At 51.0% G+C, this 225,432-nt stretch carries 205 protein-coding genes, 1 pseudogene and 1 riboswitch; of the genes and pseudogenes, 106 read left to right on the top strand and 100 right to left on the bottom strand.

Annotated elements, in window-relative coordinates; translation table 11 throughout:
• The 5 genes from gspG to gspC all read right to left on the bottom strand — a co-directional run.
• Positions 1 to 438 (bottom strand): type II secretion system major pseudopilin GspG (gene gspG / locus CSR04_RS18155; protein WP_102797731.1); only part of this gene is annotated, 438 nt, incomplete at its 3' end.
• Complete coding sequence (gspF, locus tag CSR04_RS18150; protein WP_102797730.1) at positions 438 to 1,658, bottom strand: type II secretion system inner membrane protein GspF; 1,221 nt, start codon at positions 1,656 to 1,658, stop codon at positions 438 to 440. The genes gspG and gspF, both read right to left, overlap by 1 nt.
• A gap of 43 nt (positions 1,659 to 1,701) precedes the next feature.
• The gene (gspE, locus tag CSR04_RS18145) at positions 1,702 to 3,234 is read right to left on the bottom strand and encodes a type II secretion system ATPase GspE (protein WP_425427707.1); all 1,533 of its coding nucleotides are present in this window, start codon (positions 3,232 to 3,234) and stop codon (positions 1,702 to 1,704) included.
• A 5-nt stretch (positions 3,235 to 3,239) separates the two neighbouring features.
• The gene (gene gspD, locus CSR04_RS18140; protein ID WP_102797728.1) at positions 3,240 to 5,309 is read right to left on the bottom strand and encodes a type II secretion system secretin GspD; all 2,070 of its coding nucleotides are present in this window, start codon (positions 5,307 to 5,309) and stop codon (positions 3,240 to 3,242) included.
• An 11-nt stretch (positions 5,310 to 5,320) separates the two neighbouring features.
• Positions 5,321 to 6,235, bottom strand: coding sequence for a type II secretion system protein GspC (gene gspC, locus CSR04_RS18135; protein WP_425427706.1), 915 nt, complete (start codon positions 6,233 to 6,235; stop codon positions 5,321 to 5,323).
• Positions 6,236 to 6,405: 170 nt separating this feature from the next.
• On the opposite strand from gspC, the gene hslR reads away from it, so the two are divergent.
• Both hslR and hslO read left to right on the top strand, forming a co-directional pair.
• Entirely contained in the window at positions 6,406 to 6,813 is a 408-nt protein-coding gene (gene hslR, locus CSR04_RS18130) for a ribosome-associated heat shock protein Hsp15 (protein ID WP_102797727.1), read from the top strand.
• 50 nt (positions 6,814 to 6,863) lie between these two features.
• Positions 6,864 to 7,739, top strand: a complete 876-nt coding sequence (hslO, locus tag CSR04_RS18125) for an Hsp33 family molecular chaperone HslO (protein WP_102797726.1) — start codon at positions 6,864 to 6,866, stop codon at positions 7,737 to 7,739.
• A 232-nt stretch (positions 7,740 to 7,971) separates the two neighbouring features.
• On the opposite strand, the gene CSR04_RS18120 is transcribed toward hslO, so the two are convergent.
• Positions 7,972 to 9,198, bottom strand: a complete 1,227-nt coding sequence (locus CSR04_RS18120; RefSeq protein WP_102797725.1) for a threonine/serine exporter family protein — start codon at positions 9,196 to 9,198, stop codon at positions 7,972 to 7,974.
• Between the two features lie 293 nt (positions 9,199 to 9,491).
• Between CSR04_RS18120 and CSR04_RS18115 the strand changes: the two genes are divergently transcribed.
• From CSR04_RS18115 to CSR04_RS18105, 3 genes are all read left to right on the top strand, one after another.
• Positions 9,492 to 10,202 carry a helix-turn-helix domain-containing protein gene (locus CSR04_RS18115; RefSeq protein WP_102797724.1) on the top strand — a complete coding sequence of 237 codons (711 nt, stop codon included), beginning with the start codon at positions 9,492 to 9,494 and terminating at the stop codon, positions 10,200 to 10,202.
• 274 nt (positions 10,203 to 10,476) lie between these two features.
• A complete protein-coding gene (locus tag CSR04_RS18110; protein ID WP_102797723.1) occupies positions 10,477 to 11,649 on the top strand; it encodes a WD40 repeat domain-containing protein in 1,173 nt (390 codons plus the stop codon).
• Between the two features lie 10 nt (positions 11,650 to 11,659).
• Positions 11,660 to 13,147 carry a sensor domain-containing diguanylate cyclase gene (locus CSR04_RS18105; protein WP_146027202.1) on the top strand — a complete coding sequence of 496 codons (1,488 nt, stop codon included), beginning with the start codon at positions 11,660 to 11,662 and terminating at the stop codon, positions 13,145 to 13,147.
• An 18-nt stretch (positions 13,148 to 13,165) separates the two neighbouring features.
• Here CSR04_RS18105 and CSR04_RS18100 read toward each other — a convergent pair whose 3' ends face one another.
• On the bottom strand, positions 13,166 to 13,723 hold the full coding sequence (locus CSR04_RS18100; RefSeq protein WP_102797721.1) for a lipid-binding SYLF domain-containing protein: 558 nt from the start codon (positions 13,721 to 13,723) through the stop codon (positions 13,166 to 13,168).
• A gap of 122 nt (positions 13,724 to 13,845) precedes the next feature.
• Between CSR04_RS18100 and CSR04_RS18095 the strand changes: the two genes are divergently transcribed.
• The 3 genes from CSR04_RS18095 to CSR04_RS18085 all read left to right on the top strand — a co-directional run bounded on the left by CSR04_RS18095 (position 13,846) and on the right by CSR04_RS18085 (position 15,422).
• Complete coding sequence (locus CSR04_RS18095) at positions 13,846 to 14,700, top strand: SPFH domain-containing protein (protein ID WP_245921729.1); 855 nt, start codon at positions 13,846 to 13,848, stop codon at positions 14,698 to 14,700.
• 281 nt (positions 14,701 to 14,981) lie between these two features.
• Positions 14,982 to 15,137, top strand: coding sequence for a type II toxin-antitoxin system antitoxin (locus CSR04_RS18090; RefSeq protein ID WP_483861852.1), 156 nt, complete (start codon positions 14,982 to 14,984; stop codon positions 15,135 to 15,137).
• Positions 15,138 to 15,230: 93 nt separating this feature from the next.
• Positions 15,231 to 15,422, top strand: a complete 192-nt coding sequence (locus CSR04_RS18085) for a hypothetical protein (RefSeq protein WP_146027201.1) — start codon at positions 15,231 to 15,233, stop codon at positions 15,420 to 15,422.
• 158 nt (positions 15,423 to 15,580) lie between these two features.
• Here the strand turns inward: CSR04_RS18085 and rraB are convergent, their stop codons facing one another.
• On the bottom strand, positions 15,581 to 15,928 hold the full coding sequence (gene rraB / locus CSR04_RS18080) for a ribonuclease E inhibitor RraB (protein WP_102797718.1): 348 nt from the start codon (positions 15,926 to 15,928) through the stop codon (positions 15,581 to 15,583).
• 58 nt (positions 15,929 to 15,986) lie between these two features.
• Positions 15,987 to 16,712 (bottom strand): 1-acylglycerol-3-phosphate O-acyltransferase, encoded by a 726-nt coding sequence (locus CSR04_RS18075; protein WP_102797746.1) that lies wholly within the window; start codon positions 16,710 to 16,712, stop codon positions 15,987 to 15,989.
• A gap of 230 nt (positions 16,713 to 16,942) precedes the next feature.
• On the opposite strand from CSR04_RS18075, the gene CSR04_RS18070 reads away from it, so the two are divergent.
• On the top strand, positions 16,943 to 18,088 hold the full coding sequence (locus CSR04_RS18070) for an HD domain-containing phosphohydrolase (protein ID WP_102797717.1): 1,146 nt from the start codon (positions 16,943 to 16,945) through the stop codon (positions 18,086 to 18,088).
• Between the two features lie 30 nt (positions 18,089 to 18,118).
• Here the strand turns inward: CSR04_RS18070 and CSR04_RS18065 are convergent, their stop codons facing one another.
• The 5 genes from CSR04_RS18065 to CSR04_RS18045 form a co-directional block, all read right to left on the bottom strand.
• Entirely contained in the window at positions 18,119 to 19,081 is a 963-nt protein-coding gene (locus CSR04_RS18065; RefSeq protein WP_102797716.1) for a sulfotransferase, read from the bottom strand.
• Positions 19,082 to 19,135: 54 nt separating this feature from the next.
• Positions 19,136 to 20,188, bottom strand: coding sequence for a LamG domain-containing protein (locus CSR04_RS18060; RefSeq protein WP_102797715.1), 1,053 nt, complete (start codon positions 20,186 to 20,188; stop codon positions 19,136 to 19,138).
• Between the two features lie 341 nt (positions 20,189 to 20,529).
• On the bottom strand, positions 20,530 to 21,978 hold the full coding sequence (locus CSR04_RS18055) for an amidohydrolase family protein (protein WP_102797714.1): 1,449 nt from the start codon (positions 21,976 to 21,978) through the stop codon (positions 20,530 to 20,532).
• Between the two features lie 22 nt (positions 21,979 to 22,000).
• Positions 22,001 to 23,374, bottom strand: coding sequence for an SPFH domain-containing protein (locus CSR04_RS18050; protein WP_102797713.1), 1,374 nt, complete (start codon positions 23,372 to 23,374; stop codon positions 22,001 to 22,003).
• Between the two features lie 100 nt (positions 23,375 to 23,474).
• Positions 23,475 to 24,374: a LysR family transcriptional regulator gene (locus CSR04_RS18045; protein ID WP_102797712.1), complete on the bottom strand. Its 900-nt coding sequence runs from the start codon at positions 24,372 to 24,374 to the stop codon at positions 23,475 to 23,477.
• 93 nt (positions 24,375 to 24,467) lie between these two features.
• Between CSR04_RS18045 and CSR04_RS18040 the strand changes: the two genes are divergently transcribed.
• A complete protein-coding gene (locus CSR04_RS18040) occupies positions 24,468 to 25,475 on the top strand; it encodes a YeiH family protein (RefSeq protein ID WP_102797711.1) in 1,008 nt (335 codons plus the stop codon).
• Here the strand turns inward: CSR04_RS18040 and parC are convergent.
• Positions 25,448 to 27,775: a DNA topoisomerase IV subunit A gene (gene parC, locus CSR04_RS18035; protein ID WP_102797710.1), complete on the bottom strand. Its 2,328-nt coding sequence runs from the start codon at positions 27,773 to 27,775 to the stop codon at positions 25,448 to 25,450. The two genes, CSR04_RS18040 and parC, sit on opposite strands and share 28 nt — an antisense overlap.
• Positions 27,776 to 27,943: 168 nt before the next feature.
• Here parC and CSR04_RS18025 point away from each other — a divergent pair, with 168 nt between their 5' ends.
• On the top strand, positions 27,944 to 31,090 hold the full coding sequence (locus CSR04_RS18025; protein ID WP_172449411.1) for a hybrid sensor histidine kinase/response regulator: 3,147 nt from the start codon (positions 27,944 to 27,946) through the stop codon (positions 31,088 to 31,090).
• 5 nt (positions 31,091 to 31,095) lie between these two features.
• Here CSR04_RS18025 and CSR04_RS18020 read toward each other — a convergent pair whose 3' ends face one another.
• A complete protein-coding gene (locus tag CSR04_RS18020; protein WP_172449410.1) occupies positions 31,096 to 31,773 on the bottom strand; it encodes a DUF2982 domain-containing protein in 678 nt (225 codons plus the stop codon).
• Positions 31,773 to 31,901: a hypothetical protein gene (locus CSR04_RS25435; protein ID WP_281259800.1), complete on the bottom strand. Its 129-nt coding sequence runs from the start codon at positions 31,899 to 31,901 to the stop codon at positions 31,773 to 31,775. Before CSR04_RS25435 ends, CSR04_RS18020 begins: the two co-directional genes overlap by 1 nt.
• A gap of 131 nt (positions 31,902 to 32,032) precedes the next feature.
• Between CSR04_RS25435 and folE the strand changes: the two genes are divergently transcribed.
• The gene (gene folE / locus CSR04_RS18015) at positions 32,033 to 32,587 is read left to right on the top strand and encodes a GTP cyclohydrolase I FolE (RefSeq protein ID WP_102797707.1); all 555 of its coding nucleotides are present in this window, start codon (positions 32,033 to 32,035) and stop codon (positions 32,585 to 32,587) included.
• 395 nt (positions 32,588 to 32,982) lie between these two features.
• Here folE and CSR04_RS18010 read toward each other — a convergent pair whose 3' ends face one another.
• The 5 genes from CSR04_RS18010 to CSR04_RS17990 all read right to left on the bottom strand — a co-directional run bounded on the left by CSR04_RS18010 (position 32,983) and on the right by CSR04_RS17990 (position 36,359).
• Positions 32,983 to 33,558 carry a hypothetical protein gene (locus CSR04_RS18010; RefSeq protein ID WP_102797706.1) on the bottom strand — a complete coding sequence of 192 codons (576 nt, stop codon included), beginning with the start codon at positions 33,556 to 33,558 and terminating at the stop codon, positions 32,983 to 32,985.
• Positions 33,548 to 34,105: an RNA polymerase sigma factor gene (locus CSR04_RS18005; protein WP_245921727.1), complete on the bottom strand. Its 558-nt coding sequence runs from the start codon at positions 34,103 to 34,105 to the stop codon at positions 33,548 to 33,550. Before CSR04_RS18005 ends, CSR04_RS18010 begins: the two co-directional genes overlap by 11 nt.
• A gap of 128 nt (positions 34,106 to 34,233) precedes the next feature.
• Positions 34,234 to 34,869 (bottom strand): energy transducer TonB, encoded by a 636-nt coding sequence (locus CSR04_RS18000; RefSeq protein WP_102797705.1) that lies wholly within the window; start codon positions 34,867 to 34,869, stop codon positions 34,234 to 34,236.
• Positions 34,870 to 34,929: 60 nt separating this feature from the next.
• Positions 34,930 to 35,580, bottom strand: a complete 651-nt coding sequence (locus tag CSR04_RS17995) for a hypothetical protein (RefSeq protein ID WP_102797704.1) — start codon at positions 35,578 to 35,580, stop codon at positions 34,930 to 34,932.
• A gap of 2 nt (positions 35,581 to 35,582) precedes the next feature.
• On the bottom strand, positions 35,583 to 36,359 hold the full coding sequence (locus tag CSR04_RS17990; protein ID WP_172449409.1) for a MipA/OmpV family protein: 777 nt from the start codon (positions 36,357 to 36,359) through the stop codon (positions 35,583 to 35,585).
• Between the two features lie 147 nt (positions 36,360 to 36,506).
• On the opposite strand from CSR04_RS17990, the gene CSR04_RS17985 reads away from it, so the two are divergent.
• Together CSR04_RS17985 and CSR04_RS17980 are read left to right on the top strand one after the other, a co-directional pair.
• A complete protein-coding gene (locus tag CSR04_RS17985) occupies positions 36,507 to 37,643 on the top strand; it encodes a sensor histidine kinase (protein ID WP_172449408.1) in 1,137 nt (378 codons plus the stop codon).
• Between the two features lie 2 nt (positions 37,644 to 37,645).
• Positions 37,646 to 38,281, top strand: a complete 636-nt coding sequence (locus CSR04_RS17980) for a response regulator transcription factor (protein ID WP_102797701.1) — start codon at positions 37,646 to 37,648, stop codon at positions 38,279 to 38,281.
• On the opposite strand, the gene CSR04_RS17975 is transcribed toward CSR04_RS17980, so the two are convergent.
• On the bottom strand, positions 38,253 to 38,906 hold the full coding sequence (locus CSR04_RS17975) for a UPF0149 family protein (protein ID WP_102797700.1): 654 nt from the start codon (positions 38,904 to 38,906) through the stop codon (positions 38,253 to 38,255). The genes CSR04_RS17980 and CSR04_RS17975 overlap by 29 nt on opposite strands.
• The gene (locus CSR04_RS17970; RefSeq protein WP_102797699.1) at positions 38,890 to 39,756 is read right to left on the bottom strand and encodes a hypothetical protein; all 867 of its coding nucleotides are present in this window, start codon (positions 39,754 to 39,756) and stop codon (positions 38,890 to 38,892) included. Before CSR04_RS17970 ends, CSR04_RS17975 begins: the two co-directional genes overlap by 17 nt.
• Before the next feature lie 190 nt (positions 39,757 to 39,946).
• Here CSR04_RS17970 and CSR04_RS17965 point away from each other — a divergent pair, with 190 nt between their 5' ends.
• A complete protein-coding gene (locus CSR04_RS17965; protein ID WP_102797698.1) occupies positions 39,947 to 42,178 on the top strand; it encodes a TonB-dependent receptor domain-containing protein in 2,232 nt (743 codons plus the stop codon).
• Between the two features lie 512 nt (positions 42,179 to 42,690).
• On the opposite strand, the gene CSR04_RS17960 is transcribed toward CSR04_RS17965, so the two are convergent.
• Entirely contained in the window at positions 42,691 to 43,638 is a 948-nt protein-coding gene (locus CSR04_RS17960; RefSeq protein WP_102797697.1) for a LysR family transcriptional regulator, read from the bottom strand.
• Between the two features lie 302 nt (positions 43,639 to 43,940).
• On the opposite strand from CSR04_RS17960, the gene CSR04_RS17955 reads away from it, so the two are divergent.
• The 8 genes from CSR04_RS17955 (at position 43,941) to CSR04_RS17920 (ending at position 51,694) form a co-directional block, all read left to right on the top strand.
• Positions 43,941 to 45,401: a 2-hydroxymuconic semialdehyde dehydrogenase gene (locus CSR04_RS17955; RefSeq protein WP_102797696.1), complete on the top strand. Its 1,461-nt coding sequence runs from the start codon at positions 43,941 to 43,943 to the stop codon at positions 45,399 to 45,401.
• A 9-nt stretch (positions 45,402 to 45,410) separates the two neighbouring features.
• A complete protein-coding gene (gene mhpD, locus CSR04_RS17950; protein ID WP_102797695.1) occupies positions 45,411 to 46,208 on the top strand; it encodes a 2-keto-4-pentenoate hydratase in 798 nt (265 codons plus the stop codon).
• A 9-nt stretch (positions 46,209 to 46,217) separates the two neighbouring features.
• Positions 46,218 to 47,000: a 2-keto-4-pentenoate hydratase gene (locus CSR04_RS17945; protein WP_245921723.1), complete on the top strand. Its 783-nt coding sequence runs from the start codon at positions 46,218 to 46,220 to the stop codon at positions 46,998 to 47,000.
• A 1-nt stretch (position 47,001) separates the two neighbouring features.
• Positions 47,002 to 47,445: a RidA family protein gene (locus tag CSR04_RS17940; RefSeq protein WP_102797694.1), complete on the top strand. Its 444-nt coding sequence runs from the start codon at positions 47,002 to 47,004 to the stop codon at positions 47,443 to 47,445.
• Between the two features lies 1 nt (position 47,446).
• A complete protein-coding gene (locus CSR04_RS17935) occupies positions 47,447 to 47,962 on the top strand; it encodes a 3-hydroxyanthranilate 3,4-dioxygenase (protein ID WP_102797693.1) in 516 nt (171 codons plus the stop codon).
• 9 nt (positions 47,963 to 47,971) lie between these two features.
• On the top strand, positions 47,972 to 48,967 hold the full coding sequence (locus CSR04_RS17930) for an amidohydrolase family protein (protein ID WP_102797692.1): 996 nt from the start codon (positions 47,972 to 47,974) through the stop codon (positions 48,965 to 48,967).
• Positions 48,968 to 48,981: 14 nt separating this feature from the next.
• A complete protein-coding gene (locus CSR04_RS17925) occupies positions 48,982 to 50,727 on the top strand; it encodes an LVIVD repeat-containing protein (protein ID WP_102797691.1) in 1,746 nt (581 codons plus the stop codon).
• Positions 50,728 to 51,025: 298 nt separating this feature from the next.
• Complete coding sequence (locus CSR04_RS17920) at positions 51,026 to 51,694, top strand: DUF4097 family beta strand repeat-containing protein (protein WP_102797690.1); 669 nt, start codon at positions 51,026 to 51,028, stop codon at positions 51,692 to 51,694.
• A gap of 47 nt (positions 51,695 to 51,741) precedes the next feature.
• On the opposite strand, the gene CSR04_RS17915 is transcribed toward CSR04_RS17920, so the two are convergent.
• Positions 51,742 to 54,396 (bottom strand): TonB-dependent receptor, encoded by a 2,655-nt coding sequence (locus tag CSR04_RS17915; RefSeq protein ID WP_102797689.1) that lies wholly within the window; start codon positions 54,394 to 54,396, stop codon positions 51,742 to 51,744.
• 181 nt (positions 54,397 to 54,577) lie between these two features.
• Here CSR04_RS17915 and CSR04_RS17910 point away from each other — a divergent pair, with 181 nt between their 5' ends.
• Positions 54,578 to 55,357, top strand: coding sequence for a glutathione S-transferase family protein (locus tag CSR04_RS17910; protein ID WP_172449407.1), 780 nt, complete (start codon positions 54,578 to 54,580; stop codon positions 55,355 to 55,357).
• Between the two features lie 49 nt (positions 55,358 to 55,406).
• Here the strand turns inward: CSR04_RS17910 and CSR04_RS17905 are convergent, their stop codons facing one another.
• Positions 55,407 to 56,078: a malonic semialdehyde reductase gene (locus tag CSR04_RS17905; protein WP_102797687.1), complete on the bottom strand. Its 672-nt coding sequence runs from the start codon at positions 56,076 to 56,078 to the stop codon at positions 55,407 to 55,409.
• A 112-nt stretch (positions 56,079 to 56,190) separates the two neighbouring features.
• Between CSR04_RS17905 and CSR04_RS17900 the strand changes: the two genes are divergently transcribed.
• The 7 genes from CSR04_RS17900 (at position 56,191) to CSR04_RS17870 (ending at position 63,679) form a co-directional block, all read left to right on the top strand.
• Positions 56,191 to 57,015, top strand: coding sequence for a sulfite exporter TauE/SafE family protein (locus tag CSR04_RS17900; RefSeq protein WP_102797686.1), 825 nt, complete (start codon positions 56,191 to 56,193; stop codon positions 57,013 to 57,015).
• A gap of 161 nt (positions 57,016 to 57,176) precedes the next feature.
• The gene (locus CSR04_RS17895) at positions 57,177 to 58,115 is read left to right on the top strand and encodes a fumarylacetoacetate hydrolase family protein (protein WP_102797685.1); all 939 of its coding nucleotides are present in this window, start codon (positions 57,177 to 57,179) and stop codon (positions 58,113 to 58,115) included.
• 16 nt (positions 58,116 to 58,131) lie between these two features.
• Complete coding sequence (locus tag CSR04_RS17890; RefSeq protein ID WP_102797684.1) at positions 58,132 to 58,668, top strand: VOC family protein; 537 nt, start codon at positions 58,132 to 58,134, stop codon at positions 58,666 to 58,668.
• A 12-nt stretch (positions 58,669 to 58,680) separates the two neighbouring features.
• Positions 58,681 to 59,502, top strand: coding sequence for an alpha/beta fold hydrolase (locus tag CSR04_RS17885; protein ID WP_102797683.1), 822 nt, complete (start codon positions 58,681 to 58,683; stop codon positions 59,500 to 59,502).
• A gap of 23 nt (positions 59,503 to 59,525) precedes the next feature.
• Positions 59,526 to 61,151, top strand: a complete 1,626-nt coding sequence (locus CSR04_RS17880; protein WP_102797682.1) for a thiamine pyrophosphate-binding protein — start codon at positions 59,526 to 59,528, stop codon at positions 61,149 to 61,151.
• A 1-nt stretch (position 61,152) separates the two neighbouring features.
• Positions 61,153 to 62,607 carry an aldehyde dehydrogenase family protein gene (locus CSR04_RS17875; RefSeq protein WP_102797681.1) on the top strand — a complete coding sequence of 485 codons (1,455 nt, stop codon included), beginning with the start codon at positions 61,153 to 61,155 and terminating at the stop codon, positions 62,605 to 62,607.
• Between the two features lie 415 nt (positions 62,608 to 63,022).
• Positions 63,023 to 63,679 carry a GntR family transcriptional regulator gene (locus tag CSR04_RS17870; RefSeq protein WP_102797680.1) on the top strand — a complete coding sequence of 219 codons (657 nt, stop codon included), beginning with the start codon at positions 63,023 to 63,025 and terminating at the stop codon, positions 63,677 to 63,679.
• Between the two features lie 81 nt (positions 63,680 to 63,760).
• Here the strand turns inward: CSR04_RS17870 and CSR04_RS17865 are convergent, their stop codons facing one another.
• Positions 63,761 to 64,063 carry a contact-dependent growth inhibition system immunity protein gene (locus CSR04_RS17865; protein ID WP_102797679.1) on the bottom strand — a complete coding sequence of 101 codons (303 nt, stop codon included), beginning with the start codon at positions 64,061 to 64,063 and terminating at the stop codon, positions 63,761 to 63,763.
• 11 nt (positions 64,064 to 64,074) lie between these two features.
• Positions 64,075 to 64,965: an RNase A-like domain-containing protein gene (locus CSR04_RS17860; RefSeq protein ID WP_102797678.1), complete on the bottom strand. Its 891-nt coding sequence runs from the start codon at positions 64,963 to 64,965 to the stop codon at positions 64,075 to 64,077.
• A 122-nt stretch (positions 64,966 to 65,087) separates the two neighbouring features.
• Between CSR04_RS17860 and CSR04_RS17855 the strand changes: the two genes are divergently transcribed.
• The 4 genes from CSR04_RS17855 to CSR04_RS17840 all read left to right on the top strand — a co-directional run bounded on the left by CSR04_RS17855 (position 65,088) and on the right by CSR04_RS17840 (position 67,610).
• Complete coding sequence (locus CSR04_RS17855; protein WP_102797677.1) at positions 65,088 to 65,621, top strand: hypothetical protein; 534 nt, start codon at positions 65,088 to 65,090, stop codon at positions 65,619 to 65,621.
• A 128-nt stretch (positions 65,622 to 65,749) separates the two neighbouring features.
• On the top strand, positions 65,750 to 66,289 hold the full coding sequence (locus CSR04_RS17850) for a DUF1569 domain-containing protein (RefSeq protein ID WP_102797676.1): 540 nt from the start codon (positions 65,750 to 65,752) through the stop codon (positions 66,287 to 66,289).
• 410 nt (positions 66,290 to 66,699) lie between these two features.
• On the top strand, positions 66,700 to 67,077 hold the full coding sequence (locus CSR04_RS17845; protein ID WP_102797675.1) for a hypothetical protein: 378 nt from the start codon (positions 66,700 to 66,702) through the stop codon (positions 67,075 to 67,077).
• Positions 67,074 to 67,610, top strand: coding sequence for an RES family NAD+ phosphorylase (locus CSR04_RS17840; RefSeq protein ID WP_102797674.1), 537 nt, complete (start codon positions 67,074 to 67,076; stop codon positions 67,608 to 67,610). Before CSR04_RS17845 ends, CSR04_RS17840 begins: the two co-directional genes overlap by 4 nt.
• Positions 67,611 to 67,759: 149 nt before the next feature.
• Here CSR04_RS17840 and CSR04_RS17835 read toward each other — a convergent pair whose 3' ends face one another.
• From CSR04_RS17835 to CSR04_RS17770, 14 genes are all read right to left on the bottom strand, one after another.
• On the bottom strand, positions 67,760 to 68,131 hold the full coding sequence (locus tag CSR04_RS17835; RefSeq protein WP_102797673.1) for a hypothetical protein: 372 nt from the start codon (positions 68,129 to 68,131) through the stop codon (positions 67,760 to 67,762).
• Positions 68,132 to 68,156: 25 nt separating this feature from the next.
• Entirely contained in the window at positions 68,157 to 68,531 is a 375-nt protein-coding gene (locus CSR04_RS17830) for a hypothetical protein (RefSeq protein WP_102797742.1), read from the bottom strand.
• Positions 68,531 to 69,505, bottom strand: a complete 975-nt coding sequence (locus CSR04_RS17825; protein ID WP_102797672.1) for a hypothetical protein — start codon at positions 69,503 to 69,505, stop codon at positions 68,531 to 68,533. The genes CSR04_RS17830 and CSR04_RS17825 overlap by 1 nt, the downstream gene beginning before the upstream one ends.
• A gap of 99 nt (positions 69,506 to 69,604) precedes the next feature.
• Positions 69,605 to 70,573, bottom strand: a complete 969-nt coding sequence (locus CSR04_RS17820) for a hypothetical protein (RefSeq protein WP_102797671.1) — start codon at positions 70,571 to 70,573, stop codon at positions 69,605 to 69,607.
• Between the two features lie 10 nt (positions 70,574 to 70,583).
• The gene (locus CSR04_RS17815) at positions 70,584 to 72,119 is read right to left on the bottom strand and encodes a class I SAM-dependent DNA methyltransferase (protein ID WP_102797670.1); all 1,536 of its coding nucleotides are present in this window, start codon (positions 72,117 to 72,119) and stop codon (positions 70,584 to 70,586) included.
• Positions 72,116 to 73,174 (bottom strand): PDDEXK nuclease domain-containing protein, encoded by a 1,059-nt coding sequence (locus CSR04_RS17810; RefSeq protein ID WP_245921720.1) that lies wholly within the window; start codon positions 73,172 to 73,174, stop codon positions 72,116 to 72,118. Before CSR04_RS17810 ends, CSR04_RS17815 begins: the two co-directional genes overlap by 4 nt.
• Complete coding sequence (locus CSR04_RS17805; RefSeq protein ID WP_102797668.1) at positions 73,174 to 74,043, bottom strand: HNH endonuclease family protein; 870 nt, start codon at positions 74,041 to 74,043, stop codon at positions 73,174 to 73,176. The genes CSR04_RS17810 and CSR04_RS17805 overlap by 1 nt, the downstream gene beginning before the upstream one ends.
• On the bottom strand, positions 74,040 to 75,770 hold the full coding sequence (locus CSR04_RS17800; RefSeq protein ID WP_102797667.1) for an AAA family ATPase: 1,731 nt from the start codon (positions 75,768 to 75,770) through the stop codon (positions 74,040 to 74,042). Before CSR04_RS17800 ends, CSR04_RS17805 begins: the two co-directional genes overlap by 4 nt.
• Positions 75,771 to 75,775: 5 nt before the next feature.
• A complete protein-coding gene (locus CSR04_RS17795) occupies positions 75,776 to 77,530 on the bottom strand; it encodes a restriction endonuclease subunit S (protein ID WP_102797666.1) in 1,755 nt (584 codons plus the stop codon).
• Positions 77,527 to 80,310, bottom strand: coding sequence for a type I restriction endonuclease subunit R (locus tag CSR04_RS17790; RefSeq protein ID WP_102797665.1), 2,784 nt, complete (start codon positions 80,308 to 80,310; stop codon positions 77,527 to 77,529). Before CSR04_RS17790 ends, CSR04_RS17795 begins: the two co-directional genes overlap by 4 nt.
• Positions 80,311 to 80,324: 14 nt before the next feature.
• Positions 80,325 to 81,230 carry a restriction endonuclease gene (locus tag CSR04_RS17785; RefSeq protein WP_102797664.1) on the bottom strand — a complete coding sequence of 302 codons (906 nt, stop codon included), beginning with the start codon at positions 81,228 to 81,230 and terminating at the stop codon, positions 80,325 to 80,327.
• A gap of 825 nt (positions 81,231 to 82,055) precedes the next feature.
• Complete coding sequence (locus CSR04_RS17780; RefSeq protein ID WP_102797663.1) at positions 82,056 to 82,355, bottom strand: hypothetical protein; 300 nt, start codon at positions 82,353 to 82,355, stop codon at positions 82,056 to 82,058.
• A gap of 152 nt (positions 82,356 to 82,507) precedes the next feature.
• Entirely contained in the window at positions 82,508 to 82,876 is a 369-nt protein-coding gene (locus tag CSR04_RS17775) for a VOC family protein (protein WP_102797662.1), read from the bottom strand.
• A gap of 9 nt (positions 82,877 to 82,885) precedes the next feature.
• Positions 82,886 to 83,302 carry a VOC family protein gene (locus CSR04_RS17770; protein ID WP_102797661.1) on the bottom strand — a complete coding sequence of 139 codons (417 nt, stop codon included), beginning with the start codon at positions 83,300 to 83,302 and terminating at the stop codon, positions 82,886 to 82,888.
• A 277-nt stretch (positions 83,303 to 83,579) separates the two neighbouring features.
• Between CSR04_RS17770 and CSR04_RS17765 the strand changes: the two genes are divergently transcribed.
• The gene (locus tag CSR04_RS17765) at positions 83,580 to 84,905 is read left to right on the top strand and encodes an ATP-binding protein (protein WP_102797660.1); all 1,326 of its coding nucleotides are present in this window, start codon (positions 83,580 to 83,582) and stop codon (positions 84,903 to 84,905) included.
• Between the two features lie 32 nt (positions 84,906 to 84,937).
• Here the strand turns inward: CSR04_RS17765 and CSR04_RS17760 are convergent, their stop codons facing one another.
• Positions 84,938 to 85,219: a winged helix-turn-helix transcriptional regulator gene (locus CSR04_RS17760; RefSeq protein WP_216362591.1), complete on the bottom strand. Its 282-nt coding sequence runs from the start codon at positions 85,217 to 85,219 to the stop codon at positions 84,938 to 84,940.
• Between the two features lie 149 nt (positions 85,220 to 85,368).
• Here CSR04_RS17760 and CSR04_RS17755 point away from each other — a divergent pair, with 149 nt between their 5' ends.
• The 3 genes from CSR04_RS17755 (at position 85,369) to CSR04_RS17745 (ending at position 86,606) form a co-directional block, all read left to right on the top strand.
• Positions 85,369 to 85,605 (top strand): thioredoxin family protein, encoded by a 237-nt coding sequence (locus tag CSR04_RS17755; protein ID WP_102797659.1) that lies wholly within the window; start codon positions 85,369 to 85,371, stop codon positions 85,603 to 85,605.
• A 51-nt stretch (positions 85,606 to 85,656) separates the two neighbouring features.
• Positions 85,657 to 85,923 (top strand): DUF2024 family protein, encoded by a 267-nt coding sequence (locus tag CSR04_RS17750; protein WP_102797658.1) that lies wholly within the window; start codon positions 85,657 to 85,659, stop codon positions 85,921 to 85,923.
• 401 nt (positions 85,924 to 86,324) lie between these two features.
• On the top strand, positions 86,325 to 86,606 hold the full coding sequence (locus tag CSR04_RS17745; RefSeq protein ID WP_102797657.1) for a Rho-binding antiterminator: 282 nt from the start codon (positions 86,325 to 86,327) through the stop codon (positions 86,604 to 86,606).
• Here the strand turns inward: CSR04_RS17745 and CSR04_RS17740 are convergent.
• The 4 genes from CSR04_RS17740 to CSR04_RS17725 all read right to left on the bottom strand — a co-directional run bounded on the left by CSR04_RS17740 (position 86,603) and on the right by CSR04_RS17725 (position 90,549).
• Complete coding sequence (locus CSR04_RS17740; protein WP_102797656.1) at positions 86,603 to 87,379, bottom strand: substrate-binding periplasmic protein; 777 nt, start codon at positions 87,377 to 87,379, stop codon at positions 86,603 to 86,605. The two genes, CSR04_RS17745 and CSR04_RS17740, sit on opposite strands and share 4 nt — an antisense overlap.
• Before the next feature lie 65 nt (positions 87,380 to 87,444).
• On the bottom strand, positions 87,445 to 88,368 hold the full coding sequence (locus tag CSR04_RS17735; protein WP_102797655.1) for a ribose-phosphate diphosphokinase: 924 nt from the start codon (positions 88,366 to 88,368) through the stop codon (positions 87,445 to 87,447).
• Positions 88,365 to 89,876 (bottom strand): thymidine phosphorylase family protein, encoded by a 1,512-nt coding sequence (locus CSR04_RS17730; protein ID WP_102797654.1) that lies wholly within the window; start codon positions 89,874 to 89,876, stop codon positions 88,365 to 88,367. Before CSR04_RS17730 ends, CSR04_RS17735 begins: the two co-directional genes overlap by 4 nt.
• Positions 89,877 to 89,973: 97 nt before the next feature.
• Positions 89,974 to 90,549, bottom strand: coding sequence for a cytochrome b (locus CSR04_RS17725; RefSeq protein WP_102797653.1), 576 nt, complete (start codon positions 90,547 to 90,549; stop codon positions 89,974 to 89,976).
• Positions 90,550 to 90,617: 68 nt separating this feature from the next.
• On the opposite strand from CSR04_RS17725, the gene CSR04_RS17720 reads away from it, so the two are divergent.
• Positions 90,618 to 91,481: an ATP-grasp domain-containing protein gene (locus CSR04_RS17720; RefSeq protein ID WP_102797652.1), complete on the top strand. Its 864-nt coding sequence runs from the start codon at positions 90,618 to 90,620 to the stop codon at positions 91,479 to 91,481.
• A gap of 573 nt (positions 91,482 to 92,054) precedes the next feature.
• Here the strand turns inward: CSR04_RS17720 and CSR04_RS17715 are convergent.
• The 5 genes from CSR04_RS17715 to CSR04_RS17695 form a co-directional block, all read right to left on the bottom strand.
• Positions 92,055 to 92,570, bottom strand: coding sequence for a GAF domain-containing protein (locus CSR04_RS17715; RefSeq protein ID WP_102797651.1), 516 nt, complete (start codon positions 92,568 to 92,570; stop codon positions 92,055 to 92,057).
• Positions 92,571 to 92,672: 102 nt separating this feature from the next.
• On the bottom strand, positions 92,673 to 93,290 hold the full coding sequence (ribA, locus tag CSR04_RS17710) for a GTP cyclohydrolase II (RefSeq protein ID WP_102797650.1): 618 nt from the start codon (positions 93,288 to 93,290) through the stop codon (positions 92,673 to 92,675).
• 657 nt (positions 93,291 to 93,947) lie between these two features.
• On the bottom strand, positions 93,948 to 96,728 hold the full coding sequence (locus tag CSR04_RS17705; RefSeq protein WP_245921718.1) for an EAL domain-containing protein: 2,781 nt from the start codon (positions 96,726 to 96,728) through the stop codon (positions 93,948 to 93,950).
• 176 nt (positions 96,729 to 96,904) lie between these two features.
• A complete protein-coding gene (locus tag CSR04_RS17700) occupies positions 96,905 to 97,228 on the bottom strand; it encodes a DUF3630 family protein (protein WP_102797648.1) in 324 nt (107 codons plus the stop codon).
• A complete protein-coding gene (locus tag CSR04_RS17695; RefSeq protein ID WP_102797647.1) occupies positions 97,216 to 98,664 on the bottom strand; it encodes a protein adenylyltransferase SelO in 1,449 nt (482 codons plus the stop codon). The genes CSR04_RS17700 and CSR04_RS17695 overlap by 13 nt, the downstream gene beginning before the upstream one ends.
• A 71-nt stretch (positions 98,665 to 98,735) precedes the next feature.
• Here CSR04_RS17695 and CSR04_RS17690 point away from each other — a divergent pair, with 71 nt between their 5' ends.
• Positions 98,736 to 99,041, top strand: a complete 306-nt coding sequence (locus CSR04_RS17690) for a c-type cytochrome (RefSeq protein WP_102797646.1) — start codon at positions 98,736 to 98,738, stop codon at positions 99,039 to 99,041.
• Entirely contained in the window at positions 99,041 to 99,352 is a 312-nt protein-coding gene (locus CSR04_RS17685; RefSeq protein WP_102797645.1) for a response regulator, read from the top strand. Before CSR04_RS17690 ends, CSR04_RS17685 begins: the two co-directional genes overlap by 1 nt.
• A gap of 27 nt (positions 99,353 to 99,379) precedes the next feature.
• Here the strand turns inward: CSR04_RS17685 and recQ are convergent, their stop codons facing one another.
• Positions 99,380 to 101,194: a DNA helicase RecQ gene (gene recQ, locus CSR04_RS17680; protein ID WP_102797644.1), complete on the bottom strand. Its 1,815-nt coding sequence runs from the start codon at positions 101,192 to 101,194 to the stop codon at positions 99,380 to 99,382.
• Between the two features lie 66 nt (positions 101,195 to 101,260).
• Positions 101,261 to 103,078, bottom strand: coding sequence for a DUF3413 domain-containing protein (locus tag CSR04_RS17675; protein ID WP_102797643.1), 1,818 nt, complete (start codon positions 103,076 to 103,078; stop codon positions 101,261 to 101,263).
• A 245-nt stretch (positions 103,079 to 103,323) separates the two neighbouring features.
• On the opposite strand from CSR04_RS17675, the gene CSR04_RS17670 reads away from it, so the two are divergent.
• Positions 103,324 to 103,797 (top strand): thioesterase family protein, encoded by a 474-nt coding sequence (locus CSR04_RS17670; protein WP_102797642.1) that lies wholly within the window; start codon positions 103,324 to 103,326, stop codon positions 103,795 to 103,797.
• A 112-nt stretch (positions 103,798 to 103,909) separates the two neighbouring features.
• On the opposite strand, the gene CSR04_RS17665 is transcribed toward CSR04_RS17670, so the two are convergent.
• A complete protein-coding gene (locus CSR04_RS17665; RefSeq protein ID WP_102797641.1) occupies positions 103,910 to 107,818 on the bottom strand; it encodes a chitinase N-terminal domain-containing protein in 3,909 nt (1,302 codons plus the stop codon).
• Between the two features lie 212 nt (positions 107,819 to 108,030).
• The gene (gene ilvC, locus CSR04_RS17660) at positions 108,031 to 109,515 is read right to left on the bottom strand and encodes a ketol-acid reductoisomerase (RefSeq protein WP_102797640.1); all 1,485 of its coding nucleotides are present in this window, start codon (positions 109,513 to 109,515) and stop codon (positions 108,031 to 108,033) included.
• 148 nt (positions 109,516 to 109,663) lie between these two features.
• On the opposite strand from ilvC, the gene ilvY reads away from it, so the two are divergent.
• Positions 109,664 to 110,521 carry an HTH-type transcriptional activator IlvY gene (gene ilvY, locus CSR04_RS17655; RefSeq protein ID WP_102797639.1) on the top strand — a complete coding sequence of 286 codons (858 nt, stop codon included), beginning with the start codon at positions 109,664 to 109,666 and terminating at the stop codon, positions 110,519 to 110,521.
• An 85-nt stretch (positions 110,522 to 110,606) separates the two neighbouring features.
• Positions 110,607 to 111,458: a DMT family transporter gene (locus tag CSR04_RS17650; protein ID WP_216362590.1), complete on the top strand. Its 852-nt coding sequence runs from the start codon at positions 110,607 to 110,609 to the stop codon at positions 111,456 to 111,458.
• A 239-nt stretch (positions 111,459 to 111,697) separates the two neighbouring features.
• Here CSR04_RS17650 and CSR04_RS17645 read toward each other — a convergent pair whose 3' ends face one another.
• From CSR04_RS17645 to CSR04_RS17635, 3 genes are all read right to left on the bottom strand, one after another.
• Complete coding sequence (locus CSR04_RS17645; RefSeq protein ID WP_102797637.1) at positions 111,698 to 113,584, bottom strand: SUMF1/EgtB/PvdO family nonheme iron enzyme; 1,887 nt, start codon at positions 113,582 to 113,584, stop codon at positions 111,698 to 111,700.
• 203 nt (positions 113,585 to 113,787) lie between these two features.
• Positions 113,788 to 115,302 (bottom strand): YifB family Mg chelatase-like AAA ATPase, encoded by a 1,515-nt coding sequence (locus tag CSR04_RS17640; RefSeq protein WP_102797740.1) that lies wholly within the window; start codon positions 115,300 to 115,302, stop codon positions 113,788 to 113,790.
• Between the two features lie 70 nt (positions 115,303 to 115,372).
• The gene (locus CSR04_RS17635; protein ID WP_102797636.1) at positions 115,373 to 115,987 is read right to left on the bottom strand and encodes a trimeric intracellular cation channel family protein; all 615 of its coding nucleotides are present in this window, start codon (positions 115,985 to 115,987) and stop codon (positions 115,373 to 115,375) included.
• 352 nt (positions 115,988 to 116,339) lie between these two features.
• Between CSR04_RS17635 and ilvG the strand changes: the two genes are divergently transcribed.
• From ilvG to CSR04_RS17605, 6 genes are all read left to right on the top strand, one after another.
• Positions 116,340 to 117,998, top strand: coding sequence for an acetolactate synthase 2 catalytic subunit (gene ilvG, locus CSR04_RS17630; protein WP_102797635.1), 1,659 nt, complete (start codon positions 116,340 to 116,342; stop codon positions 117,996 to 117,998).
• The gene (gene ilvM, locus CSR04_RS17625; RefSeq protein WP_102797634.1) at positions 117,995 to 118,294 is read left to right on the top strand and encodes an acetolactate synthase 2 small subunit; all 300 of its coding nucleotides are present in this window, start codon (positions 117,995 to 117,997) and stop codon (positions 118,292 to 118,294) included. The genes ilvG and ilvM overlap by 4 nt, the downstream gene beginning before the upstream one ends.
• 13 nt (positions 118,295 to 118,307) lie before the next feature.
• On the top strand, positions 118,308 to 119,237 hold the full coding sequence (locus CSR04_RS17620) for a branched-chain amino acid transaminase (RefSeq protein ID WP_102797633.1): 930 nt from the start codon (positions 118,308 to 118,310) through the stop codon (positions 119,235 to 119,237).
• A gap of 145 nt (positions 119,238 to 119,382) precedes the next feature.
• Positions 119,383 to 121,236, top strand: coding sequence for a dihydroxy-acid dehydratase (gene ilvD / locus CSR04_RS17615; RefSeq protein ID WP_102797632.1), 1,854 nt, complete (start codon positions 119,383 to 119,385; stop codon positions 121,234 to 121,236).
• Positions 121,233 to 122,783 (top strand): threonine ammonia-lyase, biosynthetic, encoded by a 1,551-nt coding sequence (gene ilvA / locus CSR04_RS17610; RefSeq protein ID WP_102797631.1) that lies wholly within the window; start codon positions 121,233 to 121,235, stop codon positions 122,781 to 122,783. Before ilvD ends, ilvA begins: the two co-directional genes overlap by 4 nt.
• Positions 122,784 to 123,102: 319 nt before the next feature.
• Positions 123,103 to 124,284: an MFS transporter gene (locus tag CSR04_RS17605; RefSeq protein WP_216362589.1), complete on the top strand. Its 1,182-nt coding sequence runs from the start codon at positions 123,103 to 123,105 to the stop codon at positions 124,282 to 124,284.
• An 80-nt stretch (positions 124,285 to 124,364) separates the two neighbouring features.
• Here CSR04_RS17605 and CSR04_RS17600 read toward each other — a convergent pair whose 3' ends face one another.
• Both CSR04_RS17600 and CSR04_RS17595 read right to left on the bottom strand, forming a co-directional pair.
• Positions 124,365 to 124,547: a hypothetical protein gene (locus CSR04_RS17600; protein ID WP_102797629.1), complete on the bottom strand. Its 183-nt coding sequence runs from the start codon at positions 124,545 to 124,547 to the stop codon at positions 124,365 to 124,367.
• 30 nt (positions 124,548 to 124,577) lie between these two features.
• Positions 124,578 to 124,958 (bottom strand): MAPEG family protein, encoded by a 381-nt coding sequence (locus CSR04_RS17595; RefSeq protein WP_102797628.1) that lies wholly within the window; start codon positions 124,956 to 124,958, stop codon positions 124,578 to 124,580.
• Positions 124,959 to 125,065: 107 nt separating this feature from the next.
• Between CSR04_RS17595 and CSR04_RS17590 the strand changes: the two genes are divergently transcribed.
• Complete coding sequence (locus CSR04_RS17590; RefSeq protein WP_172449406.1) at positions 125,066 to 126,061, top strand: GlxA family transcriptional regulator; 996 nt, start codon at positions 125,066 to 125,068, stop codon at positions 126,059 to 126,061.
• Positions 126,062 to 126,422: 361 nt separating this feature from the next.
• Here CSR04_RS17590 and ubiK read toward each other — a convergent pair whose 3' ends face one another.
• From ubiK to CSR04_RS17570, 4 genes are all read right to left on the bottom strand, one after another.
• Entirely contained in the window at positions 126,423 to 126,677 is a 255-nt protein-coding gene (ubiK, locus tag CSR04_RS17585) for a ubiquinone biosynthesis accessory factor UbiK (RefSeq protein WP_102797626.1), read from the bottom strand.
• A gap of 76 nt (positions 126,678 to 126,753) precedes the next feature.
• Positions 126,754 to 127,125 (bottom strand): DUF2750 domain-containing protein, encoded by a 372-nt coding sequence (locus CSR04_RS17580; RefSeq protein ID WP_102797625.1) that lies wholly within the window; start codon positions 127,123 to 127,125, stop codon positions 126,754 to 126,756.
• A 4-nt stretch (positions 127,126 to 127,129) separates the two neighbouring features.
• Positions 127,130 to 127,378, bottom strand: coding sequence for a TIGR02647 family protein (locus tag CSR04_RS17575; RefSeq protein ID WP_102797624.1), 249 nt, complete (start codon positions 127,376 to 127,378; stop codon positions 127,130 to 127,132).
• A 36-nt stretch (positions 127,379 to 127,414) separates the two neighbouring features.
• Positions 127,415 to 127,906, bottom strand: coding sequence for a hypothetical protein (locus CSR04_RS17570; protein ID WP_102797623.1), 492 nt, complete (start codon positions 127,904 to 127,906; stop codon positions 127,415 to 127,417).
• 47 nt (positions 127,907 to 127,953) lie between these two features.
• On the opposite strand from CSR04_RS17570, the gene ubiD reads away from it, so the two are divergent.
• On the top strand, positions 127,954 to 129,435 hold the full coding sequence (gene ubiD, locus CSR04_RS17565) for a 4-hydroxy-3-polyprenylbenzoate decarboxylase (protein WP_102797622.1): 1,482 nt from the start codon (positions 127,954 to 127,956) through the stop codon (positions 129,433 to 129,435).
• Between the two features lie 6 nt (positions 129,436 to 129,441).
• Entirely contained in the window at positions 129,442 to 130,140 is a 699-nt protein-coding gene (fre, locus tag CSR04_RS17560) for an NAD(P)H-flavin reductase (protein WP_102797621.1), read from the top strand.
• Between the two features lie 88 nt (positions 130,141 to 130,228).
• Here fre and CSR04_RS17555 read toward each other — a convergent pair whose 3' ends face one another.
• The 6 genes from CSR04_RS17555 to ccoG form a co-directional block, all read right to left on the bottom strand.
• Entirely contained in the window at positions 130,229 to 130,852 is a 624-nt protein-coding gene (locus CSR04_RS17555; protein WP_102797620.1) for a thiol:disulfide interchange protein DsbA/DsbL, read from the bottom strand.
• A gap of 117 nt (positions 130,853 to 130,969) precedes the next feature.
• Entirely contained in the window at positions 130,970 to 131,593 is a 624-nt protein-coding gene (locus tag CSR04_RS17550) for a thiol:disulfide interchange protein DsbA/DsbL (RefSeq protein ID WP_102797619.1), read from the bottom strand.
• A gap of 151 nt (positions 131,594 to 131,744) precedes the next feature.
• Complete coding sequence (gene glsB / locus CSR04_RS17545; protein ID WP_102797618.1) at positions 131,745 to 132,668, bottom strand: glutaminase B; 924 nt, start codon at positions 132,666 to 132,668, stop codon at positions 131,745 to 131,747.
• A 106-nt stretch (positions 132,669 to 132,774) separates the two neighbouring features.
• Positions 132,775 to 134,697, bottom strand: a complete 1,923-nt coding sequence (locus CSR04_RS17540) for a TonB-dependent receptor domain-containing protein (protein ID WP_102797617.1) — start codon at positions 134,695 to 134,697, stop codon at positions 132,775 to 132,777.
• Positions 134,698 to 134,794: 97 nt separating this feature from the next.
• Positions 134,795 to 134,985, bottom strand: a riboswitch (cobalamin riboswitch).
• Between the two features lie 53 nt (positions 134,986 to 135,038).
• Positions 135,039 to 136,010, bottom strand: a complete 972-nt coding sequence (locus tag CSR04_RS17535) for a serine/threonine protein kinase (protein ID WP_102797616.1) — start codon at positions 136,008 to 136,010, stop codon at positions 135,039 to 135,041.
• Between the two features lie 7 nt (positions 136,011 to 136,017).
• Entirely contained in the window at positions 136,018 to 137,445 is a 1,428-nt protein-coding gene (ccoG, locus tag CSR04_RS17530; RefSeq protein WP_102797615.1) for a cytochrome c oxidase accessory protein CcoG, read from the bottom strand.
• Between the two features lie 437 nt (positions 137,446 to 137,882).
• Between ccoG and CSR04_RS17525 the strand changes: the two genes are divergently transcribed.
• On the top strand, positions 137,883 to 138,236 hold the full coding sequence (locus CSR04_RS17525) for a hypothetical protein (protein WP_102797614.1): 354 nt from the start codon (positions 137,883 to 137,885) through the stop codon (positions 138,234 to 138,236).
• A 9-nt stretch (positions 138,237 to 138,245) separates the two neighbouring features.
• On the opposite strand, the gene CSR04_RS17520 is transcribed toward CSR04_RS17525, so the two are convergent.
• Complete coding sequence (locus CSR04_RS17520; protein WP_245921717.1) at positions 138,246 to 138,854, bottom strand: TetR/AcrR family transcriptional regulator; 609 nt, start codon at positions 138,852 to 138,854, stop codon at positions 138,246 to 138,248.
• Between the two features lie 178 nt (positions 138,855 to 139,032).
• On the opposite strand from CSR04_RS17520, the gene CSR04_RS17515 reads away from it, so the two are divergent.
• The 4 genes and pseudogenes from CSR04_RS17515 to CSR04_RS17500 all read left to right on the top strand — a co-directional run bounded on the left by CSR04_RS17515 (position 139,033) and on the right by CSR04_RS17500 (position 144,383).
• The gene (locus CSR04_RS17515) at positions 139,033 to 140,238 is read left to right on the top strand and encodes an efflux RND transporter periplasmic adaptor subunit (RefSeq protein ID WP_102797739.1); all 1,206 of its coding nucleotides are present in this window, start codon (positions 139,033 to 139,035) and stop codon (positions 140,236 to 140,238) included.
• A 12-nt stretch (positions 140,239 to 140,250) separates the two neighbouring features.
• Positions 140,251 to 143,424, top strand: a complete 3,174-nt coding sequence (locus CSR04_RS17510) for an efflux RND transporter permease subunit (RefSeq protein ID WP_102797612.1) — start codon at positions 140,251 to 140,253, stop codon at positions 143,422 to 143,424.
• A gap of 29 nt (positions 143,425 to 143,453) precedes the next feature.
• Positions 143,454 to 143,666 (top strand): annotated as a pseudogene (locus tag CSR04_RS17505) (tautomerase family protein); the annotation flags it as partial.
• Between the two features lie 96 nt (positions 143,667 to 143,762).
• Positions 143,763 to 144,383 carry a TetR family transcriptional regulator gene (locus CSR04_RS17500; protein WP_102797738.1) on the top strand — a complete coding sequence of 207 codons (621 nt, stop codon included), beginning with the start codon at positions 143,763 to 143,765 and terminating at the stop codon, positions 144,381 to 144,383.
• A 15-nt stretch (positions 144,384 to 144,398) separates the two neighbouring features.
• Here the strand turns inward: CSR04_RS17500 and CSR04_RS17495 are convergent, their stop codons facing one another.
• Together CSR04_RS17495 and CSR04_RS17490 are read right to left on the bottom strand one after the other, a co-directional pair.
• Positions 144,399 to 147,494, bottom strand: coding sequence for an efflux RND transporter permease subunit (locus CSR04_RS17495; RefSeq protein ID WP_102797610.1), 3,096 nt, complete (start codon positions 147,492 to 147,494; stop codon positions 144,399 to 144,401).
• A 4-nt stretch (positions 147,495 to 147,498) separates the two neighbouring features.
• Positions 147,499 to 148,653, bottom strand: coding sequence for an efflux RND transporter periplasmic adaptor subunit (locus tag CSR04_RS17490; RefSeq protein WP_146027199.1), 1,155 nt, complete (start codon positions 148,651 to 148,653; stop codon positions 147,499 to 147,501).
• Positions 148,654 to 148,989: 336 nt separating this feature from the next.
• Here CSR04_RS17490 and CSR04_RS17485 point away from each other — a divergent pair, with 336 nt between their 5' ends.
• The 4 genes from CSR04_RS17485 (at position 148,990) to CSR04_RS17470 (ending at position 157,105) form a co-directional block, all read left to right on the top strand.
• Entirely contained in the window at positions 148,990 to 152,643 is a 3,654-nt protein-coding gene (locus CSR04_RS17485; RefSeq protein WP_102797608.1) for a PAS domain-containing protein, read from the top strand.
• Positions 152,644 to 152,701: 58 nt separating this feature from the next.
• The gene (locus CSR04_RS17480) at positions 152,702 to 153,535 is read left to right on the top strand and encodes an arylamine N-acetyltransferase family protein (RefSeq protein ID WP_102797607.1); all 834 of its coding nucleotides are present in this window, start codon (positions 152,702 to 152,704) and stop codon (positions 153,533 to 153,535) included.
• Between the two features lie 119 nt (positions 153,536 to 153,654).
• The gene (locus CSR04_RS17475) at positions 153,655 to 154,770 is read left to right on the top strand and encodes a M14 family metallopeptidase (RefSeq protein ID WP_102797606.1); all 1,116 of its coding nucleotides are present in this window, start codon (positions 153,655 to 153,657) and stop codon (positions 154,768 to 154,770) included.
• 298 nt (positions 154,771 to 155,068) lie between these two features.
• The gene (locus CSR04_RS17470; RefSeq protein WP_102797605.1) at positions 155,069 to 157,105 is read left to right on the top strand and encodes a S8 family serine peptidase; all 2,037 of its coding nucleotides are present in this window, start codon (positions 155,069 to 155,071) and stop codon (positions 157,103 to 157,105) included.
• Positions 157,106 to 157,141: 36 nt separating this feature from the next.
• On the opposite strand, the gene CSR04_RS17465 is transcribed toward CSR04_RS17470, so the two are convergent.
• The gene (locus tag CSR04_RS17465; protein WP_102797604.1) at positions 157,142 to 158,044 is read right to left on the bottom strand and encodes a LysR family transcriptional regulator; all 903 of its coding nucleotides are present in this window, start codon (positions 158,042 to 158,044) and stop codon (positions 157,142 to 157,144) included.
• A 91-nt stretch (positions 158,045 to 158,135) separates the two neighbouring features.
• Here CSR04_RS17465 and CSR04_RS17460 point away from each other — a divergent pair, with 91 nt between their 5' ends.
• The gene (locus CSR04_RS17460) at positions 158,136 to 159,056 is read left to right on the top strand and encodes a DMT family transporter (RefSeq protein WP_216362588.1); all 921 of its coding nucleotides are present in this window, start codon (positions 158,136 to 158,138) and stop codon (positions 159,054 to 159,056) included.
• A gap of 8 nt (positions 159,057 to 159,064) precedes the next feature.
• The gene (locus CSR04_RS17455) at positions 159,065 to 160,501 is read left to right on the top strand and encodes an MFS transporter (protein WP_102797603.1); all 1,437 of its coding nucleotides are present in this window, start codon (positions 159,065 to 159,067) and stop codon (positions 160,499 to 160,501) included.
• Positions 160,502 to 160,503: 2 nt separating this feature from the next.
• Here the strand turns inward: CSR04_RS17455 and CSR04_RS17450 are convergent, their stop codons facing one another.
• The 8 genes from CSR04_RS17450 to gmk all read right to left on the bottom strand — a co-directional run bounded on the left by CSR04_RS17450 (position 160,504) and on the right by gmk (position 168,427).
• Positions 160,504 to 161,265 (bottom strand): class I SAM-dependent methyltransferase, encoded by a 762-nt coding sequence (locus CSR04_RS17450; RefSeq protein ID WP_102797602.1) that lies wholly within the window; start codon positions 161,263 to 161,265, stop codon positions 160,504 to 160,506.
• Positions 161,265 to 163,343 (bottom strand): ATP-dependent DNA helicase RecG, encoded by a 2,079-nt coding sequence (gene recG, locus CSR04_RS17445; protein ID WP_102797601.1) that lies wholly within the window; start codon positions 163,341 to 163,343, stop codon positions 161,265 to 161,267. The genes CSR04_RS17450 and recG overlap by 1 nt, the downstream gene beginning before the upstream one ends.
• A 3-nt stretch (positions 163,344 to 163,346) precedes the next feature.
• Positions 163,347 to 163,979, bottom strand: a complete 633-nt coding sequence (locus CSR04_RS17440) for a peroxiredoxin-like family protein (RefSeq protein WP_102797600.1) — start codon at positions 163,977 to 163,979, stop codon at positions 163,347 to 163,349.
• 56 nt (positions 163,980 to 164,035) lie between these two features.
• Positions 164,036 to 164,779: a tRNA (guanosine(18)-2'-O)-methyltransferase TrmH gene (gene trmH, locus CSR04_RS17435; RefSeq protein WP_102797599.1), complete on the bottom strand. Its 744-nt coding sequence runs from the start codon at positions 164,777 to 164,779 to the stop codon at positions 164,036 to 164,038.
• Positions 164,780 to 164,783: 4 nt separating this feature from the next.
• A complete protein-coding gene (locus CSR04_RS17430; protein WP_102797598.1) occupies positions 164,784 to 165,170 on the bottom strand; it encodes a RidA family protein in 387 nt (128 codons plus the stop codon).
• Between the two features lie 11 nt (positions 165,171 to 165,181).
• Positions 165,182 to 167,302: a bifunctional GTP diphosphokinase/guanosine-3',5'-bis pyrophosphate 3'-pyrophosphohydrolase gene (gene spoT, locus CSR04_RS17425; RefSeq protein WP_102797597.1), complete on the bottom strand. Its 2,121-nt coding sequence runs from the start codon at positions 167,300 to 167,302 to the stop codon at positions 165,182 to 165,184.
• Between the two features lie 119 nt (positions 167,303 to 167,421).
• The gene (gene rpoZ / locus CSR04_RS17420) at positions 167,422 to 167,697 is read right to left on the bottom strand and encodes a DNA-directed RNA polymerase subunit omega (RefSeq protein ID WP_102797596.1); all 276 of its coding nucleotides are present in this window, start codon (positions 167,695 to 167,697) and stop codon (positions 167,422 to 167,424) included.
• A gap of 97 nt (positions 167,698 to 167,794) precedes the next feature.
• Positions 167,795 to 168,427 carry a guanylate kinase gene (gmk, locus tag CSR04_RS17415; protein WP_425427705.1) on the bottom strand — a complete coding sequence of 211 codons (633 nt, stop codon included), beginning with the start codon at positions 168,425 to 168,427 and terminating at the stop codon, positions 167,795 to 167,797.
• Between the two features lie 102 nt (positions 168,428 to 168,529).
• On the opposite strand from gmk, the gene CSR04_RS17410 reads away from it, so the two are divergent.
• From CSR04_RS17410 to CSR04_RS17395, 4 genes are all read left to right on the top strand, one after another.
• A complete protein-coding gene (locus CSR04_RS17410; RefSeq protein ID WP_102797594.1) occupies positions 168,530 to 169,198 on the top strand; it encodes an alpha/beta hydrolase in 669 nt (222 codons plus the stop codon).
• A 199-nt stretch (positions 169,199 to 169,397) separates the two neighbouring features.
• Complete coding sequence (gene hemC / locus CSR04_RS17405) at positions 169,398 to 170,333, top strand: hydroxymethylbilane synthase (RefSeq protein WP_102797593.1); 936 nt, start codon at positions 169,398 to 169,400, stop codon at positions 170,331 to 170,333.
• A complete protein-coding gene (locus tag CSR04_RS17400) occupies positions 170,326 to 172,200 on the top strand; it encodes a uroporphyrinogen-III C-methyltransferase (protein WP_102797592.1) in 1,875 nt (624 codons plus the stop codon). The genes hemC and CSR04_RS17400 overlap by 8 nt, the downstream gene beginning before the upstream one ends.
• Positions 172,197 to 173,363: a heme biosynthesis HemY N-terminal domain-containing protein gene (locus CSR04_RS17395; RefSeq protein ID WP_102797591.1), complete on the top strand. Its 1,167-nt coding sequence runs from the start codon at positions 172,197 to 172,199 to the stop codon at positions 173,361 to 173,363. Before CSR04_RS17400 ends, CSR04_RS17395 begins: the two co-directional genes overlap by 4 nt.
• Here the strand turns inward: CSR04_RS17395 and CSR04_RS17390 are convergent.
• Positions 173,360 to 174,250: a LysR family transcriptional regulator gene (locus tag CSR04_RS17390; protein ID WP_102797590.1), complete on the bottom strand. Its 891-nt coding sequence runs from the start codon at positions 174,248 to 174,250 to the stop codon at positions 173,360 to 173,362. The genes CSR04_RS17395 and CSR04_RS17390 overlap by 4 nt on opposite strands.
• Positions 174,251 to 174,344: 94 nt before the next feature.
• Here CSR04_RS17390 and CSR04_RS17385 point away from each other — a divergent pair, with 94 nt between their 5' ends.
• From CSR04_RS17385 to CSR04_RS17375, 3 genes are all read left to right on the top strand, one after another.
• Positions 174,345 to 175,553, top strand: a complete 1,209-nt coding sequence (locus CSR04_RS17385) for a multidrug effflux MFS transporter (protein WP_102797589.1) — start codon at positions 174,345 to 174,347, stop codon at positions 175,551 to 175,553.
• Between the two features lie 84 nt (positions 175,554 to 175,637).
• Entirely contained in the window at positions 175,638 to 176,498 is an 861-nt protein-coding gene (locus CSR04_RS17380; protein ID WP_102797588.1) for a discoidin domain-containing protein, read from the top strand.
• 52 nt (positions 176,499 to 176,550) lie between these two features.
• Positions 176,551 to 177,342 (top strand): substrate-binding periplasmic protein, encoded by a 792-nt coding sequence (locus CSR04_RS17375; protein ID WP_102797587.1) that lies wholly within the window; start codon positions 176,551 to 176,553, stop codon positions 177,340 to 177,342.
• Between the two features lie 11 nt (positions 177,343 to 177,353).
• Here CSR04_RS17375 and CSR04_RS17370 read toward each other — a convergent pair whose 3' ends face one another.
• The 3 genes from CSR04_RS17370 to CSR04_RS17360 form a co-directional block, all read right to left on the bottom strand.
• Positions 177,354 to 179,384 (bottom strand): GGDEF domain-containing protein, encoded by a 2,031-nt coding sequence (locus CSR04_RS17370; protein ID WP_102797586.1) that lies wholly within the window; start codon positions 179,382 to 179,384, stop codon positions 177,354 to 177,356.
• Positions 179,385 to 179,711: 327 nt separating this feature from the next.
• A complete protein-coding gene (groL, locus tag CSR04_RS17365; RefSeq protein WP_102797585.1) occupies positions 179,712 to 181,349 on the bottom strand; it encodes a chaperonin GroEL in 1,638 nt (545 codons plus the stop codon).
• A 38-nt stretch (positions 181,350 to 181,387) separates the two neighbouring features.
• Positions 181,388 to 181,681 (bottom strand): co-chaperone GroES, encoded by a 294-nt coding sequence (locus CSR04_RS17360; RefSeq protein WP_102797584.1) that lies wholly within the window; start codon positions 181,679 to 181,681, stop codon positions 181,388 to 181,390.
• A gap of 217 nt (positions 181,682 to 181,898) precedes the next feature.
• Here CSR04_RS17360 and CSR04_RS17355 point away from each other — a divergent pair, with 217 nt between their 5' ends.
• From CSR04_RS17355 to CSR04_RS25430, 11 genes are all read left to right on the top strand, one after another.
• Positions 181,899 to 182,444 (top strand): GNAT family N-acetyltransferase, encoded by a 546-nt coding sequence (locus tag CSR04_RS17355; RefSeq protein ID WP_102797583.1) that lies wholly within the window; start codon positions 181,899 to 181,901, stop codon positions 182,442 to 182,444.
• Between the two features lie 895 nt (positions 182,445 to 183,339).
• A complete protein-coding gene (locus CSR04_RS17350) occupies positions 183,340 to 184,512 on the top strand; it encodes a DUF4062 domain-containing protein (protein WP_102797582.1) in 1,173 nt (390 codons plus the stop codon).
• 44 nt (positions 184,513 to 184,556) lie between these two features.
• Complete coding sequence (locus CSR04_RS24785) at positions 184,557 to 185,042, top strand: hypothetical protein (protein ID WP_146027198.1); 486 nt, start codon at positions 184,557 to 184,559, stop codon at positions 185,040 to 185,042.
• Between the two features lie 106 nt (positions 185,043 to 185,148).
• Positions 185,149 to 185,604: a hypothetical protein gene (locus CSR04_RS17340; RefSeq protein ID WP_172449405.1), complete on the top strand. Its 456-nt coding sequence runs from the start codon at positions 185,149 to 185,151 to the stop codon at positions 185,602 to 185,604.
• Between the two features lie 383 nt (positions 185,605 to 185,987).
• Positions 185,988 to 186,242 (top strand): hypothetical protein, encoded by a 255-nt coding sequence (locus CSR04_RS17335; RefSeq protein ID WP_245921715.1) that lies wholly within the window; start codon positions 185,988 to 185,990, stop codon positions 186,240 to 186,242.
• 90 nt (positions 186,243 to 186,332) lie between these two features.
• Positions 186,333 to 186,764 carry a hypothetical protein gene (locus tag CSR04_RS17330; protein WP_102797580.1) on the top strand — a complete coding sequence of 144 codons (432 nt, stop codon included), beginning with the start codon at positions 186,333 to 186,335 and terminating at the stop codon, positions 186,762 to 186,764.
• Between the two features lie 163 nt (positions 186,765 to 186,927).
• Entirely contained in the window at positions 186,928 to 187,170 is a 243-nt protein-coding gene (locus CSR04_RS17325) for a type II toxin-antitoxin system Phd/YefM family antitoxin (RefSeq protein WP_102797579.1), read from the top strand.
• Positions 187,167 to 187,430, top strand: coding sequence for a Txe/YoeB family addiction module toxin (locus CSR04_RS17320; RefSeq protein ID WP_102797735.1), 264 nt, complete (start codon positions 187,167 to 187,169; stop codon positions 187,428 to 187,430). Before CSR04_RS17325 ends, CSR04_RS17320 begins: the two co-directional genes overlap by 4 nt.
• Positions 187,431 to 187,541: 111 nt before the next feature.
• Complete coding sequence (locus CSR04_RS25540; RefSeq protein ID WP_102797578.1) at positions 187,542 to 187,832, top strand: BrnT family toxin; 291 nt, start codon at positions 187,542 to 187,544, stop codon at positions 187,830 to 187,832.
• Positions 187,829 to 188,053, top strand: coding sequence for a BrnA antitoxin family protein (locus CSR04_RS17310; RefSeq protein ID WP_102797577.1), 225 nt, complete (start codon positions 187,829 to 187,831; stop codon positions 188,051 to 188,053). The genes CSR04_RS25540 and CSR04_RS17310 overlap by 4 nt, the downstream gene beginning before the upstream one ends.
• Positions 188,054 to 188,233: 180 nt before the next feature.
• Complete coding sequence (locus CSR04_RS25430) at positions 188,234 to 188,506, top strand: BrnA antitoxin family protein (protein WP_425427704.1); 273 nt, start codon at positions 188,234 to 188,236, stop codon at positions 188,504 to 188,506.
• A gap of 364 nt (positions 188,507 to 188,870) precedes the next feature.
• Here the strand turns inward: CSR04_RS25430 and CSR04_RS17300 are convergent, their stop codons facing one another.
• From CSR04_RS17300 to CSR04_RS17285, 4 genes are all read right to left on the bottom strand, one after another.
• Positions 188,871 to 190,133 (bottom strand): type II toxin-antitoxin system HipA family toxin, encoded by a 1,263-nt coding sequence (locus tag CSR04_RS17300; protein ID WP_216362587.1) that lies wholly within the window; start codon positions 190,131 to 190,133, stop codon positions 188,871 to 188,873.
• Positions 190,120 to 190,464 (bottom strand): helix-turn-helix transcriptional regulator, encoded by a 345-nt coding sequence (locus tag CSR04_RS17295; RefSeq protein WP_102797576.1) that lies wholly within the window; start codon positions 190,462 to 190,464, stop codon positions 190,120 to 190,122. The genes CSR04_RS17300 and CSR04_RS17295 overlap by 14 nt, the downstream gene beginning before the upstream one ends.
• A gap of 272 nt (positions 190,465 to 190,736) precedes the next feature.
• Positions 190,737 to 192,383: a gamma-glutamyltransferase gene (gene ggt / locus CSR04_RS17290; RefSeq protein WP_102797575.1), complete on the bottom strand. Its 1,647-nt coding sequence runs from the start codon at positions 192,381 to 192,383 to the stop codon at positions 190,737 to 190,739.
• Between the two features lie 62 nt (positions 192,384 to 192,445).
• Positions 192,446 to 192,931 carry an FxsA family protein gene (locus CSR04_RS17285; protein WP_102797574.1) on the bottom strand — a complete coding sequence of 162 codons (486 nt, stop codon included), beginning with the start codon at positions 192,929 to 192,931 and terminating at the stop codon, positions 192,446 to 192,448.
• 116 nt (positions 192,932 to 193,047) lie between these two features.
• Here CSR04_RS17285 and cutA point away from each other — a divergent pair, with 116 nt between their 5' ends.
• The 8 genes from cutA to CSR04_RS17245 all read left to right on the top strand — a co-directional run bounded on the left by cutA (position 193,048) and on the right by CSR04_RS17245 (position 203,430).
• A complete protein-coding gene (gene cutA, locus CSR04_RS17280; RefSeq protein WP_102797573.1) occupies positions 193,048 to 193,365 on the top strand; it encodes a divalent-cation tolerance protein CutA in 318 nt (105 codons plus the stop codon).
• The gene (locus CSR04_RS17275) at positions 193,362 to 195,131 is read left to right on the top strand and encodes a protein-disulfide reductase DsbD (protein ID WP_425427701.1); all 1,770 of its coding nucleotides are present in this window, start codon (positions 193,362 to 193,364) and stop codon (positions 195,129 to 195,131) included. Before cutA ends, CSR04_RS17275 begins: the two co-directional genes overlap by 4 nt.
• 225 nt (positions 195,132 to 195,356) lie before the next feature.
• Positions 195,357 to 196,784 (top strand): lytic polysaccharide monooxygenase, encoded by a 1,428-nt coding sequence (locus CSR04_RS17270; RefSeq protein ID WP_102797571.1) that lies wholly within the window; start codon positions 195,357 to 195,359, stop codon positions 196,782 to 196,784.
• Between the two features lie 51 nt (positions 196,785 to 196,835).
• On the top strand, positions 196,836 to 199,439 hold the full coding sequence (locus tag CSR04_RS17265; RefSeq protein WP_102797570.1) for a glycosyl hydrolase family 18 protein: 2,604 nt from the start codon (positions 196,836 to 196,838) through the stop codon (positions 199,437 to 199,439).
• Positions 199,440 to 199,861: 422 nt separating this feature from the next.
• Positions 199,862 to 200,305: a type II 3-dehydroquinate dehydratase gene (aroQ, locus tag CSR04_RS17260; RefSeq protein WP_102797569.1), complete on the top strand. Its 444-nt coding sequence runs from the start codon at positions 199,862 to 199,864 to the stop codon at positions 200,303 to 200,305.
• 29 nt (positions 200,306 to 200,334) lie between these two features.
• A complete protein-coding gene (gene accB, locus CSR04_RS17255) occupies positions 200,335 to 200,790 on the top strand; it encodes an acetyl-CoA carboxylase biotin carboxyl carrier protein (RefSeq protein ID WP_102797568.1) in 456 nt (151 codons plus the stop codon).
• Positions 200,791 to 200,804: 14 nt separating this feature from the next.
• Positions 200,805 to 202,154 carry an acetyl-CoA carboxylase biotin carboxylase subunit gene (gene accC, locus CSR04_RS17250; protein ID WP_102797567.1) on the top strand — a complete coding sequence of 450 codons (1,350 nt, stop codon included), beginning with the start codon at positions 200,805 to 200,807 and terminating at the stop codon, positions 202,152 to 202,154.
• Between the two features lie 97 nt (positions 202,155 to 202,251).
• A complete protein-coding gene (locus CSR04_RS17245) occupies positions 202,252 to 203,430 on the top strand; it encodes a methyltransferase (RefSeq protein WP_102797566.1) in 1,179 nt (392 codons plus the stop codon).
• Between the two features lie 24 nt (positions 203,431 to 203,454).
• On the opposite strand, the gene CSR04_RS17240 is transcribed toward CSR04_RS17245, so the two are convergent.
• A complete protein-coding gene (locus CSR04_RS17240) occupies positions 203,455 to 204,189 on the bottom strand; it encodes a substrate-binding periplasmic protein (RefSeq protein ID WP_172449404.1) in 735 nt (244 codons plus the stop codon).
• Between the two features lie 132 nt (positions 204,190 to 204,321).
• On the opposite strand from CSR04_RS17240, the gene prmA reads away from it, so the two are divergent.
• The 6 genes from prmA to cobN all read left to right on the top strand — a co-directional run bounded on the left by prmA (position 204,322) and on the right by cobN (position 213,642).
• On the top strand, positions 204,322 to 205,194 hold the full coding sequence (gene prmA / locus CSR04_RS17235; protein WP_102797564.1) for a 50S ribosomal protein L11 methyltransferase: 873 nt from the start codon (positions 204,322 to 204,324) through the stop codon (positions 205,192 to 205,194).
• Between the two features lie 371 nt (positions 205,195 to 205,565).
• Complete coding sequence (locus CSR04_RS17230; protein WP_245921712.1) at positions 205,566 to 207,515, top strand: TonB-dependent receptor plug domain-containing protein; 1,950 nt, start codon at positions 205,566 to 205,568, stop codon at positions 207,513 to 207,515.
• A gap of 24 nt (positions 207,516 to 207,539) precedes the next feature.
• A complete protein-coding gene (locus CSR04_RS17225) occupies positions 207,540 to 208,670 on the top strand; it encodes an HmuY family protein (RefSeq protein ID WP_102797563.1) in 1,131 nt (376 codons plus the stop codon).
• An 85-nt stretch (positions 208,671 to 208,755) separates the two neighbouring features.
• Entirely contained in the window at positions 208,756 to 209,340 is a 585-nt protein-coding gene (locus CSR04_RS17220) for a MotA/TolQ/ExbB proton channel family protein (RefSeq protein WP_102797562.1), read from the top strand.
• On the top strand, positions 209,327 to 209,647 hold the full coding sequence (locus CSR04_RS17215; RefSeq protein ID WP_102797561.1) for a DUF2149 domain-containing protein: 321 nt from the start codon (positions 209,327 to 209,329) through the stop codon (positions 209,645 to 209,647). The genes CSR04_RS17220 and CSR04_RS17215 overlap by 14 nt, the downstream gene beginning before the upstream one ends.
• Positions 209,647 to 213,642 carry a cobaltochelatase subunit CobN gene (gene cobN, locus CSR04_RS17210; protein ID WP_102797560.1) on the top strand — a complete coding sequence of 1,332 codons (3,996 nt, stop codon included), beginning with the start codon at positions 209,647 to 209,649 and terminating at the stop codon, positions 213,640 to 213,642. Before CSR04_RS17215 ends, cobN begins: the two co-directional genes overlap by 1 nt.
• A 477-nt stretch (positions 213,643 to 214,119) precedes the next feature.
• On the opposite strand, the gene CSR04_RS17205 is transcribed toward cobN, so the two are convergent.
• Positions 214,120 to 214,593, bottom strand: coding sequence for a cupin domain-containing protein (locus tag CSR04_RS17205; RefSeq protein ID WP_102797559.1), 474 nt, complete (start codon positions 214,591 to 214,593; stop codon positions 214,120 to 214,122).
• Between the two features lie 92 nt (positions 214,594 to 214,685).
• Between CSR04_RS17205 and CSR04_RS17200 the strand changes: the two genes are divergently transcribed.
• From CSR04_RS17200 to CSR04_RS17190, 3 genes are read left to right on the top strand one after another with little or no spacing between them, the layout of a single operon-like run.
• Positions 214,686 to 215,621, top strand: a complete 936-nt coding sequence (locus CSR04_RS17200; protein WP_102797558.1) for an SPFH domain-containing protein — start codon at positions 214,686 to 214,688, stop codon at positions 215,619 to 215,621.
• Positions 215,622 to 215,624: 3 nt separating this feature from the next.
• Positions 215,625 to 216,089, top strand: a complete 465-nt coding sequence (locus CSR04_RS17195; protein WP_102797557.1) for an NfeD family protein — start codon at positions 215,625 to 215,627, stop codon at positions 216,087 to 216,089.
• Positions 216,086 to 216,562: a GNAT family N-acetyltransferase gene (locus tag CSR04_RS17190; protein WP_102797556.1), complete on the top strand. Its 477-nt coding sequence runs from the start codon at positions 216,086 to 216,088 to the stop codon at positions 216,560 to 216,562. Before CSR04_RS17195 ends, CSR04_RS17190 begins: the two co-directional genes overlap by 4 nt.
• Before the next feature lie 8 nt (positions 216,563 to 216,570).
• Here CSR04_RS17190 and metJ read toward each other — a convergent pair whose 3' ends face one another.
• On the bottom strand, positions 216,571 to 216,897 hold the full coding sequence (gene metJ / locus CSR04_RS17185) for a met regulon transcriptional regulator MetJ (protein WP_102797555.1): 327 nt from the start codon (positions 216,895 to 216,897) through the stop codon (positions 216,571 to 216,573).
• A gap of 156 nt (positions 216,898 to 217,053) precedes the next feature.
• On the opposite strand from metJ, the gene metF reads away from it, so the two are divergent.
• From metF to CSR04_RS17170, 3 genes are all read left to right on the top strand, one after another.
• Positions 217,054 to 217,938 carry a methylenetetrahydrofolate reductase gene (gene metF, locus CSR04_RS17180; protein ID WP_102797554.1) on the top strand — a complete coding sequence of 295 codons (885 nt, stop codon included), beginning with the start codon at positions 217,054 to 217,056 and terminating at the stop codon, positions 217,936 to 217,938.
• A gap of 101 nt (positions 217,939 to 218,039) precedes the next feature.
• On the top strand, positions 218,040 to 218,900 hold the full coding sequence (locus tag CSR04_RS17175; RefSeq protein ID WP_102797553.1) for a virulence factor BrkB family protein: 861 nt from the start codon (positions 218,040 to 218,042) through the stop codon (positions 218,898 to 218,900).
• A 116-nt stretch (positions 218,901 to 219,016) separates the two neighbouring features.
• Entirely contained in the window at positions 219,017 to 219,670 is a 654-nt protein-coding gene (locus CSR04_RS17170; protein WP_102797552.1) for a hypothetical protein, read from the top strand.
• On the opposite strand, the gene CSR04_RS17165 is transcribed toward CSR04_RS17170, so the two are convergent.
• Entirely contained in the window at positions 219,671 to 220,309 is a 639-nt protein-coding gene (locus CSR04_RS17165) for a DUF2959 domain-containing protein (protein WP_102797551.1), read from the bottom strand.
• Positions 220,309 to 220,542, bottom strand: coding sequence for a hypothetical protein (locus CSR04_RS17160; RefSeq protein WP_102797550.1), 234 nt, complete (start codon positions 220,540 to 220,542; stop codon positions 220,309 to 220,311). Before CSR04_RS17160 ends, CSR04_RS17165 begins: the two co-directional genes overlap by 1 nt.
• A gap of 100 nt (positions 220,543 to 220,642) precedes the next feature.
• On the opposite strand from CSR04_RS17160, the gene dtd reads away from it, so the two are divergent.
• Complete coding sequence (gene dtd, locus CSR04_RS17155; RefSeq protein ID WP_102797549.1) at positions 220,643 to 221,080, top strand: D-aminoacyl-tRNA deacylase; 438 nt, start codon at positions 220,643 to 220,645, stop codon at positions 221,078 to 221,080.
• Between the two features lie 18 nt (positions 221,081 to 221,098).
• Here dtd and CSR04_RS17150 read toward each other — a convergent pair whose 3' ends face one another.
• Positions 221,099 to 221,704 carry a class I SAM-dependent methyltransferase gene (locus CSR04_RS17150; RefSeq protein WP_102797548.1) on the bottom strand — a complete coding sequence of 202 codons (606 nt, stop codon included), beginning with the start codon at positions 221,702 to 221,704 and terminating at the stop codon, positions 221,099 to 221,101.
• Between the two features lie 220 nt (positions 221,705 to 221,924).
• Here CSR04_RS17150 and CSR04_RS17145 point away from each other — a divergent pair, with 220 nt between their 5' ends.
• Entirely contained in the window at positions 221,925 to 222,830 is a 906-nt protein-coding gene (locus CSR04_RS17145; RefSeq protein ID WP_102797547.1) for a bifunctional GNAT family N-acetyltransferase/hotdog fold thioesterase, read from the top strand.
• 57 nt (positions 222,831 to 222,887) lie between these two features.
• Here the strand turns inward: CSR04_RS17145 and rpoH are convergent, their stop codons facing one another.
• Positions 222,888 to 223,739, bottom strand: a complete 852-nt coding sequence (rpoH, locus tag CSR04_RS17140; RefSeq protein WP_102797546.1) for an RNA polymerase sigma factor RpoH — start codon at positions 223,737 to 223,739, stop codon at positions 222,888 to 222,890.
• Between the two features lie 115 nt (positions 223,740 to 223,854).
• Entirely contained in the window at positions 223,855 to 224,187 is a 333-nt protein-coding gene (locus tag CSR04_RS17135; protein WP_102797545.1) for a hypothetical protein, read from the bottom strand.
• Between the two features lie 871 nt (positions 224,188 to 225,058).
• On the opposite strand from CSR04_RS17135, the gene CSR04_RS17130 reads away from it, so the two are divergent.
• Positions 225,059 to 225,432, top strand: a 374-nt coding sequence (locus CSR04_RS17130; RefSeq protein WP_216362586.1) for a hypothetical protein, incomplete at its 3' end; no start/stop codon positions are given.

Here is a 225,432-nt window from a genome sequence, read left to right as displayed (position 1 = left end):
GTTCAGATAGTCGTTCAGGTTCCAGTTACCAATATCATCATCGGTACCTGGCTGCATATCCGGTCCGGCACTGAACACGTCGAAGCTGCCCATTTCGCCAGGGCTTAACAAGTAGTAATCGTTACCCCAGGGGTCTTTAGGCAGGCGGTTGATAAAGCCTTCGGCCGGGAAATTTCGTGGCACGGGGTCTAGTGTCGGGGCGGTGACCAGGGCCTCGAGTCCCTGTTCTGTGGTGGGCAGCAGGTTAGTGCGCACCTTGTACATCTGAATAGCACTTTCTAACTGCTGAATATCAATGGCGGCTTTTTTCAACTGAGCGGTTTCCTGATTGCCGAGAATAGCAGGTGCCACCAGAGCGGCCATCATGCCGATAATCAGCAATACCACCATCACTTCAATCAAACTGAAGCCGGAATGTCTGCGGGATAGGGTTTTCATTACAAGTTCACCATATTATTTAGGGCCAGAATGGGTTGCAAAATGGCCATGACAATAAACATTACGATACCGGCCATACTGACAATTAGCAGAGGTTCGAAGATTTTCAGGGCCACACTGACCTGAGCTTCAAATTCCCTGTCCTGATTGTCGGCTGCGCGGCCGAGCATTTGTTGTAATTCGCCACTACGTTCCCCAGAGGCAATCATATGCATCATCATAGGCGGGAACATTCGGGTCTTTTCCAACGCCGCGCGCAGGCTGGAGCCTTCCTTGACCCGCTCGGCCGCATCGCTGATGCTGTTGCGGATATGCAGGTTCTCTAATACGCCACCGGCAATCCGCATACTTTCCAGCAGTGGTACGGCGCTGGATGTGAGTATGCTTAAAGTGCGGGCAAAACGCGCGGTATTGAGGCCGCGAGACACTTTGCCCAGTACCGGCAGGCGTAAAATCAATTGATGGTATTTCAGTTTCAGAGCCGGTTTTTGCAGCAAACGCTGTACCAGCACAATCAATAGCATAATCACGATTCCGGCAATCAGAACGTAGTCCCTGAGCCAGTCGCTGATGGCGATCATCACTTTGGTGATGGTGGGCAAGTCCTGTCCCATAGTATCGAACTGGCCGACAATTTTAGGTACTACCTGAGTCAGCAGGGCGATTACCACCAGCATGGCAATAGTCAGCATCAGACTGGGGTAAATCATCGCCTGTATTATCTGGCTGCGGGTCTGGTTACGCTTTTCGGTATAGTCAGCCAGGCGGTTAAGCACGGTGTCCAGGTGGCCGGACTTTTCCCCGGCTGCCACCATAGAGCGGTATAACTGGTCAAAAACATGGGGAAACTCAGCCATGGCATCGGCCAGGGTATGACCTTCCACCACTTTACTGCGTACCGCCATCATCATGTTTTTGTGTCTGGGTTTCTCACACTGTTCGGCCACCGCTTGCAGGGCTTCTTCGATGGGCAGCGCGGACTCCACCAGGGTGGCTACCTGGCGGGTCAGCAAGGCCAGGTCTGAGGCGGAAATACCTTTTTTAAACCAGCCAGCAGCGCTGCTTTGTTTCTGATTACGCTCGGAAACCTGTTGAACGTCCAGGGGAATTAGCTGTTGTTCACGCAACTGGGCACGCACCTGGCGGGCGTTATCGGCTTCCATTACCCCGGACTTATTACGACCGCCCTGATCCAGGGCTTTATAGGCAAAAGCGCCCATTAACAGGCTCCGTTTGGCTTAACAGCAAAAATACTTAGCATCGTCAGTCTTCCCTGGTCACGCGCAGTACCTCTTCTAATGAGGTGATACCTTTTAACACTTTACTGCAGCCATCATCCCGGATACTGGGGGTGGTCTGACGAATGTGTTTTTCAATGGCTTGTTCGCCATGGCCGTTGTGGATCATTTCACGAATGGGCTCATCGACAATCAGCATCTCATGAATGCCGGTACGGCCGCGGTAACCCGTCTGGTTACAGGCGGCACAACCCTTAGGAGCGAAAATACGGTACTCAGTGGTTTGTTGGGGGTGGATACCCAGAATTTCACATTCGCGCTCAGACGGATGATGCAACTGTTTGCAATCCGGACACAGAGTTCTGACTAAGCGCTGCGACAACACCGCCAACAAACTGCTGGATAACAGGAAGGGCTCGATCCCCATGTCTTCCAGTCGGGTGATGGCTCCGGCGGCTGTGTTGGTATGCAGGGTGGAGAGCACCAGGTGGCCGGTTAAACTGGCTTGCACGCCAATCTGAGCGGTTTCCAGGTCACGTATTTCCCCGACCATCACCACGTCCGGGTCCTGACGCAAAATGGCGCGCAGGCCGCGGGCAAAGGTCATATCCACGCGCGGATTGACCTGGGTTTGCCCTATGCCTTCCAAATCGTATTCGATGGGATCTTCCACCGTCAGAATATTGCGGTCTTTGGTGTTTATTTCCGACAGGCCGGCATATAGCGTAGTACTTTTACCTGAACCGGTAGGACCGGTGACCAGAATGATACCGTGAGGCTTACGGATCAGCTCGGAAAAATGCACGCGAATATGCTCGGTCATGCCCAGGTCCTGCAAATCCAGGTGGGCGGTATTTTTATCCAGTAAACGCAGCACCACCCGTTCGCCATGACTGGAGGGCATAGTACTGACCCGCACATCCACGGCTCGCCCGGCAATACGCAGGGTTATGCGGCCGTCCTGAGGCACGCGCTTTTCAGCGATGTCCAATTTGGCCATAACCTTAATTCTGGACACCAGCATGGACGCCATCTTACGGTTGGGGCGCAGGATTTCACGTAACACCCCGTCGACCCGAAAGCGCACCACAAGTTGCTTTTCAAAGGTTTCAATATGAATGTCTGAGGCGCCTTCCTTAATCGCTTCACCCAGCATGGCGTTAATCAGCTTGATAATCGGTGCGTCGTCTTCAGAGTCCAGCAGGTCTTCGGTTTCCGGCAGTTCTTCGGCCAGGGCAAACAGATCCCCTTCATTACCAATATCTTCCATCAGTTGTTTGGCCTCGGAAGAGTCCCGTTGAAACGCCTTGGTCAGCAAGTTTTCAAACTTCTCAGGCGCAATATCACAGAGCTGGAATTCCCGGCCTAGGAAACGCCTGACTTCGGCAAACACCACAAAGGGGGTCTCTGCTGTGTGGTACAGCAACGGCGGCTGGTGGCTGGTATCCAGCAACACTTTATTGCGTTTGGCAAAGCCAAAGCCCAGTTGCTTATGCTCGGGCTGGGATGGTTGTTCCCCGCCTTGCATGGATTCTGCCTGCATTTCGCTATCGGCCATATGCATCAGTCTTCCTTACCGCCTTGCTTATCCTGCTCAGCCTGACGCTTACGTTCCATCGCTTCCTCAAAACTGGGAGGCAGGCTAAGGGCATCATTCCACTCCGGTAATACCGGGGTTTCCGTGTATGGCATCAGCGGTACCCCTTCAGACTGGCGTTTTAGCTGTTCGGCACGGATGAAATTGTACTTACGGTGGCTGATAGTATTCATGGTGACGCCATCTTTGATAATGGTCGGCCGTAAAAACACCATCAGGTTACGTTTGCGCTTGGACGTGGAAGTAGAGCTGAATAAATGGCCCAGAATCGGAATATCGCCCAGCAGCGGCACCTTGGAAACACTTTCTTGCACGTCTTCATCGATTAAACCGCCCAGTACCACCGTACCGCCGTCTTCCACCAATACGGTAGTTTTCAGTTCGCGTTTGTTTATGGAAATATCCACCCCTGTGGTGCCGCTAACGCTGGAGACTTCCTGCTCTATGGTCATCTGTACCCCGCTACCCTCGTTGATTTGCGGGGTGACTTTGAGTTTGATGCCCACTTCCTTACGATCCACTGTGGTAAAGGGATTGTTATTGTTGGAGCTGGCAGAGGAGCCGGTAATAATCGGCACTTCCTGGCCGACAATAAAGAAGGCCTCTTCGTTATCCATGGTGGTGATATGCGGCGTGGCCAGCACATTGGAGTTAGTGTCTGTGCTGACGGCCTGAATTATGGCACCCCAGCCGTCTTTTACCACACCGTACATGGCACCATTCAAGCCGCCTAATAGGTTCGCCAGGCCGGTTAAATCGCCTTCTATCGTTTCCTTAGTCACAATGGGCTCGCCATTGGCACTATAGGTGGTGCGATTGACTTCACGGTCTTCGGCCTGGCGCAGCGCCACACCCAGTGCGCCAATCGGCACTGTACCGTTGGTAAACTGCTGACCACCCCCGTTTTCACTGATCCACTGCACGCCTAGCTGAGTACCGTCACCTTCAAAGACTTCGACAATAATGGCTTCCACCTGCACCTGAGCACGGCGAATGTCCAACTGACGAATCACATCTTCCAGTGAGCGCATCATATCCGGCTCGGCGGTAATCACCAGCGCATTGGAATCCGGGTGGGATTCGATACTGATTTCGCGTTTACCGTTTGAGCGCCTGGCATTAGGCTGTGCAGCACCTTGTTCCTCAGCCTGAATGCTGGCACTGACGCCCTGCAATACCTTAACCAGATCATCAGATTTAGCATACTTCAGATAAATAACCCTGGTGTTGCCGTTAGTTTCCAGCTCCTTATCCAGGCGTTCAATCAGATTGATCAGGCGCTGTCTGGCCTTAATATCGCCGCTGACAATCACACTGTTAGTTCTGTCATCCGCCACCACGCGGGGTTCCAGTACATCCGGGCCACCTTGCTTGGCGCCCTGATTTTTATTGATACTGTCGATAATGCGCACCATCTCAGAAGCGGAAGCGTACTTAAGTTTGACGATATCCACTTCCTGGTCACCAGCCTTATCGACCCGCTCGATAATTTCCACCAGGCGGTTTACTACGGCAGCCCTGCCGGTTAGCAGCATGACGTTGGATTGATCATAACTGACCACATTGCCGCCGCCGGCCTGATCGTTAAGCTGACGTAACAGCGGCGCCAGCTCGCGTACTGAGCCGTTGTACAAAGGCACCACCCGGGTAATCATTTCATCGCCGTCAAATGCAGTGCCTTCAATCACCGGAATATTGGAGGCCTTGGCGTCTTTATCACGCACCACTTTAAGAATGCCGTTGGGCATCTCCACCACGGCAAAGCCATAAACCTGCAGTACGTTCAGGAAGAACTGGTAATACTGCTCTTCATTCATCAGGTCGTAACTGCGTACGGTTATTTTGCCCCTGACATTGGGGTCGACGATGATGGTTTTCTTAAGGTTTTTGCCAACGATATTGATAAATTCGTCAATTTCTGTGCCTTTGAAGTTGGGCGAATACTCTGCGGCACTGATAGACGATGCGGCGCACAGAAAAGCGGCTGTGGCAGCAACGCTTAGTTGAGAAAGCAGGCGACGGCTCAATAGCCTCATGGTCATTATCCTTATAATTCGCTGTCGTCGGATGGAAGATCCAGATAGAGGGTTAATAGTTCCCCTTCTCTGTCTACTGTCAGTTGCAAAGATTCGGTATCTCGCAACATGGACATCGCTTCCATTGACTGCTGGATATCGGTCAGATCCAGACCGTTGATTTCGGTCACTACGTCATTGGCTTGTAAACCGGCGGCCTGAAACAGAGCGGGCTTCTTGCCTGGGCTGACGCGATAGCCCTTTAATTCACCATCCACCATGTGCTGGCTGATAGAAATATAATCGGTAAAGTTGGCCGGTTGCGACTGCAATGCCTGGGTGGCTTGCGCGGCTTCACGGCTCAGCGCTCGCCTTTCCACTGCCGGAGAGGGCGCTGGGCGGTTGCGGTTGGCCGCTTGTTTGTTACCTTTGAAATCCATACCGTCCAGCATCAGGGTTTCCATACGCGGACCATTACGAATAATAATACGGTCCGCATAGACTTCGCGTACCAGGGCATTGGTGCCGTCTATTTTCTCGCCTACACCGTAAGTGTTTTGTTTACCCTGATGTTCAATAATGGCTGCACCGCGCTCTATGTTAGTACTGGCGACGACACCGGTCAGAGTTAGATTCAGATTGGTTTCGGGTGCATCTTCCACTACTTCCACCGGTTTTGGTGTATCGGCCTGAGGCTTGCCGAACAGGTGCAATTGTTGGATCTTGCTGATATCGGCACTAACCCGGCCAGGATTTTGTATGCTGGTTGCCGTGGTTTGGCTGAGCTGTTGGTTGCCAGCCGGGGATGGCAGCAAACGCCAGGTCAGCTCAGCAGCAAAGGCTAATAAATACAGGCTGAGTAGAATTACCACCAGTTGAATCAGGCGCTGCTGGTGTTGCATCAGAGCCAGCCAGGCATGTTGCAGATTGTCAGTTTTAAGTGTTATCACATTGCTGCCATATTTTCGGGTCAAGTTATGGTGGCTCTGGGCCGGAAAACGGCACGCTGAAAGGGGAGCTCGACCTGTGCTAAACTATCCAGCCCATCATAGCCAGTCGCTAAAAGGGCCACAACTTTAATCCGGTAAAGTTACTAAAAAATTACATTCCTATACAGATGAACACAGTTGCAAAATTACAGACCGACCAACAGGCCGTACGCCTTGATAAGTGGCTTTGGGCCGCACGATTTTTTAAAACTCGCGCCCTTGCCCGGGAGATGGTCCAGGGAGGCAAGGTACAATATAACGGCCAGCGTAGCAAACCCAGCAAGACAGTGGAGCTTGGCGCCTGCATAAAAGTTCCCCAAGGGCATGATATAAAAGAGGTCATTGTGCTGGAAGTGCATGATAAACGTCGTGCTGCGCCGTTGGCGCAGGCCATGTACGAAGAAACGCAAGCCAGCCTTACAGCCCGGGAGGCCAATGCCCAGGCGCGTCAGGCTGGCGCTCTGTATAATCCCAAACCAGAACATAAACCTGACAAGAAGCAGCGCCGTGATATCATCAGGTTTAAACAACAATAACGCTTTTCATCCCAATGGGCACCGCAGTGCCAGTACAGAAGAAGCCGAGCATGTCTGAAAATAATGATTTCTTATATCGCTATCTGTTCGAAAAAGCCCATGTCAGGGGCGAACTGGTACGCTTGCAAAAGAGCTATGCTGCCGTGCTGGAAGCGCAGGACTATCCTGCCCCGGTGCGCCGCTTAATGGGCGAACTGATGGCCGCTACCTCATTGCTCACGGCCACCCTTAAGTTTGAGGGGGATATCGCGGTGCAGTTGCAAAGCGAGGGGCCGGTTAAGTATGCGGTGATTAATGGCACTGATAAGCAAGAGTTGCGCGGTGTGGCACGCTGGGACGGCGATGTACCTGAGGACTTTGCCGCTATGTTCACAAAAGGTCTGATGGCTATTACCATCACGCCCAAAGACGGTGAGCGCTATCAGGGCATGGTATCGTTGGACAAAGGCAGTCTGGCTAAGTGTCTGGATGGCTATTTTGCCCAGTCAGAACAATTGGCCACCAGGGTTATTCTGAAAACCCGTACCGAGGGGGCAATCCCGCTGGCCGCTGGCATGCTTTTACAGGTAATGCCTGTGGCAGAGTCTGCCCACGAAGAGTTTGAGCACTTGGCCCAGATTACCGATACCATCACCAGCGAAGAACTGCTGGACTTGCCGGTGCAGGACATTCTGTACCGCTTGTATCATCAGGAAGATGTGGAGTTGTATCAGCCCCAGCCGGTGATGTTTAAATGCAGTTGCAGTCGTCAACGCAGTGCTATGGCCCTGGCGTCTGTGGATAAGCAGGATTTACTGGAGATTGCTGCCAAAGATGGTGAAGTTGCCATTAATTGCCAGTACTGCCATGCCGAATATCGCTTTGATGCCATAGACATTGAAGCCATTCACGCCGGGCAGTTTAACCAGCCTTCTTCGCTTAGTTGATACTAAAGTAATGCGGCGGTCAGACGCCGGATGATGTTGTCGGCAATAAAGCAAACAGGCGTTGTACACTATAGTGGTTGGGCTTAAAGCCCAACCCACAGTGGGCCGGAGCTTATACTGACAATAAGAACTTAGTTAAGCACAGTGGGCCGGAACTTATACCGACAATAAGAACTCAGTTAAACACTGTGGGTCGGAATTTATTCCGACAGCCCTTTGTTTCGCCAACAACTCACAAAGCCTTCTTAGTCGGCATTACCACATTGGCAAAAATCAACCCTGCCACCAAAGACATAAAGATCAGAAAGGTTTCCTGGCCCACATGTTCGGCATGCACAAAATCCTGGCCCGATACAAAGGAATTCAGGCCTATATAGGTTTTTGAACCCGGCACCAACACAATCAAACCCTGCATCACCACAATACTGGCTGGGGCGTTGGCCAAGCGGGTAAACAGATTGGAATACACACCCACGGCAAATGCGCCAACAAAGGTTGCCAGACCATGCTCAAGATAAGGCGCACTGTAGATGCTGGCACCATAGGCAATAAAACCAGACAATAACGCCCAGGGTGCATGTTTAATACGGATACGGAAAATCACAATCAGCGCACTGCATAGCAGCAAAATGGCAAACCAGGCCATCCAGCGCGGCAAAGGGGCGGTGGGCACAAATTCGGCCTGGCCGAATAGGCCAAAACCCAATGCCACACCCAGAAATGCGCCAAAATACAATTTAAACAGCAACATAATGGCATCCATGACCCTGGCGGTACCTGACACTAAATGCCTGGACGACAACTCTGCTAATCCCAGCGCCAGCGCCAGGCCGGGAATAAACACGATGATGGACGACAACACCACTAAGCGAATATTGATACTGGGGTCCAGATGGCTGCTGATGGCGCAGGCCAACAGCCCTGCTACCATCGCCACCACAGGCTCAAGCATATGAGTAACACGGCGCGAATGGGCGGCCCAAAGCACCCAGCCATATACCACCAAGCCAATTAAACTCGACCACAGCACATCGTGCCAACTGGAGCCCAGCAGCATCGCAAACGCGCCACTGGACAAACAGAATGCACTACCCGTCGCCAATTTGCCGTATGGATTGGGCAGGGCATTAATATCATCCAGTAATTTGTCTGCTTCGCTTAAGGTCAGCTTGCCGTCTAATAACTGGGTTACCAGTTCATCGGTACGGGACAATGAACCCAGATCCAACTCACCTGGCTGCACTCTGGCTGCATGAGTGTATTCGTCCTCATGTTTATCGCTCCATATTACAAAGGTCAGTGAGGTGGGGGTGGAAATAAAAGAAGCGTGTACACCAAGGTAGGTTGCTACCTCTGTCAGGTGTGCCTCCTGACGAAACGCAGGCGTGCCGTACTTGTGCAACATTTTGCCAAGCTTGACGATAAATTTTCTTATCTGGATAAAGTCGGCCTTGTGCACCTTGCCTGTTCCTTAAAACTGCCTGCGCCAGCCTGATAACGTTTGCATAAGATGGCTGAACGTCAATCTGGCCCGGATGGATTCGGGCGCGGATTGTAATGTCAGTGCCGGACACATACAACGCATATTTTTTAACCAATTCGCATTAGCCGGACTAATGATCTCAAAAAACACCCAGTATTCGCGTATATTCCTGCGTATTCCACTTCCTATTTCCGCATGCATTGCCAAGAATACCCAGTGCAATCAAAGCTTTGGCTGCTAACTACAACAGTTTAGCAAAAGGATAACCTATGACCTTCGGTGAAAAAATAAAACAACTTCGCAATGAAACCGGCCTGAGCCAGCCACAACTGGCTACTGCGGCAGAAATAGAACAGTCCTACCTGTCAAAGCTGGAGAACGACCGGTCACTGCCTTCAACAGACGTTTTCCGGCGATTACTGCAGGCTCTGAATATAGAGTTGTCAGAGTTTCTGGGGCAGTTAGACAAGCACTATGTTAAGTCACAACTCAGCCACATCAGCGATGTGGAAAACTGGCTGCTGAAGCGCCAGGCCGCCTCTGGGGTGAATAGTCGCCGCTGGTTGTTTGGCAGCAGTCTAATGATGGTGCTGGCCGTTACCTTGTTTTTCAGCGGTTACAGTAAAGTGCTGTTCAGTGAGGATCAGTATCGCTACCTGTCCAAAGGCATTGTCTTGCCAGGGGAGCCGATGGATCTGTTTGATGGCGGTCTGCGGCGCTCTGTGCCACATGAAGAATTTGAAGAACATTTTACTAAACTAATCCTCCGTTATGCTCCGCACGAGCTGACCCTTGCAGAGTCTCGTGGTGCGGGTTTCCATATCCAGGTGGAAGGTGGCAGTCGTTACTACAATATAACCGGCAGCTATAATCGGCAGCGGTTGGAAAATGCGGTACTGCAAATTATTGGTGTGGGCTTACTGGTGGCAGGGCTGATGGGCTTTATACTGGAGTACAAGCTTCAGCGGCGTCAGAGTTAGTTTGTTGTTCGGCCCCTGATGTTAAGGCTCAGGGGCTGTTTTCGTTGCTGCTTGTCTGAGTCCTCTAACCGTCATACCCACTTCCTGTCAGGTTTGCGTCAGTACTGAATATCTCACTGGTTATAAGTTAACCAAATTGGCAAATTGACCCGATAAAGAATTGCTGATTCAATCACCACCGGATAGATCACCTATCAGACAGAAATTAACGCTGTTGCCTGGCGTAGAGCGCCCAATAGGGTAACACTGATAATAATGGAACAGGAGTAAGCGTATGGAAATTTCAGCACAACCTCAATGGACGGCAGAGCCGCAATCCGGATACCAAATCAACTCTACAGCGATCAGCGCAAACGGCAAGGTCTGTGTGCTGGGGACGTCACAGGAATATGGAAACGGTGACTTTTCGGTGTTTTGCTATAACGGCAAGGGCGCATTGCTATGGCAGGACAAAATAGGTGAGGATATTTATCAGGGCGTGTATTGGGTAGCTGTCAGTGGCAATGGTAACTATGCTGCAGCTGGCGGTACACTCAGCCATGAAGGCACTGATACTGGCTTCTTATATGCCTATGACAGTGTAACCGGCAAACGTTTGTTGGAATTACAAACCCAAAGCCGGGTCAATCAGGTGGCCTTGTCTGACAGTGGCGAGACACTGGTGGCTGTTGCAGGTAATCAATTGCTACTGTGTGTGCTGCAAAATGGCCAGTATCAGATGGTGGACCAATACAGCTATGCGGACCAATACTGTCAAAGCTGTCAACTGAGCGCGGATGGCAGTGTGGCGGTCGTCGCCACCACTCGTAACTATGATGTTACTCAGGGGCCGGCTGGCACAGTGGCGCAGTTCAGTATTATTGGCAGCAAGTTACAGACACCTGTACTTTATCAGGCTCAGACCAGTCTGCAGAGAGTGGCCATTAGTTATGATGGGACCTGGTGGGCCGCTGCCAGCCATAACGGCCAGGCGCTGGCATTTTCTATCGAACAACCTGATACCCCCGTCTGGCAATATCAGCCAGACGGACTAGACCTCTCTGTGGCCTACGCTATTGCGATACAAAAAGGTGTCGACGGCCAGGTTTATCTGGTGTGTGGTGCTAACCTGCATGAGCAGAGTCATGGTTGCCTGTATGCGGTAACGTCGTCAGCCACCTTGCCAGCGACTCCCACACCCATGTGGCAGAAAAACACCCAATATGATCCTAATCCTGGCGTAAATATGGATCGTCAGGCAATCTATGTTACAGCAACGGACGGCCAGCCAGAGCAATCAGGGCAGGAAACGCCGGGCAACTTTTACCTCATCGATGTGCAAAGCGGTAGCACATGTTGGCAGGTGCCGACCTCTCTGATGAACTGGCCAATGGCCATCAATACCGACGCTAGCGCCATATTTGGTGCCAGCGACAACGGTTTGGCCTACTATTGGTCGGCAAGTTAAGGGTAAACATTTGCGAGAATCACCAGCTTCGGGCAAGTATCATCTGAAATCAGTTGTCAGCCACCAGTTATTGGACAGCCGGGAAATGTTGCGCAGCCTGATGCTGGCTGGCTCCTGGTTGCTGCTATGGCGGTTGGCTGTATTGATGGAATATGCCCCGCATGCCAGTATCTGGTTTCCTTCAGCGGGTTTGAGTTTTGCGGCCTTTCTGATTTTGGGTCTGCGCGCCGTACCCATTGTGATGTTGTGTAGCCTGATTGCCACTTTCTGGGTGGATGATTTGTACGCGATGCACCAGACATGGACGCAACTGGCCTACACCGGTGTATTGTTTGGGGCGGCCCACTGTTTTTCCTACTATTGTGGCGCTAAGTTGTTAAAGCAACTGGTGCGTCGTTCGTTCAGTGATGCGCTGCCCAAAATTATCCTTAGTTTTTTGATCCTTGGCTCGCTGTCAGCGTTACTTGCCGCGCTACTGGGCACTCAGGTGCTGGCAGGGAGTGGTTTGATTGAGCAACAGGAAGCGGCCAGTATCTGGCTGCCCTGGTGGATTGGCGATATGGCTGGCACTATTGTTCTGACGCCACTGTTTATTGGCTTGCTCAGTTGGCGCTACCCCTTAATTGAAGGCTGGCTGGGTGGCTTGGACTTTCAGCAAAGTGGCCAGGGGTTGTATGGTTTTCTGGTCAAGCTGCTGATTAGTAGCTCCTTACTGACCTTGACTATGCTGCTGGCAGCGCAGTTTCGTTACTCCGAAGTGTCTTTTGCGGTGTTCTTCCTGATTATTCCGCAGATGTGGATTGTTTACACCGAGTCCGCCTTCAGAGCCTCGCTAAGTCTGGCTGTGTTTAGTACCTTAACTGCTGTTTGGGTGGCATCGCTGTCCCTGATGGATTACGCCCTGGTGTACCAGTTTGCCATCTGCGTGATTTCAGCCAGCGCATACTTTGGTTTGGCGGTGCCGGTGCTGGCAGCACACAACGCGCAACTGCGGGAACTGGCGCTAAGCGATGGCCTGACCAAAGTGGCCAGCCGCCAATATTTCTTTGAACGGGCCGAACAGGAGTTGCTCAGAGCCAGACGATATCAACAACCCATTTCTTTATTGGTGTTTGATATAGACCACTTTAAACAAATAAATGATCAGTTTGGTCACACTGCCGGGGACAGTGCCCTGGTGCTGGTGGCCGAAGCGATAGGCAAGGGGCTGCGTCAATCTGATCTGCTTGGACGTTTCGGCGGTGACGAATTTCTGTTGTTGTTACCTGGTATTGACCTGGATAAAGCCAGTGAAACCGCCGAAAGACTGCGCCAGGCCCTACGCGGAGTGAAAGTGGCAGACACCCGGCATTTTCTTTCCGGCAGTTTTGGTGTGGTGCAGATTGAACGCCATGAAGATTTTCAGGACGCCTTTGAGCGTGCCGATGAATGTCTGCTGAAAGCCAAAAAGGCCGGCCGTGATCAGGTGTTCAGTAGCCGGCCCGCTGAGCAGAGATAAACTGTCGTAGGGCAATACCTAGTTCAATGAATCATCCTGCCAGTATTTTGTGCCTTTGATGGTGGCTTGCAGGGCAAGGCCAGCCTCAGTGACCTGATATATTTCCACCTCATCTGCCATCACTTCACCACCGGCAGCGCCGCCTTTGTCACTGGCTTTGGCGGCGGCATCCGCATGGGCACCTACCATCCAGCCGCTTTCCACGAAGCGATCGAAGGCATGGCGGGTTTTAAATACAAACACGGCGCGAAAATCTTTTACCCCTAATCCAAGACCAATACCGGCTTCACCCATTTTCATATAGGTATCTTTGCCGCTGGCATTGTCGTGGGCCAGGCCATAGCCACCAGAGAAGCTGGCAAAAATCAGATTCACATTGGCATTGCTGAATACCGCATAGCCTGGTGCCTCACGCATCTTCTGACGAATATTGGACTGGTGCTTTTGCACAGACTGTACGGTTTCCTGCACCATTTTTTGTACGTCCGAGCGGCGCTGTTCAACAGTTTTTTGCTGATTTGCCGCGCAGGAAATCAGCGTTAATGCCATCACCGCAGCCAGAATCTGTTTCAACATAGCCATGTCCTTTTATAGGTTGGTAGGTATTCGTTTATCCAGCATAAACAGAAGAAAAAAACTTGCAACTCATCTGATGTCGATCTATTTTGATATCAAATTGATATCACTAAGAGTTGATTATGATTAGAGAAAAAGTCGGATTTTCCTTAAATGGTTATGCGGTGGTCGCTACCTTGATTGTGGTACTGGCGATTTTTGTGCCACAGATAAGTGAATTGATGAATGCCACTACCCTAATTAGCCTGGCGGTGGTGGCCTTGGATGTCGCGGCGCTGGCGGGTTTTATGATGGTGCAACCTAATCAGGCAAAGGTTATGACCTTATTCGGTGCCTATGTGGGCACCGTGAAAAAGACGGGTTTACGCTGGACCATCCCGCTATTTAACCGCCGCACCGTGTCATTGCGCATCCGCAACTTTGAAAGTGGCAAAATTAAGGTAAATGACAACCAGGGCAACCCAATTGAGATTGCAACCATCGTGGTCTGGTCAGTATCAGACAGCGCAGAAGCGGTGTTTGAAGTGGATGATTATGAAAGCTTCGTTAACATTCAGAGCGAGTCGGCACTGCGTAATATGGCCAGCTCTTATCCTTATGATCCCCAGGAAGAAGACGCGGTAGCCCTGCGCAGTCATCCACAAACCATTTCTGACATTCTCAAGCAGGAAATTCAGGATCGTTTGGATAAGGCGGGCGTGATGGTGCACGAAGCCCGTATCAGTCACCTGGCCTACGCCCCTGAAATTGCCAGCGCCATGCTGCAACGTCAGCAGGCCAGCGCGATAGTGGCAGCCCGTACCCGTATCGTCGAAGGTGCAGTGGGCATGGTGGAAATGGCGCTGGAAAAGCTGCGTGAAAAAGACGTGGTGGAGCTTGACGAAGAACGCAAAGCCGTGATGGTCAGTAATCTGTTGGTGGTGCTGTGTGGTGACAAACACACGCAACCGGTGATTAATGCTGGCAGTTTGTACTAGCCTGATGACCCTGGTCACTGTGTGGCTGACGGTGATGCCATCAGATTGTGCATTGGCATCCCGTTACCCGGCACTAATGGCTACCAAGGTGGAATCGAGGGCGGAAATCCGCGGCGCAATCTGGCAGCAATCAATACCGGTGATTGATACAATGCCGTGCACCCGGCCAGGAGCCGCCCATATAGCGGCAACCTCCATCCCATTGACAGCAAGATTGAAAAGGTAACCTCTTGTCAAAAAAAGCCTACCCGCTTCGAATTAATGCCGATGTGCTGGCTGCTATGCAGCGCTGGGCGGATGATGAACTGCGCAGCCTGAACGCCCAAATTGAATATGTGCTGCGCGATGCGCTGGTAAAACAGGGGCGGGTTAAACTGGTGCAGAAGGTCATCACCGAAGTGGAAGACAACAAACGCGGGCCAAACCAACAGGATTAGTCTGTTTCAGCGTCGAATCCGTCTTTACTGGCACAGCTCTTGAATAATCAGGTTCTGATAATGCGCAATAACAGAATATTGACGGAGTTCCTGATGACCACCCAAGCCCTGATCAAGGATATAGAAAGCCTGTCTGCTACCTTAAATGAACAGCAACTAAGCCAGTTTCTAGACATTATGGATGCCATGGCCGTGTTGCTGGCCGAAGCGCAAAGCAAAGCCGAGGCCGTGCCGCTAAAAAATCAGACGGTATCACGCGCACTGGATGCGGTCGGAGTGCATTGATTACTTGCCGTGAGGTGTCGGAATAAATTCCGACCCACTCTGGGTTGGGCCGCAGCCCAACAAAACTTGCATAGCATTGCGCTGATGTTATTGCGCTCCAAACCTGTGCCCGGTCAGGCAACTGACAGCTGAGCCGGTGACGCCTGCGAGCAGCGCCGCTATTCTACAAAATACGTGCCCCAGCCATCGTAATGCACTTTGTGCTTGTCGGCGATGGCCAGCAGGGTAACGGTGTCCTTGTTGATCACATCCAATTCCAGCGGCCTTTCAATCACGGCATCGAAACAAAACAAGGTTCCGCCGTCATCCAGCACCAGTTCTTCGGCATCGCCGACTTCAAAACCGGCTTTAAAGGCATCCACGGCGGCCTTCTCTAACTGGTCAAAATTGTCGCTGGCAAAGTGGTATTCGATGGAGTGAGGCAGTTCGGCATTGCTGCCGTCATTTAACAGCGCTTCGATGGTTTCCTGATTAAACTCGTACCATTCATTTATTTCAGCACTCATAGCATTTTCCGCGAAAAGAAATTTGCCAGCAGTCTAGCCTGCTTTTGTTTTGCATGCATCAAGGCTTCGCTTCCAGTGCTGCAACTTCTTCATTTAGCTGGTGGATTTTGGCCTGCATTTGCTGATGAAAATACTGCGTCCAGCCTTTTAAGTCGCGGCTGTCATCCAGAGCCACCGGGGCGGTGACATCTACCAGAACTATGCCGTTATTCCAGCGATTTAAGCTGACTTTGCCATGCAGTTCGCTGGCGCAAATCATACACACAGGCTCATTGGTTTCACGGGCAATGCGAAAAGCGCCGGTTTTGAAAGGAAGCAGTCCCCGGCCATTGCTACGGGTACCCTCGGGGAACAACCAAACGGATAAGCGTCGTTCGCGAATCTTGCGAATGGTTTGCTTTAGGGTGTCACTGGCTTTACTGCTGTTGAGTCTGTCGATCAGAATATTGCCAGACAACCAGTACATCTGGCCCATTAGTGGGATCCACACCAGGCTTTTCTTGCCCACGGTAACCGTGCCGGGTTGGGTGGCAGCACAAATCGTCACCAAGTCGTAGCTGTTCTGGTGATTACCAATAAACACGTAAGGGCCACCCTGTTTTACTTCGTCAGCCACTCTCACTATCACTTTCAGGCCGAATATTCGCGACACGCCGCTATACATACGTGCGCCATAATGCACATTGTCACGGTGAAAGGGCCTGACCAGGCAAATACATAGCAAGGCAATATTAACGGCGACAAAATATAACAGCGCCAGCGGGATACGAATCAGAGCAAGCACAGCTACCCCCACAACAGAAACAGGTGGCAGAGTATACCCGTTTTGCCATGCGAGGATATCTGATCAGTCTGTATTGCCGATTTTAGCGGCGGTAATTTATTAATATCTATGATCCCAGACAAGATCTCATACGTTTCGTTGATATATTGTGATGAAAGTATCGAGCAGGAAGATTACACTCAATGGCTGACAGTTTATTTGCCAGCGAAGAAGAATAGCAAGGCAGCCGTATGCAGACATTCCGACACGACGATCTGGACAACGACATCCTTAATGACTTGCTCGAAGAAATTAACGAGCTGTACGAGGCCAGCGAGCAAACCCTGATTGAACTGGAGCTTCAGCCCCAGGACAACGAATTGCAGCGCGCGCTGTTTCGCTCTATTCATACCATTAAAGGGGATTTGGGGCTGGTCAATTTCTCCCCGATGATCCCCTTGCTGCAGCACGTGGAAGACTTGCTGGACTATTTGCGCAAAGGCCAGATTCGCTATACCAGCACTATGAGTGATTTAGTGCTGCTGACCATGGACAGGGTGAAACTCTTTGTTCAGAGTTGCATTAAATCCGGCGAAGCCCAGTACGATGGCGACCTTTACCAGTTGCTGGTGAAACAAATTGCCAGAATCAAGCCGGACAACCCAGCCGAGCATGAAAAGCTGCTGGCCGAGTCGGTGCTGCTGCTTGACCCGACGTTGGATGCCCCGTCTGCTGCCAAGCCAGAACAGGTTTCGGTGGAACCGCGAACCAGTCAGGCGCTGGACGATATCGGCCTGACTGGTGACCATGACGACGACGAGCACCGCGACATTATGTTCTTTCGTGAGCTGATGGAACCGGTTGAGCGTCGCTCCCAGTATTGGGAAGGCCGTGGTGATCGTATTGCCCGTTTGGCCTTGTACTTGAACAAGTTAAACGGCACACCGGTCGACCCCAATCAACTGGCTGTGGCCTGCTATGTACATGACTTTGGCATGGCATTTATGCCCCTTAAGGTACTGCATAAAACCGAACCCCTGGATCAGAATGAGTTTAACCTGATGCGCTCCCATGTGTATAAGAGTGCCAGGTTGCTTGAACATTTGGACCAGTGGAACGAAGCGCGCAAAATCGTGATTCAGCATCATGAAAGAATGGATGGTTCCGGCTACCCACTGGGGTTAAAGGAAGCAGACATTTGTGAAGGTGCCAAACTGTTGGCTATTGTTGATACCTTTGATGCATTAACCCATTCCCGTGCCCATGGCACCCACAGAAAACGCCCGAAAAAACGCGCGGTGATGGAGATCAATCGGGTGGCCGCCGGACAGTTCTGCCCGAAATGGTTAAGAGTGTTTAATCAGGCCATGGCCAGTTTGCTGTTGCGCCAGGAATAGTATCGCCAACGCTCTGACTTAAGGCACTTTTTAGTCAAAGTGCCTGTTCACTTGCTCCTGATAGTAAGCCAATGTCGGTACATCAAATTGCGAAGCGCATAAAGCGGGAAAGAAATTCTGTTGCAACTTGTGTGTTAGTTTTTCCCTGATTGAGGCAGGCAGCCCGGGTAGTCTGTTGGGTACTTCAATCCTGCTGTGTAGCGCTGTAGATCCACTTTTCTGCAGCGCTACTCTATATAGCAGCCTCATCTCCTTGTTGAGTTTTTCAAACGAGCTTTTAAGTGAGCTATCATATTTAGCGACCGAACGATTCATCACAGACAAAGCTCTGAGTAAATATGCCTGCTCGATAGAAATTGATCTGTTCGCTTGTTTTTGCAGGGAAAATATATGTTGTTCATGCAGTGATATCGCCCGGCATAGCTCACTATTTGCTTCAGTTGGCTTTAAACAGAGTTTTTCAAACGGGTAGATTATGATGTTCTGTTCACCAAATGCCTCGCTCCAGTGCGCGACAAGAGCGCACAAGTTGAAATGTTCGAGAATGGCATCTGATTCGACATTGATAAATTTAACAAAGCCCCAGTTTTTGCCTTCCTGAATGGACTGGATATATATAGATTTCAACCAATCATAAGGGTTTCTTATTAAGATCAATATTTTCGATTCTGGCAGAAACTCTCTACAAATGTTTGCATACAAATACCTGGAGTAATCAACCTCATCTTTTGTAAATCGCTGTGACAAAGGCAGACCAAATAGGCCTTCAGATGAAAAAATATTGATTGCTTTACCTTCTGTATTTAAGCCATTTTTTGTTGGCCAAAGCTTGAGTAGCTGATTGGGATCTTCCTGGCTTCTTATTGATTTTCGCACGCTGTTAACTAGTGGTTCTAGATCTTGCCACACTAAGCTAACTTGGTCAGATCGGCTCCAAAAATTCTGTAGTGACGTACTGCCTGCCTTTGGCATTCCAATATGAATCAGATTCATATAATGTCCTTTAAAAGTGGCGAGTGTATCCTCGCCACAGGAATCGAGTTAAACTTAAGGTTGCTTGGTGAAGGTGAATTTGGCGCTCAGTATATTTCCCCCTTCCTTGGCTGGGTCGGAAACGTACCAGCGAAAAACATGCTGCCCTGCCGGAAGCCAACTAGGAACCTCGATTACTTCAGATTGAGCTACATAAGAGCTTCCTGGGAGAACATTAATATCTAGCAAGTTGGAAACTGGATAATCTATACCATCTTTTGTAGTAATTATTTTCCATACTTTAAAGTCTGATGAGGTATTAGTGGATTCATTGTTGAAAGTAAGGTTGTACTCAATCTGTCCACCCGCAGAAGGAACTACGGGATTGGGCACTGTTGGTGATAGACTTATATTGTATGCTTCACTATAGGTGTCATTTGCAATGGAAATAATAGCTTCTTCGCTTAGTGCCCTATCGAAAAATATTATATCATCTAAAGCTCCATTTAAATTTTCATGATCTTTTCCATTGGCATTTGCACCAAATATTACGGGTCTATTATAAGTGAGTAAATCGCCAGGGTTGGTTGACGACTCACGTATGAATCTACCATCTACATATAACTTTGAGCTACCATCCTTAAGAACCACAGCAACGTGATGCCATTTTCCTATAGTAATATCATTGGTGGAAGAGGAAGACGTGGAGCCATTTTGCCAAGTGGACTTGGCAAATAAAAAGGAGCCTCCAGCTTCTCGCCCCATTCGAATATCAAAAGTTTGATTCCCCATTCCATTATTAATTAATCCCATATAGGAATCTCTCCCATAGTGGTTTTTAATGCTACTTCTCTTCATCCAAAAAGAGACTGTAAGTTCATTACCAAAATTATAGTTTCTGAAACCGTCGACCCTTATCGTTGTTTTGTAGAATTGCATGGCTTTGAATTCTCCATGCCGGTCTGATGTTAATGAGCTATTACCCCAAGCAACTACCCCATTAAATCCATAAGGTCCGATGTCAACAAAGTTCCCTTCCATCGGATATTGAGCGATTATTTTGGCTGATACTTCTGACGATAAAAGAATTAAAATTCCAAAAAAAAGAGCTGATTTAAGATTTTTCATAAAACTTGTTCCTTAAGTAATAAAAACAGAAAGTCTTTAGATTGTGATGGTAAGTTATCTCCCCCTTATTTAGTTTTCGATAAATAAGTAGTAGTAAGTTGCTATTAATATTTGAATGTTAAAATGGAGAATCTGAAGAATGAGAATAGTGATATTGAATGAATATAGATATTTGAAATAAGCCGATTATTCAAATGAGGCATGTATGATATCCCTATACAATGTGTGGATTCCGCTTCCCGCAGCTTTAAGATAAGTTATCAGTAGTAACTTTTAGTTTCAATATACTTTTTACAGGACAAATATTTCGCCAAGATGATTTCGGATGTTCTATAAGCTGGCTACTGCGGTCCAAACCGTCCCTGCAACCCCTCTAACAGCTTGGCTGGGTCGTAGACCTGGCCCTGCTTAATCACCAGTTCCACATTGCGGATAACTCTGGCGTCGGCTGCTAGCTTGCCTTTTAAAACCACTAAATCGGCATTGAAGCCGATGGCGACTTGTCCAAACTGTGCGGCCTGCCCTAAGGTTTTTGCAGCATTAGCGGTGGCTATTTTTAAGGCCTGAGGCGGGCTGAATCCCGCTTCCACCAAAAGTTCAAAGCCTCGCTGATTTCCATGCCCGGGCAGAACATGACGGCCAGGGTCGGGTCCCATTACCAGATGGCCCCCTGCTTGCACAAAACGATGTTCAAAAGCCATTAGCTTGGCGAGTACTTCGTCCGGCATAGACGATGCATTGTTCTTTAATTGCCGCTGACGGCGCTGATAAGCTTGCTGCCAGGCCTCAGACATCAGTGCCAGGCTCCGCGCTTCACCTTGTGGGCGATGGGCAAAATGGGATTCGATAATAGCCAGGGTGGACGTCAGGGTAACCTGTTTTTCCACCAGCAGGTCAATCAGCTTGGCGACCTCTTCTCCTTCAATATCCAGCGCAGCCAAGCCCTGGCGTGATGAAACACATTGCCCGGCTGATTTTTGCGGATGAAAATCGGTGGCGGAAATCAAGCCATGTTCAATGCTGTCGATACCCATTTGGGCAGCTTCACTAAAGGTCAGTGAACATAAGTGACCGGTTACCTTACGCCCCTGTTTATGGGCTTCGTCTATTACCGCGGCAGCAATGGTGGGTTGAATGTGCCGGTACAGCTTAAACCAGGTGGCACCTTTGGCCGACCAGTCTCTGACGAGTTGACGAGCCTGGGCTGGCGTCTCGGGTTTATGCATAGGGCCGTTGCCATCAGGACCGGTGAGATAAGGGGCCGTGGGGAAAATTGTCGGGCCCGGCATATCATCACGTTGGATTGCCGCGGCTAGACCCAGCTCTGCTTGAAAATCCGCACTGCCTGCTGTCTGTATCGTGGTAACCCCACTGGCCAACCATAACCGTGCAGCAACTTCTCCCAGAAAGGTCTGGCCCGGCATATGGGTATGATCATGCATGCCGACAAGACCAGGAATAACCGTATGGCCGGGCAGGTGCAGCTGCTTGGCTTGTTCCGGCACTATGGTTGTCGCAACCGGCCCTATCTGGCTGATACGACCATTGGACAGCACAACGGTCTGTCTCGTTAAGGCGGGACCTCCACTGCCATCCAATATATCTACATCAAGCAGGGCAATACTTTGCCTGGGGAATGCCAGGTAATCCTGGATATTGGGATTGTGTGATGAATCTAACTGGGTTGGAGCGGCAGCAAACAAAGAAAAGCAGGCCAGACCCGTTATCAGCAACAGGCCTGCAATACCTGTTGCTGACTTGGCCCGGTCTGGCTTAAAGAATGGCCGCATGCAGGTATCTCGCCGCTACCACTTAATCGCCCTTCTTCTTGGTTAGTTCGCGGTCGTAGCTAAGGCGCTTGGCGGCATCCAGGGTCAGCATCTGCATAAATACCTTGGCTTCTGCATCGCTGCCGGTGGGGGTGCCAGAATCGCCGCCGCCAAATACGTAAGTGGGCACCTGACGGCGGGCAAAGGCGTCGGCCCAGAGTTGCTGAATTTTTACTTCGGCGTCCAGTTTTTGTGCCAGGGCGTTATCGGCCTGCAGGATGACTTTCTTCTGATAGGCTTCGGCTTCTGCCAGGGTACGTACCGTTTCCGCTTCAATCATGGCTTTTTCCAGCTCGATTTGTGCGGTTTCTTTGCTGATGGCTGCCTGGTCACGCAATTTTTGTGCAGAAGTAATGGCCAGTTGCTTATCGGTTTCGGCATCGGTGGTTTTTTCTATTTGCTCCACTTTGGCCTTGGCCTGACGCTCCGCCACTTCCCGTTCACCGCGGGCGATGGCCAGCAGTCGTTGCTCTTCTTCCTGCACCCTTTGCTCGCGGGCAATGGCGCGATCGGCTGAGGCCTTCTGCTTGAGTTGCATACGTTCAACAAACTTGTTGTTGGGGCGCATATCGGTAACCAGGGCAGAAACCACGGTAATACCAAAATGCTGGAAACGCTGCTCTTTGCGCTGTGGCTGGCCGTCCTGACCGAGGATTTTCTTCACCGTAAAGACGGTCTTGCTGTCTTCACCATATTCTTCCTGCTGCGTGCCAAGTGCCACATTAGCGCTGCCAGCGGCACGTTTCATGGAACTAACGGTTTCTTCCTGACGCTTGACCAGGAAAATGCCACGGCTCATCTGGTTTTCAAATTCCGAGTTAAACTGGGTACGGCCGCCAGAGTAATATTCTTCTGCGGTCATTAATGAGGCATTGGCTTGCAAAGTTTCCTTAAAGGCCGGCATTAGCGCAGTGCGCAGCAGGTTTTCGGGTGAGCGGTACTCATGGGCGAGCTTTAAAAAGGACTGCTGATCGGTGGGCATGGAAAAACGTACCGTGGCTTCGGCGTGGGCGTCGACCTGATCCAGAAACATAATGCTCATGGGCGGCAAGGTTGCCGATGCATTGTCTGAATCTTTTTCCGGGTGAATATCATCAGCATCGGCGCCACGTACAGACTGCACTGTCATGGCGCGTTTCCAGGAGTTATAACGGCCAAAAGGGAAAAACTGATAACCCACATCGGTCACCACTTCCTCATTCCCCGTTACTGTGCGCACATGGTAGATATAACCAGGCTCGGCATAAAACACCGAGTTAGAAATAAAGGCAAAAATCAGGATGACCGCGACGATTAAGCCACCGATTTTGGCGGCCACAGACTTTTGTGCAACGACTTTGCTGGCAAGTTCAGACATTTGACTTTCCCTGTTTTGGTGTTGTTAGTATGCCACCGCAATCCGGCGGCTTTAGGCATGGAAAGATAGCAGCACCTATCGTTTTGATTCAATCTTTGTTTCACAAAGGTGGTTTCACAGCCTGAATCTTGACCATAAATGCTTTACCCAGCGGCGATAACGGCCGGTGTTGCAGGTTCATTAAATACAGCGGACGTGTCAGGTTTTGACTCCAGGGGGTATCAATGATCTGTAGCTTACCCAATGCCAGCAGTTCTTGGCATACCCGCAAAGGCAAGATGGATACGCCAACGCCCGCCGCTACTGCCCGGGCGATACCCTCGTTGCTGCCAATCTCCATACTGTATTTGGGCTGAATAGCGGCGCTGCGCAAGTGCTGCTCCATCCAGGCTCTGGTGCCGGAGCCTGGCTCGCGCCACAACCAGCGTACTTCTGACAGACTAATGTCAGATACAGCCCAACTGGCCGGACACACCAGCTTCAGCGGCTCGTCATGCCAATGCTGTATGGTGAATTTTGCATTCTCGGTCTGGCCCTCCACTAATGCCAGTTCTATCTGGCCGTCCTGCAGGGCTGCGCAGATATCGTCGGTATTGGCTGACATCAGGCTCAGCTGTGCTTGCGGAAATTCCCGGCTGAAGGTCATGCAGGCGTCGGCCAGCCAATACCCGGCGATGGTGGAACTGGCACCTATATGTAAATGGCCTCGCTGACAGTCGAGCCTGGCTTGCAGGTCTTCCACGGCCACGCGTTCCAGGGCAAAGATACCCTTGGCGTGTTCAAATAATGCCTGGCCATGTTCGGTCAGGTGCCATTGCCTGCGCCCACGCAACGACGCCCCGACACGCTCCAGTAAATCCAGTCCCAACTGTGTTTCCAGTTCACTGATCCCTTTGGATACAGCAGGCTGGGTGATGGAAAGCTGCTCAGCAGCGCGGCTGAAGCTGCCTTGCTGTGCCACATGCAGGAAAATACGCAGTAAGTGAAGATTTAAATACATAAAACCAGCTCATATTTTTATGAGTTTAATGCATTATTTTTATATAAAAGAAACTTATAAGCTATACCTATCTCCACTCTGCGACGCGTTACTATGCCCACATATGCTATCCACCCCCGCGCCTCTGTTTGCTATGGCATGCTGTTGCTGGCGTCAATCAGCCTATTGTGTCTGCTGTTCAATCAGCAAGTTCCGGCAATTTCACCTTTGATGTTGGCGATGCTTGTGGGATTGGTATTGGGCCATAGCCGGTTTGCAGCTGGGCTTGTGCATGTTGACGCGTCATTGCAATGGGCGAAGGGGCCCTTGCTGCGTATCGCCATTGGCTTATACGGATTCAGAATCGGCTTTGAGCAGATCCAGCAAGTGGGTATGCAAGGCGTGCTAATGGCGGTGTTGGTGATTTTCTCAGTGATTAGCTGTGCCTTGTGGCTGGGCAAAAAACTCGGGCTGGACCGCCATACCAGTCTGCTGGTGGGGGCCGGCAGCGCCATCTGTGGCGCGGCGGCCGTGCTGGCCAGTCAATCTGTACTCAAAGCTTCAGAAGAAAAAGTCTCGGTGGCCATTGCTACTGTGGTGCTGTTCGGTACCTTGAGCATGTTGTTGTATCCCCTTGGTTATTCCTTGCTGGCCTTGCCTGCACAGCAATATGGTGTACTGATCGGGGCCACAGTGCACGAAGTGGCCCAGGTGGCCGCTGCTTCTGCCGCCGTCAGTGAACAGGTTCAGCAAGCCGCCATCATTGAAAAAATGCTGCGGGTGATGCTGTTGGCCCCTTTTCTTGTTTGGTTGGGCTGGCAGCAATCCAACACGCCAGGGCGCAGCGAGAAATCGCTGCACTTACCCTGGTTTGCCCTGGGATTTTTGTGTTGCAGTGCTATCAGAACTCTGGATTGGTTGCCCATCTCAGGCCTGCATATGCTGCAAGTACTGGATGATCTGATGTTGACTATGGCCATGCTGGCGTTGGGGTTGAACACCCGCGCCGCTCAGGTGGTCAGGGCAGGGCGCCGTCCGCTGTTGCTGGCGGCGGCGCTGTTTTTGTTGCTACTGATTGGTGGTTATTTGCTCAGTCAGCTGTTGGCACTGTTATCTGCCTGAGACTCTGTGGTGGACTCACCTTCTGTCAGGCTGGCGGCTTTTACTTCCGGCGCTATGACCTCAATGCCATCCACCCGCTGCAAACCGCGGGGCAGTTTATGTCCGCGGCGGCCCCGTTCACCCTGGAAGTGACTTAAGTCCTCGGCACTCAGGGTCATACCGCGTTTACCGGCCAGAATTTTAACCTGTGCCCCTTGTGGCACCACTGCCAATACCTTTACGTATTCTTCCCGGGCCTGGGCCTTGGCGGAAGGAATACTAATGATCTTGTTACCCTTACCTTTGCCCAGCTCCGGCAAATCCTTAAGCGGGAACATCAGCATTCGTCCTTCGGTGGAAATGGCCAGGCACCAGTCGCTTTGTACATCACGCACCCGTTGTGGGGTTAATACTTTGGCGGCCATCGGCAGGCTAAGGTAGGCCTTGCCAGCCTTGTTTTTACTGACCATATCGGCAAACTTACCAATAAAGCCATAACCTGCGTCGGATGCCAGCAGGTATTGGTCGTCATCGTTGCTCATCACGACATGTTCGACGTTTTCGCCGCCGACAATATTAAAACGACCGGTTAATGGTTCGCCCTGACTTCTGGCCGACGGCAGGGTGTGAGCATCGCAGGCAAAAGTACGTCCGGAGGAATCCAGGAACACGGCCTGCTGATTGCTGCGGCCTCTGGCCGACGCCAGGTACTGATCACCTGCTTTATAGCTCAGACCTTGTGCGTCTACATCGTGGCCCTTGGCACAACGTGCCCAGCCTTTTTCCGACAACACCACGGTAACGGCTTCGGATGGCACCAGCTCTTTTTCTGACAAGGCTTTGGCTTCCTGGCGCTGAATAATCGGGGAACGGCGCGCGTCACCGTATTTTTCCGCATCGGCCTGAATTTCCTTTTTGATCAGATTTTTCAGCTTAGTACTGGAACCCAGAATACCCTCAAGCTTGTCACGCTCGGCGGCCAGTTCGTCCTGTTCGCCGCGGATCTTCATTTCTTCCAGCTTGGCCAAATGGCGTAACTTCAGCTCCAGAATGGCTTCGGCCTGCTTGTCTGAAATACCGAATCTGGCCATCAGCACGGGCTTGGGTTCATCCTCTGTACGGATGATATGGATCACCTCATCGATATTCAAAAAGGCGATCAGTAAGCCTTCCAGAATATGTAATCTGGCTAACACCTTTTCCAGACGATATTGCAAACGACGGGTTACCGTATCGCGCCGGAATTCCAGCCACTCGCTGAGAATACTGCTTAAATCCTTGACCTTGGGCCTGTTGTCCAGACCAATCATATTGAGGTTGACCCGGTAGCTTTTTTCCAGGTCGGTGGTGGCAAACAGGTGCTGCATCAACTGGTCCATATCCACCCGGTTGGAACGCGGGGTGATCACCAGGCGGGTAGGGTTTTCATGGTCTGATTCATCACGCAGATCGCTAACCATAGGTAATTTTTTGGCCTGCATCTGCGCGGCGATCTGTTCCAGAATTTTGCCGCCGGAGGCCTGATGTGGCAGGGCAGTAATCACCACTTCGCCATTTTCTTCGCCATACACGGCGCGGGCCTTAATGGAGCCGCGGCCGCTTTCGTAAATTTTCTGAATTTCATCGCGTGACGTGATGATTTCCGCTTCGGTGGGGTAATCCGGGCCTTGCACAAACTGCATCAGTTCGGCCACGTCCGCTTTATTGTTGTCCAGTAAATGTACGCAGGCCTGCGCCAGTTCACGCAGGTTATGCGGTGGAATATCCGTGGCCATACCTACCGCAATGCCCGTCACACCATTCATCAGAATATGCGGCATACGGGCCGGTAACACTTTGGGCTCTTTCAGTGTGCCGTCAAAGTTAGGCACCCAATCCACTGTGCCCTGCCCCAACTCGTTTAGCAGCAATTCGCTGTAGCGGGACAAACGCGCTTCGGTGTAACGCATAGCGGCAAAGGACTTTGGATCATCCGGCGCCCCCCAGTTGCCCTGGCCGTCAACCAATGGATAGCGGTAAGAAAACGGCTGGGCCATTAACACCATGGCTTCGTAACAGGCCGAATCGCCGTGCGGATGGAATTTACCCAGCACATCGCCCACGGTACGGGCTGACTTTTTGTATTTAGCCGTGGCGCTCAGGCCCAGGTCGGACATGGCATAAACTATGCGCCGTTGCACGGGTTTCAGGCCATCGCCGATATGCGGCAGAGCCCTGTCCATAATCACGTACATGGAATAATTCAGATAGGCTTCTTCGGTGAAACGCCGCAGGGGCAACTGTTCTATGCCATCGGCACTGATACTGATTTCTTGGCTCATAGTGGTTTTACGTGATTCTTATCGGAATTGGCAACTGGCCTGGCACCCGTTGTATTGTCATTTGCCGATTTACGGTTCAAGACAAGATTTAGAGTGATGGCACCGCTAAAATGGCAACTTAACATTGGTATCCCCTTGTGGACAATGCTTAAATAGACCACTTTGATTTTGGAACCGCGTTTAGCCGATACAACCATGGTGTTTGCCAAGTATTTTCTGCTCTGTTGGACCTTGCTGTTCAGCCTGTCGGCTGCTGGCCAGGCCAGTCTGCAGTTAATTGACGCAGAGAAAACCCACAGTCTGACCGATCAGATGCGCATGCTGGTGGATGAACAGGGCAACCTGGGTATTGACCAGGTGATGACCAGGCAAAGCGAATTCCAGTGGCCAGCTCAGCACAACCCCAATTACGGTTTTGCCGACGACGTGCTGTGGTTTACCACCAGCTTCAGTAATGTCAGTCAGCAACCCATCTGGCTGGTGGATATAGGTTATGCGCAGAACGACAATGTGGATATTTATCTGGTTGCACAGGGTAAAGTGCTGGCCCACAGTAAGCAGGGTAAGAATAATGCCGGACAAGCCTTTCGCTATCCGTCCCTGGAAGCGACACTGCCATACGCTACCCGACTGGACCTGTATATCCGGGTGCATAGTGAAGGTGAAGCCAGAGTAGTACCTGTTACGCTGTCGGCCGAACCCCTGCACGTCAAAAAGCAGGCCCTGGAAAATCTTCTGTGGGGCATGTTTTATGGTGGCTTACTGGTTTTACTGTTATACAACCTGACGCTGTTTGCCAGCTTACGTGATACTAACTTACTGATTTATTGCGCCTATATTGCCACTGTCTTGGTATGGCAGTTTGTCTGGGGCGGACACATCCAGGTCTATTGGCATTCCCCCGTTTCTGACTGGCTAAATCAACATACAGATTTGCTGTTCGTAGTGGTGGCACTGGCGGCCGGCATTTTTACTTTCACTTTTCTGGATGTCAGGCAAAACGCCCCCAAAGCCGCGCGTCTGATCATAGGCATTTTGCTGATTAATGTGCTGCTGGGATTGGCGTCACTGGGTAATTTTCTGGATCCGGCCTGGCAGAATAATGCCGTTTATCTGGTCAGTATGCTGGCTATCAGCAGTTACCTGTATGCTGGCTATGAAAGCTACGCCAACCAGTTTAAACCGGCCCGATATTTTGTGTTTGCCTGGAGTATCCTGCTCACTGCCGCGCTGGCTGGTATGCTGGGGCTGCTTGGCTGGCTGCCAACCAATTTCCTCACTACCTATTGCTTCCAGATGGGTGTGTTTGTGGAAGCGGGATTATTTTCCCTGGCGTTAATGGAGAAAAGCCAGACCCAGTTGAGCCATTCAGTGGACCTGGTAACCAACGATCTACGCAACAATATGGAAATTATTGAAGAGCAGAATGCCAGGCTGGACATCGCCCGCAAACAGGCAATACAGGCCAGTAAGATTAAATCCCAGTTTCTGGCCAATATGAGCCATGAAATCCGCACCCCGCTCAATGCGATTCTGGGTTTCAGCCAGGAATTGGCCAACACGCCACTGCCCGCCGAGAAACAAGAGCATGTGCGTATTATCAATGCATCAGCCAATAACCTGCTGAATATCATTAACGACGTGCTGGACTTCTCCAAAATAGAAGCCGGCAAGCTGCAAATCAATAATGAGCCTTTTTGCCCCACCGAGTTGCTGGAAGAGCTCACCGGGCTGATGGCCCGTTCGGCCCATGCCAAAGGCCTGGAACTGATTTGTGACTTAAGCCCTCTGCCGAAAAAACTCATCGGTGATGCTGCGCGTATTCGCCAGGTGCTGACCAACCTGATTGGCAACGCGATCAAATTTACCCGTTATGGCCATGTGCGGCTGGCGGTGAGTGGTGATGATCAGGCTAATGGCTTGTATGAGCTAGTGTTTCGCATTGAAGACACCGGCATAGGTATCAGCCGGGAAGACCGGCATAAGCTATTTTCCGCCTTTTCACAATTAGACGGTGCCACCAACAGGGAGTATCAGGGCACCGGCCTGGGGCTGGCCATCTGTCAGGAACTGGTCAAATTGATGCGCGGCAGTATCGACCTGCACAGTGAGCAAGGCATCGGCACCGAGTTTGTGGTGAAATTGCGGGTCAATAAGCTTAGTCAGAAGATGTCGTTGGCCGCCAATGGTCGATGGCAGGGTAAGCAAGTACTGTTATTTGATGCTTATCCACCGGCCAGGCAGGCCATGGCCAAAATGTTTAAGGCCCTGGGCGCAGTGGTTACCAGTACCGACAGCTTTAACTATCTTGCACAACAGCAAGGACCGTTTGATTATCTGTTTCTGGCCTGTGCCGATGAGTATTGTCAGGGGTATCAACAACAGTTGGCGAACCTGGAATCCTTGCCAGCCAGACATAAGATTTTGCTGGATTGCGGCCCCAGGCCCAGTCAGCAGGATATCATTTCTGCCATGTTTGAACGGCGTATTGAAAGGCCACTCACACCGAGCAAGCTGGAAAATCTGCTGCAGCCGCCTGCGCCGATTCAAAACGACAATTTCAGCCGCCAACTTAAGAGCCTACCCAAGGCGAGCGTGTTGGCCGTGGATGATATGGAAATCAACCTGCGTCTGCTGGCCACCTGGCTGCGTGACTCGCCGGTGGAACTGGCCTTAAGCTTCAATGGTCAGGATGCGGCCGATCGCTGCGAAAAAGAGGCTTTTGATCTGATTCTAATGGATGTGCAAATGCCCGGCATTGATGGCCTGGCGGCCAGTCGTATGATCCGCAAGACCCATCTTAACCGTGGTACGCCCATTATTGCTGTGACGGCGCACGCATTCCGGGAAGAAAAGGAAAAGCTGTTGAGTTCCGGTATGGACGATTATCTGCCTAAGCCTATCAACTTTGATGATCTGATTAAGTTGATTAAACGTTGGTGTCAGCCGGTGTCGGAAGAAAGTCTGGACTGGAATCAGGCCCTGCAGCAGGCCAATGACAATCCTCACCATGCCAGACAAATGCTGGATGCCTTTATTCAGCAACTACCCGATATGCACAGCCTGATTAAGAAAGCCGCTCAGGCCGAAGATCATGGTCAACTCGAGTACCTGGTACATAAGCTACATGGTGCCTGCTGTTATACCGGTGTACCAAAACTACGGGCTTTGTGTCAGGAACTGGAAGAGCATCTGAAAACCGGCCATATTGTCCAGGCTCAGGCACTGATGGACAGCTTTAACCAAGAATGTTTGCAGGTGGAAGAACAAGGGCTGGCGTTTCTGCAAGGGCACAATTCGGAGTCCGCTCGATAGCAAAGCTACTCAGACTGTGATTGTGCTTCCTGGCAGGCTTTCAGCAGTGCGACAAAGTCTGATTCGGGTCTGTCCAGCTCAGAACCGTAAACGAACAAGTCATAGCCCAGTACCTCACGGATGCGCGTCATCCGATGGGCGAACATGGCTAAAATCCCAGTGTACTCCCTGCCACCAGGGGCGCGGTAGCGGTCATTTTCCAGCAGGGTTTCGCTGTAACACTGGCCGCTTGGACAGTCCTCGCCTTGCAACAGTAGCGGGCGTTGTTGCATCAGTATATTGCTGGCCAGCCGCGGTGAAAGGTTGTTCAGCAGTGGCTCATAATCCTTAATCCGAATACCGACCAGTTCCATATCCTGGTGTTCCAGCCCGCGTCTGACTCTGGGGACGCCCACCCGTTGGATGTTGTGCCATTCAATCTGCCAACTGCCGAAGCGGTGCAGGTATTTGAGACTGGTACGACTGAGCTCGAAACTGTGCACGGGTTCTCTTACTTTCAACCAGCCCACCAGAATCGTCACCAATGACGCGCTGGTCAGGAAAATGCCGGCCAGTTTCAACCAATCCGGCAAAAAGCTCAGCCATAAGGCCGACAACAACAAACCCAGCAATCCAAACAAGCACAAACTGAAGCCGTTGCGCTTGGCTCCGGCGCGAATATGGATAACTTCTTCTTGCATCATTACATCCACCAGAATACCACCAGTAAATACATCAGCACCCCCCAAAGCAGTGCCATGCGAATTTGCCGGCAACGCACACAATCGGTATGCCATAGCGATCGCCACCAGCCGGATTGTTTTTTTACCATCGCACAAACTCCTGACCCAGGGCTATGATTACGTTATACTCCGGCAATTTTCCCAGTTGGCGCAATGCAAAGCCAGATCCAAAGTGAGTCCCTTTGCGTATTAATGCCATCACTAGCGACGAGATGAATTGATGTCAGACGAATTAAAAGGCCATTACGAGCAGATCATCACACTCCTTGGCGAAGATGTCACCCGGGAAGGCCTGTTGGATACGCCAAAGCGCGCGGCCACTGCCATGCAGTTTCTGACCGATGGCTACCATAAAACCCTGGACGAGGTGGTGAATGGTGCCATCTTCGAATCCAATACCGATGAAATGGTCGTGGTGCAGGATATCGAGTTTTACTCCCTGTGCGAACATCATATGTTGCCCTTTATTGGTCGCTGTCATATTGCTTACCTGCCGGATGGCAAGGTACTGGGGCTGTCCAAGTTTGCTCGTATTGTGGATATGTTTGCCCGCCGCCTGCAAATTCAGGAAGGTCTGACCAAGCAGATTGCCGAAGCCGTGCAGGAAGTTACCGGGGCTAAAGGCGTTGGCGTGATTATGGAAGGCAAGCATATGTGTATGATGATGCGCGGCGTACAAAAGCAAAATTCATCCATGGTCACCTCGGTGATGCTGGGCGGGCTGCGTAAGTCACAGGCCACCCGTGACGAATTCCTGCGCCTGATTGGCAAATAACCCAGTTTTCTGTAGCAAAAGCATAAAAACCACAGAGGCACAGAGAACACGGAGTTTTTGAGGGCATTGTATCTGAGAGCTTTTCTCGGCGTACTCAACATCTTTGCGAGAGACATTAGTCCACCCACCGCTGAGATGAGAAAATGCCTATTTTTCAAAAATATAGAGAAATTATTCTCCTGCTCTTCTCCGTGACCTCTGTGTCTCTGTGGTGAAATCTTATCTTTCCAGAATATAAAAACCACAGAGGCACAGAGAACACGGAGTGGTTGAAGATATTGTTCTTCTGCGAGGTTTTCTCTGCGCCCCAGCGTCTTTGCGAGAGGTTTTGGTTTGACCGCCCAGATGTATGGTGCTTGCAAAGTCTTCCAGCAACGCCAGCAGGGCATTGCACATTAGCAGTTTAACTTGCTGGTGGGTTTTATGGTCAGGATACGGCCCTGTGCATCAAAGGCTATCTCCACCTGATCGCCTTTTTTCAACTGTTGTTCCAGTCGGTGATGATTACGTAGTTGATCGACCAATTGCGTGGTCAGCAGCACCAACTCCCGGTCGCATGTCTGCAGGCCCCAGCCATTCGCGGTTTCCACTAATTCGGCATTAAGCTTGTGATGGGTGGCCAATACCTGCTGGCTTTGCATATACCTGGCGTAATTATCTGCATGTTGGATACGGGTTTGCTGGGCGGCCTGGCGGGCCAGCTCTAACGGCTGACTCTCTTCATACAGACGATGGACCTGAATGACATTGTATTGTGGTTGAATCTGCCGGTGGCTAAGACCGACATATTGAAATAACACCAAAAGTGCGGTGCACAGACTGACACCCAACGTCCAGTTCCACAAGTTAAAGCTTGCCCGAACTTGCGTTGATTTCGCCTTGGCCAGAATAAAGCTGCGAGTGCTGGCTGGCGCTTTGACGCTTTGTTTGCGTTTGTTGTACAAAGCGTCCAGAGAAGGATCATTCTTCACTGTGATCTCCAAGCTGTTGGCGTAGATGGTTTTTGGCATAGCGCAGACGACTCTTAATCGCTTCCTGACTATCGCCAGTAATCGCAGCAATGTCCTGCAGGCCAAAGCCTTCCTGCTGCAACACAAAAGCTTCGCGTTGTAAAAAAGGCAAGGTTGCCAGGGCCTGGTTAAATGCCAGTTGAATATCACCCTGGTAACCTGTCGAAGTGCCAGTTAAGTCCGTGCTTTCCATCAACGGCTGACGCTTAATGCGCCGGTATTCGTCCATTAGCAGATTACGCGCCAGGGTAAACAACCAGGCCTTAAACTGGCCATTGCTGTGGTACAAGTGACGTTTTTCCATCACTCTTAACCAGGCTCGCTGGGCAATCTCCCCGGCCATCTCAGGGTCGGAATGAGTTAGCAGATAGTGATAAAGGTCATTGGCACAATTGTCGTATAACCTGGCGAGCAAAGCGGCATCACCACTTTGTACATAGCGCCCCATCAGCTCTTCATTGCTCAGCTCAAGGTGCAGAAAGGATTTAATCGCAATACTTAATGACATACGGCTCCCTGTTGCTATGGCCGTTTTACCAAACGGCCAAGGGGGTGTTTAATCGTCACATTGTTTTGCCAAACGGGTTGATAAACGGCAAAACCTTAGGTGCAAGATAAACAGCCCCTTACCTCAGTCTATTCGCTCAAATTAAAAGACAACAGTACAATTTGATCAGCTTGCGTGATGGCCTGGCCGTTATGAATCTGCGGTTTGTACTTCCAGCGCAGCAGTGCCCGCTTGGCCTCACGGTCAAATACCCGGGCTGGCTCGGCCTGTACAATCCGTACATTGACGACCCGGCCTGTAGGGTCAATATCAAACATCAGTTTTACCCAGCCCTCTGTACCGTCGCGAAGCGCTTCCAGCGGGTAATCAGGATCATAGCGTACCATTGGTGTTGCTTGCCCTTCTGTCATGCCCAGCGTTGGCATATCACTTATTCTTGTATTCAGCGCCAGTTGCGGTACGAACTCGTTAATACCCGGATCCAAATTCTCTACTATCGGTGCCAGTGGCGGGGTTTCGGGTTTTACTCTTGGCTCAGGTGGCGGGGGGAGCACCTTTTTCGTATGTGTCACCTGTGGCTCTGGCTCAAACACCGCATCAATCACTACTGTGGGGGGCGTATCGGCAACGGCCTGTTGGTCCACCCGGGTCAGTTGGTCCATTAACACAAATAAGGAAAAGGTCATCAGGCTGGCCAGTAGCGTGATGGTTAGCGCCCTAGGCAGGGCGCTAACTATTGGCAGGTGTTCTATGCGGTTTTGCATGGCGTGTTCTCCGTTGTGGTTTCAACAGTAAAACGCCCGACTGACGCAAAAAGGGTTAATTTATTCCAGTGCCAGGGCAATACGCCCCTGATCACCAACCACTAGCAGGTAACTGCGACCAAAAGAGGCATCACATAAGTTGACCGGTATCTGATTGATTTTCAGGCCACCGTTACATTGCTCCACAGACTGAAAATCCGATACTTTGCCTGCGGTGAGGGTGAGCTGATTGTCATTCTGACTGGCGTGCAAATCCGCCTGGGTGGCAAACAGCCTGACTCTGATCACACCTTCCTTATTGGATTCATGCTTCTCAAACAGGCTATGCGATAAGGCATCCCCAGATTTCCAGGCCAGCCACTGATAATGGCGATCACGTTTGACCTTGTGAGCTTCCTTGTAGCTGGCTTTACTGGCGTAAGGAGCATGTACATAGAAGCTCACTTCCCGCTCAACGTTATGTTCATGGCTTATCTGCTTGATTTCTTCCAGTCTGGCCAGATGAGCTACCTTGTACTTATCTTTGAACGGGTCGCGTTCATCGCCATCCAACTCGGAATTGGCCATATAGAAGTCCAGTTCCAGGTCGGTGGCATTTATTAATTGATAATCGCTTTTGTAATAGTCGCTGCCAAAGTTAGCGGTTTCGATATCTTCGCTAGAACAGGCACCGAGTGTCAGCATAGCTGAAGCAAGAAGGATTGTTCTCATGCTTAAAATTTCCTGTAGGTAACAAACAACATAAATTGCGTGGTAGAGGTGACATCCACTAAGGGACTCTGCTTGATGCTGTCATCCAGCCGTTCATGAGTAAGCTGGGCATTTACCGCCCATTGAGCCGCGAAGGGGTAGATAAGCTGGACTGACGCCTGATAGTTGGTAGCGGCGTCGGCCTGATAGGCAAAACGGCCCTGCGCCGGATTAATATTGTCGCCATTAATGCCGTACAGATAATCGGCATACTTGTCACTTAACCAACGAAAACCGCCGCCCAGTTTTACCTGCACACCACGATTGCCCTGGTATACCGGATACATATAGAGCAGGCTTGCAGAGGTACCTTTGGACTTGTCAGACACATCCTGACTGACGGTGGCACTCAGATGCTGCCAGTTCATATCCAGTCTGGCAGCCACTTCGCCGTCTGGTGCATGGTAGCCGTCAAATACCGGGTCATCCGACAAGTCATCATTAAAGTTGAACATGCTGTCATAGCCTTCATCGCGGTAATCCAGGCCTGCTGACAGCGCCACCGGCCATTGCTCATCCGACAAGCGATACTGAAAAATGCCGCTTTGCATACCAAAATGCCAGCGGCCGTATTCCGCATCGATGTATGGCAATACGGCATACTGTACCGGCATATCTTTCCATGGGGTTTCATGCACAATGGCACCGCCACCAACGGACAAAGTCCAGTTGTCGGCCTTTACCCAACCTCCGCTTACCAGGTATAAGAACACCGTGATCCAGAATAAATAGTTTTTCATCGCCAGACTCTCCATGATTGAATTGTGAGCAGATTAGCTTTGCGGATGGATGCCAGCATGTGACAAATGTCATGCGCTTGGTGCTCGTGGTGGAATCGTGACATTTGCCCTATTCGGGCCCTTCAAGCGGTATGCGATACTGACAATATGAAAAGAACCAACAGACTAAAATACAAAGTGATTGGGCTTGAGCTTGGTCTTGGACTGCTGACTTGGGCGGTGATCAGCTTCGTGACCTTGTACTTTTGGTTGCACGGTGATGCAAATTTTCAGTCTTATCTTGCCCCCAATCCCATGGCCATTGCATTTGTTTGTCTGCTGTTGGTGTTGTTTCTGGCTGGATATCTTGAGCGCCTGTTAGGGCGACGCGCTCTGTGGATCGGGCCGCTTGTGCAGTTTTTATGCTTACTCGCACTGATGTGGCTGTTCCCTAATGGACTGGTGCTGGTGCTTGGCATTATGTTGGTGGCGCATTTGGGGGAATTGTTTGTTAAGCCTTGGATCTGTGTGCTTATCTGTCTGATTATTCCCGCCATAAATTTTTTATGGTCGCCAATGGAATATGGATTGGTAAATACCGCATTGTTTATCACCCTGAATCTGTTCGCCTTGTTGGTTTCTACCCGCCTGGAGGCAGAGCGGCGCGCCAAGGAAGCCAATGCACACTTATTGCGGGAACTTCGCGCCACCCAAAGTTTGCTGCATACCACAACCAGGCGGGACGAGCGCTTACGTATCGCCCGTGATCTGCATGACGTGCTTGGTCATCACTTGACCGCACTGAGCATACAACTGGAAGTGGCGAATCAGTTGAGCCGCGATACGGCACAAAAACATATTCAGCGAGCCCAGGAGCTGGCTAAGTTATTGCTGTCTGACGTGCGTGAGGCGGTGGCGGATATTCGCCGCAGCAATCAATTGGATATCGCGTCTGCCATCCAAACCCTGATTCAGGATCTGAACAGTCTGGATATTGCACTGGAAGTAGCCGACGACTTAGTGATTACCGATGCCAGGGTGGCTGAAGCCTTGTTTCGTTGTGCTCAGGAGGCTATCACTAATGTGCTCAAACACAGCGATGCCAACCATTGTCGGTTACGCTTGGACAAGCATCAGGGCGTGGTAAAGTTACTGGTGGCAGACAATGGCAGTAATAACAAACAAGTGGTTGCGGGCCATGGTCTGTCCGGCATGCGTGAGCGTTTAAACAAGTTGGATGGCGATCTGCAGTTTGAAAATAGTGGGTCAGGCTTTTGTCTGATAGCCAGCGTACCGGATAGCTAAGTATGAATGTCAGGATAGTATTGATAGACGACCAGAATCTGGTTCGTGAAGGCATCAAGAGCCTGCTGCAACTTAAACCCGGTCTGAATGTTGTCGCCGAAGCGGATGATGGCAGTGCAGCAGAAACACTGGTGCGCCAGCACCAACCCGATGTGCTGTTACTGGATATCCGTATGCCCAGGGTGACCGGCCTGGATGTGCTGCAGCAATTTAAATCCGCAGGCATTCATGTGCCGGTGCTCATTCTGACCACCTTTGATGACCATGATTTGGTATTGGATTGCATTAAGCTGGGGGCCAAAGGCTATTTGCGCAAAGATGTCAGCTTTGAGGTGCTAACCAACGCCATACTCAATCTGGCCCAGGGCAAAAGCTGGTTGCAACCTGCGGTGACCTGCCGGGTGGAGAAAGCCAGAGACAGCGAAGATTCACCCACCGCATTGATCGAACAGTTAACCGATATAGAAGTGCAAGTGCTGCGATTGGTGGCGGCCGGTTATTCCAACCATGAAATCGCCGATGCGCTGTATAAGTCGGTAGGCACTATCCGTAATCAGGTGTCGTCGATACTGGCCAAGCTGGAGGTCAGGGACCGAACCCGTGCCGTGCTTAAGGCGCTGGATCTGGGCCTGATATAAAGGTTTCAAACTGATTGGGAAGATAGTCTGCTAACTTACCGGCCAGCGCCACATATTGACTCAGCGCGCGGGGCAGGGTTTGTGCTATGGCGTCCAACTGCTCTGCCAGCCCGCTATTACCTTTGTCGGCAGCCTGTTGCAGGGCCAGCGGTACATTGGCAAAAGTACTGAACAGCCTGAGCAGGTGGCTCAGTTCGCTGGCGGCTTGCGGCGCATACTGCTGATTCTGGGTTTGCATCGCTGTCCAGGCCTGTTGCCAGGTGCTATGCAGGTGTTGGTGGCCCAGCAGACAGCCACTCATCCATTGGCTTAACGGGTCTTCTATGGTCAGGCCCTGATGATAACGGCAAATATCCGGCAACAATGGTCCTTCATCGCGCATCTTGCCAAGCCCATGTTTAAAGCTGTCCATTAATACCTGGGTTAACTGTTCTGCCTGGTTGGGCTGCAGATCTTCAGCGCTGATCAATACCCAGGGCATCCATTGCTGAGGCGGGGGAATTTGCGGGGCGGCGCAAACGGCGAAAATCAGTCCTTCCACTTCGTGTGCGGCCCGTAAGTGCTGCGGCAAATCCTCACAGAGTTGCAGCAGGGCGAGATGCTGAGACTCAGATTTGCCAGTCATAGCTTGGTTGTCCTGGTTGGTTTTGCACCTGACGCGCAGGATCCAGCAGACAAAGCTGGGCGTTTGGCGGCGGCGCGTGCAACTGGTGGCAGGTCAGGCGCTGATAATGCTGCATAAAGCGTGCAAGCGCCTGTTCATTCATACCCTGCCCGCGGCGCGCGATGAGCTTTTGCTCCTGTTCGGCACGCCATCTTTGCACGCTTTGCCAGTCTGGTGCTTGCAGCACCAATAGTTTATCCAACTGGGCAAACAAGCGCTGATATTCCCCGGCCAGTTGCGTATTGACGTATTGACGCCAACTGCCGTCGCTGTCTTCATTTTCCTCCAGCTCATTCACTGGTGTCTTCAGCTGCGCTTGTGACTGCGGTAAGGCTCCCAGACACCAACCCTCCAGGATTAGAATATCCACCGGTCCCTGCAGCCAGTGGCCTTCCAGTGCCCGGTCATCTGTAGCTTTGTCAAAACGCGGTAGATTAAGTTCCAGCCCGGCACGAAAACGGCGAATAATCTCCATACCCAGATTAATATCATGGGTGCCGGGTACACCGCGGGTGGCCAATAAGGGGTGCACCTGGGCGGCCAGCCAGCGGCGGTGAGGCTTGGGATAATACAGGTCATCCAGCGATAAAATGGCCACCTGCAGACCAAACTCCTGGGCGACAACAGCTTGCAGGTATTTCACCAGAGTCGATTTACCACTGCCCTGTGCGCCATTGATGCCCAGTACTTTCGGGGCATTGCGCACTGCCAGACTGCTGGCAAGTGGCCACCATTGACGATGCAATAGCTGCATGGCCTGTGGGGATAAATCCAGTAATTGAGTCAGTTGAGCAAGGCTGCTGGGTAACATAGTGGCATCCGAAACACGCTTATATCTATTACAACAGAAATTGCTGTGTGTAGTAATAACGAAGACGGGATTAAATGCCACTGAAGGTTGCGCTGGTCGCAGATTAAACGGTATCCATCGGTCCAGCCTTGACCAGAATGTTGTTGGAGATGTTATACTGTCACCAGTTTTTGGTCTAAGCAGTTTGCTCATGAAATTACGCCTATCCCCTGTTCTTTTAGCGCTTCTCCCGGTATTCGGTTGGGCTGATGACAAGCCCACCCAGAAGGATGAACATGATATTGAAACACTTATTATCAATGCTTCACCGATTAAACGTACGGTATTGGAGTCGGCCACACCGGTATCTATTCTGAGTGGCGAAGAGCTGGATCAGAATCAGGCGGCCACCCTGGGTGAAACCCTGAAAAATACCCCTGGGGTCAACAGCTCGTACTTTGGTCCGGTGTCCAGCAGCCCGATTATTCGTGGCCTGGATGGCCCGAGGATTAAAGTAGTGCAAAATGGCCTGGATGCGTCAGATGCTTCAAGAGTGGGGCCTGATCACGCAGTTGCCACTGAAGCCTCTACCGCCACTCAGATAGAGGTGTTACGCGGCCCAGCTACTTTACTATATGGCAGTGGTGCCATTGGTGGCGTGGTCAACGTCGTGGACAACCGCTTGCCGCAGCAAACCCAGGACGGCCTGAGCGGCGAAGTGATGGGTTTTTATGACACGGTGTCCAACGAGAAAAGCGTCTCTACCGATCTGAATGGTGGGGCTGGCAACTTCGCCTGGCACCTGGATGCCTTTAGTCGCAAAACCGACAATTTTGAGATCCCCGGCGAGGCCGAATTGCATCATGACGACGACGGCCAGCAAGAAGAACATGAAGAGCCCAGCGGCTACCTGCAAAATTCAGCCATAGATGCCCAGGGCTTTACCCTGGGCAGCGGTTGGATCACCGACGATTTCCGTCTGGCACTGTCTTATGGTCGTTTGGAATCCGACTATGGCGTACCTGGTCATTCCCATGAGCATGAACATGAGGAAGGCGAGCACGAAGAAGCCAACCACAACGAAGAATCCGTGTATGCCAGCCTTAAGCAGGACAGATTCCAGGCTGTGGCCGATTGGATGAATTTGTCGGGCCCGTTCCAGGCGGTGCATTGGCACAGTGGCTATACCGACTATCAGCACAGCGAAATAGAAGACGGGCAGGTCGGTACCACCTTTAAAAACGATACGCTGGAATCACGCCTGTGGGCCGAACATAAGCCGCTGTTTGGCTGGGAAGGGGTAGTGGGATTGCACTACAACGATGGTGAGTTTTCGGCCACCGGTGAGGAAGCCTTTACCCCACCAACCGACAGCCAGAGCCTGGCCATGTTTGTGCTGGAAGAGAAACGCAGCGGTGACCTATTGTGGCAACTTGGCTTACGCTTGGAAAAGGTGCGTCATCAGGCCGACAACCGCTTCTTTGATGCCCTGGCTCACGAGCACGAAGAACATGACGATGAAGGCGAAGAACAACACCACGAGATTCATTTTGACCAGCAGCGCTATACCAGCCTGAGTGCGTCAGCCGGCATGGTTTGGACCCTGGATGAGCATCAGTCGCTGGCGTTTAACTATGCGTTTTCCCAGCGCGCACCGTCTGCTTCGGAAATTTTCGCCAATGGCCCGCATATTGGTACCGGCACCTATGAGGTCGGCGGCGGTTTTAGCATCCATGAGCATGATGATGAGCATATCCTGGAACAGGCCGAGACCAAAATGGACAAGGAAGTGTCCAATAACCTGGATGTCAGCTACCGCTATCATGCCGAGCAGTGGCATGCGTCGGTCAGCCTGTTCTACAACCATGTGGACAACTATATCTTCCAGCAGGATACCGGCCTGGTGATCAGCGACGGCCATCTGCACCATCATGATGACGAGCCAGCTGGCGAAGAGACCCATGACGAGCACGAACATGAGCATGGTGATGACCTGCCGGTGTTCCTGTTTGCACAGCAGGATGCCAAGCTGTATGGCTTTGAAGCCGAGGTGGACTGGCACTTTGCCGACAACTGGCGGGTAGATGCCTTTACCGACTACACCCGCGCCAAGCTGGATGACGGTACTAACGTGCCGCGTATTCCGCCCTTACGTGTTGGTGCGGCCCTGCACTTTGAATACGACAGGTGGCATGCGGAAGCCGGTGCAACCCGTTACAGCAAACAAGACAAATACGCCGACTATGAAACCGCAACCGACGGCTACACTTTGGTGTCTGCCAGCGTTAATTACTATCTGCCCACGGATCTTGCCGACATCACTCTGTTCCTGAAAGGCGACAACCTCACCGATGAAGAAGCCAGGGTGCATTCGTCTTTCCTTAAGGACGTTGCCCCGCTGCCAGGTCGCTCTGTGCGCTTTGGGGTGAAAGGACGTTTCTAAGTAAGCTCCTGAAGCTGATGTTTTGTAAGGGATCCCAAGTGGATCCCTTATTGTTTTTGCGATCCTGATCGGTACTGAGGATCGCTCAGGATCAAGGTATTCAGACCTGTCTGGCACTGATTGCAATCACGGCTTTTAAGGTGCCTTAAGCATTTTCTTCAAAATAAAACACAGTTTTTTCCACAGGCATTGTGCAAAACGGTGCATAACTTTTGTACCTGAATAACATGCTTTTTGCACAATAAAACAAAGTGAACAGCCGTTATATCTGGGGATTTCAGATAGTTTTGCGGCATTAACGGCGAGCCGAAAGATTCAATCTGGTGACAATGCTTAAGTTTTAATCCATTAAATCAAAAAATAATCCACAGGTAAGTGGCCAAGGCTGCTCAGTAAATCGCATGTGGTTGAATTATAAGATCAATAGCCATGACGATAAGATCCTTACCGGCCATAAGGATCCTGGCGGATCTGGCTAAAAGCCAGGCAATTCAATCACTTTGTCAGCAAGCTCAGCTTTCTGTGATCTCGGCAGCCACCAGTTTCAGATCGTCGACCAAACAGGCCGCCGCTGGTGTCAGGCCGCCCTCGGTGCGCATGGTAATACCCACCGGCCCTTTACGGGCAAGCGCGGGCACGGGTAAACGGCATAATTCGCCGAGCTGTTCGTAGGTACGAAAGATCTGATAAGGCATGGCGGCGATCATATCGGTTTCACGTAGCAGGGTACGGTTGGTCAGCACCGATACCGACTCCACCACCGGCGCGGGCGAGGGTAGGCCCTGATCACGAAAGTTCTGATCCAGTTCGCGGCGCAGGTAGGTCTGTGGTGACGGCAAAATCCAGTCTTCCTGCAACAGATCTTCCAGACTCAGTACTCCGCGGTTACTTAGCGGGTGGCCTGCCCTTGCCACAATCATGGTGGGTTCCTCATACAGTTCAATGGAGGTTAAGCCGTCGTAATCCTGGTGCTCCGGGATCCTGCCCACTACCAGATCCAGATCGCCCTGTACCAGATTGGGCAACAGCACATCCTGGGTACCTTCCACCACGGTCACAGAAATATTGGGCCGCTCGGCGCGCAGTCGCACCAATGCCTTGGGCAGCAGGGTTAAACTGGCGGTGATCAGGGTGCCCACCGTGACATGGCCTGACAAGCCGCCTTGCAAAGAGGTGAGCTCCTCGCTGACATGTTTGATTTGCGACAGCACCAGTTTGGCATGTTTGATCAGCACCTCGCCGTACAGGGTGGGCACCACACCGCGGGACGAGCGTTCAAACAACGTAAGCTCATAAGCCGATTCTATATCACGGATAATCTTGGTGGCGGCAGGCTGAGCCATATTCATCAGCTGTGCGGCCTTAAAAATATTGCACTGCTCGCCCACCGTTACCAGTAGTTTCAGGTGTTTGAGCTTCATGCGGGCAACCATATCGCGTTGCAGTTTTTCTGGTGTCATGTTCAGGATCTCAGTGATTTTTACGATCAGCGGCGCCCATTTGTTATCAGTGAAAAGCTATAACAATGTGAATTTGCCAACCCTTTTATTATGTCTTACCACAGTTTTAGCTGGATAAGAAATACTCAATTTCAATTCCTGATGATTCTGCTCTGTTACACCCCTGCCTGCGCCAGCGGGCCAGGAGGTATAACTTTTATCTTATATCCAAGTCGGTAAATTCTATTTTTGTATTATGTTAACGGCCTGTAAAGTCATTCCAAGTCTCAGCTCTGCGTCTTGCAGCCACCAGAGAATCAGGAATGACATCGAGTATTTTGCATCACTATATCGCCGGCGAATTTGTCGACAGCAGCAAGCGTTTTGACAATATCAATCCGGTTAACGGCCAGCGTATTTGTCAGGTGGCCGAAGCCGACAAGAAGCAGGTCAATCAGGCCGTTATGGCCGCCAAAGCGGCCTTGCAGGGTCCCTGGGGCAACATGTCGGTGCAGCAGCGCGCTGCCCTGTTACACAAAGTCGCCGACGGTATTGAAGAGCGCTTTGATGAGTTTGTGGCCGCTGAAATGCGCGATACCGGTAAATCCCTGCAACAGGCCTCCAGTATTGATATCCCGCGCGGAGCAGCCAATTTTCGGGTGTTTGCCGATATGGTAAAAACCGCTGGCAGTGAGTGTTTTCATACTGATACCCCAGATGGCAAAGGTGCACTGAACTACAGCCTGCCTAAACCCCTGGGCGTGGTGGCGGTTATCGCACCCTGGAATCTGCCGCTATTACTGCTGACCTGGAAGCTGGCACCGGCACTGGCGGCGGGCAACTGTATCGTCGCCAAACCGTCGGAAGAGACGCCGTCCAGCGCGACCTTACTGGCAGAAGTGATGCATGAAGCGGGTATCCCGCCTGGGGTATTCAACCTGATCCATGGCTTTGGCCCTAATTCAGCAGGCGAATATCTCACCAGCCATGCACACATTGACGCTATTACCTTTACCGGTGAATCCCGTACCGGCAGCGCCATTATGCGCGCAGCGGCAGAACATGTTAAACCCCTGTCTTTTGAACTGGGTGGCAAGAATGCGGCGATTATTTTTGACGACGCCGATTTTGATGCCGCAGTGCAAGGTACGGCCCGTTCTGTTTTCACCAACGGTGGCCAGGTTTGCCTCTGTACCGAGCGGGTCTATGTGCAGCGCCCTATCTTCGAACGCTTTGTCGCAGCACTAAAGCAAAAAGCCGAAGCCATGAAAATTGGCTGGCCCACGGATGCCGACACCGACATGGGGCCGCTGATCTCCTTTGAGCACCGCAACAAGGTGCTGTCTTATTACAAACTGGCGGCCGAAGAAGGCGCCAGCTTTGTGACCGGCGGTGGTGTGCCTGAATTTGGTGATGAGCGCGATCAGGGCGCCTGGGTACAACCCACTCTTATTACCGGCCTTAGCGAAGAGGCACGCTGCGTAAAAGAAGAGATTTTCGGCCCGATTGCACATATTTGCCCCTTTGATACTGAAGAGCAGGCCATTGCGCTTGCCAATAACAGTCGCTACGGCCTGGCAGCCGCTATCTGGACCCGGGATATCAGCCGTGGTCACCGGGTCGCCAAGCAAATGGAAGCCGGCATGATCTGGGTAAATACCTGGTATCTGCGCGATCTGCGCACCCCCTTTGGTGGGGTCAAGATGTCAGGTATTGGTCGTGAAGGCGGCCAGCATTCCCTGAATTTCTATGCCGAACCCAGCAATATCTGTATCAAGCTGTAAGAGGACATTATGCAATCACAAGCCACCGACGCTGAACTACGTGCTGCCTTGCAGTTGCGCCAGGCCCATCAATCCGGCCAGCCCTGCGCCCCGGTCAGAACCTTACTGGCAGACAATGATCTGGACAGTGCCTATCGGGTGCAACAGCTCAACAGCCAATATTGGCAGGAGCAGGGCCGCCGCCTGGTGGGGCGTAAAATCGGTCTGACCTCCAAGGTGGTGCAAACCCAGCTTGGGGTAGACCAGCCGGACTTTGGCGCCTTGTTTGCCGATATGGCCATCGCCGAAGGCGAAGATATCCCCATAACTGCGGTACTGCAGCCAAAAATAGAAGCCGAAGTGGCACTGGTACTGGAACAGGACCTGGCCATGGAGCAGCCCACCCTGGCGGATTTGCTACGCGCCACCGCTTTCGCCCTGCCGGCCCTGGAAGTGGTTGGCAGCCGGGTCGCCAATTGGGATATCCGCATTGTGGATACCGTGGCCGACAACGCCTCAAGCGGTTTATATGTGCTGGGGGGAAAACCGACCTTGCTCAGCCAGGTTGACCTGAAACTCTGTGGTATGACATTAAGCCGTCGCGGCGAACCCGTGTCCACCGGAGCCGGGGTGGCCTGTCTTGGCCATCCATTAAGTGCGGCCTTGTGGCTGGCAAAAACCATGGTACGCCATGGCCAGCCGCTACGCGCCGGCGATACCATTTTAACCGGCGCGTTGGGGCCCATGGTGCCAGTGCAGGCCGGGGATGTGTTTGATTGTGAAATTAGCGGACTGGGCTCGGTACGTGCCAGTTTCGGTACCAATTAAGGAGGGCCTGTGGACAGCAAACAACATCAAACCGGGCAAATGGCCGATATTCTGGATAAGGCCATGCTCAATAGTCAGGCCACCCCTCAGCTTAGCCTGGACTATCCTGAAATCGGCCTGAAGCAGGCCTACCAGATTCAGGCCGCTGGCATTGAAAAGCGCATGAGTCGCAGTGAAAAGCTGCTGGGCATTAAGATGGGTTTTACCAGCCGTGCCAAGATGCTGCAGATGGGGGTGGACGACCTGATTTGGGGCCGTTTGACCAGCAGCATGCAACTGGTGGAAGGCGACAGCGTGTCGATGCAGCGCTTTATTCACCCCAGAATTGAGCCGGAAATCGCTTTTCGTCTGAATAAAACCCTGAAAGGCAAAGTCAGCCTGTTGGAAGCCATGAGTGCGGTAGACGCGGTGGCCCCGGCGCTGGAAATTATTGACTCACGTTACGCCAATTTTAAGTTTTCACTGGCCGATGTGGTGGCGGATAACTCCTCGTCGTCAGGCTTTGTGCTGGGCCAGTGGTGTTCTCCCAAACTGGATATCAGCAACCAGGCCATGGTGATGGAAATCAACGGTAAACCGGTGCAAATCGGCTCATCCTCAGCCATTCTCGGTAATCCCTGGCGCTCGCTGGTGGAAGCGGCGCGCCTGGCAGCGGAATCCGATATCTGTCTGGAAGCGGGCTGGATCGTGCTGGCCGGCGCGGCCACCGCAGCACACCCGTTGAATGCCGCTGATCATGTTTGTTTGCATACCAGCAGCATGGGCCAGGTGCACTTACAGGCAGGAGAATAATATGACCAAGCGTGCAACCCTAGTCAGCGGTAAAGCCACACCGCGGGGCAAATTCCCGCATATTAAACGGGCAGGCGACTTTTTGTTTGTGTCTGGCACCAGCTCCCGCCTGCCTGACAACAGTATCGTTGGGGCCGAGGTGGACGCCATGGGCACCACCAATCTGGATATCCGGGCCCAGACCCGCGCCGTTATTGACAATATCAGCGATATTCTGGCCGCTGAAGGGGCGTCATTGGCAGATCTGGTGGAAATCAGCACCTTTCTGGTCAATATGAACGATTTTGGTCCTTACAATCAGGTGTACAGCGAATATTTCGATGCCAACGGTCCGACCAGAACCACGGTGGCGGTGCATCAGTTACCCCATCCGCATCTGCTGATTGAAATCAAGGCGGTGGCGTATAAGCCACTGACAGAGTCAGCCACCATCAAGGAGAACTAACATGACGCAACTTAAAGCTTTCAACTTCCAAAAGTGGCTGGATGACAATCAAGACAAGCTGCAGCCGCCGGTTAATAACGCGCTGATCTGGGAAGACGCAGACCTGATGTGTACGGTGGTGGGCGGGCCAAACCAGCGTTTTGACTACCATGTCGATCCGGTGGAAGAGTTCTTTTACCAGATGAAAGGCAATGCCTATCTCAACATCATGGGCGACGACGGCCCATACCGGCTTGAGCTCAAAGAAGGTGATGTATTTCTGTTACCGCCTTATGTGCCCCATTCTCCGCAGCGCCCGGAAGCTGGCAGTCTGTGCCTGGTGATTGAACCCAAACGTCCCGATGGAAAGAAAGATGCTTTTCGCTGGTATTGCCTGAGCTGCAACCATCTGCTGCACGAAGTGCAGGTAGAGCTGAAGTCCATCGTTAAAGACTTGCCCCCGCTGTTTAAAGCCTTTCAGGAAAATGCGCAATTACGCACCTGCAGTGCCTGTGGCGAATTGCACCCCGGCAAATAGGAGTTGGCCATGAAGTTAATCGATATGCACGCGCATTTTTTTCCGGCCAGTCTGCCGGATTTTGCCGCACGTTATAACAGTCCGGGCTGGCCACAGGTGGTGCATAAAAATGCCGAACAGGCCGATATTCTGATTGACGGTAAGCTGTTCCGGCCTATTACCCATGCCTGCTGGGACAGCCATAAGCGTCTGGCCGATATGGACACACTGGGTATCGATACGCAGATTATGTGTGCTACGCCGGTCCTTTTCGCTTATCACCGGCCGGTGGAACAGGCTTTGGCACTGGCGGCCTGGCTGAACGATCAGGCGCTGGAACTTTGCACCCCGGACAATCAGCGCTTAAAAGCCCTGTGTCAGGTACCCATGCAGGATATTGATGCCGCCTGCGCCGAGGTGTCACGCTGTATGGCCAATGGTCATGTGGGCGTACAAATCGGTAACCATGTGGGCCTGAAGAATCTGGATGATGAAGGTATTGTCACCTTCCTGCACCACTGTGCCGATATCGGCGCGCCGGTGTTGATCCACCCCTGGGATATGATGGCGCCGGAACGCATGCCCAAATATATGCTGCCCTGGCTGGTGGCCATGCCGGCCGAAACGCAGCTGTCGATTCTATCCCTGATCTTATCCGGTGCTTTTGAGCGCCTGCCCCGCAGCCTGAAAATCTGCTTTGCCCATGGTGGCGGCAGTTTCCCCTATCTGATCGGCCGGGTGGACAACGCCTGGAAGCACCGCGACATCGTGCGTGAAGACTGCCCCAATCTGCCTTCCAGCTATATGGACAGATTCTATGTGGACTCTGCGGTATTTCACCCTGACGCCCTGGCCCTGCTGGTGAAAACCATGGGCGAAGAGCGGGTAATGCTGGGCTCTGACTACCCCTTTCCGCTGGGTGAACAGGTCATCGGCGAGCTGGTAAAAAGCCACGATGGCCTTGGCCAGCACACCAAGCAACGTATTTTGGCGGACAACGCCGCTGAGTTTTTTAACCTTAATTAATAACGGAGACCGACATGCACAACTACACAAGGCTCCCGCTGAGTGCCATTGCCGCCGCGCTGATATTCAGCTCGGGTTTGCTGGCCAGCCCCTGGGATATCAGCAAGGATACACCGATTAATATTCAGGACCCCATCGTTAAACGCCAGGCCGAGCTGGGGGGCGACCGCACCCCGGCTAATCCTGCACCAGAAAGTTATGGGATGCAGGCCGATGGCAGCTTTGTACACCCCAAAGCCACACCGGAATCCCATGATGCCTTTCCTTTTAAAGGGCAACTGGATTACTGGGATCCCAACAGTTACATCAAGAATATGAAGGTGGAAGCTTACTACCCTATTACGGTAGAGCCTTTTCACACCTGGCAGAATATTGTCGATTTCGAGGGCCGTCGTTACCTGTATCAGTATGTGCGCCGCGATCTGAAGATTTTCGACATCACCAACCCCAAAAAAGTCGAACTGTTACTGACCCGGGGCCATACCTGGGGCGCCAACGGCCCGGACGCTGAAGCGCAAAATCCCTATCCTGAAGACGATATGATGGGCGCCGCCAGCATCCAGTGGAGCAAAAAGCTGGGTAAGTATGTGATGGTGCAGTCCTTTGAAATTCGTCGCTTCGGTTTGCTGCGCGATAAATACCGCCAGCCGGACAAAGTCGAGGCCATTCGCCACGCCAATCATCTCAAAGGCTTTAAGGTCTATGAAATGAACGGGCCATTGCCCAAAGACTGGAAACTGATTGCCCAGCGCAGCACCGACATCCTGCATCCGGATGCCCCCATCGGCCAGCAGCAAGGCTCAGGTGTGCGGGATATTCCGGCCTATTTTGGTGACGATATTATGTTTGTGTCAGCTGCGCCGGATAAGCGCTGGGGCCTGACCGAATATCCCAATGACCTGTACAGTTCAGGTTATCAGGCCTGGGATATGTCTGACCCAACCAACCCCAGATTCCTGGATATGCTGGGTCTGCCCGGCCAAATCGTCGGCGACCCCGAACACGAAGCGGTATTTAAAGCCGATCCCCGTGCCGGCAACCGTACCTCCTGGATGGGCTCTCGTATGCCGTTGTTTATTCCCAAACCGGCTTCCCAGGGCGGCAAATATGGTTATGGTGCCATGGGCGGGTTAGGTTTTGTGGTGGTGGATATCAGCGATCCGTCCAATATGAAAGTGGTCAGCAACCTTAAGTTCCCGGCCAATATCGCTGGCACCGAAGGAGACTATGTGGATGTTTCTCAGGTAGAGGAAACCGGTCTGGTGTATTTCAGTGGCTACCCACTCAACGAAGACTGTTATGAGCCCTATAAAGATATCCATATCATTGATGTCTCTGACCCGGCTAATCCCAAAGTGAAAGGCGTGATGCCTCGCCCCAAGCCGCCAGCCGAGGCAGCCTTCACCGACTTTTGTCAGCGTCGTGGCAGCTTTGGCCCGAAGCGCACAGGTGCTTACCATCAGCCAGGAAGTCACAAAGCCGGTATCTTGCCGTTTAACTTCTACAACGCAGGGTTACAGGTGTTTGACGTAAGCAACCCGGACAAACCGGAAATTGCCGCTTACTTTGTTCCCCCCTTTAAGGAAGATCAGGTCGCCAGCTATGCCATGGGCAACTTGTCCCACGCCGTGTATGTGGAATACGACCGCAACCTGTTCTGGCTGTTTACCAACCATGGCTTCTATGCCCTGTCCAGCCCACTTTTGGGTGAACCCAGCTTTGCCCCACCGAAGCAGGCCTGGCCGCCTAAGGGTAATTAATCTTAAGGGAGCCGCTGGGCTCCCTTTTTTTTAAGTAGACAAAAAATTGTATTTTGTTGTTAGAGCCTCGCAGTGGGTCGGACTTGAGTCCGACGGTGGCAGCCTGTCAGAGTAGGGATTAGCAACGTTAGCCCAGCAAAGGAACGAACCCGGGCAGATTGCCAAACTCACTAAAAAGTGGTGCGATGCGCAGCACAAAATCTCACCAATAAAAATATTATCAATTTAAAACAATAAGTTAACTTACTGGCCAGGTTTTTGCTGCTAGTCGTTATTTCTGCAAATACGGATAACCAAAATGAAAAAACACACCCTCGCTCTGCTTGTACCCCTGTTCAGTGTCAGCTTACTGTCTGGCTGTATTATTCATGTCGGCGGCGATGCCGATGAACATGGTAATGCCAGCACGGTATTTGGTGGCATCGATATTGGCAATGATCGTCAGGTAGGCGACTTAAGCACCGTCAATGGCGGTATCGATATTGGTCATCGCAGCCAGGCCGGTGATGTAACCACCGTTAACGGGGGGATAGAGCTTGGCGACAATGTGGTGATTGAAGAAGCGGAAACGGTGAATGGCAGCATCACTGCCGGTCATAACCTGCAGGCCCATGACGATTTACAAACGGTAAATGGCCGCATTGAGCTGCAAAAAGGCGCTCGGGTGGGCGGCGACATCAGTACCGTGAATGGCGATATTCTGTTACTTGACGCTGAAGTGGGCAAGGACCTGCAAACCTTAAACGGCGATATTAAGTTACGTGGCGACACCTATATTAAAGGTGATGTGGTGTTTGAACGCCGTCGTGACCAGGGCTGGGACTGGAACAGTGACGAAGAACCCACCCTGCTGGTGGAAAAAGCGGTACGCATTGACGGTCGTATTATTCTGGAAAAACCGGTACGCCTGAAGCTGGAAAACCCTGAAATGCAAGACAAAGTCGAGCGCCGCTACAACGATAAATAGGCAAAAAAGGCGGGCCAGGCCCGCCAAGCAGACAACAACAGCCAGGATCAGAACTGTTGTTTAATATTCAAATACAACATTTGCCCGCGTGGATCATGCACTGTGGCGTCATACCCCAGTGAATTGCGCACCGTAGGCGCGGCGCGGTCAAACAAATTAAGGGCGCCCAGCGTTAAGCGCGGGCCCTGATCCTGGTCAAACAGCGGGTCCATCTGGTAGCTGTATTGCAGATCTACCTTGGTCCAGCTGGCCACTTTGGCGTTGTCTTCGTTGTCATTCTGGTAGTCGCCGATATGACGAAGATACAAATTGCCACTGTGCTTGCCGTGACTCCACAGCAAGCCCAGATTGGCGCGCAGTTCCACGGTAGACACACCAAAGTTCTCATCATTTACATTGCCCAGGCCATCAATAGGGCCAAGTAGCGGGTCATCCAAATCGTAGCTAAGCAGATAAGTGCCATCTAATACCGGGCGCAGATTGCCCCAGTCGCCAAGATCCACGTCGGTAAACAGGCTGAAGTCCACACCATCGGTTTTTACCGACCCGGCATTGCGGTAGTAGGTGGTGATCTTCACTGCTTCACCGCCCGGACCGCGTTCTATCTGGCTATTGGTGGGGTCCACCGCCAGCAGTGCCGCTGCGGATTCGGGAGTGATAAAGTTTTTGTAGTCAAAGCGCCAGTAATCCAGATTCAGGGTCAGATTGTCGGCCAAGGTCCAGCTCAGCCCTAAGTTCACCGCCTCAGATTCTTGCGGCTTCAGCGGACGGTCCGGGTCACCGGTCAGCAGGGAAATAAAGCTTACCTCGTTGCCGCCGGCCAACGGGTCATTAGCGGTCTGCGGGGTAATAAACTGTGAGTCGTTCTGAAACACGGTGGCCACCCTGAACGAGGTGCCATAGCTGGCCCGCAGACTGAAATCCTGGCTGGGGGCCCATAGCAGCGCGACTTTCGGATCCGTGGTACTGGCAATGTCAAAATTCTCATAGCGCAGTGCGGTTTGCATGGTTAGATCATAAGTCAGGGGAACAGAGAACTCGGCAAATACCGCCCACACTTTCTGTTCACCGCTGAAGTCTTCGCCGCCGCCGAAAAAGTTAAACACCAGATCGTTAGACAGCTCATTAAAGTCGTATGTCAGTTTGTCGGTGCGGTGTTGTACACCAAAGGCGGCTCCCACCGCACCGGCCGACAGTTCAAACAAATCACCGGTCACATGGGCATCAAATACCGTCTGGCTGGATTCAGCCTGATAGCCGAATTCGCCGAAGATAAAGTCATACATTTCTGCGCTATTTTTATCCTGACTGCTGGACAACCAATAATAGAAGGCATCGCCATTGGGGCCGCCCTGGCCATTAAGCGCCGCCTGCAGATTATCGGTTATCACGTCCTTGCGGGCATTTTCGGCCTCATTCACGCTTTTACTCCAGGTGGCTTTCCAGCTCCAGTAGTTGACCAGATCGCCTTTGATACCTAACTGGTAGCGCCAGCTTTGATAGAGTTTGTCATCCACATTGGGCTCAGAGCCGGCGCCAAGCGGGCGAATAAACAGCACGCCACTGTTCGACGCGCTGCCGGGGAAGGGGTTTGTGCCACCCACCTCAATGGCATCCGGGTGAAAGGCCGGAACCCGCACTTCATCCAGCTGTGGCTGACTGGGTACCGAATTTATGGTGGTTTTATTGCGGGCCACCACCACTTCACTGAATATCTGTGTGTTGTCTGTCAGGTCAAAGCTGGCCTGTGCCATGGCCTGGGTTTGTTCGGCAGCAGCAATAATGTCGCCGTAGTAGCCATAGTTCAGCTCACAGGCCCCGTCGCTGGGCACGGCACCGTCTGGTTTACGGCGCACCAGACCTGGGTATTTTGCAAAGGCACTGCCGTCCAGGCAACTGGGGTCAATTAACTTAATCGGCGGTCCGGGCGGGCCATCAAACGCAATCACCTTGCCGGGAAAACCATAGCCACTCCAGGAGTCCTGGTTGTCGGCATAGTCGTCGCGTCGCGCAGCATTGGGCACGTTGCTGCGGGTCAGATAGTTTACCGCCAGCATCACATTGCTGCGCTCACCGGCCGCGCCCACAATGGCACCCAGACTCACTTCATCTGAACCGTATTTGTTGTGTTGGTAATTGGCATCCAGCTCAAAGCCTTCAAAGCTGGAACGGGTAATAAAGTTCACCACCCCGGCTACCGCGTCTGAGCCATACAAAGACGATGCACCGTCTTTAAGTATTTCCACCCGCTCCACCGCAATGGCAGGGACCAGGGTACTCAGGTCGACAAACTGGTCGCCTGCTTCGGTGACCGCCGGTGATAAGGTGTGGCGCTGGCCATTTAACAGCACCAGGGTGGAAGTGACGCCTAAGCCACGCAGATTAATGTTAGTGGTACCCGCCGAGCGGGCCTGTTCGAAACTGTCGGAGTATACCTGTGCCCCGGTGTTCACCGTCAGGGTGTTGACCAGATCCGATACGCTGGTGGCACCGATATTGGTTAAATCCTCCTCGCCAATAATGGCAATGGGGGAAGCGCTGTTACCTTGTTCCCTGCCTTTGATAAAAGACCCTGTGACGACAATTTGTTCGACTTTCCTGTCCTGTGCAACTGGTGCGTCCTGTGCCATCAGGCCTTGGCTGGTCAGCCCTGACAGCAGGCAACCGGTGCAGAAGCCTATGTTGGTGGTGTGTCGTGTCATTCCCGTCTCCTCGTTCTCGTTGCAGTGTGGTTGTTTGAGACTGTTTGTTTTGTGTTCACCTTTTTTACATATAATTCAATGTTAATTATTTGTATATATTTTTGATCAAAATAAATACATTAATATTTGAATGTATACAATGCGTCTTGTTATCTACAACCAGTTCAACAAGGGGAAGCTTATGCTTGCGCTCTATCACGAGTGGGATTCACTGATGTCGTTTAAGGTCCGGGCCTGCCTGGCAGAAAAACAGTTGGCATGGCAGAGCCGTCGGGTGTCGCTCAGAGACTTTGAACATCTGCGCCCGGCCTATCTCGTGTTAAATCCTGCCGGTGTGGTACCCACACTGGTGCATAACCAACAGGTTATTTGCGAGTCCAGCCATATCAACGAGTACCTTGATCAGGCCTTTCAACCCAGTCTGGTACCAGAGCGGGCAGAGCTGAGAGACAGTATGCGTAGCTGGTGTGGTTACTTTGATGAGGTGATTCACCCAACATTGCGGGTGGCGTCATTCCAACTGATGATCAGGCAGCGCTTTATGTGCATGAGTCAGCAGGATGTGCAGGCGCTGATTCGCCACCATCCACAACCGGCCAGGGCACAGGCGTTTCAGAACCTGGTGGACACGCCGGTGGACTATCAGGCGGTGCTGACCAGCATCGAAAAGCTGTATGAAGTCGCGACCTTAATGGAGCAAAGATTGCAGCAAACCTTATGGCTGGCGGGTAACGGCTTTTCTTTGGCGGATATCGCCAGTATGGCGCTGCTGGACAGAATCGACAGACTGGGGTTTGACTTTATCTGGCGTAACAAGCCAGCACTGGCCGGGTGGATTGAGCGGGTCAGGGCGCGCCCGGCATTCAGCCAGGCGGCCTGTCTGGCGCAGTTCCGTATGCCAGCGCCGCGCGCCGAAGACCTGGCTAAACTGGGTAGCCTGCTGGCGCAACAGGGGCTTTAGTCCAGCGGCCTGTTCTGTTGCTGTAGCAGGCCGCCGTTGGCAAGCCCTGTCAGAGCAACTGGCAGGCCTCGTCAAAGTCCAGACGCGGCAAGCGCTGGAAAAGCTTGCTGCTGTCGCCATAGCCCAGACTACAAAGAAAGTTGCTGCGAATGCTGGTGCCGGCAAAAAATGCCTGGTCGCAGGCCTGATTATTGAAGCCGGACATCGGGCCAACGTCCAGTCCCAGCGCGCGGGCAGCAATCATCAGGTAGGCGCCCTGCAAGGTGGCGTTTCTGAATGCGGTGGTTTCGGCGACCTTGGGGTTATCTGCCAGCATTTGCCTGGCCCCGGGATTGTGGGCAAACAACTTATCCATCTTCTGATAGAACGCCAGATCCTGGCCAATTATCACCGTGACCGGCGCGCTCAGCACTTTGTCCACATTCAGCGGGGCCAGGCAACCTCTGAGTTTTTCTTTGCCAGCCTTGGTCTGCACAAACACAAAACGGGCCGGGCAACTGTTCATACTGGTGGAACCCATTTTCACAATCTCATACAGCTGTCGCAGGGTTGGCTCGGCAACGGCTTTGTCCAGCCAGCCATTGTGGCTGCGTGCCTGACACAAAATCTGGTCCAGCGCCTTCTGGCTGAGGGGCTCAAACTCTGCACGTAACTTGTCTGCAGCGGCCTGGGCCTGCTGAATGGCTTGTTTTTGTGCGGGGCTGAAAGAAGCAGAATTCATAGGTTGTCCTTTGGCTTGATGAAAAAAATCACTAGATCTGAGTGCAATCTAGATTTAATGTATACAATAACTATATTAAAGTATACTAAGTTGAATTTGGAGATCTGATGCTATGGAGATAATTGACGCTTTACTGCCACTGGCCGCCATGATGCTGGCCACAGGTGTGGTTGCCGGACTGCTGGCCGGTTTGCTGGGTGTGGGCGGCGGTATTGTTATTGTGCCAGTGTTGGATACAGCACTGGGGATATACGGCATCGACCCGGCCATTCGTATGCATGTGGCCGTCGCCACGTCGTTGACCTGCATTATTTTCACTTCTGTTTCGTCCACCCGTGCTCACCATGCCAAAGGGGCGGTGGATCTGGCTTTGGCCAAGGTCTGGGGGCCGGGAGTGCTAATGGGGTCGCTGCTGGGGGCAGTGGGCGCGGCCTATGTGGACAGCCAGGTATTGGCTGCGCTGTTTGGGGTGGTGGCGCTTATCGTGGCGCTGAAAATGCTGCTTCCTCTGGATGGCCTGACCCTTAGTCGCGATGTACCCAGAGGACTGGCTGCGCCGTTACCGCCGCTGGCCATCGGCGGTTTGTCCAGCATGATGGGCATAGGTGGCGGAACGCTTAGTGTGCCGGTGTTAACTCTGATGAGTCAGCCCATTCACCGGGCTGTGGGTACGGCTGCGCTGTTTGGCTTGCTGATCAGCTTGCCGGGCGCGGTGGGCTTTGCCATTTCCGGCTGGGGCGACAGCCGGCTGCCGCCCGCCAGCCTCGGTTATATCAATTTAATCGGCGTGGCTTTGATTGCGCCGGTCACTGTAATGGTAGCGCCCTTTGGGGCCAGGCTCGCGCATAGGTTGGCCAAACGCCATTTAAGCATGTTGTTTGGTTTTTTCCTGTTACTGGTGGCGGGTCGCATGCTGTATCGCACCCTGTTGGCCTGACCCAGCCATAACCAAAAGGCCTAGGTGTGCTGGTGTAGATATAAGTTTTTATATATAGCTGGCGGCAATTTAATTAGTCGAAATTCACTGCTAAGCGCAGCAAAGTGAGCGCAACAAGTTTCATCGCCCTCCTGTGACGGGCCAGAATAAGAGAACAGAACATGACAACATTTGCATTAGCTACATACCAACAACAAGGGGCAGAGCGCGCAGCGCTGCAGATTCGCGGTCAATTTTTCGACCTGGCCGCCTGTTTCGACGCCGTGCACCCGGGTCAGCAGAGCAAACCGCTGTGGTTGCAAAATACCACCGAAGCCATTCGCCATTGGCAGCAAACCCGCACAGAGTTGCAGGATCTGGCCGAGCAGGTAGATAGCCTGGCCGAGCAAGGCAAACTGGCAGCACTGGCCGACGATATTCAGCTGTTGGCGCCGTTTCGTCCCACCACCATTTTTGGTACGGCGTCTAACTATCACGAGCATGCCGCCGAGATGAACACCATTCTTGCTGCCAAGCCGGACAGTTCGCCCTATGTGTTTATGAAGGCCACCACCTCGGTGACCGGTACGCACAGTGATGTGATTCTGCCACCGGAAACCCAGCAACTGGACTGGGAAGTGGAACTGGGTGTGGTGATAGGTAAAACCGCCCGCCGGGTAAAGGCCGCCGACGCGCTGGACTATATTGCCGGTTATACCGTGGTGAATGATATTTCTGCCCGCGATCTGAATCGTCGCAGCGACTACCCCTTTAAGCACGACTGGTTTCGTGGCAAAAGCTGGGACACCTTCTGCCCCATGGGGCCGGTGTTTGTGCCTAAGCAGGCTATTGCCGACCCACATCAGGTCAAGCTGTCGCTGTTTTTGAACGGTAAGCAAATGCAGGACGGCAATACCAGCGAGCTGATCTGGAACGTATTTGAACAGATTGAATACCTGTCCGGCATTTTAACCCTGCGCCCCGGCGACTTGATTATGACCGGCACCCCAGCCGGGGTGGGCAAGGGTATCGGTTTGTTTCTGAAGCCGGGCGACGTATTGGAAGCCAGCGCCGCGGGCGTGGGCAGCATTAAAAATACCGTCAGAGCCGAAGTGCTCTGACCCACAGGAGGGCAACATGTACCAACCCAAGCCAACCAAACTGGGCCATCTGGTGATCAAAGTGCAGGACATTCAACGCTCGGTGCAGTTTTATCAGGACGTGGTCGGCCTGACCGTATCGGACTGGATAGACGACCGTATGGTGTTTCTGCGTGCCGGGCAGGACCATCATGATCTGGCCTTACTGCAGTTGCCTGCCGACCAGATTGATAGGCAGGATCCGGCCCAGTCCCGTGTTGAGCACTTCTCTTATCATGTTGAAAGTATTGAAGAAATTAAAGAAATCACACAGATGCTGCTAGACCGGGGCATCGAAATTGACCGTGGTATAGGTCGCCATGGCCCCGGCGACAATACCTTTATCGTGTTTAAGGACCCGGACGGCAACAACGTGGAGTTTTATTCCGACATGCTGCAAATCTCAGAGCAGGCGCCTTATACCGCATCGGTGTGGCCCGGCTCAGAAATGGGCACCTTTGACCAGTGGAGCCTGGAAAATTTTGTGGTTGAGCCGCCTGCGCGGATCAAGGCCATTATCAACAAAGACCAATAAAGGAGACGCACCATGCCCTTTATTCAGATTGCACAAGACAACTTTTATTACGAAGTCCATGGTCAGGGCGAGCCTGTGGTGCTGGCCCATGGCTTGGGCGGCAACCATGCCAGTTGGTACAAGCAGGTGGCGGTATTGGCCAAAGCCTATCAGGTAATCACCTTTGATCACCGTGGCTTTGGCAATTCCAGCGATAAGGCTGGCCTGGGGCGTAGCGGCTTTGTCAGCGATTTGCTGGCCTTGCTTGACCATCTGCAACTGCACAAAGTTGCCCTGGTTGGCCAGTCCATGGGCGGCGGCACCGCCATTCAGTTCGCCAGCCAGTATCCCGAGCGGGTCGCGGGGCTGGTGATAGCCGACTCCCTGCATGCTTTACAGGAAAGCCCCGAGGTCGCTGCCATTATGGACAAAGCCCGCGCCGACACCGCCGAGCTGGACCAGTTGCAACGGGTACTGGGCAATGCATTTCGCCAGGCCAACCCCGAGCAAAGCTTGTTATACCGGCAATTCAACAGTTTTAACCGCACCGATCGCAGTAACCTGGGCGGCGCCTATGCCCCTACCAAGGTGGATCCGGCTGCCCTGGGCAAGCTGGGTTTTGCCGTGATGTTTCTGGCCGGGCAGGACGATATTTTGTTCCCCATTGAGGCCATTCGTCTGGTGCAGGAGCAGGTGGAAGGTTCCTTTCTGGTGGAATTTGACGCCTGCGGCCACTCGGCCTTTTTTGAAAAGCCGGTGGAATTTAACGACAGCCTGCTGAGCTTTCTGCAGATGGCCGGGCTTGCGCCCAGTGCCGCTGCGCATAGCAATAGCGCGGGCTACATTCATGCATAATCACTATTAACGGGTACCCTATTATGACTAATAAAACCGTAGCTCAACAGGTCGTCGATGCGCTCAAGGAGCTGGGCGTCAAACATGTCTTCGGCGTACCCAGCGGGGGCTGGGTCGACTACATGGAAGCCCTGCGCTCCACAGACGGCATTGAATTTGTGCTGGCCACCCATGAGGGTGGTGCCGCCTTTATGGCCGATGTTTGTGGCCGTATTACCGGCGTACCTGGGGTGTGTTTCGGCACTTTCGGGCCGGGCGCGACTAACCTGGCCACCGGCGTGGGCAGTGCCTATCTGGACCGCTCGCCAATGATTGCCCTGACCGACGAAATGCCTGCCGCCAAACGCGGCCGCATAGTGCAAATGGCCATTGATCATCAGGCGCTGTTTGCCCCCATCACCAAAAAAAACACCCGTCTGGAAGCTGAGCGGGTGCGCGAAATCATCTTTGATGCAGCCCATGTGGCCATGTCTGGTGTACCAGGGCCGGTGCATATTGGCCTGCCTGTGGGGATGAGTGCCCTGCCAGCGGTGGCAGAAAGTGCCAAGCCGATTCCGGTGAAAATTGCCGAGCCCGCTGCCCAGGTGCTGCTGGACAAAATGCGCGAATTGTTTGTGCAGGCCGACAAACCCGTGATTGCACTGGGCATGCGCGCCATCACCAGCGGCGTGCAGGAGCAGGTCATCGCCCTGGCCGAAAAATTCCAGGTGCCGGTGGTGTTAAACCCTATGGCCAAAGGCATGCTGGCCGAATCCCATCCATGTTATGCCGGGGTGCTGTTCCATGCCCTGAGTGATGTGGTGGGGCAAACCCATCAGCAGGCTGATTTGGTGGTCAGCATTGGCTACGACGAAGTGGAGTTTAACTACGAAGACTGGATCCCCAATGCGCCGCTGGTCAGCCTGGATATTGCTGCCACCGACCTGGACACCAGCAAATATACCCTGGCCTGTGACGTGCTGGGCAATATTAAGCATTCGGTGGAATATCTGCTGGCCAGTGACTGCAGCGCCAAGAACTGGGATCTGAATGCACTGGCCCAGCGTAAGGCCGAGATGTTTGCCCGTATGTCGCCAGCCAATGACGCCTTCGGCCCTTGTGCGGCGCTGGACATTTTGCGCGACAAGTTCCCGCAACACGGCATTATGACCTGCGATGTGGGCGCGCATATTCACCTGATTGGGCAAAAGTGGCCCACTCCTAAAGCCGGTTTGCAGATTATGACCAACGGTTGGTCGGCCATGGGCTTTGCTATTCCTTCGGCTATTGCCGCCAAGCTGTGTAAACCCGACACCCCGGTCTGTTCAGTGGTAGGTGACGGCGGCTTTTTAATGACCGCTGGTGAACTGGCGGTGGCCGTCAGGGAAAAGCTGAATATTGTTTATGTGCTGTTTACCGACAATGACCTGGCGCTGATCCGCATTAAGCAGGAGAAAAAGCACAACCCCATTTACGGCACACCGATTCGTGAACGTGGCACCATAGGTGGTGACAATATCTTTGGTGCGCCGGTGCTAAAAGCCTTTGATAAACAGGAATACGCCCAGGCGCTGGAAAAAGCCTTTGCCATGCAGGGGCCGGTGATTGTTGAGGCCATCTTAAATTCCCGAGAGTACGACGGTCTGGTACTGCGTAAGGACAAACCCTGATATGCAGGCCGCCATCAAGTACCCAAGTGCCGCGGCCAGTTTGCTGATCAACGGTCAGTGGCTGGCCAGTAGCGCCAGTATGCAGATCCATAATCCCTTTAATAACGAGGTGATTAGCGAAGTGTCCTGTGCTGACGACCGCCATGTGCTGCAGGCGGTGAAAAGTGCCAGACAGGCGTTTGAGAAACATCGCTTTGTGCCCAGTGCCGAGCGCACCGCCTGGTTAAAAGGCGCGGCTAATCTGGTGCAGCAGCGGCTGGAGGATTTTGCCCGTACTATCGCGCTGGAAACCGGCAAACCGATACAGGCCGCCCGTAAGGAAGTGCGCCGCTGCGTCAACACCCTGAATCTGTCGGCCGAGGAAGCCACCAGGCTGTGCGGCGAAACCCTGCGTTTCGACAGTTTTGCCGGTGGCGAACAGCGCATTGGTTATTACGAGCAGGTGCCGTTGGGGGTGATTGCCGCCATTACGCCCTTTAATGATCCGTTAAACCTGGCAGCCCATAAGCTGGGCCCGGCCCTGGCCGCTGGCAATGCGGTGGTGCTGAAACCGTCGCAGCAGGCGCCCTTGTCTGCATTAATGCTGGTGCAGGCCCTGCTCGAAAGCGGTCTGCCGCCAGGCCAGGTCAATGTGCTGACCGGCTATGCGCGGGAATTCGCCCAGGCCCTGGTGGGCCATAAAGATGTGGCGATGGTGACCTACACCGGCGGCGAAGCCTCGGCGGAAATCATTGCCAAAAACGCCGGGATTAAAAAGCTGGCCATGGAACTGGGGGCCAACAGCCCGGTGCTGGTGATGGACGACTGCAATCTGCAAAAGGCTGTGGAAGCCTGCGTGTCTGGCGCTTACTGGGCGGTAGGGCAAAACTGCATTGGAGTACAGCGCATTTATATTCAGCGTAGCCTGTACGGGGCCTTTAAACAGGCCTTTGTCGAACAAACCGCCAGGCTGAAAGTGGGTAGCCAGCTGTTGGATGACACCGATATTGGCCCCATGATCAACGAGCGCGAAGCCATCCGCATTGAGCAATGGGTTGAGCAGGCGTTGGCCAACGGCGCCAATTTGCTGGTGGGCGGCAAGCGCGATGGTGCCTGTTACTATCCTACCGCCCTGGATAACCTCAAAGACAGCGACCGGCTGGTGTGTCAGGAAGCCTTTGGCCCGGTGGTGAGCTTGTTTGCCTTTGATGATTTGGATCAGGCTCTGGCCCAGGCCAACAGTGCTGAGTTTTCTATTCATGGCGCGGTATTTACCAGTAATTTAAATACCGCCATGAAAGTCAGCCGCGAACTGGATGTGGCCGGTGTGATGGTTAACGATTCCACCGATTACCGCTTGGATGCTATGCCTTTTGGTGGGGCCAAGCGCGGCAGCCTGGGGCGCGAGGGGGTGAAATTCGCGGTACGGGAAATGAGCCAGACCAAAGTCATGTGCATGCAACTCGACCTTGATTAAAGGGAGTTTATTCACCGCCGAGACGCAGAGAATTGATGGGCCTAGATTAAAAGATCTCCTGCTTCTCTCTGTGACCTCCGCGGCTCTGCAGTGAAAGCCATTGTGCACCGCCGAGACGCAGAGAACGCAGAGAATTCATGGGCCTAGATTAAAAGATCTCCTGCTTCTCTCTGTGACCTCCGCGGCTCTGCAGTGAAAGCCATTGTGAACCGCGGAGGCGCAGAGAACGCAGAGATTTCAGGGGTAAGGATTGAAAGATCTCCTGCTTTTCTCTGTGACCTCTGCGGCTCTGCGGTGAAAAGTGATAAATATAATTCTGGCGTGTACACAATAAAATGTCTGTGTATATATCGCTTGAAACTTAAGGGATATCTTTTAAACTGGCCGCAGTTTGGCTGCGTTTGAAGCAATAGGAATGTCCACTCTGACTATCTCTGACAAAATTTATAACCAACTGTCTGCGCAAATTATCTCCGGCGAGATCAAACCCGGACAAAAGTTGGAAGAGCAGGAAATTGCCAATCAATTCGGCGTATCCCGCACCCCTATTCGCGAGGCCTTTCGCCTGCTGCATACCAGCGGCCTGGTGGAAAGCAAAGCCCATAAAGGGGTCACCGTGATTGAGCTGGATATTGATCAGCTCAGCGATATGTACGAAGCCCTGCAGGAACTGGAAGCCTTATGCGCACGCCTGAGTGCCGAGCGTATGACGGCCGTTGAACGCAAACAAATTCAGCGTATGCATCAGTTGTCGGAAGAAGCGGTACACAGCGAAGATGTTGAGCGTTTTGCCGAGCTTAATAACCAAATCCATACCGCCATTCACCAGGGCTCACGCAATAAAACCCTGCAGGAAACCATTGCCAAGCTGCGTAAGCGCCTGAGTTTGTATCGCCAGCCCTGGTTATTTGAAAAACGCAATCGCCTGGAAGCATCCTTCCGTGAACATGGTGAACTGGTTGAAGCCATTATCGCCGGCGACCGTGACAAAGCCTTCGACGCCATGCGCAACCATATTTCCAATACCAGCCTGGGCACTATCGATTATCTGATGAGCCAAAAGCCGCTGTGATCTAGCAACTGGCTGGTCCTTTCTTTTAACGGCAAAGGGCTGAATCTTTTTCCTGTGTGAAAACCCAAAAATAAGAGTGATTTATCTTTCAGGCTCCAACTCCGTCTTTATCTCTTCAAGGAAACGGCGTGCACTGCCTGAGAAGGCCTTTGGGTCTACATCAGGTTGAAATTCCATTTCAAATTCGTTATCCAAGGGCCCTGTTGCTGAGGACAAAAAATCAGCAATGTCGTTACTTAACTGCTTTTTCCTTTGCGTCGAGCACGACCGCATAAATGCACTCATAATCTCAGTGATTGAGTCTCCCTCCAGATCATAATCTTGGTGAAACCAACCAGAAATCAGTTCTTTCAAAGCAGTATAACGCTCAGATGTACTGTTCATTGGTGATAATCTTATGGTTTTGGGTAAGCTGTTAAAACAAAATATACTCTATTCTGTTGCTGGACCTTCCGAATTACAACGGCAACTTTCGTGAGCTTCTGCAACTGACCACTATTTCTGATAACCCCTTCGCCAACAACTCTTCCTGCGTCGTACATAAATCCTTTCGTCTGACCGACAGTTGCTGACTTAGCCCACTCCTTTATTAATGCTTTATTAGCGATCAAAGCTGCGGATACATAACGTTCTGCATCTCTTAATGATCTGAATGTCGTCGCGGCAGGTATCTTAGGCTGACTTAATAGTCGCGCTCTAAGTTGCGCTTCGGATAAACCAATATGGCGCGCAATTGTATGGCCACCGGCAACTTCTTCGGCTGTAAGGCTTATTAAGCCTCTCCTTACTGCAATTGCTCGGGCTAATCCAGCAAAGCCCGTAAGCAAAGGGACACCAATATCTACCGCTATTCCGATCTTTTTTGATACGTCCTCACTTGAACCTAAATAACTTGCAGTAGCTTCAACGGCCTGTGAAGTAAGTGTCGTGCGAGTTTTACCTGAAACAACTTGCATGAAGCCTGCCGAAGCAGTGTCCAGACCATGAAGACCCAAGGTTCCACCTGCAATTTTAGTTACAGTCGTCGGCTCTGGAACCAAGAAAAGGGCTGCACCTCCTAACAACTCAATGGCACCAGCAATCAGTGTAACGCCTCCCCAAAGTCTGTTTGAGAAATTATCAGATTCTTCAATGGTTTCTTCTTCTAATACTGCAGCCAATTGAATCGGTGTTAGAACAACCTCAACTCCCTCTTCCATTTCAATCTCCTTGTTAATATGGACTGTACAATTATATTCCGCTGCCTGTTGCAACTCGTTCAGATAGGCATTGATGAATGCGGCCATAAAATCCTGCTAATTTTCAGACCACAGTTATAGTGTATTGTGTTTTGTTTAAAACATGCACAAATCTGGAGATTCATGACTTACATCTCTGTGGTTTGTGAAATTGTGAGCCAGGGATTGCAATGAAAAGATTACTTTTATTGGCAGCTGTTGTAGTACTTATGGTGATATATGTCTTCAAGCCATTTCTTTACTCCCGCCAAGCAAGAATGTCTGCTAAGCCAGAAGTCATTACAGCAGTCTATCTAAATGTTACCGGGGCCCCACTATGTGCCAAGCTGTATAAGTTGGATAAATGGCATGGGGGGCGGCCTATCGCGAGTAAGGAACCTATATTTTTAGCGCTTCCTGCTTCTCTGCCGTCTCCCGAAGATGGTGGTCAAGCCTACGCAGATAACGTATTTGAGCTAACTGGTTTTAGTTATCAATTTGAAACTCAGAATAAACTGACAGGTCAGGTTGATATCTCAAGTTCACATAGGTTTGATCTGATTTCCTGGAAGGTATTACCGCCATATAAGCTGCGAAAGACTGATACAGCAGATCCAAATGATGACTACGAAGTGAGTGATGCCGCGCTCTCTTTTACTATGAAGGAAGACAACTACAGGATGGAGAACTTTATCAAAGTTAACTCTGTTGATTGTTTGAATTGATGGTGACCTGTTTCAATACTTTGATCTAATCGACTTACGGGCAGAAGTAGTTACCCACTTTTCTGCTTGTTAAGCGCCCTGGTGCCACCTATGCTGGCGGCATATAGCAACATTGGCAAGTGCAGTATATGAACCGTCGGCAATTTATTCAGCGTTTCCTGCTTGGCACTGGTGTCCTGGCTGCCGCGGGTGGCGGCCTTTGGCTAAGCTCACAGCAGGTTAGCCGTGCGCAACTGAGTATGGAACTGGCGCTGGCCAAACTGGACAGCCTGCAACCCCAGCAGTTATCTGCGACGGGTGACTGGAACCTGTTTCAAATCTTCAGCCACTGTGCACAAAGCATTGAATATTCCCTTAGCGGTTTTCCAGAACATAAATCCCCGGTGTTTAAACATACCCTGGGTAAAGCCGCCTTTGCGGTATTTAGCGCCAGGGGTGAAATGGCCCACAGCCTGAGTGAGCCTATTCCCGGTGCGCCGACCATTGCCGCGCAAGGCGAGGTAAACAGCGCCATTCGCCGCTTCCGCCAGGCTATGCTGGCGTTTCAGGCCCACCAGGGGCCGCTGGCGCCGCATTTTGCTTATGGCGAACTGAGTAAGGCGGATTACGAAGTGGCGCATGTTATGCACTTTTATAACCACCTGGAAGAAGTGCAGGGCGTGGGCTAGGGTGAAGACGATTCTCGCTGGCCCCTGTGCCTATTTTGTATGTTTTACAATATTCACCGCGGAGACGCAGAGAACGCTGAGATTTCAAGGCCCTGGATTAAGAGATCTCCTGCTTTTCTCCGTGACCTCCGCGGCTCTGCGGTAAAAGTCGTTGTGCACCGCGGAGACGCAGAGAACGCTGAGATTTCATGGGCCTAGATTAAAAGCTCTCCTGTTTTCCTCCGTGACCTCTGCGGCTCTGCGGTGAATATGGAAGTGGAATAGCATCAGTGGTTTTGCGGTGAAAACACAGACAGAAAAGTTTGTAGTGGCCTGTAAAGGGGAACGGGGGATTGCACAGAATCTGTGGATAAAAGCACAGAAAAGACTAATATATGACCTAATAGCCAGTCAAAAATAGGTCGATACTGATGCATGCAGATTCAACAAGCAATACGGCTGCAGTGAGTTCAGCGGGTTTGGTGAATCCCAGAGCCCTGGCCGAGGGTATTGGTGTTACGGTTGAGCAATTGTCCAGGTATATGGATATTCCCATGCAGTCGCTAACCAAGCAGGTCAGGTTAAGCAGTCCGAAAGTACAAACCCGCTTAGTGGACGTTAAAGCCATTCTGACCAGAGTGCGCCCATGGTTTAATTCCGACCTGGAGGCCTGGGCCTGGTATGTCGGCAAACCCATTCCATCTTTAAATGGCCTGACCGCCGCCGAGACCATTAAGCTGTATGGGAATGACGGCGTATCTGCCGTGCAGGACTTTATTACTTCCAAGGAACTTGGCGGCTTTGAATGACAATCCCGACAGTAAGGAAACTGTTAAACAGCAAGCTCCCCGCCAAGCCATTTAAACAGGTGGTGTTTCGTGTCCACAATCCGCTGTGGTCATTCAGCCCCCTTAGTACAGCAGGTGCCGCCTTAACCGGTGGGCGTTTTAATCCCAAAGGACTGGACGCGTTTTATACCGCCTGTGACCTGATGACGGCCTACAGCGAAGTGGTTAAACCCACGGCCTCCGGCTTGATAGAACCTTTTACCCTATGTAGCTACCAGGTTGATCTGCCCCGGGTATTGGATTTTTCACAAGATGATGAGTTTTTTAAACAGAACTGGCGCATTCTGCAGGTAAAGAAGCAGCAATCCCGGGGGCAGTTGTTGGCGCGGATGGTTGTGGAAGAAAACCTGGCCAGCGGCATTCTGGTGCCATCTTATACCATGAAATCTGGCGTCAACCTGGTGATTTACCGATGGGATGCCAGCCAGGTCAGGCTTTATGATCCGGATGACCGCCTGAAGAAAATCTTTGGCGACAGATTTACCCTGGAGTAGAGCGAAAAGCCTTCTAATATTCACCGCCGAGACGCAGAGAACGCAGAGTTTTCAGTGGCATGGATTAAACGATCTCTTGCTTTTCTCTGTGATCTCCGCGGCTCTGCGGTGAAAACGCATCTGATTACTCAGCAACGGGCAGTAAGCGTTCAGTCAAAGACGCCAAACAAATTCAATATCACCATCAGAATCAGGCCAGTGCCGGAAACAACGTAGGAATACCAAAAAATCCTCGCCAGTATGCGGTCAAATAAGGTAGTGTTTTTTCTAAGTAACTCTGACTTAGCATATAACCCTGATAAAGGGCTGCTTTCGAGTTTCCTGCTCCAGCTTTTTGGCAGGGCAAGTGCCTGAGCAACATTCAGAATATCCCAGCCACTGGCAAACTCGACACCCAGTTGATCTTTAGTTTGTGGGTTCTTTCGTAGCTTGCGTACGGTAATCTGGCCAAATAGCACAAACAAAATGCAGGTAATAAATACCCCAAGCATTGAAAATGCAAATATCTGGTCGTTCATCATCTCAGTCCAGAAAAGTTATGTACGACTAGTCAAAAAAACCCAACGTATCAAGCAGCGCCAATAGCGCCATGGATAGCCCAGAGGTCATTAGCGAAATGTAAAACATCATGCCCACGACTTTATCCAGCTTGTTCGTATGCTGCTTAATAAGTGCAGCATTGGCATACAGAAAAGATATTTGGCTCTTACTGAGTTTTTCACTCCAGGAAGAAGGCAGAGTTAATGCTTGAGCAATGTTGATAATGTCCCAGCCACTCACATATTCCATGCCAAGTTCATTTTTGGTGATAGGATCTTTTCTCAGCTTTCTAACGGTAAGCTGACCAAAGATGACAAATAAAATTAAACTGAAAAAGCCTATGGCAGCAGCAACTGCCAAGAGCGACGATAAACTTGGCATCAAAGCCCCAACCATTTCATAATATCGTCATACCACCCGCCACTGTTTTCCTTCATCTGCCCATTTACCCAAATTGATGCACCAGCTGCGGCTCCTGCTACTGCGATTCCACCAATTATTAATCCAACCCAACCAACTGGAGTTGCAACTATGAGTATGCCTAAAGCTGTACTTCCAGCACTTACAACAGCCGTTCCTGTTAAGGCACTGGCAGCAAAACTACTCGATTCAATAAACAACTCACGCTCCCAATGGCCGCCGGCCTGATAGGTGTTATGCACATTGCCTACGCGGCTGCCAAAATCAATAACGGCCAGACCGTTGCCCAGTAGTTTGGCGTGCTTGGCCAGCTTCACCAGGTTATTGGCCTGAATCTGGCTGCTGACATTGAGTTTAGCCACATTGCGGCTGCTTCTGGCGATATTTGTTGCCCGGTTGGGATTGGAAAGCGGTGTTCCGCGGTTGGAGCGTACCTGCGCGGTGACGGCATTAAGTTCATTGCCGAATTGGCGCTGCATTGCCTGGTGGGCCATATGGGCTTTTTGTTTTAAGGCAGAGCGCAATGGAGAGCTGGTTTCAATGGCTTTTCGGTATTCCATCAGGGCCGCTTGATAATTTTGTACCGACTTGGCAAAGCCACCAATACGGTCGGCATAGACGCTGGTCGACGCCCCCATCAGGCCCACGTTGTATTCATGCAGTTTCGCCCTGATATCTGCCAGGGCCACCACATTATCGCCCCCCAAGGACAAAGACAGCCGGGTCAACTCTTCCGCCACCGGCTTGGGCGAAAGCTGATCAAGCATACTGCGGCTATGGCTGGCGTTATCCTCGTCCAGCAAATACGGCATATTGGCGGCCATCACATCGGGCCGCGCACAACTGACTGTAGAGATACGATCAATGCTGATACCGCATTGATACAGCAGGTTTTGAGGGTTTAAGGATTGGTTGCAAAGCAGAATCTGGCTCATAAGAACGTCCTTTTAAAGATGGTGTGTTTGTACTCCGACAGTATGAATATTAGTCAATGGATGTTGGGGTGACAAGGAATGGGGGAGGGGATGCAGAGCTTATTTATTAAGCTCTAATAGCTTCTTTTTAAATGTATGTATCAATTTTTGATGGGTGCCGTCATTGAAGCAATCCATATACCCTTTCTGACTTAGTTCCAACCATAGACTTAGTGCGGCTTTAAAACCGAACTTGTCCATTTCAGGATCTACACCTTGTAAGTACCGGTCTGGTTTCTCAATAAATTCATCAACATACCAGGTTGCTGTGTGAGTAAGAGCCAAGCCTGGAGACTCATAGTCATACTGCATTAGTTGAGTGCCATTGGTAACTTCCACTAACCAAGTCTGAGAAACATTTTTGCCAATGGGATGAAATCCATATTTGAATAATAGTGCACAGCAAGCTGCTAGGTAACCCCTGGACTTCCAATAACCCATAAGCCACTTTCCGCAGAAATGGTACCGATAAACTGGCCGCCCATTTATTTCAGCAATGGTTTCTTCCAATAGGATAATGCCGTCATATTGGTTGTTTTTTGCAGTCTCATACTGAGCATTCAACACATAGCAGAAAAACTTATCTTTTCTGTTCAAGAAATGTTGCAGAAAGTACTCAAAATCTTCGGGATGCTTATAAAAATCCTTAACCTCATAAATCGTCTCAGAAGCTCCTTCCAGCCAATCTTGGTTTACGCCAAACAGTAACGCTGCATCCTTGAGAATTTCTGGGGTTAGATGATTGGTCAGTTCCTCATCTGTCGCCAATTTTCCGATAGTTAAATCATGCCCAAAAAACCCAGTTATCTGATTTCGTTTTACGCCGTGTGACTCGAACAATGCAACGAAGCGCTGGGCAACAGTATAGGGTAAATGCGAAGTAGCTTGCTTAGTTCGACCTGTGAAATTCTTCACAACTTTAGGTGCGGCCTTTGCCACGCCCCATAGCGCCAGCACAATAGCAATACCCGCTGAAATTGCGCTAAGTACAGGTTCTGCTTGGGAAATCCATTTCACCAAATCGTGCATTTACATGCCCTTATTCTGAATTCGCAGTAGAAGATGGCAATCCGGCAGCCACATCCCTAAATGCAGCCAATGCCGCTTCCAGGTGGTCAATGATCTCCTGCTGCAATATGTCTGGCGGTGGAAGGTTGTCGAGGTTATCTAAGCTATCATCTTTTAGCCAAAAGATGTCCAAGCTGGCTTTGTCTCTCGCCACTAAGTCGGCATATTTGTAAAATTTAAATCGCTCAGATTCTTTCCTTGGCTGCATATGGTAGCAGTCGATAAAGTCCTTCAAATCGGCCAAAACCAAGGGACGTTGCTTTAGGGTAAAGTGTTTATTGGTTCGCAGGTCATAAAACCAGATACCCTTTGTATGAGTCTTGCCATCACGAGGCGCATTATCAAAGAACACCACATTGGCCTTTACACCATTGGCGTAAAAGATGCCGGTGGGCAGGCGCAAGATGGTATGTACGTTACAAGTCTCCAACCATTTACGGCGGATACGCTCACCTACGCCACCTTCAAATAATACGTTATCAGGCAGTACCACAGCTGCTTTGCCCGTATCTTTAAGCATGGTGACAATATGCTGTAAAAAGTTCAGCTGTTTGTTGGTGGTGGTAGCCCAAAAATCCTGTCGTTCATAGGTCAGCGTATCTTTATCTGTGCCGCCTTCAGCATTGGTGATGGTTAAGCTACTCTTTTTACCAAAGGGCGGGTTAGCTAGCACATAATCCACATACTGGCTTGGCTTGTTCAATAGCGCATCAGCCCGCTCTACTTCGGGTTCTCCATCAATACTGCCGATGTTATGCAGAAAGAGGTTCATCAAACATAAGCGGCGGGTAGAGGGAACGATTTCATTACCAAAAAAAGTGTTATCACGCAGAAAGCTGGCTTTGCTTTTATCCAGTTTGCTCTTAACTTCAACGCCCTGAGCCCCTTTATTGGGGTTCCAATGGGTATATTCCTTTTGAATCCAATCTGGGTCGCCGTAGGCAATCCAATCATGAGCGCTTAAAAAGAACCCACCCGTCCCACAAGCTGGATCGGCAATAGTCTTCTTAGGTTCTGGCTGTACACAGGCGACGATGGCATCAATTAACGGGCGAGGAGTAAAGTATTGGCCGGCGCCGCTTTTGGTATCTTCGGCGTTTTTCTGCAATAGGCCTTCATATAAGTCGCCTTTGGCGTCTATCTCCAAGCTGATCCAATTTTCTTCATCGATCATCTTGATAATGCGCGCCAACTTGGCGGGGTCGGGGATCTTATTTTCCGACTTATAGAAGATAGCGCCCAGCATACCCATCTCGCTGCCGAGTTCTTTGAGGGCCTTACGGTAATGGTTCTCCAGTTTCTCGCCAGTCTTATCCAGTAAGGTAATCCAACTATATTCCTGGGGTACTTTGGTATCGCGCTGGTAAGGAGGCTGGGCATATTCATGGGCCATTTTCAGGAATAGCAGATAGGTTAGCTGCTCCAGATAATCTCCATAACCTACGCCGTCATCGCGAAGGGTATGGCAATAGTTCCAAACTTTTTGTACTAAGGTTGCAGCATTCATCTCTTATCATCCAAATGTGGGACAGAACTTTTCTGCTCCACATACTTCTTTTGTGCGGTATCTATGGCCCGTTGCAGTCGCTCGTGCAGCAACTGGCGCTCGGGGAGTACGGTTAAATATTCGGCTACATGGATGCCAGTAGCATCCAACTGTAAAAGTTCAATTTGCTCGGTGCGCTTCTCGGCACAAAGAATAATTCCCAGTGGTGGTTCTTCATCTGGCTGACGTTCATGTTTGTCTAACCAACGCAGGTAAAGCTCCATCTGGCCCTTATACTGGGCTTTGAAAGCGCCAATCTTCAGGTCCACTGCCACCAACTGCTTAAGACGGCGATTATAAAACAGCAGGTCTATATAGAAATCTTCATCATCTATCTGGATGCGCTTTTGCCGGGCAATAAAGGTAAAGCCCGCACCTAGCTCTAACAGAAAGTTCTCAAGGTCGCGCAGAATAGCGTCTTCAAGATCTTTTTCAAGGTAATGATCCGTTAGTCCCAGAAAGTCCAACACATAAGGGTCTTTAAGTAGCAACTCAGTGGACAGCGCATCTTTTTGTGCTAGTTTCCCAAGCTCTTGTTTAATCAGCATTTCTGGCTGCTTAGATAAGGCGGTGCGCTGGTAAAGCATGGAGTCGATACGGCTGGCCAGCTCGCGAACGCTCCAACGCTCTATGCGGCACATTTGCGCGTAGAATTCTCGCTGAAGCGGCTCCTTTAGTGAAATGAGCTGCTTAAAATGACTCCAGCTTAATTGTCGCCACAGTGTGGCGACATTCTTCATTTCGGGAAAAGCTTCAGCAAATTGCATCATACGCCGCAGTTGTTTCTCCGAGAATCCGCTACCAAACTCCTGGGTCAATTGTCGCGCCAGTGTAGCGACGATTTGCTTACCGTACTCGGCCCGCTCGCCGCCAAGTACCTCTTGGTTAATGCGTTGGCCAATTTGCCAGTAAAGTTCGGTGAGGGTGGCATTAACAGCAACGGAAACCTGTTGCTTGGCTTCGTTGACTAGGGTGCGGAGTTCAGTTAGTAGTAATTGTGCAGGCTTATCTTTCACTATATGTCACCCAAGAGCATATCAATCCATGGATGAATTTTTTTGTCCCGATCATTTCGAAGCTTGTATCGCACAAAACCTATATATGTGGCGGGATTCCTTGGATTTAACCATTGTTTTAGCTTTCTCAGCTCTTCTTGAAAATTATGCTCGGCTTCTGGATTACCGTTTAGCTTCTCTACAAACCAGTATTTTGTATCCCTTAATATTGGACTTACAAGACTCCAACAGGAACGCCGCCCCTCATTTAGCCCTTGCTGATCCAAATGCAAAAGCCTTATGGAAAATCGTATTTTAACGTCTTCTTCAGTTCCTCTATCAAATCTCGAAAAAGGTCTTCCGTTTGAATCATAAGACAATAGTTGCCAATCGAGAGCTTTACAGGGGTCTAGCAAGACGGGAACTTCAAAACGTTCATTCTGAGCATCATATGCTCGTCGCTCTTCATGAACTAAGGGGAAGTAGTTCCACTTACCGCCTGCGGTGCCATCGAGATCCTTACGATATTCATTGCAATGTTCACAAGAGTAACGAAAGTTATCTAAATTGAAGGCCTTCCATTTGTACCCGTGGTGAACAGGGGCGATTTCCATAGCCACAATTCGAGAGCCGTCCTCAAGGAGACGACCTGTCTTCACTGTGCCTTTAGGCCGGTAGTGATCAACAGCATTATCACTACGATGAATAGTGCTTTCACAATACCAACAGCGCCTATTTGATGCTTCAGATAGACAGGCTTTAAGGACTCTCCAAACCTGACTTAGCTGCTCCGCTGTACGTTCACCATCCAACAACTGCCGACTTGCCTCTAACGCTCGCTCATCCCATCCCTCGGGTATTTCCAAGAATGTGTTGTCAATGTACCTCATGAATCTCGCTCCGAGAGCACAGCGGCAACAGCTTCACGAGCTATTCGCTCTCGTTCATCTGAGCTTAAAGATAATGCATGCCGAATTAGGGTTTGATATTCGTCATCATCAAATTTACTGGAAAGCAACTCAGTACGAATTTCTAAATATCGTTGATAGTCATCATCACGTTGATTAAGTTTGAATCTATCCTTATCTAACCAATCCTGGATTACTTTAAAGCGCAATTCCTGAAACTTCGTACGTATCTTTATGCTGGCCAATACTCGATATATTTCTAAACGCCTCTGAGTACGAGAATCAACAGAAGAAGGCAACCCAAACATATCGCTAGTGACTATGCCTGTGTAGCCCATTCCTCTTGGATCGAACTCTGGCAAGTGAGAAGTAATGCTTAGGTATTCGGGATCTCGATAAAGGATTTGTACTTGTTCTCTGGCAAGTTCTGCCACAGCCAAAGGATTGTGAGTATTCAGTACAATATGACTAGAACTTCCCCCCTTTCCTGAAGCGACGAACATCTTTAGGTATTTAAAGTAGTCGACACTCCATTGGGGGTTAAGGTGGGTATCTGGTTCATCCAATAGAAATAGACCTTCTTCCTCTGCTGTAAAGCGCAGTAATCCAAGTACAGTAAGTAATTGTTGCTCCCCTTCACTTAACTCCCTAAAGATAACGGTTCCATCATTATTTTTGAGCTTTACCCTAATGCGAACTTCTTCTATTAGTTCAGAGACATACGTACTTTCTAAATCCCTAAAAAACTCTCTTGGGGCCATATTCCCAACTAGTTCTCTAAGAGCATCACGGTCTTTTACATAAAGATATAGATACTCCAGCGTTGTCTTGTTCCACAGACTAGTTTGAGTGCGTCTCCTGATTCTGATAGGTGCCAGTGCCACATCATATAACCGACTCAAAAATTCCCTTACCACACCGCGGGAGTTCCAAAAACGAGGATCGCCGTCCTCTGCATTAGATTTCCAAGGAGGCTGATTTAAAACAAAAAGAACAGAATCAATACCAACTTCCGTATCAATACCAAAATGCTCTTCCAAAAACTCTTGCACAAAACTCTCTTGGTTCAGCATAAATGCCAATAGTGTAAACTGACTATGCACGGGCTTGGCATAGAACATCTTCCGCAAACCAGGATCTATGCCGTTTCTCAAATTATCATCATATCGTTCAAGGTACGGATAAAAGACATCATGCATCCTTTGGCTATGCCCTGAGTAGTAACCAAAAATATATGCTGGAAGGAAACTATCTCTATCTTGAATGAACCTAGAAAACTTAACTAACTGAAATTCATCACTATCTATTTCAGAAAATAAACTCGTCTGTAAAGCGCTATCTTCCTGTTTATTGGATAAGGCTTTATAGCTAATTTCATATTGTTCGCTGAGCTTGGTTGAACGATCAGGATCAGCATCAACAACAATTTCTTTGTTGTGGCAGAAATAGCGCAGCCTATAGGAAAATTCTGGCTTTTCAGGTTCTGAATGCTCACCGACAATCGTTGGTCTATTTTTTGGTTTACCTATTAAATCCCTGAAAATTGTTGCCAGGGCTTCCAAAACATTGGATTTTCCCGTGCCGTTCCAACCAATAACGACCGTTATCCATTCACCTTCATCAAAGTCGATGGTGACGTTTTTTAGGTTTTTAAACCGCTGTTTGTCACCTGGCTTGTCCGAGCCAATGGTTAGAGAGGCTAAACGCATAGTCCTTATTCGCCTTTTAGTTTGATCATGTCGTAGTTGCCGTGTCGCTCAACTTCCAGCCGACCTGCTTGGTCTAATCTTCGCAGTTCAGCATAAAGCTCTTCAATACGATCGGTATCTGTTCCATCAGTGACACCACAGGCTTTAAAGGCTTCTTGTGCATCCATCCAATCGTCTTTGTTTTTTAGTACATTTTCTAACTTGTCCATGATGGTTACTCGACTACCGGCTTTTTTTTTAGCGGCTTTAGGTTTTGACTTAGCCAGCTTGGCTCGCTCAGCGCGTTCGGCCTGTATCTTTTCTAGCAACACACTAGCGGGCTCATCATTGGGATCTTGCGGGACCAACTTACCGGCAAAGGCATCTTTTAGGATATTTTTCCTCTGAGCCAACAAAGTTCTTTGGGTTATTTCTGCTTCAGCGCTACTTTTTTGTATATTTTCAAATGCACTAAAGAGATCTCCTTCTACTTTGTAAATCTCATCTTTTGATGGCAATGGCACAGTGAACCCTTTCAGCTTTCCTTGCGATATATTTTTCATTGAAGCTTGGTTACCACTGGCAGCTGCCTCTATTTGTTGACGCCCCCATTGACTTCTAAGAAATTGTAATAACCAGTACTTTATTGAGTCTTCAATAAAATTAATTCTCAGGATTTTATCGCTGAGCATTATTTTTTTTGTGACCCTCTCAGCTATAACGCACGCACCAACAAGTTCTGTCGTATTTGCTCTGGAGAAAAGGAAGTCCCCTTGCTTAATCAATACGCTGTCGTTCTCATAATCTTTGCGAGTGCAGGTTTTACTCTCTAGTTCATCATATTCCCCCCATGTCACTGCGCTGACTTTAACAACACCATATTCATCATATACTGGGTGCCGTTCCAGGCATTTGAAACTTTTCCCCGCCTCAATGCTGCTTATCAGCATATCCAAACTGGCCCAAACCCAACCTTCAGGTAGTTCGGGTAACTCACTGGTATCTGGCTGCACGGGTTCAGGGTATTTATCCTGCCAGTTTTTCGGTGGTGTTTGGCCTTTGGCTTTAAACTCGGCGAGTTTTTGTGTTTCCCAGCGGCTGCGACGTTCTTTAAGGATACGCTCCAGCAATTGCTCGCCGGTTTCGGTGATGGTAACGGCATTTTCCTCGCGCCATTGCTCGGTTAAGCTGCCTTCTACCGCACTTTTTAGCAGCGACTGGCGATACTGAGTAAGTTTGGTTTGTGCGGCTTTTAGTTCTTCTACGCCGTTATCAAGATCGGATAGCAACTCTTCGAGTTTTTCAACTATGCGTGACTGCTCTCTATGCGGGCATATGCGAAAAGGGAGTTTCTCTAGAGCAGACTTGGTTAATTTTAATCTCGTAGTTCCAGATACAAAATCTGCATAATCTAGGATGTTTAGTTGATAGCATATGAACTTGTTGTTAACTAGATTTTTATGGCCTCGCAATATGTGGGCATGATTATTAACCCAGTACTTCCCAGCGACCAAATAAGCTTTATCCTTATATGGGTCCAAAAATGGGGCGCCATCTTCACCGAGTAAAACTGAGTCTTCATTGGAAAGGTAGTCATCAATCCAACCAACTTGGCCAGTGGCTCCATAATAAGGATATAGACTCTCTGTAGTTTTACCCTCAATTCTACTGTTACGCTCAGAATTATTAACCGGCTGACGTTCATAATCGTGAATGTCAATTGCTTCATATAACTGAACTTCAAACCACCCCCGTGGCAACGCTTCTAACTTCTCACTCACGCCACCAACTCCTGATTAATCTCATTCATAATGCTATCTAATTCATGTTCAAAAAGGCCCCAGGCCTTTTGTAGGCCGCCTTTATCGGCAAAGGGGCTGTAGTCAAAATCATCGCGCTCAATTCCTGCATTGGCAGCAATGTGGTCTTTTATTAAGCGCAACCATTCGGTTTGTTCCGGCGTAAATACGGCTTTGCGCTGGGCGTTATGGCGGAAGATCCATTGCTTAAATTTGCTGTCTACCTGCTCTGCAAAAGGTTTTAGTTCGCTATCGAGGCCTATGGCAAATTTTACCAACGCGAGGATATCGGTCAGCTGGCGCTTTTGGTTTTGGCCTTTGGTCTTATCCGGTTGAATACGGCTGTAGGCGTTCCACAGTCTTTCTGTGGTTAACATTAACGGCGGTTGTTGTAGCTGTTGGTGCAGCGCTTCAATCATGTCGTAGGTTAATGTTCGGCGCTGGTAGGGCTGCTGATAGAAAAAGCTTAGGGCCTGAATTTCGTCTTTATGCTGTTCGATAAAGCTACGGAAGTCTTGCACGGCTTGCTCGGCATTGGCGACAGCTTGTTCGCTAAAATCCGAGACGAGCAGCTCATCGAGATTAATATGGTCGATAAGCTGCTCTCTTTCCCGCCGCGCATTGGCGACCTGTTCGCGTAGTTTGGGATTATCAAAAGGCGCACAAGCTTGGCTAACCAGTTGGTCACGCGCGGTTTGCCGCTCTTGCTCGGTCAAAGTCTCTTCGCCTCTGGTGATACCGGCGGCTTTAGTATTGGCTAAGGCTTGTTGATTAATGGCATCTGGATCGATGGCTAACAGCAAGCTTTTTGCTAATTGCTGAACACTGTGGCCGGTAATATTCTCAATTTTGCTTAAGGCTTTTGTATCGGCTTGTTTGGTCAGGCGAATTAAACGGTTGGCCAGGGTTTGTATGGTGTCATTGTCCCGATGCCCCATAGCAACACCTTGGAGTAAGTCTTTAAGTGGCAAGCTGGGGTTGGCTTCTAAAGAGCGGCTTTCGGTTTTAAGTGACTTTTCCACTCCTACAGCATCAATCAGAATAAAACGGTCTTTGGCATTGGTGGCGCTTTTACTGATGCGGTGCAGCTCCTCAAAACTTAAACTGCGTACCCCGCGGCCTTTCATTTGTTCGTAGTAGCCTTTGCTACGCACATCACGCATAAACAGCAGTACTTCTAGCGGCTTTACGTCGGTGCCTGTGGCAATCATATCAACAGTAACGGCAATACGCGGGTTAAATTCATTGCGAAAATCACTGAGCACGGCGTCTGGGTCTTTGGCGCCATAAGTAACCTTTTGGCAAAAGTCGTTCCCTTGGCCGTAGACCTCGCGCACCATTTGGATAATGTCATCGGCGTGGCTGTCGGTTTTGGCGAAGATTAAGGTCTTTGGTACCTCTGCCCTATTTGGGAAGATTTTGCTTTCCACGGCTTCTTTCATGGCCTGGATCACCTTACGGATTTGGCTTTTGTTTACCACGGAACGATCTAATTCCTTAGCGCTGTAATTGGTTTCCTCTTCCGTTTGCGCCCAGCGTTTTTTGCGGGTGAGTTTATCTCGATGATCTACCCATTCCTTAGCCTTTAACTTCTCACCGGCCTGGGTAATTTTGGTATCAATCTCATATACGTCGTACCCAACGTTGACTCCATCCAACACCGAATCTTCATAGCTGTATTCGGCCACGATGTTTTCGTTAAAAAAGCCGTAGGTGCGTTTATCTGGTGTCGCAGTTAAACCAATCAGGAAGGCATCAAAGTAATCCAGTACTTGCTTCCACAGGTTGTAAATGGAGCGGTGGCATTCGTCGATAATAATAAAATCAAAGGTTTCAATGGGCACTGCGGGGTTGTACTGCACGAACTTTTGCTGCTTGGTACTTTGCTTGACTTCAAACAGTGATGCATCTTCAGCGCTTTCATCAATGGGCTGACCGCTTAGAATAGAATACATGCGCTGAATAGTGCAGATACAAACCTCGGCTGCACTGTCGACGGTATTGCTGTTTAGGCGCTGTACGATATGGCTTTCGTGAAAAAAGCTCTCTTTACCTTTGGGTTTAAAAGCGTGAAATTCCTGCTGCGCCTGCTTGCCTAAGTTGCGGGTATCAACCAGAAACAAAATACGCTTGGCGCCACCGTGATTTAGTAGCCGATACACGGCATTGATGGCGGTAAAAGTTTTACCTGCGCCGGTCGCCATGTGAATTAGAGAACGAGGACGGTTTTCGGCTAGTGATTTTTCTAACCCTTTAATGGCCGATACTTGGCAATCGCGCAACCCTTCGATATCTAATTCTGGCATGGCGCTAAACAGCTTATGGCGGGTCGATTCAGGTTCGTTGTACCAGCGCAGTAAGGTTTCTGGCTTGAAAAAGTAAAAGATTTCGCGCGAGCGCGGGGCAGGATCGCGCAAATCTGTAAACTGAATCATCTGGCTAGTGGCCTGAAACAAAAAAGGCTTAGGCTTGTGTTCCGGAAAATGCTTTAACTTACTGGTCGCGTATCTTAGTGTTTGCGATTCGGCGGCCGTTAATATGCTCTGGTCTTTTTTAGCTTCCATCACCCCGACGGGGATACGGTTTACAAACAGAATGTAATCCGCCGGACCGCTATCTGTTGGATATTCCCGTACGGCTACGCCTAGCGACTCCCCCAAGTTAGTATTCGGCCAGGTCTGAACAGCCCAACCTGCTTGCTTTAACTGCTCGTCGATAGACAATCTGGCTTTGGTTTCTGGTTTGAGTCCGTCGATTTCCATGGCTCAATGCTTCCTTAGATCTCAAAAAACTCTTCGTCGATTTTCTTTAACGACAACACCTGTTCTTCGCGACAACCGATGTTGTAGCGTAGCATTAGCTTGGCGAGTTCGTTGCCGTTAATCAGCACAATACGGCTGCCTAGATCTTTGGCGGTTTGGGTGGCCGATTGGGTAAAATCCGAGGTAGTAATGAATATACCTTTCTGGGCTTTTTTTAAGTTAAGTGCGCCGAAAAAGTCGCGTATATCCCCGGCGCTAACGTTGTTGCCTTCTGCATAGCGCTTGGCTTGAAGATAAATCTGATCCACCCCCAACGGGTCTTGGTTGATGACCCCATCTACGCCGTTATCACCAGTTCGACCTAACGCATGAGCTGCACCTTCACCACTGCCACCGTAGCCCATGGCTAGCAGGAGTTCGACTAACAGATGTTCAAAAAACGCTGGCGTGACTTTGCGCGTGCGTTCCAATAACTCTGATATCAGGGCTTGATTAATAAGTTTAAACGCAGCTCTTAAGGCTTCATCAGGGGTGATTTCTTGATCAGCTTCGCTAGCTGTTTGCCCCGATCCTGGTTCATTCTTAGTTGCTAGAAATGTTTGGAATTCTTCAAATTGCTTTAAGTAATCAGCATCTATGCAAGCGTTGCTTTCTTCAAGAGCTAGTAGCCCTCTTGCTGAAATCTGAAAATGCCCGCGTCTGGTTGCTTCAAGTAAGCCCGCTTTGGCTAGATAGGTTTTGGCCCAACCAACGCGGTTTGCTAATACAGTTTGTTTGCCGCTTGGAAGAAGCTCAGACTTTTCTTCCTCTGACAAACCAAGCGTATTAGCCAATTCTTCAATCACTTGGCTCAGTTTAACCTCGCCTGAACGTGCGGATTCCAGGATAGGGCGCATCAATGCCTGATAGTTTGGAATCATTCCCTAAAGCCTTTGTTATTGTTTTGCTGACAAATGGAATATACCTGCTTTGATTTGAACTTTCAGCGTTTACGTGCGGGATTAAATTACGAGTGATGGCAATGCTATCAGTTCCTGGCTTCTGATAACTAAACATCTGCTGGAACATCCTAATGTCTTAGTGTTTTTGCACCCACCGGGACTTAGCAGTGGAGTAAAGCTTCACTTATGTGCTCCTTGAATCTGTCGAAACAAAAGCCATATTCGGCTCAAGCTGGAATGGGCGGGAGTTGGTCAGAAATGCACTTCAATCTTCATGTTGAATATGCTTTAAGGTATTGTTTTATATAAGTATTGCTTCATTTTTGAGTGCAAGTAAATCAGGTGGGAATATCGCTTCAAGTAACTCCAAGTGATGAGCCGAATAATCGATTTATTCGGCTCATCACAGACAGACAGCCAGCCAGTCTAACCGCTACAGAATCAGACCTAATCTCCCTCAGCGTGACGTCGTCTATTATTCACCGCCGAGACGCAGAGAACGCAGAGTTTTCAAGGCCCTGGATTAAGAGATCTCCTGTATTTCTCCGTGCCCTCGGCGACTCTGCGGTGAAGAAGTATTCTCTTCGTGACACTTCTTTTCTTCGTGGTGATATGAGGTGTTTTGTTTGAAAAGCTATTGACCACGAAGGTCACGAAGAACACGAAGGGGTAAAAAGCCATTGTGCACCGCCGAGGCGCGACAGAACACTTATTTTTCAATAATATAGAGTGGAAGATCTCCTGTTTTTCTCCGTGCTCTCGGAGGCTCTGCGGTGAACGTATTCCCCAGCGGGAAAGCTTAAATCAAGGGCGGCGGTTAATGGCCGGTTCGTCATAGAAAGCATCCAAAGAGTGTTCCTTCAGCTTATTTAATCTGTCTTTGCGCTCCCGGCGTTGGCTGACCGATTCGCCGAATACTTCCTGATGAACGGATTCAATAAGGTGGGTTGCTTCGTCACGGCTAACCAGGCCGAGAAATTCCCCGGCATGCAGAAAGCCTTCTGCTCTGTGTTTATTGATATCGTCAGGCTTACCAGCCTTGGTAAGTTCATACACTTTGCGGATTCGGGTCTGGCATTCGGCTAAAAAGGCATGCTTGTCCATTGGCTGCTCCTGGTGATTTTCAGTGAATTTAGCATGCAAGGCTCAAATTCAGTAGCCTGTGCCTTTATTGAAGTAGACTGCACCCGGCGGACTGAGGTGCTTACTACTGTGGGTTGGAATTGATTCCAACTAGAGTCTGACCGAGGTCAGACCTACACCCGCCAGGGCGGATTCAGGCGATTTTCACCGGCGTGGAAGAGTTTGATTTTATTGCCTGCCGGGTCATGCAGTATGGCTTCACGCCATAGGTAGCGCATATCCTGGGGCGGCTGGTCAAACTTAATGCCGCGACGCTGCAGGGTGGCGACCTGGTTGTCGAGGTCGTCCGATTCAAAATAGATCACCGACTGGTTTTGCACCGGCTCGGCCTGCAGGGCCAGCGAGAAGGTGCTGTCGCCCTGCGGGCAGCTAAAGCGGGCGTAGTGCGGGGTATCGACTATTTGTGTCATACCCAGTTGCAGGTAGAAATCAACGGCGGCCTGCATATCGGTGACAGGTAAGGTAATTTGGTTAAGGTTCATCGCTTGTCCTTATTGGTAGTGGTTGCGCTGGGCCGGAATGTCACTGTGGTACTGTACAAATTCCACTTCGTAGCCATCGGCATCGATAAAATACACATTGCTGCGGTACGGGCTGTTGCCACCTTTGATGGGGGCAAAACCTGCGGCCTGCAGGCGGTCGATTAGGGCGTCGAGGTTGTCGGTAACAAAGGCAAAATGCGCCAGGCCGACATCGTTGCTGTTTAAATCGCGATTGCGCTGCTGGCCGTTGTCATTCAGAGCCAGGTAGTTGTAATCGTCACCAAAGTGCAGCCAGTTGCGCTCGGTGCCATACCAGTTCTGATGGCCGCCGCCACGCACCCGCCAGTGGGGAAAGGCGGCCTGATAGAAGGCCAGCGCCTTGTCCATATTGCTTACCACCAGATTTAAATGTTCCAGATGAATCATGTTGTAATCCTCCTGCTGTGCCAGTTTGGAAATAGCATAAAACCTTAAGCAAAGTTGAGGTAAAGGCTTGATTAAATCAATTAAACAAATGCTTTTGATAGTTTTTCTGGATTGATATTGGCCTGCGGCCTTATGTAGTTGGTGCCGTTTCTGTTGGTAGGCGCAGAAAAGTGCGGAATTTCACACTTTTATGCGCATAAAAGTGTGTTTTATTACATTTTTATGCGCATAAAAGTGTATAGTTAGCCTATGGGGAAATGATTTGAGGCGGCAAATTATGCATCGGACACTACTATCTGCCTTGTTAACCTGGAAAAAACGGACAGAGCGAAAACCGCTATTAATAGATGGTGCCCGTCAGACAGGTAAAACCTATTTGCTACAAAGGCTGCTGGGCAGCCAATTTGAGCATGTATTACGAATTGATTTCCTGGAGACGCCAAGTATGGCGGAAGCCTTCTCTGGTTCTCTGACGCCAGAGGACGTGATTTCGAACATAGAGCTGCTTACTGGGGAAACATTCAATATGAACAAGGATCTGCTGATCCTTGATGAAATCGGTGAATGCGCCAGGGCCGTTACCGCGCTTAAATATTTCGCCGAAAAAGCCCCGCAAATGTATGTGGCCGCCAGTGGCTCTAATATTGGTCTGCTTGACGCTTTCCCTGTAGGTAAAGTAGAGCAGCACAACTTACGCCCACTGACATTTCGGGAGTTTCTGATTGCTGCCGATGAACCGGCACAACTTAAAGCCTATGATGCAGCGGTGAACTCAACGGCTGCACATACCAAGTTGTTTGACCAATTAACCGACTATTACTTTACCGGAGGAATGCCGGAGGCGGTTGCTATGTGGTTTGCCCTGGCAGACAAGAGCATACTCGAGCGAGTGAAAGCCGTTTCGGGCATTCATGCCAATCTGGTCTCTGGTTACCTGCGAGACTTCGGCAAATACTCTGGAAAAACAGATGCCAGCCTTATCGAGGCAGTATTCAGGAGTGTACCCTCACAGCTATCCAGTGTGTTGGATGAGTCAGTTAAACGTTTTCGCTTTAAAGATGTGCATCAACGTAAATCTCGCTACCAGGAATTTGAAGGCGCCATTGCCTGGCTGGAAAAATGTCGACTGGTGCTAAAAAACTATCCCATCGATGGCAAACCTCGCAGTCCTCTCGCTGCTTACCTTAAAGACAACAAAGTGAAATTATTCATGTTTGATATCGGGCTGCTGAATCATATGCTGGGCACCAGCTACAAAGAGATTAAGCAGCAGGGGTACGAATACAAGGGATATATTGCAGAAAACTTCGTGCAACAAGAGTTAGCCGCCTATGGTATCGAACCCTCATTTTCCTGGCAGGACGCCAGGGCGGAAATAGAATTTATTGTGGCGGACCATGACGGCCACATTATTCCCATTGAGGTAAAAAGTGGTAAACGAACACAAGCCAGATCGCTTAATTCGTATATTGAAAAATGCCAGCCACTGAAAAGCATCAAACTAACCGGTACCAGGGGCTCATCGCCATTGGAACAACAAAATATTGTTATGCCGCTGTATTATACCGAGCATGTTATTCGCCGCCATCTGCGCAACGGTTAACAGGGCTAGGTTGTCAGCGGTATCCACTTAGCTTATTGGGATGTCAGTTCGGCCTGCACCTTTTCGATGCTGTCGATAATCTGCAGAAAGTGCTGGCCAAACTCGGTGAACTGATACTCCACTCTGGGCGGGCTCTCGGGGTAAATCTGTTTATGTAATATCCCAAAGCGGGTGAGTTTGACCAGGCGCTCGTTCAGCACTTTGGTGGTCAGGCCGTCCACTTCCCTTTGCATGGCACCGGGGCGGTTAATGCCCTGCCGAATCAGGCTAAGCACCGTTAATGACCATTTGCAGCCGACAATGCTTTCCACCATGGCATGCACGGTCATATTTGTCTGAACTTTTTTTTCTTTATTAATCAAAAAGATGCTCCATTTGGTAAGTGGCTTACCGGTTTGTACCTGCTGTTTTTCCCTGGCAATGGGGCGTGTAATAGCCAGGCTTTTAACCACAGGAGAATACCATGAAAAGCACTGCCATTTTCTACCATGCGGGTTGCCCGGTGTGTGTTGACGCCGAGCAAAATCTGGCCGCCGCGTTGGATCCAAATCGTATTGATGTTGAGATTGTGCACTTTGGCGAACAGCCACAGCGCCTCAACGAAGCTGAACAGCAGGGGGTTAAGTCGGTACCTGCCTTAGTGCTGGACGGTCAGGTCTTTCATATTAATTTTGGTGCGTCGCTGAGCGATCTGCGTTAGTGGCCATGGCGGCGACTCAGGTTGCCGCCTTAATTTTATTAAGGAAGTGCAATGCAAGTTCTGGTTTATGATACCCATGTGCATACCAAAAGCGGCGCGTACTATCATTTTGACGTGCTGGTGACTGAAGATGCCCGCCACCGGGCGGGGCAATTTGCCGATGCGTATTTACGCGATATTGGCGTGCACGAGGCCGAGATTAGTCAGCAGCGCTGCGATTTTTGTCATACTGAAATGGCCAACACCGCGGTGCGGTCCAGTATTGAACAACAGGGCTTTGCCATTATTCCCATGCAAGGCTGCCCGTCAGGAGACTAAACAGCTGCCTCCGCAGTGAATTGGCCCTTTTGAACACTCTGTGTGCTCTGTGTCTCTGTGGTTATCTACAAATTTGTTCAGATCAATGTCACCACAGAGACACAGAGGTCACGGAGAAGAGCAAGAGATTAAACTAAATTATTGAAATGTATAGATTTTATATGTCACGGTGATGAGTGCAGATGCCTTCGCTGTGAATTAGCCCTTTTGAACACTCTGTGCGCTCTGTGCCTCTGTGGTTATTTATAAATTTGTTCAGGTCAATGTCACCACAGAGACACTGAGGTCACGGAGAAGAGCAGGAGATCTTTTAATCTAGGGCCTTGAATTCTCTGCGCTCTCTGCGTCTCGGCGGTGCATAATCTGACATTCATGGTGAGAGTAAAAAGCAGGATAAACTGATGAAAACCCCGACCAACAAGAGCATTGCCTGCGCTGTGCATGATTATATCGAAGTGGCCTGTTTATATGGCTACCGGCTGGAACTATGGCTGCTTAACGGCAGCCAGCGTAGCGGTGTGGCGCTGACCACCCGTACCCAGGCTGGTAGTGAATGGCTGGTGCTGGAAGACGGCAGTGGCAATTTTGAGCTGGAACTTAACCAGATTGCCCGCATACGGGCGCTGACTGACAACCAGTATTTTACTGAGCTGGATGTCCAGCCGGGGCACTGCAACCTTTAATTGGTCTTGGCCGGAGTGGGGGGCTTAACCTGGTAGTACTGAGGGTGTTCGGCAGCAAACTGGTGAATCACCGCCTCAAATTTACCGGCGGCAAAGGCCTTTTCCGCCTTGGCGCGAATATGATTGACCTGTCCGGCGTGACGGGACTGCATGGACAAGCCAAAATACACAATGCGGTTCAGTTCATGGGTAAAAGGCTGGACCTGAATATGCTCTTTCAGCCCGGGGTCGCTGGCAAAAATAGCAGTGAGATTCTCCATACTGCTGATAACGGTATCCACCCGACCGGCCAACAGCAGTTTGTAGGCATGATGTACGTCGTTTAATGTCACCTTCTGCAGGCTGTTGTCCTGATCAAACTGATCGAAGTAATAGGTTGCTTCTGATACGGCAATCAACCTGTCGTGCAGATCGGTATATTTTTCAATGGGTTTGGCGTCGTTGCGGGTGGCAAAGATATAGGCGGTGTCTTTACGCATGGGTAGCAAATGCAAAAAGTGCCGACGTTCCTCGCGATCCAGAATGCCGGCAATAACATCGGCACTGCCCTGCTCGATGCGTTTCATGCAATGGGCGAAGTTGGGCTCGGTAACAAATTGCAGTTCCATGTCCAGCTCTTCGGCCAGTTGCGCCAGGGCGGCAACATGTTCGCCCTTAGGTGGGGTTTCCAGCATCTGATAAGGCGGGAATTCATCCAGACAGGCAACCAATGCGCCCCGGCCATCACTGGCAAAAGCAGCCAGGGGCAAGATCAGCAGCAGGAAAAAACGCATCAAGGCAGGCTCCAGACAACAATAAGCTTCCAGACTATCACAAGTATGGCCTGGGAGAAGCCTGGTTAATTATCCACCACTTTTGTGCTGTTTATTAACTGTAAACATTGCTGTATAGGCGCGACCAGCAGGGGGCTGAGGTCAATGGCATTGGAAAAATGCGCAATACTGTTGCTGGTAGCCAGGGCCTGCAAACCGGCTTCCAGCAGCATTTGTGCTGCGCCTTCGGCAAAAATACCATGCACTGCGGCACATTCCTGTTGCTCAATACCCGCTTTATTCAGGGCCTGCATACATTGCAGTATGGTCTGGCCGCTGGAGATCACATCGTCAATCATCACGGCGGTGCGCCCTGCGTAGGCACTGAGGTCTGGCAGCTGAATTTGTACGTCGCGATCACCGTTACGCTGCTTTTCACCAATCACAAAGGGGTGGCCGCAGAGCCCGGCAATACCAGCTACCCACTGCTCGCTTTCGGCGTCTGGCCCGACTAACAGCAAATTGTCCCGTCCTTTCAGCCACTGGGCCAATGCCGGGGCGCCCTGTACCACCTGGCTGGGCACGCTGTAGATTTGGTCGAGGCTGTGATAACGGTGCAGATGTGGGTCGACCGTAACCAGATAGTCCATATGTCTGGATAAGGCGCCAGCAAAAATTTTCGACGTCAGGGCTTCGCCCTGGTTAAAGCGGATATCCTGGCGCATATAGCTTAAATAGGGGGCCATTACCCCCACCGAGGCGGCACCGAATTCGCGCAGGGTGTCCAGCAGAAAAATCAGCGGCAGGTATTTGTCATTGGGGTGCACCAGGTCGACCAGCACCAGCACGTCTTTACCCGTTACGTCGCTGTTAATCCGCAAATAGGATTCGCCGTCTGGAAAATCGCGCCTTTCCAGACGCCCCGATTCCGCCCCTAACTGCTGGGCAAGGGGGGTATGTAACGGGTGTGGCGTCAGGCTGAACAGCACCAGTGCACGACCTAAACTCATAGGGGCTCCTCAATACAAAATACATCGCGGTTTTCGCGGTAATACTCCAGGGCGTACTCTTGTTCGCCTTGGCTGTCACTGTACAAAGTAAACAGCGGCTGGCCAATCACAATTCTGTCACCCACTTCCACATGCAAACGCAGCCCGGCGGCTTTGTCTTGTGGCGCACCGGCCAGCTTGGCCAGCCTGGCCAGGCGGCGATTATCTATGCTGCTTAATACACCATGACGGCTGCTGTTTTGCTGGTGTTGGTAGGGGGCAACGGGCAATTCGCGCATACCGCCCTGGGCAGCCACAATCATCTTAAACTGGCCCCAGGCCCGGCCGGACTCGAGGATCTCGGTGGCCTGTAACAGGGCGGCTTCCAGGCCGCAATTCTGTGCCAAATCCAGTAAATGTGAGGCCAGCAGTAAAGAGCGGTGACGTAAATCTCTGGGCGCGTCGGCCTGGCATTGTAAAACCGCCAGTAAATCCCGCGCTTCTTCCAGCGGGCCGATACCATGGCCAATGGGGCGACTGCCATCGGTGATTACGCAGCGTACATAAATGCCACAGGCTTCGCCCACTTCGGTAAACAGCGCGGCCAGCCTGTCGGCTTGCTGACGGTTACGTACCTTGGCGGTGTCGCCGACCGGAATATCGATCACCACATGGGTGGAACCGGCGGCGATTTTCTTCGACAGCACCGACGCAATTAATTGGCCTTCGCCGTCTAAATCCAGGGCCCGCTCTATGCGAATTAACAGATCATCGGCCGGGCTTAAATTTACCGCGCCGCCCCAGGCCAGACAGGCACCGGTTTGTGCGACCACGCGTTGAATCTCTTCCAGCCGCAGGTCGACATTGGTCAGCACTTCCATGGTGTCGGCTGTGCCCGCTGGCGAGGTAATGGCCCGGGAAGAGGTTTTAGGCAGGGTCAGACCGGCAGCGCTGGCTATGGACACCACAATGGGAGTGGTGCGATTTCCCGGGATGCCGCCGATACAATGTTTGTCATAAATTTGCCGTTCACCGGCCCAGCTCAGGCGTTTGCCACAGGCGACCATGGCCTGCGTCAGGCTGGTGATTTCATCCAGATTCAAACGACTGCCCGCGCAGACGCTGAGAAAGCTGGCGATTTCGATATCGCTGTAACGGTGGGCGGCAATATCCACCACAATGTCACGCATTTCACTGCTGCTCAGGGCATGGCCGAAGACTTTTTTTCTGACCGCGCTCATAGACTGCAGAATCGGCGCATGGGCAATGCACAGGGCGTCACCCTGCTCGGCGCGCAGTCGCAGCGCGGCGATATTCGACAGCCCCACCGAGCCCGGCGGCAGAACATGCTGTTCCACCACATTCAGGGTCGCCACCAACATGTGGCTGCCGTGGGTAACTAATACTCTGCTGCTGGCATTAAAGCCTTCCGCCTTGCACACGTGACAATCCTGGCGCATATACACCACGGGTTCCTGGTGGGTGTCGATGCCCATTCGTACGGCATTCAGGCTGTGTACGGTTTCCATATTTATGTTCCAAGTGCGACAAGCGCTGCCAGATTCATTCCGGCAGGCTAATACACTGAGGATAGAAGCTGCTTGATCCCAATCAAGTGGGGTTGGCTTAAAGCATCTTTTTCAGGGTGCGATCTTTTACCACCAGATGGTGATACAAAGCGGCGCTGGCATGGCCCAGAATCAGCATCCAAACCAGCCAGGCTCCGCCAATGTCCTTGTGGATCAAGTCCATCACATCCTCATAAGCGGCGTATTCCACCCCCAGCAATGACATTAACGCTGGCATCATGGCGGTATCTTCAAATTTAGGGATATCAAACAAGAAGAAAAACTCGGTATTGGCGCCGGTGCCGGTATAGCCGGTAAATACCATAATAAAAATCATCGCATACAGCAGCCAATGGCCCCAGTGGGCGGCTTTAACCTGCCAGGCTGGGCCCGGGCAGATCCGTGGTTGGGTATTGGTCAGGCGCCAAATCAACCGTAATACCAGTAATACCCCTATGGTCACGCCCACCGACAGGTGTAGCTGCAGGGCGGTCCAGTTTTCCGGGGTTTGCCTCTCGGTAAACCACTGGCGGTAATACACCGCACAATAGGAGGCTAAAAATAACAGGGCAGTGCCCCAGTGCAGCCATTTGGCAATGCGGCCGTAGTCTTTATCGCTATTGGTTAACGCCATGCTCTTTGCTTGTTGTTTCAGGTTCTGGCAGGCTATATTGCCGCTCTCACCCGTTGCAGTAAAGCCTTATGAAAACCTGTGCTTTTTTATCCATGGACAGCCTCGAAGGCTACTTTGTTTATGACGACTTGCTGTATGCACCCATGGCCGTCAAAGGTTGGCATGTGGAGCGGGTGTCCTGGCGGGCAAAAGACGTTGACTGGGCGCGCTTTGATGTGGTGGTGATCCGCAGCCCCTGGGATTACCAGCAGGATGCCGGGGCTTTTTTGCGCTGCCTGGAAGGTATTGATGCTTCAGGGGCGATGTTGGTCAACTCGTTGGCACTGGTACGCTGGAATATTAACAAAGGTTACTTACGCGATATCCAACAGCGGGGTATCGCCATCGTGCCCAGTTTGTGGCGTGATGACTTTCATCTGGCCGACTGTCACAGCGCGTTTGAGCATTTTGCTTGTGACGAACTGATTATTAAGCCGCTGGTCAGCGCCAATGCAGACGACACTTACCGGCTAATTCGACAAAGGCTGCAAGACCAGGCCGCACTGCTGGCTGAACGTTTTGCCGGTCGTGCTCATGTAATACAACCATTTGTACCGGCTATTTTGCAGGAAGGTGAGTATTCACTATTTTTCTTCGGCACCGAGTACAGTCATTGTATTGTTAAGCGGCCCAAGGCGGGAGATTTTCGCGTGCAGGAGGAACATGGCGGTTATCTGCAAGCGGTTGAACCCGAACCGGCCTTGCTGGAACTGGCCCGGCAAACCCTGGCGGCCTTGCCCGAGCCCACCTTGTATGCGCGGCTGGATTATGTGCGTCTGGCAGACGGCTTTGCGGTGATGGAACTGGAGCTGATTGAGCCTTCGTTGTATTTCAATATGGACGCTGCTTCACCCCAGCGCTTTGTGGATGCCTTTGTTGCCCGCTTCGGCTGAACTTTCACCACGACCCTGCGGTAAAGAATTTGTTTACCACAGAGACACAGAGGACACGGAGAAGAGCTGGAGATTTTTAATCTATGCATTTGAAAACTCTTCATTCTCGGCACTGAGACGCAGTGGTGCTGAGAAAAGCTCGCAGCGGAAAAATACCTTCAACCACTCTGTGTGCTCTGTGCCTCTGTGGTTATTTATAAACTTGATCAGATCAATGTCACCACAGAGGCACAGAGGTCACGGAGAAGAGCAGGGGATTAAACTAACTTATTGAAATAAAGTATTTTTTTGGTCTCGACTGTGAGTGCAAAAGTCCTCTCGCTAGGATACTACCCTCAAAAACTCTGTGTGCTCTGTGCCTCTGTGGTTATTTATAAACTTGATCAGATCAATGTCACCACAGAGACACAGAGGTCACAGAGAAGAGCAGAAGGTTAAGCTAATTTATTGAAATATATATCTTTTATAAGTCACGATGATAAGGGCAGATACCTTAGCAGTGAATTAGCCCCTTCAACCACTCTGTGTTCTCTGTGCCTCTGTGGTTTTTATGCTTTTGGTAGGAAAACCGGGTTATTTGGTCAGGGAGTGCATGGCGGCGCTGATGATCTCGGCGGCCATGGTCAGGATTTGTGCGTCCACCTCGTCAAAGCTGTCGGTTTTAATCGAGAACACCTTAATTACCCCCACCACCTGGTCAGCATACTTGAGCGGTACCACCAACATAGACTGTAGCCCCACCGCCTGGCAGGCCTGCCTGTCTACCCGTGGGTCCTGGTTGGCGTCGCGGCAGTTCAGCACCTGGTTTTCTTTAATACATAAACCAGACAGGCTGCTGTCCTTATGCAGTCGCATACCCAAACGGCTTTGCGCTTTGCCGGTGGCGGCGCGATAGACCATTTCATCGCCGTCCAGCATCTCGACCACCGCCCCCGAGGCAAAAGTCAGCTGCTCGGCCAGCATGGCCATTTTTTGCATCACTTGGGTAAGGTTTAAGCCGCCGCCAATAATATCGGACTGGGCCTGGATAATGGAAAGTAACTGGTCCTTAGTCACCAGAGAAACAGACTCTGTTGACAGATTTGACATGTTGAAACAACCAATTTATCAATCAGGGATAGATTAAGAATAATGCCAAAGGCTGTGTCTTAACAGCCTTATTTGCGTTTTTGTTGCGGCATTCTTTGTATGTTATTTCAGCAGGTGCGGGTCGAATTCGTGCCCCAGTTTCTGCGTCTTGGTGCGGATATAACCGCGGTTGTCGTCGGTAATACCGTGGTCGATGGGGGTACGGCTGACCACTTCGATTCCGAGGTCGGTCAGGGCCTTGATTTTACGTGGATTATTGGTCATTAACTGAACTTTGCTGATATTCAGGTGATCCAGCATAAAACGGCAAATGCGATAATCGCGCAGGTCGGCGTCAAAGCCCAGATGTTCGTTGGCTTCCACGGTATCCATGCCGTTGTCCTGCAAATGATAGGCGCGGATCTTGTTGAGCAGACCAATACCACGACCTTCCTGGCGCAGATACAGAATCACCCCTTTACCATGCTCAACAATATTCTGCAGGGCCTTTTCAAGCTGGAATCCGCAGTCACAGCGGGTGCTGAACAGGGCGTCGCCGGTCAGGCATTCAGAATGGATGCGAATGGGCACCACTTCGTCTTTTTGCCAATCGCCGTAGGACAGGGCCACATGTTCCTGGTCCGTGGCGACTTCTACAAAGCCATGGATGGTGAACTGGCCAAACCGGGTGGGCAATTTGGCACTGCTGATATATTCGAAAGGCGAATCCGCGTTAGTCATGGTCTGAACTTGGCCGTTTTATCGAGTTTAGTACAGTATCGGGCGCTCGCACTGTGCAGGCTGCCCGCCAAGGGAGGCACAATATAGCGGCAAAGGCCGACAATGGAAAATCAAAATAGTGAATTGGTTAATCTAATAAGTTGAATGGTTGGCTTTAATCGCTCGCTTTGTCTGAGCTTTCACCACGACCTTCGGTAAAGATTTCTTTTACCACAGAGGCACAGAGGGCACTGAGAAGAGCAGGAGACAAAACTAATATTATTGAAATGTAGGATTTTTATGTGCCTAGAAGGTGAGAGAATATGGTCTCATCTGGGACTAACACCTTCAGCCACTCTGTGTTCTCCGTGCCTCTGTGGTTATTTACAACTTAGTTCAGATCAATGTCACCACAGAGACACAGAGGTCACGGAGAAGAGCCTGATGTTAAGATAATTCATTGAAATATATGGCTTTTATAAGTCACGATGATGAGTGCAGATGCCTTCGCAGTGAATTAGCCCCTTTGAACACTCTGTGTTCTCTGTGTTCTCTGTGCCTCTGTGGTTATTTATGCTTTCAGGCACATATATTTCCACTACAGCGGCATACAGCAGATCATTCAATCTATGCCCTGAAGACTCGGCGTCCTCTGCGAGAGATGATGTAATATTGTGATCAGGCGAGGGGGGTGAAGTCGCGCAGTGGGGCGGGGCGGGCCACGCCATAGCCCTGAGCGTAATCAACGCCCATTTTGCCCAGTTCCACCATGATTTCCTTACTTTCAACAAACTCGGCCACGGTTTTCATGCCCATGGCCTTGGCCACGTCTTTAATGGAACTGACCATCGCCATATCCACCGGGTCGACCAACAGGTCTTTCACAAAGCCGCCGTCTATTTTCACGTAATTCACCGGCAAGCTCTTCAGGTAGCCGTACGAGGAGAAACCGCTGCCGAAATCGTCCAAAGCGAAGGTGCAGCCTAGCTGGTGGAAGGTTTTAATAAACTCCAGGGTTTCATCCATTTTAATAATGGCCATGCTTTCGGTGATCTCGAAGCAGATTTTATTGTAAGGAATACCGTGTTTTTCAAAGGCGTTAAGCACAAACAGACGCAGTTCCTTGTCGCCCAGAGAATGGCCGCTTAAGTTGATATTGGCCCGCACCAGACTGTTTTTATGCTCCGGATTGGCGGCCAGCCAGCGGAAATAATGTTCCACTACCCAGCGGTCAATTTGCGCGGTCAGATTATAATGTTCGGCGGCCGGTAAAAACGATGCTGGCGACACAATCTGCTCGGGTTCGTCGCCCTGCATACGTAGCAGTATTTCATAATGGTAACCACGGGAGATTTTATTCAGCGGATGGTAGTGCTGGTAGTACAGTTCAAACCTGTCTTCCTGCAGGGCCTTATTAATCAGTGAAACCCAATGCAATTCGGTTTCATAGCGCTGAATTTTGTCATCCTGCTTGGAGTAGGTATGAATTTGATTGCGGCCCTGTTCCTTGGCCATATAACAGGCTGAGTCAGCCATGCTGAGTAATTGTTCGGGTGAATGAATGGCGCGGTGGTAAGGCACCAGGCCGATGCTGATACCCAGGGTAAAAATACGGTTGTCCCATACAAAGCGGAATTGCTGCACCACATTCAGCAGTTTGTTGGCCAGCAGGTAGGCATGTTGATCATTAGCCTGTTCACCTTCCAGCAACACGCCGAATTCGTCGCCACCTAAGCGGGCCAGAATACCTTTGTTTTCCACTACCTGATTTAACTGCTGAGACAACTGCTTGATCAGGATGTCGCCGGCCTTATGGCCACAGGTGTCGTTGACCACTTTAAACTGGTCCAAATCCATATACAGCAGGGTTAATTCCTGTTCGGCATCTCTGGCCTGGCTAAGGCCCCGGCGCAGACGCAACTCAAATTCGCGGCGGTTATATACTCCGGTGAGCGGGTCGTGAGTGGCCATATATTCCAGGCTCATGCTGGATTCTTTGCGCTCGGTAATATCGAAGATGGTCCCGAACAGGTAATCCTCGTTGTGCTCATGGCGCAACTGTACCGAAATGGAGAACCAGAACTGGCTGCCATCACGGCGTACCCCGCGGATCTCGCGGCCCATCACCACCCCTTGTTTAACCAGTTCTTCCACTAAGGTCAGCCTGTCCACCTGGTTGGCATAAAACTGTGAGGTATTGCCGCATTCTTTCAGCATCTGCTGTTCGTTGTCATAGCCAAACAGCTTACACATAGCAGGATTGGTGGTAATCAGTTTGCCAGCCAGGGTTGAGGTATACAGGCCCTCGGCCGAGTTGCGGAACAACTCATAGAAGCGCCTTAAGTCATTGATGGTGTTGCTCTGGCGTTCGTAACGGGACAGCACCTGGGCTTGTTGATGGGCTTCTACCGCCAGGGCAATCAACAAGATGCCAAACAAGGTCAGTAAAGTCAGATACAGGCTCAGGGTGGATTCCAGAATCACGCCACTTAAATAGAAACCCGACTGCAATAAGGCAATCAGACTGATACTGGACCAGCCAATGGCGTATAGGCGGTTAGGGCGGCCGTCTTTACGGTCGCTGAAGCGCCAGGCCACACCCAGTTGCACTACCAGGGTCGCACCCGCCAGGCCAATGGCGGCAATAATCTGCCAGTAATCGTTCAGTATAAAGGCGCACAACAGCAGCAGGTAAGAGGCACTGTAAGACACGTAGCGCCAGTACATGGGTACGCCGTGCAACATCAGATGCGACACCTTGGATGCATTGAAAAGGGCCAGGGCCACCAGGCATAGGGTTAGCAGAGAGATATAGCCAGACAGCCCCGGTACAATCTGTACCAGCACCCCTTCCACATTTAAAAACAGCAGTAAAAAGCTGAAACTGGCCATGGAAAACCAGAAACGTACCGGACTGCGCAGCAGCACATAGGTAATCAGGTAATAAAACGCCAGAATCGACAGGGCGCCGCCAATCATGCCGATAATGGCCAGGTTGGCCTGTTCTTCGGCAATCAGTGCTTCGTCACGCCATAACTGCACAGGGAATACCAGCGGACCTTTGTCGGCAATGCGGAAGTAAATATCCAGTTGTTCCCCCGGCGTCATATCCAGGCGGATCAGAAAATGTCGGTGATTCAGTTCTCTGGCGCTGAAAGGCCGCAAGGCCCCCATCATTAACGAGCGGCGGATACGGCCCCGGTCATCCAGCAGGTACAGATCCACTTCGTCCAGGGTTGGATTGGCAATCACAAAAGCGAATCTGGCCTGATGGCCAGCCTGCTGTACAACCTTAAAGCGACCCCACAGGCTTTGCTGTGGCGACAATGGCTGAATATCCAATTGGCGCTGCCAGTCTGGGCTGGCTTGCACGTCAGACAACTGCGCGTATTTTTCGGCACGCAGATATTCAATCTGGCCGTTGAGTTCCTGACTGGTAAAGGCCGAATCCAGAATCAAAGGCTGTCCCTGACATGGCAACATCGAACCGAGCAGCAGGCATGCAAGAAGCAGCAGAATGTAAGAGGTGAGTTTCAACGTTGGCTTTGATTACTTTTTTATCGTTGTAGCCACAGTATAAATTCTTTGGCGGCGCTTAAAAGCCCTGATTTGTAATTGGTTATCAAACCCTTGGCTCAGGCTTGGTGCTGCGGGGCAAGCTGCTGTGCGCCGACCAGTGCCAGACGCTGGGCCAATACCGCGATATCTGTGTGATAAAAGGCCTCCACCCAGGCCGCTTCACACAGGCTTTCTAGGTACAGGATAAAAATGCTGCCATCCAGTTCAAAACGGCATTGCAGCCGGTCTGCACCGCTTTCCATGGCCAGAAGCGTTGCCTGCAAGCCGTGGCACAAGGACTGGCAAAATAGCTGCATATCAGCATCTGCATATGAGGGCAGGTTATCTATCAATAATGCATGGCCCTGCAGGCGAAATTGCAGCGTCTTTAACTGCTGCATGAAATCTCCAGCGACTTACCCCAATCCGGCGGCGGTTTGGCATAAGTGTCAAACTGTGGTTGCTCGGCAAAAGGGCGTTTCAGTACCTCAAACAGGCGCTCAAATTCGCCAAAATCGCCTTGCTGTGCCTGTTCAATGGCCTGCTGGGCCAGGTAATTACGCAGCACGAATTTGGGGTTAATGGCCTGCATGGCCTGTTGACGCTCCTGGTGCGACTGCGGCTGGGTCGCCAGCTTTTGTTGATATCGGGTAAGCCACTGGCTGGCCTGATCACGATTGATAAAGTAATCCAACAGTGGTGCTTCCTGGCCGGGCTGGTAGTGACTGAGCAGCCGAAAAGCGCAGTGGTAATCGCGTCGCTGCTGACTGAGCATGCTTAGCCAGTCGCCAATCAGTTTTTCATCCCGGTTGTCCTGCTCATCGGCATTCTGCAGGCCCAGTTTTTTTGCCATCAGGTCGAAATAGTGGCTTAGCAGGTGGGGCTCGTAGCTGGCCAACGCCTGTTTAAGCTGGTCAATATCCAGATGGCCACTAAAGGCATGTGCCAGCGCATTGAGATTCCACAGGGCAATGCCGGGCTGACGGTCAAAGGCATAACGGCCCTGATGATCAGAATGATTACAGATAAAGTCCTGCTGAAAGTCGTCTAAAAAAGCGTAAGGCCCGAAGTCGAAACTGATGCCATGGATGGACATATTGTCGGTATTCATAACGCCGTGGGCAAAACCGAAGGCCTGCCATTTGGCAACCAGTTCGGCGGTGGTCAGTACAATGCGCTCAAGCAGGTCCAAATACGGATTGTCGCTGCCCTGCATGTCGGCAAAATGCTGGGTCAGGCAATAATCAAACAGTCTTTGTAGCTTGTCGCTTTGACCACTATGGAAAAAATACTCGAAATGGCCGAAACGTATATGGCTCTGGCAGGTGCGGATCATCATTGCCGCGGTTTCTTGTTGCTCACGTTGCACCGGTTCCTGACTGGCAATCAGACACAAGGAACGGGAGCTGGGGATGCCCAGATGGTGCATGGCTTCGCCCACCAGATACTCACGCAGGGTGGAACGCAGTACGGCGCGGCCGTCACCAAATCTGGAATAGGGCGTTTGGCCGGCCCCTTTTAAATGCAGATCTACCGGCTTACCTTGCTTATCCCGGGTTTCGCCAAGTAGCAATCCGCGCCCGTCACCCAGTTGCGGGTTCCATTGGCCAAACTGGTGGCCGCCGTATTTTTGTGCCATGGCCTGACGATTCAGCAGTCCCTGTTCCTTGAACAATTCAGCAAATAATCTTTTTTGTTCAAACAGTAGTGGATCCAGATCAAGATCCGCCAGCAGGGCATGGTTAACATGGGCTAACCAAGCCTCCTGCGGCGCTTGCACCCGCACCTGACTTCCCAGGTCTGCCAATTGTTGGGCGTAAGTGTGAGCCAAATACACAGTGTTGCCGTATGGAAAAATGAAAACTTGGGCTATTGTAACATTCAATAAGACCACTACCCGGAGTTGTTATGAAGAAACTTGCTGTACTGTTAGCTTTGTTTGCATCCTATTCTGCACTGGCCGGCGATGTTGCCGCCGGTAAAGCCAAGTCGGCGACTTGTGCGGCTTGCCACGGGGCCAATGGTATATCTCCAATCCCCATGTACCCCAATCTGGCTGGTCAGAAAGAGCAGTATCTGGTGCTGCAACTGAAAGCCTTTCGTGACGGTGAGCGTAAAAATATGGTGATGGCTCCTATGGCCAAACCGCTGTCTGACGACGATATCGCTAATTTGGCCGCCTATTACGCCAGTCTCGACCCTGCCGGAAAATAGTGCGGATTCTGCTTATTGAGCAGCAAGCCAGGCTTAGAAAGGACCTGACCCTGGTGCTGCAAAGCACCGGTGGTTTTGATGTGATGGATTTCGCTACACCGGAGCAGGCAGTGGTGGCTATGATTGCCAGGCCCTTTGATGTCTTGCTGGGCGGGCAACAAGTGCTGGCTACTATGCCTGCCAGTATCACCAAAATAGGCTATGGGGCTGCGCCTGACACTCTGCCCGAACATTGTCTGGGGTGGGTAGCAAACTGGCAGCCGCTGCCTGGCTTTGCCGAACAGGTGCGGCGTTTGCTGCAGAAGTTATAGCAGCAGGGATCGTGCTGATTTAGCCTGTTACCCTGTCAGATGATCGCGGATCAGATTTAAAAAGGCCTCGCCATAGCGGCTCAGTTTGGTTTGACCTACACCGCTGACCTGCAACATATCGCGCTCGCTGGTGGGGAGGATTTCTGCCATATGCGACAACGTCATATCGGAAAACACAACAAAAGGTGGTACTTCGTCTTCTTCGGCAATGGCTTTGCGCAGCTTTTTCAATTTGGCAAACAGCGCCCTGTCGTAGTTGCGGTTATCCAGCTTGGCTTTTTTACCCAGATTCAAACTCATTCTGGGCACGGCCAGACTAACAGGTAATTCCCCTTTGAGTACCGCGCGGGCGGCTTCATTCAGTTTAAGCATGGCATTCTGGGTAATATCCACCCTGACCAGCCCCTGGTGTATCAGTTGATTGATCAGGTTGTGCCACCAGGCATCACTTTCGTCTTTACCTATACCATAGGTGCTGAGTTGGTCATGGCCGCTGTCGACAATACGTTTTAGCTTTTTACCGCGCAATACATCGATCAGATACTGGCTGGCCACCGATTGGTTCAGACGGTAGATGCAGGACAGGACTTTCTGCGCGGCTACCGTGCCGTCAAAGGCCTTGGGGGGATCCAGGCAGATATCACAGTTGCCGCAGGCCGAGGCGTTGTATTCACCAAAGTAGTTCAGCAACACCTGGCGCCGACAGGTTTGCGCTTCGGCAAAGGCCTCCATGGCAGCAAAGCGTTGCAGCTCCACTTCCTGACGGTGAGGATTGTCGGTGAGACTGATCCATTCACGAATGCGCGCCACATCTTTTTCGTCAAACAACAACAGTGCTTCGGCCGGGCTGCCGTCCCGCCCGGCGCGGCCGGTTTCCTGATAGTAAGACTCGATGGTACGGGGCAGATCAAAATGCACCACGTAGCGCACATTCGGTTTATTGATGCCCATGCCGAACGCAACAGTGGCAACAATCACATCAATATTGTCTTTAAGAAAGTTACGCTGGGTAATGTCACGGATCTCGGCTTCCATACCGGCATGGTAACCGGCACAGTTAATCCCACGATTGGCCAGTTTAAAGGCTACATCTTCCACCTTTTTGCGGCTGTTACAGTAAATAATGCCGCTGCCTTCCTGGCCCTTTATATAGGCTTCAAGCTGTTCCATGGGCTTGTATTTCTGCAACTGGGTGTAGCGAATATTGGGGCGGTCAAAACTGCCCTGATAGATCATGGGTTGGTGCAAACGAAGTTGCTGCAGTATATCCATGCGAGTGGCCGGGTCGGCTGTGGCGGTCAGCCCCATCATTGGCACATGGGGAAAGAAGTGCTTAAGCTGGCCAAGGGCCATATAGTCATGGCGAAAGTCATGGCCCCAGTGTGACACGCAGTGGGCTTCATCAATGGCAAACAGGCTGACCTGAATATGTTGCAAACGCTGAATAAATTCTGGCTGGACCAGCCGTTCCGGGGCCACATACAACAGTTTGTATTTACCATCCTGCACGCCGGCCAGCAGGTTAAGTTGCTCGGGGCGGGTCAGCGCTGAGGTCAGATAGGCGGCACTGACGCCGGAGGCATGTAAGGCATCCACCTGATCTTTCATCAATGAAATCAGCGGAGACACCACCAGGGTCAGGCCGGGTAGCAGCAGTGCCGGCACCTGGTAGCACAGCGACTTACCGCCGCCGGTGGGCATCAGTACCAGACTGTCCTGTCCGTCCAGGCAGGCCAGAATGACTTGTTCCTGACCGGGCCGGAAACTGTCGTAGCCGAACACTTCCCGCAATACGCTTGCCGGGGTGGGTTGTGTTAGGGGGGAGGCCAGAACGTCAGACATGGTTTCGGGGTCAGAAAAACAGGGCCGCTAGTCTACCCCAAAGTTATCAGGAATTCATGACCGCAATCAGCGATAAAAGTGGCTCATTTGCAACATGGCCTGTTGAATGTTGTTGCTGTCCAGCGCCCGTGGTTGTGGCTGATTCTGCCAGTTCAGCGTTTCGTGGCCCATATGGGTAACATGTACGGGACCCTCGTCAAACAGCAATGCAAACTGTTCATAGCCGCTACTGAGCACAAACTGTCTGGTCTTCGGCGTTGAGAACCAATCCATGCCGACGGCTATATCGGCCACCGGGTTCTGCACACCCAGATAGTGGCGAAGTAAGCTGGGGGCAAGATCCAGATGGCTTGTAAGCGCGCCTGAAGATGCCAGTTCCTTGAGTAGCTCTGCGCCCGGGCCGACCACCGCCATTGGTACCTTGACCTGTGCCTGACTGAAGTTACTGCCGTGTCCCCAGTAATTCTGGCGGTTGTCGTTGAATTCCTCGCCATGATCCGAGGTGATGATCACCAGGGTATGTTCCAGTCTGCCGCTTTCTTGCAAAGCGGATAACACCGTTGCGGCCTGTTGGTCGATAAAATGCGCGGCAGTCAGGTAACGATTGTGCAAAGGTGCAGGATCATAATCCTGGTTCAGGGCCAGATGATTGACTGCATCCAGCATAGGTTCAAATCTGGGCGGATAGTCTGCTGGTACATCATAGCCATGCAACGCATCGAAGAATAACAAACTGAAGGCAGGCTGAGTGGCTGAACGCTGTGCCTGCCAGTCCAGCCATTCCCGGGTAATTTGCAGGTCTCTGGCCGCAGGCGATGGCCCTTCTGTGCTGTCTCGCAGGTTTGGGATGCCAGCAAATACCGTGCGGTGAAATTCCGGGCGGCGCAGGTGCGCCGAGGCAAAAATACCCATTTGGTAGTGCAAAGCCTGCAGGCGGTCTATCAGCAATGGCGTTTGCTGTGCTGCCAGAAAGGCTGACCAGTAGCTGCCTGGTAATCCATAAAACAAGCCAAACATTCCCATACGAGTCGCGTGGCCACTGGAATAATGGTTATTCAGTACCACGCCCTGTTGGGCAAAGTGCCACAGATTCGGGGTGGCTTGCGGGTTAAACGCATCATATCGCCAACTGTCCAGCATAATCACCAGAATGTCAGGCAACACAGCCGGTTTTTGCACGGCCAGCGGGGCGGCAGGGTAAGCCAACTGGTCATTGCTGGTGGATTTAAATCTGTGTGGTGAGGAAGCCTCATCAATAAGCTGCCAGCGCGCCAGCAAGCTGTTGGCGGTGGTGGGGAAAAACAGCGGTAATACATCGCCCTGACGCACGACGGGTTGATAATAAGTGGCGGCGGCAAATACATGACTGATGTGGGTCGTTAAAAGTGCCAGTAGGGCCAAACCGGTAATGCGTCTGCCCAGTGTTAAGTTCAGTAACCCCGGGCGCTGCGATAAATACCCGAGCAGATGCCATTGCAGGGTAAACAGGGTTAATACAACCAGTACTGAGATGCCGTAAGTTAAGTTGCTAAATTCCACCATGCCGCCGGACAGCAACATTGTCAGGATCATGGAGTTAAGGTGAAAGCGAAATTGCGCGTAGATTTGGGTATCGACTATCAGCAAGGCCAGGCTGAAGGTCGCCAGCAGTGCCAGTAATGCATGCCGCACAACCGGCTGACGGATAAGCAATGAGGGCAGTGCCAATGCACCACACAATGATACCAGCAGCGGCATTTGGCCCAGCACAGACAGCGCGGCGTAAACCACAGCTGGCCCCGGCCATTCCCAGTGTGTGTAGGCAAAGTAGCGGATGCTGATCACACAGGCCAGCCCAGCATTAATAAGCAAAAACCAGCCAAAAGCATGAAGTTGCCGGTGCATTGATCCCTCGTTGGTTCGGTTATATCCAGAAGAAGCGCACCGCCCGCATCAGAGGACCCATTGGCAACGTGAGCGGTGGCTTCGGGGGCAGTCTAGGCGGGGCGGATAATTCAATCTGTGCAGCCTTTGTAAAGCTTTGTGAGTTGTGGTTAGGGGGCGTCAGAATTCGTGAATATCTGTATGTCTTGCCAAGTCCCTGGGCCGGGCTGCTATGATGGGAACAGGTCCAACCAGAAAGAATGACAATGCAAAAGACTACCTTGCTGGACAGCCGCCAATTGGCGGATTACGTGGCCGGCGTATTTCGCGACCATATGCCGTTTAACCACTTGCTGGGGCTGCAAATCAGTCAGTTTGACGGTGAAGGTGTGGAAGTGCGTTTACCCTGGCACGACGGGCTGATGGGCAATCCGATCCAGAAAATTCTGCATGGTGGTGTCACGGCCGCGGTGCTGGATACCGTGGGTGGGTTAATGGCCATTTTGCATGTGGTGCGGGACATGGAAGATCTTACCCTGGAGCAATTTCAGCAGCGGCTGGCGCGGATTGGCACCATAGATATGCGGGTTGATTATTTGCGCCCCGGTAAGGGCGAAGAATTTATTGCCACCGCCAGTGTGATCCGTAAAGGCAGCAGGGTGGCGGTATGCAGAATGGAATTGCATAACGAGCACGGTGAGCATATTGCCTTTGGTACTGGTACCTATATGGTGGGTTAAGGGAGATATATTCAGGGTTCGCCCGGCGATAAATCACATGGCGGAAAATGCGGCAAACATAGCAGGGAAGTACCATCACCCGATGTTAATCGGGTGATGGTGTGACTTGCAGTTACTGGGGATTCAGACCCATGGCTTGCAGTACTTTAAAGAAATTGGCTTTTCTGTCAGCCAGACCGTCTACCGGTCCGCTGATGGGGCAGGTGCTGTCGGGACAGCCGCGGTTGACGATACCGGAAATATCATCAATAAAACCACTGCCCTGCAAACCGCCGGCCACATAAGCCTTCAGTTCCTGATAGTAGTTCCAGCCTTCATAGGGGCCACCGGTATTGTCATAGCCCTGTACTTCGTTCATCCAGTAGAACAGGCCGGCAATCCATTTGATTTCTTTGTGTTCCTCGGTGCTGCACACCAGTTCCGGGTTTTGGCACAGGTCCATATCGCCGTACAGCGGGTTGCTGGGGGCGGCGACCACCTGCATACCTTCAACCACCTGACCGACCAGGTCGGGATCCACATGGCTGCGACCCAGGAAGTGATTCAGCTTACCGAAATTGAAGCGGCCAGTGGTTTGAATCACACCACGACCCCACCAGCCACAGCCTTCCACTGACTTACCGGCGCTGCCGTCCCAGATAAATTTACCGGCTTTTTGCTCGTCGTACACTTTACACTCGTCACGTAGCCAGGCTTGTTTAGTCAGATCGGCGCTGCCGGTTTGGCCGCTGCAATCTGCAGAGTAGTTCCATTTACCTACATGGCCGTTTACCAGTAAGCCTTGTTCTTCCAGTACGCTATCCGGAGCCACAAACAACGGGGCTGGTGCACCATACCATTTGGCATGGGTTACCGCGGTCATCTCCATCTTCATATTGACCGGACAGGAATACGGGTAGTCATTGCCGGTGGCGGGATTGACGCCATAGTCCGAGTAGTCTTGCTGTAACTGGCCACAAGACGAAGACAACGGATAGTTAACCGGGTCGCCGGTGTTGATTGACCAGTTGTTCTCATCGCAGGCATTGTACTGAATGGTTTCCTTCATACTTTGTGCCAGGAAGGCCGCAATGGCGACTTTGGCATACAGAATGTTGGTGGCTTCATCGGCGTTTTCGTCAATCAGCCAGAACTTCACATCGCCCACACCCTGGTTATGCATGGCATTCAGCGCCGACAGGAAGTCGCCCCACTTGTACACCGTAGATGGGATCCACGAATTAGACGGGGTCTGATACAGGAACACCTCATTGTTCACCACAGATTCAATGCTTTCCAACTCGGTGTTCAGCGCGGGAATAGAGGTTAATGGGTTGGAACTGCTTGGCCCGGCGATATGGTACAGCGGCACGCCGCCGTTATCCTGGTAGGCCACAATTTTGTTTTTCAGCCAGCCATTGTCGTTATGACTACCCAGTGGCACCACGGTGGTACTGGTGGGGCTGCCCCACAAAATGGCGAACACGTTGGCAAAGGCGGCATGACGTAGGCGACTAACCCCCCAGTCATGGTTGCTTTCCTGTCCAAGCAAGGCCGCGACGCTGGTAGCGTTGTCATAGTTGTTGGCATCCAGGGCGATATTCAGCACCGCCGGGCGGATCGCCGACAGGTTAGTGCCAATGTTCTTGTCACCCATAAAGTAGCTGCCGGCACTGGCGGAATGATTTGCCAGATCATAACTACCGGTGGCTTCGCCATTGGTGGCCAGATGGCCGCCTGGCAGTTGCCACAGCATGGCGGGAACTTCGAAGTAGTCGCTGATTTGACGTACATAGTTCAGGTAATTTTCCCATTGACGGGGGCCAAAACCATGCAGCGCTTTGCCACTTGGCGAGAAACCATCGTCATTACCTTTGTCAAAGGCAAGGAAGTCCGGGCGCAAATCGACGTCATCAAACAGTCCCAGCTCGTGGATAAAGGCGGCCATAGGTTCAGAAGCGCCGTTCCACACAGCCTGCAGACCTGAATACTGTGCCTGTAATGTCGCGGTGTTGGCTGGTCCTTCCAGATTCACCACCCAGGCGAAGGGCACGTCTGGGCTGAAGCGCTTCAGAATAAAGTGTTGGGACTGGATCCAACCTTTAAGGTCGTCGCTGAGCAGGCCAGCGGCTTCGCTTTGCAAGTTGTTCAGATTGTATAAACTGCCCAGGCTTTGCGGATTGCCGCTGTTATCCAGCAATTGATAACCGCTGTCCAGGCTGATGGCTTCCTGCAGTGCCTGCACTACTTGTACCGGTGTCCAGTTACCCTGGCTGCCAAACAAGGTGGCAAAGTCGTTCTGTGCTCCAAACCATTGGCCCAGCAATTCGCCGTTCAGCAACAGGGTGGCCGGGTGTTGATGGTTGGCGTCTTTGGCCAATTGCATCTGTGCCGCCTGGCGAATCAGATTGCGGTAATGCACTACCAGATTTGCATAGGTGAGAATATCTTCAGAGCCCAGATCTGTGCCTGTGCTGGCATTGGCGGTGGTGGCTACCAAGACCGGTCGTACCTGACTGTCAATCTGTCTGGCCTGAGCAATAGTCTGGCGGGTGGCATCAGGCGTCAGCAACTGACCTCGCACACCATCACCGGCATATTGGTAAATAGCATTGACCTTAGAGGCAGCCAGCTCAGCGTTATCAGCCGGGTCATTGTCTACCAGGGTGCCCATGGCAAGCGTATTCGGCCAGCCCTTAACATACAGGTCGACCTGATCGGCACGATAGGGCAAACACAAACCGGCTGCGGTGCCGGGACCACAATTAACAATAGGTTCACCGCCCCCACCGGCTACGGTGACTGTGGCTGCATTGCTGTTGGTACAGGCTTCCTGATTGCCAGATACATTACACAGGGCAACCACAAAGCTATAGCTGCCGCCCTGGGTCAGGGTTACGGTATGTTGTCCTGATTGGGCACTGTTACCACTGGCGGTAAGTGGGGCGCTGTGTACCTGCGTACCGTTTTGCAGCAGTCGCCATTGATTGCCGTTTTTACCCCAGTACATATTCCAGCGCACCGTGATATCCACGCTGCCATTGGTCAGTTCAGCCTCTGTCGGCATCCAGGCAATGGCTGGTGTGGCCGGGGCTTCAGGGGCAGGACCCGTGGCAACAGTGACATTTAACTGGTCGCTGTCGCTAAACTCAGTGTCATTCACCGTGTAGGCCAGCACATAACTGCCGACCGCATCAAAGGTGGCCTGGGTATTACCGGCATTGGCATTGCTGAAACTCACATTACCGGGGCCGGATACCTTGCTCCAGGTTTCGGTAACCGGGCCGCTCTTACCGTCATCCTGATAACTGCCACTGAGTGCCAGCGCCACATTGGGGGATGCATTGGCGTCGGCGCCGGCATTGGCCACCGGTGGTTGATTGGCTGCCACATCGGCCACTGTCACCTGAACGTCATCAAAAGCGCTGAATTCGCCGTCGTTAGCCGTCAGCCTAAGCACATAAGTACCTGTTGCACTAAATGTTGCAGTAGTTGTAGGAGCGGTTGCGTCGGCAAAAGTCACAGTGCCTGGGCCGGATTGGCTGGCCCAACTGCTGGTCAAAGGCGATGACAGGCCATCGTCCTGCACGCTGCCATTGAGGCTGGCGGCATTGCCGATTTCAACAGATTGATCGCTACCGGCATTTACCACGGGGGGCTGATTAACCGCGCCGCCGGATACGCTGATGTTGGTGATATTGCTTTGACTGCAAGACTCCGGTGTGACCGAGGTATCACATAGTTTGACCTGGTAGGCGAAATTGCCGCCGCCGGTTTTACTTAGCTGCAACTGCCCGTTCTGGGCATTCTGGCCATTAGGGGTCAGACTGGCGGTATGGACGACGGCGCCATTTTCCAGTAAATGCCAGGTGTCGCCATTGTTGCCCCACCACATATTCCACTGCACTGTGTACTGTGCAGGGGCAGAGTAAGTAGTTTCCATCCAGGCAATGTTCGGCGTTCCCGGTGCCGCCAACAGGCTGTGGCTGACCAACAGTCCTGCACTGCTGAGCAGGGCGGTTGGTAATAATCCTCGTCTCATCGGTTGTTGTCCTATGTGTTGTGTTGTGGAAAACCGGCCCTCAGGGCTGGCAAAACACAACAAAACTAGGAGACGAGCAATATTTAGTCAACATAATGGACTAATTATTTTTACATTAAATTAACCTAGCAATGACTTATTAGGAATAAAAAAGCCCGGTCAAATTGACCGGGCAAAGGGCTTGGTTAGCACCTAACGACAGAAACGTTTTATCAGCTTGCTGCGACTATGGCCTTCATATCGGTCATATAGCCGCGCAGCTCTTCACCTACCAGTTCAACATGGTGGTCGCGAATGGCTTGGTTTACCGCTACCAGCGTTTTGTTGTCCACACTGTTCGACTTGCTGGCCAGACCCTTACCGAGTAACTCAGCACTCAGACCAGGCATCAGCTTCTCTGCCAACAGTGGTACGGCGGCATTGGCAAACAGGTAGTTACCGTATTCGGCAGTGTCAGAGATCACCACATTCATCTCGTACAAACGCTTACGGGCAATGGTGTTGGCGATCAGTGGTGTTTCGTGCAGAGACTCATAATAGGCTGACTCAGGCAACATGCCGGACTCCACCATCACGTCAAATGCCAACTCAACACCGGCTTTGATCATGGCGACCAGGAAAATGCCTTTATCGAAAAACTCCTGCTCGTCGATCTTGCCTTGGTAAACCGGCGCTTGCTCGAAGCCGCTACGACCTGTTTCTTCACGCCACTTAAGCAGGTTGGCATCACCGTTGGCCCAGTCCTGCATCATAGTGCGGGAGAATTCGCCACTGAGGATGTCGTCCTGATGTTTTTCAAACAGCGGGCGCAGCATGGTTTTCAGTTGCTCTGACAGCTCAAAGGCTTTGATCTTGGCCGGGTTGGACAATCTGTCCATCATATTGGTGACACCACCAATCTTCAGGGCTTCGGTAATGGCTTCCAGGCCATATTGCAGTAATGCAGCGGCGTACGCCGGATCTTCACCGTCGGCCACCATCTTCTCATAGCCCAGAATGGCGGCGGTTTGTTGCATACCACATAAAATGGTTTGTTCACCCATCAGGTCGGACTTAACCTCGGCCACAAAGGATGAGTGCAATACACCGGCGCGGTCACCACCTGTCGCCGATGCCAGCGCCTTGGCAATATCCAGGCCCTGACCATGCGGGTCGTTTTCCGGGTGCACGGCAATCAGGGTCGGCACACCGAAACCACGCTTATACTCTTCGCGAACCTCGGTACCCGGGCACTTAGGCGCGCACATCACTACGGTGATATCGCTGCGGATCTGCTGACCTTCTTCAACAATGTTGAAACCATGCGAATAGGACAGCGCGGCGCCTTGCTTCATCAGCGGCATCACCGCTTCGATCACGCTGGCGTGCTGCTTATCCGGAGTCAGGTTATAAACCAGATCGGCCTGAGGGATCAGTTGCTGATAAGTCCCTACCTCAAAACCATTGGAGGTGGCACGCTGATAAGAATCACGTTTTTCATCAATGGCAGACTGGCGCAGGGCGTAAGCCACATCCAGGCCGGAATCACGCATGTTCAGACCCTGGTTCAGGCCCTGGGCACCGCAACCGACGATGACAATCTTTTTGCCTTTAAGGAAATCACAGCCATTGGCGAATTCCTGGCGATCCATAAAACGACATTGACCCAGCTGATCTAACTGCTGTCTCAAATTCAGGGAGTTGAAATAATTTGCCATAACTTTCTCCGTGGTCACCCCGCGGGGCAACCGATAATCTTCTTCTTACAAGCCAGTGACGTACTTGTGTTGCAATCAGAATAGGTCATGGCGCTTGTTGAATAAAATGATATATTCGCAAGTATATGTTTCATAATTTGCAATACTTATGGATATTCGCAACCTGCAGTTGTTTCAACACCTGGCCACCAGTCTGCACTTTGGTAGAACCGCGGATGCACTGTTTGTCAGCCCGTCCACCTTAAGCCGCGCCATTCAGCGCCTAGAAGAGGAATGCGGGGCCGCGCTGTTTGTCAGGGACAATCGCAAGGTTAAGCTGACCGCGGCCGGTAGCCGTATGTTGCAGTTCAGCCAGCAAACCCTGACAGCCTGGCAGCAAGTCAAAAGTGAGATTCACCGCCATAGTCAGGAACTGGCTGGCGAGCTTAGTCTATTTTGCTCGGTGACGGCCAGTTACAGCCATTTACCAGCCCTGCTGGCACGTTTTCGTCATTTGTATCCACAAGTGGAGATTAAACTGACCACCGGCGACCCAGGGGTCTCCACCGACAAGGTACTGACAGGAAAGGCCGATATGGCCATTGCGGTAGATGCGCCGGACTTCCCGCCCGCGCTGGCTTTTCATCATTTGGATACCTTACCGCTGGTGATGATTTGCCCAGCGTCCATGCGCCTGACTCAGCTTGAGCAGGTAGACTGGCGCACCGTCTCCATGGTGTTGCCAGAAACCGGGCCGTCCAAACGCATAGTGCATCACTGGCTGACCGAGCACGGCATTCGCCCTAACGTGTATGCCTCTGTCACGGGGCACGAGGCTATTGTCAGCATGGTGGCGCTGGGCTGCGGTATTGGCATTGTGCCCAGGCCAGTGGTGGAGCAATCCATTCTGGCAGATAAGATCAGCATAATTGCCCTGGCCGATATTGAACCCTTTAAACTGGGCCTGTGTTGTCTTAAAGAACGTCTTTCTGAACCGCTGATCAGAGCCTTGCTGCAACAGATCTGACTTGTCAGCTCAGGCTGTTTAGCTGCTATTATCGGGCTCTTTTTAAGCATTGGAGTGCGTTGTGCTTTGGATCCCTTTTACCCTGATGGCCGCATTTATGCAGGCTTGGCGCAACGCTTTCCAGAAGCAGCTTAGCCAGGACGTAGCTGTTAGCGGGGTGACGTTGGCGCGGTTTATTTATGCCGGGCCGTTGGCGGCGTTGTATTTGTTTGTGCTCTATCAGTGGCAGCCCGTTGCTAAACCCCACTTCAGTGGCCTGTTCGGGCTCTACATTCTGGGCGCGGCGCTGATGCAGATTCTGGCCACTGCCTTGATGATTAAGCTGTTTCAACTGCGTAATTATGCCATTGGCGTTGGTCTGGCCAAAAGTGAAGCGATTCTGGCAGCTGTTTTAGGGGTGGCATTTTTTGCCGTGTCATTAGACTGGCTGGGTTGGCTAGGTGTGTTGCTGGGGGCGGTGGCGGTATTTTTGCTCAGCGGTATTCGCGCCGCACAGGGCTGGTCCTGGCAGACATTGTGCCTGGGACTTGGCAGTGGCCTGGCCTTTGCGTTGACATCACTGTGGGTCAGGGAAGCCAGTCTGGAACTCGGGTTACCTTTTCCGCATGGTGCGGCCTGGGTGCTGCTGTTGGTGATCTTATTGCAGTCACTGTTGCTGGTGGCCTGGCTGGTAATCCGTGATATGGCGACCTTAAAGGCATTGTGGCAAAGGCCGAAATTAACCCTGACAATCAGCTTTTGCAGCTGTGTTGGCTCCATTGGTTGGTTTACCGCTATGAGTTTGGAGTCGGTGGCGCTGGTGAAAACCCTGGGGCAGGTGGAAGTACTGTTCAGCCTGCTGATTTCCGCCTGGTGGTTTAAGGAAAAACTGGCCCGTGCTGATAAGCTGGGCTTGTTGCTGATAGTGATTGCAGCTATTTGCGTGGTCTGGACCTAGTCGATGAATGTTCCATACAACATCGACATACGACCACCAAGGACGGTGGAAGTGCAGAAAATGCAGGAGCAATTATTCTGCCCGTCCATCCCTGGACATCGTCGATGAGTGTTCCATACAACATCGACATACCGTCCATCCCTGGACATCGTCGATGAATGTTCCTTACAACATCGACATACCGTCCATCCCTGGACATAAAAAAACCGGCGAAGCCGGTTTTTTTATCAGTGTCTGGTTTAACGTTCCCGAACCACACGCATACCAATGTAATTAGCGCGGAAGGTGGGGTCCAGCTCCATACGGGTAGATACCCTGGCCAGACGGGGGGCAAAATTCCAGGCGCCGCCACGTACTACGGCACCATTGTTTGAGGCACTGGATACTGTCCATTCCCACACGTTGCCGACCGTGTCAAACAGGCCATAGCTGTTGCGGTCAAAGGAGGCCACGGGCGCTGCGCTGATATTTGACCACTGGCTACCACACCAACCACAGTTAGCATTACCAGTGCCTACGCTGTCACCCCACCAATAATCGCTTTCTTTACCGCCGCGGGCCGCGTATTCCCACTCGGTTTCGCTGGGCAGACGGTATTTGTTACCGCTGGCTTCTGACAACCAATTTACATAGGCAGTGGCATCGCGCTGGCTGATACAGACCACCGGATGGTTGTCGGTATTGGCATAACCTGGCGTGCGCCAGTTAAGCTGGTCCTGCCATACGGGTTCACCCTGCTCGTAGAAAGCGCAACCGCGCTCTTTCTCGGCATCGGTAACATAGCTGGTTTCTTCCACAAAGCGGCGGAAGTCGCCCACTGTCACCTCAAACTCACCAATACCAAAAGAGTTATTCAGGGTTTTGGTTTCTACCGGGCGCTCATTTTCCAGACCTGTACCATTGATATCGCCCATACGGAAGGAGCCAGCCGGTACCACTACCAGTTGTGGACCAGGGATATCACCATTCAGGATGTCCTGCACTTTTTCGCCCTTGTTAAAGGCAAACTGGGCGCGTTTCATTTCCACTTTAATGGTGGTGCTTTCTTTTAGCTGGATATTTTGGCGGAAGGTTTCATAGCCGCGTTTTACCACTTCCAGGTCGTGCGGACCGGCCGGCAGCATAATCTGCAGGCGGGTAGAACCGTAGCTGACGCCATCGATAAACACTTCGTCGTCGTAAACATTGGAGCGCACAGTCAGCTCATACATTACGGATTCGTCAACCGGCGCACTGCCGTCTGCTGCTTTCGGTACGGTCACCACTTTGGCCACTTCGGGTGGGGTGCGTTCAGCTACGCAGTAACGCTTATCCAGGCCAAGCAACTGACAGCCCTCGGTGCGCTTCAGGTTGCCCTTCAGCTCAACATTCATCTGTACTGAGTAATTACCGGCACCGCTGAAGCCGTCCTGAGTGACGTCGCTGCGCTGCAGCAGTACGTAGGCCTCTGAATAAGGACGATGCTGCTTGGCTGCTGCGGATTCGGTCAGGCCGTCATACAACTGATCCAGGAAACGTTTGGAGGCTTTTTGTTTGGCCAGGAACTTACCGCGCTCGGTACATTTACCTATGGTTTCGTCGCGATCACAGGTAATTTCATGATTGACCTGCACCTGATCCTGACGGTTAAACTCACGGAACAGCCTGTCGACCCTGGCGTTATTGAGTTTCTCTTTGAGGCTTTCAATTTTGTTCAGCAGGCTGTGTTTGGACAGGCGCAGTTTTTCCACGTCTAATAATTTGCTCTGCCATTGATTGTACTTGGCGGTGATCGCGTCCTTGTTCTCTTTATGCGCCCGTACTGCTGCCAGGTAGGCTTCTCTGGCTTGGTTGATATCGATACTGGGATCTTCAATGGTCCGCTCGTACTGAACGTTCATTTCGTTCAGCCTGACCTGGCGGGTATGCTCCAGCTCTTTGCCTTTAGTACGCATTGTGCCCAAATCTCTTTCCAGACTTGCGGCGTTGGCTATCTCACCTTCCAGCGTTCTGTGGTAGCTGTCGTATTCGCTTTGGTTGGCCTGAATTTGCTGTTGGATTTCCTCTACGGATGTGTTTTCCGCTGCGATCAGGCCTGCTGGACATACCAGAGCCATCGCCAGAGCAAGATGTGCTATTCGCTTCATTATTCCATTCCAAACGGGTCGCCAGCTGGCAAACTGCTGTTGTTTTTATGGTTCTCTAAACGGCGTTGTGCTTATCTATAGCGCTGCCTTACACGCATGCAAAAATGCCGCAACAAGGCCCTATGCTATTGACTTGTCAAGTAAAGCGCAAGTGTCAGTAACGGGAATTCTGTGGCTTGACTAACAGATATCAGAAATTATCCCTATTGAGCCAGCAATTGCGCCATTAATCGATCAAACGAGCGATATTGCAGGGCCTCCGCCAGATGCGCCCGCACAATGGCCGGTTCGTCCTGCAAATCCGCAATAGTTCGGGCCACCCGCAGCAGCCGATGGTAGCTGCGCACCGACAGACCCAAACGCTCGCAGGCATTTTCCAGAAACACCTGGTCCTGGCTATTCAACGGACAATCTGCGGCCATTTCTTTACTATTCAGCGTGACATTGGTTTTACCGCGACGGGCCAGTTGCCGCTGCCTGGCGGCTCTGACCCTGGCTCGGATACTGGCACTGCTGTCGCCTCTGTCCTGTAATTCATCACCCAGGCTGCCCTTAGGTAAACGCGGTACATCCACCTGCAAATCGATACGATCCAGAAAAGGCCCGGATAACTTACTCAGGTAGCGCAACACCTGCTGCGGGGAACTGCGTTTGTCATCGGCACTGCCGGTTGGACTGGGGTTCATGGCGGCAACCAACTGGAATCTGGCGGGGAATCTGGCTTGTTGAGCAGCCCGTGAAATACATACGTAACCAGATTCAAGGGGTTCACGCAGCACGTCCAGCACTTTACGGTCAAACTCCGGCAATTCATCCAGAAACAATACGCCATTATGGGCCAGTGAAATCTCCCCCGGACGCGGAATACTGCCACCACCGGCCAAGGCAATGGCTGATGCCGTATGATGGGGATGACGAAAAGGGCGTTGCCGCCAATGCTGCGGATCCACCGGTGTTCCTGTTACCGAATGAATGGTGGCGGTTTGCAGCGCTTCTTCATCGCTCATAGGGGGCAAAATATCCACCAACCTGTTGGCCAGCATGGTTTTACCCGTACCTGGTGGGCCGGTGAACAGCAGGTTATGACCTCCGGCTGCAGCAATTTCCAGGGCGCGTTTGGCCGCGGCCTGGCCGATAACATCGCGCATATCCTGCTGGGCCGTAGCGGCAGCGGGTAGAGTCTGGAGCTTATACAGCGGCAGAGGTTGCTGTCCGCAAAGATGATGATACACCTGCAGCAATGCCGGGGCAGGGAACAGTTGAATATCTTTGATAAGGCCGGCTTCCTCGGCATTGCTGGCGGGCAGTACCAGGGCTTTGCCTGATTGGCTGCAGGCATAGGCCAGCGGCAGGGCACCGCTGATGGGCGCCAGTTCGCCAGACAAGGCCAATTCGCCGGCCAGTTCGTGTTTTTCCAGTTGCTGGGCGGGTATTTGCCCACCCGCAGCAATAATGCCTACGGCGATAGGCAAATCAAAACGGCCACCTTCTTTGGGTAAGTCGGCCGGGGCCAGGTTGACGGTGATGCGCCGGGCCGGAAACTCAAACCCCGAATTGATCAGCGCGCTGCGCACTCTGTCTCTGGACTCCCGCACGGATGCTTCGGGTAAGCCGACAATATTAAAGGCTGGCAGACCATTGGCCAGATGCACTTCCACCCGGATTGGCGGGGCATCAATACCCACGCTGGCACGTGTATGAACGATGGCAAGTGACATATGGTCTTCCCTGGCGGCATTTTTCAAAGCCTAGTCCAGGTAGGTGGGAATGCCAACGACCAGCAAACAGCTAATGGCTGCCCTGAAAGACCGGCAATTGCCAGTGCCAGCGAATGGCGCCCAGACGCAGCAGCAAGGTAGCCAGCATCGCAGCAATCATGGCCGGCACATCCGGTATGCCCAGGGCCAGGCAGGCGACATACAGCATGCCGCCCACGATACAGGTGGTGGCATACAATTCACCCTTGAGAACCAATGGAATTTCCCGGCAGATCACATCGCGGATCAGGCCACCGAACACCCCGGTCATGGTACCCATTACAATGGCAATAAAGGGGCCGGTGCCCTGATCCAAGGCTTTTTGCAAACCCATGATATTAAAAAATGCGATACCCAGGGCATCGGCCACCAGTAAGGTTTGATAGGGAAACTTATGGGTAACCCGCAGCCACAATATGGTCACGATGGCAGCCACTAATATGGCGTATAAGAAGTCTGGCTGCTGCACCCAGAAGACCGGTAAGTCCAGAATCATATCGCGCAGCGTGCCGCCACCAATGGCGGTGACCGACGCCAGTACAATCACACCAAAGCCGTCCATATGTTTGCGGTAAGCCATCAGGGTGCCTGAAATGGCAAACACCGCCACGCCGAGTAAATCTATCCAATGCAACCAATGGCTCATGCCATTTTTCCTGTGTAATTTGGTACCTTTACTCTAATCCGCCAGCAGCGATTTAAACAAGCTTATGGAACAGCTGTTTTGCAAAATTGGAATTTAAGAAAAATTATTGCTTGATCTGGCTTAAAGCACCGTGCTATTTCTAATAGCAGTGACGTAACTTGATTATTTTTAGGGCAACAGCCTTTTTATGAACCTTTTCGCAAACCTTCTTCTTACTGTCGTCGTGGTCGTGGTGATTATTATCTCCGCGGGGGAAGCGTTTGGTCTGAAATAAGTCCAGTTACACGAAAACCCCCCGCGCGAAAGCCCGGGGGGTTTTTTGTTTTATGGGCGCTGAAAAAGAGTGAAGACAATGAAAAAAGGCGCACAAGCCATTTTGCATTTCCTGACAGAGCAAGGCATAGACCAGGTATTTGGCTATCCGGGCGGCGCGATCATGCCCTTGTATGACGCGTTACTGGATTCACCCATTCGTCATTACCTGTGTCGTCATGAGCAAGGTGCGGCTTTTGCGGCCATCGGCTATGCCCGGTCAACCAATCAGGTTGGTGTGTGTATTGCCACTTCTGGTCCTGGTGCCACCAATCTGCTGACCAGCCTGGCCGATGCCAAGCTCGACTCCGTACCTCTGGTGATGATTACCGGTCAGGTCGCGCGGTCAGCCATGGGGTCTGACGCTTTCCAGGAAGTCGACGTATTGGGCTTGTCGCTGAGTATCTGTAAGCACAGCATGCTGGTGTTAGAGCCGCAAGAATTACTGCCGACCCTGCAAAAAGCTTTTCAGATTGCCCGGGAAGGACGCCCTGGTCCGGTACTGGTGGATATACCCAAAGATATTCTTACCGGTTTGGTGCCCGAGTCAGATGAGCAGGCAGCGTCTGCGACGGCTATGCCCCTTGCCATACCAGCTCAGTTACAGACAGCCAACCAATTGCTGGCCGAATCCCAGCGCCCCATGTTGTATATCGGCGGCGGTGTGGGTATGGCCGATGCCGTAAATGAATTGCGGGATTTGATCGACCGCACTCAATTGCCTCAGGTCTGCACATTGAAAGGCCTGGGCAGTGCCAACACCGACCATCCTTTGTACTTAGGTATGCTGGGAATGCATGGTCTGGCAGCCGCCAATTTAAGCGTGCAACAATGTGACTTGCTGATTGCTATCGGTGCACGGCTGGATGACAGGGTTACCGGCAAACTGGATGAGTTTGCCCCTCATGCCAAGCTGCTGCACATTGATATCGACCCGGCCGAGATCCACAAACGTCGTCAGGCCGATGTCAGCTTGCTGGGCGATTTGAAAGTGATTCTGCCACAGTTGCACTGCGTTGGTGACAAGCAAGCCTGGCGCGAACATGTCAGTGAGCTGAAAGCCAGCAAAGCCTTTCCTTATGCCTTTGACCACAGCCCAGGGCAGATAGATGCGCCGCAACTGCTGCGGATGCTGAGCGATATGTCTGCCGCCAATGCCATTGTCAGTTGTGATGTTGGGCAGCACCAGATGTGGGTTGCGCAGCATATGCAGTTTTCTCACCCGACCTGCCATTTAAGCAGTGGTGGTCTCGGCACCATGGGGTTTGGCCTGCCTGCGGCGATTGGTGCTCAGGTAGCGAACCCCGACACCCAGGTGGTGGCGGTGTGCGGTGACGGTTCCTTTATGATGAATGTGCAGGAGCTGGGTACGCTGCGTCGTTACCGTATGCCGGTCAAGATTCTGATCCTGGATAACCAGCGTCTGGGCATGGTTAAACAGTGGCAGGAACTGTTTCACGATGAGCGTTACAGTGAAACGGATTTGTCGGACAACCCCGAATTCAGCCGTCTGGCTGCCGCCTTTGATATAGACAGCGATGTGATCTGCTGTCGCAGCCAGGTGCAAACGGCCCTGGAACGTATGCTGGCACATCAGGGACCCTACCTATTACATGTGCAGTTGGATCATAAAGACAATGTGTGGCCGATTGTGCCGCCCAATACCGCCAACCATCAAATGTGGGAGCAACCAAAATGAACTATCAACTGGAGATGTTGTTATCGGATCAGCCTGCGGTATTGGAAAGGGTACTGCAAACCACCCGCTACCGTGGCTTTCGTATCAATCAATTAAATATGCAACCGGCCCCGGAACAACTAGCCTCGAGAAAGCTAAAAGTATCGATGCAGGTGTCTGGCAAACAGCCCATTACTATACTTACCAGTCAACTGCATAAACTGTATGACCTGGCGTCCCTTGAGTGCAGGACAGCACTTAGTCCATCCATTGAGCGTCAGTCTACACTGACACAAGCACTGCCCAGAACGGCGTAAGCAGGAAATTATTATGGCTAAGAGACAAGCAGACTTTATCTGGTTTAACGGCGAGATTATGCCCTGGCAAGACGCCACTGTGCATGTTATGACCCATGCTATTCATTATGGGTCCTCGGTGTTTGAAGGGGTGCGTGCTTACCATACCCCCCACCAAGGTACCTGCGTGTTTCGCCTGGCAGAGCACACTCAACGTTTGTTTGACTCCGCCAAAATTTATCGTATGACCATTCCTTACACTCAGGAGCAAGTCAACCAGGCGACCAGGGATATTATTCGTACCAACAAGCTTAAATCTGCTTATATTCGTCCCATTGCCTTTTATGGTGATATTGGCATGGGCTTGCAGGTGCCATTCGGGCAGGAAACCGAACTGGTGATCGCGGCCTTTGAATGGGGCGCTTATCTGGGCGAGGAAGGACTGAAAAACGGGGTGGATGCCTGTGTTACGTCCTGGAACCGGCTGGCCGCCAATACTATGCCTACCGGGGCTAAGGCGGGTGGTAACTATCTGTCTTCACAGCTTATTTCCATGGAAGCCAGACGCCATGGCTATCAGGAAGGCATTGCCCTGGACATCAACGGCTACCTGAGTGAAGGGGCCGGTGAAAATCTGTTTATTATCCGCAATGGCGTGATCTCTACGCCGCCACGCACTGCGGCAATATTGCCCGGCATTACCCGTGATACGGTTATCACACTGTTGGCCGAGATGGGCTATCAGGTGCGTGAAGAAAATATTCCCCGCGAAGCGCTGTATCTGGCAGACGAGATTTTGATGTGTGGTACCGCGGCTGAAGTGACGCCGGTACGATCCGTCGACGGTATTAAGGTGGGTAATGGTGGTCGTGGACCCATCACCGAGAAAGTGCAAAACGCTTTCTTCGGCTTGTTTGATGGCACTACCGAAGACAAATGGGGCTGGTTGACGCCGGTCGAGTAAATTACAAATATCCTTATTTTTCGCCAAGAGCGCTGAGTATAAAGCGCGCGGACATAGATCTCCGCGCAACCTCAGCGTCTTAGCGAGACAAATTCAGAAATGAGTGGATTCATAAATTCACCTAAGCAAAAGAAGGTTTTACAGCATGCCAAAATTACGTTCAGCAACCACCACTCAGGGCCGCAATATGGCCGGTGCCCGCGCCTTGTGGCGTGCCACAGGTATGACAGAGGCGGATTTTGGCAAACCTATTATTGCGGTGGCAAACTCCTTTACCCAGTTTGTGCCTGGTCATGTGCACCTGAAAGATATGGGCCAGTTGGTGGCCCGCAGTATTGAAGAAGCCGGTGCGGTGGCTAAAGAATTTAATACCATCGCGGTGGATGACGGTATTGCCATGGGCCACGGCGGTATGCTGTACAGCCTGCCGTCCCGTGAGCTGATTGCCGATTCGGTGGAATATATGGTGAATGCCCATTGTGCCGATGCACTGGTATGTATTTCCAACTGCGACAAAATCACCCCAGGGATGTTGATGGCGGCGCTGCGCCTGAATATTCCGGTGGTATTTGTATCCGGTGGTCCGATGGAAGCCGGTAAGACCAAATTGTCGGACAAAATTATCCACCTGGATCTGGTGGATGCCATGGTGGCGGCGGCCAATCCTAATGTGTCAGATGCTGACAGCGAAGCCATTGAGCGTTCTGCATGCCCAACCTGTGGCTCCTGCTCGGGTATGTTTACCGCAAACTCCATGAACTGTCTGACCGAAGCCCTGGGGTTATCTTTGCCCGGCAATGGTTCGATGCTGGCGACTCATGCTGACCGTGAAGGCTTGTTTAAACAGGCCGGTAAGGTCGTGGTGGAACTGTGCAAACGCTATTACCAGGATAACGACAGCAATGCGCTGCCGCGCAATATTGCTGGTCGGGCAGCCTTTGAAAACGCCATGGCGCTGGATATCGCCATGGGCGGCTCGACTAATACTATTTTGCACTTGCTGGCGGCGGCCCAGGAAGCCGAGCTGGACTTCAGCATGGCCGATATTGACCGTCTGTCCCGTAAAGTACCGCACTTATGTAAGGTGGCTCCTGCCACTCAGCAATACCATATGGAAGATGTGCACCGCGCCGGTGGTGTGCTGGGCATTCTGGCAGAACTGAACAGGGGCGGGCTGCTCAACCCGGACAGCCCTCACGTACTTGGTGGCAGTATTGGTGAGGTGATTAGCCAATGGGATGTCACCCAGGGGCAGAATGAAGCGGCCCATACCTTCTTCCGCGCCGGGCCTGCCGGAATTCGTACCACTAAGGCTTTTAGTCAGGACTGTCGTTACCCCAGTCTGGATACCGACAGACAGCAAGGTTGTATTCGGGATATGCAGCATGCCTTTAGTCAGGAAGGTGGTCTGGCCGTGCTGTTCGGTAATCTGGCCGAGGATGGTTGTATTGTAAAAACCGCCGGAGTGGATGAAGACAATCTGCGCTTTACCGGACCAGCACGTATCTATGAAAGCCAGGATGATGCCGTTAATGGCATCTTACGGGATGAAGTGCAGGCCGGTGAGGTGGTGATCATTCGCTACGAAGGCCCTAAAGGTGGTCCGGGTATGCAGGAAATGCTTTACCCCACCTCTTATCTGAAGTCCAAAGGGCTGGGTAAGGCTTGTGCCCTGATTACCGATGGGCGTTTTTCCGGTGGTACTTCGGGATTGTCCATCGGCCATGTTTCCCCCGAAGCCGCGTCTGGCGGCGTGATTGCGCTGGTACAGCCGGGCGATATGATTGCCATTGATATTCCCAACCGCAGTATTCAATTACAGGTCAGCGATGAAGAGTTGGCAGAGCGCAGAGAACGCATGAATCAGGCCGACAAACCCTGGCAACCGCTTGATCGTCAGCGTGAAGTGTCTCTGGCCCTGAAAACCTACGCGATGCTGGCTACCAGCGCCGATAAAGGCGCGGTGCGTGACCGGGCCCTGCTGGAGGGCAAGGGATGACCGTATCGGAAGGTGACTATCTAAAGAAGATTCTGCTTTCGCCCGTTTATGATGTGGCGGTAAAAAGCGACCTGGTGCATCTGGACAAGCTGTCTGCTGCGCTTGGCAACGATATCTGGTTAAAGCGTGAAGACCAGCAGCCGGTAAAATCGTTTAAGCTGCGTGGTGCGTACAATCGTATCTGCCAGTTAAGCGAACAGCAAAAGCAGGCCGGTGTAATTGCCGCCTCGGCGGGCAACCATGCCCAGGGCGTGGCTTATTCGGCCCGTATTAAGCAGATTCGCGCCATTATTGTGATGCCGGAGACCACCCCGGATATCAAAGTCGAGGCGGTGCGCACCTTTGGCGGGGAATACGCCGAAGTGGTGCTGCATGGCACCAGTTTTGATGCGGCTAAAGCCGAAGCCAGCCGCCTGGCCGATCTGCATGGCTATACTTTTATTCCACCTTTTGATGACGCCGATGTGATTGCCGGGCAAGGCACTATAGGGCGAGAGTTGCTGGAGCAGAATCCGCATCTGGATACCTTGTTTATTGCGGTGGGCGGTGGTGGTTTGGCCGCCGGTATTGCGGTGTATCTAAAGCAACTGAAACCCGAGCTGAAAATCATCGCGGTGGAGTCAGAAGAATCCGCCTGTTTGCAGGCAGCATTGGCGGCAGGACAACCTACCGAACTTGCCAGTGTCGGCATTTTTGCTGATGGTGTGGCGGTGAAACTGATCGGCAGTGAAACCTTCCGGTTATGCCAGAAGTATGTGGATGAAGTGATTACCGTCAGCAGCGACGAAATTTGTGCGGCGATTAAGGACATCTTCGATGATACCCGGGTAATCGCCGAACCTGCTGGAGCCTTGTCCATTGCCGGTATTCGTAAATATGTGCAACAGCACGGTTTACAGGGGCGCAAGTTGGGCGGCATTTTATGTGGCGCCAATATCAACTTTCACACCTTGCGCTATGTGTCGGAGCGCTGTGAGCTGGGGGAGCAAAAAGAAGCGGTGTTTGCGGTCAAGATCCCGGAACGGGCTGGTGCCTTCAGGCATTTCTGCCGCTTGCTGGGTGGTCGGGCCATTACCGAGTTCAACTACCGCTTTGCCAGCGACAAGGAAGCACATATTTTTGTTGGCCTGAAACTGCGTGAAGGCCGTGCTGAATTTGCCCGTATCAGTGATTTGCTGCACAAGGAAGGTTATCAGCTGTTTGACCTGTCAGACAATGAACTGGCCAAACTGCATGTGCGTTATATGGTGGGGGGGCGCCCGCCCAGTTTACTCAATGAGCATGTGTTCTCTTTTGAGTTCCCCGAGCATCCCGGCGCGCTGATGAAGTTCCTCGATACCCTGGGTGAGCGCTGGAACATTACCTTGTTCCACTATCGTAATCATGGTGCGGCGGAAGGCTTGGTGTTGGTAGGGTTTGATATTCCCGACGATTCACGTGCTGAGTTTGACCAGCATGTGGCGCAACTGGGCTATAGCTTTGCTGAGCAAACCGATAACCCCGCCTATCGGTTCTTCTTGTCTGATCTGAATGGCGTATTTGCCTGATACCGACAGCGGGCTTATCATGATGGCTGGTTACCATCGACATCGACAAATAGCCGGCCTGGCCTGATGAAGGACATTGGCAACAGGTGATGCTTTATTCGACAATAGAGGCGCTGTTCATCAGCGCCGAATAACCTACTTTTTTTCATTCCTTGCTGCACGAAACAGGCATCTGCAGTCAGGGTATCTGTCGTTTTCGTTGAGCACGTTGTGCATTGGCACAATGCAGCCCAAGCCCATTCAATGGAATATGTATATGCATACTGTGGGGCCATCCCGTTTCGACTCTTATCAGAGGCGAGTATTGGGTGTTTTAATTTTGCTGCAATTTACCCTAGTGCTGGATTTTATGATTATTGCGCCCATCGGGGATGCACTGATGAAATCTCTGGATATCAATACCGCTCAGTTCGGTTTGGTGGTGTCATCTTATGCCTTCAGTGCGGCTATTTCCGGCATTCTGCTGGCAGGTTTTATTGACCGTTACGATCGAAAACAGTCATTAATACTCAGTTACTCAGGTTTTATATTGGGTACCTTACTTTGTGCGTTTGCCGACAGCTACATTAGTATTCTATTGGCGCGTATCGTGACCGGCATCTTTGCCGGAGTCAGTGGGGCTTTGGTCATGACCATTGTTTCGGATCTGTTCGCTGTCAACATGCGGGGAAGAGCTATCAGCGGAGTGCAGATGGGCTTTGCCATCAGTCAGATTTTAGGGGTGCCGCTGGGCATTTATATAGCCAATACCCTGGGGTGGCACAGTACCTTCGGGTTAATCGTCTTACTGGCATTGATTATTGTCCTGGCTGTGCTGCTGTGGTTTGCGCCCATTGATAAGCACCTGGGCAACGTCAGGGACAAAACCGCCTGGGTACATTTGTGGCATACCATCAGCAATTCACGTTACAGGAACGGCCTGGTTGCAGTAATGTTTCTTACGATTGGTGGTTTCATGCTGATGCCTTTTACGGCGGTATTTCTGGTCAACAATGTCAAAATATCCGCAGCTCAGTTGCCTATCGTGTTTTTCAGCACGGGAATGGCGTCGTTATTGCTGATGCCAGTGATTGGCAAGCTTTGTGATCGCTTCGATCGCTACAGGCTCTTTGTACTGGGTTCTCTGGCCGCGACGATAATGGTGGTTGTGTATACGCAGCTTTCTGTGACACCGCTTTGGACGGTTGTGGTTGTCAATATCTTGTTGTTTACCGGTATTTTGCTGCGTATGTCGCCCGCGATGGCCATCAATACAATGGTTCCAGAGCAGCAAGACAGAGGGGCCTATATGAGTTTGTCTTCTTCTTTGCAACAGACCGCTGGTGGGTTAGGAGCGATGTTGGCCGGTAGTATTGTCTATCAGGTATCAGACACTAGCCCGTTGCAACGCTTTGATATTCTGGGTTACGTGGCTGTGGTGATATTTCTGCTCTGTATGTTCCTGGTTGGACGGGTTAACCAGGACCTGAAACGCCGGGCAGATGAAACCCTGCCTCATTAAAAGCCGAAGCCAGATTACCGGCCAGCGATTCCTGACGGCCAGTACATACGCCCCAAAATTTGGGGCGTATGTACTGGCACCTAGTTATCCTCACTTTCCATCGCCAGAGCGGCCAGCAAGGCGGTCAGAATCAGTAGCATCGGTACGCAAATCAGGTGAATGGATAACGGCATGGATACCGTCCATTGCAGCCAAAGTACCAGCAGCCAGATACCAAGTAAGCTGGCCGTTACCATTGTCACTTTGAGTTTGTTCGCAGTCATATTGGGTCTCCATAAAGTAAAATAAACCGTTCAGCTGCCGTGCTGTACCAGCAGTAAAATTGCGCTACTAACCAGTATCAATTGCGTCAACACCGTACCCGTCACCCGAAATTTCAGTTGCTCCCGAATGGCGCTGATACCTAAGCCATGTACCAATCTGGCAATCAACAGGCCTGTACCCAGGCTGTGCAGCAACCACGAACTACTGCCTTGCTGCTCAAGTAGCAGCAGTAGAATCAACGCCAAAGGTACGTACTCAATAAAATTGCCATGTGCCCTAATCGCCTTGGTCAGTGCGATATTGGCACCGTCTCCCAACGACACTTTGTTGGTGGTACGCAGTGTGATCACGCGAATGCTCAGCGCGCTATACATCAGAGTCAGTAAGGCGGCGTAAATCGGCGTTACCATCTTTGTTTTCCATGTTGGCTAGATGAAACCAGTTTAGGGCTTGCTATGTCTGAAGGTTAGTGGCAATAATGATAAAAAAGGTGTCAATAGTGACATTGAGGTGGAAGATGAAAAATATTGCTGTGCTGGTAACCGACAATGCTGTGGGTTCACATCTGATGGGAGTCAGGGACTTTTTCGACTATGCCAATACTCTCTGGCGTTATCTGCATCCCAACGACGACAATGTGTTATTTGATACGCGTATTTATTCCGCTGACGGTTCTCAGATACAGTGCTCTAACGGCTTTCTTCTACCTGCCAGACCAATTCAGGAAATCGATAAGGCTGATGTTCTGTTAGCGGTGCCTGCATTCACTTATGACAAGGCCGGTCTGACAGACTATCTATATCAGGCCCAGCCTATGTTTGAGTTATTAGCTCAGGCTTCTGCCGAGGGCGCCTTGGTTGCCAGCCACTGCAGTGGCACTTTTGCAATGGCTGAGGCTGGTATTCTGAATGGTCGCCAGGCTACGACCTGCTGGTGGCTCAAAGAAGTCTTTGCCAGTCGTTACCCCCAAGTAGAATTACGTATGGATGAACTGGTGGTGAGTGACGAGCATTTGTTGACGGGCGGTGCCACTACATCGTTAACCAGTCTGTGTCTGGCAATATTGGAACGTTTATATGGGTATCAGCTCGCGACCAATCTGTCCAAGGTGTTGCTACTTGACAGGCACCGTCTTTCTCAACAGGCTTTTATTGACCCACATTTTGTCATAGGTCACAGGGACAGCCTGATCGAAAAAATCCAGCATTGGATGCAGCAGAACTATGCCCAAACCATTAGCCTGGATGATATTTGTGACCAGTTTGCTGTAACCAAACGTACATTGATCCGTCGCTTCAAGGCTGCCTGTGGCGAGACTCCCCTCGTCTATTTACAACAAATCCGGGTGGAAAAGGCTAAACAACTACTGGAGGGTACAGATATGCCAGTGGAGCGCATTGTTGAAATGGTAGGGTATGGCGATCCGGCTTCTTTCCGCAAATTATTCAGTACTCTGACGCAACTAACCCCAAAAGCCTACCGGCAACGCTTTAGTTACCGGCAGACTGCGTAGCACTGCAGGTAACGATGAACGCCATCTAAAAAGCAAGTGTATTATTTATTTGGATAGTTTAGAAACATTTATTCTTATTAATAAACTTTCGCTAATTCAGTGTGATATGCAAAGTCTTGATAGAGAACGAGATTGTGGGCGAATCATTCCTATATTTGGTAATAAACATTCTCAAAGGCGAATTACCCATTAAAGGGAGCGTAGAGAGCTAGCTTTGATGCGGCCAAACAAGCCACTTCAGCCAATGATATCCATACGATTCCAATATATGTGTATCGTTCACTGGTCGAGGTAGCAGTGTATGGTCTTTAGTGTTTTGCGCCTGTTAGATGCTTTGCCACGAAAGCATTAGGCCGATAACTTAGTCCTGCTCACGCAGTTGCTTTTCCAGCTCTGCCAAACGCTCTTCCATGGCGGTAAGCTTTTCTCGGGTACGTACCAGAACCTGAGTTTGTACGTCAAATTCCTCGCGGCTGACAAAGTCCAACTTACTCAATTGCGTCTGCAGCACTTGCTTTACCTTGGCTTCGGCCCCTTCGGCCATGGACTTCACGCCAGGGGGAATGGCGTCGGAAATATGCTTGGCAATCTCTTCAATTTTCTTCGGGTCTAACATGTTGGGGTCCTGACGGGATCAATTAGCGGAATTAGAACCCAGCCAGGGGCTGGGTTCAAGTCTGTTGAAGCTAAGTTTAGGCCAGCTCTTCGGCCATTTCCCAGGGGGCCAGTACCAGACCGTCTTCACCTGGTACCGGGAACGCGACTATTTGAATTTCATCGTCTTCCAATCCCGGCAGCCATTTATGTTGCCAGTCATGCAAAGATATTTTGTGGGGTTTGCAGTGGGACCAATCGCCGTTTATCCAGTCGCGGGCGAAATCTGCATCGGGCCAGACTGGTATGCAATCCTCCTCGTCTGTGGTGAGGATCATGGCGCCGTCGTTATCGACCAGCGTCCAGATCTCTTCGGTAATGACCATGCGCTTCAGCAGATAATCACTGCGTTGCTCTGGTGTTTTAGCCAGAATGTCATATTTGCTGTCCAGATTAGGTTGTGCCGACATGGGGTTACTCCTGTGCGGGTGAATTGGACAAGGCGGACGCCAGGATTTGCGCATGTTCGTGCAAATCATGGCCAAGATCGGTCAGGTAGCCGCCATCCACCTGATCGATAATTCCTTTGTCAAAAAGTCGTTTGGCGGCATCCACCACTGCCGGGTCGGCGTCATGGTGGATTTTCAGGCCTTGCCTGAGGCTACCAAGGGGAAATTTCAGAAGCAGATTGATTTCTTCTAGCATGGGGTGGGTAAAAGGCATGGCATTCTCCCATAGGGCCGGTGCGAAAATCGCGTCTTATTGTTGGTCTGGCTGCCGTTTCTGATAGTGGCCGTCGAACAGGCTTGACCAGGTTTTGCCTGCATCTTTGCTGACTTGCCAATGCTGCCTGACGCTGCCGTCCATATTGGGCGTCCAACTGATGCGGTGCAAGTGTTTTTCACCATTATTGGTCAGTGTATAACCGTCCAGTTGCATTTGCTGCCCATTCCAACGCCCATCCAGTTGCAGCAGCAATCCCTGATTGTCTACCCAGGTCTGATGCCAGCGTTGCTGGTTGGCATCGTAAATATTCAGACTGCGTCCCTCATAACCGGACGGCGTTTGATAATGTTCATGCAGCACACAATTATTCAGATCCTGTTTAATCTGATTGGTTCCGGCTATTTTGCCATTGGCTGTGACCTGCCATTGACCAAGCCAAAAATCAAACTGGTCAAACTCCGGGCTGTTGCAATTGGCGTACAGCATAGGGCTGACAAAGATAAGCAGGCTAAGCAGGATTCTCATGGGTATCTCAGGTATAATGGCTGGCAATTCAAATATAGTTCAAGCACATGAAATACAAAGACTTACGGGATTTTATTGAACAGCTTGAAAAAGCCGGTGAACTCAAGCGGGTACAGATGGAAATTGATCCCCGGCTTGAGATGACGGAAATAGCCGACCGCACCTTGCGTGCCGGTGGCCCGGCCATTCTGTTCGAAAACCCCAAGGGCTTCTCTATGCCGGTGCTGGCTAACCTGTTTGGCACCCCAAAGCGGGTTGCCATGGGGATGGGGCAGGATAAGGTCGAGAGTTTGCGCGAGGTGGGCAAATTGCTGGCTTACCTGAAAGAACCTGATCCACCCAAAGGCTTTAAGGAACTGTGGGACAAGTTGCCGGTGTTTAAGCAGGTACTGAATATGCCGGCTAAGGAGCTGAGCAAGGCACCTTGTCAGCAGGTGGTGTTAAGCGGTGAACAGGTGGATTTGCGCCAGATTCCCATTCAAACCTGCTGGCCGGAAGATGCAGCGCCGCTGATTACCTGGGGCTTGACGGTAACCCGAGGGCCACATAAAAAGCGCCAGAATCTGGGCATTTACCGCCAGCAACTGCTGGGTGCCAATAAACTGATTATGCGTTGGTTATCGCATCGCGGTGGCGCGCTGGATTTTCGGGAATGGTGTGAGCAGCATCCTGGGGAAAACTTCCCTGTGTCTGTTGCCTTGGGGGCCGATCCTGCCACCATTCTTGGGGCGGTAACTCCGGTACCTGATACGCTTTCAGAATATGCCTTTGCCGGTTTGCTGCGTGGCGATAAGACCGAAGTCGTCAAGTGCATCAGCAATGATTTACAAGTGCCTGCCAGTGCCGAGATTGTGTTGGAAGGTTATATTGCGCCCGGGGAAACTGCGCCGGAAGGGCCGTATGGCGACCACACCGGCTATTACAACGAAGTGGATGATTTCCCGGTCTTTACCGTGACCCATATCACCCATCGAAAAGATCCTATTTATCATTCCACTTATACCGGTAGACCGCCGGATGAACCGGCTATTCTTGGTGTGGCCCTGAATGAAGTGTTTGTGCCCATATTGCAAAAGCAGTTTCCGGAAATAGTGGATTTCTATCTGCCACCTGAGGGGTGCTCGTACCGTATGGCAGTAGTAACCATGAAGAAGCAGTACCCCGGCCATGCTAAGCGGGTTATGCTGGGGGTCTGGTCTTTCCTGCGCCAGTTTATGTACACAAAATTTGTGATTGTGTGTGACGATGACGTTAACGCCAGGGATTGGAATGATGTGATATGGGCCATTACCACCAGAATGGATCCTGCCCGTGACACCACCATGATTGAAAATACCCCTATCGACTACTTGGATTTTGCCTCGCCGGTTTCCGGTCTGGGCTCCAAGATGGGGCTGGATGCCACTAACAAATGGCCAGGTGAAACCGACCGTGAATGGGGGCGTCCTATTGTGATGGACCCAGCGGTTAAACAGAAAATAGACAGCATCTGGGAAGACCTGGGGCTTGTCGATTCAGCAAAAGATTAAGCAACGATGTCAGAATTTGAATGCAAAATTGCCCAGATGGAAGCTCTTACACCTTATGTGTGGCGGATTCTGCTGGAACCCCAGGTACCGGTGGCGTTTAAAGCCGGTCAGTATATTCGTGTGGTCATGGGTGAGACAGATAAACGCCCTTTCTCCATTGCCAATGGGGCACAGAACAATGGTCTGATTGAGCTGCATATAGGGGCCTCTGAGCATAATCCTTGGGCGATGCAAGTGATTGACAGACTTAAGCAGGGTGACAACATTTGTCTGGATGGGCCGCACGGCAAGGCTTTTTTGCGTAGCGAACAGCCCAAGCCAACCATTCTGATGGCTGGCGGCACCGGCTTTTCTTATACCTGGAGTATTCTGCAAACTCTGTTGACCAGTCCGTTAAAAGAACCGGTATTTTTATATTGGGGCACCAAAACCCGTGAAGACATGTATGCGCTGGAACAGTTGCAGGTACTGGCCACTCAACATGCCAAACTGAGCTTTATTCCGGTGCTGGAAATGCCTGATAAAGACTGGCCGGGCCGGTCAGGTTTGGTACATCAGGCAATATTGGATGACTTTATCAGCCTGGAGCCTTACCAGGTCTATGTAGCAGGACGTTTTGAAATGGCCGGTGTGGCCAGGGATGCTTTCCACCAACAAGGCTTGTTGCTGAGCAATTTGTTTGGTGATGCTTTTGAATTTATCTGACCGATGTCAGGGCTGAATACAAACAGCGTTGTTTTATCTGTTCTGCAGCCTCAAGGTTGAGTGCCGGCCATACCGGCACTCAGACTATTTAGCTTTTCTGCTTAGCCAGCCAAACCACTAACTCAATCACTTGATCTGGTGTCATATCGCGGGTGAACATGGCCCGGTACTTACCGTTAACAATAAAAGCCGGCACCCCTTTGTTTAAATGGCGGGCATTTTGTTCCAGGGTTTTGTTGTTTCTGGAAAACAGGCTGTTGACCGAAAAACTGCCAGCCAGCTCGTCAAAGCGCTCGGGGTCGACGCCCTGATCAACAAAAATAGCCTTCAGATCGTCCATGGACGTAATCGGCTGGCGTTTTTTATGGATATGGGCAAAGATCGCGCTGTTCAGTTTCTCTTCCTGTTTCAATGCCCGGCCAATCATCATGGCGCGTGTGGCTGCATCCTGGGTTTCCGGCTCGGCAAAGCGCATAAAATTGGCATGCACTTTTTCAAATTTGATCCCTTCGCTGGCAAGACGAGTTTTCATTTGCTGAACAATAGGTTCCACGGCATTACAGGCTGGACACCAAAACGAATAAAACTCCTGTACCAGCATCTTGCTGCTGGCCTTGTCGTCTATCACCTCATAATGCGTGCCTTCCTGCCAGTTAGCGGCCAGTAGCTGCATAGGTAGCAGCATAGCCAACACCGCAAGTAACTTTTTCATTGTTGATTCTCCATTTAAACCGGCTGTGAATTTACCACAGGGATTGGTGCTGGGAAGGGGCGGAGACGGTTGAATTGTAAATAAAATTAAAAAGGGACCTGCCGGTCCCTTACAATATTATTTCTGTTTACTTAGCCAGACAATCAGGTCAACCATATCGTCTGGGCCCATCTCGCGGGTAAATTTGGCCTTATATTTGCCATTGACGATAAAGGTGGGTACCCCGGTCAGGTGGCTGCGGTACTGTTCAATGGCCTTGTTGTTCTTCGATACCATGCTGTTGACACCAAAACTGGAGGCCAGCTTTTCAAATTCACCTGAATCAACACCATTGATAATAAAGATGTTTTCCAAATCTTTCAGAGAGGTCACGGGGGAGCGTTGCACATGAATATAGTTAAAGATGGCTTTATTCAGGGCGTCTTCGCGTTTTAATGCCCGGCCAACCATCATGGCTTTGGTGGCTTCATCCTGGGTTTCAGTTTTGGCGAAGTTCATAAAGTTAACGTGCACTTTTTCGAAACTAACGTCTTTATCCAACTTCTGTTTCATTTGCGCTACCAGCGGTTCAAACGCGTGGCAATGTGGACACCAGAAGGAGAAAAACTCCAGCACCTCAGCTTTATCGGTAGCTTTATCGTTGATAACTTCAAAATGCTCGCCTTCCTTGTACATTTCCTGAGCACAGGCTTGCAGGGGGAGCATAAGGACCAGTATCAGCAGGCTGAACAGCTTTTTCATCGGCACAATCTCTTAATTGGTAAAGAAAACGCACAAGAGGTTACCACAGCTTTTGGCAAATGCCGACTAGGTGCAGCCTTCTGCTGGTCGCCGGTCAGCTGTCGTTCATCTAACGGGTAAAGCTGCATTTCCCCGGTAAGGAACCAACAGCTTAGAACGCATTGAACTCCAGTTTATCTGACAGCGCTGCCAGGGCTTCTATGCCTGCAACAGAGTTACCTACGCTATCCAGCCCGGGTGACCATACGGCAACGGTAAAGCGCCCGGGAACAACGGCGATGATGGCACCAGATACACCAGATTTGCCCGGCATACCCACCCGATAGGCAAAATCTCCGGCTGCGTCATACAGACCGCTGGTAAACAGCAGCGAATTTAACTGCTTGGTCTGGCGCGGCGACAGAATCTGTCGCTGACAAAACTGGCAATGACCCTGGTTAGATAAATAGCTGTAAGCTTTGGCCAGTTCGATAATGTTTAGCTCAATGGCGCAATAACTAAAATAGGCTTTAAGCACATCGTCCACATTATTGTGGAAATTACCAAAGGACTTCATTAAGTGGGCCATGGCGGCGTTTCGGTGACGATGCTCATATTCCGAGGCTGCGACTTTGACATCTACACCAATTTTGGGGTTGCCGGCCTGAGCCCGAAAGGTTTCCAGCATACTATGCACTGGTGCGGATAACCTTGAATACAGGGCATCGCAGGTCACCAGCGCGCCTGCATTGATAAACGGATTGCGTGGAATACCTTGTTCAAATTCCAGCTGAGTCAGAGAGTTAAACGCGGTACCGGATGGCTCCTTACCCACTCGCTGCCATAAGGTTTCACCATACCGCTGCAGCGCCATCGTCAGGGTCATGGCTTTGGACACGGACTGGATAGTAAAACGGGCCTGCTCATCCCCGGTGCTGTAACATTGCCCGTCAGTGGTGACCAGGGCCATAGCAAATTGCCTGGCATCTACGTCGGCCAGAGCAGGAATATAGTCTGCCACCTTGCCCTGGCCGATATAGGGCTGCACACCTTGAGCTAACAGATCTATCAGTGATTGGTAATCAGGTTTATCCATCGTATTAACCATAGTTGTTATGACCGTGAAGTTAAATCAGAACAATCCGCATGCCACTTAAAAAAAAGCCGGTCATTAAAAGACCGGCATTGTAGAGTCGTTCTGCTTAGAACTGGTAGCCCGCACTTAAGTAAGCCGTGCGGCCCTGACGCTGATAGCCGACCACTTCTTCGTACTCATGGTCAAAAAGGTTCTCGGCACGCACAGCAAAGGTCCAGTGTTGATCCGGTCTGAAGGTCAGGGCTGCGTTGACTATGGTGGCTGCACTCAGCGCTACCCGGGTAGCTGGAAAGGTGGCAAAGAAATCATCCTGACGTGTACCCTGATAGTTAGCCTGTAAATAGATGTTGGCTTTGTTGTCGAAGAACGGATAATTCAGCACTAAATTGGCTGAGTGCCGGGCACGACGGACTTCTATCTTATTCGTCTGACCGTCTTCTTCCCTGGCATCAAGGTAGCTATAACTCAAATCTACTGACAGGTTTGCTAACTGACCGGAAAGCTGCCATTCCAAACCGTCACGCGCACTTTCACCGACAATATTCTTTGCTGTTGCGCCGCCAAGCTCAGTGTCAAACACATAACCATTTATTTCATTTTCAAGGTCTGTGTGATAGATACTGAGTTCTGTCTGCCAGCCTGCAGACAAATTGGCACGCAGGCCTACTTCTGAACTGCTGGACTCTTCCGGTTCAAGATGAGAGTTGCCAATAAAACTGGCCGGTGTGTAGCCAAAACGTTCGATAAAACTGGGATTTTTAACCGCCTTACCGTGGCTGACAAACAGGCTGTATTCGGCGGAGATATCAAAAGTGCCACCAATACGATAGGTAAGGGCATCATCGAATATCTGGTTGTTGTCGTGGCGCACACTTGCGGTTAAGGTCAGACTGTCATTGAGCTGATGAAGAATGTCGGCCGCAATGGAATTGGTGTGGTTATCCTGCTGTTGATTTGGATCGCCCCAGCTTTGTGCCTGGGCAATTTGCTCGAAATCTTCATTTACGTGCTCCAGCACCAGACTGGCTCTGTTAGCCTGGCCATAACTGAGGTTGTTTTGCCAGAACCAACGCTGCTTATTACTGTCTACTTCCGATTGCTGATACTGGGCATCACCACCAAAGGCAGGGCTATAGTTGATACTGTTATTGCGACTGTGCTGCACACCTAGTGTCTGACTCCAGGCGCTGTTAGCTGGTGCAAAATGCCATTCCAATTTGCCACTGGCGAAGCGGCCATGGGTAAAGTTGTCGGCATCGGTACTTAGACCCGTAGTATAGTCAGAACCATCGTACTCATTGAACGTGTCCAGGTTGCGATACTGAAGCAGCACTTTAGATGCGTCGGAAAGCAGCCAACCCAGTTTTGCTGACACTTCATTGTTGCGATAGCCATCGCGTTCCTCTCCGGTTCGGGCGATATTTTGTCCTTTGGTGGAAAAATGATTTGCCGCCAGTGCGTAGCTCAGACTTTCGCTCTGACCTTGCAGGCTACCAGCCAGTCTCTTACTGCTGTCCTGACCCACTTCAAGCTTGGAAGAACCTTGTAACTTACCTTGTGCTTCCCGGGTAGTGATACTGATGACACCACCTACTGCGGCACTGCCCCACAACGCACTTTGTGGGCCGCGCAGCAATTCAATACGTTGCACATTATCCAGATTGAGATGGGCAAAATTGACACCGCCATCGGCACCCAGGTCGTTTACTTCGACACCATCTACCAGCACCAGTACATGATTGGCTTCGCTGCCGCGTAAACGCACCTGAGTTTGAGAACCTTTAACGCCATCCTGGCTGATGCTGACACCGGGCAGACCGCGCAGTAGATCTGACAAACTGATAGCGCCTGAATTTTCAATTTCTGCACGATCAATAACGGACACCGATGCGCTTAAGCGGCTCAGCTCTATCGGCTGGCGCGCGCCAATCACGCTAATAGTTTCAATATCGTCCTGCGCAATAGCTGCAGAAGTGCCGAACAGGCTGGCGAACACCGCCAACCCTAAAGTTGTGTGTTTGAATTGCATAGTTTTGTGCCTAGGTTGGCGCTCCACCCGAGCGCTGGTTTCCTGTGGCGGCAATGGGATTGTCTGAGTATGGATCTATTTAAATCCAGCCCTTTGCGCCGTTGATTGGATTAAGGCCGGTCTCCGGGCTGGCAAGTGCCTGACTGGCTCAGGGATCGCCTTCCCATAGCGCTTGGCTACAGTGGCATAGTGATCCCGATTCTTGCGTACCGTTGCGGGGGCAGCGTCAAATGACTTCCCGTTTCACCTTCTTTTATTACAGAAGACACCTTAATCAGGGCGGATTATAAAGGATAGCTATAAAAAAACCAGTTGGATTCAACTGGTCTGACAGTCAGCCATCAGGGCATCAGCGACAATGGCGGTTCCTGCAAGGTGGCATATTGTTCCTTCAAAGCCAGGATCTGCTGTTCCCAATATTTGTCGGTGGCAAACCAGGGGAAAGCCTGAGGAAAGGCCGGGTCTTCCCAGCGTCTGCTCAGCCAGGCCATATAGTGCACCATGCGCATGGCGCGTAGTGGCTCTATCAAACTGAGTTCTTTGTGGTTGAAGTCAAAAAACTCTTCGTAGGCGTTGACCAGTGTGTCCAATTGCAATAACTGCTGCTGACGGTCACCAGACAACATCATCCATAAATCCTGTATCGCCGGACCCATACGACAATCATCCAGATCGACAAAAGTGGGCTCGTCACGCCACAGAATATTGCCTGGGTGGCAATCCCCATGCAGACGGATTTGCTTAGCCGGTTTGTATTGCTTGGCGGTCTTGTCGATCACCATGTCCATAATGGTAAACAGCGGATTCATCAGCGCAGTTGGTACCAATGTACTGTGTTCAAGTTCTTTCCTGGACTCAAATAAGAAGCTGTCCAGGTCAATCTGCGGTCTGTGCGTAAACGGGCGACTGGCCGCCACTGCATGCAGGCGGCCAATAAAGCGCCCCATCCATTCCAACTGATCCAGATTGTCTACTTCAAACTGACGGCCCCCCACCGAAGGGAACAGGGCAAAATAGTAGCCCTGATGAAGATGCAGGGTTTGCCCATTCAAGCGCATGGGGGCAGCGATGGGGATCTCCTGCGTAAGCAGCTCTTCGGCAAAATCGTGTTCTTCCTGAATTTGCTCTGAGCTCCAGCGATTGGGGCGGTAAAATTTAGCCACATAGCGACGCCGGTCTTCGTCGATAAACTGATAAACCCGATTTTCGTAGCTGTTTAAAGCCAGTAACCCGGAATCAACCCGAATGCCGGTACTTTCAACGGCATCCAGGATCAAATCCGGGGTCAGATTGTGGAAACTGAAATCGGACATTAGGTTCCTAGCGGTACAGGAATTTGGTCGGTGCGACCACATTCAGATCTTCATCGTCCAGGGATTGTACCTTAATGCGGATTTCCACGATGCTGCTTTCTAACTGGTAAGGGTCGATTGCCACGCTGATCGGTTCGACATATACCTCACCGCTATGTACGGTGAACTCCCGGTTGCCGGTCAGGCGGTGCCCGTCCAGGCCTTCGACCGTGATAAAATAACGGCCGTCCTGCTGCGACTTATTGAGAATTTTCAGGGTATAGACGTTTTCCACCAGGCCGTCATTGGTTTCACGGTATAGCTGGTTACGATCACGAATGATATCCACATCCAACGGGATACGGGTGAACAGGTCCAGCGCCAGAAAACCGACCATCACCAACAGAACCACGGCATAGCCCACCAGTTTGGGCCTGACAATATGGGTGTGCCCACCTTTTACTTTCGTTTCCGTGGTGTAGCTGATCAGGCCTTTGGGGTAACCCATTTTATCCATTACGCCATTACAGGCATCCACACAGGCCCCACAGTTTATGCACTCATACTGCAAGCCGTTGCGAATATCGATACCCGTTGGGCAAACCTGCACGCACAGGCTGCAATCAATACAGTCGCCGACACCGTCCGCAGCCAGTGCTTCCCGGCTGACTTTGCGGCCTCTTGGCCCACGCTTCTCACCTCGGTTGGTATCGTAAGTGACGGTGAAGGTATCCTTATCAAACATCACCGACTGGAAACGGGCATAAGGGCAAATATGGGTACACATGATTTCCCGCATCCAGCCAGCATTGCCATAGGTACAAACAGCGAAGAACCACACCCACAAGCTCACCCAAAAACCGGTTTGCAGGGTAAAGAATTCGACAAATAAAGTATCAACGGGGGTGAAGTAGCCGACAAAGGTCAGTGAGGTCAGTATTGCCACCAACCACCAGCACAAGTGTTTGAGGCTTTTGCGCCAGAATTTATCAAAGTCCATGGACCGTTCATCCAGCTTCATACGCTGATGCCGGCTACCTTCGATTTTTTCTTCAAACCAGACATACATATAGGTCCAGGTGGTTTGAGGACAAAGAAAACCGCACCATACGCGACCAGCAAAGGTGGTGACAAAGAACAGGGCAAATGCGCCGATAATGAAGATCCAGGCCAGAATGGTCAGGTCCTGAGGCCACAATGTCAGGCCGAATATATTGAAACGCTGTTCGCCAATGTCCAGCAAAATGGCTTGATGACCGTTATATCTGAGCCAGGGTAACAAGGCAAACAGGGCCAGAAAGAAAAAGCCGAAGTAGCGGCGGAAGGTTTCAAGCGGCCCTTTAACCGCACGCACATAAATATGGCTGCGGGGGGAATAATTATTGTCATGCTCCCGGCTATCCGGCTTATGAATTTGTACAGGCGAAACGTCTTTTACGGGGATTCTTTCACTCATGGTTCCTGGTCTCTGTCTCGCATTGGGAATCTTTTTTTGTTGTTCCCTTTCGATATGCAGTTGCAAAAGCCTGCTTGGCTACTACACAGAGTGTAATTCAAGTTGTGCTTGCTACACTCTTTCGTAATTTTTGAAGTTTCAAAAATTTCTGAAAATTATAAATTTTTATCGCCACGACGCAAGGACATCTACCGCAAGAATAAACCAGTTTTTGCTGATTTATTGTTAAAATGTTGTTAATTGTCAATGGGTTGTGCTATCCGGTAAAATCGCTGAATGACTATTCTGACTGTCTTGCAGTGTATCTCGATAGTTAGGCCTTAAGGGATAGTAATAAATACTCATGGCTAGTTATTCTGCCGCATAATCAAGCAATCTGTGCCTTTCTGTTGGTTTAAGGTATGATTTTTACCGTAGTGAGTTATTGATGCAGCACAATGAAACGCACCTTTATTGTTATTCTGGAAATTGCCCTGTTGGTGGTCATCCTGCGATCGTCATTTGTGCAGTATTGGCTGGGCGATATGCAGGACAGTTTGTCGGACTGGATGACAGAGATAGCCAGTATGGCCGAGCGACAGAAGCTGAATGAACTGCAGGAAAGGGTCAGGCCACATATTTCGGCCATGAACGATTATCAAAAAGACTATGTGATGGATATTCTGTCCAGCCGTACTAAGTTGGAACACTTTCAGCGCTACTACTGCATAGAGCAAGACAAAAATCCTTATGTCTATGGGGCGACCTTGTTGTATTTATGCTCCGAAATAAACAAGGTCAGTTTTGATTAGCCTTCTGGACTACACATCCTTGTTATTGCCAATGGCTGCAATAAAAAACCTGCAACTTTGCTCCAGTAGTTTTTCTGCTTCGGCTTTGTTCAGCAATGGCTTCCAGCAGATAGCCTGATCCCAGAAAGCCACTTCTTTGATGGCACCGTAGAAAAAGGCGGCTGCCATGCCTGGCTCAAAATTGCCCAGCGCCCCGGCCTCAGACGCCTGGATAAACCAGTTATGCATGTCTTTTTCACAATCCGCGAATTTGTCATTCAGACGGGTGGCTTCTTTTTCCGAGCGCATGGATTCGATTATCACTATTTTGGATAAACGCAAATAGTGCTCGTCACAAAGTAACTGCAGCACTTTCTGACTGAGCTCCTGTAGTTGCACCGCCAGGGAGCGGTTGGCATCAAAGGCCAGTTTTTGTAGTGGCTCAACCCGTTCCAGTAACAGGTCAACCACGGCGTCCAGCAAATCTTCCTTACACGGATAATGTTTGTACAGAGTTCTTTTGGAGACACTGGCGCGGCAGGCAATGGCTTCCATGGTCGTGGCCATCATGCCTTTTTCGCAAAACTCCCGGATCGCTGCACACAAAATATCATTGTGCTTCTCATCACTTCGACCCAAACTAAACTCCTCTGTAATGCGATCGGCAGGATGCCGATACATTTTGAAACGAATAAACGAATAGCTAAAGTATACGTGATCGTGTACTTTAATGCCGTTATTATATCTGTTGTTATTGTCTCATAACCTGAGCTTTTATAAGGTTATTCGGTCCAGCTTCTCTACTATCGGTGCTCCTATGGGTAAATACAAAAGGAATTTTTCGTTTTGCGTTAAGCTAACAGCGGTTTCCCTGGTTGGCTTTCTGACCGCTTGCGGTGAACAGTCGCCTGAGGGGGGCGGTATGGGTGGTATGCAACCCGCAGCGGTGGAAGTGCGCACCATGCAGTCGCAAACCGTACCTTTTGCCCTGGAGCTGCCGGCGACCTTGTCCGGCTCGAAAGAGGTGGAAATCCGTGCCCGGGTGGCTGGCATTATCGAATCGCGCAACTTCGAGGAGGGTGACAAGGTTGAACAGGGGCAGTCATTGTTTACCCTGGATCTTAAGCCTTTTGAGGTTGAAGTGGCCCGGACCCAGGCTGATTTGCTGGCGGCACAGGCCAGACTCGAAAGTGCCCGTCGTGATGTCAAGCGTCTGACCCCACTGCGTAAGCAGAACAGCGTCTCGCAGCAGGATCTGGATAACGCTATGTCGGCAGAAGAAATTGCCCAGGCTGATGTTAAATCGGCCGAGGCCAAGCTGCAGGATGCCCGGCTTAATCTGGAGTATGCACGGGTGGAATCACCGGTAAATGGAGTGGCCGGACGCGAACAGGTGTCTGAGGGTACTTATGTACCGGGACCGGATGTATTGCTGACCCAGGTTACCCAGCTTGATCCCATTCGTATTCGCTTTGGTTTGTCAGAGCGGGAGCAGTTAGCCATGCGTAAAGATGCAGAAAATGGCCTGCTGACCCTGCCCAAAGATGGCCATTGGAAAACCCGCATCAAACTGCAAGATGGTTCTTTCTATGAACATGTGGGTGAAGTGAATTTCCGTGACGTGCGTATCAATACCATGACCGGCACATCTGAATTGCAGGCCATTGTGCCTAATCCTGATTTTAAATTACGTCCAGGCCAGTTTGTACGCGTGGTGCTGGAAGGCGCCAGTCGCGAAAATACCTTTGTGGTGCCACAGCGTGCGGTGCTGGACAGCGGTACCGGCAAATATGTGTACCTGATGGCCAAAGGTGAGCAAGGCTCCATCGCCCAGCCTGCCCCGGTAGAAGTGGGGGAATGGGTGCGCCAGGAAACCGCCAATGGTATCGAGAATAGTTGGGTAATCCACAAAGGTCTGAAAACTGGCGATCAGGTCATTGTGGACGGTATGGCGCATATTTTCTTCCCAGGCATGCCGGTAGTACTGGCCGGACAGCAACCGGCCGCCGCTGGCGCCAAGTAACAGGGAGTTTGCATGTTTTCTCGTTATTTTATCGACAGGCCTATATTCGCCTTCGTTATCTCCATATTCGTGGTGTTGGCGGGGCTGGCGGCCATGCGCAGCCTGCCCATTGCCCAGTATCCTGAAATTTCGCCACCTGTGGTGCAGGTGATGGCGGTGTATCCCGGCGCTTCGGCCGAAGTTTTGGAGCAAACCGTCGCTACGCCAATTGAGAATGCCATTACCGGTGTGGAAGGCATGATGTATATGTCATCCACTTCAACCAGTTCAGGGGTGACCACTATTATGGTGACCTTTGAAATTGGTACAGACCCGGATCAGGCTGCGGTGAACGTGAATAACCGCATCAAACAGGTTGAAGCCCGGTTACCGGAAGAAACCCGCCGCCAGGGCGTGGTGGTGGAGAAGGGCTCGTCCAGCTTCTTGCAGGTGCATGCCTTTTATTCACCTGATGGCAGCCGCGAATCCTTATGGACGTCCAACTACGTTACCCTGAATATTCTTGACCAGATTAAACGTATTCCCGGCACCACCAATGTACAGATCTTCGGTGCCAAGGATTACGCCATGCGTATCTGGCTCAAGCCCGATCTGATGAGTCAGCTAGGGGTGACGGTGGAAGAAATTGCCGGTGCCATCAGGGAACAGAACTCCCAATATGCAGCGGGTAAGATTGGTTCGACACCAACATCCAGTAGTCCACAGGAGTTGGTGTACAGCGTGACCGCTCAAGGTCGTCTGACCTCCGCCGAAGAATTTGAACAGATCCTGATTCGTTCTAATCCAGATGGCAGTGCGTTGCGCCTCAAAGATGTGGCCAGAGTGGAGTTGGGCTCTAAAGACTACGACTTCGCCGGACGGATAAACGGCAAAGACGCCGTACTGGTGGGTATTTTCCTGCAGCCTGGCGCTAACGCCCTGGATGTGGCCAAGGAAGTCAATCAAACCGTTGCAGATTTGAAAACCCGTTTCCCGGCCGGCCTGGAACACTCGGTACCTTATGACACCACGCGTTTCGTAGAGGTGTCGATCCGTGAAGTACTGAAAACGCTGGTCGAAGCCATGGTGCTGGTATTCCTGGTGGTGTTCCTGTTCCTGCAGAACTGGCGCGCCACCCTGATCCCGACGCTGGCGGTGCCGGTGTCTTTACTGGGGACCTTTGCTGGTTTGTATATGCTGGGGTATTCCATTAACACCCTGACCTTGTTCGGCATGGTGTTGTCTATTGGTATCGTGGTGGATGACGCCATTGTGGTACTGGAGAACGTCGAACGTATTATGCACGAGGAACACCTGAACGCCCGTGATGCCGCCATTAAGGCGATGCATGAGGTGAGTGGGCCGGTGGTGGCCATCGTGCTGGTGCTTTGTAGTGTATTTGTCCCTATTGCTTTCTTAGGTGGATTGACTGGTGAGCTGTTCCGCCAGTTTGCTATTACCATCTCGATCGCGGTGTCTTTGTCAGGTATGGTGGCATTGACCATGACACCGGCTTTGTGCGTTATGATTCTGCGCGCAGAGCACAAGAAAACGTCCGGCTTTTTCCAGGGTTTCAACAATTGGTTTCACCGTGTCACCAACAGGTATGTAGGATCCGTCAGCTTCTTCCTGCGTCGCGGTTTACTGGGGCTGACACTGGTCACGGGGATGATTTTAATTACCGGATTTATGTGGAAAGCCACGCCGGGCTCTTTGGTGCCAGACGAAGATCAGGGTTTTTATATTTCTGCGATTTTCCTGCCAGACGGCGCATCTCTGGAGCGTACCGAGGAAGTTGTAGCTGAAGTCCTGGCGGCCATTCAGTCCAATCCGGCCAATGAAAACGTGGTGGCCTTTACCGGTTTTGATTTCATTGGGGGCGGCTATAAAAACAGTGCCGCGACGATTTTCGTCACACAAAAGCATTGGGATGAAAGAGATATCAGTACGCCAGAGCTGGTGGGGGAACTCTTTATGAAGACCGCCCATATTAAAGAAGCACTGGTGCTGGCCTTTAACCCACCGCCGATTTTTGGTTTGAGCAATACCGGCGGGTTTGAATTCTACCTGCAGAATCGCGGTGAAGGCGGCACTGAAAAGCTGGTGCAGGCCATGCAGACCATGCAAGGCGCTGCCCAGCAAAGCCCGATTCTGTCAGGGGTACAAACCCTGTGGCGGCCCAATACGCCACAGCTTAAAATCGATGTGGATCGCGAGCAGGCTCATGCCATGGGCGTGCCTATTGATGGTGCTTTTAACGCCTTGGCTGGTACTTTGGGTACTTACTACGTAAATGACTTTAATAAGTTCGGCCGGGCCTGGCAGGTGCTGATGTCAGCCGATGCTGACTATCGGATGTCGCCACAGGATATTGGCCGTATTTATGTGCGTAGCAAGACCGGTGAAATGGTGCCTATTTCTGCCTTTGCCAATATTGAGTACAGCACAGGGCCTGACAGCCTGGATCGCTACAATAACCTGCCAGCGGTCAAACTGATGGGGGAACCGGCACCAGGCTACAGCTCAGGTCAGGCAATTGCTGAGATTGAACGGATTGCCGCTCAGGTATTACCCCCGGATATCAGCTATGACTGGACAGGTTCGGCGTTCCAGGAAAAACGTAGTTCAGGCACGACCGGACTGGCACTGGGTATGGCCGCCATCATGGTGTTCCTGATTCTGGCCGCCTTGTATGAACGCTGGTCTCTGCCTTTGTCTGTAATGCTGGCCTTGCCCTTTGGTACTTTCGGTGCGCTGGTGGCGGTCTGGGTTGCTGGGCTGACCAACGACGTCTATTTCCAGATTGGTCTTGTGACGTTGTTGGGATTAGCCGGCAAGAACGCGATTTTGATTGTGGAATATGCGCTGATGAAGACGCAGCAGGGCTGGAGTACCAGTACCGCAGCACTGGAAGCGGCACGCCTGAGGTTCAGGCCTATTATTATGACCTCGCTGGCCTTTATTCTTGGGGTTGTGCCACTGGCCTTCAGTTCAGGTGCGGGGGCCGGGGCCAGACATAGTGTGGGTACCGGGGTAATGGGCGGCATGCTGGCTGCCACCTTCCTGGCGGTGTTCTTTCTGCCGTTGTTCTTCTTCTGGCTGACGGAGCGCAAGCTCACCGAAAAACGCAGTCGTCAGCAATTGTCTGACGAGATCGCCAAACACCACAAAGAAGAACATGTGGATACTGATGAGGGGCTGGCGTAAGCCGCCCTCTTTTTCTAAAGAGAAGGAGCCAGGATATGCCCTACATTAATGTGCAAATCACCAAAGGTGCCAGCCGTGAACAAAAGGCTGAGTTGGTGAAAGATTTTACCGAATCGCTACAGCGGGTATTAGGTAAGAATCCTGAACATACCCATATTGTGATCCAGGAAATTGAGGAAGCTGACTGGGGCTTTGCCGGCATGCTGACCGACGACTGGAAACAGCAGCAACAACGAAAATAACCTGGCTCTTTTCTGCCGGTTTGGCGACTGCCAAAATCGTCTGGGACTATGTTAATATCTTGTCTACAAAACAAGAAAAACATTGAGACCAGTCATATGGTAAGGCGCACTAAAGCCGATGCCGAAGCGACCCGCAGCACCATTTTGGACGCTGCAGAACAGCTTTTCTATGAACAGGGAGTGTCGCGCACTACCCTGGAAAAGATCGCCCGGGCTGCTGGTGTTACCCGCGGCGCAATTTATTGGCACTTTACCGACAAGGCCGACCTGTTCAACGCCATGCTGGAGCGTATCCGGCTGCCATTCAGACAAATGTTGTCTGAACTGGATGAGTCAACCGAAACCGATCCCTTCCTGCGCATTCGCGATGTGATGATCCGCTCACTGCAAATGGTGGGAAGCAGTGAGCAGCACCGCCGGGTACTGACCATTGTCTTTCACCGGTGTGAGTATATTGACGAGCTGAATCCCGCCGTGCGTCAGCAGGAACGTCTCAACAATGAAGTGCATGACACCATGCAGCGTGCTTTCGGCCGGGCAGCCAAGGTAGGGCTGCTTAATCCGGCCATAACACCAACCCTGGCCGCCAGTGCCCTAAATGCCTATCTTAGCGGCCTGATTGCTAAGTATTTATTGCATCCGGAACAATGTGACCTTGCCAATCATGCGGCTGATCTGATCGACGGCCTGCTGCAGGGATTAAAAAAGCCGGGCTAAGCCCGGCTGATGTTTTTATTGCTTCTGTGGTACAAAGAGCTTCTGCACGACCAGGTAGAATACCGGCACCAGGAAGATGGCCAGGAAAGTGGCTGATAACATACCACCTAGTACTCCAATACCAATGGCGTTGCGGCTGGCTGAACCGGCGCCGCTGCTGATTGCCAGAGGCAGAACCCCTAAAGAGAAGGCCAGTGAGGTCATAATAATAGGGCGTAAACGCAAGCGAATGGCTTCCAGTATCGCCGCTACCAATTCACGTCCCTGGGCTTGCAGTTCACGGGCAAACTCCACAATCAGAATGGCGTTTTTGGATGCCAGTCCCATGGTTGTCAGCAGGCCAACCTGAAAGTACACATCATTTCTCAGCCCCATTGTGTGTGCGGCAATCAATGCACCCACTATACCCAGTGGCACCACCAGAATAACCGAAAACGGAATGGCCCAGCTCTCATACAATGCCGCCAGACACAGAAACACCACTAATATGGAAAGTGCATAGAGTCCGGGAGCTTGTGAGCCCGACAGTTTCTCCTGATAGGACGTTGCGGTCCATTCGAAGTCAATGCCGATGGGCAGTTGCGCGATTAACTGCTCCATGCTGGCCATGGCGTCACCGGAGCTGGTGCCTGGTGCCGGTTCGCCCTGAATCTCCATGGCCGGTACGCCGTTGTAGCGTTCCAGACGCTGAGGACCGTAGGTCCAGTGGCTGCTGGCAAAGGAGCTAAAAGCAACCATCTCACCGGCATGATTGCGTACATACCAATGTTTCAGGTCTTGTGGGGTCATGCGGAAACCCGCTTCGGCCTGCACATAGACTTTTTTAACCCGGCCACGGTCGATAAAATCATTCACATAGGTCGAACCCCAGCCCACTGACAATGTCTGGTTGATTTCTGTCAGCGATACACCCAAAGCCTGCGCCTTTAGTTGATCCACGTCGATTTGTAACTGTGGCGCATCCTCCATGCCATTGGGGCGGACCGCCATCAGATTTGGCTGCTGTGCTGCCATGCCCAGCAATTGGTTGCGGGCTTGCAGCAGGGCTTCATGTCCTAATCCGCCGCGATCCTGCAGGTACAGATTGAATCCGGTGGCTCTGCCCAGTTCCATAATCGGTGGCAGATTGAAAGCAAAAATCTGTGCTTCTTTGACCGTGGAAAAATAGCCCATGGCGCGACCAATTACCGCTTGCACGCTTTGCGTGTCGTCACGTTCTGACCAGTCTTTCAGGCGCACAAACGCCAGACCCACATTCTGCCCGCGGCCAGCAAAGCTAAAGCCGGTAACGGTAAAGGCCGACTGTACTGCCTCTTCCTTGTCGTAATAAGCGGCGACTTTGCGCATCACCTCTTCGGTACGTTCCTGGCTGGCACCTGTGGGGAGCTGCACCATGGTCAGAAAAATACCCTGATCTTCTTCCGGCAGGAAGGATGAAGGCAGCCGCACAAACAGCAGAGCCATTACCCCAATAATGGCCGCATAAACCAACATGGAACGCACCGGGCGTTTCAGCATACCGCCAACCATACGCTGATAGCCCTGATTACTGTTGTCAAAACCGCGATTAAACGCGCCGAAGAAACCGCCTTTGTGATGGTGATCGCCCTTGATGGGTTTGAGCATGGTGGCGCACAGCGCCGGGGTAAAGACCAGCGCAACCAGCACAGACAGCGCCATGGCCGACACAATGGTGATAGAAAATTGTTTGTAAATTGAGCCGGTGGCGCCACCGAAAAACGCCATAGGTACAAATACCGCCGACAATACCAGGCCTATCCCCACCAGCGCGCCGGTAATCTGGCCCATGGATTTACGGGTGGCTTCTACGGCAGACAAACCTTCTTCCTGCATCACCCGTTCGACGTTTTCCACTACTACAATGGCATCGTCGACCAACAGACCGATGGCTAATACCATGCCGAACATGGTCAGGGTGTTAATGCTGAAACCAAAAGCGGTCATAATGGCAAAAGTACCGAGCAGCACAACAGGCACGGCCAGCGTCGGGATCAGGGTCGCGCGCAGGTTTTGCAGGAACAGATACATCACCACAAACACCAGTAAGATGGCTTCAAACAGGGTTTGCACCACGGAACTGATGGAAATTTCCACGAAGGGTGTGGTGTCATAGGGGATCTCGACCTTAAGACCTTGCGGGAAATAGGGCTCCAGGTCTGCCAGCGTGGCTCGTACTGCCTTTGCCGTGTCCAGAGCATTGGCACCTGTAGCCATTTCAATCGCAATACCCGACGCTTCCATGCCGTTAAACTTAGCGGATACCGAATAGTCTTCACCGCCAAGTTCAATGCGGGCCACGTCTTTGAGGCGGACCTGCGAACCGTCGGCATTAACCCGCAGCAGAATATTGCCAAATTCTTCAGGGCTGCTCAGTCGGCTTTGCGCCAGTATGGCGGCATTGAATTGCTGGCCGGGCAGCGCCGGGGCGCCGCCAAGTTGTCCGGCGGTTACCTGATTATTCTGCACTTTGATGGCGGCGGTCACATCGGCGGGTGTCAACTGATACTGATTGAGTCGGTTGGCATCCAGCCAGACCCGCATCGCATACTGACTGCCAAACACGCGGACATTGCCCACGCCGTTGGTGCGACTGATGGGATCTTTGATATTGGACACCACAAAATCGGCAATATCTGCCCGGCTCATATTGCCGTCTTCAGAAATAAAGCCCAGTACCATCAGGAAGCTACCATTGGATTTAGCCACAGACACACCCTGCTGTTGCACTTCCTGGGGCAGCAATGGAATGGCCCTTTGCAATTTGTTTTGTACCTGCACCTGGGCAATATCTGGATCGGTGCCGGTTTCAAAGGTCAGAGTTACCGTGACATTACCCACGGAATCACTTTGTGCAGACATATACATCAGGTTGTCCAATCCGTTCATGGATTGTTCTACCACCTGAGTGACCGCGTCTTCAGCCGTACGTGCCGATGCGCCTGGATAGCTGGCACTGATGGTGACGGCGGGGGGCGCAATACGCGGATATTGCTCAACGGGCAGTTGCTTTATCGACAACAGCCCCATCAGCATAATGACGATGGCAATCACCCAGGCGAAAATGGGCCTGTTAATAAAGAAGTTAGCCATGGCGTTATTCTCCTGCCGCTACTGTGGCAGAAGCGGGGGAAGTCGTATCGACAACCTTCACCGTTGCCCCAGGCCTGACTTTCTGTAAGCCAGCCACAATGACCCGCTCACCAGTCTGAATACCGCCTTGTGCCAGCCAGCTCTGCTGCACAGGCCTGCCAACCTGGACGATGCGGCTTTCCACCTGATTTTGCGCATTGACCAACATCACAGAGGCTTCGCCTTTGGGAGTGCGAATCAGGGCGCGCTGTGGAATTAACAAGCCCTGCGGCTCAACCCCCAGTTCAACTTTCGCTCTGACAAACATGCCTGGCAGCAATTCGCCGCTGTCGTTGGGGAAAACAGCCCGAATAGTGACCATGCCGGTGCCCGGGTCGACATTGACTTCGGAAAACTGCAGCTTGCCCGGGAAAGGGTAAGTGCTGCCATCATCCAGAATCAGACTGACTTGTGTGCCCTGACCTTTTTGCAGCTCACCATTTTGCACCTGGCGTTTCAGGGCCATGAGCTCCGTGCTGGACTGGGTCAGATCCACATAAATGGGGTCCAGTTGGCGGATGGTTGCTAGTCCCTGCGCCTGGTTTGCTGTCAGCAGTGCGCCTTCGGTAACCGCTGAGCGTCCAATCTGACCACTGATGGGGGCAACAATACGGGTGTAGTCAAGGTTGATCTGTGCACTTAGCAGGCTGGCCTTGGCGGCCGCTAATTCCGCTTTGGCTTGCAGCTCAGCAGCCTGGGCATCGTCATAATCCTGGGGGCTGACGGCGTTGGTACTTAGCAGATTGCTGATCCGTTTTGCCTTCAGACCCGCGTTGCGCAGCACGGCTTCGGCTTTAGCCAGATTGGCTTTGGCAGCACTTAAGGTTGCCTGGTAAGGCGCCGGATCGATCTGATACAGCACCTGGCCGGCCTCGACCATCTGACCTTCCTCAAACAGGCGCTTTTGCAGTATGCCACTGACCTGGGGGCGTATCTCTGCCTGGCGAAAGTCCACTGTGCGGCCAGGTAATTCTGTGGACAGGTTGACGGCCTGATGAGTCAGGGTCACAACTTCCACTTCAGGCACGCCCTGAGCCTGTGTCGGTGCTTGATTTTTTTCACACCCGGTCAGACTGATTGCCATCATGCCCGCCAGCACCCAACCTGAATTGCCCCACATATTTGCCACCTTAAGCATTTGAAAAACGTCCAGTCAGAAATCTAACTCAAGCATTATACATACAAGAATGTATGTATAAAGTGCGTTGACCTTGTTCCACCGGTCAGTGGTCGTGAATTGTACTGCTGAAATATGTACCTTGAGGTTCAGACTTGTATAACTAAAGAGCTGACTGTTGCTGCCGCCGGTTATCCGAATGTGCTGACTGTGCTTGCCTGAGTTGCTTATTACCGCTAGGCGGGGAGGGGTTGTAACGGGATTTCAACAAAATCCATACTCAAAAGGCAAACAGCCTCTAAACTTTGGGTTATCTGTAGGCTGCAAGTTATTGGCAATATGAAGAAAAGCTGGTGGGGTGCCTGTTGGTTAATACTGATGTTGTTTGCCCAATGCGGATGGTCTGCCACTCACAGTATGATGCCGCTACTCGCCGTTAGTCAGACCCCTTTGCAACAAAGTATTCAACGCTACGGCGCCGTATCGGCGATACGCCAGGATCCTCAGGGCCACTTCTGGATTGCCACCCGAAATGGCCTGCTCAAGTACAATGGCTATGAAATACGTCGCTTCGCCCATCAGTTTGGTACTCAGGGCGGAATGTCTGCCAATGCCGTCTACGATTTAGAAACCGGGGACCCCGATGCGCTCTGGTTTACTACCCTGGACAAAGGGCTGCACCGGCTGGACTATCGGACTGAGCAGATAGAACACATTGACCTTAGCCGGGCCTTTAGCGACGAAGAGTTTTCGGTTCTGAATATCAGCATGAGCGATAACAAAATCTGGTTGCTCGGCGAATCTAAGCTCAGGTATTTCTCAACCGAGGACAGATTATTACACCAGCTCAATCTGCCACTACCAGGTCGCATTACGCATACCGCCACTGTGGGTGAAACTTTGTATCTGGCATTAGACAATGGTGCGTTGTACCGCTATCAACAGCAACAATTGCAGTTGCTTTTCAACACTGGTGTCGCCAGTGCAATTGATGCTCTGTTTGTCGATGATCGGCATGTTTTTGCGGCGCAAAAAAATCGTCTGTGGACTTATGATCTCAAACAGTCGCATTTGCTACCTTGGCTGGACCTGCAAACCTTTGGCTCAGGTACTTCTGTACACACCATGCACTCTGCAGGGAAAAACGCACTGTGGCTGGCCGGTATAGGATTTGGCCTGGCCGAGTACCGAATCGACACTGGCACCCTGACGCTATATCGGCCCACCCCTGGTATGCCGGAGAGCTTACAGGACTTCCTCACTTCAGCATTGTATCTGGACAACCTGCAAAATCTTTGGGTCGGTAGTGTCTCTTTCGGTGTCTTTCGGGTGCCGCTAAGGCATCGGCAGGTTGAACAGTTTGTTTTTGCAGAAAATCATAGCCCTGCACCGCAACGCATACAATTATTGTCGGTCAGTGCACAAGGAGGCCTGCTGTTTAACGACAGCAAACAAAAACTGTGGCAATGGTCTGGCAATAGCAGTGAAAGCTTGCAGGATACCGGCATGCAGGATGTGCAGAAGATCCTGGCTTTAGCCAATGGGCAGTCTGTTGTGGTGCGCGGGGATAAGATTGGCGTGGCAGACAGCCAGTTTAACGTCAGTAAGTGGCATACATTGCAGGCCCTGCAGGGTAAGCGTTACAACAACATCACTGATGTACTGCAGGATAAAGATGGTTCGCGCGTCTGGTTGGCCAGTTATTACGGGCTGATTGAAGTGGCGTTAAGCACATGGCAGCAAAGGTTACATCCGCTTACGCCCATGCAGGGGCGTCTGAGCAGTGTCAGTCGTTTACAGCAGACCTCAGACGGGGCTATTTGGGTGGCCTTACAGAGCCAGGGGCTGCTTAGATTCGATGTTGGCGCTGGCCAATGGTCTTATTTTCGTGATGCTCCTTTGCCAGCCAATGGGCTGATGGATATGCAAATTGATGCGCAGGACCGTATTTGGCTGGCCACTAACAGCGGCTGTATGGGGTTTGTTTATCAACAGGCGGGGCTTTCACCGGTTTCACCCCTGCTTGGGGAGCATGCGCAAACCTCAGAAATTACCTCAGTGCTGGTTAATGGCCGCAGTGAACTTTGGCTCACCTCGGCACAAGGACTGTTTGTTTATGATATGCAGTCCTGGAATTACAGGCTATTCAGTGCTGCTTCCGGTGTGTCTGAAACAATCAGGCCTAAGCAGCTAATGGCGTCTGGCAACCTTGTCTATGCTGCAGGGTCACAGAGCATTAACCGCATCAATCTTAATGTGAGCATGGCATGGCGGCCGGCCGACTTCCAATTTTTTGTCGGGGAACTGCAAACTGTCTCAAACAAATTTAATTTGTTGAACCACAGCGACAGCTTGCCACCTATAAGCTATGACCAGCGACAGGTAAGGTTATCATTGGCCGCCAACTCCAGTGATGATCTGGCAAAGCTGTTTTTTCAATACAAGCTGGGTGACAGTGCCATTGCCTGGAGTCTGCCCACTGACAACAACCGACTGGATTTGCTGGGCCTGGGGCCGGGGCAGCATATATTAAGCATTCGTGCTTTTTCAGTGGACAATCCTGAAACCTATGCACAACACCAGCTTTCACTGCATATTCTGCCGCCATGGTGGAAGAGCACGCTGGCTTATTTATGCTACTGGGCGGTCGCAATATCTGTGGCTTCGCTGGCATTGTATCTTTGGTGGCAAAGGAAGCGCGCTCAGGATGCCTGGCTGGCCAGTTTGCAGGAAAAAGAGCAGCAACTCAGCCTGGCACTATGGGGTACCGGGGATGAACTATGGGACTGGCAACTGGACAAAGCCAGCCTGCAAAGACGTAATGCTCTGGCGGAGTTCCCCCATCTTTGCGGGGCAAATAGTATGGATGAGCGAAGCCAGCATATTCACCCCTCTGATCAGGCCCAAATGCAGGCAGCGCTGCAAAGTCATCTGCAGGGTAATTCTCAGTATTATCAGGCCTCGTACCGTTTGCGTACCCGAAGTGGAGAATGGCTGTGGGTGCTAGACAGAGGAAAAGTCACCGAACGAACTCCCGATGGCCAGGCCCTGCGTATGGTGGGCACGTTGCAGATTATTCATAAGCTGAAAACCGCTGAATTGTCATTAAAGCAGCTTAATGAAAATCTGGAACATCTGGTGCAGGAACGAACGGCCGAACTGGCCAGTGCCAATGGACTGCTGCAAACAACCATTGAGGAACTGAAACACACCCAGCGTGAATTGGTGGAAGTGGAGAAAATGGCTTCGCTTGGCTCTCTGGTGGCAGGTTTGGCTCATGAAATAAATACCCCGCTAGGCGTGGTGATCACCTCTATTTCCAGTGTTGAACATCTGGTCGTGACCTTGCAAGACATGCGCAAACAAAAAACCTTGTCAGCCGCTGAATTTGATCAGCGCAATAAGCAAATTTTGCAGGGGTGTCTGCTGGCCAGTGAAAATCTGCGCAGAATTAACCGACTGGTCGAGTCTTTCAAAAAGCTGGCGGTGAACTTTGCTGATAAGCGACTGCAACCTGTTCATTTGGCTTCTTTGTTTGGCACCATTAAAAGTGCGATTCAAGGTCAGTTGAACCAGGCCGGTTTCAAGCTGGACATCAAGGTGCCTGCCGATTTGACCATTCAAAGCTATCCGGCCGTTTTGCAGGATATTATGCTGGAGATGGTAAACAACAGTCTGAAACATGCAAAAACCAGCAGCGAAGGAACCATTCTGATCCAGGTGCAATATGCCAAGGGAGAGTGCCGATGGTGCTATGCCGATAATGGCCAGCCTATTACTCCGGAGTTGTCCAACAGTATGTTCGAACCTTTTGTGACCGGGGCCAGGCGGGAAGGCAATGCCGGGCTGGGACTGAACCTGGTATTCAATCTGGTTACCCAAACTCTGAAAGGCAAAATTCGCTATGAGGTCAGCGGCGATACCGGTCAGTTTGTGATGGTCTGGCCTTGTGATGCTGAAGCCGGAAAAAAGGAATGGGCAATTAACTCTTGACCTCAACTTAGCTTGAGGAATTAGCCTGCGCTAAATTTCAAACCAAAGGCGCAGTAATATGACTCCAATAGATTTGCAACAGTACTTACAACGTATTGCTTTCCAGCAATCATTAGCCCCCGACCTGGACACTTTGTCTGCACTGGTACAAAAGCACACCCAAGCTATTCCTTTTGAGAATCTGGATGCGTACCTGGGGCTGCCGGTAGAGCTGTCAACTGAGGTGATTCAGCACAAGTTAGTCGGACAAAGCCGGGGTGGTTATTGCTATGAGCAAAATGCGCTGTTTCGCGCTGTGCTGAATGCCATTGGCATGCAAGTAACCAGTCTGGCGGCCAGAGTCAGATGGGGTATACCGGAGGAAGTGGAAACCCCTGCATCACATATGTTGCTGCTGGTTAACCTGGCTGGGGTGGACTACCTGGTAGATGTAGGTTTTGGTGTGACAACGCCGACAGCGCCCTTACAACTGAACAAACGCGAGGTTCAGGTCACCCCGCATGGCAACTACAAAATAACGGAACAGGCCGGTAGTTATGAACTGGCCTTTCAGCAAGCCGATGGCTGGCTGACCTTGTATCGGTTTACCTTACAGCCACAACAAAACGCCGACTATAAGGTGTTTAACTGGTATGTTTCCACCCACCCTGACTCTGTGTTTGTGAAAAATCTGGTGGCGGCGAAAGTGACAGATGAGCGCCGTTATACCCTGCGAAACAACGAACTAAAATGTTATCGCCAGGGCCACCCGCCACAAGTGACGGTACTGGCTGGCGCCGAGCAGATCCAGACGTGTTTGCGTGACTATTTTAATATCACTCCGCCAGCCGGTCTGTATAACAAACTCGTTCAGTTGACGGAGGAGCAGGCGCTGCTGGCGGATGCCTGCTGACGCTGACCGATAGTACCAGGGTATGGCTTCTTAACATTAAGGAATAGGCGCTAAATACTGATTTTGGCTAAGGTGGCCATAGTTAAGACCAAGGCAACACCGCCCAAGAGAAAGCTCCGATGAAGTATGCGCTGATACTGCTGTTACTCAGTCAACTGGCCTTTGCCGAAACAGATTGCCGGTTTAACAAGCTGAGCATTGACAAGGCCTTTGCTATGGGACGTTTTAAACAATGTCAGCAGTTAGCGCCTAATCGCTATAAGCTCACCCTGGCACCGGAAAATCTGCCGATTAATCCCAGCCCCTGGTATGCCTTTCGACTGGACAGTGCCCAGTCACAGCGCATTGAACTGGAATTGCAGACTGAGCATGGCACCCCCAGGTATCTGCCTAAATTCAGTCTGGATAAACTGCACTGGCAACCGCTGGAATATCAATTGGAAGGTAACAGCATGCTGGTAAGCCTGACACTGGATAAGGGGCAGGTCTGGGTGGCCGGGCAGGAGATCCTTGACAATGCCTACTACCAGCACTGGTTGTCGGCGCCATCCTTTGCCGACCTGAGTGCATTTGAACTGGGTAGAACGGTAAATGGCCAGCCGCTACAGGGTTTGGTGCATCGGGGGCAAAGTAACGACTGGCTTATCTTGATTGGGCGTCAACATCCCCCGGAAATTACCGGTGCCATGGCCATGACAGCCTTTGTCGATGAGTTATTTACGGTTAATTCGCAAAGCGCTAAGTTTCTTCAACATTTTAACCTGCTGCTGGTGCCGAATATGAATCCCGATGGTGTGGCGGCCGGCAACTGGCGTCATAACGCCGGGGGCGTCGATTTGAACCGTGACTGGTTTAGTCGCGAGCAACCTGAAACGCAGGCTGTGCACCAATATTTGCAACAGATTCAGGCGCAGGGCGGCAAAATACGTTTTGCCGTGGATTTTCACTCTACCCATAAGGACGTTTTCTATACCATGCCAGGGGATTATGGGCTGGCATCTGCGGATCTGGCAGAACGGTGGCTGACCGGCCTGGCCGATAAGGTGAAACCTTTCCCTATCCGCATTCAGCCCGGTCATAACAAAAAACGCGGCGTTTTTAAGCAATATATCGCGGATACCTACGCCGTGCATGCGGTTACCTATGAGGTCGGTGACAACACTGACAGACAGGATATTCAGCTTGTGGCCCGGGTTGCGGCTCAGGAACTGATGCAACTGCTGCTTGCCAACTAACTGTATCGTCTCGCTTACACCTTGGAGGGAAAGCTGAGCTCTTACTAAGTTGCGCTGTGCTGTGGAGACTGATTCTCTGCAGGTTGTTAGCTTTCAACACGGGGTTGACATCTCTAAAATTAAAAAGTAACAAAATATTTACAATTTGACAGCGTTGTCATATAGATTTTTTGCTGTTTTATAAGCATCAATCGATCTAGCAGAATCTTTGCTTAATTTTTGACCATTATTTTTACTTATTGCGCCCATAGATTTTGGGTTAACGGCAGTAAAACAATAAATAATCAGAGGAATCAAAATGTTAAGTGAAAGGAAAAAAAGTCTGTTGGCAACATTAGTCACGCTTGCCTTCAGCCCACAACTGCTTGCCGATGCACAACTGCTCAGCACTCCCGCCGACACCACAGTAGCCAATCAATATATTGTGGTGTTAAAAGACAGCGCAGTGTCTCCCTTTGCATCCAGCGCTGATTTTGTCACGCAAAGTGCCAGAAGTGCCGCAGGTGTTACCGCTGGTCAGGTGACTGCGGAGTTTCATCACAGTGTCAAAGGCTATGCCATTACCACCGACGCACAGAGTATTCAGCAGTTGTTACAGCGAGATGAAGTGGATTACATCGAGCCGGTACAAATTTTTCGTACCACCGCGCAACAATCAAACCCACCCTGGGGGTTGGACAGGCTGGATCAACAGAATCTGCCTTTGAGTAATAGCTATCGTTATGACCTCAACGGCAGCGGCGTTAATGCTTATGTTATTGATACAGGCATTAATACCAGCCACACTCAGTTCAGTGGCCGCATTGGCAGCACTGTCACTACGGTGGGAAATAGTGCCGAAGACTGTAATGGCCATGGTACTCATGTGGCCGGTACTATTGGTGCGTCCACCTATGGGGTGGCTAAACAGGTACGCTTGAACTCCGTTAAGGTGTTTGGTTGCAGTGGCGAAACGACTTCAACCGCCATAGTGCAAGGCATTGATTGGGTGGTGGCCAATGCGCAGCGTCCGGCAGTGGCGAATATGAGCCTTGGTGGCGGTGCTTCCACTGTATTGGATCAGGCCACCAACCGCCTGATTCAGCAGGGCATCGTTACGGTAGTGGCGGCAGGCAACGACAATTCAGATGCCTGCTCTTTTTCGCCAGCCAGGGTGTCCGGTGCAATGACGGTAGGGTCGACCACCAGTAGCGACAGCCGTTCGTCTTTCTCCAACTGGGGAAGTTGCGTCAACATCTTTGCACCAGGTTCGAATATTCTGTCGACCTGGATTGGTGGTAGCAGTGCCACCAACAGTATTAGCGGTACCTCTATGGCCAGCCCGCATGTGGCCGGTGTAGCAGCCTTGTATCTGCAACAGAATCCACAGGCCGGTACTTCACAGGTTGCCCAGGCCATATACAGCAATGCAGCTAGTGGCAAAATTTCCGGTACCAATGGTACCGTCAACCGTCTGGCCAACACTGAATTCTTGTTCGGTGGAGTTGGCGACAATCAGCCACCGGTGGCTTCATTCAGTGTCAGTACCAATGGTCTGACCGTTAACCTGCAGGACAGCTCCACCGACGACGGTGGGGTTGTCAGTTGGAACTGGCAATTTGGCGATGGGCAAACATCGACGCAGCGAAATCCCAGCCATACTTACGCATCCTCTGGTAGCTATCAGATCAACCTGACCGTGGCTGATCAGCAAGGGTTGCAAAACAGTACCAGCCGTACCGTGAATGTCAGCGACGGCAATAACGGTGGTTGTAATGGCGTGCCAGCCTGGTCTGCGACGACTTCGTATCAGGCCGGCGATAAAGTGGTGTACAACGGCCGTACTTATGAAGCAACCTGGTGGTCGACCGGCGCCCGCCCTGATGTATTCAGCAATGTCTGGCGTGATCTCGGTGTATGCGATGGCAATGGTGGTGATCAACCACCGGTGGCTGATTTCAGCTATAGTGTTAGCGGCTTGACCGTGACCTTCAGCGATCAGAGTAGCGACGACCAGGGTATTGCATCCAGGGCCTGGAATTTTGGTGATGGGCAAAACTCGACTCAGCAGAATCCGGTGCATCAATACGCTCAGGCGGGTAACTACAGCGTTCAGCTCAGTGTCACTGATACCAATGGAGCCACACGCAGCACCACCAAACTGGTGAATGTCTCGACCGGCGGTGGAGACTGCCAGGGGCTGCCGGTATGGAGTGCTTCAACAGTGTATCTGGCTGGTGCCCAGGTGCAGCATAACAATCAGGGGTATCAGGCTAAGTGGTGGACACAAGGCGATGATCCGGCCAGTAACTCTGGCGCCTGGGATGTCTGGGAATCGCTGGGCAGTTGCCAGTAAGCGAATTTGAAGGGGGCATCGCCCCCTTTTTTCTGTCTACAGGTTAGCCTGGTGCTGCTCTGTCCAGTTCACAACAAAGTCAATCAAGGTACGCAATCGGGTAGAAATCAAGTCTCTGTCACGATACAGCAGGTATATGGGTCTGGTTTGTCCCTGCCAGTCGGGTAGGCAATTCAATAACTTTTCCTGCTCCGGTTGATGGTACTGATACCCGGGCAGCAGGCATATACCCTGATTCGCTGCCGTCAACTTCAGGGCCACCAGATTGTCGTCCACGCTGATATGGGGCTGTGGTCTGAAGGTGAAGTCTTCAGTGTTGTGTATGTGCCTGAAATGCCAGAGGTTGATGGGATCGGAGACGATCAGGCGGTGTTGTGCCAGTTGCCGTGGGTGGGTCAGCGAACCTGCCTGTTGCAGATAATCGCGGGTTGCCAGAAGATGCAGGCTGGTTTGCCAGACTTGTCTTGCTACCCAATCACTGTCGGCTGGCATACCGGCACGAAATGCCAAATCTACTCTGTCACTGACCAAATCCAGATTGTGGTTGGACAGCTTCAGTTGTAAGCGCAGATTGGGGTGTTGGTGTAAAAAGTCGCTCAGACACTGGCCCAGCCAGTTTTGCACCATGGTATTGGGAGCGGTCACGCATAGTCGGCCACACATACCGTGATGCTGAACATTCAGGCTGTCACCGGCACGGGTTAAATCGGCAACCAGCGGTCCGCATTGTTCAATATAGCTCTGGCCTGCCGCTGTGAGCCTGAACTGGTGAGCGTTACGCTCCAGCAAGCGACATCCTAGTTGTTGCTCCAGTCGTTTCAATCGTCGGCTTAGTGTGGCAATGGGGATATCCATGACCTGCGCCGCCTGTGTCAAACTGGGGTACTGGGCCGCCATCACAAACAGGTGCAAGTCATCCAATGAATAGTTAGTTTTCATTTTTGAGAATTCAACTTGAAAAATTGCTTATATCTTGATGAAAGCAAAATATATAAGCTGCCTTTCTGCTCATCAAGCGATTGAACTATTCATGCACATTCGTGAGTCCTGGCTGTGGTTAATGGCCATAACCTGTATTTTTTTCTGGGGGGGCAATTTTAATGCGGCCGAAGCCATAGCCGGGGATGTTCCCGCCCTGACGGCGGCGGCCGAACGTTTTGTGATTGCCGCAGCGATTTTGTTACTGCTCAGACTGATGCGCGGCCGAGGCGAATCCATATTAAGTGCCAATCAGCAGCTTTGGCTGATTGCCCTGGGGGGATTAGGTGTGTTTGGCTTTAATTATGCCTTTTTCCTTGGTTTGCAGCAGACATCCGCCCTAAACGGCGCATTGATAATGGCGGCCAGCCCGCTGGTGACGAATCTGTTGTCGGTGTGGATTTTGGGCACCCGCATGCGCTGGATAAGCGTGCTGGGCATACTGGTTGGCCTGGCGGGCGTCAGTCTGGTGATTACCGGTAATCAATGGCAGAGCATTCAGGTGGCCAAAGGGGACCTGTACATGCTGGTTGCCTGCTTATGCATGTGCAGTTTTACCGTGCTAAGCAAAAAACACGCTGCGGCTGTTCCACCCATGCAGTTAACTCGCTGGACCATCACGGTGGGCACCCTGATGCTTTGTGTTGCGGCGCTGCTGGTGGAACAACCCCTTAAACAGATACCTGCACTCAGTCTGCATACCCATTTGTTATTGGTGTATATGGGCGTGTTTGGTACGTTTGTGGCTTATGCATTCTGGTTACAGGCGTTGCAAGGCATAGGTCCGGACAGATTGTCACTATGTTTTAACCTGGTACCGGTATTTACCTTACTTATCAGCCTCGTGATGGGCCACTATCCCAATGCAGCCCAGATGGTGGGGATGATGCTGGTTATCACCGGTGTTATGCTTGGCAGCGGCTTGTTTCGCCGCCTGGTCACTCCGGGTTTGGGTTTTCAAAAAAGCAATTGAGTGCAGGAATGAAGAAAGGACATCTTAGGGTTGGCAGCAAAGGCTGGTGGGCATTAGCCGTATTGCTGGTGGGCGGATTTGTCACCATATTTGATGCCTTTGTGGTGAATGTGGCCATGCCCAGTATTCAGCAGGACTTACAGGCTGACTTTTCCGATCTGGCTATGGTGATCGCCGGTTATGAGCTGGCATTAGGCGCGTTGCTGATTGCAGGGGGCAGGTTGGGTGACCGCTTTGGACGCAAACGAGTATATGTGCTTGGCATGCTGGGGTTTGGGCTGGCATCCGGGCTTTGTGGTATTGCTGTCACGGCCTGGCACCTGATTGTAGCCAGGCTGATACAAGGTGCGGCGGCGGCCATGCTGTTGCCGCAGATCTATGCCCTGATACGGGTGAATTTTGACCAGCATGCCAGCGCTAAAGCATTTGGCCTGCTGGGTATGACGCTTGGACTGGCGGCCATTGCCGGACAAGTGCTGGGTGGCTGGATGGTGGAAGCCAATCTGCTGGGATGGGGCTGGCGCAGTGTGTTTCTGGTTAACCTGCCTATTGCACTGGCAGTGTCATTGGCCGGGGTGCTGATCGCAGAATCAAAAGGACCTCAGGGGATTGGACTGGACTGGCAGGGGATATTGATTGCGAGCACTGCTCTGCTGGCCTTGCTACTGCCGATGCTTAAAGGCCCGGCACTAAACTGGCCGGTTTGGACCTGGTGCTCGCTGGGATTGTCTTTGTTGCTGCTTTACTGGTTTGTCAGACATCAGGCCAGGTTAAGGGCGCGGGGACAATGGGCGGTAATGGATTTGTCATTGCTCAGGCAACCCGACCTGGCGATGGGCACCTGTCTGGTGTTGTTGATTTATTCTGCTGCGGCCTCGTTGTTTCTTTGTATCGCACTGCTGCTGCAACAAGTGATGGGCTTAACCCCTTCTGCCGCCGGTTATGCATTCGCGCCAGCCAGTCTGGCCTTTCTGCTGGCCTCCTGGGTGTCACCAAAGCTGGTCAGACGAATCGGCATTTATGCCATGGCCATTGGTGCCGGTATGTATGCGCTGGGAATCGGCCTGGTGATCTGGCAGGTGAACACTGCTGAGTTGGCTGCGTTGTCGCTGCTGCCCGCCTTTATTCTGATTGGTGCCGGGCAGGGGCTGTGTATGACGCCATTACTGAATTTGCTGCTGGGCAGGTTGCCAACGGAACTGGCTGGTATGGCGTCAGGCTGGATATCGACCATGCAACAAGTGGGTGGTGCTATCGGTGTGGCCCTGGTGGGCATCTTGTATGCTGATGCGTTGGCCCAGTGGAATGGCAATCAGGGCCAGGCGTTTGCCCAGGCTATGCTGTTTAATCTTTGCGCCACCTCGCTGGCGTCTATTATGTTTCTCCGCATGGCCTGGCAAAGTCGTCAGCAGCGATTAGCCTCTGCTGTGCAGGATGCCGGATAGTGTCAGGCGTGTCGCAGGTAAATATCAAAGCGATTGGCTTTACCTTGCATTTCCAACTGCGGTTTGTGGTTGTTTAGATAAGGGGCACCAGACGGGCGTTTAACCACCACGCGTTTTTGTGCTAACTGCAGTGCAGGCATCAGCAACGTATCTGCGTCAAGGTCCGGCCCAAGCAGTAATTGAAACAGGCGCATTTCTTTTTTAACCAGCGCCGATTTTTTGCGATGTGGAAACATCGGATCCAGATACACCACATCGGGTTGCTCGCCTTCCCAGCTATGCAGCTTGTCCAGGGCAGACGCAGGCAACAGCCTAAGTCTGCCGGGCAGCCACTGCCCCAGCTCCGGGTCCTGAGTCGCGCGCCGCAGACCGTCATCCAGCAAGGCCGCGACGGCATTGACCCGCTCCAGCATAGTAACCTGACAACCCAGGCTGGCCAGAATAAAGGCGTCACGACCAAGGCCCGCAGTGGCGTCCAGTACTTGTGGACGATAGCCTGGCTTAATGCCTACCGCCTTGGCCACGGCTTCGTTTTTGCCGCCGCCATGCTGGCGCCGCCAGGCCATGGCATCACTGGCAAAATCCACTTGTACTGTGCCCATTTTGGCATCATCCAGGGTTTTCAGATGCAGGCCCTGGTCGTCCAGCCACAATACCAGACCCGTTACTGCATCAGGATTGATTGGCAACTGCCAGCGCTCTGCCAGGCTTGTTGCCTGAGCAGACAAACTGGGATCGGCGGGTAACAGTGGAATATGACTCATCAGGCGTGTCCGTAGTCTTCGCGGTGGGCCAGCCAGCGGTTAATCACCGCCTGAGCCTGGGCCGGATAATGCTGCCACAGTTGATTGGCCATCTGCTGCACCTGCGGAATAAGATGAGCATCTCGCACCAAATCGGCAATTTTCAAGTCCGCCAGGCCGGTTTGTTTGGTTCCCAGCAGCTCGCCGGGGCCGCGGATCTCCAGATCGCGCTGGGCGATAAGAAAGCCGTCATTACTTTCGCGCAAGACCGCCAGGCGTTTACTCGCGGTTTTAGATAAGGGCGACTGGTACATCAGCACGCAATGACTTTCCACCGAACCGCGTCCTACCCGACCGCGCAATTGGTGAAGCTGTGCCAAACCCAAACGCTCGGGATTTTCAATGATCATCAGGCTGGCGTTAGGCACATCTACCCCCACCTCAATGACCGTGGTGGCTACCAGTAAATCCAGTTCGCCGTCTTTGAAAGCTTGCATAACCTGCTGTTTTTCTTTGGCTTTCAGGCGACCGTGGACCAGGCCGACTTTCAGTTCAGGTAGTGCCATGGCGAGCGCCTGGGCGGTATCTTCGGCGGCCTGGCATTGCAGCACTTCGGATTCTTCAATCAGGGTGCACACCCAGTACACCTGGCGGCCTTCGCTCTGGCAAGCTTCCCGAACCCGGTAGACCACCTCGTCGCGGCGACTGTCAGGAATCACTACTGTTTTCACTGGTGTCCGTCCTGGCGGCAGCTCGTCAATCACTGAGGTATCTAAATCTGCATAGGCCGTCATGGCCAGTGTGCGGGGAATCGGCGTAGCCGTCATAATCAACTGATGCGGTGCCATGCCCTGTTGCTGACCTTTCTCGCGCAGCGCCAGGCGCTGATGCACACCAAATCTGTGTTGCTCGTCGATGATCACCAGCGCCAGATGGTGGAAGGTCACGGTTTGCTGGAAAATGGCATGGGTGCCCACCAACATTTTAATGTCCCCGCCCTGCAACTGGGTAAGCAGGGCTTCACGGGCCTTGCCTTTCAGCTTGCCTGCCAGCCAACCCACCTCAATGCCCAGTGGTGCAAGCCAGTGACGGAAGTTATTGGCATGCTGTTCGGCCAGCAGTTCGGTGGGTGCCATCATCGCCACCTGATAGCCGCTGCCAATGGCTGTCAGGGCGGCAAGCGCTGCCACCAGGGTTTTCCCCGAGCCCACATCGCCTTGCACCAGTCGCATCATCGGCCGGGGCTTTAGCATGTCCTGTTGAATCTCTTCCACCACTCTGCGCTGTGCGCCGGTGGGGGAAAATGGCAGCGAGCCGAGAAAACGTTGCAACATGGCAAAGTCGGGTTGCAGCGCCAGCGCAGGCTGTAAATCGCTGTTTTGCCGCACTTTTAATACGCTCAAATGATGAGCCAGCAGCTCTTCCAGGATCAGACGTTGCTGGGCCGGATGTTCACCGTTTTCCAGCAAGGCCAGACTGACCTCAGGACCTGGCCTGTGCACCAGTTGCAGGGCCTGTTCCAGGCTAATCTGGTTTTGGTACATACCATCGGGCAGTAATTCTGCCAGGCCACCTTTGTGCAGCAGAGCCAGGGCCTGTTCTGTGAGGTTACGCAGACTTAACTGCTTCAACCCTTCAGTGGTGGGGTAAATAGGTGTATAGGCTTCTTCCACAGCCTGCTCTGGGCTGTCTTGTTTGTGTATCCTGTACTCTGGGTGCATCATTTCCAGGCCGTATTTGCCACGGCGAATCTCACCAAAACAACGAATACTCAGGCCTGGCTTTAGTGACTCGCGCTGGGCGGCATTGAAATGAAAAAATCTCAGGGTCAGGCTGCCGGTGGCATCCTTAACCCTGACGGTGAGCATTCGTTTTTTACCAAACTGAATGTCACTGGAGATTATTTCAGCCTCGATGCTGGCATGGATCAGTGGCATCAAGTCCGCTATCGGGTATATACGGGTACGGTCCTCGTAGCGCAGCGGCAGATGAAACAGCAGGTCCTGTACTGTGACCAGACCAAGCTTCTGCAACTTTTCCGCAACCTTGCTTCCTACCCCTTTAAGCTCGGTAACTTTCCGATATGCCAGTGACTGCATCCATTATTTTTTTATCGCCTGTTTGGCGGCATGATACATCAACTGTGGGTCGACTCGTACCTTGTAGTTGGGATTCACATACTGGAACTGAATAATACCCTGCTGATCCAGCACATAAGCGGCAGGCACCGGCAGTACAATGCGGTTATCGCCGGGCAGGGTTGGGAAGATATTGCCTTTCCAGTCCCGGTATTTGGCGGTGACATCATCGGGCAGATAATACGCCAGGCCGAAGGCTCTGACCGCGTCCAGCCCCGGATCCGCCAGCAGTTTCACCTGGTAGTCGGTGTCAAACTTCTGTTCATTTAAGCGCTCAGGTGAGTCAGGTGATACCGCCAGTACCTGATAGCCTAGTGCGCTGAGCTGCATCTCCACATCCTGAAAACCCGCTAACTGTGCGTTACAGTAAGGACACCAGCCGCCGCGGTAAAACAGCATTACGGTGGGTTTAGCTGCTACCAGATCGCGTAGTCTGACGTTTTTGCCTTGTGGGGTCTGCAGGCTGACATCGGGGATTGGCTGGCCGTTTAGTAGCGGGGTAACGTTTTCCGGGCTGTCTGCCACCTGGGTTCTGTCCAGGGCATAAAGCGGGCTGCTCACAATCAGTAGCAGAACAAATAGCTGTCGTAATCGCATAGGGGCTCCATATTAAAATTCGCGCCCCATTGGACCTGCCTGTAAAGGGATTAATTTCAACTGCTAAGCATTTTCCGTTGCCAGCCACTCAGAATTTGCGGAGCTTCCTGTAACGCCACACGGCCATCCTGTTGCATGATCTGCCACCAGTCAGCATCTGCCTGTATTTGCCCCTCATCGTCAATATGCGGGTAATCCAGGCCTTTAATCCGGCACAGATAGGCAAGCTTGGGATAGCCCCCTTCAAATAAAATACGCTGGCACTCGGCTTCATCCAGTCTCGGAGTGGCAAACAACCCGGCCTGCTGACGTTGCCGCTGCGCCTCATACAGAATCAGCGAGCCTGCTACCGATACATTCAGCGACTGCACCATACCCAGCATTGGGATAATGATTTCCTGATCCGCCGCAGCAATGGCTTCTTCACTGGCGCCGGTGCGTTCCTGGCCAAACAGAATGGCGGTGGGCCTGGTGTAATCCACCTGACGAAAGTCCACTGCTTTGTCAGATAAATGCGTAACCAGAAGCTGCATGCCTTGTGCTTTAAACTGAGCAATAGCATCGGCGCTGGTTTTGTGGGAGTGCAGTTTCAGCCAGTTCTGACTGCCTACTGCCGTGCCGCGCCGAATCTGGTGTTTGGTAGCCCAGATGGCATGCAGGTGGTGTACACCGGTGGCATCGCAGTTGCGCATCATGGCCGCCAGATTGTGCGGCTTGTGAACCTTCTCCAGGCAGACTGCCAGATCCGGTTGGCGCAGCCCCAGCATATGGCGGATGCGCCGATAACGATTCGGTGTCACCGGATTATTCCGGCAACTCCATTATTCCGTCGATCTCAATCTGTGAACCTTTGGGCAGTTCTTTTACGCCGATGGCTGCGCGCGCCGGGTAGGGCTGTTTGAAGTACTGACTCATAATCTCGTTGACCTTGGCAAAGTTGGACAGGTCAGTGAGGAAAATATTCACCTTGGTCAAATCGTTAGTACTGCCACCGGCAGCTTCACAGACGGCTTTAACATTTTCAAATACCTGACGGGCCTGGGCCTCAAAATCGTCTGAGACCATCTCCATGGTTTCCGGTACCAACGGGATTTGGCCGGACAGGTAAACAGTGGTACCTGACTTAACGGCCTGGCTGTAAGTACCAATAGCTTTGGGGGCCCTGTCAGTGTGAATAACGGACTTAGACATAAAAGGTTTCCTTAGGAATTTTGCTTCGATTGGCTATGACGAGAGACTTTTTGTACTTCCGGCATGGTGCGGATTTTGCGCATGATATTTGCCAGATGTATACGGTTGCTGGTCGTAAGCTCCAAATCAATATAGTAAATGTTACTTTCTTTTTCTTCTGTTTGCAGACTGATGACATCCGCGTCTGCTGCGGCAATAGCGTTAGTCAGCTTGGCCAGTGTACCCTGGCGGTTCACCAGTTCAACCCTTACGGACGCCTTGAATTCACCCTGTGCATCGGCTTCCCAGTTCATTGGCAATACCCGATGCGGTTCTTCACGCGTCAGCTTGCGTATATTACGACAGCCACTTTGGTGGATCACCATGCCGCGGCCAGGGCTGAGCATGGCGATAATATCGTCCCCAGGGATGGGATGACAACAGCGACCATAGCTGACCAGCAATCCTTCTGTGCCTTTGATTGCCACTTTACGACTCTTGTCGGCAGTATCAGGATCGTTATCCCCTAATAAGCGGCGGGCGACTATGGCCGACAACTCATTACCCAGGCCAATATCTGCCAACAGCGAATAAAAGTTGTCGTGTTTGGTTTCTTTCACCACCCTGTCGATATCCTGTTGTGGAATATCGTCCAGTTTGACACTGCCCAGGGCATGGCGCAGTAGCCTGCTACCCATATTGATAGCTTCTTCCGAGCGCTGTTTTTTCAGATACTGGCGTATATAGGAGCGTGCTTTGGCACTCACCACAAAATTCAGCCAGCTGGCATTGGGCTTGGCCCGGGGGGACGTGATAATTTCCACTGACTGGCCGTTTTCCAGTGGTCGGTTAAGGGAATAATTGCGTCTGTCGACCCGCACACCGACACAGGAATTACCGATATCTGAATGCACGGCATAGGCAAAATCCACCGCAGTCGCGCCCATTGGTAATTCAATAATGCGGCCATCCGGGGTAAATACGTAGATCTCTTCCGGAAACAAATCGGTTTTAACGTTTTCGATAAATTCAACGGAGGAGCTGGCACTGTGCTGTAACTCCAGCAGGGAATGCATCCATTTCCGGGCTCTGACCTGGGCGGTTGTGCCTTTGGCATCCCCGGGTTCTTTGTACAGCCAGTGGGCTGCCACCCCTTTATCGGCCATATGGTCCATTTCAGGGGTGCGGATCTGGATTTCTACCGGAATACCATGGGGCCCCACCAGCGAGGTGTGTAAAGACTGATAGCCGTTTGTGCGGGGGATGGCAATATAATCTTTGAAACGTCCTTCGATGGGTTTGTACAGACCATGCATCGAACCCAGTGCCCGGTAACAGTTGTCAATATTGTCAACAATCAGCCGAAAGGCGTAGATGTCCATCACTTCATTGAACAACAATTCCTTGTTCTTCATTTTACGGTAGATGGAGTACAGATGTTTTTCCCGCCCCTTCACTTCCGACTGAATGCCGCTTTCCTGCAGGCGGGATTCAATTTCACCCTGAGTATTCTCGATAATTTCCTTGCGGTTGCCACGTGCCAGCTTCACCGCCGATTTCAGCGCCCGGTAGCGCATTGGATACATGGCCTGAAAGCCAAGGTCTTCCAGCTCGTTTTTAATATCGTGAATACCCAGGCGATGGGCAATTGGGGCATAGATTTCCAACGTTTCCAGCGCGATGCGACGGCGCTTGTCGGGCCGCAACGAGCCCAGCGTGCGCATATTATGAGTGCGGTCCGCCAATTTTATTAGTATGACCCGGATATCCTGGGTCATGGCCATGATCATTTTACGGAAGTTTTCGGCCTGCGCTTCTTTCTTACTGCGAAACTGAATCTTGTCCAGTTTGCTGACCCCTTCCACCAAATCCGCCACCGATTCACCGAAGTGGTCGATCAGATCCTGTTTGGAGACATGGGTGTCTTCGATGGTGTCATGCAGCAACGCAGACATCAGTGTTTCATGATCCAGACGCATATCGGCCAGAATACCAGCCACGGCCACCGGGTGGGTGATATAAGGGTCGCCGCTGGAACGCATCTGGCCGTCGTGGGCATCACGAGCCACCACATAGGCACGCTGTATATCTGACACCTGCTCGGCGGGCAGGTATTCTGAGACTTTTTGCTTCAGGCCTTCAAACAGATACACGTTGGCGTTAATTCGATTTGGTGAATGTTAGAAATAGAATACGGAGATTTTGACTGGAAGCCAACGGCGGAACGCTAATCGGACTAATCTGTGCTGACGATTAACGTTCCGTGCAGGTTTTACTGATGACCGGCCAGGATATTGGCCACAGAAGCAAACTCGGCGCGCTCCTGCTCTTCCTGTGAACGCATTTCATCGGCGTCCATGCTGTCGGCAGTGACCAGGCCTTTTTCAATTTCGCGCAGGGCGACTACTGTGGGTTTGTCGTTTTCCCACTCAACTCTGGCGTCTTTGCCTTCAGTGGCCAGTTGGCGCGCCCGACGAGCGGCGACCAGTACCAGGTCAAAACGATTGCCAATCTGTTCTACTGCATCTTCTACGGTTACACGGGCCATTTAACACTCCGTCAGGCATGATTCGAAAAAGGTCGCGTAGTTTACCGGGATTTGCGACCAATGGAAAGGTCAAAGCTTAAACAATGCTCGCTTAAATTCAGTCTTGTTTCAACAGCTCGGCAAAGAGTCTGCTATGGCGGCTGGCCTGCTTGGTTTGCTGCAGACGATGGCTGATAACCAATGCTTCCACTTCGGCCAGCGCAGTAGCGAAATCATCATTGACCACAATATAGTCAAATTCATGGTAGTGGGAAATCTCCGCCCGCGCTTTGTCCATGCGATCGGCAATAACGTCGGCGCTATCCTGGCCACGACCTTGCAAACGGCGCAGCAACTCATCACGGGAAGGCGGCGCAATAAAAACGGTGGCTGTCTGCGGCATCAGTTTTTTCACCTGACGGGCACCCTGCCAGTCAATATCCAAAAAGACATCTATACCCTGTTGCAGGGTGTCTGCAATGGCCTGTTTGGATGTGCCGTAATAATTGCCGAACACTTCCGCCCATTCAAAAAAAGCATTCTGGGCAATAAGCTGCTCGAATTCTGCCTTGCTGACAAAGTGATAATGCACGCCATTTTGCTCGCCCGGCCTGGGCTGGCGGGTGGTATGGGACACCGAGACCTGCATGGAGCCGTCCTGGTGACGCTCCAGCAAGGCTTTGATCAAACTGGATTTGCCCGCACCCGAGGGGGCGGCAAGAATAAACAGGTTTCCAGAGGCCATGCTGATAAAAACTCGTGAGGCGGTAAAAAAGCAATGTTAGCATAAGTTTTTACATGCATATCAAACCAATAGCCGTAGTGACGGCAAACCGGTGACAAGGAGCACAAAATGAGTTCGACTCTTCCGTTTGTTGAGGTTAATCCCACGGGCAAGGCTGATGCCGTGGTGATCTGGTTACATGGCCTTGGTGATTCAGGCAATGGTTTTGCCCCTATCGTGCCGGAACTTAAGTTGCCTCAGAGTCTGAATATTCGCTTTGTTTTCCCCCATGCGCCGGTGCGGCCTGTCACTATCAACAATGGCATGGAAATGCGCGCCTGGTATGACATTAAGTCACTGGATTTTGAAAACCGTGCCGATGTGGAAGGGGTAACGGAATCCATGGCCCTGGTCAGAGAACTGGTGGAAGCGGAAATGGCCAGGGGCATCCCATCAGAACGTATTTTGCTGGCCGGATTTTCTCAGGGTGGGGTGATCGCCTATCACCTTGGGCTACGTTTTGAGCATAAACTGGCTGGCATTCTGGCGCTGTCCACTTACATGTGCCAGCCGGAAAAACTGGCCGAACAGCGCCATCCCGCTAATCAGGATACGCCGATCCTGGTGGCTCATGGGTTGTACGACGAAGTGGTACCCTGTGCGCTGGGCAAGTCAGCTTTTTCTTTGCTCGAAAGTCTGGGGTATCAAGCTAAGTGGCGTGATTACCCGATGCAACACAATGTGTGCCTGGAAGAAATCCAGGAAGTTTCCCAGTGGCTGGTTAAACGCTTCGGCTAGTCTGTGCGCCAGTAACAACTGGTTGGCTGGCAAGCGCTGTCCTACACTGATTGCCAGCCAGGATTTTGTTTTCAACCTGGCGATAGCCAATTATTAGTCGGTTCCGGTTGACCCACATCAGTGCCAAACATGCCGGGTCAATGGTATTATTCTGCCATCTATCCGGCGGCGCAGTGGCGCCATGCAGTAAAGGCAAGCTATGACATCCAGAGTGATTCGTATCGCTACCCGTAAAAGTGCCCTGGCCCTATGGCAGGCTGAATTCGTCCAAGATGCACTGATCAAAGCGCATCCCGGTTTGCAGGTGGAACTGGTGCCTATGACCACCCAGGGCGACAGGATCCTGGATACACCCTTGGCCAAAATTGGTGGTAAGGGCTTGTTTATCAAGGAACTGGAAGTGGCGATGCAGGAAGGCCGTGCAGATATTGCCGTGCACTCTATGAAAGATGTGCCGGTAGAATTTCCTGAGGGTTTTGGCCTGCATGCTATTTGTCAGCGTGAAGATCCACTTGATGCCTTTGTATCCAATCAATTCAGTCACCTGGATGAATTGCCTCAGGGGGCCGTGGTGGGCACATCCAGTTTGCGGCGTCAGTGTCAACTAAAAGCCAGGCGCCCGGATTTGCAGATACGTGACCTTCGCGGCAACGTTAATACCCGTCTGGCCAAGCTGGATAACGGTGACTACGATGCCATTATTCTGGCTGCCGCCGGCTTAATCCGCCTGGGTATGCAACCGCGTATTCGCCACCGTATCGATGCCGGCCAGTCCTTACCTGCGGTGGGACAAGGGGCCGTGGGGATTGAATGTCGCAATGATGATGCCGAGCTGATTGCTTTGCTGGCGCCATTAAATCATGCCGATACCGCCACCAGAGTCGCGGCAGAAAGGGCCTTGAATGCAACTTTACAGGGGGGCTGCCAGGTACCCATTGGCAGTTTTGCCGAATTGCAGGGTAAGCAGCTGTGGTTACGTGGTTTGGTTGGTGCGCTGGACGGCTCGCAAATCATTCAGGGGGAAATGCGGGGCCATCGTGACGAAGCGCAAGCTATGGGCAAGGCGCTGGCTGAGGAACTACTGAGCAAAGGCGCGCGTGAGATTCTTCAGGCGCTGTATCACCCCCATGGCTAAATTTCTGTTACTGCGCCCTGAGGGCAAATGTCAGGCCAGTAGCAAGGCGCTGAATGATGCCGGTGTTGCCACCGTGGGGTTGCCGCTGATTGATATTGCCCCAGACCGCGCGCAGATATCGGCCTTTGCCGAATGCCTCAGCGCACTGGCTGCACAGAGCAAAGTGCTGTTTGTCAGTACCTCAGCGGCAGAACTTGCCCTGCAAGCCATGCAGGGCAAAGCATGGCCGCAGCATGTCAGTTACTTTGCTGTTGGGCAAAGTACGGCGGCAAAACTGTTGGCCGGTGGGTTACAGGTGCAGTTTCCCGAACAGGAAGATTCAGAAGGTTTACTTGCCCTTGCCGAACTGAAGGTTGTCAACAGTCTTCAGGCGCTCCTGGTGAAAGGCCAGGGGGGGCGTGAGTTAATCGCCGATACCCTGATCGAACGGGGCGCAGAGGTGCAAAGCGTGGCACTTTACCAGCGCGTAAAGGTAAAGGACCCGGTGCCTACCCAGGCATGGCAAAAACATGAAATACAATGCATTATGGCCACAAGTGGCGAGCTATTAGAGGCCGCCTTTGCGCAATTGGAGCCGGATTGGCTTCGTGCTGTTCCCTGGATCCTGGTCAGCCCCCGCTTACAGGATAAGGCCAGGGACAAAGGTATACGGCAAGTGTCTTTAAGCCGCAATGCCTCGGATGAGGCGCTGATCCAAGCCGCCAGACAGTTTATGGAGCAACGTGCTATGGCTGACGCCCAGCAAAAATCAACAGAAGTGCCTGTAAAGCCAACCTCTTCGCCATCCGTGCCCAAGGCGCCGGACAAGAAAACGCCTGCAAACAGTCGCCCGGCCACCGCGGCATTGTGGTTGATGACCTTGTTGAATCTGCTGTTGGTACTGGTAGTGGCAGCCGGTGGCTATTGGTTGTGGCAGCAACAACAGGGGCAACAGCAGAATGAACAGCGCCTGTTACAGGAAGCCAACCAAATGGTCAGCCGCCAGGAAAGCGCGCTGCAGCAGAAGCTGGACGCAGGTTTGCAGAATATCAGTCAGCAACGTCAGCAGAGTCTGCAGCCTATCCAGGAAAAACAACGCTTACTGGAACAACAGATTCTGGCTAATCATCAAAGTCTGCAGGATATGACCGGGCGTCGCCCCAGCGACTGGTTACTGGCCGAAGCCGATTATCTGGTGCGTATGGCGGGGCGTAAGTTATGGTTGGAAAAAGATGCAAAAACCGCACTATTGCTGTTGCAGAATGCTGATGCCAGGCTGGCCGATTTAGCCGATCCCAGCTTATTGCCGGTGCGCCAGTTACTGGCCAATGATATGCAAAGTGTTAAGCAACTGGACACTGAAACACCCATCAAAATCAGCCTTGAGCTTGGCGCATTGATGGCGGGTGTCGATGCTTTACCTCTGGATATGGTGGTTCTGCCTGAAGTGGATGGCGATAATCCGGCAAATCAAGCTTTGTCAGACGATGTGGCGGACTGGCAGGCAAACCTGCAACGTAGTTGGCGGGCTCTGGTGGATGATTTTATTACAATACGCAGGCGTGACGCAGAAACCCGGCCACTATTGAGCGATAAACAGCAGTGGCTCGTCAAAGAACAATTGCGTCATTACCTGATGCTGGCACAGCAAGCTGTTACCCGGGAACAAAGTCAGCAATATCGTCAGGCCATTGAGCAGGCGCAGACACTGTTAGCATTATATTTTGCCCAGCAGGACAACCGCGTAGCCGCATTCGCGCAAGCGTTGCAACAGCTGCATCAAACCGATATTGAGCTGGCACTGCCTGAACGACTGCAAGCTGCTAAGCCCCTGGAGCAATTGCTGGAAGACAGAGTTGCTGGCGCATTTTCAGGTACGCAATCATGATCCGCTTTGCTCTGCTGATTGTCATTCTGTTAACTGGCTTGGTGGCCGGTCCTATGCTGGCTGGTCAGAAAGGTTATGTATTGATTGCCCTTGACCACTGGACCATAGAGATGAGTGTAATTTCACTCGGTCTCACCTTGCTTTTTGGCATAGTGGCATTTCTGCTGCTCGAATGGCTGGTCAAACGTTTGCTGACCCTGCTCACCGGTTCCAGACGCTGGTTGGGGGGCTGGAGCGAGCGTAAGCGGCAGAAGGCCTTTACCCGGGGGTTAGTGGCGCTGGAGGAAGCGAATTATCAGGAAGCAGAAAAGCAACTTAGCAGAGTGGATAGCGCCGCATTTAACGGCCTGGATTTACTGGCTTCTGCCCAGGCCGCTGCCAAGCGTAAGCAATGGGATAAAGCCCGCGAGCTATGGATGCAGGCGCGAGCGTTTCCAGCCAGTGAACTGGCCGCCACCTTGCATCTGGTCAAACTGGAAATTCAGCAGCAGCAAGCCGCTGAGGCCCTGCAATTACTGGAAGCCTTGTCGGAAAAACACCAGCAACACCCCAGAGTGGCGCTGCTGTGGGCCAAGGCACTGGCGCATGCTGGTCGTTGGCATGAACTGCAGGACAGGTTGAAAGGCTGGAAGAAAACCCTGGGCCTGGAGAAATACGACTTCTGGATGCGTCAGGCCGCACAGGGGGTCTTCGCCGAGATTGCCAGCAAGGAAGGGGCTAATCAGCTTAAGCTTAACTGGCAGGGGTTGCCCAGAGCCAAGCGGCAGGATCCGGCGCATCAGGCTGCCTATGCTGAGCAACTGATGGAACAAGGTATGCACCAAGACGCCGAACAGGTGCTGGTGGAAGGGCAAAAACAAGGTCCACACCCGTTATTGCTGCCGTTGTTTAAAAAGCTACGCAGTAGCAATCCGGTCGCGGCCATGCGCAAGCTGGAAGAATGGCTGAAAAAGGACGAACAGAATGCCGAATTGCTGTCGGCCCTGGGCCATTTGGCCAAACACACCAGGGACTTCAGCTTGGCAGAAAAAGCCCTGACGAAAGCGCTTAGCATCCGCAGCAGTCAGGATGACCTGCTGGCCCTGGCAGAAATCAAAGAAGCTCAGCAGGATAATAAACAGGCTCTGGCACTTTATAAGCAAAGCCTGCAGTTGAATCCTTAGGCTGGCTGATGAGTTTCCCTTGCCAATAATCTGTCTCTGAGCCATTGATGCAGAGAACTTTGATGCAGTCTGTGGTGCCAGTAGAGATAGACTTTCATCTGTTCGATGTAAAAGGGCAAGGGCAAGATCTTGATGGGGTAGCGTGAAGCCAGATAGCGGGCGAAGCTTTCGGGTAAGGTAAAGATCAGTGGTGAACCTTTTAATAAAGGGGGGATCTGGCTGAACGTGGGCAGCCGCAACGTCACATTTCTGGCCTTTCCGATACTGGCCAGGGCCGAATCTACTCTTCCTACCAAACTCTCTGCAACGTTGAATACGCCATGCCGGTGGGCAAGATAGGTGGCTAAATCCAGATTAGCCCCGGTTAATTGACTGTTTTCTTCTACCACGGCCACAAAGGTATCGGTTCTGAGCAACTTTCGGTGCAAACCACTGCGACTGGTGTCCATGGGCGTCATAGCAAAATCCAGATCTCCGGAAATCAGCTGATCAAAGAAGTCAGGGCTTTGCGGATTAAATGACAGCACCAGATTGGGTGCCTGAATCTGAATGTGCTGAATACGGTCAGCCAGTAACAGTACATCCATATCGGTGCTGGCAATGCGTATCGTCTGTGAGGCAGTGGAGGGCGAAAAACCCCTGGCCCGCCCCAACTGCTGGATGGCTGGCAGCAATTCGTTAAGCTGCTGCTCAATTTCAATGGCCTTGGGGGTGAGCTGATAATCGTTACCGGCCCTGACCAATAATTCATCGCCAAATTGCTGGCGCAGTTTAGCCAGGATCCGGCTCATAGCCGACTGGCTCAGGTGACATTTTTGCGCGGCCCGGCTGACATGTCTTTCGCGTAGCAGACTATGCAAAGCGGGTAACAGGTTGAGGTCGATCATCGCTTAATATATTAATAAATTGCATACCACCTATACGGATTATGCATTGGAGGCATGAGCTTGTCTGCCCTAAAATACGCAGACGGAGGAATTCATGCATACAAACACCACAAAAACGGCTGGTTGGATTATTTTACTGCTGGCATCTATTACCGCGGTCACCCCCTTAGCCATTGATATGTATCTGCCTGCTTTTGGCGTGATAGCGCAAAGTCTTAACAGCGATATCGCCCTGGTACAGGTTTCACTTAGTACCTATCTGGCCGGGTTTGCCTTGTCTATGTTGGTTTGCGGCCCAATTGCCGATATTGTCGGCCGTCGCCCCCTGGCGTTGATTGGACTGGGAGGCTTTTGCGCGGCCAGTATCGCACTGTGCTTTACCTCCAGTATGGAAATGTTCTGGGTGTTGCGTACCCTGCAAGCTATGGCTGGTGGTGCAGCTGCCGTGGTGGTGCCTGGCATCGTAAGGCATATATACGGTGAAAATACCGCCAAGGGCATGTCCTATGTGTCGATGATTATGATGATCGCGCCATTGGTGGCGCCCAGTATTGGTAGTTTGATTATGCACTGGTTCGATTGGCGGGCAATCTTTGCTGCTTTGGCGGTGTATGCCGTGCTGTTGTTACTGCCTTCATTTAAATGGTTGCCCGAAGTGGCCACGCGGCAACGCAGCGGCTCCTGGGGACGATTGTTCTTTGCCAGCTATGTGGAAGTGCTGGGCAACAGAAAGGCACAGCCCTATATCGCCACGTCCATGTTTGCCTCGTTTGCGTTCTTTGCCTATCTTACCGCGGTACCTGTGGTGTATATGGATGTATTTGGTGTATCCAAAGAAATGTTTGGCATCCTGTTCGCTGCCAATGTCATCGCCCTGATTGGCGGTAACTTTGTTAATAGTCGTCTGGTTGGCCGATTGGGCACCAAAACTATGTTGATTTCGGCCCTGAGTCTGGCGTTGGTTTCTGCTCTGAGCCTGGTCACCGTTAATATGCTCGGGTTAGGACTGTATGCAACGGTAGCCTGCATCTTGCCTTTGATGGCTGGTTTGAGTCTGACCGCGGTCAATTCCGATGCCCTGATCCTTATTGCCTTTCCGCATCATACCGGTACGGCCACCGCCGTAATAGGTACACTGCGATTTGGTAGCGGTGCGCTGACGGGGCCGTTACTGGCGGTATTCCATGATGGTACGGCGTTGCCATTTGCGGTTCTGATGTTAGGTGCGGTGATGGCCGCTGGCTTGGTACAAACATTAAGTACGCTGCGTGGCCGTCGCAGCCAGCAAATTCAGGCGGCTTAAGGTCGCCAATTTTCTGTCGATTGCTTTTGGGTATAAAACTTGCTGTAGGGCATACAGGGAGTGAGAACCCAATAAGGAGTCGTAATGAAAGCTTTAGTTGTCGCTTTGGCGCTCTTACCTGCTGTGTCTCAGGGGGCAGAAAGCAAAGAGTTTGTCGGCAAACTCAACAACCTGCGTATTGGCAAAACCGGTAGCATCCTGCTAGGGGTTAAACAGGATGAAGAAAATCCGCTGGTCTGCCGGGAAGGAGACTGGCCTATAGGTTTTCATCTGGATCAGGCCTATGCCCAGAATTGGCTGGATTTTTTAATGCTGGCCAGAAGCAGCAATCAAACTATTCGTCTTGGTTATCTACCTGACAGCAGCGGGCTGTGTGAGCTTGAGTATGTGGCAGCCATGCAAGGCGATGGTTTCGGCGATATCGGCGACGAAGATGACCTGCTGGTGGAAACGGGTGCCTTAGGCAATGTGGCCTTGATCAATTCCAACGGTCTTACCGAAGAAAGTTACAGCGCCAGTGGCCATTATGGCAGCGATGTTGCTGCTGCCGCTTTCGACGGCCATACCTTTGACCAGCAAATTAATGACGATGCCGGTGAATCCATTCATCGGGGCTTGTGGCTGATCAAATTAGATAAAGACACCCCCAACTGGTTGCAGATAGATTTTGGCCGCAAGGTTAAAATTGCTGGTATGCGCGTGGTATTGAATCAAAAATCCACAGATCTTGGCCGTGGACCGCGGGATGTGACCTTGCAGGTCTCCAATGACGGTGAAAGCTATGCCGATCATGAATCCTTCAGGCTTTCCCGAGTGGCTGATCAAACCGGTAGTCTGGCGTCGCCGGTGTCGGCCCGTTATTTCAGACTTAAGGTGATCAACAACCATGGTGATCGTACCTTTATCGAAATTGACGAATTGGAGTTATTCCAGAAGCAGCAGTGACAAAGCCAGGCAGGTCAGCTATAGCTGATAGATGGCTGAAGCTTGAGGATTGATGCAGTGCCTGCTGGTTGCTGCGGCTAATCGTGCAATGAAAGTGCTTTTTCTGGTGTATTTTATCTGCGGCTGGGCATGGGCCCGGCCGGCTATTCTGGTGGCGTATCATCATTCCCCTCCCTATAGCGTAGTGCATGCCGATGGTGGTGCATCGGGTATGGATCTGGAAATCCTGCAATTGGTAGCCGCACAAATGGATATTGAGATTCGCACCGTAAACTGCCCCCTGAGCCGTTGTCTGTTAATGATGGAACAAAGCCAACTGGATCTGATGATGGGGTTGTTGAAAACATCTGAGCGTCAGACATTTCTCAATTATATTGAACCTCCTTACTATCAATTACGTTCATCCTACTCCTTCTACACCAGAGCCGACCGCAATATACGAGTTGAGCATTACGATGACCTTAAAAACTACAGCATCGGTTTAACCCGTGGTGCGGTATATTTTCCCCGTTTTAATCAGGATCAGACCCTGCGCAAGGTGCCTTTGGCCACTGAAGAGATGCAAATTCAGTTGTTGTTAAAAGGGCGGGTGGACCTGGTGATCAGTGTGGATTCCACCTTCGAGTATATGCTGGTGTCATTAGGTGGGGCAGATCAAATTCGTAAAGTGGCTTACCAGGAGTGGCTGCCTGTTCGCAGCTATATGGTATTGTCCAAGGAATCGCCATTTAACGAAAAAATGCCCGAGTTCTATCAGGCTTTAAGAAAACTGCAGGCCGATGGCAGCCTGCAGGCTATTCTGTCCCGCTATGGGATTGAATCGCTGTCGGATGCCGATTTTTAGTGTTCTGTCTGTCAGCTCGTTTGCAGGCTGACGACACAGTTTCTGCCCTGCGCCTTGGCTGCATAGAGTAACTCGTCCACTTTGCTACATAACTCAGTAAAGTCTGTACCCTTGGCCGGGCTGGTGGTTAACACGCCAAAACTTGCCGTTACTTGTACAAATTGGCCACTGTCCAGGGCCACAGGCTGTTCGGCCACACGTTCTCTTAATGTCTCGGCAATGCGCAATCCAGCTTGATAGTCGGTATTAGGCAGCATAATCATAAATTCTTCGCCACCTACCCGGGCCACCACATCAGTGCTTCTGACATTGTCTTTAAACACCGCCGCTACTTTGGCTAACACCCTGTCACCACTGTCATGGCCGTGGTTGTCATTAATATTCTTAAAATAATCTATGTCGGTCAGAATCAGGGTAAAGGGACCACTTTGTTGCTCCTGAATGGCTGCTCGCTTTAAGCGGCGCATGTGCTTGGCCAGTTTGGCCCCCAAGTCCTCAGATGCCATCTGTTTCGTTGAGTCCTGCTTAAACTGTGAAGCAAGTCCGGTTAGTCGGAAGATCAAGCGCTGGGTAAAGGGTAGTCCTTCTCCCTGATAAAACTGTCTGCTGTACCACTCGGTTAAGTAGCGCCTGTTGTAGAGCCCCGTCAGGGTGTCGGTTCTGGCCAGCTTTCCCCACTTTACCCTTGAACGATTTATCCACAATATCACCAGCAGAAGTGAAACGGCAAAAAGCAACAGCCAGGTCAGGGTTGAAGCAAGATTTGACACGGTACTTTGTGACTCTTCAATTTCCAGCTTCTGCAACACGTTTTTCCAGTTCAGGTTATGGTTTTCGTATTCCAGTCGCTCCAGTTCAAACAATACCTGTTGGCGGGCCAGATCCTGCAAATGCTGTTGGTTGTTAAAGCTTGAATATTTGCGGTGGTATTCACTGAAAAGCTGGTAGGCCTGCTGATAGTCCCCTTTTCCGGCATATCCTTGTGCAGCCACTTTTAGCAGTTCCACTTGCGAGCGGTAAAGCGGTGCGCTGGATTGCAGAGCGGGTATCACCCCGGCCAGAAAGCTCACCAGGTTGTCCAGGTCATTTCTATCCAACAGGTTTTGTGCCTTGAGCAGTTGGAATTTAGCCATGTAGTAGGGCAGGATTTCACGGTTTTGCAACTCATCGGCTGCTTGCAAATGTTGTTGCATCTGTTGCTTTTGCTCGGTGTCCCGGTAAAGGTCGGCCAGATGCAGGTGAATGCGGAAACGATAACGCCCGTCACCCAGAATGTCGGCCAGCACCAATGCCGACTGATAGGACGCTAACGCCAGGTCCAACTGTTGTTGTTTTTCATGTAAGGCGGCGATATCCAGTAATGCCAGCATTTGGCTGAAAGACATTTTTCGACTTTCAAAAAAGCTTTGCGCTTCCTGCAACATGACCTGGGAACGTTCAAAACCATTTAGCTTCAACAGCACTCTGCCCAAGGCAAATGCTGCCCGGCCGGCCAATTCACTATTACCGCTAGCTTCAGCACTGTTGATTGAAGACAATATCGCCGCATAGGAACGTTTCAACGCCCCCTGCGAATCCAGATGCATGCCCTTGGTCAGTAGCGCTTCAGCCTCAACCAGCTTGTCGCCGCGTGACTGAGCGATCTGCAAAAGCGTATCTAATTGCGCTACGGCTTCTTGTGGCTGGCCTAAGTTGAGCATGGCCTGAATAACTTTGAGGTTGAGTTGCAGGCCCTCTGAGCTATCCGGCTGCGCCAGTTTCAGCCCTTGCCTGGCTGCCTGCAGACTTAAGTTGTAATCCTGCAGCAGGTAATAAATAGTGGATTTAGTCAGATAATAGCGTATCAGCAAATCATCTGCCTGATTGTCTATCAGCAACTCTTCTTCCATTTGTGCCAATTCGGCCTGAGCTTTACTGGGGATGGCATAAACCAGTTTTTCAATACCAGACAGACGGCTTTCAAATTCTTGTTGCGAAGTGGCTGTGGCAAAACTGTTAAAAGAAAAACTTGCCACAGCCAGGAAAAATACAATGGCTTTCATGTCAGATTTTCAATCCGAAAATTATTCAGACAATACAGGGGATTAGATTCTGATTATCAGGCTACGAGCGAGAATCTCCCTATTTCTATTGCTTTTTAGAATGGGTTATTAGCAGCAATTAAGCGGCACTGTAGAGAATTTTAACCGCTAATAAAAGAAAAATGTTCTGTGCAGGTAGAAAAGTACCGAAGATAAGTCGAAAAATATTTGCGATATTGATAAAGGGATGAATTTGTTTTTGAACCATATAACCCTTATCAATGCAGCAATAAAAAACCCGGCAGAAAAGCCGGGTTTTTAAAGCTTAGATAGCCTTGGCGGGCTTGATTACATCATGCCGCCCATGCCACCCATACCGCCCATATCAGGCATGGCAGGTGCATCTTCTTTAGGCAGCTCAGCTACCATGGCTTCTGTGGTGATCATCAGGCTGGCCACAGAGGCTGCGAATTGCAGGGCGCTGCGGGTTACTTTGGTTGGATCCAGAATACCCATTTCCAGCATATCGCCGTAGCTGTCGTTACCTGCGTTGTAACCAAAGTTACCTGAACCGGCTTTAACTTTGTTTACCACTACAGAAGCTTCTGCACCGGCGTTGGTAGAGATTTGACGCAGCGGCGCTTCCATGGCGCGCAGCGCCAGTTTGATACCGTGAGTCTGATCTTCGTTGTCGCCTTTCAGCTCGCCAACTTTGGCTGCTGCGCGAACCAGGGCGACGCCACCACCAGGGACCACACCTTCTTCAACCGCAGCACGGGTTGCATGCAGGGCATCTTCAACGCGGGCTTTCTTCTCTTTCATTTCCATCTCGGTGGCTGCGCCAACCTTGATGACAGCTACACCGCCAGCCAGTTTGGCCAGACGCTCTTGCAGCTTCTCTTTATCGTAATCTGAAGTAGATTCTTCCACTTGGGCACGGATTTGACCGCAGCGGGCTTCAATTGCAGCCTGCTCGCCAGCACCGTCAACGATAGTGGTGTTGTCTTTGTTGATCACCACACGTTTGGCGGTACCCAGATCTTCCAGGCTGGCTTTTTCCAGATCCAGACCGATTTCTTCAGAAATAACCGTACCACCGGTCAGAACCGCGATGTCCTGCAGCATGGCTTTACGACGGTCACCGAAACCAGGTGCTTTAACCGCAGCCACTTTCACGATACCGCGCATATTGTTAACCACCAGAGTGGCCAGCGCTTCGCCTTCTACATCTTCAGCGATGATCAGCAGCGGCTTGGAGGACTTGGCTACACCTTCCAGAACTGGCAGCAGTTCACGGATATTGGACACTTTCTTGTCAACCAGCAGGATGAAAGGGTTGTCCAGTTCAACGGTGCCGTTTTCAGCTTTGTTGATGAAGTAAGGAGACAGGTAACCACGGTCGAACTGCATACCTTCTACTACGTCCAGCTCATTTTGCAGAGCCTGGCCTTCTTCAACAGTGATAACGCCTTCTTTACCCACTTTGTCCATGGCATCAGCAATGATCTTGCCGATTTCTTCGTCGGAGTTGGCAGAAATAGTACCTACCTGAGCGATGGCTTTGCTATCTGCACAAGGTACAGACAGGGCTTTTAGCTCTTCAACGGCGACGGCTACGGCTTTGTCGATACCGCGCTTCAGATCCATTGGGTTCATACCCGCAGCAACAGACTTCAGACCTTCAACTACGATGGCCTGGGCCAGCACGGTAGCGGTAGTGGTACCGTCACCCGCTTCGTCATTGGCTTTGGAAGCAACTTCCTTAACCATCTGCGCGCCCATGTTCTCGAACTTGTCTTCCAGCTCGATCTCTTTGGCCACAGATACACCATCTTTAGTGATGGTGGGCGCGCCGAAGGATTTTTCCAGCACTACGTTGCGGCCTTTTGGACCCAGGGTAACTTTAACGGCATTAGCCAGGATATTTACGCCTTTCAGCATTCTTGTGCGGGCGTCATCACCAAAACGAACTTCTTTCGCTGCCATGTTTACATTCCTCTAAATTCAGTTAATCGGTGGGTTTATCAGGCTTCAACTACGGCCAGGATGTCGCTTTCACTCATGATCAGCACTTCCTCGCCGTCGACTTTCTGGGTCTTGACGCCGTAACCATCGTTGAAAATCACGATATCGCCAACTTTTACGTCCAGCGCTTTCACGTCACCGTTATCCAGAATACGGCCATTGCCGACTGCGATAACTTCACCACGGGTAGATTTCTCTGCGGCTGAACCAGTCAGGACGATACCACCAGCAGATTTGCTTTCCTGCTCTTGGCGCTTGACGATAACGCGGTCGTGTAAAGGACGGATTTTCATGCTCAAATCTCCTGAAAAATTCCAATATAGGATGATATATCCCGAAGTCTCGGGGAAAGTGTGGCAAGCCGATAGCTCGACTCGCCTGAAACTTGTCTGCCAGCCTATTTGGGGGTCGTCGAATCGATCTCAAGAGCCACAAGCAAAAAATTTGTGATTTTTTTTGCTTTCAACCAAAGTGGCACTGCAATCAGTATTTTGAACAAGGAGTGAAGTTATGCCTGCCTATCTCAACACCGAACGGTTGCAGCTGCGACCAATAAGGGCAGAAGATGCACAGGCGGTATTCAGTTATCGCAGTTTACCTGAAGTGGCCCTGTATCAAGGTTGGGTGCCAGCCAGTACAGAGGAAGTGGCTGTGTATGCCAACAAAATGGCAGATTTACCTGCGGACAGCAAAGAGCAATGGTGGCAATGGGTAATAGTCAATCAATCCAAGCAAACACTGCTGGGGGATCTGGCCTTTTGTGTGGATGCTGAAGGCCAGCAGGCCGAGCTTGGCGTGGCCCTTGCGCCGCATTATCAGGGACAGGGCTATGCCACTGAGGCGCTACGGGCACTGATTTCGCATTTGTTCCAGCACTATGGATTGCATCGCATTCATGTCTCTATCGATCCACGCAATCAGCCTTCGGTACTGTTATTTGAACGTCTGGGTTTTCGCCATGAAGGTCTGCTGAAACAGTCGCTCTGGTTTAAAGGACAGTGGTGTGATGATTTGCTGATGGCGGTTTTGGCGGATGAATGGCCTGGCTCATCGTGAAAGTTGTAACTAAAAAGCCAATCTGTACTTGATATATAAGGCACTCACAGGCAATGCGTGATAGATATCAACACAGTTTATTATCGAACAGCAGATGGCCAGCCTGTTGCCCTGCGGGCCAGCTAACGCTGCTTAATCTGGCGCCTGAACGCCTCATTTCTGAAAATAGAATATGTTTCACCACGAAAAAGCCCTTCTCGCAAAGTCGCTGAGAACCCAGAGGAGCTAAAAGCAGTAAATACCTCTGCGAGCTTTTCTTTGCGCTTCTTGCGTCACCGCGAGAGGTATTCCAATATCGGCCAAAGGCACGGTCCGTGTTCTTTTGATTTTCGTGGTAGAGAAATAATTACCTGTACAAGGCTTGATACATGACGTCCTTGTCTTATATGACGCGCCGTCCTTGGCGCGCCAGTCCCATTTCTTTGATACGCCTCAAAGAAACGAGACGCAAAGAAAAGGCGCCCGCTGGATTCCCAACTACGTCAGTCCAGGGCACTACTAAAAGGCGGTCGTGAAAACGACGTTCCCGACGCGTCTTCCACTCAATTTGCTCCCAGCAAATTGCCCCCCTTTTAGCAGCACCCTGAACCGACTGGGAATTTTTTAGCGGGGAGCAAAGCGGCTTGGGCCGCTTAGGGGATACAGCCGTTGATATACAGAACATGGCTAATGGCCTTTAGCTGCTGATTTTTCTGGCAAACTTGGTAATGCTGAAATAGAGTTGATAAATCAATCAATTGACACGAAGTTTAAGGCCTCAGCCAAAGGCATATTAGGCGGCACCTGTCCTTTTTCCTACCGTATATCTGTTATACGGACACCCGCTACCTATCAGCCTTAACCGGACCGGTGTCGTAAAGAATGCGTTAGCCAGATATGGAAGCATTGAGTACAAATGAAGATATTTCTTAGCTCCACTGCGTATGATCTTTCGGATTTCAGGGCGTTGGTCGTTGATCGTCTTGAGGCTGATGGTCATGAGGTTTTATTTCACGAAAGCCCTACGTTCCCCGCTAGAATTGGACTTCATTCTCACGACCAATGCCTAGAGGCTATCAAAGAGTCTGATTTGGTTATATGTTTGGTAGACAGAAGATATGGTGGTAGATATGGTGGGGCAACATTGGAGCCCTTTTTGCCACTGAAATTCAGTGTTCTTGGTACACAAAAATCAGGCAAAAAGAAGAGGTTCGAACTAGTATACGAACTTAATAAGTTATCCATAACATGGTGTGAGGTGTTTGTCGCACACAAAGAAGGAATACCAGTTGTAACTTTCGCAAGACAACGGACTTTGGATGAGAAAGAGACAAGGAGAAGAAATCAGTATTTAACTTCATTTTCTCCAGCATATTCAGAAAAAAATGAGATATTCGATTTTCTAGATTGGATTACGCAACGAAAGACTAACAACTGGATTGCTCCATTTATATCCATAGTTGATTTCGAGAAAAAGCTTATTACTTGGATGAGTGAGCTTAATAAATCAATTCCTAAACCAGTTAATACTTCAACTGAAGATCATACTGATACTAGAGGTAGAACACGTATCTGTATTGTAGTTGAAGGGGAAGTAGATCGGTTAGTCGTCTCACATATAGTCCAGCATCTTAATTTGGCTCAGCATTTTGTAATAATTCCTACATATGGAAAATATCAAGTGCTCAATACTTTTAATGAGGTTGTTGCTCCGTACTCAAAGATATTTGAACATGTAATAGTTCTTCTTGATAGTGACGCTCATACCGAAGAAGAGTATCACCAAAATGTTTTGCAGCTTAACCGTATAATTGAATCTAGTCAGTGTGAGAACATTTCAGGGTTCTTTGCTAATCCTTCAATAGAAGCATGGATTGCAGCCGGTTTGGATCAAAAAATTTATAATGAATACAGCGGTCAGGTTGATAAGCATATCTTCAATAAAAAAATTGGACGTTCTTCGATTAACCATATCAGGAATCTTCTGGTCCATAAATTCTCATTTGATGTTGCAATGAGCACAAATTCGGAGTTCCACAAATTTGTTGAAAGCCTAATGAGCCTAGGGAATGTAAGTCAACATGACTAACAAGGAAATGTTTCGGATTTGCTGCGTTGTACGCCGAGGATACAGTGAAAATACCAATATTCTTTCTCTTATTTTTTAGCTTGGCTGCATTAGCACAAGCTGAAGTCAATTGTGCAAAATATGAAGCGTTTAAAGGGCAATTATTTGAGCTGGAAGTGACAACATCATTTCGGGGGAAATATATATTTCATTTCTGCTACGGTGAACAAAGCTATCTCATATCAGAGTTTATCGATCCAGCCCCTGTTAGTGGTGTACCTACAAGAACGTTGACGCATACTTCGAGGGCTGAACTAACGTCAAAACAGGCCATTAATTTAAAAAAATTATATCTCTCAGTTCAAGCAGGCATAAGGACTGATGATTATAGAGGTATGGATGGCTCGATATGGTGCTTTAGACCAAAAGATGGTTTCTCTTTTTCAGAGACTTGTCTTTGGACACCTGAAGTCAAAGCTGAAGAGAGAGGTCTTTCTAAATTGGTGGAACTTGGACATCAGGCATTTCGGTTATCGGGTTTCAGTGAATAAGCGTATAGCAAGCAAATGTTATTCGGTTAACAAAGTTGTCCTTGGATGGCTACTCGCTGGCGCTCGTATCTGCCTCAAATTTAAGCATTAAAAGCCAAGGGGAATCATGGCTCGTCGTAGGGAATTTAAGGGAATAGTAAGAAATTTTGCTCACATGCTAAATGGTCGTAACAATGATCATCTTGGTTACTGGGCAATAGGTCAACTTTGCTTAATCGCAGAGCAAGAGAGAGTATCTTCTATCTCAATTAATCTTTTAGAATTAGAAAATAGCTGCATCTACAAAAGCATCGAGCCACTCGCCAATAGTATGCATGAATTGCTTCACAGTATGCTGAATTCTCATAGAATCCCTATATTCTGGCTTAAGTCAGCCCATGTGACTTTTAGATTTAATGAACAATATCAGAAGCAATACCACTATTGGCGCTCTGCACTTGGTTCACCATATCTTATAGTTTTGGAAATCACTTCAGATTTAGGTAAAGTGTACAGACAAATATTTGGCGGTAATGTAAAACCACACGATCCTCTAATGGAACAAAGGCGTGCAGGCTTCTAACAGAAAATTATTTAGCCGCGGGGTGCGGACTGAGACACAAACACGTAGGTGGCTCCGCTATTATCGCCTGCCTGTGTGTCATATTTAGAACTTGAGGTAGTAGAAAAAGGTCAGAAGATTTTTCTGAACAAAAAAATGTTCAATAAATAAGTTAATAATGACGCCTATTTTAAAATCTGGAGTTATCAATATCAAAAACTCTCCTGGATTTTAAGTAGGATCGCAATCTTAAATAGGGGCTGAGTTTTTTACAGCATCGTTAAATGCCAAGGGAAGCTATGTGTAATTGCAAAGAACAACCCGCTTTAATTGATATCAGCAACAATCACTCTGATTTCAAATCAAAGCTAAACTAACTGGATGTTGGTAATTGGGTTTTGTTAATGCAATGTCCCGATTGCAAGCAACTCTATAAAGTTGATGAGTGGGATAAATATCAAACCTGCTATGCAGTAAAAATTCCCTCATCTGAAAACTGGGAAGCATTTGATAGTGAGTCACTCATAAAAGAGAGAATAGTTCAAAATCGCGGCGGTCTTACCAACGAATCATGCATGTGGTCAGGCTGTGACATCAAGCAAGTAAAAGGCAGTGCTTTCTGTGTTAACCATCTCTATTCAGGTGGCACTCGTGCGTAAGCATTTAACAAGGCAAGGCAAAATCGCCCTGCGGGCTGGACGCGCTAACGCGCGCCTTTGCTTGCGGCGTTATATTTCAGGGAGAGATTGGTGAAACTTTTTACTTTCTTTATTCTTTTCTTTAGTTCCTTACTGCAAGCAAATGATATTGTATTTCTTGGGTCACCTTTTTCAGTAGTCGAAAGCGAAAAGTCATGTGATAAATATGTAGAAAGCGGTATTTGTATGGATGTTGCTTTTGAATTGAAATATAACGTCTACGAATGGTACAACGAAAATTCTGAACCAGAAATTATTGAGTTTATAGGGTTCACTCATTCAAGTGGTTTACCTAAATTCACTTCGTTCAACTTCGCTTTAGTGCACTTGAAAAAGGTAAATGATCATTATTTGGTAAAAGACATCAAGCCTGTGGTTGAATTAAAAGACGAGTATATTATTTGTGTAGATAAGCAACTGCCATATTTTAGTGAGTGTAAAAATAGGCAATCAGTTACGAGCTACTTGGATCTCAGCAACTGAAATATAACAAGTGCCTAAACCAAAGGACGCAAAACAGCAGGCTTGCGCTCCTTCGTCGCTAATTTTAGCCTGCTATTTTACGCCGGTTAGGCAAGCGTTATAGCTACTAGCACCTTGACCGAGCGTACGATATGGCGTACGCTTTTCGGTCTGGAGGTGAATCATGACCACATTAAATGCTACAGAAGCCCGTTCTAAGCTATATGCACTGATAGACGAGGCGTCCACCAGTCACCAACCTATTGTTATTACAGGAAAAAGAGGTAATGCCGTGCTCCTGTCTGAAGAGGACTGGAATGCTATAAACGAGACATTACACCTGGTATCGATCCCTGGTATGCGTGAATCAATCCGCGAAGGTATGGAGGCCGACTTGGGGGAGTGTGACCAGGAGCTTGATTGGTGACGTGGAAAGTTTATTACACAAAGCAGGCACAAAAAGACGCGCGCAAACTAGCTTCTTCCGGATTAAAAGATAAGGCCAAGGAGTTGCTCCAAATTATTGAAGAAAACCCCTATCAGAATCCGCCGCCCTATGAAAAATTAGTTGGTGATTTGGCAGGTGCCTGCTCACGCAGAATCAATATACAGCACCGGTTGGTATACCAAGTATTAGAAAAAGAAAAATCCATTAAGGTACTTCGGTTGTGGACCCACTATGAATGAAAGCTATAACAATCAAAAGCAGCGGATCACCAGCAAACTGGTTCCCCGCTGTTTTGGGCGTTATGGCCCTCCAAGCTTGACAGTCTGCCGGGATGTACATACATTGTATTTATGATTGAATTTGCGTGGGATCAGAAGAAGGCTGACTCAAACCTCAAGAAACATGGGGTTTCTTTTTATGAGGCGAAATCAGTCTTTTACGATGAGTTCGCCATTCAGTACTTTGATGATGAAAACTCACTCCCATCAGAAGATCGCTTCCTTATGTTGGGAATGAGTAATGAGTCCAGGGTCTTGGTCGTGTGCCACTGTGAGCGCGATCAGGGGAGAACTATCCGAATCATTTCTGCGCGCAAAGCAACCAGCAAGGAACGCAAGTTCTATGAAGGGGGACTGTCATGAAAGATGAATATGATTTTTCAAAAATGAAATCGCGTAAAAATCCATACGCCTCAAAATTAAAGAAACCTGTCACTATCAGGCTTGGCGAGGATGTCATTGACTATTTCAAAAAAATGTCAGAGGAAACAGGCGTGCCTTATCAAAGCCTTATCAATCTGTATCTTAGAGATTGTGCGGCGCATCATAAAAAGATTGATATTGCCTGGCATGCCAAGCCATAACAGAGCCATTAAATTCGCTCCCTGCGGTCGCCGGGCGCTCGTTCCTCACGCCGTTTATGGCGGGCGTTGAGGCTTGTAGAAAAACCCTAAAATAGCTCAATAAATCATCAGCACTCGATGGTGGTGATTAACTATCTCGACCAGTTACAAGCCGGTACGTTCGAACACGCTATTCATAATTTGATTGATGAGAAGCTAGATTTGCCCGCAAGGCGAACAGGCGAGAAAGAAAAACTTATGAAGGGTACAGACATGCGTGATAACTACGACTTTTCCGAGTCAGTTCTGAATCCATATGCCAAGAAGCTCAAGAAGCAGGTTACGGTCCGGCTGGATGAGGATACTGTCGCGTATTTCAAGAATCTGGCCGAGAAAAAGGACATTCCGTATCAGAGCCTTATCAATCTCTACTTGCGTGACTGCGCTCAGTCACACAAGGATCTCAAGCATTGATACGCTTCGTATCCTTTATCGCTGAAATCATCCGCTAGCGGCCACGATAGTCCGCTTGATTTAAAGCGTGAGAGGATTTCGGTATTCCGATCAGTGATTTCGGAAAAACGTCAATTTTGATCGGATAAGTCCGAAATGAGCGCTCGGATTAGACCGAAATCAGTGATCGGATTGAACCGAAATCGGTGATCGAATTGGGCCGGAATATGCATGGAACATGCTCACGCCCTGGCTCTTAATCAGAAGTCTATTGTTCCTCGTGCGTTTCGTGCCCTATTCTGGATTTTTATCATTTTGTATAAGGCCTTGGGCTTTATTTATGACATTTGGTATTTTCGAGTTAGTAGGAGTGAACGCCACATAACTAACGAACAGAATACGGATTTAAAAACTGCCTGTGCCAGAATAAATTACGCTCAACTTCGCTTAACTCTGCTTCATCACAAACTGATGCCCAGTGTTTTTCAATGGTCGTTTTTTGGTGTTCAAAAATCTCTATCGCCTCTTCTTGGCTTAACAGGAAGTTTGGCGCTGTGGCTAGACAAGTACTAAAGGTACTTGCATTTTGATTGCCATGAATGAGCATGGCTTGCCCCTGCTCATTGCCCGTTCTGCCTTGGGGGCAAATATCATAGGCGGGCGTGAGTTCTAATTGTTGGCCATCCCAAAAAGCCGCATGGTTTCTTGCGTGATCGTCCGTATTCCCGCATAGGATATTAAACAACAAACGTGAAAACAGTTCCTTCAGTGTTTCTTTTGGATCAACAAAGCGGTGACGAATAATTTCAGCTAGCAACTCATAACTGGCATATCTGGCCATCATGTCATCTAGCTCAAACAAGGTAAGGGCAGAGACCATAGCTTTTCTCGCCCAAATAGGACCTTTTTTAATCCGGTCAAACCGCTCAATTAAGATAACATCTTTTCCAGCCGCTTTGTTTATCAGGATAGGCGCAACATTTAGCCCGGCCAGCTTAGCTAAACGCATCGCGATAAACTCGGCCTTTACTACGCTGTATAGATCATTGGATGCAGAGAACTTGGCGATATATTTCTTATCACCCTCCTCAATCAAAGCCTTCGGGCGAGCGCCCCCGATTGAACTACCATGATAGAGCGCTTGGTCGAGCTCTGGTGTCAACGGAACCCCTTTTTCAACTCGCTCTGCGGATTCTAGAAGCTCTTCTATGCTGACATTTTTCGCAAATCGCGGAGCATATTCAGTGGGGGAGAGCTGGAAGTCTAAAGCCCCTATTCGATCAGAGCCCGACTCAAGAAGATAAGTCAGTTCATCGAGTGAAGCGGTATCAATATCTTGCCCTTTGGTTCCGTGTTTTTTATTGATGATAACGCGCCTCCCCCAAGCATCAGGCGCGGAGTCGCGAATGCATCCTGGCATTGTTAGTCCCTCCAGATTTGGTATAAATCCAGATTTGAGCGGTAACTCTGGCGCATAGAGCGGAATTGCGCGCGGAGTGTCCTTTACGCGGGCAAGATAGCTCTTACCGTAGTTGAAAAACAATCGATCCCTGTCAGCCTCAAGCTTACCTGCAACAACCGGCTCGGTTTCACCAGGTAACCAGATCCAGACAAACGCTTCGTTATATTCTCGCTTAGAAGTCATCATCTACAACTTTATGTGCTTTATGTGCAGTTTTGGGGAGAAGTGAGAGTTTTTCCTTACTGCGATTAATTTCTTTTCTAATCGTGGTCAGCGACTGTGACGCATCAAAGAGGCTTACACCAACGATGGTAGCTACTTCAAATACTGCGCCTACTTGACATCTCAAATCCGCTTTTTCAATACGCTGAAGCATGCTTCTGGATATACCAGCACGATCGGCAACTTCCTGCGTTGTGAGTTTTTGCTCTATTCGTGCGCTGCGAATGAGGTTTGCGAGCAAGCAAATTGCTTCTTCGGTATACCTTGAATATGCACGTTTTACTGACTTTCGCATGATTTCGACCTATGTATAACCCATATAACCATGAAATGGTTTATATATGACTCATGTTAGATTTTCCTTGCCAGTGCTGTCAACCATGGTTGATTTATGTATGGCTCATTTCTCAATGAAATGATTCACACATAAACCATTCTTGGGAATCTAAACAAAAAGCCGATATTAGCTCAAAGATGGAAATCATAAGACGAGGGCTTGTTCTAACCGTATTAACACTATGCTTGATCATATTGCTGCCGGGGCCAATAGGACTTCTCATTCCAACATCAAAACACCACAGATTTACCGCGCCCGCTAGTCTGTGAAGCCGCTTCCAGTTCGCCCTGGTTATTACGGCTGATCACCTGTAAATCACCAAAGCCGCGGTTTTTCAGATGATACCCCATATCTTGCAAGCGGGACTGCACGTCTGCTGCCAGGCCATTGTGATGGCGGATCTCATCTTTTGGTAACAACTGATGGTGAATTCTTGGCGCATCCACCAGTTGTTGCGCATGCATACCAAAGAGTACGCGATTCAGCATCGACTGAAATACCGAGCTGATAATAGTGGTACCACCAGGGGAACCTGTCACCATCTCAACTTTGTGGCCTTTCAGCAGGATACTGGGGGTCATAGACGATAACATGCGTTTCTGTGGGGCGATTTCGTTGGCTTCTTTGCCGACCGCACCGAAGAAATTCGGTACCCCCGGCTTAGCGCTAAAATCGTCCATTTCGTCATTCAGCAGAAAGCCCGCGCCGTCCACCACCATGCCGCTGCCAAAGCTGAGGTTGATGGTGGTGGTAGTGGAGACCGCATTCCCCCATTTATCCACCACTGAGTAGTGAGTGGTGTCTTCGCTTTCCTTAAGACCGGGTTTAACCTTTTCGGTGCTGGAGATGGCTTTGCTGTTAACCAACTTTGCACGTTCGGCCAGATAGTTATCCGCCAGCAAGTCTTTAACCGGCACCTGATAAAAATCCGGATCGCCCATATACTCCGCGCGGTCAGCAAAACCCAGCTTGGCCAGTTCGGCCAGTAAGTGAATATACTGGGCAGAGTTGTGGGCCAGGCCCTGGAATTCCTTGCTGAGCAACGCCTGCATTTTCAGCATCTGTACTAATACTATGCCGCCTGAACTGGGTGGTGGTGCGGACAGGACCTGATAGCCCTGCCAGTCAGCATTAATAGGTGTGCGCCAGATAGCCTGGTAATTGGCCATATCCTGCTTATTGATCAGGCCGCCGTGCTTTTGCATAAAGCTCACCAGCAAATCTGCGGTTTTGCCCTGATAGAAATCCTTGGGACCATGCTCGGCGATGCGTTTAAGGGTGGCGGCCAGTTCCGGTTGCTTAAACGGCATATCGCTTTGCATGGCTGAAAAATACTGATCAAAGTTACGACCATGGCGATCTTTTTGAACCCGCTCAATATAGCCATTTACATGACTGAGCAGTTTTTCATGGGGAATAAAGCCTTGTTCGGCCAGTTGGATGGCGGGTTGCAGCAAGTCTTTCCAGGGTTTACTGCCATATTTCTGGTGTGCTTGCCACATACCCATCACCGAGCCGGGTACGCCGGAGGCCAGAATACCGTAAAGGGGCTTGTTACGGAGCACCTGCCCCTGGTCATCCAGATACATATCGCGGTGGGCGTTTAACGGCGCTTTTTCGCGATAGTCGAGAAAATCGGCCTTGCCGTCTTGATGAATCAGCATAAAGCCACCGCCACCAATATTACCGGCTTCGGGCAGGGTCACGGCCAGCACAAAACCTGCCGTTACGGCTGCATCCACGGCGTTACCGCCATCTTTAAGTACCGCAACTGCCGCATCGGCACTGTAGCTATCCGGCATGGCGACTGCCGCTTGTTCGGCAGCCTGAGTGGTGAAGGACAGAAAAATCAGGATGAAGGAAAACAGCCTGCGCATGGCGACTCCTTAGCAGTTATTTGCTTAACACCTTATCGGGGCCAGTGGGGGAAGTCCATGTATCAGCGATTATCAGGGGGTAATTTAGGATCACGGCCATCCCGCTTAACCTCATATTCCCCTTCAAAGGTGCTGCCTTGATCACCTCTTTGCTGATACTGGTAAAAGCCGGATGTCTGAGTGGCGGAGCCTGTCACCACCGCACGTTTCATCAGCCAACGGGCAATGACCGGGCGACTGAAAGGCAGCACTAAAAATAGCCCCAATGCATCGGTGACAAAACCCGGCGTGAGCAGCAATACCCCAGACACTGCCAACATCAGGCCTTCGAGCATTTCCTGGCCTGGCAGTTGACCATTATCCATTTTGCGTCTGGCCTGCATCAACGTGGCAACACCCTGCTGGCGAACCAATGCCGCGCCAATGGCAGCCGTGAGGATCACCAGTCCTATGGTGGGCCAACCACCAATTTGCTCACCAACTTCTATCAACAGGGCAATCTCCACGATGGGCATCAGTACAAATAACAAGAACAGGAGTTTTCCCATGAGACATCCAAAAAGCTGTGAATTAGAGGTATAGTTTGGGCGCGTTCGCCCAAATCCAAGGCTGTCACTGTTACAAAGTGTGGCAATGAAAGTGTTTAACCTGTTCCAAGGTCCTTATGTCTGAATTTTGCCTGGTGCTGTGCACCTGCCCTGATATGGAAAGTGCCAGAAATATTGCCCGACAGTCGGTTGAGCAAGGATTGGCAGCCTGTGTCAATATTATTCCTGGCCTGGAATCCGTTTATCAGTGGCAGGGTGAATTACAGACCGACAGTGAAATACAGTTGGTGTCGAAAACCTACAAGCCGAAGCTCGACGCCTTGTATAAGCTGGTGGTCGGATTGCACCCCTATGACGAGCCGGAATGGTTAATCATAGAGATTGCCGATGGCAGCCCTACCTATCTGGAATGGATTAAAAGTTGTACAAAATGATGAAAACATTATTGCATGTCACCTGGATGCTCCTATTGCTGGGCCTCTCCCCCCTTAGTCGCGCGCAGGACCCACTGGGTGATCTGTTCGCTGACCAGCCGACCTTTTTACCGGTGGACGAAGCATTTAAGTTTGATTTTCGCCAGCAGGGTAATGAACTGGTACTGAGCTGGGAAATAGCCGAGGGTTACTATCTCTACAAAAAGCAGTTTAAAACCGTAGTAAAAGACGCCACCCTGGGGGAGCCTGCTTTTCCGCCAGCCAGACAGATTGAAGATGACTATTTTGGCGTGTCTGATGTGTTTTTTAATCAGGTGGATATCCGCTTTCCCATCCAGGCGGCTGAGCAGGATGCCGTGGTTAAAGTCAGTTTCCAGGGCTGCGCCGAAGCGGGTTTATGTTATCCGGCCACTGTTAAAGTTGTTTACCTGGAGCAAGTCAGCGGTGAAGTGACACCAGCGGATGATGCACCGCTGGCAAATCAGTCCCAGCAATTTGAATTGGCTGATTTGCTGTCCAGCGAGCAAAGTCTGCTCTGGACCCTGGCGCTGTTTGTGTTGCTGGGCGCGGGTTTGGCACTGACGCCCTGCGTGTTTCCCATGTATCCGATTTTGTCCGGCATTATTCTTGGGCAGGGCAAGCAGGTGAGTACCTCTAAAGCCTTTAGCCTGAGCTTTGTGTATGTGCAGGGTATGGCCATCACATACTCGATTCTTGGTCTGATTGTGGCCTCTGCCGGTGTGCAGTTTCAGGCGGCTCTGCAGCATCCCGCCATATTAATTACCCTGATCCTGTTATTTGCACTGCTGGCGTTGGTGATGTTCGGGGTGTGGGAGTTGCAGTTGCCTTCCGGCTGGCAGGAAAAGCTGAACAGTCTGAGTAATCAGCAAAAGGGCGGCAGTTATTTTGGTGTCTTTTTGATGGGGGCCATATCCGGCCTGGTGGCTTCACCTTGTACCACCGCGCCTTTAACCGGCATTTTGCTGTTCGTGGCGCAAAGTGGCGATTTGCTGCTGGGATTCAGCGCCCTGTATGCCCTGAGTATTGGCATGGGCATTCCGCTGGTGTTATTTGGTATTACCGGAGGCAAGTTGTTGCCTAAGGCTGGCAACTGGATGAATGTAGTGAAGGTGACTTTCGGCTTTATGATGCTGGCGGTGGCGCTGCTATTCGTTGAGCGGATGGTCGAGAACCTATGGACGAATCTGGCCTGGGCGGTGTTGGGACTGGCGACCTTCAGCTACTGGCAGGTTATGAACCAGAACACGCCGGTAAGTTTCTTTAAAGGCGTCAGAAGCCTGGTGATTTTTCTTGGCCTGCTGGCTTCTGCACTGTATGGCTACCAGCATCTGGAGTTTAAGACCGGGCCAGTCCAGGTCGGTAGCGTAACAACTTCTGCGCACACTGAATTTGTGCGGGTAAAAGATCTGGAAGACTTCCAGGCTAAGTTAGCTGCTGCTAATGCCGAGGGTAAGTCGGTGATGATCGATCTCTATGCTGACTGGTGCGTAGCTTGTAAAGAGTTTGAGAAATATACCTTTCCAGATCCTGAGGTGCAAAAAGCTCTGGCCAATACGGTATTGATGCAAATCGACCTTACCGACAATACCCCACAGAGCCTGGCATTTCAGGAGCATTTCTTTGTTCTGGGCCTGCCTACCATTTTGTTTTTCGATACCCAGGGACAAGAGATTGGCAAAGGCCGGGTAACCGGGTTTATGCAAGCTAAGGCGTTTGCTGCCCACCTGGCTAAGCTGCCTCTGTAAAAAGTCCTCTGCTTCAGAAATGGGGCCAATCTGCATATTGGCCCTGAATCAATAGTTAAGAACATTCGCTAATAAATTATATCGATATAATTAGTCAAAATATTATACAAATGCTTTACTTGTTGTTTACAACTGCCAGGTAAGGCAATAAGCCCTTTGTTGCTCCTGGTTGGTTCTTCGTTGAAAAACCAGCGGTATATAGCCGCATAACAGCAGGAGATAAAAATGAAACAACAGTGCAAAGCCTGGCTTCCTCTGGTCACCCTGTTGGGTGCCATGGGATACAGTCAATTGGCATCTGCCCACGGTTACATGCAAGTGCCGAAGGCCCGGCAGGTATTTTGTGAAGAGCAGGGGGGCTATTGGTGGCCGCAGGATGGTTCTGCCATTCCCAATGCAGCCTGCCGCGCGGCATTTTTGCAAACCGGCACCTTCCAGTTTGTGCAATCTATTGAGTTCTCTGTCAATGTGGCTGATTACTACAACCAGGCCGCTGTTGAAGCCGCGGTGCCAAATGGCAGCTTGTGCAGTGCCGGCGATCCGCAAAAGCAGGGTATTAACGTCCCTTCTCCCCACTGGCAACGCAGTCAGGTGGTACCCAATGCCAATAATGAACTGAATGTGCGTTTTTATGCCAGCACCCCGCACAACCCCAGCTTCTGGAAGTTTTACCTGAGCAAGCCAGGGTTTGACGGCAGCACACAGGCCCTGAATTGGTCTGATCTGGACCATATCCAGGATGTGGGTAATGTCGGCGTGATCCTCGCACCCGATGGTAAGCGTTATTACGATATGACCATCTCCATTCCGGCCAACCGCAGTGGCGATGCCATTCTGTATACCAGATGGCAACGGCAGGATGTGGCGGGTGAAGGTTTCTATAACTGCAGTGATATCACTATTGTGCGCGACACCAACCCACCAGATCAGTGGCATCCGGTGAGTTACTTTGTTCGTCAGGGCCAGGATGCCAGCCCGGGCGATACCGTCTGGGCCAGACTATTTGATGGTAGCGGCCAGGAAATCATCAGTGAGTTGCTGCCCATCACCGCGCAGAATAGCCAAAGCTGGCAGGCAGATTTAGCTGCCAAACTGAATATGGACTATGCGTTGGACATTCAGGTCGGGGTGCAAGACCAAAACGGCAATGTGCAATTTGACAGTCAAAATCTGCTCAGCAATCAGGTTTTTGCCGCTCAGTCTTCCCATAGTTTTAATTTAAGCATTCAGCCGCCACAGGGTAACACGGCGCCTATCGTGCACACGCCCGGCGACTTGCAGTTGCCCGAAGGGCAAAGCACGGCTGTGAATGTGCATGCTTATGATGATCAGCAGGATCCCCTTACCTTCACCTGGCAAGTGCCCGCACCGTTAAGCTACACGGGCTCAGGCGCAAATATCACCCTAAGTGCCGGGCAGGTGAGTCAGAACACCACAGTGACCGTCAGTCTGTCAGTGTCAGACGGTCAACTGAGTACCAGCGCCAGTTTTGACGTGGAAATACAGAACGACAGTGGCAATGTCCCTGCCTGGGACGCCAATACTGTGTATGTCAGAGACGATCTGGTCAGCTATCAGGGGCTTATTTACCGGGCCAAGTGGTGGACATTGGGCGAACTGCCAGACCAAGCCGACGTTTGGGAAGCGCAGTAAATCAATCTGGCCGGCCATTCAGCCGGCCTTCTTTTCTGAGAGGGAATTTTTATGAAACCAGCATCAATAGGTATGCTGGCGCTGTTTGCCAGCACAGTAGTTCAAAGCGCACCATCTACCCCCAGCATTGGCTGGGAGCCTCAGGCCTACTCCCTGATACAGGTCAATCTTGATGGTAATGGCGCGTATAAAGATCTTGTGCAACGGCTGTCGCAGGTGAATATCAGCATCGGCTGGAACGCCTGGTCGGGGGAAGGTGGTGATAACATCAGGGTGTATTTTGATGGCCAGCAAGTGCATCAGGAATCAGTGGCGGCGGGAACACGCAGCGGCACTATTCAGTTTTCCTGGTCACAGTCGGGTCGCCATGATCTGACCATTGCTTTGTGTCAGGCAGAAGACTGCGCAACCAGTGCGGTTAAGCCCCTGGTGATAGCCGATTCCGACGGTGGACATCTGGACCCGCTACCACTCAACGTAGACCCTAACAACGGCAACTATCCACCACCGCCTGATACAGTAGTGGGAGCCTATTTTGTTGAATGGGGTATTTATGGCCGGGCATTTGATGTCAGTCGCATTCCGGTCAACAACCTTACCCATATTCTGTACGGTTTTATTCCCATTTGTGGCCCTAATGAATCGTTACGGGAAATTGAAAACGGTAATAGCTTGCGGGCGCTGCAAACTGCCTGTGGCCGTTCCCAGGATTATGAAGTGGTAATTCACGACCCCTGGGCGGCAATACAAAAAGCCTTACCTGGCACCGATACTAACGATCCTATTCGCGGTACTTATGCCCAGTTAATGGCTCTGAAGAAACACAATCCGGCCCTGAAGATATTGCCGTCTATCGGCGGCTGGACGTTATCTGACCCTTTTCATGGCTTTACCCAAAAACAAAATCGCGATGTGTTTATCGCGTCGGTGAAAGAGTTTTTACAAACCTGGAAGTTCTATGACGGTGTGGACATTGACTGGGAATATCCGGGTGGAAGCGGAGCTAACCCGAACCTGGGCGACAGGGTGAATGACGGCCCTGCCTATGTGGCCCTGATGGCGGAACTGCGGGCCATGCTGGATGAGCTGGAAGCCGAAACCGGTCGCCAGTACCAACTGACATCAGCCATAGGTGTGGGTTATGACAAGCTGGAAGATGTGGACTATCTGCAGGCGCAGCAATACATGGATTATCTGTTTGCCATGACCTACGACTTTTACGGTGGTTGGAACAATGTCACCGGCCACCACACGGCCGTGTATTGCGGCAGCCATATGAGCCAGGATGAGTGCAATGGCACGGGTACGGACGATGACGGACAACCCCGTCAGGGCCCAGCTTATACACTGGACAACGGCATACAACTTTTACTGCAACAAGGTGTACCACCTGAAAAGATCGTGCTGGGAGCAGCCATGTATGGTCGGGGATGGGAAGGGGTGTTTGCTGCCGACGCGGCCAATGGCAATCCCATGACCGCCACCGCCAGCGGCAAACTCACCGGTACCAATGCACAAGGGGTGTGGGAGCCTGGTGTGATTGATTATAAAGGCATTAAGACTTATATGCTGGGTAGCAATAATACTGGTGTTAACGGCTTTGAGGCGGGCTATGACGAGCAGGCCGAAGCCGCCTATGTGTGGAACAGCCAGAATGGCAAACTGGTGACCTACGACAGCCCCCGCTCGGTTTTATATAAAGGACAGTACACCCGCAGCCTGAATCTGGCTGGGATGTTTGCCTGGGAAATCGATGCAGACAACGGCGATATACTCAATGCTATGCATCAGGGACTGGCCGGTGGCGGGCTGCCTAATCGTCCGCCGGTTATACAATTAGAGGCGCTTTATCAGGTCACTGGTGGGCAAAGCATTGATTTGGCAGCAGCGGCCAGCGACCCGGATCAGGATCCCCTGACGTTTCAGTGGCAACTGGACAGCAGTCTGGATGCCTCCGGGCAAAATAGCGCAACGCTCAGGGTAAATGCCCCAGTGCTGGCTCAAACAACGGACTATGCCGTGACGCTGCAGGTTTCTGATGGTCAGCATCAGGTTAGCCGGGCCACGACACTCAGAGTTATCGGCGAACAAGGCAACCAGCCACCAATTGTGGCGCCGGTTGCTGATCAAGAGGTGGACGAAAATGCGGTGTTGGCCATTAACCTGCAATCTTCTGACCCTGATGGTGATAGCTTGTCCTATGACTGGCAGGTTCCCCAGGGGCTAACGTTAAGCGGCAGCGGCGCGAATGTGCAGTTGCAAGCCGGCAATGTTGATGCAGACACGCAATATCCGGTGTCCGTAAGTGTTTCCGACGGTCAGGCCCTGACGACGGTGCAATTCACTGTCACTGTGCGTAATCTGGATGGCGGACAAACCACCTGGCAGGCCGGTACGGTGTATACCGCAGGCGATATTGTGCTGTATGAAGGTGTGGAATACAGAGCCAAATGGTGGACACAAGGCGACAGACCGGATCTGGGCGGGCCCTGGGAAGTCAGGATTCCTGACAATGGTCAGCCGCAAGCCTGGAACGCCAATCAAGCCTACAATGGTGGCGCCCGGGTCAGTTATCAGGGCAGTGTCTATCAGGCCAGATGGTGGACACAAGGGGAAGAACCCGGTGTTGCCGCAGTCTGGCAGTTACAACCCTAAACAATTCTAGCCGCCTGTCCAGGCGGCTTTTATCTGCAGATTCAACGAAAATAGCCATGCTTTCCCCACCGGTTGGCTGAAGATAGCCAGCTCGCTGCAGGTATTTCCACCTTTATTTATACTTATTTTTAGCCGTTTTGACTGTTACATACTTTGTAACAAAGCGGGATGGGATAAATTTTCATCACTAAAGGTCTGAATTTAACTCACAAGTGGCAGTCTTGTCTGATAAGGTAACAAACAAATAGCAGTAAACGTCGCTGATAAGACCAGTATTTTGCTGAGATTTATGAATCTGTCTCTATAATGGACTGCAATTGAAGTTGGCTTGGCTAATATTTGGTCAGTGCTTGACGGTGAGACTCGAAATTTTCTGAAAAATAGTTAAACATAGAGTTTTAGCTACAAATGGGCGCACATTCGTGAACTTTTTGCTGATTAATGGTCCTAACCTGAACTTGCTGGGTAAGCGTGAACCACATATTTATGGTCATCAAAGTCTGGCCGACATTGTGCTGGTGCTACAGGAACAGGCGATTGATGCAGGCGTTAAGCTTGAACATGTGCAATCCAATGCCGAGCATGTACTGATTGATGCCATTCACCAAGCCATGGGGAAGGTGGACTTTATTGTGATTAATCCGGGTGCGTTTACTCACACCAGTGTGGCGCTACGGGACGCCTTATTGGGTGTGAATATTCCCTTTATTGAAGTGCACCTTTCTAATGTCCACGCCCGGGAAGCCTTCAGACGCCATTCTTACCTGTCGGATGTGGCCAAAGGCGTCATCTGTGGCTTAGGTGCCCAGGGATATGAATTTGCTTTACAGGCAGGCATTAAGTACTGCCAGGAACATTCTGTATAACAGCCTACAAATATAAGAGAGACCTGACGATGGATATTCGGAAAATAAAGAAACTGATTGAGCTGGTTGAAGAATCCGGCATTGCTGAGCTGGAAATTACCGAAGGTGAAGAATCGGTACGTATCCACCGTGGCAGCTCTGCCATGGCGCAACCTGTGCACTACAGTGCGCCTGTTCATATGCCTGCTCCAGTGGCCGCGCCAGCAGCACCTGCCCCAGCTGCCGCACCTGCTGCTGCCGCTGAGCCGGCCGGACATATTGTGCGCTCACCCATGGTTGGTACTTTCTACCGCGCATCTTCACCGGGCGCCAAGAACTTCGTTGAGGTCGGTTCTCAGGTCAAAGTCGGCGATACCTTGTGTATCGTTGAAGCCATGAAGATGATGAACCAGATTGAAGCGGACAAAGCAGGTGTGGTTAAGCAGGTGCTGGTGGACAACCAGGAACCTGTGGAGTTTGACCAGCCTCTGTTCGTGATTGAATAAGCGGGCTGAAGCTGATGCTGGATAAAGTACTGATAGCCAACCGGGGTGAAATTGCATTGCGCGTGCTGCGTGCCTGCAAGGAACTCGGGATTAAAACCGTAGCGGTGCATTCCACCGCCGACCGTAACCTTAAACATGTGCTGCTGGCCGATGAGTCCATTTGTATCGGCAGCCCGGCAGCCACCCAAAGCTACCTGAATATTCCGGCCATTATCGCCGCTGCGGAAGTAACCAACTCTATTGCCATTCACCCTGGCTACGGCTTTTTGTCCGAGAATGCCGATTTTGCTGAGCAGGTGGAAAAGAGTGGTTTTGTGTTTATTGGCCCTAAAGCCGACACCATTCGCCTGATGGGCGACAAAGTGTCTGCCATTTCCGCCATGAAGAAGGCGGGGGTTCCTTGTGTACCTGGCTCTGATGGTCCGGTGGGTGACGATGAAGCCAAAAACAAAGCCATAGCCAAGCGTATTGGTTACCCCATTATTGTTAAAGCTGCTGGCGGCGGCGGTGGCCGTGGTATGCGCGTGGTGCGTAGCGAAGCGGAACTGCAATCTGCTATCGCCATGACCAAGAGCGAGGCCGGTGCCGCCTTTGGTAATGATATGGTGTATATGGAAAAGTTCCTGGAAAACCCACGTCACGTGGAAATTCAGGTACTGGCAGATGGTCAGGGCAATGCGATTCACCTGGGTGAGCGGGACTGTTCCATGCAGCGCCGCCACCAGAAAGTGGTGGAAGAAGCGCCTGCACCTGGTATTACCGCCGAAATGCGTGAAAAAATTGGTGATCGCTGTCGCCGTGCCTGTATTGAAATAGGCTATCGTGGTGCGGGCACCTTTGAGTTCCTGTACGAAAACGGTGAATTCTACTTTATTGAGATGAATACCCGTATTCAGGTGGAGCATCCGGTGTCCGAGATGATCACCGGGGTGGATTTGATTAAGGAGCAATTGCGTATTGCTGCCGGACAGCCTCTGGCCATTGAGCAGTCGCAGATTCAAATTCGTGGTCATGCCATCGAATGCCGTATCAACGCCGAAGATCCAGAACGCTTTATTCCTTCACCAGGCAAAATCGATATGTTCCATCCGCCTGGTGGTCTGGGTGTGCGCTGGGATTCACATATTTATGCCGGTTACAGCGTGCCGCCTAACTATGACTCCATGATCGGTAAGCTAATCACTTATGGTGAGAACCGTGACGTGGCGATTGCCCGTATGCGCCATGCTCTGAATGAGCTGGTGATTGAAGGCATAAAAACCAATGTGCCGTTGCAGCAAAAAATCATGGCAGATGAAAACTTCAGAAATGGTGGAACGAATATCCACTATCTGGAAAAGAAACTGGGCATGCAAAAAGGCTAACCAGGCTTTAATCTAAAAAAGGTGCGCAAGCACCTTTTTTATTGGCTGCAAGCTGCACTGCGGATAGAATTCAGCACCTTTCTCTTCGCACTCGATTATGCTGGCTGCATCCCTTCGGCGCCTTGACCGCTATCTGACGGACCATTGTCTGTATTGGCAGTTTTCGCCTTTTGCTGTGAATGACTATCCCTGGCGGCAGCAGAATCCGGCCCTGGCACAGTGGTTGGATGAATTGCCCGATGAACAACTGGCAAGTTGGCAGATTCATGCCGAGCAGGCATTACTAGCCTGCTCGCGTTTTTTGCCAGAGCTCATGGCGGCCGATGCGCTGTATCCATTACAAAAACACCAACAGTCTTTGCCAGCGCCATTTTGGCTACAATCCGGTATAAAAGGTCGAAAATGGCAGCAAATCAGTGCTTTCGCCGCCCTGTTTAATTGCAGGCCAGGCCCTATTTTGGAATGGTGTGCCGGTAAAGGGCACTTGGGTAGATTGCTGGCCTGGCAATTTGCCCAGCCTGTTATCTCAGTGGAATGGCAGGCTGAACTTTGTCAGCAAGGCCAGCAAGTGGCCAGGCAGCAGCATGTTAATCAACGCTTTGTTTGTGCAGATGTACTTAAGGATAAGTTGGATAAGTATGTGCAAGCCGACCAGCAACTTGTCGCCTTGCACGCCTGTGGACAGCTGCATATAAAAATGCTGCAGGAAGCGGTTAAGAACCGGGTTCAGGCTGTCTATCTTTGCCCTTGTTGCTACCAGCTTATTACACAGGAAACCTATCAACCCCTGAGCCAGGCCGGGCAATGCAGCCAGTTGCAACTGAGCCGGGCAGATCTGCGATTGGCGGTGCAGGAAACGGTTACCGCACCGCATCGGGACCAACACAAGCGTTTACAGGAAAGGCTGTACCGGCAGATGTTTGATATTTGGCAGCGCCAGCATCTGGGGCAAGACAATTATCTGCCGGTCCCTTCTGCACCGGATTACTTGTTTCGCCAACCTCCCCAGGCCTTTTTGCAATGGGCGGCGCAGCAAAAAGGGCTGGTATTCGCGCCTGCTGTCGACTTGTCTGGTCTGGAAATGACAGCCAGGCAGCGACTTAGGTTGCTTGAACGTATGGAGTTAGTACGGCACCTGTTTCGTCGTGCCCTGGAATTGTGGTTGGTGTTGGACAGAAGTCTGTATCTTGAGGAGCATGCTTATCATGTTCAGATACTGGAGTTTTGTACTCGACAAATTACCCCCCGCAATCTGGTGATTGTGGCGCAAACCTAAACGGCGTTCCGGTTTGCTATGGCTTCAGAATCCGGGCTGCCAGATATCGTAGGTGGCAATTAAAGCCGGGTACTGGTCTGAACTTCTATAGGCTTGCAGGGCTTTATCAAATTCCTGCAAAAGCGCTTTGTCCTTAAAGCCAACCCGATAGCCCGTCGGTGGGAAAAGCCAGTGGATATCGACCAGATCCAAAGCGTCATCACGGAATTTGGTCGAAATATGGCGGAAAATATTAATATCCATCACTGCCAAATCAATTCGCCCTTCCAACAGCATCTTAACCTGTTTACTTTGATCCGGTAGTTCTGTGTAGAGTCGACTGTCTGATACTTCCTTGGCGAATTCCTGCCCAAGTACAATGGATGCATTCTGAAAGGCGACTATGCTGAAGCCTTTCATATCCGCCAGGCTATCCAGTTTCACCCGGCTAACCTTGAGGCTGATGACTACATTGCGATAGGTGACATACACCTGGCTGAGCTGTTCATGCGGTACGGGCATGCGCTCGGTCATATTCAGGGCCATATCCACCTGACCATGGTTGAGCATACCGGCCGAGCGGCCAAAAGGCACATAGACGGGATCCACCTGATGCCCCAGATTTTGCAAAATAGCGCGAACCAGATCCAGTTCGAAGCCTTTATCCTGGTCTGCAATCACATAAGGAGGTTTGGTCCAGCCAACAGCCATCACAAGAGAACTAGCCTGCGCGACTGTACTCATTAGCAGCAGGCTGGTCAGCAAGATGATCCTGTTCATGCAGACATCGATTCTCTTATCCATAGAAACAGGTTAAGACAGGTTCCTCTGGTAATCCAGCTCTGTATACTTATACTCTCGTTCCCAACAAGAATTGGCGACTTTTATTTCGCCCTGACCGCTGAGAACCCTATGGCCTGGATTCAATTACGTATCAACAGCAATGCCCAATCCGCCGAACCCATTGGTGAACTGTTATCGGATTGGGGCGCCCAGGCCGTTACGTTTGTGGATGCCAAGGATACCCCCTGGTACGAGCCTAAGCCCGGCGAGGTACAACTGTGGCCTGATACTCAGGTGGTGGGTTTGTTTGATGCTGAAGAAGACTTAACCGCACTGCTGTTGCAATTGAAAAGCCAGCTGCCAGCAGGCACCCTGATTAAATTGGACCCGCTGGAGGACAAGGATTGGGAGCGGGAGTGGATGGATAATTTCCACCCAATGCAATTTGGTCAGCGCCTGTGGATTTGCCCAAGCTGGCGCGAGGTGCCAGATCCTGACGCCGTTAATGTCATGCTCGACCCCGGGCTGGCCTTTGGTACTGGTACTCACCCTACCACGGCACTGTGTTTGCGCTGGCTGGATGGTCTGGAGTTGGGTAACAGTCTGGTGGTGGATTTTGGTTGTGGCTCGGGCATTTTGGGCATTGCCGCGCTTAAACTTGGTGCCAAACGTGTGGTTGGCGTCGACATTGACCCGCAGGCCATTCAGGCCAGCCAGGACAATGCCAATCGCAATCAGGTTGGCGATCTTATCGAACTTTATTTACCCAAAGATCAGCCACAACTGCAGGCCGATGTGGTGGTGGCCAATATTCTGGCCGGGCCGCTAAGAGAACTGCGCCAGGTGATTACCAGCTACTGTCGTGCTGGCGGTAAACTGGCTTTGTCAGGCATTTTAAAGGAGCAGGCTGAGGAAATCAGTGCGCTGTACAGCCAGGACTTTGAAATGGACCCGGTAGCCATTGATGGTGACTGGGCCAGAGTTAGCGGTACCCGCCGCTGATCTCGTCAGGTATCTGGCTAGCGTTTCTGATATCGCCCTGCGACATAACAGTCGCAGGTAGCTAAACCGACATTTATACCAGCCCGCCATGGTTGGCCGTCGTTAAAAGCCTATCGTTTATTCCCGCCCTGTGTTCTGAGATAAAAACTACGCTTCCTGCTGCTGGCCTGAATATCATCATTTTCTAACACCTAACACCTAACACCTAACACCTAACACCTAACACCTAACACCTAACACCTAACACCTAACACCTGCAGGTATTCATTCTGAATCAACGCTGCATCGATCAGAGAACAAGAAACTCCTTGATCCCAGCATTTAAATGATTACAATCATAAACACAAATGATAACGGTTATCAGTAGTGTTATGATGTATCGCGAAATCCCAATCTTGGCATTACTTGCCGTTACTTTAGTGCCCAATGCGTTGGCCAACGAGATTCAACAAGTGGAGAGGCTGGTTGTGTCTGGTACCCGCACCCCTAAATTGTTGAACAATTCACCAGTGGCGGTGGATGTGGTCAGTGGTGAGCTACTGCAGCAAGTCAGCCGTGGCACATTAGCCCAGGCCCTGAACTTTTTGCCTGGGGTGGTAGTAAAACGCAGCGTTAAAGACGGCTATAACGTCATGATGCAGGGCTTTGACTCAGATCACGTGTTGATCCTGTTGGACGGTCAGCCGTTAATCTCACCCTCTGGTTCCTCGGTGGATTTGGATCAGATCAGTGCCGACGAGATTGAACAGATTGAAATCGTCAAAGGTGCTGGCTCGGTATTGTATGGCAGTTCCGCCATGGGCGGGGTAATCAATATCATTAGCCGTCAGGATAAGGGCAATAGCCTGAGCAGTGAGTATCAAGTGTCCCGCTATCTGGGCAATGAGGTGGACGGCGATACGCTGGGCCATCTCTACAAACTGCGTGGCTCCGCCAAAGTGGCACAGTGGCAGGCTAAGCTCAGCCTGCAGAAAATTGACGATCCTGGCTTTGATTATGAGCCTGCCAGCATTGCACAGACATCTGCTTCCCTGGATAAACACTTTGCGCGTTTTGAGCTGGCCCGTAATCTGGATGGCCTCAGGCTGGGATACAAGCTTCATTATTTTGAGGAAGAAAAACTCAAGGACAGATTTAAAGTCCCCGGCCAGGACTCGGTTGTCTACTATCTGTCCGATGTGGAGCAGTGGCAACAGGATGTACTGGTCAGCCAGCAGCATGACTGGCAACTGAAAGGCCGCTACATCAAGCACAATGAAACCAGTGGCGATTCCAATGGCTTGCGCGAAACCGATATATCCCTGGCCGAGCTGGATGCTCAGAAAGTCTGGATGCTGGATGGCATGGAGGTGGTTGGCGGGGTTATCTGGCATAGCGATACCCTGGATCAGAGCAAACTCACCGATGGACTGGTGGAGGTAGCGGATAAAGACCGCCAATCACTGGAAGCTTATAGCCAAATTAACTGGATGCTGGATAAAGTGGACTGGCTGGCCGGCTTGCGGGTTCAGCATGATACGGATTTCGGCTGGCATTCGGCACTGCGTGCCAGTGGCATGTACAAGTATATCGATACTGCACAGAACACCTGGCAATGGCGGGCTGGTTTGGGGCAAAGCTATCGTGTGCCTACGCTAAAGGAAAGGTTCTATGTGTTTGACCACAGTAACCTTGGCTACATGGTGCTGGGTAATGAAAACCTTAACCCCGAGACGGCCCTGTCGGCAAACGCTGGCTTAACCCTGACCATTCCGGTTATGGATGACAGCCATGATCTGCAATTTGAGATAGCCGGCCATTACACCCGCACCGACGATTTTATTAACACTATCAGAGATGCGGCGGCGTCAGCGGAGCTGGGCCTGGATGTGTCCCGCTATGCCAATGTGGCGGAATCCACAATCGCCGGGCTGGATCTGTCGGCCGAACTGACTCTGGATAACTGGCGCTATCAGCTCAGTTACGCTTACCTGCACACCGAAAACGAACAAGGCGAGCCACTGACGGGCCGCCCCAAACACCAGCTTAAATTCAACCTTGGCTGGTCTTACCCGGCATGGCAACTGGATAGCCTGTTTTATGCAGTCTACGAGGCTGGCGAACAAGCAGGTCAGGACTATCAGGGCATTCTTAAGGATGACTGGCTGAGCCTTAACCTGAGTTTATCCCAACACCTTAGCCAAAGCCTGAGCTGGCGACTGGCTGTTGACAATCTGCTTGATGAGCACAGAGATGCCAGCGCCGATGCGGCAGGCTTATTTGATGTGCGTCCAATCAGCAGCCGTCGCCTGACACTGGGCGTTAATTACCAATTCCTGTAAAGATAACAATTCAAGGAGCACCCGATGAAGTTTTCTCTGTCTGTTACTGCCATGGCGCTGTGCCTGGCGCTGGCCGGTTGTGGCGGTTCTGACTCAAGCGCGCCCACGCCGACCCCGAATCCAACCCCTGAGCCAACCCCGGAACCAACCCCAGAACAGGGCCTGATCAAAGGTCCATTCAGCACCGGCACGACGGCCGCGCCTGTTGCGGTGTTCTTTGATTTGGACAGTGGTGAAGTACTGCCACTGACAGAGGAGCAAGCGCTGACCAATCAGGATTGGGATATTGCCTTTAAACGCACCAAAATGTGGACCAATCATCAGGCCGAGACACCGGTCAGTGTGTTTAAAACCGACATCAACAGCGACTTCTTTGATGCTCAAGGCAACGCCGTAACAGATAAATTTATCAATGCCACGCCTGAAACTGAGCTGGACAAATACAAGGCGATTGCCACTACTGACATTCCCGCTGATGACGCCTTTGTCAGTGACAGTGAAGAGTTAGTGATTGGCGGCAAGTTCTACCATTACGATATGGCCACCCACACCGTTACCGCTGCGGACGATAAGTTTTTTATTGTCCAGTCAGACCAAGCCTTCAGCAAAATCCGCGCCAAGCACATCACCACCGCTGGTCGCACTATGGCTACCCTGACACTGGGAATCGCCCACCAAAGCCCCGCCGATGGTGATACGGCATTCCGCCCTGAAGTGGATCTTGAAGTGGATACCAGTGCCTGCACGGACGATGTCTATATCGACTTTGACCTGGCTCAGGTGATGTCTGAAACCGACAACTGGGATTTGCGCATACCCTGCAACACTGTGTCAGGCACCACGGGTGGTGCTTTTGAACTGCATATTGCCGACGACGCCAGTGCTATTGAAGACAGCGCCGAAGGTTACCCGGGCATTGACGAAGAAGCTGTGCCTTATATGGGCTTTCAGTCTAACCAAACCATGCTGCGCTTCTTCGACGACAACAGTTGGTATCAATACAACCTGCAAGGCGGCCATAAGCTGTGGTCGCAATATGGGGTGTATCTGATTCGCACCGGCACGGCCACTTATAAGTTTCAGGTCACCAGCTATTACGACGAGGCCGGTGCTTCGGGCCACTATAGTTTCCGCGCCGACAGCCTGAACGAATAATCGCGACGGGGCAGGAAGCCCGATTGTCATCAAGGGGAGTGAATTGTCACTCCCTTTTGCTATTGATTGACCCGGAGATAACACCTTGATCAAACAATTAGAAGAACTGATGTACCAGCTGTCCGATCTGTTTATGGCGCCGGTACTGGTATTACTGATTTTATTATTTGCTTACAGCCTGTTTGCCCTGGGGGCATTGCTGATGCAATGGCAACAGCGTCGGCGTCAGCGCATGGGCTATATCAATGCGTTGCAAAACAACCTGAACACATCCGGCCCATTGCCTGGCTATCCGCTTTTATGTTTGCGACTGGCACAGCCGCAAGTCAGCCGCGATGAACTGGATGTGGCGGCCTTTAACCTGTTGGAAAATGCCAGAATGGTCAGCCGCCTGGCACCGATGCTGGGCCTGGTTGCGACCATGGTTCCTATGGGGCCGGCGCTGAAAAGTCTGGCCAACGGCAATATTCAGGGTATCAGCGAAAATCTGATTGTGGCCTTTTCAGCGGTGATTTTTGGCCTGGTGACGGCATCCATTACCTTCTGGATTGCCAGCGTCAGAAAACGCTGGCTGGCTTCTGAGTTGGTAGCCCTGGCCCCCTTTATCCGGGAACAGTCCGTTTATGATACTGCCATTCGCAAGGAGGTAGAGCACGATGCGGCTGCTTGATGAAGATGAAGCCGGTAATCCGGTGCTGTCGGTGGTCAATCTGGTGGATGTATTTCTGATCCTGATTGCCGCATTGCTGATTGCCATCGCCCAAAATCCACTTAATCCCTTTTTGGATGAAAACGTCACGGTGATTAAAAATGCCGGGCAGCCGGATATGCAGATGATCATAAAAAACGGCGAAAGCATAGAAACCTATCAAAGCTCTGGCGAAATTGGTGCCGGTGATGGGGTGAAGGCCGGGGTGGCCTATCGCATGGCCGATGGCAGTATTGTTTATGTGCCAGAAACTCAGGGGCAGCCATAATGTCAGGTAGGCACATAAATATCAGCAAGAAGACGTTAATAGTATGGGGCCTGCTGCTGAGTACATTCAGCATGCCTTCTCTGGCCCAGCAATCAGTCACACAAGCCAAACCTAAGGTACTGATTCTGGGCGCTGCTCATAGCAACAAAGCCAAGGTCAGTCTGTTTAAAGAACTGGCGGGAGAAACGCTGGATATTGAGCACAAAGCCGAGTCGGCGATTAAAGACGACATGTCTGCCGCTAAGGGGTTATTTGACGAAGTTGACCTGGTGCTGTTTGATGCGGTCTCAGCCAGGGAGTCTGCGGCAACGTATGCCAAGTATCAGGCACTGATAACGCAGAGCAACAGCCGCTTTATCACTATTCAGCAACCGCAAGTGGATAGCCTGCGTAAAGGTATTGATCCGCAGCAGGCTATGGATTTGTTTGCCTATTGGGATAATGGCGGCACACAAAATCTTCAGCGTATGGGCCAATACCTGCAACATCGGTTGCTTAGCCCCACTGACACAGTCGTTGAAGCGCCATTGATTTACCCGGAGATTGGCCTGTATCACCCGGATTTCAGCAAGCGAATCTTCGCAGATCTGGACAGTTTTCTGAGCTGGCGAAAACCTTCTGAAGGTGCCCCCAGAGTGGGTATCTTGCTGCAACGCTCATTAATTGAAACTGCGCAAACCCAGGTGGTGGATAGGGCCATTCGTCAGTTGGAACAGCAAGGGGCGGTGGCGGTACCGTTTTTCTTTGAGCTAAGTCCGGTGGTGTCTGACTATCGTCCGCTTATCAGCAAAGATGGGCAAACTTATGTGGACCTGATCGTCAGTTTCCGCAATTTTCATTGGGCCGCCAAACGCAAAGCCGAATTTGAAGCGCTTGGCGTACCTGTGATGCAGGCACTGACCTACTACGACGGTGACCAGCAGACCTGGGAGCAGGACAAGCAGGGGATCAGCATTGGTATGACACCTTTTACCCTGGTTTTGCCGGAAGGCGCCGGAGTTGTGGACCCCATGATAGTGGCGGCACTTAACCAGCAAACCGGCCGGGTAGAAGCCATTGACTATCAGCTTGAACGCCTGACCAGCAAAGCAATTAAGCTGGCGAACCTGCGGCATAAAGCTAACGCCGACAAACGACTGACCTTGTTTATGTGGGGTAGCCAGGATGTTGGGGCGTCATTTTTGAATATTCCTGACAGCCTGTATCACATTGGTAAACGTTTGCATCAGGAAGGTTATCAGGTAGCGCCACATAGTGGGGATTATTACACGCAGCGGGTTAATCATATCCTTGACCCCTTTTATCGCGATTACCAACTGGATGAACTTCTGCAGCAGGATCTGGCCGAGTTGATGCCGGTGCAAGATTATCTGAGCTGGTTTAATCAATTACCCCAATCGGTCACCGAGCCTATTAATGCACACTGGGGAAAACCTCAGGATAACTTTATGGCGGTCAAGCGTGATGGGGTGGATTATTTTGTCCTGCCGCGCATTCGTAACGGTAATTTGTTGATTATGCGTCAGCCGCCACGTTCGGACAAAAAGGATAATGAAAGCGATATCTATCATGTGGGCACGGTGCCAATTAACCATTTCTATCTGGCGGCCTATTACTATGCCCGGGAATACTGGCATAGCGACGCCATTATTCATTTGGGCACCCATGGCTCGCAGGAATATTTAGGCGGCAAGGAACGCGGTTTGTCCATCTTTGACCAGGGCAACCTGGCAGTTTGGGATACCCCGGTAGTCTACCCCTTTATTGTCGATGATGTGGGCGAAGCGATGCAGACCAAGCGTCGTGGCCGCGCCACGGTCATCTCGCATATGACCGCGCCTTTTGCCACTGCTGGTTTGCAAGGGGTGATGGCGGATATACATGAACTGATGCATCAGTATGACTCGCTGGACGAAGGCGGAGTGAAGCAGCGCACCGGCGAGCAAATCCATCAGCGTTGTATTGAAGAAAATATCTGTGCCGACTTTGGCTGGAGTGACCCACAGATCAAATCTGATTTTGATGGATTTATTCAGGCCTTGCATGAGCATTTGGAGGAAATCGCCGGCACCAATCAGCCGCTTGGTTTACACAGCTTTGGTATGTTGCCTGAACAAGCCCTGCTGACCACTACCCTGGTACAGATGCAGGGGCAGGACTTTATTCAACAGGCATTGGCTTTTGAGCGTAAGCACTATCAGGCCCATCAGGATGTGCATGATGGGGATAATCAGGCCATGACCGATGAGGTAGCGCTGGAGAACACCCCTGGGTTTAAGCTGATGTATGACTATGTGGTAGCCCAGGATGGCAGTAAGTCAGTGCCCCTACCGATCGCCTTTGAGAAGCTGGACGATGCGCTACAAAGCCAATTGCTAAAAGCCCGAGAACAGTATCAGGCCATGCAGGATATCGCCGAGCTGGACAATCTGATCGGTTTTTTACAGGGCCGTTATGTGCCGGTTAAAACCGGCGGCGACCCGATACGCCATCCCGAGTCTGTGCCCACAGGATTCAATCTGCAGGGCTTTGATCCGGCCAGGGTACCCACCCAGGCAGCCTGGGAGCAGGGTAAGGCACTGACCGGGGAATTGATTGCCGATTACTTTCAGGAGCATGGCCGATATCCGGATAAACTGGCGTTTTCTTTGTGGAGTATTGAAACCATGCGCCACTACGGTGTGCTGGAAAGCCAGGCCTTGTATGCCATGGGGGTACGACCTACCTGGACGCCGGATGGGCGGGTGACCGGCACCGAAGTTATCCCCTACAGCGAATTGAAACGGCCCAGAGTGGATGTGGTTCTGTCTGCGACCGGCCTTTACCGTGATGCTTTTCCTAATGTGATGCAATTGCTGGCCAAGGCAGTACAGCAAGTGGCTGAACTGCAGGAACAGGGCAACAGTATCTGGGCCAACAGCCAACGTATTGCCAAACAGCTGGTGGAGCAAGGTGTGGCCCCGGACGAAGCCGAGTACTTGTCGACCATGCGATTGTTTTCCAATGCCTCCGGCGATTACGGCTCGGGCGTGGATGGCGCCGCCTGGGCCAGCGATAGCTGGGAGCAGGACAGTAAAATTGCCGATCTTTACCTGGATAAGATGGGTTATTTCTTTGGCCCTGATGACAAACGTTGGGGGGAAAAGCTGGACGGCATTAACCTGTATGCACAGCAACTGTCCGGTACCGACGTGGCGCTGTTTGCCCGCTCATCCAATCTGTTTGGCATGTTATCCAGCGATGATCCCTTTGAATATTTCGGTTCACTGTCGCTGGCGGTGCGCAATATTGACGGCAAAAGCCCACAGATGCGCATCAGCAACTTACGTAATGCCAGCAGCGCCAAAACCGAGAAAGCCGATCAGTTTCTGGCCAAGGAGCTGCGCACCCGGGTATTTCACAAGCGCTGGATCCAGGAGATGCAAAAAGAAGGCTACTCAGGTGCAGTGGGGATGAGTTCGCGTATGGACAATTTCTGGGGCTGGCAGGTAGTGGACCCGGATATTATTCGCGATGATCAATGGCAGGAGTATTTCGACGTCTATGTCAACGACAAGCTGGATCTGGAGTTGGATAAGTGGTTCGAACAAACGAATCCTGCTGCCCTGGCTCGTATGCTGGAACGGATGCTGGAAGCGAATCGCAAAGATTACTGGGAGGCGGATGCACACACTCTGCAAACCCTGGTTGAGCGCTATATCGACCTGGTGAACCAGTATGAGCTGTATCAGGACAATGACAAGCTCAGAGACTTTGTGAATCAGTCAGCCAGTGGCTTTGGTCTGATTAAGCAATTGGCGGCGCCGATGCCGTTGGAAGCCTCACTATCAGAAGCGGTACAAGGCCAGAAGCTGGAAAAAGTGCAGGCCAGCGAGCAGCCAATCGACTGGAACTGGACCCTGATCTGGTCCTGCTTGGCGATGTTGTTATTAATGGTGGCGGGCATGCTGTGGCAAGGGCGACCGCCCCGGCCACAGCTGAGACTTTCGCTCTGATAACAAGTCAGCCTGACGGCCAATAAACGAATTCTTTACCGCCGAGACGCAGAGTGTGCAGAGTAAAGCTCGCGGTGACGCCACTCTGTTCGCTCCGTGCCTCTGTGATTATCTATAAAATTTGTTCAGTTCAATTTCACCACAGAGGCACAGAGATTACAGAGAAAAGCAGGAAATTTAACGGTGTATATGTTTGAAAAATGAACACTTTATTTGTCTCGGTGGTGGGTGGTAAGAGGCATCTCGTCGAGTGTGCAGAGGAAAGCGCGCGGTGATAACACCTTCAAATACTCTGTGCTCTTCGTGCCTCTGTGGTTAATTTTTTTAGACAGATATATTTTTTACCTCTGAAGCAATGAGGGTACAGAGTTCTGGACTCAAGTGATGATGACATTCGCGTTCTTGGCGGCTCTGCGAGAGAGAATTCCGTTTTCAATGTTAGCAATCACCGCTTTTCGTCATTTCTTGGTAACGCTGTTATAGAAAGCGCAAAAGCTCTGGGTGTTGGTTATGGATAAAGTTGCTAAGGGCCGAATCCGCCTGAATAAAATTAAAATCAGCAAAGTCAAAGCCCGGCGCCACACTGCAACCCACTAAACTGTATTCGCCCAGACTTTCAGCGGCCTGATAGTGACCCCCTTCTATCACCTGGGCAAAATGTGGTTCGTCTGGTCCCAGACGTAACTCCTGAATCTGTTGATTATGCAGATCGATAAGCCGTAGTGGGGCACCAGCATAATGATTCCATACCTCATCATGGGCCACGCGATGAAAGCGGCTGACGTCCCCCTGTCCCAGTAGAAAATAAATATGGGTCAGGCTGGGGCGTGGTTGGCCATGTACCGGTGAGTTTAAACTCTGGGCTGAGCGGTAAACTTCTGCGTAATAGCCTCCTTCCGGGTGAGGCTTAAGCGCAAACTGGCTGATCAGTTGTTCCTTACTAGGGGACATGATGATGCTTCCTGATTGAAATTAGTCATTGTCAGTGCTCTGGCACTGAACTATGTTAGGCGGAATTTAGTGGAACGTCATTGGAGAAAAATATGGACATACTGTTTGACTACATTTTACGTATTGAGACCTTTCTACTGATTTTTGTGGTGGTGGTATTAAAATCCGCCATTATCTTTGTCCCTCAGAATCGCGCTTATCTGATTGAGCGATTTGGTAAATACCAGACCACCCGCGAAGCCGGACTGAATTTTATCGTACCTTTTATTGACCGGATTGCCGCCGACCGCTCGCTGAAAGAGCAGGCCGTGGATGTGCCGGAACAAAGCGCTATTACCCGTGACAACATCTCTCTTAAGGTGGATGGGGTGCTGTATTTCCGGGTGCTGGATCCATACAAGGCCACCTATGGGGTGGATGATTATATCTTTGCCGTGACTCAGTTGGCGCAAACCACTATGCGTTCAGAGCTGGGTAAAATGGAACTGGATAAAACCTTTGAAGAGCGTGATCAACTTAACACTAATATCGTATCCGCCATAAACGAAGCCTCTGGCCCCTGGGGCATCCAGGTGATGCGCTATGAAATTAAAGACATTGTGCCACCGCATTCGGTTATGGAAGCTATGGAAGCGCAAATGAAGGCGGAACGAGTCAAAAGGGCACAGATCCTGGAATCTGAAGGTGACAGGCAAGCGGCTATTAACCGTGCCGAGGGTGAAAAAGCTTCAGTGGTACTGGCCGCCGAAGCGGACAAAGCAGAGCAGGTGCTGCGCGCTGAGGGTGAAGCCAAAGCTATTCTGGCGGTGGCAGAGGCGCAGGCCGAAGCATTGCGACTGGTGGGCGAAGCGGCCAACACAGAACAAGGCCAGAAGGCGATTCAACTGGATCTGGCCACTAAGGCCATTGAAGCCAAACAAGCCATTGCTAAAGAGTCTTCAGTGGTGTTGCTACCAGACAGTGGGACTGATGCCGCGTCAATGGTAGCGCAGGCCATGACCATTATCGAGAATATAAAAAAGGGGTAACCGATGGACCTACTGAATCAGCATCTGGCCGAGAGTCTGATGGTGTTAGGCCTGGCACTGCTGGCCGTTGAAGTACTGATCCTGGGCTTTGCCACCTTTGTATTGTTCTTTATTGGCCTGGCAGCGCTGGCCACCGGGCTGATGATGTATCTTGGCTTGCTTGGGCAGGATATGTTCAGCGCTCTGGCCAGCCTCGCCGTGTTGAGTGCCTTGTTTGCGTTGTTGTTGTGGAAGCCGCTAAAAAATATGCAGGCGAAAGGAAAACCGGTACAGGTACAAAGTGATCTGATCGGGCATCAGTTTGCAGTTACCGAGGCACTGCAGCCAGGTAAGAGTTTTGAGTATCGTTATTCAGGTATTGCTTGGCAGGTACACAGTCAGCAACATTTAACAGCTGGGCAGACGGTGCAGGTGGTTAAAGTGTCGGTAGGGCGTTTGGATGTAGCACCTGTGCAGGACGTGTCGTGATAAATCTTCGTCTGGCCCAAGCGGGCAATGAGGATAAAAGTTACTTCTGGCGGCATTATCAGCAGGCCATGCGTGGACATATTGAAAGTCAGTGGGGATGGGATGAGAACTGGCAGCGTCAGGATTTTGCTAAGCGCTGGCAGGATAATCAAAATCTATTGGTGGTATCTGGCCACCTCAATCTTGGTTATATTCAGCTCTGCCAACGTCCAAAGCATGGCCTATATATTACGATGCTGATTATGGCACCACAATGGCGCAATAAGGGAATTGGACGTAGGTTGCTATTGCAATTGCTTAAGGTCTATCAGGCTCAAGAGTTAACACTCAGGGTGTTTCGTTGTAATCAGCAAGCTCTGCAATTTTATGTAAATGCTGGCTTCTGCGTAAGTGCGGAAGAACCGGACTTTTATTTGTTGCAGGCAGGGGCAAAGGCGTTGCAAACGGCCCAACCGGAAGTCAGGCTCGCTTAACGTTATTTTCAGTCTTCCTCGGCTTCCACTGCGTCAACATCAATACCCATTTTTTCCATAATTTTGCGTGCTTCTGCCGGAATACGATGAGGATTGTCTTTCTGCAGATCGGCATCATTGGGTAGGGGTTGCCCGGTAAACGCATGCAGAAATGCTTCACACAGCAACTCCGAATTCGTGGCGTGACGTAAATTGTTGATCTGTCTGCGCGTCCGCTCATCGGTTAGTACTTTGAGTACGTTCAATGGAATGGACACGGTAATTTTTTTTACCTGCTCGCTCTTTTTTCCATGCTCGGCGTAGGGATGAATATACTCGCCATTCCATTTAGCCATGTTTCTGCCTGTTTTATTTTAAGTTAGATGGCAAAATTCTAACCGCTGGCAGGATTCAGTCAATCTGGAAGTCCAAACATCTTGATGTCTGGGCGGAATACAAGTAGATTTAGCCATCTAAACGTCCAAAATCCAGAGCTTATTCCAGGAGTCACTATGGTTTCCTATGCCCAGGGCATTGATGCGCTGAACAATTCCTTGTCTGAATTGCGCAATATCAATGTGTCTTTTGAATTTTTCCCGCCTAAAACTGAGCAAATGGAACAAACTCTGTGGCATTCAGTGCAGCGCCTGGCACCCCTTAAGCCAGCTTATATGTCGGTGACTTATGGTGCGAACAGTGGCGAGCGGGATCGTACCCATGATGTGGTGAAACGTATCCAGGCCGAGACCGGCGTGGCGGCCGCGCCACATTTGACCTGTGTGGATGCCAGCCGAGAAGAGCTTAAGCAAATCGCCCATGACTACTGGCAGGCTGGTATTCGTAAGATTGTTGCCCTGCGCGGTGATTTGCCTAAAGGCGTGGACAAAACCGAGCTGTATGCGGCGGATCTGGTGGCGTTACTGAAAGATGTGGCGGATTTCGATATTGCCGTGGCGGCGTATCCGGAAATTCACCCTGAAGCGCCTAATGGCCAGTTTGACTTGCTGAATCTGAAACGTAAGGCCGAAGCCGGTGCAAGTTCGGCTATTACGCAGTTTTTCTTCGATGCCGAAGTGTTTCTGCGCTTTCGTGACCGGGCCGCAGCCGCAGGAATAGATTTGGAAATCATCCCCGGTATTTTGCCGGTAACGAATTACAATACTCTGGTGCGTTTTGCCGGTATGACCAATGTGCATGTGCCAAACTGGTTGCATAAGATGTATGAAGGTCTGGACGATAATGACCAGACCACCCGTAATCTGTTGGGTGCCAGCATTGCTATGGATATGGCGCGTATTCTGGCCAAAGAAGGGGTGCGTAACTTCCATTTTTATACGCTGAATCGCTGTGAGCTCAGCTATGCGATTTGTCATATGCTGGGTTTGCGAGCCGACTAAGTAAGCATTAGTTTGACAGACACACAGAAAGGCATCAGGGGATGCCTTTTTTTGTGCGTCGAGGGTACACTTGAATCTGAGTTTTGGGCAGGAGGTATGGGATGGATAAATTCAGGGCAATTAAAACCTTAACGTTAAGCCAGGTGAAAGTGTTTGCCATAGCCATGCTGACTCGTTGCCAACAGGACAGAATTACCGTTACTGCTGGCCATCTGGCCTATGTCTCCTTGTTGTCTTTAGTGCCATTTATCATGGTGTTTTTTACCATATTATCGGCGTTTCCTGCATTCGGTTCGGCCCGTGGTGATTTGGAATCCTTTATATTTAGTAACTTTGTGCCGCATGCCGGTGGCGTGGTGCAGCAATATGTTGGTGAGTTTGTTGGCAATGCATCGAAAATGGGCGCTGTGAGCATATTGTTCCTGGTGGTAGTGGCGTTGATGCTGATCTCCAATGTAGACAAGACCATTAACCATATCTTTCGCACCAACAGTGACAGACGCCCCATCTTTACCTTTGCTATTTATTGGATGGTGCTGACATTAGGCCCCTTATTAATAGGTTCGGGGCTGGCGATCAGTTCCTATTTAGTGGGGCTGGCGGCTTTTGCCGAGGACTATACGCCAGGTATTACTACTGCGTTGCTGAATCTGGTGCCCTTTGTTACGTCATTGGGGGCATTTTTTATTTTGTATATGGTGGTGCCAAATAAAGCGGTACGTGCCAGGCATGCTCTTTCCGGGGCTTTTTTAGCAACCTGCTTATTCGAATTATCGAAAAAGGGATTTGCTTTGTATGTTGCCAGCTTTCCCTCCTATCAAATGATCTACGGTGCATTGGCTGCGGTACCCATTTTATTTGTATGGATTTACCTGTCCTGGATTGTGGTGTTACTTGGTGCCGAGTTTACCGTACAAGTAGAGAGCCTGAGCCAGCCACCACCGCCGCAAGAAAGTATTTAATACTTCCCGCCACAAGGCTTATACAGTTTTCAACACTTCCTAACAGATTCGCAGAAGATGACTTGGTATCTTGCTCGGGCAATTTTCATCATGCAAAGAGGGAAGGTGTTATGGGAATGAGTCTTAAGCGAAGTACGCTGTTGTGGTTGGCAGTAATAGGGTTGGGGGCCTGTAGTAGCGATCAGGTTGATAAGGCCATTGATGACAGACCGAAAAATCGGGATACCACCATCACCTTTGTTAATGCCCTGAATGACGATGCCGGCTTTTATCTTCACCCGCATGCTATGTTTGGCGATGTATTCCGGGATAAATACAAAGCAGTAGATTTACTCAGTGAAGATTATGGCAGTTATCTTTATGGCTGGAATAAAGACTACGCCAAAACCACTTTTGGTGTACGCAACAAAAACAGCAACAACAAAAGCCGCAAGCTGGATGCGCATTTAGCTGACGGCGGTCGGACCTGGGTGGTGGCCTGGATGAATGGCAGCAACTATGAATTGTCTGTTTTTGACAAATCCCCCCGCAACCGTGCCGATATTATCAGTGTCAGGGTGCTGGCAAATGCTGATATGGATGTTGCTGTGGACGGAAAACACATCAGCCGGGTTAAATCCGGTAAAGTGTCTACACATATCAGTGTTGAGCTGTGCAATGGCACGCTGAGCATAGCCAACCGCGCCATTAATTTATGTCAGCAGGAATATGGCCGCTCTTATCTGCTGGTTGCCGACAGTGATGGTGCCAAGGTGATAGTGGAAGAATAGCTAATTCTGAATACTCTGAATAAACTCGTTAGACTGGTCTATGGCCCGGTTCATCTCTCTGAGTAATAGATCAATATCGCGTTTTATACCACTGAATTCACCTTGCAGGGAGCCAATTGCGCTGGCGTTCAGGTTGTGTTTTAAGTAAAGCACATTGTCTTTTAAGGCACTTAACACCGGCGCCATTTTACTTTCGGCGCGGCGCATGGAATTTAGTAATTGGGTATAGCGGCGTTGGGTATCCTTTAGCTTTACACTGCTGTCTCGTCTGAGCTTCTCACTGCTGTATTGGTCCAGCTCGTCCTGCCATTCATCAAACAAGGCATCGGCAACATCCTGTACCTTATTGATACGTGCTGAAACTTTTTCTGCCGAGGCTTCACTGGCTTCATACTGGTCCTTAAGACCCTCGTACACACGCTGCAACTCACCACCATCAAATTCCAGCAGAGTGCTGAAACGTTCCAGGGCTGAACTGAATTGTTGCTGGGCGTCTTCCTGCGCATCTCTGGCGTCTTCGACCCGATCAACCAGAATGTCTCGTTTCTCGACGCCCACCTTTTCCATCGCTGAGTAGTAGGCTGACTGGCAGCCACTGAGCAGCAGCCAGATGCCTAACAGCCCGGCATGACGAAACATCAGAGCCTGGCCCTGAACTTGGCGGCATCCACAATTGCCCACAGATGGATCAGTGCGCCTGGGATCCACATAAAGATCAGGATAACAGTGGCAGCCATGCCATAGCATACAGACACCACCACAAAAAACAGCAAGGCAGCCAGAATCCGGCCTTGGACTAACTGTCCCAAACCTGGAATAAAGAAGCTGCAAATTGCCGCAATGACATTACCGCCGGAACCTTGTCCTGACATAGAAGTCTCCATCACATTTGTTTATGCAATTAACTTAAAGCAATTGTTTGCGCTAGGCAAACTTTGCCACAATAGCATGGCTTTAACTCAGGAATATCAGATGATTGCATTGTTACAGAGAGTGTCAGAAGCCAAAGTGGTGGTGGCAGGGGAATGCATAGGACAGATTAATAAAGGCATTCTGTTATTGCTGGGAGTGGAGCAAAGTGATGATGAAGCCAAAGCCCGCAGGTTATGTGAGCGGGTGCTTAATTATCGTATCTTCGCTGATGAACAGGGAAAAATGAATCTGAATTTACTGCAGACAGGTGGGCAATTGCTGGTGGTATCTCAATTTACCCTGGTGGCCGATACGGATAAAGGTAACCGACCCAGCTTTTCCCGTGCCGGCAACCCACAGGAAAGCGAAGTGTTGTATGAATACTTTGTCAGTCAGGCGAGAAAAGCGGGTGTTCACTGCCAAACTGGGCGATTCGCCGCGGATATGCAGGTAAGCTTAACCAATGACGGGCCTGTGACTTTCCAACTCAAAGTGTAGCGGGCAACGATTTACCCCTCAGAGCACTGAAACCAGATAATTTAAGTTGAGGTGATGACGGCGGGCGAACTTTACGAGCGTTGCGTATTCAGGCAACAGGAGTGGTTGTTTCGCACAAAGTAAAATGCGGTTTTGATAACCAGGTACTTTAAAGCAAAGCGGGCGAAAGCCGCTTAATCGCAGATAGAGCTGCTGGAAATCGTCAATCTCACCGGAGTGTTCGGGTAAAAGGTTGATAGCCAGAATACCCAGCTGGGACAAACTATCCAGACAATCACGGTGGAACGCATCCTGTTTGAGAAAGTCGGGATGCTTGTGACCATCGAATATATCGATAAACAGCAAATCCAGACAATGATAGTGTTTTATCTCTATTTGCCCGTCGCCTTGTATGATAGTACCAGGGGCAAGATGAAAGTAATCCACACAAGACTGAATCACGCCGTTGTTGCTTTCAATACTTGTCATATGGATGTTTGGATGCACAGAGCCCAGATAACGTTTGAGTGCTCCGCCACCTACTCCAAGCTCCAGCGCCTGTGTGGCCTGAGGACAAAAATACAGCGCCAGTGCCATGGCATGTAAGTGCGGTAATACCAAAGTGGGGGGATTGCTCAAATCCATTACAGTCTGTACTGTGTCATCCAGACATAGCCAGCGATATGCTGCGTTTTGGTAAACAAAGAGCTGCGGTGCATGCCAATAGAGCAGCTCCCTTTGCCTTAACGCATGATTAAGGTCAAACAGTGGAATACCCAGATGTGTAGCAATAACAAGTGGCTCACTATAGGTGCTGTGTTTCGTTTTGTTAAGCTGCTGGCAGGATTAAATTTAGGTGAGATAAATGTATAAAGTTGATACGCCTACCACGGACGAAGAGTTTGACAAATATTTTCAATTTCGCTGGCTGATGCTGCGCAAGCCCTGGAACTATCCGCTAGGGTCGGAAAAAGACGAATACGAGCAGGTGGGTATTCATCGCATGGTGGTGAATGCTAACGGTGATGTGATCGCCATAGGTCGCTTGCATTTCAACACACCCGAAGAGGCGCAAATCCGCCATATAGCTGTGCATCCGGACTACCATGGTAAAGGATTGGGCAAACTGGTTGTATCTGCGCTGGAAGGCGTGGCCAGAAATCAGGGGATTGAAAGGATTGTCACCAACAGCCGGGAAATATCCACCCCTTTCTTTAAAAGTTGTGGTTTTGAAGTTGTAGGGGAAGCGACAACTGAGTTGGGGCAGCTTAAACGGGAGCAGATGGTAAAGAAGCTGACAGAGCTGAATGCCGTCATGCTGCACCCCAAGTGGTGTAAAGAATTGCAGGACACCTGGTACGAGACCATTCCCATCAGCGAACAAATGGGTATCAAGCTTTATCAGTACACAGGACGGACCTTGGAGGTTCGTGCATCGCTGAATAAAAACATTAATTTACATGGCACCATGTTTGCCGGGAGCATTTTTTCTCTGGCCACCCTGTCAGGTTGGGGCATGTTGTTTTTACAGATGAAAGAGAAAAACCTGTCCGGCGAGATTGTGCTTGGCGACGCTGATATACATTATCATAAACCTATCAGTTTGCAGCCTAGGGCAATCTGTAATATTGAATCTGTCAGCGGAAAGTTTGAGCAACTGGCTAAGGGGCGTAAGAGCCCATTCAAATTGCAGGTGGATATTCACGATGGCCATAATCCTGTGGCCGAGTTTAAGGGCGTCTACTGGGTTTTACCGCCGACAGAAGAGTAACAATAAAGGCGCCGTATGGCGCCTTTATCAAAACGTGCTTTGCTAAATAGCCTCGCTTCAGACCATGGCGGCCTGAAGTTTTTTCAGGGCATTTTTCTCAATCTGACGCACCCGCTCAGCAGAAACCTGATATTTATCAGCCAAGTCCTGCAATGTGGTTTTGTCGTCAGTTAACCAGCGGCACTGAATAATATGCTGGCTTCTTTCATCCAAAGTCTTGATGGCTGAGTGCAAGCGCTGAGTTGAGGATTCATCCCAGTCTGCATCCAGTACAGTAGATTCCACATCGGCACTTTTATCTTCAAGATATTGCACTGGTGCAAAATTACTGCTGTCATCATCGTCATTGGCCAGGTCGAAGGCCTGATCCTGGCTGCTCATGCGCGCTTCCATTTGCAGCACTTCTTTGGTGCTTACCCCCAGTTCATCAGCAACTTTCTGAACTTCTTCATGGGTAAACCAACCAAGGCGCTTTTTGGCCTTGCGCAGGTTGAAGAACAATTTGCGTTGTGCCTTGGTGGTGGCCACTTTTACGATTCGCCAATTGCGTAAAACGAATTCGTGGATCTCCGCTTTGATCCAATGCACAGCGAAAGATACCAGACGTACACCCACGCCTGGATCAAAGCGTTTTACCGCTTTCATCAAACCAATATTGCCTTCCTGAATCAGGTCGGCCTGAGGAAGGCCATAGCCTGAATAGGATTTGGCGATATGCACAACAAAACGAAGGTGCGACATGATCAGCCTGCGGGCTGCTTCAAGATCCCCTTGATGGTGAAGGCGCTCGGCTAATTCCTTTTCTTCCTCGGCAGTGAGCATATCAATTGAACTCACCGCTTGCATGTAGGCTTCCAGACTGCCCGTCTGAGGTACGCTTAACGCCATAGACTGCATGTTTGTGCTCATCGTTTACCTCACATAAAAAGAGTGGAGCCAGTGTAGCACCCAGTCGCAGCGATCACCAGCCCGTCTGGGTGCGGAAAATACACAGTATTGACCACTGACTCGACCTTGAGTTCCGTTACTTAACCAGCCTTATATTGGGCTGTACTTCTTCCTTTTCAAGCAACTTAATATTTCTGGAGCGACGCTGACCATTCTGGAATCTGTCATAACGGAAATTGTCTACCTCCATCATTTGAGCAAAATTGACCAGAGCAGCCATATCGCTCTTATCTAGGCTCCTATCTGAACTGTTCAGTTGACTGTCTACATAAACTTCATCACCGTTGAATGTCATATGCGCAACAGCATCATAGGGTTTGCCGTATTCCTCTACACGAATGGCCCTGACCATTTTGACTTCGAAAATCCAGTTCCCAACCTTAACATAGCGATTTGCGCTATTTTCCATCTTTTCCCCCTGTGAAAAGAAATATGGGATTGACCCGTGGTTTATTTTTCAGGTTGTAATTGACGAAAGTTAGGAGCAACTGCATTTGGTTCTTCTCGTCTGCCATGACGAAAAGAGCCGACTCTTAACCGGGTTATCGGCCTCCGGCCGGGGGAATACAACGACTTTCCTGAATTTTTTAATTTCAGTAGCTAAACAACAGCAACTGGTGGCTGTCCTTGCATCTTACCAAGCCATTCTTACTTACTGGAAAAATGCCTGCAAGTCTTCCGTGCTGAAAACATTATCACCCAGACCATTATCCGATAACTCGGGGGGCCGGTTTAGATACCTTTTCAGCTTGTCTTAAATTGGTATCAGGATCTTCCCTAATGTCTGCCGCAGTAGTATCAATTGCTGAAAGCACAACAAAAGCAAAGCAGGTCAATGTCTTAACCTGCAATGCCAATCTTGATGAGTGAAATTGGGAAGGCAAACTGGAAAACATATCCGTCAAACTTAATAGGCGGCATAACAACAAGAAGCAATGCTAGCCGCGTTTTTGCCAGATCCATGCTAGTTCCATGCCAGTTGGGGGTGTGGCTAAAATACATGGTCTGGGAGGTGATTTCGGGTAGCAAGAGTGGCCTTTTTGTCCCCTATAAGAGACATCATAGGTAACTAGATTTTCATTATCATAAGTCATGGCTTCTCGGTGTTTGGATAATGTCTATATAAAATAATGGCTTATGGAGTCATCTTGTTTGAGCGTCTTGTGTCGCAAAAAGGAGACATGTTGACGGTATGATATTCAAATATTGGATGCCCTTAGTTTCGTGGGGGATTTTAGGGCACAATAGGTAGGATCATTTGGTGGCGTAAGGAAAGTGCATTGACCAAATTCATGCCTTCATCACTTAAATCTCTGACTTTACTGGGCTTCGCTCTGGTTAGTTTGCCTTTGATTCTGGCATTGGCAATGGCGCTGGTGCGCATAGATAAGCTTTCTAATCAGGGGGCGAATGCTGTTCAACAAGTCTCCAAGCTAGTGTATTCCACCCGGCAGGTTAGCCAATTGTTGGTAAACATGGAGCGAGGTGCCAGCCAATTTCTTGTGTTGAAAGACCCATCCTTGTGGCAGGGGTATTTGGAACAAAGACAAGAGTTGCTTGCACTGACCAATGAGATGCGCAACCAACCCGAGTTAGCAGCCACACTAGTTACCATGTTAAAGCATGAAGAGCAGTTAAATCAGGACTTGAGTGA

Source organism: Bowmanella denitrificans, assembly GCF_002887595.1.
Lineage (GTDB): Bacteria > Pseudomonadota > Gammaproteobacteria > Enterobacterales > Alteromonadaceae > Bowmanella > Bowmanella denitrificans.
The sequence above is the reverse complement of the archived record's forward strand: the minus strand, read 5'-3'. Positions and strand labels throughout refer to the sequence as shown.

What these genes read in the sequence shown, in the direction of transcription:
- CSR04_RS18040 (WP_102797711.1), top strand. Translation starts at nt 24,468, where the DNA reads ATGCCCACATATGCTATCCACCCCCGCGCCTCTGTTTGCTATGGCATG.
- prmA (WP_102797564.1), top strand. Translation starts at nt 204,322, where the DNA reads ATGGCCTGGATTCAATTACGTATCAACAGCAATGCCCAATCCGCCGAA.
- CSR04_RS17500 (WP_102797738.1), top strand. Translation starts at nt 143,763, where the DNA reads ATGGTAAGGCGCACTAAAGCCGATGCCGAAGCGACCCGCAGCACCATT.
- ilvD (WP_102797632.1), top strand. Translation starts at nt 119,383, where the DNA reads ATGCCAAAATTACGTTCAGCAACCACCACTCAGGGCCGCAATATGGCC.
- CSR04_RS17840 (WP_102797674.1), top strand. Translation starts at nt 67,074, where the DNA reads ATGACAATCCCGACAGTAAGGAAACTGTTAAACAGCAAGCTCCCCGCC.
- CSR04_RS17370 (WP_102797586.1), bottom strand. Translation starts at nt 179,384, where the DNA reads ATGAAAGCCATTGTATTTTTCCTGGCTGTGGCAAGTTTTTCTTTTAAC.
- CSR04_RS17900 (WP_102797686.1), top strand. Translation starts at nt 56,191, where the DNA reads ATGGAGATAATTGACGCTTTACTGCCACTGGCCGCCATGATGCTGGCC.
- CSR04_RS17815 (WP_102797670.1), bottom strand. Translation starts at nt 72,119, where the DNA reads ATGAATGCTGCAACCTTAGTACAAAAAGTTTGGAACTATTGCCATACC.
- CSR04_RS17230 (WP_245921712.1), top strand. Translation starts at nt 205,566, where the DNA reads ATGATGTATCGCGAAATCCCAATCTTGGCATTACTTGCCGTTACTTTA.
- ggt (WP_102797575.1), bottom strand. Translation starts at nt 192,383, where the DNA reads ATGCGCAGGCTGTTTTCCTTCATCCTGATTTTTCTGTCCTTCACCACT.
- CSR04_RS17980 (WP_102797701.1), top strand. Translation starts at nt 37,646, where the DNA reads ATGAATGTCAGGATAGTATTGATAGACGACCAGAATCTGGTTCGTGAA.
- CSR04_RS17820 (WP_102797671.1), bottom strand. Translation starts at nt 70,573, where the DNA reads ATGCACGATTTGGTGAAATGGATTTCCCAAGCAGAACCTGTACTTAGC.
- CSR04_RS17620 (WP_102797633.1), top strand. Translation starts at nt 118,308, where the DNA reads ATGGCTAAGAGACAAGCAGACTTTATCTGGTTTAACGGCGAGATTATG.
- CSR04_RS17800 (WP_102797667.1), bottom strand. Translation starts at nt 75,770, where the DNA reads ATGCGTTTAGCCTCTCTAACCATTGGCTCGGACAAGCCAGGTGACAAA.
- CSR04_RS17225 (WP_102797563.1), top strand. Translation starts at nt 207,540, where the DNA reads ATGAAGTTTTCTCTGTCTGTTACTGCCATGGCGCTGTGCCTGGCGCTG.
- fre (WP_102797621.1), top strand. Translation starts at nt 129,442, where the DNA reads ATGTCAGAATTTGAATGCAAAATTGCCCAGATGGAAGCTCTTACACCT.
- metF (WP_102797554.1), top strand. Translation starts at nt 217,054, where the DNA reads ATGGTTTCCTATGCCCAGGGCATTGATGCGCTGAACAATTCCTTGTCT.
- CSR04_RS17555 (WP_102797620.1), bottom strand. Translation starts at nt 130,852, where the DNA reads ATGAAAAAGTTACTTGCGGTGTTGGCTATGCTGCTACCTATGCAGCTA.
- CSR04_RS17785 (WP_102797664.1), bottom strand. Translation starts at nt 81,230, where the DNA reads ATGATTCCAAACTATCAGGCATTGATGCGCCCTATCCTGGAATCCGCA.
- CSR04_RS18090 (WP_483861852.1), top strand. Translation starts at nt 14,982, where the DNA reads ATGCAGCGCTGGGCGGATGATGAACTGCGCAGCCTGAACGCCCAAATT.
- CSR04_RS17635 (WP_102797636.1), bottom strand. Translation starts at nt 115,987, where the DNA reads ATGAGCCATTGGTTGCATTGGATAGATTTACTCGGCGTGGCGGTGTTT.
- CSR04_RS17715 (WP_102797651.1), bottom strand. Translation starts at nt 92,570, where the DNA reads ATGTCAAATCTGTCAACAGAGTCTGTTTCTCTGGTGACTAAGGACCAG.
- CSR04_RS17970 (WP_102797699.1), bottom strand. Translation starts at nt 39,756, where the DNA reads ATGTTACCCAGCAGCCTTGCTCAACTGACTCAATTACTGGATTTATCC.
- gspD (WP_102797728.1), bottom strand. Translation starts at nt 5,309, where the DNA reads ATGAGGCTATTGAGCCGTCGCCTGCTTTCTCAACTAAGCGTTGCTGCC.
- CSR04_RS17300 (WP_216362587.1), bottom strand. Translation starts at nt 190,133, where the DNA reads ATGATGACTTCTAAGCGAGAATATAACGAAGCGTTTGTCTGGATCTGG.
- CSR04_RS17340 (WP_172449405.1), top strand. Translation starts at nt 185,149, where the DNA reads ATGGCTCGTCGTAGGGAATTTAAGGGAATAGTAAGAAATTTTGCTCAC.
- CSR04_RS17295 (WP_102797576.1), bottom strand. Translation starts at nt 190,464, where the DNA reads ATGCGAAAGTCAGTAAAACGTGCATATTCAAGGTATACCGAAGAAGCA.
- CSR04_RS17495 (WP_102797610.1), bottom strand. Translation starts at nt 147,494, where the DNA reads ATGGCTAACTTCTTTATTAACAGGCCCATTTTCGCCTGGGTGATTGCC.
- CSR04_RS17690 (WP_102797646.1), top strand. Translation starts at nt 98,736, where the DNA reads ATGAAGAAACTTGCTGTACTGTTAGCTTTGTTTGCATCCTATTCTGCA.
- gspF (WP_102797730.1), bottom strand. Translation starts at nt 1,658, where the DNA reads ATGGGCGCTTTTGCCTATAAAGCCCTGGATCAGGGCGGTCGTAATAAG.
- CSR04_RS17510 (WP_102797612.1), top strand. Translation starts at nt 140,251, where the DNA reads ATGTTTTCTCGTTATTTTATCGACAGGCCTATATTCGCCTTCGTTATC.
- CSR04_RS17575 (WP_102797624.1), bottom strand. Translation starts at nt 127,378, where the DNA reads ATGCCTTTTACCCACCCCATGCTAGAAGAAATCAATCTGCTTCTGAAA.
- CSR04_RS17470 (WP_102797605.1), top strand. Translation starts at nt 155,069, where the DNA reads ATGTTAAGTGAAAGGAAAAAAAGTCTGTTGGCAACATTAGTCACGCTT.
- CSR04_RS17195 (WP_102797557.1), top strand. Translation starts at nt 215,625, where the DNA reads ATGGACCTACTGAATCAGCATCTGGCCGAGAGTCTGATGGTGTTAGGC.
- CSR04_RS17770 (WP_102797661.1), bottom strand. Translation starts at nt 83,302, where the DNA reads ATGATTCATCTGGAACATTTAAATCTGGTGGTAAGCAATATGGACAAG.
- CSR04_RS17410 (WP_102797594.1), top strand. Translation starts at nt 168,530, where the DNA reads ATGAGTTCGACTCTTCCGTTTGTTGAGGTTAATCCCACGGGCAAGGCT.
- CSR04_RS17805 (WP_102797668.1), bottom strand. Translation starts at nt 74,043, where the DNA reads ATGAGGTACATTGACAACACATTCTTGGAAATACCCGAGGGATGGGAT.
- CSR04_RS17525 (WP_102797614.1), top strand. Translation starts at nt 137,883, where the DNA reads ATGAAACGCACCTTTATTGTTATTCTGGAAATTGCCCTGTTGGTGGTC.
- CSR04_RS17940 (WP_102797694.1), top strand. Translation starts at nt 47,002, where the DNA reads ATGACCAAGCGTGCAACCCTAGTCAGCGGTAAAGCCACACCGCGGGGC.
- CSR04_RS17540 (WP_102797617.1), bottom strand. Translation starts at nt 134,697, where the DNA reads ATGCAATTCAAACACACAACTTTAGGGTTGGCGGTGTTCGCCAGCCTG.
- CSR04_RS17845 (WP_102797675.1), top strand. Translation starts at nt 66,700, where the DNA reads ATGCATGCAGATTCAACAAGCAATACGGCTGCAGTGAGTTCAGCGGGT.
- CSR04_RS17990 (WP_172449409.1), bottom strand. Translation starts at nt 36,359, where the DNA reads ATGAAAAACTATTTATTCTGGATCACGGTGTTCTTATACCTGGTAAGC.
- CSR04_RS17595 (WP_102797628.1), bottom strand. Translation starts at nt 124,958, where the DNA reads ATGGTAACGCCGATTTACGCCGCCTTACTGACTCTGATGTATAGCGCG.
- CSR04_RS17535 (WP_102797616.1), bottom strand. Translation starts at nt 136,010, where the DNA reads ATGTCCGATTTCAGTTTCCACAATCTGACCCCGGATTTGATCCTGGAT.
- CSR04_RS17830 (WP_102797742.1), bottom strand. Translation starts at nt 68,531, where the DNA reads ATGCCAAGTTTATCGTCGCTCTTGGCAGTTGCTGCTGCCATAGGCTTT.
- CSR04_RS17880 (WP_102797682.1), top strand. Translation starts at nt 59,526, where the DNA reads ATGACTAATAAAACCGTAGCTCAACAGGTCGTCGATGCGCTCAAGGAG.
- CSR04_RS17910 (WP_172449407.1), top strand. Translation starts at nt 54,578, where the DNA reads ATGCTTGCGCTCTATCACGAGTGGGATTCACTGATGTCGTTTAAGGTC.
- ilvA (WP_102797631.1), top strand. Translation starts at nt 121,233, where the DNA reads ATGACCGTATCGGAAGGTGACTATCTAAAGAAGATTCTGCTTTCGCCC.
- CSR04_RS17965 (WP_102797698.1), top strand. Translation starts at nt 39,947, where the DNA reads ATGAAATTACGCCTATCCCCTGTTCTTTTAGCGCTTCTCCCGGTATTC.
- gspE (WP_425427707.1), bottom strand. Translation starts at nt 3,234, where the DNA reads ATGGCCGATAGCGAAATGCAGGCAGAATCCATGCAAGGCGGGGAACAA.
- CSR04_RS17270 (WP_102797571.1), top strand. Translation starts at nt 195,357, where the DNA reads ATGAAACAACAGTGCAAAGCCTGGCTTCCTCTGGTCACCCTGTTGGGT.
- mhpD (WP_102797695.1), top strand. Translation starts at nt 45,411, where the DNA reads ATGCAATCACAAGCCACCGACGCTGAACTACGTGCTGCCTTGCAGTTG.
- hemC (WP_102797593.1), top strand. Translation starts at nt 169,398, where the DNA reads ATGACATCCAGAGTGATTCGTATCGCTACCCGTAAAAGTGCCCTGGCC.
- CSR04_RS17850 (WP_102797676.1), top strand. Translation starts at nt 65,750, where the DNA reads ATGAACCGTCGGCAATTTATTCAGCGTTTCCTGCTTGGCACTGGTGTC.
- CSR04_RS17165 (WP_102797551.1), bottom strand. Translation starts at nt 220,309, where the DNA reads ATGTTTCGTCATGCCGGGCTGTTAGGCATCTGGCTGCTGCTCAGTGGC.
- CSR04_RS17265 (WP_102797570.1), top strand. Translation starts at nt 196,836, where the DNA reads ATGAAACCAGCATCAATAGGTATGCTGGCGCTGTTTGCCAGCACAGTA.
- CSR04_RS17645 (WP_102797637.1), bottom strand. Translation starts at nt 113,584, where the DNA reads ATGAAGCGAATAGCACATCTTGCTCTGGCGATGGCTCTGGTATGTCCA.
- CSR04_RS17170 (WP_102797552.1), top strand. Translation starts at nt 219,017, where the DNA reads ATGAGTCTTAAGCGAAGTACGCTGTTGTGGTTGGCAGTAATAGGGTTG.
- CSR04_RS17870 (WP_102797680.1), top strand. Translation starts at nt 63,023, where the DNA reads ATGTCCACTCTGACTATCTCTGACAAAATTTATAACCAACTGTCTGCG.
- CSR04_RS17160 (WP_102797550.1), bottom strand. Translation starts at nt 220,542, where the DNA reads ATGTCAGGACAAGGTTCCGGCGGTAATGTCATTGCGGCAATTTGCAGC.
- recG (WP_102797601.1), bottom strand. Translation starts at nt 163,343, where the DNA reads ATGCAGTCACTGGCATATCGGAAAGTTACCGAGCTTAAAGGGGTAGGA.
- CSR04_RS17475 (WP_102797606.1), top strand. Translation starts at nt 153,655, where the DNA reads ATGAAGTATGCGCTGATACTGCTGTTACTCAGTCAACTGGCCTTTGCC.
- CSR04_RS17245 (WP_102797566.1), top strand. Translation starts at nt 202,252, where the DNA reads ATGCTGGCTGCATCCCTTCGGCGCCTTGACCGCTATCTGACGGACCAT.
- CSR04_RS17920 (WP_102797690.1), top strand. Translation starts at nt 51,026, where the DNA reads ATGAAAAAACACACCCTCGCTCTGCTTGTACCCCTGTTCAGTGTCAGC.
- CSR04_RS17360 (WP_102797584.1), bottom strand. Translation starts at nt 181,681, where the DNA reads ATGAAAATCCGTCCTTTACACGACCGCGTTATCGTCAAGCGCCAAGAG.
- CSR04_RS25435 (WP_281259800.1), bottom strand. Translation starts at nt 31,901, where the DNA reads ATGGTAAAAAAACAATCCGGCTGGTGGCGATCGCTATGGCATACCGAT.
- ccoG (WP_102797615.1), bottom strand. Translation starts at nt 137,445, where the DNA reads ATGAGTGAAAGAATCCCCGTAAAAGACGTTTCGCCTGTACAAATTCAT.
- CSR04_RS17580 (WP_102797625.1), bottom strand. Translation starts at nt 127,125, where the DNA reads ATGTCGGCACAACCTAATCTGGACAGCAAATATGACATTCTGGCTAAA.
- CSR04_RS17465 (WP_102797604.1), bottom strand. Translation starts at nt 158,044, where the DNA reads ATGAAAACTAACTATTCATTGGATGACTTGCACCTGTTTGTGATGGCG.
- rpoH (WP_102797546.1), bottom strand. Translation starts at nt 223,739, where the DNA reads ATGAGCACAAACATGCAGTCTATGGCGTTAAGCGTACCTCAGACGGGC.
- CSR04_RS17905 (WP_102797687.1), bottom strand. Translation starts at nt 56,078, where the DNA reads ATGAATTCTGCTTCTTTCAGCCCCGCACAAAAACAAGCCATTCAGCAG.
- CSR04_RS17890 (WP_102797684.1), top strand. Translation starts at nt 58,132, where the DNA reads ATGTACCAACCCAAGCCAACCAAACTGGGCCATCTGGTGATCAAAGTG.
- CSR04_RS17935 (WP_102797693.1), top strand. Translation starts at nt 47,447, where the DNA reads ATGACGCAACTTAAAGCTTTCAACTTCCAAAAGTGGCTGGATGACAAT.
- CSR04_RS17515 (WP_102797739.1), top strand. Translation starts at nt 139,033, where the DNA reads ATGGGTAAATACAAAAGGAATTTTTCGTTTTGCGTTAAGCTAACAGCG.
- CSR04_RS17865 (WP_102797679.1), bottom strand. Translation starts at nt 64,063, where the DNA reads ATGAACAGTACATCTGAGCGTTATACTGCTTTGAAAGAACTGATTTCT.
- CSR04_RS25540 (WP_102797578.1), top strand. Translation starts at nt 187,542, where the DNA reads ATGATTGAATTTGCGTGGGATCAGAAGAAGGCTGACTCAAACCTCAAG.
- CSR04_RS17600 (WP_102797629.1), bottom strand. Translation starts at nt 124,547, where the DNA reads ATGACTGCGAACAAACTCAAAGTGACAATGGTAACGGCCAGCTTACTT.
- ilvY (WP_102797639.1), top strand. Translation starts at nt 109,664, where the DNA reads ATGGATATTCGCAACCTGCAGTTGTTTCAACACCTGGCCACCAGTCTG.
- CSR04_RS17760 (WP_216362591.1), bottom strand. Translation starts at nt 85,219, where the DNA reads ATGGTGGAAAGCATTGTCGGCTGCAAATGGTCATTAACGGTGCTTAGC.
- CSR04_RS17395 (WP_102797591.1), top strand. Translation starts at nt 172,197, where the DNA reads ATGATCCGCTTTGCTCTGCTGATTGTCATTCTGTTAACTGGCTTGGTG.
- CSR04_RS17450 (WP_102797602.1), bottom strand. Translation starts at nt 161,265, where the DNA reads ATGAGTCATATTCCACTGTTACCCGCCGATCCCAGTTTGTCTGCTCAG.
- CSR04_RS17240 (WP_172449404.1), bottom strand. Translation starts at nt 204,189, where the DNA reads ATGAACAGGATCATCTTGCTGACCAGCCTGCTGCTAATGAGTACAGTC.
- CSR04_RS17380 (WP_102797588.1), top strand. Translation starts at nt 175,638, where the DNA reads ATGAAAGCTTTAGTTGTCGCTTTGGCGCTCTTACCTGCTGTGTCTCAG.
- CSR04_RS17930 (WP_102797692.1), top strand. Translation starts at nt 47,972, where the DNA reads ATGAAGTTAATCGATATGCACGCGCATTTTTTTCCGGCCAGTCTGCCG.
- CSR04_RS17590 (WP_172449406.1), top strand. Translation starts at nt 125,066, where the DNA reads ATGAAAAATATTGCTGTGCTGGTAACCGACAATGCTGTGGGTTCACAT.
- CSR04_RS17285 (WP_102797574.1), bottom strand. Translation starts at nt 192,931, where the DNA reads ATGGGAAAACTCCTGTTCTTGTTATTTGTACTGATGCCCATCGTGGAG.
- ilvM (WP_102797634.1), top strand. Translation starts at nt 117,995, where the DNA reads ATGAACTATCAACTGGAGATGTTGTTATCGGATCAGCCTGCGGTATTG.
- CSR04_RS17730 (WP_102797654.1), bottom strand. Translation starts at nt 89,876, where the DNA reads ATGGAAACCGTACACAGCCTGAATGCCGTACGAATGGGCATCGACACC.
- ubiD (WP_102797622.1), top strand. Translation starts at nt 127,954, where the DNA reads ATGAAATACAAAGACTTACGGGATTTTATTGAACAGCTTGAAAAAGCC.
- CSR04_RS17855 (WP_102797677.1), top strand. Translation starts at nt 65,088, where the DNA reads ATGAAAAGATTACTTTTATTGGCAGCTGTTGTAGTACTTATGGTGATA.
- CSR04_RS17490 (WP_146027199.1), bottom strand. Translation starts at nt 148,653, where the DNA reads ATGTGGGGCAATTCAGGTTGGGTGCTGGCGGGCATGATGGCAATCAGT.
- CSR04_RS17925 (WP_102797691.1), top strand. Translation starts at nt 48,982, where the DNA reads ATGCACAACTACACAAGGCTCCCGCTGAGTGCCATTGCCGCCGCGCTG.
- CSR04_RS17205 (WP_102797559.1), bottom strand. Translation starts at nt 214,593, where the DNA reads ATGTCCCCTAGTAAGGAACAACTGATCAGCCAGTTTGCGCTTAAGCCT.
- CSR04_RS17915 (WP_102797689.1), bottom strand. Translation starts at nt 54,396, where the DNA reads ATGACACGACACACCACCAACATAGGCTTCTGCACCGGTTGCCTGCTG.
- CSR04_RS17765 (WP_102797660.1), top strand. Translation starts at nt 83,580, where the DNA reads ATGCATCGGACACTACTATCTGCCTTGTTAACCTGGAAAAAACGGACA.
- metJ (WP_102797555.1), bottom strand. Translation starts at nt 216,897, where the DNA reads ATGGCTAAATGGAATGGCGAGTATATTCATCCCTACGCCGAGCATGGA.
- CSR04_RS17385 (WP_102797589.1), top strand. Translation starts at nt 174,345, where the DNA reads ATGCATACAAACACCACAAAAACGGCTGGTTGGATTATTTTACTGCTG.
- CSR04_RS17480 (WP_102797607.1), top strand. Translation starts at nt 152,702, where the DNA reads ATGACTCCAATAGATTTGCAACAGTACTTACAACGTATTGCTTTCCAG.
- CSR04_RS17725 (WP_102797653.1), bottom strand. Translation starts at nt 90,549, where the DNA reads ATGGCGTTAACCAATAGCGATAAAGACTACGGCCGCATTGCCAAATGG.
- CSR04_RS17700 (WP_102797648.1), bottom strand. Translation starts at nt 97,228, where the DNA reads ATGCAGCAGTTAAAGACGCTGCAATTTCGCCTGCAGGGCCATGCATTA.
- groL (WP_102797585.1), bottom strand. Translation starts at nt 181,349, where the DNA reads ATGGCAGCGAAAGAAGTTCGTTTTGGTGATGACGCCCGCACAAGAATG.
- CSR04_RS17550 (WP_102797619.1), bottom strand. Translation starts at nt 131,593, where the DNA reads ATGAAAAAGCTGTTCAGCCTGCTGATACTGGTCCTTATGCTCCCCCTG.
- ilvG (WP_102797635.1), top strand. Translation starts at nt 116,340, where the DNA reads ATGAAAAAAGGCGCACAAGCCATTTTGCATTTCCTGACAGAGCAAGGC.
- CSR04_RS17175 (WP_102797553.1), top strand. Translation starts at nt 218,040, where the DNA reads ATGGATAAATTCAGGGCAATTAAAACCTTAACGTTAAGCCAGGTGAAA.
- CSR04_RS17570 (WP_102797623.1), bottom strand. Translation starts at nt 127,906, where the DNA reads ATGAGAATCCTGCTTAGCCTGCTTATCTTTGTCAGCCCTATGCTGTAC.
- CSR04_RS17955 (WP_102797696.1), top strand. Translation starts at nt 43,941, where the DNA reads ATGACATCGAGTATTTTGCATCACTATATCGCCGGCGAATTTGTCGAC.
- CSR04_RS17375 (WP_102797587.1), top strand. Translation starts at nt 176,551, where the DNA reads ATGCAGTGCCTGCTGGTTGCTGCGGCTAATCGTGCAATGAAAGTGCTT.
- CSR04_RS17275 (WP_425427701.1), top strand. Translation starts at nt 193,362, where the DNA reads ATGATGAAAACATTATTGCATGTCACCTGGATGCTCCTATTGCTGGGC.
- CSR04_RS17790 (WP_102797665.1), bottom strand. Translation starts at nt 80,310, where the DNA reads ATGGAAATCGACGGACTCAAACCAGAAACCAAAGCCAGATTGTCTATC.
- CSR04_RS18020 (WP_172449410.1), bottom strand. Translation starts at nt 31,773, where the DNA reads ATGATGCAAGAAGAAGTTATCCATATTCGCGCCGGAGCCAAGCGCAAC.
- CSR04_RS18005 (WP_245921727.1), bottom strand. Translation starts at nt 34,105, where the DNA reads ATGTCATTAAGTATTGCGATTAAATCCTTTCTGCACCTTGAGCTGAGC.
- CSR04_RS18095 (WP_245921729.1), top strand. Translation starts at nt 13,846, where the DNA reads ATGATTAGAGAAAAAGTCGGATTTTCCTTAAATGGTTATGCGGTGGTC.
- CSR04_RS17750 (WP_102797658.1), top strand. Translation starts at nt 85,657, where the DNA reads ATGCAAGTTCTGGTTTATGATACCCATGTGCATACCAAAAGCGGCGCG.
- CSR04_RS17720 (WP_102797652.1), top strand. Translation starts at nt 90,618, where the DNA reads ATGAAAACCTGTGCTTTTTTATCCATGGACAGCCTCGAAGGCTACTTT.
- CSR04_RS17355 (WP_102797583.1), top strand. Translation starts at nt 181,899, where the DNA reads ATGCCTGCCTATCTCAACACCGAACGGTTGCAGCTGCGACCAATAAGG.
- CSR04_RS18050 (WP_102797713.1), bottom strand. Translation starts at nt 23,374, where the DNA reads ATGTCTGAACTTGCCAGCAAAGTCGTTGCACAAAAGTCTGTGGCCGCC.
- CSR04_RS17430 (WP_102797598.1), bottom strand. Translation starts at nt 165,170, where the DNA reads ATGTCTAAGTCCGTTATTCACACTGACAGGGCCCCCAAAGCTATTGGT.
- CSR04_RS17335 (WP_245921715.1), top strand. Translation starts at nt 185,988, where the DNA reads ATGCAATGTCCCGATTGCAAGCAACTCTATAAAGTTGATGAGTGGGAT.
- folE (WP_102797707.1), top strand. Translation starts at nt 32,033, where the DNA reads ATGTCAGACGAATTAAAAGGCCATTACGAGCAGATCATCACACTCCTT.
- CSR04_RS17825 (WP_102797672.1), bottom strand. Translation starts at nt 69,505, where the DNA reads ATGAGCCAGATTCTGCTTTGCAACCAATCCTTAAACCCTCAAAACCTG.
- CSR04_RS17960 (WP_102797697.1), bottom strand. Translation starts at nt 43,638, where the DNA reads ATGACACCAGAAAAACTGCAACGCGATATGGTTGCCCGCATGAAGCTC.
- CSR04_RS17200 (WP_102797558.1), top strand. Translation starts at nt 214,686, where the DNA reads ATGGACATACTGTTTGACTACATTTTACGTATTGAGACCTTTCTACTG.
- hslO (WP_102797726.1), top strand. Translation starts at nt 6,864, where the DNA reads ATGTCTGAAAATAATGATTTCTTATATCGCTATCTGTTCGAAAAAGCC.
- CSR04_RS17440 (WP_102797600.1), bottom strand. Translation starts at nt 163,979, where the DNA reads ATGCGATTACGACAGCTATTTGTTCTGCTACTGATTGTGAGCAGCCCG.
- CSR04_RS18070 (WP_102797717.1), top strand. Translation starts at nt 16,943, where the DNA reads ATGCAGACATTCCGACACGACGATCTGGACAACGACATCCTTAATGAC.
- CSR04_RS17985 (WP_172449408.1), top strand. Translation starts at nt 36,507, where the DNA reads ATGAAAAGAACCAACAGACTAAAATACAAAGTGATTGGGCTTGAGCTT.
- CSR04_RS17895 (WP_102797685.1), top strand. Translation starts at nt 57,177, where the DNA reads ATGACAACATTTGCATTAGCTACATACCAACAACAAGGGGCAGAGCGC.
- recQ (WP_102797644.1), bottom strand. Translation starts at nt 101,194, where the DNA reads ATGTCTGACGTTCTGGCCTCCCCCCTAACACAACCCACCCCGGCAAGC.
- glsB (WP_102797618.1), bottom strand. Translation starts at nt 132,668, where the DNA reads ATGGATAAACCTGATTACCAATCACTGATAGATCTGTTAGCTCAAGGT.
- cutA (WP_102797573.1), top strand. Translation starts at nt 193,048, where the DNA reads ATGTCTGAATTTTGCCTGGTGCTGTGCACCTGCCCTGATATGGAAAGT.
- CSR04_RS17875 (WP_102797681.1), top strand. Translation starts at nt 61,153, where the DNA reads ATGCAGGCCGCCATCAAGTACCCAAGTGCCGCGGCCAGTTTGCTGATC.
- CSR04_RS17350 (WP_102797582.1), top strand. Translation starts at nt 183,340, where the DNA reads ATGAAGATATTTCTTAGCTCCACTGCGTATGATCTTTCGGATTTCAGG.
- CSR04_RS17485 (WP_102797608.1), top strand. Translation starts at nt 148,990, where the DNA reads ATGAAGAAAAGCTGGTGGGGTGCCTGTTGGTTAATACTGATGTTGTTT.
- CSR04_RS17640 (WP_102797740.1), bottom strand. Translation starts at nt 115,302, where the DNA reads ATGTCACTTGCCATCGTTCATACACGTGCCAGCGTGGGTATTGATGCC.
- CSR04_RS17885 (WP_102797683.1), top strand. Translation starts at nt 58,681, where the DNA reads ATGCCCTTTATTCAGATTGCACAAGACAACTTTTATTACGAAGTCCAT.
- CSR04_RS17835 (WP_102797673.1), bottom strand. Translation starts at nt 68,131, where the DNA reads ATGATGAACGACCAGATATTTGCATTTTCAATGCTTGGGGTATTTATT.
- rpoZ (WP_102797596.1), bottom strand. Translation starts at nt 167,697, where the DNA reads ATGGCCCGTGTAACCGTAGAAGATGCAGTAGAACAGATTGGCAATCGT.
- CSR04_RS17665 (WP_102797641.1), bottom strand. Translation starts at nt 107,818, where the DNA reads ATGAGACGAGGATTATTACCAACCGCCCTGCTCAGCAGTGCAGGACTG.
- CSR04_RS18115 (WP_102797724.1), top strand. Translation starts at nt 9,492, where the DNA reads ATGACCTTCGGTGAAAAAATAAAACAACTTCGCAATGAAACCGGCCTG.
- CSR04_RS17400 (WP_102797592.1), top strand. Translation starts at nt 170,326, where the DNA reads ATGGCTAAATTTCTGTTACTGCGCCCTGAGGGCAAATGTCAGGCCAGT.
- CSR04_RS18110 (WP_102797723.1), top strand. Translation starts at nt 10,477, where the DNA reads ATGGAAATTTCAGCACAACCTCAATGGACGGCAGAGCCGCAATCCGGA.
- CSR04_RS17135 (WP_102797545.1), bottom strand. Translation starts at nt 224,187, where the DNA reads ATGGAAAATAGCGCAAATCGCTATGTTAAGGTTGGGAACTGGATTTTC.
- accB (WP_102797568.1), top strand. Translation starts at nt 200,335, where the DNA reads ATGGATATTCGGAAAATAAAGAAACTGATTGAGCTGGTTGAAGAATCC.
- CSR04_RS17780 (WP_102797663.1), bottom strand. Translation starts at nt 82,355, where the DNA reads ATGGACAAGCATGCCTTTTTAGCCGAATGCCAGACCCGAATCCGCAAA.
- CSR04_RS18065 (WP_102797716.1), bottom strand. Translation starts at nt 19,081, where the DNA reads ATGAATCTGATTCATATTGGAATGCCAAAGGCAGGCAGTACGTCACTA.
- CSR04_RS17995 (WP_102797704.1), bottom strand. Translation starts at nt 35,580, where the DNA reads ATGAGAACAATCCTTCTTGCTTCAGCTATGCTGACACTCGGTGCCTGT.
- CSR04_RS17755 (WP_102797659.1), top strand. Translation starts at nt 85,369, where the DNA reads ATGAAAAGCACTGCCATTTTCTACCATGCGGGTTGCCCGGTGTGTGTT.
- CSR04_RS18085 (WP_146027201.1), top strand. Translation starts at nt 15,231, where the DNA reads ATGACCACCCAAGCCCTGATCAAGGATATAGAAAGCCTGTCTGCTACC.
- CSR04_RS17325 (WP_102797579.1), top strand. Translation starts at nt 186,928, where the DNA reads ATGACCACATTAAATGCTACAGAAGCCCGTTCTAAGCTATATGCACTG.
- accC (WP_102797567.1), top strand. Translation starts at nt 200,805, where the DNA reads ATGCTGGATAAAGTACTGATAGCCAACCGGGGTGAAATTGCATTGCGC.
- CSR04_RS17860 (WP_102797678.1), bottom strand. Translation starts at nt 64,965, where the DNA reads ATGGCCGCATTCATCAATGCCTATCTGAACGAGTTGCAACAGGCAGCG.
- CSR04_RS17670 (WP_102797642.1), top strand. Translation starts at nt 103,324, where the DNA reads ATGCAAAAGACTACCTTGCTGGACAGCCGCCAATTGGCGGATTACGTG.
- CSR04_RS17740 (WP_102797656.1), bottom strand. Translation starts at nt 87,379, where the DNA reads ATGCGTTTTTTCCTGCTGCTGATCTTGCCCCTGGCTGCTTTTGCCAGT.
- ribA (WP_102797650.1), bottom strand. Translation starts at nt 93,290, where the DNA reads ATGACTAACGCGGATTCGCCTTTCGAATATATCAGCAGTGCCAAATTG.
- CSR04_RS17460 (WP_216362588.1), top strand. Translation starts at nt 158,136, where the DNA reads ATGCACATTCGTGAGTCCTGGCTGTGGTTAATGGCCATAACCTGTATT.
- hslR (WP_102797727.1), top strand. Translation starts at nt 6,406, where the DNA reads ATGAACACAGTTGCAAAATTACAGACCGACCAACAGGCCGTACGCCTT.
- dtd (WP_102797549.1), top strand. Translation starts at nt 220,643, where the DNA reads ATGATTGCATTGTTACAGAGAGTGTCAGAAGCCAAAGTGGTGGTGGCA.
- ubiK (WP_102797626.1), bottom strand. Translation starts at nt 126,677, where the DNA reads ATGTTAGACCCGAAGAAAATTGAAGAGATTGCCAAGCATATTTCCGAC.
- CSR04_RS17390 (WP_102797590.1), bottom strand. Translation starts at nt 174,250, where the DNA reads ATGATCGACCTCAACCTGTTACCCGCTTTGCATAGTCTGCTACGCGAA.
- ilvC (WP_102797640.1), bottom strand. Translation starts at nt 109,515, where the DNA reads ATGGCAAATTATTTCAACTCCCTGAATTTGAGACAGCAGTTAGATCAG.
- CSR04_RS18000 (WP_102797705.1), bottom strand. Translation starts at nt 34,869, where the DNA reads ATGCAAAACCGCATAGAACACCTGCCAATAGTTAGCGCCCTGCCTAGG.
- CSR04_RS17150 (WP_102797548.1), bottom strand. Translation starts at nt 221,704, where the DNA reads ATGGATTTGAGCAATCCCCCCACTTTGGTATTACCGCACTTACATGCC.
- rraB (WP_102797718.1), bottom strand. Translation starts at nt 15,928, where the DNA reads ATGAGTGCTGAAATAAATGAATGGTACGAGTTTAATCAGGAAACCATC.
- CSR04_RS17775 (WP_102797662.1), bottom strand. Translation starts at nt 82,876, where the DNA reads ATGAACCTTAACCAAATTACCTTACCTGTCACCGATATGCAGGCCGCC.
- CSR04_RS17650 (WP_216362590.1), top strand. Translation starts at nt 110,607, where the DNA reads ATGGCCGCATTTATGCAGGCTTGGCGCAACGCTTTCCAGAAGCAGCTT.
- CSR04_RS18100 (WP_102797721.1), bottom strand. Translation starts at nt 13,723, where the DNA reads ATGTTGAAACAGATTCTGGCTGCGGTGATGGCATTAACGCTGATTTCC.
- CSR04_RS17455 (WP_102797603.1), top strand. Translation starts at nt 159,065, where the DNA reads ATGAAGAAAGGACATCTTAGGGTTGGCAGCAAAGGCTGGTGGGCATTA.
- CSR04_RS17145 (WP_102797547.1), top strand. Translation starts at nt 221,925, where the DNA reads ATGTATAAAGTTGATACGCCTACCACGGACGAAGAGTTTGACAAATAT.
- CSR04_RS18045 (WP_102797712.1), bottom strand. Translation starts at nt 24,374, where the DNA reads ATGTATTTAAATCTTCACTTACTGCGTATTTTCCTGCATGTGGCACAG.
- CSR04_RS18055 (WP_102797714.1), bottom strand. Translation starts at nt 21,978, where the DNA reads ATGCGGCCATTCTTTAAGCCAGACCGGGCCAAGTCAGCAACAGGTATT.
- CSR04_RS17310 (WP_102797577.1), top strand. Translation starts at nt 187,829, where the DNA reads ATGAAAGATGAATATGATTTTTCAAAAATGAAATCGCGTAAAAATCCA.
- CSR04_RS17975 (WP_102797700.1), bottom strand. Translation starts at nt 38,906, where the DNA reads ATGACTGGCAAATCTGAGTCTCAGCATCTCGCCCTGCTGCAACTCTGT.
- CSR04_RS17735 (WP_102797655.1), bottom strand. Translation starts at nt 88,368, where the DNA reads ATGAGTTTAGGTCGTGCACTGGTGCTGTTCAGCCTGACGCCACACCCG.
- CSR04_RS17675 (WP_102797643.1), bottom strand. Translation starts at nt 103,078, where the DNA reads ATGCACCGGCAACTTCATGCTTTTGGCTGGTTTTTGCTTATTAATGCT.
- CSR04_RS17745 (WP_102797657.1), top strand. Translation starts at nt 86,325, where the DNA reads ATGAAAACCCCGACCAACAAGAGCATTGCCTGCGCTGTGCATGATTAT.
- CSR04_RS17215 (WP_102797561.1), top strand. Translation starts at nt 209,327, where the DNA reads ATGCGGCTGCTTGATGAAGATGAAGCCGGTAATCCGGTGCTGTCGGTG.
- parC (WP_102797710.1), bottom strand. Translation starts at nt 27,775, where the DNA reads ATGAGCCAAGAAATCAGTATCAGTGCCGATGGCATAGAACAGTTGCCC.
- cobN (WP_102797560.1), top strand. Translation starts at nt 209,647, where the DNA reads ATGTCAGGTAGGCACATAAATATCAGCAAGAAGACGTTAATAGTATGG.
- CSR04_RS18060 (WP_102797715.1), bottom strand. Translation starts at nt 20,188, where the DNA reads ATGAAAAATCTTAAATCAGCTCTTTTTTTTGGAATTTTAATTCTTTTA.